This window comes from Psychrobacter sp. DAB_AL43B (genome assembly GCF_900168255.1).
Taxonomy (GTDB): domain Bacteria; phylum Pseudomonadota; class Gammaproteobacteria; order Pseudomonadales; family Moraxellaceae; genus Psychrobacter.
Genome location: NZ_LT799838.1, coordinates 2,132,759 through 2,363,444 on the forward strand (window position 1 = coordinate 2,132,759; position 230,686 = coordinate 2,363,444).

Below are 230,686 nucleotides of genomic sequence, written 5' to 3' on the forward strand. Positions count from 1 at the left end.
TCTTCGATATAGTCCATGTCATCGAATCGACGAATAAAAGTCGCAACTGGAAAGGATTTATTAGCCAACAGTTTAAAAAACTTACCAAAGCTGATTAATGCAGGGACAGCAGCAGTTTGCCAACCGGTCGTTGCTTGCAAAACTTCGTCAATATCATGTAGTTGCGGAATACGTGCGGGCGATAGATTCAGCTTAGTTAAACCTTCTAGATAAGCTGGGCAGGCACGATTGGGGATTTGTTTGGCTTGACGCGCAAGCAGCGCTTGCCACATGGCATGCTCATCGTCACTATAATGAATATGACCAGTAGCATCTGGCTGATGCGACACGTAAGGTTGCTTTTTATCAGTAGCACTTGTAGATAGTAGGCGTTCCATGCCTATATTCCTTTTATTGCAGATCGTCCATTACCTTTGTAGCAGTAACTTGTCTTGATGACTTTGCTCTACTAACCCTAAATATCATAGTTTATAATCACTATTATAAGCAGGACTATACTAGTAGGTAGCAGGCTAATAAGCACAAGACAAATTCCCTTTGCCTTGCCCATTTATTGCTTTAGAGCCTATTTACAACAACGACTCTAAAACTAAGGCGTTTCAGTTTCTTGCTGACCAACCGTGCCGCGACGTACTTGGTCACGCTCGATTGATTCAAACAATGCTTTGAAATTACCTTCGCCAAAACCATCTTCGTAATCGCCTTTACGTTGGATGAATTCGAAGAATACGGGGCTACCCAAAATGGTTTCAGAGAAAATCTGTAGCAGTAGACGTGGTGCGCCGCCTTCAGTGGTGCCATCTAGCAAGATACCGCGCATCTGTAGCTCAGAGACATTTTCGCCATGGCCCGGTAAGCGCTCATCAAGCATCTGGTAATAAGTCTCATTTGGCGCCGTCATGAGCGGGATACCAGCGGCTTTTAGCTTATCAATGCTGGCAAACAAATCATCACTGGCTAAAGCAATATGTTGAATACCTTCACCATTGAAATGCATCAAATACTCTTCGATTTGTCCACCGCCCTGCTTTGATTCTTCATTTAACGGGATACGGATTTTGCCATCAGGCGCAGTCATCGCTTTACTGGTCAGGCCGGTGTACTCACCTTTGATGTCAAAAAAACGGATTTCACGGAAGTTAAAGATACGCTCGTAAAAGTTTGCCCAATAGGCCATGCGACCACGATAAACGTTATGGGTTAAGTGATCGATAACTTTAAAACCATGGCCAACAGGATGTTTATCAACCTCTGGCAGATATTCAAAGTCGATATCATAGATTGAGTTACCATCAGTAAAACGATCAATCAAATAAATAAGTGAGCCGCCGATACCTTTGATTGCTGGCAACCTAAGTTCCATAACCCCTGTTGGTACATCTACTGGTTGAGCACCATTTTCAATCGCTAACTCGTAAGCCTTTTTAGCATCATGTACGCGAAAGCCCAAGCTACAAGCGCCTGCGCCATGCTCTTCAACGAAGTAGCTGGCTTGACTTTTTGGCTCGCGGTTTAATATGAGGTTGATGTCACCTTGACGAAATAAAGCGACGTCTTTAGATCTGTGGTTGGCTACATGCGCAAAGCCAAGCTGCTTAAACAGTGCTTCGACGGCGTCAGGTTGAGTTGAGGCGAATTCAACAAAATCAAACCCGTTTAGGCCCATTGGGTTTTCAAATAAATCTGCCTTTAACTTTGACATTGTAATCATCCTTAATTTCAATTGGTGGTATAAAAAACGGTAAAAATATAATGCTAAAAAATAGCTTGAATCAATAATTCTTATTGACGATTGATTTATATTAGATTAGCTTGATTTATAAGACTAATTGTTTTTTATGATTTATTTATCAGGTTTACTTATGAATATCAGTATCCGCCAATTGACCGCTTTTATCAAAGTCGCTGACAACGGCAGTTTTACCCGTGCCAGCGACCAGATGCATTTAACCCAATCTGCAGTCAGTGGATTGATCAAAGAGCTCGAATCTAACTTGGGTATTGTGTTATTTGATCGCACCACACGCCAGTTGTCGTTGTCAGTCGTCGGTCATCATTTATTGCCGCAAGCTCGGCGCATTTTGAACGAGATGCAACTGTTTGAAAATGAAGCAAGCAGTTTGACAAACTTGGCGCAAGGTCAGGTAAGATTGGCAGTATCGCAGTTTGCTGCTTCTTCTATGCCAGCGGTCATTGCGCAGTTTGCCAAAGACTATCCAGATATCAGCGTGTCGTTATTAGATTGCTCAGCAGAAAACGTCCTTGAGCATATCCAAAACATTGAAGTGGATTTAGGCGTCGGTACTGAGGTCGGTACTGAAATCGGTACTGAGCTTGAATTTATGGAAACTGAAGATGACATCCGTGCAGACTTGTTATATCAATTACCGTTTTGTGTGGTAATGCCTGATAGCCATGTGTTGGCGCAAAAACATGAAGTCACTTGGCAAGACTTGATTGACATTCCACTCATCACGCTACAAGGCCCTTTTCTTGAAAAATTGACCACTGAGCTGGATGAAAATATCGTCAACCATATTCAGCAGGCGCGTTACAAAGTGAATTTTATGTCGACGGCACTTGAGATGACTCGCCAAGGTTTTGGTATTACTTTGTGTCTGCCCTACATGCCAGAAGTGATAGACTGGGTAAGCGCCAACGGTTTACAGATGCGACCGCTAGCGCAACCTGTCAAAATGCGCCGGTTTTTCATTTATCAACGCTCATCTCGAGCACTTTCACCGGCGAGCATTGCTTTTAAGCATTTTTTGCAGCGCTACTTTGCCACCCACTTTGATGACTTACAGAGCTTTTAAAGCTCATTGTCTAAGCAATCGCTTGATACTGACCATTACAGTTACTATCAAGTTGAAAGGGAATTCAAAAGTTTGTAGGTAAGAAAAAAATGCGTTAATTAATGAGGATAACGGAATCTAACGTTGAGTTAATCACAAAACTGGTTTATGCTTTTTAGCGCCTCAACTCATATCTCTTGTAAGGAAAACAAATGTTTGAACGTATCGATTATTACGCTGGTGATCCAATATTAGGATTAATGGACAAATTTTCAGCAGATAACAACCCAGACAAAGTCAATCTAGGCATTGGTATTTATTATGATGAAAATGGCGTTATGCCTGTACTCGACTGTGTCAAAACGGCTGAGCAGCGCATTGCTGACCCTATTGCGCCTCGTCCATATTTGCCAATGGCAGGCTTACCAGGACACCGTAAAGGTTGCCAAGAGCTACTTTTCGGCAAAGACGCACAGATTTTAAAAGACGGTTTAGTCGCGACTATCGCCACTATTGGTGGTTCTGGTGCGTTAAAAGTCGGTGCAGAATTTATCCACGAATGGTTCCCGCAGTCTAAGTGCTATGTCAGCGACCCGACGTGGGGCAATCATATTGCCATCTTTGAAGGCTCTGATGTCGAAGTGGGTAAATACCCGTACTACGACACCGCTACTGGTGGCATCAGATTTGATGAGATGATTCAGTTTTTTGAAGCTTTAAATAAGAATGATGTGGTCTTGCTGCACCCTTGCTGCCACAATCCAACCGGTCTAGATTTGACCCGCGAGCAGTGGGATCAAGTGCTTAACGTTATTAAAGCGCGCGAGCTGATTCCATTTATGGACATCGCTTACCAAGGCTTTGGCGAAGATATGGACAGCGATGCTTACGCGATTCGTAAAGCCGTCGATATGGGTCTGCCCGTATTTGTCAGTAACTCATTCTCTAAAAACTTATCACTATACGGTGAGCGTGTCGGTGGTCTATCAGTCGTTTGCCCGACAGTTGATGAGACTGAGCGCGTCTTCGGTCAGCTGAACTCGACAGTACGCCGTATCTACTCAAGCCCGCCATCACATGGTGGCCGTGTAGTCGATATCGTCATGAATGACGAGGCGTTACATGAGCAATGGATTAGCGAAGTTTATGCGATGCGTGATCGTATCAAAGCCATGCGTTTGAAGCTAAAGTCTGTGTTAGAGGCCAAAGTTCCTAACCGTAACTTTGACTATATTACTCGTCAAAACGGCATGTTTAGCTTTACCGGACTGACGCCTGAACAAGTCGAACGCCTACAAAGCGAGTTTGGCATCTACATGGTATCCAACTCTCGCATGTGTGTGGCGGGCCTCAACGTCAGTAACATTGACTATGTTGCCAATGCAATGGTAGCCGTCTTAAAAGATTAAAAAATTGATATTCAATTGCTTTAAATAAAAATTGTATTTAAAAAAAGCTGGGCGATTGCTCAGCTTTTTTTGTATAGCATTTCCACCTATAGTCATAAAAAGGCTAATCGTGATAAGCTATGGAACAAGGCGGATATTGCAAACGTACCACAAAGGTGGGCGCACTGCTAGGGAGTGGGTGCTAGCGATACCGCGAATAGAGCTACAACGGCAACAGAGCAAAGGTAGGGTCTTTGAACGATAACGACCTTTGGTTGTTGGATCAGAAATTACTGCTAATATCAGCCCTTTTAACATGACAAAGATTGTCATTATTCCTATAGAGTGATTATGTTTGATGAGTGTATCAGCAAGCGTTCAATCTAAATTAACCCTAGTCTATCCAGCTCAAACATTTATCTCCGTTTCTAATGAGATAAGCTTTAATCTGAAAATTATAATATTTAGCGTATAAATCCGCTGAAGTATTGAATTGATCCTGCTTATAAGTTTCATATCCATGTGTAGTTCCTATTATTGGAACAATATTTTCATCGCTAACGCACCCTCGCTTTATTTCGGGAGTGTAGGGACCACCACTGTAAGTGGCATAAACGTGTAAATCACCCTTCGAAATTGCTTTCAGAGCATCAGCTGTAGGATCTGCACTGTATAGATAATCCAAACTGAATGGTTGTTCTACTTCACTGCTACAAGCCGCTGCTAAGCAAAAAAACAAAAGTGGTATAAGTGATCTAATTACCAAAACCTCCTCCATGTTCTTTGTTTGGATGACGGGCAATAGAGTTTTTATATAATTGTCTCATAATAGTATTTTGATGGACTATTGATAGATGATTATAGAAAAGTTTACCGTGAGTGCTATAGTTTTTTATATGTCCAAGTTCATGTGCAAGAACCTCTGTTAAGTTAGGTTTATAAACACCTTTACCATCCGCACGATCCGCACGTACAAAGTAAGGATCTTTATCCTGCATATTAATCTCTACTTCCATGATAATCTTATCTACTCTTTCTGTTGGTTTCCAAATTTCCCACCGCTTAGGTTCGTTAATAACTTGAGATGTCATTAATGGTATGGTTTTACCAAATACACCATTACCCTTTCCCAAGGTAACGGCAAGAATTCTATCGTCATTCTGTATTACTGATACTATGTATCGACCATGTGAAGTAGATATAATCTCATCAAAAGCCTTTTGTAAGTCTTTATCTCCTCCAAGGTAAAATTTACTTGTATCTAATTTACTTTTACCTGTATTAGGACCTGCCCAAAGTCCACCATCTTTCAATGCTTGTTCAGTAGACACTTCAACCCAAACCAACAAGTCATCATCAGATATTTCTATCTCAGAGCTTTCATCAGAAGCTTTTAAGCTAGAGAATACAGCTTCTGGATCAGATTTAGGAAACTGTATAGGCGCTGGTTGCTCAACCCCCATTACCTCAAAATCAGATTCACAGAACGACTGCTGAACCGCAATAAGCTTAGCACCGCAGCTGGTCACATCTCCTGCACGGGCAATGGGTGCGCCATCCACAATAAATGAGGCGTCCCCTGTCAAAATAGTCGTCACCTTTTTACATTTCTTACAAACGACTTTATCGCCTTTACGCGATATGGGAATACCGTTGTGAGTCGTGTGTGGTGAGCCACTAATCACCTTACCGCCATGAGTTGTCGTCGCGCCTACGGTGATATAAGCTGCCATAGTGTTGTCCTAAACGTACTGTTAATAAAATTCTCAAATTATAGCAATTTTATAAGACATTAGTTCATAAATTATAGGGACGGGTGTACTTAATATTAGTAGTCATTATGAAAAAAAAGACGTTTATGAAAACGCTGCATAAAAACCCTTGCAATCTATACTTTGATAAATTACATTATACGTAAGTAGTTAATCATAACGTAATTCACTATATACTTTAGCAAGGAGCAAACTATGTCAACGATTGACAAAAACCTCACTTCATTTATCGATATCGCTAGCGATTCTGATTTCTCAATTCATAACCTTCCTTATGGCATTTTCAGTGAAAGTACTGACGGCAAGCGCCGCGCTGGTGTTGCTATTGGCGAGCACGTATTAGATTTATCCGTACTCGAAGCAGAAGGTTTGCTGAGCTTAGATGGCGGGTCATATTTTGATCAACCGACTCTAAACGCCTTTATTGATTCTGGTCGAGATAATTGGACTCAGGCACGTAAAACCATTCAAACGCTACTATCGAGTGATGACGATACCCTGCGTGACAATCAAGACTTGCAGAAAAAAGCACTCTTTAAGCAAGCAGACGTCACCATGCATTTGCCGGTTCAAGTACCTGGCTTTACCGATTTCTATTCTTCTAAAGAGCACGCGACCAACGTTGGTACTATGTTTCGTGACCCGAGCAATGCCCTACTACCTAACTGGACTGAGATGCCAGTCGGCTATAACGGACGTGCCAGCACAGTTATCGTTAGCGGTAGTGATGTGATACGCCCCTCTGGTCAGCTAAAACCTAATGCAGATGAACGCCCTATTTTCTCGCCTTGTAAGCGCCTTGATTTTGAGCTCGAAACAGCTTTTATCGTCGGTAAAGGCAACAACATCGGTCAACCGATTGCAGTGGATAATGCTATCGATCATATCTTTGGTATGGTATTACTTAACGATTGGTCAGCCCGTGATATTCAAAAATGGGAATATGTGCCTTTAGGTCCATTTAACGCCAAAACCTTTGCTTCTGAGGTATCGCCTTGGATTGTAACCATGGATGCATTGGCACCGTTCAAGATGCCATGCCCCACGCAAGAGCCAAAACCACTGGCTTATCTCAACGAAAAAGACAGCAATAATAGCTACGACATTAATTTATCAGTAGAGCTATTGCCTGAAAATACTGATGAAGCGACGGTGATTTGTGAAACTAACTTCAAGCATATGTACTGGTCGATGGCGCAGCAGCTGACGCATCATACGATTACTGGCTGTAAAGTAGAAGTTGGCGATATGATGGGTTCAGGTACTATTTCTGGACCAACGCCTGACTCTTATGGCTCAATGTTAGAGATTGCTTGGAATGCTACCAAACCAGTCACCCTTAAAGGCGGCGAGACGCGCAGCTTTATTGAAGATGGCGATACGGTCATTATCAAAGGCTATAGTGAAAAAGAGGGTATCCGTGTCGGCTTTGGCGAAGTACGCGGTAAAGTACTACCTGCTTTAGAATTTGATTTTTCTGAGTAGTTATCAGATTGGTAAAGATTTAAAGCACCGACCCGTTTCATCAATAAAAGCCCAGTCACAGTAAAGCTGAAGTTGAAATTGAAATTGAAATTATATGGCATTTGCTGTGACTGCTTTTTTAATTACCTATCAAAAGGAGTTTGATAATGACCTTTAAAATTGAAAAAATTCATCATGTGGCCTATCGCTGTAAAGACGCTAAAGAAACCGTCGAATGGTATAAAAAACATCTAAACATGGATTTCATCTTGGCATTTGCTGAAGATCATGTACCCTCAACCAAAGCCTTTGACCCCTATATGCACGTGTTTTTAGATGCGGGTAACGGTAATGTGTTGGCATTTTTTGAAGTACCCAATCAACCTGAGATGGGCTTTGACCCGAATACCCCAAATTGGGTACAGCATCTAGCGATGAAAGTAAAAGACCGTGATACTTTAATGGCGGCTAAAAAGCATTTAGAGGAAGGCGGTATTGATGTTATCGGCGTGACCAATCACGGCATCTTCCATTCTATTTACTTCTTCGATCCCAACGGTCATCGTATGGAACTCACCTATGATGATATTACATCAGAAGAAAAGGTATCGATGATTACTGAAGAGATTAAGCAAGATATGCTTGATGAATGGTCGCGTACCAAACGTGCTCCAGCGCATACGCAGTTTTTACATGCCGAAGAGCTTGCTGAAGCAAGAGAAGTTGCACCTGTAGGTGAGTAATACTTTACAGTTTTTTAATAGTTCAGATTACTGCTTATTCAAATTACTGCTTAGATAACAATAGCTAAGACTGTCTTAGCTATTGTTATCTAAGCAATTTGATAGCGTTGAGCGATGGCCAATATTTGCTCAACCACATTACGCTGCTCACTCATCGGCAACTGCTCTGTGGTTCCGATGATAGTAATGGCATACTCTAAGGGCAATTTCTCAAGAGATAAGCCATTATCGATAAAAGCTTGATCAGCGCTGTTAGTGGCAAACTGCGGCAAGATAACTGGAATCGTAATCGCATTAATCCCCATTAACATATCACCAGTCACTGTTGCATAGCCTTGGGTACGAATATTGGTTTGTAGCTGGGTAAATTGCAACCAACGAGACGCTGTTTCATCATCGTTCAATACTTTTGCATTATTAGCTTTACCTTGCCACTCTGCAAGCACCAATGGCTTAATAACGGCATCAGACTGGTAACTGGCAAACAACTGCCCTGTGGCAGAAGTCGTGAGTGGCATCCGTGAGCCAATACGAGTGATGATACTAATCGGGCTATCCGGTTCAACGGACTGGATGATAATTGGACCTTCACTAAACCACTTAGCGATTTGCACGCCACAGTTTAGAGCATCTTTAATAGCATTGGCGACAGCGGTAAGTCGCTCTAACAGATTATTTTGATTGAGCGCTGTATTACCCAAAGCGCCTAAAGCATCAACGCGTTCGCCCAATCCATAACGCCCATCGTCTAGTTGACGAGCATAGCTTTTACGAATCAAGCTCACCAGGTAACGATGGGTTTTGGCAGGATGCATCTGCATGGCTTGAGCAATATCTTTTAGCATCATAGGCGCGTTATAAGCGATAAGAATATCTAATATCGATAGGCCAATTTCAAGTGACTGTACGCCGCCTTGGGGCTTGCTAGAGGTTAAAGTATGATTTGATAGTAAGGCATTATCTGATGATGACATTTTAAAGCTCATTGGTTTAAGCGAATTGGTGTTTGTCTATTAATAACAGCGCTTACGGATTTGACGAATTTCTTATTACGACTGATTATATACATAATGATAAGCGTTTGATACACGCTCAAAATGGAGAATAATAATGATGGAACTTTATAGCTATTTTCGCAGTAGCACCTCTTACCGCACTCGCATTGCTATGAACCTTAAAGGTTTAGAGTATGACTATATTTCAGTTAATTTGGCAGAAGACAAACAGTTGGAGGCGGCATTCAAAGCGGTCAATCCACAAGGTCTAGTGCCCGTCTTACAAGTTGATGACTTACGACTCTATCAAAGCCCAGCTATTTTAGAATGGTTAGAGGAAGTATATCCTAATCATCCATTGTTACCTAAAGATGCGGCTGGTCGTATGCAAGTACGAGCACTCAGCGCTATGATAGGCTGTGATATTCACCCGCTTAATAATCGCCGTATCTTACAATACCTACGCAATGAGCTGACCGTTGGTGAAGATGAAGTCATGGCGTGGTGTAATCGCTGGATTAGTGAAGGTTTTTCCGCATTAGAGAAACGCTTGGCAGAAGATAAAAATCGCGGCAAATTCTGCTATGGCGACAGTCCAACATTTGCAGATTGCTATCTTATTCCACAAGTGTCGTCTGCTCGACGCTTCAAAGTAGACCTCAGTCTTTATCCTAATATCGTCGAGATTGATACGCACTGCCGCGCTCTAAAAGCATTCGCCGATGCTGATCCTATGATGCAACCTGATGCGCCAAGCGTCTAATCTAATCTACAAAAAATAAAGCCTCCAAATTAGGAGGCTATATTATATTGATACTCTCATATTAGTATTGCCACATCCAATGCTTAAAGATTCATCTCATATTGGGTAACAGCGACTATCTTTATCGGTACCGCAAATAGCCATGGTGAACCACCACTACAATAAAACAAGTCATCTTTAAATGAGACAATACAAGCGGTAAAATCATTACCACAGTGACCTATCATTGCTTGCTCATCACTATCATCATCGACTGCACACCATACTTGTTTATCACCTCGTGCAAGCAATGCGCGTGTTAAACCACTGCCTGCTAACTCATTATTCATACCCCGCTCCTTAACTTCTTTTACAATAGTTTGAGCTATTCATCATTAAATATATTTTTTTTGATAATAACCTTTATCGTTATTGAATCAATGAACCTAATATAAATGATGCAAATCCGTTTGTTGTCAAGCAAACACAATGAGTAATTACCTATATATTTAATTGCTGTTTACTTCTTCTACTCTCTCTTCTATAGATATTTTGTATCTTGGTCACTCCATTGTAAAGCTGTATAAGCAAAAATGTAATAATTAACTACATTATTCCCGACGAACGGTCAAGATCGAAATGTGAACGGTCAGTAAATTTAAATACTCTTAATAAATATATCACTCAAAACCTTCAATTCGTTGTTTAACTATACTTACTATCCAAAAATTCCTGAAATTCATCAGACAAGTTATTGATGATGAAAATGGTGTCAGATCACACTGTGCAGTGCGACCATTTCTCTTACCTGAATATTGTTCACCATATCTTTATAAACTATTTTTCAATCGAGCAACAGAGACTAAAACAGAGTCATAAAATCAGGTAAAATAGTACTCATGACACCCATCAACCAACCAATCCTTCGCAAGATTATCCACATCGATATGGATGCTTTCTATGCCAGTGTGGAACAGCGCGATTTCCCTGAGCTACGTGGCAAACCATTGGTCGTCGGTGGCGACCCAAATGGACGCGGAGTGGTTGCCGCTGCCAGTTACGAAGTGCGTAAGTTTGGCGTGCGTTCCGCCATGTCGTGTTATGAGGCAAAAAATCGTTGTCCAGAAGTCATATTTGTACCACCACGCTTTGATGTTTACCGCGCCGTCAGTAGCGATATCCGCCGCATTATGTACAGCCTGACGTCGCATGTTGAGCCGTTATCATTAGATGAAGCGTATCTTGATGTGACCGGGTTATCTGTTCATAAAGGCTCAGCGACATTAATGGCAAATTGGCTACGGGCGCAAATTTTAGAGCAAACAGGTCTGAACGCCTCTGCAGGTGTCTCATTTAACAAGATGCTTGCAAAAATCGCCTCTGACATTAATAAGCCTAATGGTACCGCGGTTATCACGCCAGCGGATGCCGACGCCTTTATTAGCACACTGCCTATTGAGCGTTTTCATGGTATTGGCAAAGCAACAGCAAAGCGCTTGCATGCGATGGGAATCAGCCACGGTGCAGACCTTCGCCGCACGCCAGCTGCCATACTAGTTAATGAATTTGGTAAGCGCGGACAGTTTTATTATGATATTGCGCATGGTCGTGACGAACGTGCCGTCAAATCTGAACGTACGCACAAATCTGTTGGCTCTGAGACGACTTTTAGAGACAATTTAAATCGTGATGATGAACTACTCAGACAAATCTATGAGCAAAATGCCGATGCTTTTTATCAGCTGCATAAAAAACAGCTTATTGCCTATACCATCACTCTCAAAATTAAATACGCTGACTTTACTCAAGTAACGCGCTCGCATACTTTATCCACCGCTTTTGATAGTGCTGAATCCGCTCACTACTGGTTAGACAAGCTATTTTTAGATATTCCACGTCAACTTCCTATCAGACTTGTGGGTGTGACCTTCTCTTCGTTAACGCTTGCCACACAGGTAATACCGCAGTTAGATTTATTCGAGTAATACGAATAGTCTTCAATAAAAACAGGTTTAAACTTTTGATAAACGAGAAGACTATTGCTTATGGTATTTTATATACCGTAACCACTTAGGAAACGTTCTTTAATATTCTCATTTCTGCTACAATTACGCCAAAATTCAACTTTATTTAAAGACTACTTATGACTGATTCTCAACTAGCAAGCTTAAATAACAACCTCAGTATTCATGCCAATAACGATAGCCATAAAAGTGACGACGTTTTAGAGTATTTAAGTGTTGATGAGTACGATTATGAACTACCAGATCAGTTAATTGCCCGCTATCCATTAGCGCAGCGGTCAGCGTCAAAGCTACTGTATCTAGCTGCTAGTAATAAAAAAGATGATGTCAGTCAAATTGAAGATAAATTGTTTTCAGAGCTGCCTGAGCTGCTAAACGCGGGCGATTTAATTGTCTTTAACGACACCAAAGTTATGAAAGCACGTCTATTTGGTCAAAAAGATACAGGCGGAAAAGTTGAAGTGCTCATTGAGCGCTTGGTTGATATTGCTGGTTTAAATGGTACGACTGTAGATTGGGCAACATTAGACGATACACTTAGCACAGAAAGACATATCGCCCTTTGTCATGTTAAAGCCAGTAAAGCACCCAAGCTTGGTCAGCGTTTAGCGCTTGCTGACAGTCACATGAATTGCGTGATGATTGGTCGTCAAGAGAACTTATTTATCTTGGCTTTTGATGCGCCCATCTTGCCTGATTTAGAGCGTCATGGTGAGCTGCCCATTCCGCCCTACTTTGAGCGCCATGCTGATGCCACCGATAATACTCGTTATCAAACCGTCTTTCATGATCCTGCCAAGCTTGCTAGCGTAGCAGCACCGACAGCGAGCTTACATTTTGACGAGATAGTGTTAGATAGGCTTGCTGCAAAAGGGATTAACACAGCATTTGTCACACTCCATGTTGGCGCAGGGACTTTTGCGCCTGTAAAAACAGACAACTTACTCAATCACACCATGCACAGTGAATATGCACACTTGCCTCAGGCTACCGCCGACCTTATTAATCAAACACACGCCAATGGCAAGCAAGTGATCGCTATTGGTACAACGGTGACACGTGTCCTTGAAACCGCGTATCAAAAAACAGCGGTTAATGGACAAGCACTGGCTAGCTGGTCAGGTGATACAGATATCTTTATTTATCCGGGATTTAAGTTTGGGGTTATAGATAAACTACTAACGAACTTTCACTTACCGAAGTCTACTTTGTTGATGTTAGTATCAGCCTTTGCAGGTAAAGCATCTATCGAGCAGGCTTATAAACATGCTATTAAAACGCAGTATCGTTTTTTTAGTTACGGCGATGCTATGCTGCTTGATAAAAAATCGAACGGATAACAGTGAACATTAAGCAAACAATTAATATATTGATCACAACAGTAGTGGAATAAACTGGTAAACTAAACGCTATTTTGTTATAACAACAAAGATAACTCTCACTCTAAAGGGCTGCACATGTCTTGTCATTTATCTCATCGCTTGACTACGATACATCGCGCGGTATCCATGGCACTGCTTTATTCAGTAGGCTATGCAGCCCTAGTATCTAGTGCTCAAGCAGCAACGATTGGCAAAACCGTCGTAACCTCTGCTCAGCACGAACCTTTAGTCGCCAGTATTATGGTCACCGATATTAAAACAGCCGATTTTTCGGCCAGTTTAGCGAACTCTACTGTTTATCAGCAAATGGGTTTGACCCCCACTGACTCTATGACCGTACGATTTCAGCCGACTTCAGCCACCAGTGGTCAGGTTTTTATTACCACTACGAAGCCTGTATCCACACCCTTTGCAGATGTGGTGTTAGCTATTAATGATGGTACTCAGCGTAATGTCATTCCTAAGACGTTACTCATGCCCACTAATGACATTACACCTTCTGAAAATATTGTTACAGGGGCGAAAAAACCTAACTTACCGGTTATTTCTGTCACTAATGCGCAACCGTTAACCGTTAGACAAGGCACACCGCCACCATTATTATTATCGGCATATAAATCATCAACGTCTGATTTGGCAGCAGCAAAATTGCAAGCACCTGCTACATCTTCTAGCTTGCCAGCAGCAGTCACTACGACCACACAAAGCAATACTACGGTTTATGCGCCTAGTCGCCTAAATAACAATAATACTGGCTCAGCGAACTTTTCAAATACAAACAGCACTACCGACAATATTCCAAATAATAAAATAAGCGCCAATAATACAGTAGCAACCAGCCTTAATATTCTATCGTCGGATAATAATGAAGAAGGTGCGGTGACTGACAAGCAGTTCGATATATTAAATATACAAATTACCCGTCAGATACAGCTTAATGATGAACGCAGTACAGGCATGATGGCGGCTATACCAATGAGCCCTACAGCAACAATGCCGCCAACGCTAGATAACCCTGCTTCAACAGTTCAAGCTAATTCTGCTGATACCATTGTCGCTAACGCACCTCTCAATAGCGCGCCCTCTAGTAACATCCCTTCTAATAGTGTTGCATCCAATGCCTCTACAATAGGCATAAATACAGCAGCCGCAGCGGCGACAGTCCCTAATCAACCAGATAGCGCTGAAGTCAATTATACCGTACAGCGCAACGACAGCTTATGGGTTATTGCCCAGCAAATCGCAGAGAAAAACAATCTTGACATTCAGACAGTCATGAAGGAAATTAAGTCGCAAAACCCTGGCGCTTTCATTAATAAAAATGCTGATCAATTAAAAGCCGACGCGCAGTTAAGCCTACCCAATTATGATGTGCTGCCATCACAGCAAAAGCTAGAGGCAGCGATTAGCGCGCAGAGACAATATAATAGGAAAGCCAGCATACCCGTTGCAAAAAAATCAACCACGTCAAAATCATTACCTAAGACTGCGCCCAAGACCGCTCAAGTAGCCAAACGCACTGAGAAACCCGCAGTAACAAAGACCCAAACATTGCCAAAAGCACAGTTTTCTGTCATCGCTCCTGGTCATCAAGGTAGCGCAGATGGAACTAAAACCAAAGCAGGGATGGCAACAGGCAACGGGCTTAGCACAGATGTATTAACCATTCTCAAATCATCAAGACAAAGTACAGCGTCGCAAGCTCAGCGCTTATCAAAAACCAATGGCATGCTTGACAGCTATACGAGAAAATTGCAATTACAAAATCAAAAACTGGCTGAGCTGCAAGCTCGTCTAAAAAAATTACGCAATCAATAATTGCCTAACTGATCAATGCAGTCAACTGCAACAGTAGGCGTGGGAGTCACTATGGACAATATGCTATATATCATCGCCGGTTTGGTGCTTATTTTAATTGTAGCAGTCTTGGTCATGCGCAAAAATAAAGCGCAAAAACCATCAGATCAGCCCAGTATAAAGGTAGGTAGAACGGAGTCTTTATCGACACAAGCTGCCTCTGAAGGCACGCTTGCTCAAGTCGGTAGCAATGATGAGAAAAAATTTAATCATATTGAGATCGCTCAACGTTTTATGGATCAACAGCGCTATGACAAAGCTATTGAAACACTCAGTCGTGGTCTGATTGAAAGACCTCATGATAGCCAATTATCTCTCAAACTACTCGCAGTATATGCCACGATAGATCAATCTGACAATTTCAATAAAGTCTATGACTCTATCAAAGCGCATAATGACGTAAAAAGCATTGCACAAGCGGATGAGCTAAAAGCTTTGCTTACTGAGGAACAAAATCAAATAGCCCAGCAATCTCTACCAGCAGATAACAGTCAAGATGCTGGCTTTGAAAGTATCGATTTTGATATTCCAGCTGATAAAGTTGGAAATAACACTCCAACCCTTGATACTGCTATTACTCAGCCTGTTGATTATGAAAACGATTTATTAAATGCCACTGATGAAACCTCAACGGTTTCGAACGATTTTGATAACTTTGATAACATCGACCAAGCGTTTGACCTTAGTCAAAATGATTTAGAAAACAATACTAGTGTGATACCTGTCACGACACTAGATATAGCAGATGAAGAAACTCTAGCGAGTTCAACGACTGTTACAGACACAGACAGTAACGACTTTGACTTTGATTTTGACTTTGAGTTGTCTGAGCAAAGTGATATCTCTACAGAATCTCCTGTCACCGCTATCGCTAACGACAACTTGAACGACATCACTTTAGATGAGGAAGATTTTGTCTTAGATTTGGCAGATTTAGAGATTGATGCTGGAGCAGATAACGTCAGCGTCGATGATCAAATCACTACAGACGCGATTCAAACAAATGAAGATGGACTTACTTTATCTTTAGACGGTATTGACAGTATCGATGCATCAAATGAAACAGAAAACCAAACGGCTATTGAGCAACCTATTGTTATTGAAGATAGCTTTGATGACTTTAATATTGAAGGCGATTTAGGTGAAAGCTATAGTTTTGAAGATAATAAGACTGAAGTATCTAGCATGTCACCGACTACCGTTATGTTCGATGACAATACACTAATAGACGATGATTTTGACTTTGATACTTTATCAGACTCTCCAACAGCGACAATGCCCGTTGAAATTGAAAGCGACCATGATGTCAGTGGTATTGATTATAGTGATACTGGTATTACTGCTGAAACTACTATCGAAACAGCTGAAGATTTCTCATCACGGTTTGCTGCAGACTTTGATTTCGTCAAAACTTTAGACAGCAATCAAGTGACTCTAGACTTAGCGGGTCAGTATGTCCAACTGGGTGAATATGATAGCGCCAAACGTTTACTCAACGAAGTCCTGACTCAAGGTAATAGCGAACAACAGCAGCAAGCACAATTATTGCTTGAACGCACTGCTTAAAGAGAGCTGTTGCAGCAGCGAGTATTCTACTAGTAAAAAATATTCGCTGCATTTTGCTTTTCATTGAGTCTGCTTGCCATACTTTCTATTCCGATTAAGTTTTCTGCTCTACCCTTTCTCTCATCTTGATTTATTGTGCTAACATTATGCCATCCTCTTTTATGACCAAAACAATCTCTACACCGATCCAGCTCATCTATGCTGGCGGCACTTTTGGCAGTTATGGTCGTCCATTAGCACCCTTATCAGCAGAAGTATTTTTGCCAACGCTGCAACAACTGCTAGCCGATCCAAATAATGCGGTTAATCTATTGCCAATTGCTTGGCTTAACAATACGCTCATTAAAGACAGTAGCCAACTTACTCCTAGCGATTTTGTACATTTTTATAAGCTGCTATTGTCAGCTTATGAACAAGGTAGTAGACGCTTTGTATTAATCACCGGCACTGATACCTTAAGTTACTTGGGAGCATTCTTAGCAGAAGCCTTTGCTGGTAGCGACATTTGTGTCGTTGTCACTGGTAGTATGCGCCCGTTATTAGACAGTGAAGTACTACACTCTTACGCTATTGACGCCCAAAGTGATGCTTGGAGCAATCTTAAAGACGCTTTAAAACTGGCAGCTGCCGGTGAGTCAGGTGTGAAGATTGCCTTTGGCGGCGAGTCTTGGCCTGCGCAAACGGTACAAAAGATACATAGCCATGATTTTATGGCTTTTACCGGTCACTTAAGAGCCGCTTATCCGGCCAATAGTTATATCAAAACCCTTCCAGATACGCGTCGGCAGTATTGGCTTGATGACCAACAAGATATAATCGATGATATTCAAGCTCGCGCTGAGCAAGCCTGCGTTCATGCTTTATATTGTTTGCCAAATGCGACCGATGTATTAAACAGTCAGCTCCGCGCCCTATTATCGCAGCCGCCTTGTGGCATTATCTTATTAGGCTTTGGCGCTGGCAATGTTCCTTATTCAGCAGACTTAGCAGAAGCACTACAGTTGGCTTACGAAAAAGGTCACATGGTGATATGTGCCAGCCAATGCCCGTTTGGCGGTGTCAGTGACAATTATGCGGCTGGCAGTTGGCAATACGATTATCAAGTCATTGCAGGCGGGCGCTTAACCATCCCTGCTATTTATGCACGCCTACTGTGGTTACTATTGCGCTATGATAGCCCAGCACGACGTCGGCAACGCTGGTTAAATAACGTTAATCAAACTGGCACGCGCATTAAAAAACGCTAAATAAATATTAGGGCGTGTTAAATATTCAACACGCCCTAGCCATTCCTTACTTTACAAGCTCTTAGGCATAAGCTCCGAAATGAAAATATCCGAGACTACAAGCATCGAAACTAAAAATAGTGAAATTAAAAATATCGAAACTAAAAACATACCGATGTATACATTAGCCATTGCCATCGAATTTTTGGGCACGCATTATCATGGTTGGCAACGTCAAAAAGAGGTGTTAGGCGTACAACAAGCATTAGAAACTGCCATCAGTACCGTCGCCAATGAGCCAGTAGAAGTCGTAGCAGCGGGGCGCACGGACTCAAGTGTCCATGCCAGCAACATGATTGCCCACTTTGTCACTCATGCCTATCGACCTACAAACAACTGGTTACGCGGTGTGAATAGTCTATTGCCTGATGATATTGCTTTGCGCTGGGTTCAGCCGATGCCCGCAGATTTTCATGCACGTTTTGCAGCCATTGCTCGTCGTTATCGCTATATCACCCTCAATCAGACTCAGCGTCCTGCCATTCTCAATCATCAAGTAACCCATATCTATGAGCCACTTGATCTAGCCGCCATGCAACTGGCTGCTGCTGATATCGTAGGTACTCATGACTTTAGTAGCTACCGCGCCGCGGCTTGCCAATCCAATCAGCCTGTGCGCAATGTTAGCCATGCAAATATTTTTGCTCATGGCCAGTTTATCGTTTTCGATATTCAAGCCGATGGATTCTTACATCATATGGTTCGCAATCTGATGGGAACGCTATACGCTATCGGCAGACACGAATTAGAACCAGCAGATTTTTTAAATATTTTGGCTAAAAAAGATCGTACCATTGCACCGCCCACCGCTTCTGGTGATGGTTTGTATTTTATTAATGCCTATTATCCTGAGCACTTTCAAACATTACTGCCGAATGCCCCATTAACACCCATTTGGCTAAACCTTCCCGACTAGTTAATATAAACTGATATACATATCACTTACAGGCTGTCAAGTAAAAATCAGGTTCCGTATTGCTTTAATCTACTAACTTACGTATAATATGGGCTTATTTTAAATTGATTGATGATACAAATTATGGCAAAAGACGAGATTATTGAATTTGAAGGCGAAGTCATTGACACCCTTCCAAATACTTTGTTTAAAGTTCGTTTAGAAAACGGACACGAAATCATTGCGCACATCTCAGGTAAGATGCGTAAGCATTACATTCGCATTTTAACGGGCGATAAAGTCAAGGTTGAAATGACCCCTTATGACCTATCTAAAGGTCGCATTACTTACCGTGGTAAAAACTAACTTCTTATTTGCTAAAATGGTTATAAGAGCATTGTTATGAATGCTTGAGTGGTTTAACTGATAATAATAATGATACTGCTAACCTACTCATTATTGCCTATCATATTTTAGTAAGTTAATATTGTTTTACTTTTACCATAAAAATACCGCTGAATATAAGCGGTATTTTTATGTCTAAATTTTAGCATAGGCTCTTATGATTTAATAACGACCTATCAAGATTGCATGATAAACGTCAGTCTTAATGCATCACTTAAAGCTATTATTTAAAGCCATTATTTAAATTCAACTGTCGCACCATTTTGTATCACACCAAGCAATGCCAATGCATCCCAATTCGTCAAACGTATGCAGCCTGCCGATGCTTGACGACTGATACGAGCAGGATCTGGCGAACCATGAATACCATATGAAGGCTTACTTAAGCCTATCCACACCAATCCTACTGGATTATTAGGACCCGGTGGAAGGATAGACTTACTACCATCATCAGCGCTATAAGTATAATTAGGCTCATGCACTTTTACCTCTACGGTATGCGTACCCGTTGGCGACGGCATAGCTGTGCTACCTACTGTCGCCGGATAGCTGGCAATTAAATTATTCTTATCATCATACGCATATAGGGTTTCGGTGGCTTTATCAGCAACGACTCGCGTAACCGGCTTGGTGTTAGGATTGCCCGGATTGTATACTGTGATGGTCTCGCCTACTGTAAAACTAGCGTTTGGATTGAGCGCTTTAAGATAACTTTCACTGATATGAAATTTTTCCGCCAATCCTTCAATCACGCTTTCATAATACAACCCATCAAGCTTGGCTTTGGCCTCTGCACCCGCTGGAATGGTCGTCGTTTTGATATTAATGTCAGCATCACTGAGCTGATAGCTCACCAATACTGGTTGCTGCATCAGTTTATCGTTTTTGGTTAATGCTTGCCACGTTTCATTATTCAATGTATCCGTCACTGTCAAACCATTGGCCTTTTGAAAGGCTTGCATCGCTTTACGGGTATTCTTTCCCCAATAACCATCGACAGGGCCAACCGCGTTTTGATGCCAATTTAATAAAGCTTGCAATTTAGTGACAGTATGACGATCTAGATTCATACCTTCTTTCCAAGTAGCATTGTTTATCTTTTGGGCCACTGCCGGCAGGTTTTCTATTGTATATTTGATGGTAGGTAAAAATTTATTTAATGATACGGCAGCTTTACTCTTACCAGCAACTTTTTGACTCACCCCATTGGTAACCGGACTTATATCACTGACATTGTTAAGCGTGCTTTTATTAGCAACATTTGCGCTATCGTCGTTGGTCGCGGCGATACTTTGAGCCATAAACAGAACTGTTGATAGACCAAGCGCAGCTATCGCCGTGCTAATTTTTGTTAATTGATACATGTAACGCTCCTAAATTCTTTTTAAAATTATATTTTTTATGAAAAACTTTGTTGTTAGAAAGTTAGCTATTAAAAATGATGAAAGTTATTGTTTTTAGTCTTTTAATACATTATCAGCACTTTTAATTATTACTATCGCATTGCTTTGATATATTAATAGATACATTAATATTTGAGTGGATACTAACTATCTCATGGTACTTACAAGTGGCTAATAGTGCCACTACCCTCCTGTGAGGATATGACAGCTTTATGTTAATAAAACCCTTATCTTGCAGTGTCTGTGTTAAAACAAGGCTTTTTTTGCGGCTGTCTGGTTAGGTAGGTTTACGTTAACGAGTTGTTTCAAGACACATAAAAAGAAGCATAAAAAAACCCATAAATCGCTCAGCAACTTATGGGTTTATCATGACAAAATTTCTAACATCTGAATTTATAACGATCAGAATAATACAGTCGAAAACGTTAACAAACGAATGCATTAGTCTTAACGAATTCCCAGTCTATATTAGAGCAGCGTCAGCTAGACCAATTTGGCCAATACCGCTTGCCCCATTTCCTGACAGCCTACTTGTTTTAGTCCAGCTTCACTACGGTCTAAGATATCGACAGTACGTAAGCCATCATCAAGGACATCACTTACCGCTTGCTCAATTGCTTGCGCGGCAGCTTCTTGTTTAAAGGTATAACGCAGCATCATCGCGACGGATAAAATGGTGGCCAATGGATTGGCTATATCTTGTCCTGCGATATCAGGGGCTGAACCATGGCAAGGCTCATACATCCCTTTACCTGCTTCATCGAGACTGGCTGATGGTAGCATACCGATAGAACCCGTAAGCATAGCCGCTTCGTCAGATAAGATATCACCGAACAGATTGCCCGTTACCATGACATCGAACTGTTTAGGATCCTTGATAAGTTGCATACAGGCATTGTCGGCATACATATGCGATAACGCCACATCGCCATAGTCCGCTTGCTGCAGCTCAATCATCGTCTGCTTCCAAAGCTCAGTGACTTCTAACACATTAGCTTTATCAATAGAGCAAACTTTGGCAGGTGTACCCGCTGCTTGCGCGCGTGTTTGTGCCAGCTCAAAAGCAACCTTGCCGATACGATTAATCTCGCTGGTGCTATAAACCATGGTGTTATAGCCTTGCTGCTCACCATTTTCTAGGGTGCGGATACCGCGTGGCTCACCAAAATAAATACCACCGGTCAATTCACGGACGATAAGCAAATCTAGACCTGAGATAATTTCAGGTTTAATACTAGAAGCATTGACCAGTTGCGGATAAAGTTTTGCCACTCGTAAATTGGCAAATAAACCAAGCTCACTACGGATTTTAAGCAGACCACGCTCAGGGCGTTTGCTGCGCTCAATACCATCCCACTTAGGCCCACCAACGGCACCCAATAACACCGCATCTGCTGCGCGCGCACGTTGTAGCGTCTCTTCTGGTAAAGGCTCTCCAGTTGCATCAACTGCCACACCGCCGATTAATCCAGACTCAAGGGTCAAACCTAACGCAAACTTATGATTGACAGCTTCGAGCACATCAATGGCTTGAGTCATGATCTCAGGGCCAATACCATCGCCCGCTAATGTTAAAATCGTTGCCATACTGATCCTTGTGGGTAAGTAAGTTTTTATTTATAGTTTTGCTATCATTTGATGACAGCTTTCTAAAAAACGACTTCTTGCACAATGAGCTGCACAAGAAGTCGTCTATTTTATTAAGTTTTCTGCAAAAAGTTAGTATTAAACGATCAAAATCAACATTGAGAGACAAGCTGCTTGCCTTTCACATTTTGCCTGTTAAGCGTTAATAGTCACGCCTTGGCTTTTACTTTCACTTTTGATTGTGCTGGTGTCGCCTTAACCATACGAGTTTCTACAAACTCCCCTTGATGCTCAGTGCCTAGCTCTTTGCAGAAGCGGCGCTGCACCGTATTGCCTTGATAAAGATCAACGCATAAAGGTTCTGGTGATGCTGTGTCTAACAAGCTACCCGTGTTTTGACTGGATTTTTTTTGATAAGCACGTAGCTGATAAGTACCGGGGTTAACAAAATCATGAATCATCGCAAAACGTTCTACATAACCCACATTATTTTCTGGATAGAAGTTAATATGTACTTCACGTTTAGCAGGCTGTACGCGAGCATAATAATTGGTCATCCCTGGCATACCAGATGCTGATAATGGAACAATTTTGATCGTGTTCTTATTAGCGAGCGGTGTCATATCTATGGTCATGGGTGCTTGCGTATGTTTAGTGCCATTACGACTTTTCCCGTTTCCACTGGCGTTCTTCATCGCGACCAGCATATTGGCATTAAAAGGCTTATGAGTATCAGGCGCAATGACTAAGGTGCGATCTATCTGCACAATCTCGCAGTGGTAAGTGCCGACGCAGGCAATATTCACTTCACCAGCGACAGGCTTGATATTACCCGCCCACGCCTTTGCGTTTTCTGCTTGATCTATCTGTTGGTAGCCAGTCAACGCCTGACAGCCAGATAACAATAAGCTTGCGGCCATAGCCGTGCTTGTCCATACAGCGAAACGTGTTTTATTCATAATGGTGGCTACTATTTATAAGATAGAAAAATATAATAATGTAAAAATAGATTACCATTCATTTTAGCCATTTAATCACCATAACTCAACGCTGTATTAGCGCTAAGCTATTCTTTATGGCGATTAACAAATATTGATTTATCATTTACTGTTAATCGCTCGTTATTAATATTTCGTTTTTAATATTTCGTTGTTAATGACTAAGCTCTAACTTCATTGAATATCCAAGGCGTTTTTTGCATCATTTTATGCTCGTATTCTTTAATAGCACCACTTTGTTGTAAAGTCAGTCCAATATCATCAAGACCATTTAGCAGACAGTGTTTACGAAAGTCATCAACCTCAAACGCATATTCTTCGCCCGTTGGGGTGATAACGACTTGACGCTCAAGATCAGCTGTCAATTCATAGCCTTCGTTGGCAAACGTCGCTTTCATTAATTTATCAACGATTTCTTCATTCAATACAATCGGTAGCATGCCATTTTTGAAACAGTTATTATAAAAAATATCGGCAAAGCTCGGCGCAATAACGGTACGAAAACCATACTCTGAAAGCGCCCAAGGCGCATGTTCACGGCTAGAGCCGCAACCAAAGTTTCTGCGCGCCAGTAAGATGTTAGCACCTTGATAGCGTGGCTGATTTAGAATAAAGTCAGGATTAATAATACGTGTGCTATTGTCTTGACCCGGATAACCTTCATCCAGATAACGCCAATCATCAAATAGATTAACGCCAAAGCCTGTACGTTTAATAGACTTCAAAAACTGTTTTGCAATAATCTGATCGGTATCGACGTTGGCGCGATCAAGTGGGCAAACGATACCCGTTTGAGTGTTATAAGCTTGCATAAATACATCCTCTAATATAAAGGTAATCGTAACCGTTAAAGCATGGCTAATAACCGGTTATCGATAACTGAGTGTCCACTTAGAATGTGCGCACATCCACAAAATGACCAGCCAACGCTGCTGCTGCTGCCATCGCTGGACTCACTAAATGCGTACGACCGCCATTACCTTGACGACCTTCAAAGTTACGGTTAGAGGTCGAGGCACAGTGCTCTTGTGGCTCAAGCTTATCGGCATTCATCGCCAAACACATCGAGCAGCCAGGCTCACGCCATTCGAAACCTGCCTCGGTAAACAAGGTATCCAAGCCTTCTGCTTCCGCTTGCAACTTCACTTGCCCAGAGCCCGCAACGACGATGGCTTCTTTGATAGTATCAGCCACTTTACGACCTTTAATTACGGCTGCGGCATCACGCAAATCTTCGATACGTGAGTTGGTACAAGAACCGATAAATATACGATCAAGCTGAATATCAGTAATTTTCTGTCCTGCTTGCAAGCCCATGTAAGTATAAGCGCGTAACCAACCTTCTTCTTGTGCTTCGTCAATGGCTTGATCAGGGGTTGGCACTGATTGGGTGATATCAACGACCATTTCAGGTGACGTGCCCCACGATACTTGCGGTGCTATTTGGCTGCCATCAATCTCAATCACGCTATCAAATACGGCGTCATCATCTGAATAAAAAGTACGCCAGTATGTTTCTGCTTGCTGCCATTGCTCAGCAGTTGGCGCATAAGGACGACCTTTGACATAATCTATCGTCGTATCATCAACGGCAACCATACCCACGCGCGCGCCCGCTTCAATCGCCATATTGCAGACGGTCATGCGCCCTTCCATAGTCATGTCTTCAAATACTTGACCAGCAAATTCAATGGCATGTCCTGTTCCACCAGCGGTGCCAATTTTTGCGATGATAGCAAGTACCACGTCTTTTGAGGTCACGCCAGCGCCAAGCTTACCCGTGACGCGGATTTGCATATTTTTTGATTTCTTTTGAATCAAGCACTGAGTTGCCAATACATGCTCAACCTCTGATGTGCCAATACCATGCGCCAAGCAACCTAGTGCGCCATGTGTTGCTGTATGAGAATCACCACAAACGACGGTCATACCGGGCAATACCAAGCCTTGCTCAGGACCGACGACATGCAAGATGCCTTGACGGGCGTCATTGATGGTAAATTCGGCAATATCAAACTTAGTACAGTTTTCATCTAAAGTCAGTACTTGTAAGCGAGACACTTTATCTTTAATACCTGCAACACCCTCTGAGCGCTCTTTAGTCACCGTTGGCACATTATGGTCAGGGCTTGCAATATTGGCAGACAGACGCCACGGCGCTCTATTGGCCAGCTCTAAGCCTTCAAATGCCTGCGGACTCGTCACTTCATGCAGCAAATGGCGGTCGATATAAATCAGACTCGAACCATCATCTCGCTTAGTGACTTCATGAGCATTCCAAAGTTTGTCATATAACGTTTGACCGGCCATGTTGCTATCCTTTTTAGTTGCTAATAACTTAATTTTTCGTTTGTCTAGACAGTAGTAAGCTAGGACCTTTTTATTTGTAATTTGATAATAAGCGCTGCAATCGGCCAACGAACCAAGTTTTATAGTCAAATAATCAAATTTATATAATAAATACGTCTTGATGTCTTGTGATTATAGCAGGCTAATCCTATAATAATAATTGATGATTTTTGCATAGTTGCAAACTTTTATTTCTAATACATTATGACTAGGTTAGCCAACTTTTATTTATAGCTCGCTACGTAGCTAAGGACATCGGTGTGAATACCACAAATTTGACGACATTCGTCACTGTTATGCAAACAAGCAGTATTTCGGGTGCCGCAGAAAAACTGTTTATTACTCAGCCTGCGGTCAGTAAACGCATCAAAAACTTAGAAGATGAATTCAATATTACCTTATTTGATACCGTAGGGCGCGGGATTGTGCCAACGCAAGCGGCTAGTGAGATGTTACCTCATGCCAAACGCTGGCTTGAAGATTATGAAAACTTCAAAATCAACTTGCAGCATTCTAAGCACATTGTATCCGGAAAGCTCGTCATCGGCACCAGTCATCACATAGGCTTACATCATTTAGCGCCTGTATTAAAGCACTTTATCCAAGCCTATCCTGCCGTACAGTTGGAAGTGCACTTTGTGGATTCAGAAACCGCCCACAAATCGGTGTTAGATGGCGATTTATCATTGGCATTTTTAACATTACCGCCTGTATATGATAAGCGCTTGAGCTATCATACTCTATGGTCAGATCCACTCTTCTTTATGACCGGCACATTATCCCCTTTGGCCACAAAGTCTAATGTGACGTTAGAGCAATTGGCACGCTACCCTGCTATTTTGCCGTCTGCTAATACCTTTACCAGTCAGATTACCTTGGCTGAATTTGCTAAGCACAACCTAAAGCCTTATGCCACTATGAGCACTAACCCACTTGAATCTATTCGAATGTTGGTTTCTGTTGGACTCGGCTGGTCAGTATTGCCACAAACGATGATCAGTCAAGACTTAGAACGTATTGATATGGCCGATAATATCGAATTACAGCGTTATTTAGGCGTGGTCATCAATCCAAAACTAACGCAATCTAACAGCGTTACTGCTCTATTGGAATTACTTGCTCCGATCGAGTAAAGAGTTACTGGCTAAAAGATTGCTAACTTATGCTAAGTGTTCTCTTAACAGAGCATAATTATTTAAAAAATTGCCGAATTCGCATTTGTGACTCTCATACGTTATAATACAGCTGACGTTTTTTGATAACATAAGTTTACCTTAATAACACTGATAGTCATATATTGAATAGTTCTAGTAATATATGATAGTAAACAGTAGGTTTAATGGTTTTAAATGATTGGTTATATAAGTGACTAATATTTATATGTGATTAGTAGATGAGGGCAACTACCATAGTAGGCTGAAAAATGTATTTTCAGTAGTCTTTTAATCACTACTTTATAAATATAAGCCCTAGAACAGCATCAATCATATAAAACTAACAGAAGATATTGAATAAAAGCCATTATGTCCTACTTAATGGCTTTTTTCGTCTTTAGATATTGTTTCTAAACATCGTCTTGTAAGACTTAATTTTTCTCGTTAAAAATAATGACAGCCAATAAAGTTGGTTAAGGACAATTTATATGAACGGAGTTTCTAGTGGCGTGCTGGTATCACTTGGCGCCTATTTCTTAGTGATGATTGGGATTGGCATTTACGCTTATTTTAAGCAAGCCAATGATACTGAAGGCTATATGCTCGGTGGCCGTAGTTTAGGTCCTGCTGTAACCGCATTATCCGCTGGCGCATCAGATATGTCCGGTTGGCTATTACTTGGTTTACCGGGCGCCATGTATACTAGCGGTGTGGTTAGTGCTTGGATTGCGATTGGGTTAACCATCGGTGCTTTCCTAAACTACATTATCGTTGCGCCAAGATTACGTGTCTATACTGAGGTGGCCGACAATGCCATCACACTACCTGATTATTTTGCTAACCGCTTTGAAGACAAATCACATATGCTGCGTGTTATATCAGCGGTAGTTATTATCTTATTCTTTACTGTTTATACTGCAGCCAGCTTAGTTGGTGGCGGTAAACTCTTTGAAAGCTCACTCAATCTATCTTATAGTACTGGTCTGTGGGTGACTGCTGGTGTGGTCGTCGCTTATACCTTATTTGGTGGTTTCTTAGCGGTCTCAATGACTGACTTTGTACAGGGTATCATCATGCTATTTGCCATGGTGATCGTTCCTATTGTTGCTTTGACTGATCTTGGTGGTGTATCAGCAACTACTGAAGCCGTTCGAAACATTGATCCAAACCTACTTAATATTACCAGTGGTATGACCATCATGGGTATTATTTCCTTACTAGCATGGGGCCTAGGCTATTTTGGTCAGCCGCATATTATTGTACGTTTCATGGCAATACGTTCTGTTAAAGATATCCCAACGGCACGTAACATTGGTATGAGCTGGATGATTATCAGTCTTATTGGCGCTTGTATAACTGGTATCGCTGGTCGCGCCTATGTACAAAAAACTGCTATGACTGTAGATGATCCTGAAACTATTTTCTTAGTATTTACCCAGTTTTTATTCACCCCACTGGTTTCAGGTTTCTTGTTAGCCGCTATTTTAGCGGCAATTATGAGTACCATTTCATCACAGCTCTTGGTAGTATCAAGCTCATTAACTAAAGATGTCTACAAACTATTCTTTGATAGAGATGCACCAGAAGCTCGTCAAGTAATGGTCGGTCGTATCTCAGTTATATTAGTTGCTGTTATCGCTATTTTACTAGCTTCTAATCCAGAGAGCTCTGTACTAAGCCTTGTATCAAATGCATGGGCTGGATTCGGTGCTGCTTTTGGACCCCTAGTCATATTTAGCTTAATATGGCGCGGTATGAACCGTAACGGTGCTGTTGCTGGTATGGTCGTTGGCGCATTAACTGTCATCTTATGGATATATGGTCCTTTCCAAATCAACGGTATGGCGCTTAATAGTTGGTTATATGCGATTGTCCCAGGTTTCGTTCTTAGTACTGTCGCTATCTTTGCGGTAAGTATTATGACAGGCGGTCCAAAGGATTCAATCAAAGAGAAATTTAAAGAAATGGAAATGAATTTGCATAAATAAGCACTTTTTATTCACTATTGTCTAATTAAAAAACCTCGCCATGTGAACTAACCCCCAAATGTTGGACGGTTTAGTTTACCCCAAGGACTGAGTTCTGTACTGCACAGGACTCAGTCCTTTCAGTTTCATCTGAATACGCTCATTGTTGTAATAATGAATATACTCGTGAATCTGTTGTTCTAAATCCTCAATCGTTTGAGGTTTTTCAATATAAATCGTCTCACACTTAAGTGTCCCGAAGAACCCTTCCATCAGTGCGTTATCTAAGCAGTTGCCTTTTCTGCTCATACTTTGCTTAATACCATGCTGTTTAAGCACCTGTCCAAACTGTCTCAGTTGATAATGCCATCCTTGATCAGAGTGCAGCATTAGTGCCTTATCGCGACACGCTTTAGTCTTTGCTAAAGCATCATCAAGCATCTTACTAACTAAGTCATAGGTCGGGCGCCTTGAGAGCGTATAACTGACGATCTCATTGTTATAACAATCGAGTATAGGCGATAAATACAGCTTATTATCACCCACCTTAAACTCAGTAATGTCAGTGAGCCAGCGTTTATGCGGATGACCTGAATAAAACTGGCGCTTTAAATGATTCTTCGCGATTTTACCTTGTTGTCCTTTATAGGAGCGGTACTTCTGACGTCTTATCTTTGCGCTAAGCTTCATTTGACGCATAAGCTTAGCAATGAGCTTATGGTTGTGATGAATCCCTAGGTACTTTAACGCGGCCGTGACTCTACGGTAGCCATACCTGCCTTTATGCTGATGGTAAAGCTCAGTTATTCGCTGTTTCAAATCAGCGTACTTATCGTCACTCTCAAGCTTTGTTCTATGGTAATAAAAGACGCTTTTAGGCAGACATGAGGCTTTAAGTAAGTCAGATAAACAACAGCTATCCCTTAGTGCTTCGATGAGCCTTGCTTTGTCACTGCTTGTTCCTTTTGTTTGAGCAAGGCATCTAGCTTTTTTAGGTAGGCAACCTCCGCACGTAGGTATTCATTCTCACGTTTGAGTTCTGCTAGTGTTTTTTCATCATCTGGTTTGTCGGTAATAAATGGCTTGGTCATGGCGGTTCTACCTTTACGTTTGGATATTAGTCCAGACATGCCATAAAGCCGATACGCTTTGTGCCAATGACTAATTAAGGCAGGTGAGCTGATGTTGAACGTTAAAGCGACCTCGGATTGACTTAATCCTTGCTCTAACATGGTCGTAATCACGTGATGTTTAAACTCGCGACTATAGTGAGCTTTACTCGACTTTGGCTTGATGGCATCTATGCCACCGCTTTGGTATTGCTTAACCCATTTTTGTACAAGTTTCGAATCTACTTTAAACTTCTCACTTGTGGCAAGTCCGGTATGTCCTTGCCGATAGTATGCGATGACTTCGATCTTGAAGTCTAGTGTGTAACGCATAAAAATACCCCATAAGTTGTGTCCAACTTATGGGGGTCAGTTCACATGATTAGCGAGGTTTTTTATGAGAATAACCTATCAAATCTGTATTACTAAAAGGTTTTGGTTAATAATATCGTTGCTGCTTTTTCATCTCGATCATCATAATAAGCAAAGTTGCTTGAAGTTGTTTCGTAATCGAATACCAGTCGCGGTGTGAGTCCCAATAAAGTAAAGTCACGCTTCCATACTTGCAAACCTAATGAAGTGGTTTTATCTTCTCTTGTTGAGCCAGGTTCCCCGCCCACAGCATTATAATAGCCGTTCCATGCCCCACTTCCTGCTGTATAGGCATCTGCAGGATCGTCATATTTCTTAATGCCATATCCTAATGTTGTCAGTGTAGAGATACCTCGCTTCCATTCCCTACCCCAACCGGCGTTGACAGAGTTTCGATCGTAACTAATAATGCTGGATTTGGGTACATCATTTCGATAGTTACCTAAGCCGCCATAAAAATATTCTTTGGCGTCCTTGATGTAGAACGCATTTAACCCTAGAAACCTTCCGTCTGTTTCACGATTTGCATTACTATCATCCTCGAATGTTTCGTTAGAAAAAATAGACGTTGCTGATAGTTTTAACTTTGGCTTCACCCAGCGTGAGCCGCTGACCGTCACGCCTTTACGTAAACTATAGGGTTCTTCATCATAGTAGCGCTTGGTCACAAATGGCGTCAGAGAAACATCGTTTTTTGCATCATCATAGCCAACGCCAGCAGAGGCAGTTAATAGATAATCGTTATAATCAGTTTGGTCCCAATAGCCTTTTAAAGACGCATTACCGCCTACGGTAGCATAGAAATTATTGGGTAAATTAAAGCGTTTGTTTGCACTGCCAGAGACCTGAATACCGTTGGCTGACTTTTGCTCAACAGAGTTACCTAACTGAGATTGGATAGTCTTCGAGGGTGCATCGTTTATATTGTTATCTCTTACATAGCTTGCAGAGGCATTAAACTGCCACTTTTCTGAATTATTTATCTGAGACAATGAATTTTTAACCCTAGCCATGACAGGAGCCGGAAGATCAACTGCCTGTAGCTTTAAAAACTGCTCTTTGGCAGCGGCATACTGTTTATCTGCTTGCATGGCGATTGCCATATTGAGGCGGACGGGATGAAAGTCTGGATCTTCTGCTAGCATACCGCGATAGATTTCAATGGCTTGCTTATTTTTGGCTTCACTACGATATATCAAAGCATCAGCGAACTTAATTAGCATTGGATCGTTAATCTCTAACGCTTTGTAATGAGGGAGTAGCTGCTTGACAGTTACCATATCTTGCGCAGCTAATGCATCATTCAAAAATTTGCTAAAAGCGGCTGGATTGGCTTTTAAAGCTTTTAAATTGTAAGCAGTTGCCTCGGCAAGTTGCTGGCGGCTTCTAATCGCATCTTGTGCTTCTGAATCTGAGATTACAGTAGAGGGTGCAGTAGGATCTGACACTGAGGTTTGGTTTTGCCGTTTGATAAGTTCAGCAGCTTGATCAAGCTCAAGTCCTATCTCTGGTAATTCTGGGTCGGCTGCTATAGCTGGTAGAGAAATCGCCATCATTGATAGCAAGATCGACGCTGTGAGAGGTTTACGTATATATTGCTTATTCATAGGTATCCTTACCAAAGTACATTTGTTTACTTTATAAATTTAATCATCCTAAATGACTTTGAAGATTTAAGCGAGAAAAAAAGCGCCCTAAGACGCTTTTTCTTTACTCTGCACAGTCACAGCGATTTATTGCTTTTCAGCGCCAAAGGTTCCTTGGAATTTAGTACCTGTTCCAGCGACCGTTCCTTTACCGCCTTGCCCTGATGCATCTTGGTAGATACCGCCTAGGAAGTTTGCATCAGGACCATAGAAGCCACCAGCGGTATCAATGCCATTGGCATTACCAGCAAAGGTATTACCAGTGATGTCTGCATTAATATTGATTTGGTTACCAGCAGGCATATACTTGTAGCCACCCGCCGCAAAAGATAATGTGCCATCGACTGAGCCATTCACAAAATCAACATTGAAGGCAGAAGTACCATTAATTGGAGCAGTAGAAGCATTGTCAGCCAAATGAATGTTCTCAATATAAGTTGCTACACCATTATATTGAGCCTTACCATCATTCACTTGTTTGAGTTTATCTATACCTGCTTGAGCAGTCAGATACCCTTGTACATAAACATTGGCTGCACGTGAGACGTCGCCTGCAGCTGAATCGAAGTTACCATAAACATGACCGACCTGCATCTGTGAATCAAAATTCTCATAAACAGCCTTATATTTATAAGTTGGATTGAAATTACCCTTTCCTGCATCTACCTTGATTTCCCCACTTGCATTCGTCAACGACACTTCAATAGGTTTTAACACAGAATCGGGCTTGACCATGTCTGCACGAACGACACCCGTGTTGAAGCTCTTGAAGTTATCACCTTTACGATTATCTACTGGTACTTCAGAACCATTCTCCGTTTTCAGTTCAGTCCAAGCAGATTTATCGTCGCGAATTTCAACATAGCCGATAGCATTATCAAGCTGACCTTGGCCAAATGGTAACGTTTTCTCTTTACTACTCAGTGCAGTCGATTGGAAGCCAGTCATTTTCGACTCAGTAGGATCTGGTATTACCTCAACTGTAGGATCTACTTTAGATGCACCATAAGTGCCTTTGATATATTCCTTTCCAATCTCTCTTTCATAAACACCACCTAGTAAACTGGCGCCTTTGCCATAAAAACCACCCACTGTACTAACAGCAGCACCTTTCTCGCTTGCAAAAGTGTTGTCGGAGATAGTCGCATTGATATCGACTTGTTTATCAGCGAAATCTAGCTCACCTTTCACTGATTTGGCTACGAAGTCAACGTCGAATTTAGAGGTACCATCGACCGCTATTTTTCCGCCTTCTACATAGGTAGCCACACCTTTATAATTGGCCTTACCTTCATTGACATTGGTTAACTTGTCCATATCTCCAAGGTTGGTGGCATTACCTTGTACATAGGTACTAGAAAGGTTCCTATTGTATAATATGCCGTTCTTAATATTACCTTCCAAATGACCAATCTGCATTTGATCATCGAAGTTTTTGTATACTGAAGAGTAATTAAGATCTCGATTATGAACAGTTTGTCCTAAACGACCTTCAAAAGAAGTACTGCCTTTATGTTCTTTAAAGCCGTTCCGGTTTTCACCATAGGTTTTATCGGCAGCACCGTTATTAGCGCCTCTTAGGGTAATATCAATTGGCTTTAAAGAGGCTCTCGAATCAACTTCATTAGCATAAACTTTTAATTTGTTATAGCTATTAGAGTTGTTATCAAAAATTCCGTCATCAGAATCTACAGAAGTGCTTTGGAAACCCGATATTCTCGAATCTGGAGCAGCAAATTGATTACCAGCTACTACTGCTGCCGCTTCAGCCGCCTCTGCCCTCGCTATTGCTTCATCTCTTGCTGTTTCAGCAGTTGCTTTAGCATTTAACGCTTCATTTTTAGCATTCTCCGCTTCTGTTTTGGCAGCTTCTGCTGCGGCCTTAGCGTCCTCTGCTACTTTCTGAGCTTGTAGTGCTTTTTCTTTAGCTTCTTTTTGTGCTTGAGCATCTCCTACTGCTTTTTCAGCAGCTTTTTGTGCAGCTATTTGAGCCTCTTCCGCGGCGGCTTGAGCTTTCAATGCGGCATCTTTAGCAGCTTCAGCAGTTGTTGCAGCGGTTAAAGCCGCGGCTTCAGCAGCTTCAGCAGCTTCGGCGCGAGCCAATGCAGCAGCCAGACCACCATCACCGGTTCCGGCATTGGCTAAGGCAGCTTCTGCTGCTTCTAAAGCAGCTTGGGCTTTGACAGCATCGGCTTGGGCTTTAGCAGCGGCAGCGGTGGCTTTATCAGCAGCAGCTTGTACGGCTGCTAAGGCAGCACTGGCTTTATCAGCATCCGCTTGGGCTTTAATAGCGGCTTGCTCTGCGGTCGTTTGTTTGTCACTCTTAGCACCATAAGTACCTTGAGCGCCATTACCTTCATATACACCGCCTAGGTATTGGGCATCACCACCAAAGAATCCACCTTCGGTTGTATAGCCTGCATTATTAGCAGCAGTACCTGAGAATTGATTGCCGTTGATGTCAGCGCTAATACCAATCTTACCGGCTTTAGTGAATGCCAAATCACCTTTTAGGTTTTTCGCAACAAAGTCTGCGGTGAATGCTGAGGACCCAAATTCAATGGCTTGATCTAAACCAAGTTTGCGGTAGGTTGCATCGCCACTATAGTTGACTTTGCCATCGGTTGGAACGTTCGCCACTTGAGTGGCATTGCCAACCACAGCCACTCCATTTACAGGAATTTTAGTGCCTTGGAGTTCTGCTGCACCATCAATGTGGCCGATGCGCATGTCATTACCATAGTCTTTATAGACTGAGGTGTATTCTAATGGCAACTCACCTAAAGCTGTTGTAATAGAGGTATTGTCGTCATGGCTCTTGAACCCATTAGCAAGCTCGGTATCGCCTTCACCTGAAATATTGACATCAACTTTAGGTAGTAAGTTATTAGAGGCTACATCAGCGCGAGCTATAACGTTATTTTCGCCAATCTCAAACTCACGTGTCGTTACTACAAAATCAGGAAGACCTGCAACTGATGTACCAACGTTGATAGATTGAGCACCACTCTTCTTCGATTCAGGGGCGTTCTTAATGGTGGCAGCGGCTAAGGCGTCTTTGGCAGCTTGAGCAGCTTGCTGAGCAGCGGTTACTTGGGCGGCAGCTTGAGCAGTAGCGGCGGCCTGTGCTTGCTGAGCAGCAATGGTTTGGGCATTGGCGGCTTCAAGGGCGGCTTGTCTGCGATCAACTTCGGCTTGTAGGGCGGCTGCATTGCCACCCCCTGAGGCCAGTGCAGCCGCTAAAGCTTGTTCTGCTTTAGCTAACGCTTGTGCGGCAGCAGCTAAGTCGCCTTTGGCTTTGTCAGCTTCGGCTTGGGCTTGTGCCGCTTTTTGTTTTTCAATCGCCGCTTGTGCTTGAGCAGCTGTTGCTTGTTGATTGGCGGTATCTGCTTTGGCATTGGCTGCGGCGATCGCGGTGGTAGCATCGGCTTTAGCTTTAGTTGCTTCAGTTTTAGCTTTAGCTTCCGCAGCTTTAGCAGTGGCAGCATCAGCGTCAGCTTTGGCAGCTTGTGCTTTTGCATCGGCAGCTTGTTGATTGGCTGCTGCTACTTTCTTATCCGCCTCAATCTTAGCATCACCAATGGCTTTAGTTGCCGCAATTCTCGCAGCTTCTGCAGCACCTTCCGCGGCGGCTTGAGCTTTCAGTGCGGCATCTTTAGCAGCTTCTGCAGTTGTTGCAGCGGTTAAAGCCGCGGCTTCAGCAGCTTCAGCAGCTTCGGCGCGAGCCAATGCAGCAGCCAGACCACCATCACCGGTTCCGGCATTGGCTAAGGCAGCTTCTGCTGCTTCTAAAGCAGCTTGGGCTTTGACAGCATCAGCTTGGGCTTTAGCAGCGGCAGCGGTGGCTTTATCAGCAGCAGCTTGTACGGCTGCTAAGGCAGCACTGGCTTTATCAGCGTCCGCTTGGGCTTTAATAGCGGCTTGCTCTGCGGTCGTTTGTTGGTCACTCTTTGCACCATAAGTACCTTGAGCGCCATTACCTTCGTAGACACCGCCTAGGTACTGGGCATCGCCACCAAAGAATCCACCTTCGGTTGTATAGCCTGCATTATTAGCAGCAGTACCTGAGAATTGATTGCCGTTGATGTCAGCGTTAATGCCAATCTTACCGGCTTTAGTGAATGCCAAATCACCTTTTAGGTTTTTCGCAACAAAGTCTGCGGTGAATGCTGAGGAGCCAAATTCAATGGCTTGATCTAAACCAAGTTTGCGGTAGGTTGCATCGCCACTATAGTTGACTTTGCCATCGGTTGGAACGTTCGCCACTTGAGTGGCATTGCCAACCACAGCGACACCGTTTACTGGGAGTTCGTTTATACCAAGGGCTGCTGCACCGTCGATGTGACCGATGCGCATGTCATCGCCAAAGTCTTTATAGGTTGAGGTATAAGTCAGCGGTAAAACGCCAAGGGCGGTTGTAATATCAGTGCTATCATTGTGCGATTTAAAACCGCCTTGTAAGTTGGTATCATCTGCGCCAGAGGTGGTTACGTTGACGATTGGTAATAGACCACCTGATGCAGTGTCTGCTCGGGCTTCAACGCTGTTACTGGTGGCGTTAAAGTCACGGCTAGTAGCGGTAAAGGCGTTAGGTAGGCCAGCAGATGATGGATCGATACTCAATGACTGAGCACCACTCTTCTTCGATTCAGGGGCGTTCTTAATGGTGGCAGCGGCTAAGGCGTCTTTGGCAGCTTGAGCAGCTTGCTGAGCAGCGGTTACTTGGGCGGCAGCTTGAGCAGTAGCGGCGGCCTGTGCTTGCTGAGCAGCAATGGTTTGGGCATTGGCGGCTTCAAGGGCGGCTTGTCTGCGATCAACTTCGGCTTGTAGGGCGGCTGCATTGCCACCCCCTGAGGCCAGTGCAGCTGCTAAGGCTTGCTCTGCTTTAGCTAACGCTTGAGCGGCAGCAGCTAAGTCGCCTTTAGCTTTGTCAGCTTCGGCTTGGGCTTGGGCCGCTTTTTGTTTTTCAAGGGCCGCTTGTGCTTGAGCAGCTGTTGCTTGTTCTTCCGCTTTAACTTTAGCTTCTTCTGCTGCTTTTTTTGCAGATGCTTCTGCTTTAAGTGCTTCTTCTACTTCTTTCGATTTAGCTTCCGCTGCTTGAGCACGAACATCTGCCGTCTTTGATTTCTCTTCGGCATCTTTCATCTTTGTGACTGCATCGGCTGCTGTTTTCTTAGCCAAATCTACTTCTGACGCAGATGCTTTTGCAGCCGCTTCAATTTTCGTTACCGCCTCTACTCTTGCAGCTTCAGCAGCGGCTTTTGCTTCAATAGCTTCTTTTTTTGCAGCGTCAATAGCAATTTTAGCTGCTGTAGCGGCTTTCTCTGATTCTTTACCAAAACCTTCTTCGGCTGCTTTTAAGGCAGCTTGTGCGGCTTTGGTTTTAGACTCAGCAACTTTAAGCGCTTCTTCGGCTACTTTGGTTTTTGCTTCCGCTGCTTTAATAGCTTTTTCAGCTTCGCCAATAACACCAACACCTCCGTTACTGCTACCTCCCGTATTACCTTCATCTATGGTGGTTTCCGTGCCACCATTCCCCGGTAAAACCGGTGTTGGCTTCGGAGTAATAGTATTATCTCCGCCACTAGACGAACACGAGGCTAGAATAATAGCAGTTAAGAGAACCACACTAGCTTTAAGCGGGGTATTTAATTTTCTTGCTGTCGATACAGCTGTAATTGAATGACGGTTAGGTGACATTCGTCTTCCTCCATGAAGAGTTTAAAATAGGATATAACTATGCAAACATAAGTTCATTAACATGTATAGATAAACAAATTGTATAAAAGAAGTCAATAATTATTAATGAAATATTGTCGATTGTAATATTTAGTTACCAATTAATCCTAAGAGACGAATATAAGCTTTAATCATGATATAAAATGTATCAAATTAGACATGTCAAGCATGATTTAACAAATAAAACATAGAATTTCCTTTAAGAAAATTAATTGAAGAGCCCTTCATTAAAACATTAAATTCATGCACTTAGGATTTAAATAAAATAAAACATATATAAAGTTTAAAATATTCAGCTAAGTTATGAGAAATAATTAGAGAAATGGATGGCTAATTAAGTTGAATACAACCTATTTAAGTAATAAGAAGTTATTTGTTAATATTGAAATAACAGTCCCTTAAAATATTCATTGCCTTAATATATGACCAAATAAAAACACTGTTATTTTGAACTATAGTTCGTATAAAAAAATAATGAGTAAATTACTAACACTTTAATAAAATAGACTTTTGTTAAATTAAAATATTAGTATAAAGTTTTATTTTATTGTTTTTTATTAAAAAATTTTACTTTTGAAGAAATTTAAAGTAGAAAAAAGCGCCCTAAGGCGCTTTTTTAATAAAACTATAATTTTAAATAGTTATAACTATTTGACTACTTTTTCAGCGCCGAAAGTACCTTGGAATTTCGTACCTTCACCTGGTAGCTCACCTTTACCGCCTTTAGTTGGAGCGTCTTGATAGATACCGCCAATGAAGTTAGCGTCTTCACCATAGAACCCACCTGCCGTGTCGATGCCATTCTGATTACCAGCGAATGTATTGCCACTAATATCAGCATTTATCTTAATTTCATTACCAGCAGGCATATACTTATAATCGCCATCATTAAACGTTAATGTACCATCCACTTTACCGCCGACAAAATCGACATCGAAATTGGAAGTACCATCAACTACTGCACCACCGCGGTCAGTATCGCTTAAATGTAGGTTTTCCATATAGGTAGCAACACCGCTATACGCGACCATACCGTCATTGATATTGTTATCAATGTTGTACTTAGCCAAGTCTTTCATGTACTGCATGTCTTCAAGGTTGGTGCCATTACCTTGTACATAGACAGTAGAAACTCGGGCAAAAGCACCGCCCATGAACCCAGGGTCACCATAAACATGACCGATCTGCATCTGTGAGTCAAAGTTTTTATAAACAGATGCATAGTCTAAGGTTAGTGTTAAAGGACCCTTTACTTTAGTCGAGCCATTATACACCTTAAAGCCATTACCATAATCTGCGTCATCTTCTCCGGTTAGCTGGACTTCGACCGACGCTTTCACAGAGGCAGGCTTGGTCATATCTGCACGGGCTATAAACTTATCGTAGCCGGTAAAGTTATCACCTGTACGATCATCTATTGCAACGTTTTCACCATCTATTATTTCCGTATTCGTAAGATCTTTGTCCCAAACATAGCTTGATTTATCATCACGTATCTCTCCGTAACCAACAGCATCATCTGTCAGCGAACCTTTTTTCTGGCTACTCAGTGTATTGCTTTGGAAGCCTGTAAATTCAGTATCTGCTTTTACATCTGGGTTGGCTGGAGGTTCTGGTAACTCTGGGTCTACTGGGTCTACTGGGTCTACTGGGTCTACTGGGTCTACTGGGTCTACTGGGTCTACTGGATCTACTGGATCTACTGGATCTACTGGATCTACTGGATCTACTGGATCTACTGGATCTACTGGATCTTTGCTAGCACCATAGGTACCTTGAGCACCATTGCCTTCGTATATCCCACCTATGTATTTGGCATCATCGCCAAAGAATCCACCTTCGGTTGTGTAGCCTGAATTTTTATCGGCAGTCCCTGAGAATTGGTTACCGTTGATGTCAGCGTTAATACCAATGTTACCGGCTTTATCGAATGTGAGGTCACCTTTGACATTTTTAGCTACAAAGTCAGCAGTGAATACTGATTTACCAAATTCAACGTCATTACCGATACCAGTTTTACGATAGGTTGCGTCTCCAGTATAACCAACTTTACCGTCAGTTGGCATATTTGCAGCTTTAGTCGCATTGCCAGTAACAGCTACGCCATTTACAGCAAGGTTGTTGTCGCCAAGGACGGCAGCACCATCAATATGACCAATGCGCATGTCATCGCCAAAGTCTTTGTAGATTGAGGTGTAAGCCAATGGCAATTTGCCTACAGCAGTAGTAATCTCAGTGCTGTCTTCATGACTCATAAAGCCATTATCCAGCTCAGTATCATTGTCGCCTGAAGTGGTAATCGTAACTTTAGGTAAGAGACCTTCTGACGCTGTATCTGCTCTAGCAACTAAGCTATCTTCACCTACTTCAAAGTCACGAGTTGTATCTGTAAACTCTTTACCTACTAATGCTGTAGCGTCAATACTTAATGATTGAACACCAGTTTTTTTTCCTTCAGGATCAGTGGGATCAGTGGGATCAGTGGGATCAGTGGGATCAGTGGGATCAGTGGGATCAGTAGGATCAGTAGGATCAGTAGGATCAGTAGGATCAGTAGGATCAGTAGGATCAGTAGGGATTGTTTCAAAAACATCATTAAGATTGTAAGAAGGCTCGTCAGTCGTATTACAGGCTGCGAGGATCATTGACGTTAAAAGTACCACGCTGGCTTTGAGCGGGGTTTTAATTTTTTTAGCTGTCGATACAGCTTCGATTGAATGACGGTTAGGTGACATTCTTCTTCCTCCATGGATGATTGATAGATATTCCGTTATCTACTAACAGTGAAATTAGTACTCAAATAAAATGCATAGATAACCGAATTTAGTTCATAACGTGACTTGATAAAAAATAATAACTATTGATAAAACTTGCAGCAGATTTTCTTTTGTAAGGTATTAAGCATCTTTATCTAAAGCTACTCAATACCTCGTATTTACTAGTGATCAATTAAGCGTTTCGGCTTTATTGAGAAAAAATTAGACCTTATGCTAGATTACAAGCTTTGATACGACAGTTTTACACCAGCAATATAGCCATCATTGTCTTCCGCTTTACTAACGATACTGCCATTAGGCAATTGTCCTGTCGCATCGCCAAATTTAAGATATTTACCGCCAACTGATACTGCCCATTCAGGAGTGACATTATATTTGACACCACCACCAATACTATAATAACCATCAATAGTACCCAATGAGCTAACCGGATCCCCTGCACCAGAGTCATAACCAAGAACGACAGAACCAGCAAGTTTTTCATTAAAGCGTTTAGCTAAGCCAACATCTACCTTCCATTGGTCTTTTTCATAAGACAATAATGGTAAGCCTTCTGGTACAGCTGCTTTTGAAAACACATTGTATAAAGGAGGAACGATCGAAAAATCGCTCCATGGTACCCAGCGCACATCTAATGTACCTAATAACTGATACTTCTCACTCAAACCTGTCTGGATGTTTAAGTTTACTGACTCAGGAGTTGTGACTGTTGCATCAGTTGTCGCATTGGCTTTGATATCATATCCAGCACTTCCTGGAATCTGAGAAACAACGAGGTCTTTATATTCGCTGTCTAAAAGTGGAACTCTTTCAGCGATAGCTGTTTTATGTTCAATTTCAGAACGATAAGTTAAAGCAGCATTCAGCGCTATTTCAGGTTTACTATAAGCAAGACCTGCGACCCAACCATAATCAGTATCGGTATTGACATTAGCATCATATCCCGTCAATGGACCATAGGCTTTACCACGCAAATGCACGTCCGCTTTTGCCTTTTGCATTACTGGACCACCAAACACCTGAAAACCGTTAGATTTATAACCGATCAAACCCGTCCAAGTCTCAGTATGAACACTTACATTGGTATTTTTATTATAATCAGGGTCTAGTATTGCAGAATTTATGACTTCGTTTTTAGCGCCGACTCCATTGAATTTAGGTGTTATAAGCGTTTGTTCACCTACTTTAGAAACAAAATTACTATCACCTTTATACTCTATTTCCGCGCCAAATGGCTCGTCGTAAAATACGCCTATACTAATATTGTCATTGACATCAGTTTTCACACCATAACGCATAAAGCTATAAGCATCATCAGTGACATTTCCAGTGCTTTGGCCTTTCACATATTCAGCTTCAGTCGAAGTGATACCAAATGCATTTCCAGCATTATCATGCGCTGAAACGTCAGTATCAATATACGCAAAGTCAATTTCGGCATATGTACCAGGGTTAAAGAAGCCTTTAATGTCCTGACCTGAACGATCAAGACCAGCAGCGTGACTCATGCTAGCTACAGAAAGAGCAGCGATAGCTAACGTGAGCGTTTTTAAATGAAAAGTAGCGCGCATTGGGTATCTCCAAACATCCTCGTTGTTTAACCGCCTGCATAATTAATATTTAGTATTGTTACTTAAAATATAAGATTATGTAAACGATGTCCTGAAATGTATAGTAATGGCTTTTTCACACGAAGACAACAACAAAAGTACGCTATTTCACTAATGTGACTGGCCAGTACATAAATTACTTAGATAAGTTTCTGAAAATTATTTTCTAGTTTTGCTTAATATTATTGATGATTAGAGGTTGAAAGTGAATGACCTCTGTCTTTCAGACTTTTTATGCGCGACTATAAATAATAATTTAGTGCGAGAGAATAAAACTTTAATTCTTTTAACTACTATCCCTTACCAGTTAATAGACAACAAAAAAGCGACCCATAATGGATCGCTTTTTTTATTGGTGTTTTATTTATCTATAATATTGAAATTAACTTTAGAAGAAATTATTTAAAGTTTTATTTTCCTTGATAAGAAAGCTTCATACCAAGGATATAACCATCATTGTCTTGGAAATCGCCAACGATTTTACCAGTAGGCAATTGACCTTTAGCATCACCGAACCATAAGTATTTGCCACCGGCTGATACTGCCCATTCAGGTGTGACGTTATACTTCGCGCCAAGACCAACACTATAGTAGCCATCGATAGGACCTAATGAAGTTGTTACATCGCCAGCACCACTATCCCAACCAACGGTACCACTAACGGCTAAAGCTGGCGCTAAACGCTTAGCAAGACCAAGCTCTACTTGCCATTGGTCGTCTTCATACTCGACTAAATCTAAACCGTTAGGACGTGCAGTAGATTGGCTAACTTCATTATATAGTGGTGGAGTAATTACAAAATCACCCCATGGTACCCAGCGTACTTTTGCCGTAGCTAAAGTTGTCGGATTTATACCAGTTTGGAAATCAAAGTTTACGGACTTAGGCGTGGTCAACTCCATATTGGTAACTTGAGTAGCTGGAAGAGCACGGGGAGGCGTACCAATTCCACCGATAGTTGGTGCTAAAGGATAACTCTCATAAATATCCATGCTGTGGTCAATCTCAGAGCGATACGTCAAAGCAGCTTTTAAAGCGATTTCAGGCTTGCTATAAGACATACCGGCAATCCAACCATAATCTTGATCTGGACTAATATGTGAGGTATAGCTAGTAGCTGGACCATAAGCAAGACCACGTAGCTTAACATCAGCTTGTACACGTTGCGCTACCGGACCACCGTAAATTTGGAAATTTTTATCTGCGCCAAGCTTCATACCAAGAATAGCAGTTAAGTTCTCACTACGAACTTCAACATTCGTACCCTGTCCTGCAGTCGTTGCTTCAGCCCCTATGATTGCATTACCGATTGGTCCACTAGGGACTTGGTCATTTGCAAACTCACCTGCTGATTGAGCTGGATTAGTATTTGCAACAAAGTTGTTATCACCTTCATAGTTAGCAGCAGCGCCAAATGGTTCGTCGTATAAAACGCCAATACTAAAAGTATCATTGATATCGGTTTTTACACCATAGCGAAAGAAATCATAAGATTCCGCAATATCACCAGTAGCATTACCGCGCACATAACGGTTGTCACCAGGGTTGTTATTAGAGCTATCATAACCACTGACATCAGCATCGATATAAGTATAGACCGCTTCAGCGTAAGTGCCATCTTGTAAGAATGCAGTGATATCTTGACCTGAGCGATCGAGACCTGCAGCGTTAGTAATACTAGCTACAGAAAGAGTAGCAACCGCTACAGCAAGAGTTTTTAAATGAAAAGTAGCGCGCATTGGGTATCTCCAAACATCCTCGTTGTTTAACCGCCTGCATAATTAATATTCAGTATTGTTACTTGAAATATAAGATTATGTAAACGATGTCCTGAAATGAATAGTAATGACTTTTTGACACTAAAACAACATCTAAAATACTTTTTTTCTTGCTAATTACTCTCTAGTACAGCTATTAAACCTATATTAGAAAACAATAGTTTATTCGTATTAATATCAATATCTTATATAATTAAATATTACCAAACTTAAGTCTAATATCTGGTAATTCTGGATATTTAATAAAAATATTAAACAAATATATTGGCTATCATTTATTTTGCTTAACGCACAAAAAAGCGACCCATAATGGATCGCTTTTTTGTAGATAATGGTATTAACCTTATATTAGGTTAACCCTATTACACTCTAATTAAAATTTTGTTTGGCTTGATAAGACAGCTTCACACCAAGCGCGAAACCATCATTGTCTTCAAAGTTACTTACTACAGTTTTACTAGGTATCTGACCATCGGCATCACCGAACCATAGATATTTACCACCAGCAGAAATAGCCCAGTTGTCAGTTAAGTTATACTTTGCGCCAAGACCAGCACTGTAATAACCTTCAATAGGACCTAGAGAAGTGACTGGATTGCCAGCACCACTATCCCAACCAACCGTACCTGTCACCGCTAATACTGGCGTTAGACGTTTAGCAAGACCTAATTCAACTTGCCACTGGTCTTTATCGTAGCTAACCAAGTCTAAACCTTCAGCTGGAATACCAGGCTGACCTGCTAGTTTTTTGCTAGTTTCATTATATAGTGATGGCGTGATCGCAAAATCACTCCATGGTACCCAGCGTACTTTTGCTGTGGCTAACATAGTTGGATTAATACCCGTTTGGAAATCAAAGTTCACTGACTTAGGGGTAGTAATCTCAATAGTATCGATTCTATTTGATGAAAGCCCTAGACCAGGAGTAGCAGCAAAAGGATAGATTTCGGCAGCCTGCGTATTATGCTCAATTTCTGAACGATACGTTAACGCTGCCTGTAAGGCAATTTCAGGCTTACTATAAGCGACGCCAGCCAACCAACCATAGTCCTGATCAGCACTGATGTTAGTAGTATAACCATTAGCGATACTATAAGCAGTTCCACGCAATTTAACATTGGCTTTCACACGCTGGGCTACTGGACCGCCATATACTTGGAAGTTCTTATTTTCGCCAAGTTTTGCACCAACAATGCCAGTGATGCTTTCAGTACGAACTTCAACATTGGTACCTTCACCATTTCTAGGTGAAAGAGGATCTTGATCTACAAAGTCATTCTTGCCACTATAGTCAGCCGCTGCACCAAAAGGCTCGTCATATAAAACACCAACGCTAAACGTGTCATTGATATCGGCTTTTACACCATAACGAAAGAAGTCATAAGACTCGGCAATATCATCAATCTTGTTATCTGACGAATCTTTACCAGTGACATCGCCATCGATGTAAGTATAAACCGCTTCAGCGTATAGACCATCTTGCAAAAAGGCAGTGATGTCTTGGCCTGAACGATCAAGACCTGCCGCACTCGCCACACTAGCAATAGAAAGAGTAGCAATTGCTACCGTGAGGGTTTTAAGATTAAAATTTGCGCCCATTGTGTATCTCCAAACATCCACGTTGTTTACCGCTATACCGAACTTTGTTAGGTAGGCGATACATAAGGTGAAGGATATTAATGTTTTTCTTACACTAAAACAACATCATTTCTCTAATGTGACTGAACAGTCACTGGAGAGTGTATTTATTCAAAAATACACATATAAATTTAATAAAAGTAGTGCCGCTTATTTGCTATTTATCGTTAGCGATTAATATGGTTAGTAATGTGGTGGTCTATCTGCCATGACGTCAAAGGGTGCCACTCCTCCTTCTCCATCTTGGCTTTCAACTTGCTTATAAATAAACTGTAGTTGTCGTTGTAGCGTTTGGATATGTTTATCTTGACGGGTAATGACATCATCAAGTCGTTCTACCGTTAGCTCAAGATGGGACATGTTCATTTGTAATTCGACCACTTGCGATTGTAAATCAGCTTGTGTGGCTAAGCTTTCGGTTTGAAGATTGGCTAGGTTTATACTTTGTGGATTTGCTTCATTCATATTTTTCTCAATACTAGATGCTATGGCTAACGATGGCTAAAGCCTTGGTAAGATATGCTAGGTTGCTTGATAAAATAATCGGCATAAAATCATGCTGATAAATCCATTTACGCGCACTACAGTTGCGTAGCAGCATGTTATACTGCTCGCAATTTCGCAACAACCCCTACCTCACTATTATATAAGCTTAAGATACTCTATGGCACTGATACATTTAAAAGATATTCACCTTGCCTTTGGCGTCGCTCCTGTCCTTGATGGTATTGACTTTGCTATCGATGCAGGCGAGCGCGTATGTTTAATTGGCCGCAATGGCGAAGGCAAATCCACCTTATTTAAGCTGATTAATGGCACATTATTGCCTGATAGTGGCGAAGTGATCATTAATAATAGCGTACGCGTCGCAATGCTTGAGCAGGATGTGCCCGAGACTAGCGGTAAAATTTTAGATATCGTCATGGGTGGCAGCAAACGCACTGCCGAGCTGCTGATCAACTATAATGCGCAAACTGATTTATGTGCCAATGGTGACATGGATGCCTGCGAGCGTATGGCAGACTTACAGCATGATATCGATGCGGTACATGGTTGGGATTTAGAGCGTGAAGCAACCCGCCTTATCACGACTATGGGTCTTGATCCAGAAGATGACTTATCGTCACTATCTGGTGGTCGTAAGCGCCGTGTTCTACTCGCACGCTCTTTAGTGACCAAGCCTGATGTACTGCTCCTTGATGAACCGACCAACCATTTAGACGTCGATAGTATTGAGTGGCTTGAGCGCTTTTTATTAGATTGGCAAGGTCTGACATTGTTGTTTGTCACCCATGATAGAGCGTTCGTTAATAAATTATCGACTCGTATCATTGAGCTTGATCGCGGTCAATTGACCAGCTACGACGTCACTCAAGGCGAAGGTGGCTATGCACGTTACCAAGAGCTAAAAGAGCTACAATTATTAGCTGAAGAAAAAAACAATGCTAACTTTGATAAAAAATTAGCACAAGAGGAAGTTTGGATTCGCCAAGGTATTAAAGCACGTCGCACCCGTAATGAAGGTCGTGTCCGTGACTTAAAAGCATTGCGTGAAGAACGTGGCGAGCGCCGTGAACAAGTTGGTAACGTTAATATCACCATGGGTCAAGGCGAGAAAAGTGGCAAGCTAGTCTGTAAAGTTAAAAATTTACATTTACAGTATGATGACCACGTTTTGGTCGATAACTTTAGCACCACCATCATGCGCGGTGACAAAATCGGTATCGTCGGCCCTAATGGCGCGGGTAAAACCACGCTCATTAAAGCCCTACTCGACATGTCAGACGATGATGTGATCAAAACAGGTAGTGTTGAATTAGGTACTAACCTAAAAATTGCTTTCTTTGATCAACTGCGTGACCAGTTAGATCTTGAAGCCAGTGTGGCTCATAACGTTTCAGAAGGTTCTGATTTCGTCGAAGTGGGTGGTCGTAAGACACACATTATGAGCTATCTACAAGACTTCTTATTTGCCCCAGAGCGCGCGCGTACGCCCGTTAAAGCTTTATCAGGTGGTGAGCGTAACCGCGTGCTACTTGCCAAGCAATTATTAAAGCCTGCCAATATCCTTGTACTCGATGAGCCAACCAACGACTTGGATATGGCAACACTTGAGCTATTAGAAGAATCAGTCGCAAGCTTTGGCGGTACGATTTTATTAATTAGCCATGACCGCTCATTTATGGACAACGTTGTCACTTCAACTTGGGTATTTGGTGAAGATGAAGATGGCAAAGGCACTGTCAGCGAGTATGTCGGTGGCTATCAAGAGTATTTGGTACAAAAAAATCGCGAAGAAGCGGCGAAGACAGCTAAATCTTCTGGTAACAATACCACTAATAGCAAATCTACCAATAAATCAGCGGCAGCAGCGAAACCTAATAACGCCGCTAAAAAACTCAACTTTAATGACCAGCGTGAGCTTGATGCGTTGCCTAAAGAGATTGCTACTTTAGAAGCTGAACAGAGCGAGCTAGAAGACAAGCTGGCTGATGGGTCTTGGTTTAATCAAGACTTTGATGCGGCAACGGCTGCTAGTGAGCGTTTACTTACCATTGAAGATGAAATGATGAATAAGCTTGAGCGCTGGAATACGCTTGAAGGCTAATGCTATCAGAACAGTATTAATAGTTGCACACTTACCTTTAATAGCAGCTTTATTTTAAAAACCTACTATTAAAGGTGGTGCTATTTATTACCAATCTATATTCGCTTCACTTTAAAAAAGCAAAGTATTGCTGGTATAAATTTTTCGAAGCCTCTGTCTGGCAAAGTGCACAGCAAGCGAGAAATATTTATACCAGCAGAATATTATGACAATCGTACGTATTTTATTTTGAACTTACTATGTCATTTAGAGCGGTAATAAATAGCTTACGACTACTTACAGGGTAGTGAGGTGCTGAAAGTTAGTGAACATTGTCTTGATTTCAAGTATCATTCCCTATTGCTGAATATCCTTAATAATTATAAGGTCATTATTCATAACATCCTTGATGATATCTTGGTGGCATAAAGCTTATATCAAACACTGATAATCAAGGTATTTTAGAGTGATTATCTTGTTTAACACTCTAGTGCGCCCTATCAAGGTTGCTTTATTTTTAACACAATAATTTATTTTATGACCAAAATAGCTTAGAATAGCAACAATTAGCAAAATTAGGCACAGCTAACGTGGCTTGTTTATTGGTATTGTAGATTTTCTAAGCCACAAACCCAGTGTGGGATAATCCCATTTCATTCACCTGGAGGAAGTATTAATGAGCCATGCCGAAGGCGTTAACGTACAACGTCGTAGAGTTCTTATTGCCTCGACTGCCGTAATTGGTGCAGCTGGGGTAGCTGCTGTGGCAACACCTTTTGTCCGTTCTTGGACCCCCAGCGCTAAAGCTGAGGCTGCAGGTGCTGCAGTCACCCAAGATATTGGTTCTATCGAAGCAGGACAAATGGTTGTCATCAAATATCGTGGCAAACCTATCTTTGTGGTCAAGCGTACTGAAGAAATGCTGACCACACTAGAGTCAGTAAAGTCATTACTATCCGACCCTGATTCCGACGCATCTTTGCAACCTGAATATTGTAAAAACCCAGGACGCTCACTTTCACCAGAGATATTGGTGGTAGAAGGCGTCTGTACACATTTAGGCTGTGCACCAAACTACCGTCCTGATGTTGGCGCAGCCGACTTAGGTGGTAATGATTGGTACGGTGGATTTTTCTGCCCATGCCATGGTTCTAAATATGATTTAGCGGGTCGCGTTTATAGTGGTGTACCTGCACCGCTTAACTTACCTGTCCCAGATTACAACATGGATGGTACCATCTTGACGATTGGGGAGGCTTAATATGAGCATGGGTAAAAAGTTAATGCATTGGGTGGACGCGCGCTTTCCAGCGACTGAAACCTATGAATATCATATGTCAAAGTACTATGCACCAAAAAACTTTAACTTTTGGTACTTCTTTGGCGTGTTATCTATGGTGGTATTGGTCAACCAATTGGTGACTGGTATCTGGCTAACGATGATGTACAACCCAAGTGCCGAAGGGGCCTTTGCGTCTGTTGAATACATCATGCGTGATGTCAAAGGTGGCTGGCTCATCCGTTATATGCACTCGACTGGCGCATCTGCGTTTTTCGTCGTGGTGTATCTGCATATGTTTAGAGCCTTGCTATATGGTTCATACCAAAAACCACGTGAGCTTATTTGGCTTATCGGTATGGGTATTTACTTGGCATTGATGGCAGAAGGTTTCTTCGGTTACCTACTCCCTTGGGGCAACATGTCATTCTGGGGCGCACAGGTTATCTTGAACCTACCTGCTGCCTTACCGGTTATTGGTGACGGTCTTGCTGAATGGGTACGTGGTGATTACATTATTTCAGGTATCACTTTAAACCGTTTCTTTGCCTTGCACGTAGTCGCTATTCCACTAGTGCTTGTCGGCTTAGTCTTTATGCATTTAGTGGCACTGCATCATGTTGGTTCAAACAACCCTGATGGTATTGACATTAAGAAGCTAAAAGATAAAAACGGTGTGCCATTAGATGGTATCGAATTCCATCCGTACTATACCGTGCACGATATGGTTGGTATTGTTGTCTTCTTTATCTTGTTCTTTTCAGTGGTATTCTTCTTCCCAGAAGGCGGCGGCTTCTTCCTTGAGCCACCAAACTTTGAGACAGCAAACTCATTGAAAACACCAGCACATATTGCACCAGTATGGTATTACACGCCTTTCTATGCCATCTTACGTGCGGTTCCAGATAAGCTTGGTGGTGTAATTGCCATGGGTGCTGCAATCGCCTTCCTGTTCTTGATACCATGGCTTGATAGATCGCCTGTACGCTCTATACGCTATAAAGGCATTTTATCTAAAATTGCTTTAACCGTGTTTGCGATCAGTTTCTTAGTTTTAGGCTATTTAGGTGCGACACCAACAACGCCAACAGCAACATTGATGGCTCGTATCTTCACTGTGTTGTATTTCTTGTTTTTCTTACTGATGCCAATTTACACCTCTATTGAGAAGTGTAAACAGCCACCAGAACGCGTTACCGGAGGTCACTAATGAACACGCTAAAAAAATTCCTAGCAGGTTTAGGCTTAGGCGCGGCATTAACCTTGACTGCTGGTACGGCACTAGCAGCAGGTGGTGGATGCGGTACGTTTACCAATGCTGATGGTGTTGAAGAACACTTAGCTTGTAGCACAGCCCCTATTGATTTTACCAATAAGGGTTCTCTACAAAACGGCGCGAAGACGTTTATGAACTACTGTGCGGGTTGTCACTCAGCACAGTACGTTCGTCACTCGCGTATTGCTAAAGACTTAGAGATACCGCCTGAGCTGGTCGAAAAGTATCTGATGGTCACCACAGATCAAATCGGTGACCATATCAATGCTGAGATTGACCCTGAAGTGCAAGCATCGTGGTTTGGTGCCGCACCGCCGGATTTATCGCTTGAGACCAGACTGCGCGGTGATGACTGGGTTTATACCTATCTATTATCGTTCTATGAAGATCCAAGCCGTCCTTGGGGCGCTAATAACTTAGTGCTTGCCAATGCTGCTATGCCTCACGTCTTGCATAATATGCAAGAAGAGCTTAGTCAAGAAGAGTTTGAATCTGAAGTCGGTGACTTGGTTAACTTTATGGCGTGGATGGCTGAGCCTGTTCGTCATGACCGTCAAGTCATTGGTTTCTTCGTAATTTTATTCTTGTTAGTTTTACTGATTCCAGTTTACTTGCTCAACAAAGAGTTCTGGAAAGATGTAAAATAAACAAGAATTAAGAAAATAGAAATTTAGTATGATATTAATAAAAGGCACTACCTCGGTAGTGCTTTTTTTATGTGTTGACCGTCAGTAAATCATCCGCTAAACAATAGGCTCATGCGTAATGTTTACGGATGCTGCCTTGATAAATAGGTCGACTTTGTTTACGATGACAGGCTTTACTATTAACATTAGGCTTTCATGATTGATGCGAATGACATTCCAAGTAGTCAGCTAATCTTATATGCTGATGACGGCTACGACAGTCATGTGGTACGCCTATTACTTGAAGAAAAAAAGCTCGCTTATTATTTATCACGTCTACACTCCGAGCGCCCAGAGGACTTGACCGAACTGAATCCTTATCACACTTTGCCCGTTCTTCAGCAGCGTGAGATTGCCCTCTATGAGATTAACGTCATCTTCGAGTATCTTGAGGAGCGTTACCATGCAAACAAACTGCTGCCTGATACACCGCAAGAGCGTGCACAGTTCAGGCAACTGGCGTGGCGCATTCAGCGTGATTGGCTGGTACTGGGTAAGCGTTTACTGATGCACCCTGATAGCTTCAACAAAGCACAAGCAGCCATCGCTAAAAAACAGCTAACTGATTCATTGATTACTTTATCACCGCTATTTGCGCATAAACCTTACTTTATGGCGGATGAATTTGGCTGGTGTGATGTACTGCTAGCGCCTTTATTATGGCGACTTGAAGAGATGGGTATCGAGCTACCTCGTGCTATTAGCCGTCCATTACTTGAGTATCAAACCCGAATCTTTGAGCGTAAAAGCTTTCAAAAAAGTGTGCGTTGATTAGACAATCGCTTGTCGCTGTCTTAGAATAAGAAATCATTAAACCTGCCTCATTTTCTAGAAATCAATAAAAATAGGCAGCAAACCCCTTATTAACTATTATTTAATATCATCAATATAGGAAGCCAAAAGATGAGCGAAACCACGTCTATTACCCCAACACGTCCCTATATGGTGCGCGCGCTATATCAATGGATAGAAGACAATGCGCTCACACCGTATCTGATGGTTGATGCTACCGCTGAGAACGTGCAGATTCCAACGGAACATGTGCAAGATGGGCGTATCGTACTCAATATTGCCAGCCGTGCTACGGGTAATATGAGTATGGAAAATGACTATATTCACTTCAGTGCGCGCTTTGGTGGCGTATCACAAGATATTTGGATACCACTGACGGCGGTGCTAGGTATTTATGCTAAAGAAAACTCGCAAGGGATGTTTTTTGATCCGAATGAATATGACAACTATCAGCCTGAAGATGACTCGGTAATGAGTCCTAAGATAACCAGCGCAGCTCCTAAGCCGAAACGTGATAATAAAGCGGGTTTAAAAGTTCTGAAATAATTAAATCTGATATAGTCAGTCCTAAATAAAATAAGTAAAAATATTATAACGCGCTACTGGTATAAATTTTCCTTGCTTACTGTGCCTGCGCAGACAGAGGCGACGCAAAACTTATCCCAGTAGCACTGTATTTTTTTATAGTGGATCGACTATACATAAAAAAGCTAGTCATATTAAATATGGCTAGCTTTTTTTATTACTCTTCTAAATGAGCTGAATGATTAAAATAACCATTAAGTTCTTGGGTAAGCGCTTATTTAAGTTCTTGGTAATGTCACGCCGCGTTGACCTTGGTATTTACCACCACGATCTTTATAGCTGGTCTCACAGACATCATCGGCATCACTTTGAAAAAATAGCATTTGTGCCACCCCTTCACCCGCATAAATACGCGCTGGCAGATTGGTTGTATTACTAAACTCTAAAGTGACGTGCCCTTCCCACTCAGGCTCAAGCGGTGTGACGTTGACGATGATACCACAGCGCGCGTAGGTTGATTTACCTAAGCAAATAGTTAATACGTCACGTGGAATACGGAAATACTCCATCGTACGTGCTAATGCAAATGAGTTTGGCGGAATAATACACTCATCACCAATGACATCGATAAAGCTTTTTTCATCAAAGTTTTTAGGATCGACAATGACTGAATGGACATTGGTGAAGACTTTAAACTCAGGGGCGCAGCGTACATCATAACCATAGCTTGAGGTGCCGTAGCTGACCAAACGCTCGCCGGCATCATTGAAGCGTACTTGACCTGCTTCAAATGGCTCAATCATGCCATGCTCTTCGGCCATTTTACGAATCCAGCGGTCAGATTTGATAGACATTGTTGTTCCTTAGCAAATATTAAATAGGGATTATGATTTGAATAGTATTTTGATAGCGACGATTATACGGAATTGATGGCGCGATTTATAGAGTCAGCAGCACTTTAAAACCAATACGCCCAATAACCCACTTATCATCACCCTATATTTTTACAAGCTACCATTTGGCAAAGTGATCTTCAGCCAGCCCCATCACTTTATCTAGATGAATGACTTTATCTCCAATACGTATCTCACCACTGTATTCGCCTAGCCATTGTTCAAAAATACTGGCAACTATGCCAAAGTTATCGGTTTTTTTATAAACACTAATCGGCGTAAAGATTAAGTCGATATCAACATTACTCCAGCCTAGGTTTTGATGATAAATACGCCAAGTCTGCTCAGCTTTGATGCTTGACTCTTCAGCAGATTGATCTTGCTGACTTAATGTTAAATTGACATCTTTACGAGCAAACATCACGGGCGGCAAATAAACTATCTGCCCATCAAGCCAGCAAGCATTTTCACTAGCGCCTGTCTCATTGACGCCCATCGCTAAGTTCAAGGCAAAATGGCGACCATCCGGCAAGTAGCTATTAATACAGCTCCAAAACCAATTGGTTTCATGGCGCATATAGCCTAATGTCCAGTCTAGATTGGCGATAGTGCTATCGGTGAAATCTACTTGTTTAGTGTGAGGTTCTATATTAAATATTGAAGCAGATTTGATTAAGAAATGCCCAGATATCGCCGTAAATGGTTCTTTTTGCGTAAACGTCCAGCCACGTCTGCCAGTGGGTGTGCATACTGCTAATGGCTGAGATTCCCGCTCTAATGTTGCATGAACCTCTATATATTGACTATCTAGCGCCACTTTGATTTTCGAGGGAGTAAAGTCTAATGTTACGGTGAGGTTAGCATGCGCAAACGCCATCTGTCCTTGGTAACAATCACCTTCTAGCTGCGTATGACGAGTCAAAGGCTGTAGCGCTTCACAAACTTCTAACTGCTCAGTGTCGTCATTATAGAGATAAACAAAAGCACTGGTCGCAAGCTTAATCGTCGCAAGTGCCAAACAAACTCGATAAGGTGGCTGGATAATTTGCATAAAGCAGAATTGATTGGCTTTTAGATTTTTGCGCCAATTGGGTAATGACTTTTGCGAAATAAGATGGCTGTGATAGTCAAGATAGTTGATTGCTTTAACTTGTTGGAAGACCCCAAAGGTTGGTTGGCCGCTTTTAATAAGTTGGTCGAGAGCAACGGGGCTTAAATTGGTTGCTAAATGCTGTTCATTTTGATTTTGATTCATGATTGCGGCATCCTAGCCAAATTTCTCTAAAGGGACTATCTGCCCTTGGTAGCTAACGGTGGTATGTACAACTCTTCTTTTCGCTTGTGAAGAAGCAACAAAAAACGCTTCTCTAATAGCTTTAATTTCAATAGCTGTTAATCCATCAGCCAATTCTTCAGTTACATTAGCTACTGCAAAAGCACTCACTCCAAATGAATGCTTAGGAAATTTAAGGAGTAAATCAGTAAGCGCTTGTACTGTTTTAAGAAAATCTGCAACTACCATACGGCGATTACTAAAATTAGCATTGATTTGATGGCGTTTGCTACTATCATCTTTGTAGTAGCAAACGGTAATCAATTGATTGTTTGATAGCTCAATCTCGTATATCGGCGGCCGGAATAATTGTAATACATTATATTTTTTTGGAGTTTCTTTAAGATGCCTTTCATAAGTAGATAAGTTCACAACATTCTCTTTTTATAAATACTAGTGTTTTAAGAGTTAAGACTGGAACATTACAACCGATCATTCATTAAAAAATACGCTTATCGTCGACTGGCTTAGCAAACTTATCAATATTGGCTTCGATATTTTTAGCAATACTCAAATAATATGGCGCAAACTCATCATCAACTAAGACGCTTGGCTCACCTTTATCCACTTGCGCGCGAATACCACTAGCGAGTGGTAGCTGCCCTAACAGTGGCACATGATATTGCTCAGCAATACGCTCGCCACCGCCAACACCAAAAATCGCTTCGGTATGATTACAGTTGCTACAAGTATGTAGCGCCATGTTTTCGACCACGCCAAGTACCGGAATATTGGTTTTATTAAACATCTCGATGCCTTTTTGCGCATCCAATAGCGCAATATGCTGCGGCGTCGTGACAATCACCGCACCGGTCACCGGAATGCGCTGTGCTAATGTTAGCTGAATATCGCCGGTACCTGGCGGCATATCAATCACCAAGTAATCTAACTGTGGCCAGTTGGTTTGATTGTATAGTTGCATCAAAGCACCCGTCGCTTTAGGACCGCGCCACGCGACAGGCGTATTGTCGCCATCAAGTAGGCTACCAATCGATAACATCGCCATGCCATGAGCATTGATAGGAATGAACTGTTCATTCTCTAGCTCAGGCTTTACCTGATCCACGCCTAGCATGGTCGGCATACTAGGGCCGTAAATATCCGCATCGAGCACGCCAACGCGGTTGCCTAGCTTTTGTAATGCTAAGGCAATATTGACCGTGGTGGTTGACTTACCGACGCCGCCTTTACCAGAGGCCACGACGATAATGTGGCGAATATGAGGATGTGGAGGAAGTGATGCTTGGGTAGGAGCCGCCTTAGTAATAGGTGGTTCTGCGTTTGGTGATTTTGTATTAGTGACGGGCTTCGATGTTGCTTTGTTATTATTACTCATTGCATCAATAGTCTTAGGCATCTGCTTAGGCAAAGTTTTAGAATCCCCTTTGGCAGGCGCTGGCAGGCGCACATTCATATGAATGACCTTGATACCGTGCGGATGTAGCAATTGTCCAAGTTCTTGCTGAATAATCTCCGGATCGCTAGCATGCGGCAAGCGCAAATCCAAAGTCAACTGGTCACCGGCGCGCTCAAGCCCCGTTACCATAGTAGCAACACTGGTACTACCAACCTGATAACCTAACAGTACCTTATCAACGGCACTATCAAGCTCAGCTTGCTGCTGCGGAGTCTCGGATTTTGAAGATCCTATTTTTTTTATAAAGTTAAACATAGCTACCTCTATAGATGGTTAAGTCTGGCAAATTCCAATGACGCTTTTTCAAATAATATTTGAACGAAAAAATATATGCCGAAACGATTTAGCTAGACGGTTTTATGTATACAGTGTAGCTCAATGAGAGGTATAAAAAAACCACACTGTCAGTAGGTCTGTGCTTTGTACGATGTGTCTATACTGTGGTATATTTTCGCCGATTTCTATCTTTTAAACGACCTTAACCTATCGCCAAAAACTTTGAGGCAATAAATAGATAAATAAGCACGCCTGCCGCGTCACAAACTGATGTGATCAAAGGCGCACTGGCAGTGGCAGGATCAAAGCCCAGTTTGTTCAATATAAAAGGTAGACTCATACCAATCACACAACCAATCATAACCACGGACATCATACTCATTGCCAGCACTAAAGAGACAACGGCATCGCCACGCACATAACCGATGATTGAGATAGCCACCGCCATCGTAGCCCCGAGCATTAAGGCGACCATTGCTTCACGGCCTAGTAATGAAAACCAATCACGCATGACCACATCGCCAGTTGCCAAAGCACGTACCATCAAGGTCGCCGACTGTGAGCCTGCATTACCACCGCTATCGACTAGCAATGGTAAGAAAAACACCAATACTAGGTTTGCTGCTATTACATCTTCAAATTTTGCAATGCTCAGCCCTGAAAGTAAGTTGCCAAATACTAAAAATACCAGCCAAAATACCCGCTTACGATATAAAACTCGAATACTGACATCTTTTAGACGACCTACCATCGTAGAGACACCGCCTGACTTATGAAAGTCATCGGTCGCCTCATCACTCGCCACATCCATCGCATCATCATGCGTGACAATACCGACCAAAGCACCACTTGCATCGGTAATAGGCAAGGAGATTAAGTCATAGCGGGCGACGGTCTTAGCAACGTCCTCTTGATGATCATTCACATCACAAGATATGACGGAGCTGAGCATAATGTCCTGAATTATCTGCTCTGGTGATGCTAAAATCAGTACTCTTAATGACACCACACCGAGCAGCTTACGGTCATCGTCAATCACATAGGTATGATAAATGGTTTCAGCGTCGGGCGCTTCTAATCGTAATGCATCTAATGCTTCAGAGACAGTCATCTGAGCACCTAAAGTCGCATAGTCAGAGCTCATCAAGGCACCGGCAGTACGCTCTTCATAGGCAGATAAGCGTCGGATATCTTCGCGCTTTGCTTGTGCTAATGCCGGTAACAAGGCATCTCGTTGATCTTGGCTTAGGTGCTTATATAAATCCGTACGCTCATCAGAAGGCATCTCACCTACTAGCTTCGCTAAGATAGCTCGAGGGAACACATAGGCCAGTTCAACTTGAATATCCGCGTCTAAATAGGCAAATATCGTAGAACGATTGGGCAGCTGCTCTAACAATTGCCAAGCAAGTCTAGGCTCAATAAGTGCTATCACATCAGCGATATCAATAGGACGTAACGTTTGAACTTCTTTAATCGCTTGCTCAAAATGCTGTTGCTCGATAGCACGGCTTAGTTTCGCTGCAAAACCCAACGCAAAATCTTTATTATTTATCATTTTATCCCTTGCGCCCAAATCGATGCAGCAAGCGCTCATAAAAAAGAGCCAATACAATTGGCTCAAGTTAATATAAAGCTAGATGCTACTGGATTGGTCTTTTTTTATCAAGCTTTGGGCTTTTTTAGCAAGCTAATGACTATTAAGCCAAAAAATACCAATCGAAACGATTAATTCATAAACCATCCATGGCTAGCAACGATAGATTGTCCAGTAAAGACATTTGTTGGAAAAGCCGCTAAAAATAAGGCTAATTGGGCAATATCATCGACAGTGGTAAATTCTTTATCGACCGTATTAACCAGCATAATATCCTTGACGACCGACTCTTCACTGATGCCTTTTTCGGCCGCTTGTTGCGGAATTTGCTTTTCGACCAAAGGCGTTTTGACGAAACCTGGACATATCACATGTGAGCGTACATTGTGCTCAGCGCCTTCTTTCGCCAATACACGGCACAGTCCAAGCAGACCATGTTTTGCCGTGACGTAAGGCGCCTTAAACATTGATGCTTCATGCGAGTGCACAGAACCCATATAGATGACCGTACCGCCTTTATCATCTTTATACATATGCTGTACGGCGGCTTTGGTGGTTAAAAATGCCCCATCCAAATGAATAGCGAGCATTTTTTTCCAATCTTCAAACGCCATTTTATTAATCGGATCGATAATCTGAATACCGGCATTGGAGACGAGAATATCAATACTACCAAAGGTATCGACCAGCTGTTGCACTCCGTGGTTGACGGCACTCTCGGAAGTCACGTCCATAGCAATCGCGAGGGCGCGTCCGCCCGTAGCTTCGATAGCATCAACCGTTTTCTGGGCAGCTTCAAGATTGATATCTGCAATACCCACCGCTGCCCCTGCTTTGGCATAAGTTTCAGCAATATCACGTCCGATACCACTTGCGGCGCCAGTGACTAAAGCTACTTTGCCTGTCAAATCCTGTTGTAATTGGGTCGCCATATATTGTCCTTAATAATGGGTAATGATGTGTAGTAATGAATTGAAGCTATAAATAAGCCCCTAAAATATAGTGGCTCTTAAACAACGCATTAAGCAGCCTTTCTAACATCCGATATAACATCAAAACTATTGGGCAATATTCACTGGTGTTTTTTCTTGTAGCTCTTCAAAGCTAACACCTTCTGCTAGCTCAACCAGTTTCAATCCATTCTCCGTCACATCAAGTACAGCAAGCTCAGTGATAATACGATCGACCACCCCTTTACCCGTCAATGGCAGCTCGCAATTGGCTAGAATTTTTGGTTCACCGTGTTTATTAACTTGCTCCATCAATACAATGACGCGCTGCACGCCTGCAACTAAGTCCATCGCGCCGCCCATACCTTTGACCATCTTTTTGGGAATCATCCAGTTCGCCAAATCACCATGCTCTGAGACTTCCATCGCGCCCAATATCGCAAGGTTAACATGCCCGCCACGAATCATCGCAAACGACTCTGAACTACTGAAATAACTGGCACCTGATTCTGCGGTCACGGTTTGCTTGCCAGCGTTAATCAAATCGGCATCTACGTTTTCTGCCGTTGGAAACTCGCCAATACCTAACAAGCCGTTTTCTGACTGTAGCCAAACATCTACGTCTTCAGGTATATAGTTGGCCACTAAAGTGGGTAGACCGATGCCTAAATTTACATAATAGCCATCTTGTAGCTCTTGTGCGGCACGCTGTGCCATCTGCTCTCTTGTCCATGCCATGGTAACTTCCTTATTCTTTACAATATTCTATTATTATTAATCTAAAAACTTGGTAAATATTTTTATAAATTCTTTGACTAAGTTTTTAAGCTCAAGGGTTTAAGCACCTTCGACTGCTTTAGTCGTGGTTTTTTCGATACGCTTTTCAGGGTTACTATTTAATACGATACGCTGCACAAAAATACCCGGTAGATGAATTTCATCAGGATTGAGCGTGCCCGTCTCTACGATTTCTTCCACTTCAACAATGGTAATCTTGCCAGCCATCGCGCAGTCTGGATTGAAGTTACGCGCGGTTTTATTAAAGATTAAGTTCCCTGCTTTATCGGCTTTTTGCGCTTTGATAAGCGACACATCGGCACGTAATGAATGCTCAAGTACATAAGTACGACCGTCAAAATCGCGCGTTTCTTTGCCTTCAGCGACTTGTGTGCCGACGCCAGTTGCGGTATAGAATGCAGGAATACCTGCACCGCCTGAACGTAACTTTTCAGCCAATGTGCCTTGCGGTGTCAGCTCGACTTCCAACTCGCCTGCCAAGTATTGACGCTCAAACTCTTTATTCTCGCCAACATACGATGAGATCATTTTTTTGATTTGGCGAGTTTGTAATAACAGTCCTAAGCCAAATTCATCGATACCGGCGTTATTACTGATACAGGTCAAATCTTTAACACCGCTATCGCGCAGTGCTTCAATTAATGCTTCAGGAATACCGCACAGACCAAAACCGCCGATAGCGAGAGTTTGTCCATCACTAACGATACCTTTTAACGCCTCTTCGGCACTGCTATATACTTTTGATTGACTCATGCTTATCTCCTTGCAAGTCTCATTTTTATTATTCATAACTGATTTTTGCGTATGTAAACCACTAGACCATTCATCATTTTTGTATTTATATTAATACATTTTCTATCGATATATTATAAAAACAATACCTCTGATAACTTAACATATTATTCTAGCAGCGACTAGAGAATAATATGAAGCTCATATAAGGTAGTGCAGCTTGAGCAATATAGAATAGAATAGATCACTACCCTACTTATCTAGAATTATGTTTGATAAAATACGTTAAATCATCCGTTATGTTTAATTTTATTGACCTATTTCTCTGTGCCCTGCATAATCTCAGGCTTAACTTAGCCAAGGAGGGCGGTCATGTTCAGTACATTTGCTATCGTTATTACTTTGTTATTATTGATGTTCTTTGCTTATCGCGGCTATTCCGTGCTGATTTTGGCACCGATTATGGCCGCTTTAGCGGTACTACTTTCAGGTGACTTTCTAAGCACTATTCCCGCCTATACCGATGTATTTATGGGCGCATTGAGTGGATTCTTACTCAAATTCTTTCCTATCTTCTTATTGGGTGCACTTTTTGGGCGTTTGATGGCGGACTCTGGCGCAGCAACAGCGATTGCCAATACTGTGGTCGAAAAGCTTGGTGCCAGCAAAGCTATTCTGTCAGTGATTCTAGTTTGTGGCATTTTGACCTATGGCGGCGTGTCGTTATTTGTCGTGGCATTTGCCATTTATCCAATCGCCAAAGACTTGTTTAAAGCCGCAGATATTCCTAAGCGCTTGATTCCAGCAGCGATTGCGCTAGGTTCATTCACCTTTACTATGACGGCATTACCAGGCACACCCGCTATTCAGAATGCCATTCCGATTCCTTATTACAATACCAACGTATTTGCCGCGCCTATTTTGGGTATCATCGGCGGTACTATCATGTTTATCTGTGGTTGGTTATGGTTGCAGTCACGAGCCCGCAAAGCCAATGCAGCAGGTGAAGGTTACGGTCAGCATGATGATAGTGATGTGGGCGCTATTGGTGGAACTACAACGGACACTAATTTGCTCAGTACGCATCATACGTCATTTACCGTTGCTATGATTCCATTGGTCTTGGTTATCGGTCTAAACGCTTTATTGACTTACTTCATCTTCCCATCGATGGACTTTAGTGGCTTACAGACCCAGTTCCCAGACTTGAATATCGCAGGCTCACTCGGGCTGTGGTCGATTATTATCTCATTGGTTGTAGCTTGTGTGGTGCTAATCGTCATGCGTATCGGTCATTGGACAAATCTGCAAAAAACCATCAACCGTGGTACTTATGATTCGATGTTGCCAATCTTTAATACGGCATCTGAAGTAGGCTATGGTGCAGTGATTGCCTCATTGGCAGGCTTCCTCATCATTCGTGATAGTATTTTAAATCTTACTCCTGGTAATCCATTGATTTCAGAAGCCGTCGCTATGACCACGCTGGCTGGTATTACTGGTTCATCGTCTGGTGGTTTGAGTATTGCGCTATCAACATTGGGTGAAGATTATCTAAGAATGGCAGTCGCCGCTGGTATTGATCCAGAGCTGATGCACCGAGTCGCTGTGATGGCAGCGGGTGGTTTAGATACCTTGCCACACAGTGGCGCAGTCATTACCTTACTGGCGATTTGTGGTCTGACGCATAAACAATCCTATTTGAACGTGGCAATGGTCACCATGGTTATTCCACTGATTGCCGTAGCAGTAGTCATTACTTTAGGTACGCTGTTTGGGTCATTCTAATTTGCTTAAATGAATCCATAATGAGTAGCTATAAATCATTAGATTTCATGATTATCACTTAATACTAAAAACCCACTGAGCAATTACTTGGTGGGTTTTTTATGGCGGTTCGATCATGGTTAACTATAGACAGTATGACTATCGACGTCTCATAAAAGAATGACACTTCTATAGGTCGTGTAGAGTTAATTACCGTATTAATTACTGAGGAATATCACAAATTTAGCCGAATTACGGTATCATAGGCACACTTTTTTAATTTCTATTGATAATCAATCCGTTCATATAAAAATATAGGTGATTTTGTGCGTGAGATTCTAGTAACCAGTGCCCTGCCCTACGCCAATGGTGACATCCATTTGGGGCATCTTGTAGAGTATATCCAAACTGATATTTGGGTGCGAGCGATGAAGGCGCAAGGTCATCAGGTCACTTATGTTTGCGCTGATGACGCTCATGGTACGGCCATCATGCTCAAAGCCGAAGACAATGGCATCACTCCAGAGCAGCAAATTGCCAATGTGCAAGCCGCACATGAGGCTGATTTCGCTAAATTTTTAATTAATTTTGATAATTATCACTCAACCCATTCTGCAGAAAACAAAGAATGCTCTGAGCTGATTTATCGTCGCCTTAGAGACGCTGGGCATATCTCTACCCGCGACGTCGAGCAACTATTTGATCCTGAAAAACAACTGTTTTTAGCCGATCGTTTTGTCAAAGGCACTTGCCCTGAATGTGATTCGCCAGACCAATATGGTGATAACTGTGAAGTATGTGGTACTACCTATGATGCAACAGACCTGAAAGACCCGCATTCAACGTTATCAAATGCCACGCCTGTGCTTAAAACCTCTAAGCATTATTTCTTTGACTTGCCTGAGTTTGAGCAATTCTTAAAAGATTGGACGCGTAGTGACAATCGCCTGCAAGTGTCGGTCGCCAACAAACTACAAGAATGGTTTGACGCTGGACTGACCAGTTGGGATATCTCGCGCGATGCACCCTACTTTGGCTTTCAGATTCCAGATACCCCAAGCGATGAGCCAGACAAATATTTCTATGTCTGGCTTGATGCGCCTGTCGGTTACATGGCAAGCTTTAAGAACTTGTGTGATAAGCGTGCTGGTACCGAAAACGAATTGGACTTTGACCGTTACTGGATGCAAGAAAACGAGCATAAAACTGAGGTTTATCACTTCATTGGTAAAGATATCGTTTATTTTCATGCGCTATTTTGGCCAGCAATGCTTGCCGGTAGTGAGTTCCGTACGCCAACCGGTGTCTTTGCTCACGGTTTCTTAATGGTTAATGGCGAAAAAATGAGTAAGTCACGCGGCACTTTTATTAAGGCTGACACTTACGCTGAGCATCTACATCCTGAATATCTGCGTTATTATTTTGCCAGCAAGTTGTCTGACAAAGTTGAAGATATCAACCTTGATCTAGAAGACTTTATGCAAAAGGTCAATTCTGACTTAGTCGGTAAAGTGGTCAATATTGCCAGTCGCAGCGCTGGGTTTTTGGTCAAAAAATACGACGGCATGCTCACAGAGGTTTGTGCAGAGCCGCGGTTGTTAGAAGATATCACCAAAACCGGTGACGAGATTGCCGCCGCTTATGAAAACCGCGAGTTTTCACGCGCCATGCGCTTAATCATGCAATGTGCGGACAAAGCGAATGAGTATATCGACGAGAAAAAACCATGGTCACTTGCTAAGCAAGAAGGCTCAGAGCAAGAAGTTCAAGACGTCTGCTCGGTGGCGATTAATATCTTCCGTCAATTAATGGTATATCTTGCGCCCGTATTGCCTGAGCTGACCGCCAATGCCAAAGAATTTTTAAACATTGATGACTTAAGTTTTGCCAGTCGTAATGAGTGGTTACTTGGTCATAAAATCAGTAAATTCAAACCGCTGATGCAGCGTATTGAAGAAAAAGACATAGCAGCAATGGTTGAGGACTCAAAAGCATCATTAGGCATAACGGCGACACCAACCGCTGCTCAAGACGCAAAACCAGTGGCTAAAAACACTCAGCCAGCAGCGAAAGATACTGATGCAAGTGCAGAGCAAGCCGATTACATTGGTATTGAAGACTTTGCCAAAGTTGAAATGAAAGTGGCTCATGTCATAGCATGTAACTATGTCGAAGGTGCTGATAAGCTACTGCAATTTACCTTAGATGTAGGTGAAGGTCAGCCGCGCAATGTCTTTAGCGGTATTCGTAAATTTTATGAGCCTGAGCAATTGCTTGATAAAAAGGTGATTTGCGTGACCAATCTTGCGCCGCGTAAGATGAAGTTTGGTATCTCAGAAGGCATGGTGTTATCGACAGGCAATCCAAAAACTCAGCTAACAGTCGTTACACTACCTGATAACTGTGTTATCGGTGATGTACTGGCCTAAATAGCATTGTTATTACTGATGCATTGAATAATGGAGAATAACAATGGTATTGCTAAGACTGTTGGCAGATATTCTCCTTTATTTAACCTTTGGCTTACTTGTTTATTGGTTTTTTAGCAACGATATAACCGCTCTATGGATTGCTATTAGCAGCGGTATTATTAGCGCCTTATTATTCATATATACGGCGGATATAAATCGCTCACGACGTTACCGTCATTCAGAGCCTTCGCATATATGGGATTGGTTTGACTTTATTGATATAGTCGAGATTCCATTGCGCTTGCTTTGGTGGTTATTTAGCAATATATGGCGTATTTTTGATTAATAACCAAACAACAAACTTAACCATAAAAAAGATGTCCTAGGTGGCATCTTTTTTATGGTTAAAATAAATGAGAAATCATTTAATAAAACACTCAACACACTCCTTATTAATACTCGTGACGAATACGCTTCAATTTCTTATTGCCATAAGTTACATTACTGTCATAATATGAACGTAATGATCTATGGATTGATCACTTTGATGTTAGCCCGTTATCTCAGTATACGCATAGCATTGACTCGGGTAACCTGCATTTTCTAACCTACGAGCCAGAATAAAATGACCTTTACTACCCTACGCCTCAGCCTATTTGGCGCTGCTATTAGCGCCGCGCTTGGATTATCAGGCTGCTCTAACTCTACCGACACTGCCACCACAACTGACAGTGCTGTCACTACAGAAAAACCCGCTAAAACGTTGGCTATCACTCAGATTGTTGAGCATCCATCGCTCGATGATATGCGTCGCGGTATCATTGATGAGCTGGCAGATAATGGTTACATCGAAGGTCAAAATCTAAAAGTTAACTTTCAAAGCGCTCAAGGCAATACCGCCACTGCCGGTCAGATTGCTAAGCAATTCGTTGGTGATAATCCCGATGCAATTGTGGCTATCTCTACCCCATCAGCACAGTCTATCGTTGCCGCAACTACGACGATACCGATTGTGTATACCGCTGTTTCAGACCCACTTGGTGCCAAACTTATTACGGCAGACGGCAAACCCTTTCAAAGTAATTTGACAGGACTTTCAAGCCAATTACCTTTAGAGCCGCAGTTAGATTTATTACAGAAAATTAAGCCAGATTTGAAAACTATCGGTTATGTTTACAGTCCTGGTGAAGCCAACTCTGTATCGCTACGTGATGAGCTTAAAAAAGCATTACCAGCAAGAAATCTAGCGTTATTAGATATTCCGGCCAACCGCCCAACCGATATCGGGATGGCAACGCGCAGCTTACAAGGGCGCGCCGATATCATTTATACTTCATTTGATAATAATGTCGCCTCAGCTTTTGAAGCGATGACCCAAGCGGCCAATGAGATTCGCCTTCCAATCGTTGCCTCTGATGAATTCAGCGTCCAACGCGGTGCAACTGCAGCGCTTGGCGTCAATGACTATGATTTTGGACGTGTCACTGGCAAGATGGTTTACCGGATTTTAAATGGTGAAGCGGTCAATACCATTAAGCCTGAAGTGATGAACGATTTAACCTTGTATATCAGCCCTAAACATGCCAAAGCGCAAGGTGTGAGCTTACCAGCTGATATGCTCAAAAACGGCATTAATGTTGATGAAAAAGCAAAAACTGCCAGCAAATAATCGCTGTTAGAATTGTAGTAATGAACAGATAATAGATAACTTATAACAAGCACTGTTTATAACCGCTGTAAGCACTACCCTTTATTTATCTTTTATATAATGTACGGACACATTATTATTTTCAGGAGTAAGACCCATGTTGTATCAAAATCGTTTTGCTAAAGCTCTATTATTGGGCGGTGTTTGTACCGCAATTTTGACAGGTTGTAACCAGCCAGCAAAAGATGCTGGCACTGATGACACTGCGACTAGTGGCGATGCCAAAACTGCGATGAAAACGGTTGCGATTACCGCTATCGTTGAACATCCAGCCCTCGATGACGTGCGTAAAGGCGTTATCGATGAGCTAAACGATGCTGGCTTTAAAGATGGCGAGAACTTAAAAGTCAACTTCCAAAGCGCGCAGGGTAATACCGCGACGGCGGGTCAGATTGCAAAACAATTCGTCGCAGACAATTCAGACGTTATCATCGCTATTGGTACACCATCAGCCCAGTCAGTAGCTGCTGCGACCAGCAGTATTCCTTTAGTATTTTCAGCGGTCACCGATCCTGTTGAAGCTAAACTGGTGTCAAAACTCGATGGCTCTGGTACCAATGTCACTGGTGGTTCTGATGCACTTCCTTATGAGCCACAGATTGAGTTGATGCGCCAAATCATTCCTAGTTTAAAAAACGTCGGTTACGTTTATAGCCCAGGTGAAGTCAACTCAACGATTATCCTAAAAAATCTAAAAGAGAAACTAGCGCCACTTGGTATCAAGGTACACGAAGCCCCTGCTCAGCGCAGTACTGATATCGCTATGGCAGCGCGTAGCCTTGAAGGTAGGGTTGATATGATCTATACCTCAACGGATAACAATGTCGTATCAGCCTACGAGTCACTGTACCAAGTCGCTAAAGAAAGTAAAATCCCATTAATTGCTTCTGATACCAGCTCAGTTGAGCGCGGTGCGATTGCAGCATTAGGCGTTAACTATTATGATCTTGGCCGTGAAACTGGCAAAATCGTCGTACGTATCTTAAATGGTGAAAAAGCAGGTGCAATCCCAGTATATACGCCGCAGGTTCTTGACTTATATGTCAGTCCAAAACATGCTAAAGAGCAAGGTATAACTTTACCGCAAGCTGTTATCGATAAAGCTAAAGAAGTGGTAGAATAGCGCTTTTTAACAATTACAGAATAAAATAGACGGCTATAGAGCACGCTTAATTAACCATTCTAATTGAAAAGTTCATGGGTACTAATTGCTGGTCGTTAGTTTTATCGTAATACTATTAATTACAACCTGTTCAACACAAATAACCCAGCTATCGCTCAATCAGCTGGGCTTATTTTTTGGTATTTATATTTTAAGTACTTAAAACTTAAGTGACTGGAGTAACTGGCAACGATTTAAAATGATCGTTTTAGACTCAAACTTTCAATAAAAATCACTTATAATGCCCACTAATTGTCATATGTTTTTGCAATACTTTTGGTCTACCCTAACCGCAGATTGTTTAATCTGTTAAATTCACCGCTTAGACGTTACGCTAATAGATAATTCTGGTATTTATATTTATATATATCCGTAGCCTATTCGCTAAACGCTTGGTTATGACTTATTGATCTCCTATGTCCTTAATTGCTTTTTTTGGTGCGCTTGAAAGTGGTCTGATTTATGGTCTCGTGGCACTTGGCGTCCTGATCTCATTTCGCACCCTCGATTTTCCTGACTTAACAGCCGACGGTAGTTTTCCGTTGGGCGGCGCAGTTGCTGGCATCTCTATCGTTGCTGGTGTTAATCCTTGGCTTGCTTGCGCCTTTGGGATGCTTGCAGGTTCTGTTGCCGGTATCGTCACCGCTTGGCTACACGTCAAGCTGGGTATCTTACAGCTGCTTGCCAGTATTTTGGTGATGGTGGCGCTATATTCTGTCAACCTACGTATTATGGGCGCGCCAAACTTGCCATTATTAGGTGAGAAAACTGTGTTTAGCTCACTGGTTACTGATGGCAATGGTTATTGGATGCGCTGTTTGATTATTGGCCTGGTAGTGATACTTGCTAAGCTGTTGTTAGATTGGTTTTATAATACTGAAACAGGTCTCTCTATGCGCGCGACTGGTTCAAACCTACGCATGGCGCAGGCACAAGGTATCAATACCTCGTGGATGACCATCATCGGCATGGCAATCTCTAACGGGCTGATTGCTTTGGCAGGAGCACTATTTGTCCAAACCCAAGGCGGTGCGGATATTTCTATCGGTATCGGTACGATCGTTATTGGTCTAGCAGCCGTCATCATCGGTGAGACTATCATTCCAGCCAGACGTATTTGGCTTATAACCATTGCCGTTATCCTTGGTGCAATACTGTATAAGCTCTTTATCCAAGTCGCTTTATCGAGCGATACCTTACGTAGTATTGGCTTTGGCCCGCAAGATTTGAACTTGATCACTGCTCTGTTAGTAGTATTTGCTTTAGTGTTACCAAAAGCCAAAACCAAGTTTTTAAGCCGTAAATTACGTGCTTAAGATTAATGAATACAAACAGCAATAAGATTAGCAATAAAAATTATTTGGCTCGCCAAGTTTGAATAAGCGTAAGGAATAACAATTATGATGCAAGCCAAAGATTTACGGTTGACCTTTAATCCGGGAACACCCATTGAAAACCCTGCCCTACGCGGCATCAATTTAAACATTGCCGATGGCGAGTTTGTGACAGTTATCGGTACTAATGGCGCGGGCAAATCAACCTTTTTAAATGCGGTCAGCGGCACCACACGCGTGGATAGTGGTTCGATACTACTCAATGGCATTGATGTCACCAAAAAAACCGCGCATCAGCGTGCCAATTGGGTAGCACGGGTATTTCAAGACCCGATGGCAGGAACCTGTGAAGCGTTAACGATCGAAGAGAATATGGCGCTCGCCTATAAACGCGGTGGTAAACGTGGTCTAAGCTTTGCCCTAAACCCGAATAATCGTGAGCTGTTCCGTGAAAAGCTTGCTGTCCTAAAATTAGGATTAGAGAATCGCCTAACTGACCGTATGGGACTGTTATCCGGTGGTCAACGTCAAGCAGTCAGCTTACTGATGGCATCGCTGCAACCGTCTAAGATTTTATTATTAGACGAGCATACGGCTGCCCTTGACCCTAAAACGGCGGCTTTTGTATTAGAGCTAACCGATAAAATCGTGACGGATAATAAGCTGACAACGATGATGGTCACTCATTCTATGCAACAAGCCTTGGCGCATGGCACAAGAACAGTGATGCTACATCAAGGTGAAGTAGTACTCGATGTCGCAGGGGATAAGCGTCAAGGTATGACCGTTCATGATTTACTCGATATGTTTGAGCAAACTCGCGGTGAAAAAGTTGATGATGATAGTTTGATTCTAAGTTAATTAACTTATGCTAAATGCTGCGAAAAAACCCTAAAACCTAGCTTCATTAAAGACAAAAACGCCTGCTTGATAGCAGGCGTTTTTATGGAAAAGGATAAAGTTTAAGAATAATAAGCTATGTCTCAAAACTTCATCTCAAAGACTTCATCTTAAAGCTTAAGAGTCTAGCATAACCAACTTTTGAATCAACTCACTGACATGCTGTGATTCCATCTTTTTCATCACTTGCGAGCGATGGACTTCAACCGTTCGTACAGACACATCTAAATGATCAGCGATGATTTTATTAAGATTACCTTGCATCAGCTCATTGGCGACCTGCCTTTCTTTATCGGTCAGCTGCGTGTAAAGTGTACGAATATAGTAGAGCTTGGCACGTTTGATGGTCAAGGTCTGAGCACGATTAATAGCTTCTTGCAGACGGCGGCTACCGATCGGTTTTTCTAAATAATCCGCAGCGCCTTTTTTGAGCATAGCGACTGCATCGGCAATCTCGCCATTACCGGTCAAGGCAATCAATGCGATCGGGCTATCGTGTTTATTGAGGTACACTTGTAATTCCTGACCGCTCATATCGGGTAGCATCAAATCACTCACCACTACTGCTGGATCGTAGATATCTACTTGCTGCAAAAACGTTAAGGCACTATCCCAAACTTGGGTAGGGAAACCTAAACTACTAATCAAAAACTCACACGAATGGCGCACACTTTCCTCATCATCAATAATATGAATGACTAGTTGCGCGCTTGGCACCTCAAAAGAAGTCATACGCTACCTTATGACCAAAGATAATGGTAAATAAAAGGACACTTGCGCGCCCAACTCATGGGTTAGTGGATAGCTACTTTCTGTTTGAATCAGATGAGCTTTATTATAAACGGACTGCTTTAGGCGGTGTTGATAATGACTATCTATCGCCTGTATATTAGCAAGCTCATGCCGTGCGTTAACATTGGCAATCTCCATTGTGCCATCGAGCGACTTGCATAGACGCTGGCATATCATCAAGCCCAACCCTAAGCCATCTTCTTTTGTCGAACGAGGGCTATACTGCTGATTTGCATAACGGTGCGGTTTATCCTTTAGCTCATTCTTCATAAGTTGTGCATCATTAAAGCCACCAGCATCATCGGTGACATGTAGTGTTAGCCAGCGCTCACCCCTATATTCTTTCACCTCACAACGCAGCATAATATGTGTTGCCTGCTGCTGCTGGGCATTAAGCACACTGTTAATCAGCAGTTGATCTAATAATAAGCTTGGCAGGCGTAATTGCTGGTAGTCACTTGCGAACCAAAAAGTAATTCCTACTGCTTTTTCGCCCAGCAGCAACATACACTGCTCATAAGTCGCTGCAATATCAACGCTAACTTCAGTCGGCTGAGAGCGACCCGCCCAGTGTCGAATGTTACTGATTACGTCAGCGGCACGCTCCGTCTCATTTACAATCTGTTGTAGGGCATTTTCTACCGTTTCTTTCTCTGTTGTCTGTTTATCCATTCTATTATCTTGGCTACGAATCAATAAACCTTGGGCATAGTTCTGAATGGTGGCAAGCGGCTGATTAATTTCATGGGCAATCGCCCCACTCATCTCACCAATGACCGCAAAACGTTCAGACTGCCGTAATTGCTGGTCATAATCACGAATGAGACGGTTTTGAGCGAGTATTTGTTGCCGACGACGCCATGCCAGCCAACTCATCCAGCCATAGTTAATCGTTGATATTACTATAATAAAAACGATAACACTCATCCACCATCGATGTGATTTTATCCAGTCTACAATATGTACCGCTAACTGTTTTTGGGCAGGATGTTGCTGCATCTCATACAATATACGCTCAGCATCACTGTTTGATTCAGGTGCTAGCCAGCGCAACTCTGCGTTATTATGCATAGTAGTAACATCAATATTATTAATGTCAGTATTAGTACTGCCATTGCCATTGCTGCTTTGCGCTCCTGCAGCGAATAAATACTGATTAATCTGCTCCGTTAACGCTATTGGCGCTTGACTGGTTGCGGCTAGTGTCCAATTGGGATAAATCTTGGTTGAAGACTGGCAATTAGAGTCTGTTGCGACTGGGTTGAGAGGTCGATACTGTGATTGATCAATTTTCCCTTGTCCTGCCATCTCTTCCATTAAGCATAGCGGCGCTATCGCCGCATCTACCGCACCACTGGCCAGCGTACTTAGCGTAAGCTCAATCGGATAGCCGACAAACTGGGTCTCATAATCGCTAGGCCGCACCCCATTTTGTTGTAATAAATGCGCGACCAGTAAATAGCCAGCAAAGGCATCCCTATCAACGGCGACTATTTTACGCTCCTTCAAGTCTCGCAATTGTTCAATATCACTATCAGCTTTTACCCACAAGACACTGGCAATCTGCTCCATCGCACTAGGCTGATTTATTACCTTATCAGCGATAGCTTCCTTAGCTAGCGCAAGCTCGTTTTGCAGTTGCCTATATAGCTTGTATTGCTCATCAGTTTTAAAGTCAGCTTGTTTAACATCAGACATTTTAAATTCATTTGAGTTTACCGTTTGCGTATTCGCTTGCAAGGTCGCAAGCCAGCGCCAGCCCATCGTATCCATTTTAATAAATTGTACTTGCGGCCCTAAAACAAAGGCAAACTGCTGCGCCTCTATTTGTTGTTGCCAGTTCTCTAGCGCTAGTGGCACTAGCACGACAATGTCATCTGATAACTGAGTATTAAGGGTATCAAGCCACGGCTGCCATCGCTGCTGAGCGACAGACTCTCCTTGCGGCGCAAGCACACCCAGATAATAGGTTTGTGCGTTTGCTTGACTATGAAAGAGCAAAGCCAGTATTGCAATCATCATCACGACAGCAGATATCACTTGCAGTATAAAGGACCATAAAACTTGCTGCTTAGCACACTGCATTTGCATTACTTATAAAACCTTAAAATAAATGTGGTTTTCCACAATATGCCTATGTTACGGCTTATCTTATACTATATAGCAAGATTGTATCTTTTAATTAGCTAAGCTTAATCAAGTAGCCTTTTATCTGATTATCTGAAGTGCTAATAATAAGATCAGTAACTATTTCATTACGGAGGGCGTGCTTGTGAAAAAGTGGCCATTAATTATACTTATTGCCGCAGTTATCGGACTGGCAGTCGCCTTTATTATTGGGCAACTACTGCCGAATATGCGAACGACCAACAGTGACCTTAAGGTCAATATTACTGACCCTGCCTTAATTAAGCAGGGCGCCTATGTTGCACGTACCGCTGACTGTGTCGCTTGTCATACTACCCTTGGTGGTGAAGATTATGCCGGTGGCTTGCCTATGCTGACCCCGCTTGGTGCGATTTATTCAACCAATATCACGCCAGACAAAGAAACAGGTATTGGTAATTATACCTTTAATGACTTCAAAAATGCCGTCAAGCACGGCGTCCGTAGTGACAATAGCGCCCTATATCCTGCTATGCCCTACCCGTCTTACCAAATCATGCCTGACGACGATATAGCAGCGATGTATGCCTTCTTTATGTCAGATGTCAAAGCGGTGAATGAGCCCAATATGAAAAGTGAGCTACCACCGATCGCAAACTGGCGCTGGCCGCTGGCTTATTGGCAAGTATTGTTTGACCGTAAACGCGACTTTGTCCCTGAGACTGATGACGCTGTTTTAGCACGTGGGCAATACCTAATTGAAGGCCCTGGTCATTGCGGCTCTTGTCATACTGGCCGTGGTATTGGCTTCCAAGAAATCGCCTTAACCAATGCGGATTCTGAAGAATATTTAAGCGGTGCGGTCATTGATGGCTGGCGCGCAAAAAGCATCCGTGGTGAGCATCGTGGTTTAGGTACTTGGACGGTCTCTGAGCTCAATGATTTCTTTAAAACCGGTCGTACTGATACCACTGCTGCCTTTGGCGCGATGGCAGAAGTGGTCGAGCACAGCACCCAATATATGACTGACGCTGACTTGAATGCCATGTCATCGTATCTAAAAACACTGACACCTGCACCTAATAAAGAAGTGACGCTGCCAGTGAAAAAAGATATTACGACGCAAAAATTATTAGATGGTAACTATGACTCACGTGGTGCACTACTCTATGTAGAATATTGTACCGTCTGTCACCGTGCCGATGGTAAAGGGGTTCCGCGTATCTTCCCAGCACTCGATGGCAATAGTGCGGTTTATGCTAAAGAAGCTGACTCTGTGCTACAAATCACCCTAGGTGGTGGTCGTATGCCTGAGACGCCGCATGACCGTATGGCTTTTACCATGCCTGAGTTTACCAATCTAGCCGATGCTGATATCGCCGAAGTGGTCAACTATGTGCGTAATAGCTGGACCAATCAAGCCCCTGAAATTACCGTCAATGATGTGGTAAAAATGCGAGCATTCCTCGCCAAAAAGCCAAAAACAGGCACTGATATTGCCCCAGACCTAAGTCTCGATGCTGCTGCAAAAGGAGCGAAATAATGAATAAATTACCACACAACTTGTCCAATATTGCTGGCGTTGCCCCTCGCAGATTTTCTATAGCGGTGCTTACTGCCGCTGTGCTTGCTGTCAGTATCGGTGGCTGCTCACAGCCAGAACCTACCGAGCGTAATCCAGTCGAATATAAGCTGGTCACCACTGACGATGCCAACGAAGATATCGGCTCTTATGTACTGCCACAAGATACTTCTATTGCCGATGAACCTAATGCTGAACGTATCATGTACGGCAAACGCTTATTGAACGAAACCAAACGTCTATTACCTGATAATGTCGGCGCTGAGATGAACTGTAACAGCTGCCACATAGCTCAAGGTAAAATCCCACTTGGCGACCCATATATCAACAGTCATAACTTCTACCCACGAGTGATGCCACGGGCTGGTGTAGAGATTGATTTAACCAAACGCGTCAATGGTTGCTTCCAGCGCTCTATGAATGGTAAACCTCTAAAACCCGAATCAGATGAAATGCTGGCAATTTTGGCGTATATGGAATGGTTATCACAAAAGACGCCTAAAGCCCAAAAAGTTAATATTGATAACGCTGGTAAAGTTGATGAATCCTTGATACCCGACCCTGTCCATGGCGAAAAGATTTACGCCGCTCAGTGCGCCACTTGTCACGGTGATAATGGCGAAGGTATCAAAGACAGTCGCGGTGATATCGTCTTCCCACCATTATGGGGTGATGAATCCTTTAATATTGGTGCAGGTATGGCACGTACTTATAAGGCTGCCGCCTTTGTAAAATACAATATGCCAATGGGCATCCAAACCAAAGGTTTATGGGGTCACGGTAACGTCTTAAGTGATCAGGACGCTATCGATGTGGCTGAGTTCTTTACCCATCAACCGCGCCCTGACTTTGCTAAAAAAGATGGCGATTGGCCAACAGTGCCAAGACCAAAAGATGCTCGCTATTAGATTTTATTTATAATGCAGTCAATTATTCTAATAATGCTGTCCACACAAAACCTCAAATGCATGATTTGCTTTGAGGTTTTTTGTTATTTATAGGTAATGATAGTAAAAGTTTTATGCAAGCCATTATATAGTAGTCCTTAATAGCTCTTAATATAGACCCTTTTAAGATAGCTGCTTTTAATAGATTAGCTGTTATTTATCGCCATTCGCCTATGAGGTTTGTTATGCGCAAGATTCCTGTTTATGTTCACCCTGCTGCCGGTTGGCCTGCTCTGATTTCGTCTACTCGTAAGCTGATGGACTACAAGGCTTTTTTGCGTGGCAGCATCAGTGTGTTACATAGCAATCAGCCGAAAGGTGGCTTTGATTGTCCGGGCTGCGCATGGCCCGATCATAAAAGCCATAAAGCCATTGATGTTTGTGAAAACGGCATCAAAGTCATTGCCAGCGAAACCATGTCTACGCGGGCAGATGCTGCCTTCTTTGCCAAGCATACCGTAACAGCACTACAAGGCTGGTCAGGCTATGAGCTTGAGCATAGTGGACGCTTATCAGAACCCTTATACTATGATGCGGCACAAGACCGTTACCTAGCGATTTCTTGGCAAGCGGCTTATGAGATTATCGCTGAACAACTGCAACAGCTTGGTTCGCCAGACGAAGCACTTTTTTATACCTCAGGACGCGTGACCAATGAGCCGGCATTTATGTTTCAACTATTTGTGCGCTGTTTTGGTACTAATAATTTACCCGATTGCTCTAATATGTGTCACGAGCCAACCTCAGTGATGCTCGGTAAGCAGTTAGGGGTTGGTAAAGCTACGGTAGTGCTGGAGGATTTTGCACAGGCTAAGCTGATTATGCTGTTCGGGCAAAACCCTGCCACTAACCATCCTCGTATGCTTGAGATGCTCGCCCACGCTCATAAACAAGGCTGCCGCATTATTTCTATTAATCCAATGCGCGAACAGGGTCTAAGCAAGTTTAGGAATCCGCAAAAACCAACCCATATGGCAGCAGGACAAAGCGATGAGATGGTCGATGAAGTCATTCAAATTCAAATTGGTGGTGATGTCGCGCTATTAACAGGTTTGGCTAAATGGCTCACCAAAAACGATAGAATCAATAGCGATTTTATCAAAAACCAGACTTCAGGGTATGATGCTTTAGACACTTGGCTACGTCAGCAGTCTTGGACGGATGTCGAACGCGGCTGCGGCATTAGTAAAGTAGAAATTATTAATCTTGCAAAACTGGTAGCTGATAGTCCAGCGACGATTTGTACCTGGGGTATGGGCATCACCCAGCACGTTCAGGGCGAGGATAATGTCGCCATGATTACTAATTTGTTGCTGCTGATGGGTATGATTGGCATTGATGGTGCAGGTGCGTCGCCAGTTCGTGGACACTCTAATGTGCAGGGCGATCGCACTATGGGTATCCATGAGCGCCCCAAACAAAGCCTACTTGATAATCTTGAGCGCGTTTTTAAGCATCCTATGCCGCAAGAGCATGGTCTTGATGTCATTGCAGGGGCAAAGGCTCTGATGCAAGGGACGATTAAAGCCTTTATCAGTATGGGCGGCAATTATGCGGTTGCAGCACCGGATAAGAGTGCGATTCAAAACGCACTAACCCATACCCAACTCAATGTTTTTGTGGCAACCAAACTGAATGAAACCATGTTATACCCGGGTAAAAACAATCTAATCCTGCCCTGCCTAGGTAGAACCGAACGCTTAATGACCGTGAAGGGTGAGCAATTTGCGACGATTGAGGATTCGATGTGCCAGGTTGTGCCTACTCAAGGTCGCCTTGAGCCAATCAGTGAGACGCTAAAATCCGAAGCGCAAATCGTCGCAGATATGGCGACTCACGTCCTCGGGTCTGAATCATCCATTCCTTGGCAAGCGATGAGTACTGATTTCGATATCGTCCGGGATTATATTGCTGAAGCCATTGACGGTTTTGAGAATTTTAATCAGCGTATTCGTGCCGCTGAGCGCGGCTTCCATTTGTATCATCCTGCGCGTCATCGCGTGTGGAATACTGACAGTGGTAAAGCGCAGTTTGAAGTACCGCAATATCCGATTACTTATGTTGCCGCACAAATGGCGCAGACAACGTCAACCTATCAGCATCATATCAAAGACAGTAAAAATTCTAATAATAATCAAAACCCTGAGCAAAAAGTGTGGCAACTGACCAGTGTCCGTAGCCATGACCAATTTAACACCATGATATTTGGCTTCCAAGATCGCTACCGGCAAACAGATCGTCGTGATGTTCTGTTTATGCATCCGGATGAGATGAGCCGTTTGGGTTGGCAACAAGGCGATCAAGTGCTGGTTTCGCGTCAAGACAGTAAAGATCAGCAACGTACATTAGGACCTTTGATACTCACTGAAATGGATATCGCAGCTAATGCTGTTGCGACCTATTATCCTGAATGTAACGACCTTATCGATTTAGATAGCTATGCGCCAGACTCGAGAACGCCTGCCTATAAATCTGTTACCGTCGTATTAGAGCGTATTCATCAAGGCAGTATAGCAAGCTCTGCTTAAGATATATTTACAGACAAGAATCATTATTTTATTGATAACAAAGGATAATAAGCACTCATAATGGCCAAAAAAAACAACTTAGCTTCAGAAGATACCTCTGTAGACAACTCTGTAAATAATGCGCCTGAGGCTTTAGTGGATGCGCAGACAGTGCCACTATCACGTCTACATTTGGCGCAAAAACATAGTTATTCACCAGATACTGATTCAAATAGCCCTTCTAAAACTGAGCAGATTCATATTGATGATAAGTCAGCGATGTTGGCAGTTGAGGCAGCGGTTGCGATTGTTATTAATGGTATTCATTATGCGATACTGATGGCCAGCCCCTATCAGCTTGAATACCTTGCCATCGGTTTTTTATATAGTGAAGGTTTGATTCAGCATAGCCATGAGCTATTAGATTGGAATGTGAGCCAATTGACAGACGCTGAAAGTTATCAAGATTCTTTCATTCAAAACTCTTTTACCGAAGCATTTTTTACTCACAATGTAACCGATGAGCCAATGAGCTTAAATCGGCTCTCAGAGCAGCTACAAGACTATGATGTCTATATGGTGGAATTGGTATTAAACCAGCGCTGTCATCAGCGTATTCAAGCACAAAGGCGCCAGCTCGCAGGGCGCACAGGATGTGGCATGTGCGGTATAACAGGACTGACGCAAGCGCTGCCCGATTTAAGTAGCTATATGAAAAATGAGCGACATAAGAAACAACCTCTCACAGTAACGATGCCTAGTCTCGATAGTTTGCTTGCAATACGCGCACAAGTAAATGCTGCACAACATACTCATCAATTGACAGGCGCTGTCCATGCTGCTGCAACCATGTATGAGCAGCAGTTATATTTATTTGAAGATGTGGGACGCCATAATGCACTCGATAAACTTATCGGCTGGCAATTGCGTCATAAAGCAGATGTTGTCTGTGTGGTGATGACTTCACGACTGTCTATCGAACTGATACAAAAATCCATTCGTAGCCATATATCTTGGCTAATTGGCATGTCCGCACCGACCAGTACAGCGGTACGTGTCGCTGAGCGTTATCGATTGGGGCTGGCTGGTTTTTTACGTGATGACCGCGTCACTTATTATACAGGTCATACAGACTTTTAAGACATCACACCCTTTGTCACTTTCACCTTCGATTAAACTGCTTATTTTAATTTTACATTACTAAAAAGTTCAGCAATGACTCCATCTGAGTCATAAATGGTCTGAATAACCGTTAAGATAGGGTTAAATTATGACAACTTAGTAAATAAGCAGCTTTTAATTAAAAAAGGACTTGTAATTTAAATTATTTTTGTTAATATAGGCATCCTTGATTGGCTGGGTGGCAGAGTGGTCATGCAGCGGACTGCAACTCCGTTAACGCCGGTTCGATTCCGACCTCAGCCTCCAATTATTTAGTTAAAAAATTTATTAGTATTACGTTAATTTTAGCTTGCTTTATCAACGTAAATGCTTATAATAGCGACCACTATCTAACAAGTAAAATGCTTATTTATTAGCGCTTACTTAGCAGATAATACAAGTTTTGCCCGGGTGGTGAAATTGGTAGACACAAGGGATTTAAAATCCCTCGCTAGCAATAGCGTGCCGGTTCAAGTCCGGCTCCGGGTACCATTATATTAAAAGGCCTCCAAGCAATTGGAGGCCTTTTTCTTATTCTATATACTCTCCTATTAAACTAACATTCCTCTTTAGTAGACTCCTCTTCCCTAAGACAATCTACTATTAACTGGCCAATTTTACTGTTAGATGCCCTTCTCACGTATTAAGCTATGCTGTCAATCCCGTAGACATTAACTTGGGAGATTTTAGCTACGCAGCCTGATGATAAAAGCCAAACCACATCTGTCTTGGCGTTTTATAGCCTAAACGCTTCTGAATTCTAGTCCCACTGCGAGCATAGCTATTGTCTTGCGTCGCTGCAAAGCAGTGCTTTGCTAATCGCTCCTTATTATACTCAAGCTCAATATATTTAGTGATATCGCTGATGGCTTCAAATCTTGTTTTATAATCTTGATGATATACCAGCTCATTCTTTAAGAGGCCCCAGAAGCTCCCTATGGGGGCGTTATCAAAGCAGTTGCCACGCCTAGACATTGAGCCTTTAAACTGATGCTGCTTAATGATCTTTCGATACTCATAACTACAGTACTGACTACCTCTGTCAGAATGTAAAATCAACCCTTGGCTGGGCCGCTTGCTCTTAATGGCCATGTTTAATGCACGGCAGACTAAATCTGCTGTCATATGCTTGCCTGTGGCATAGCCGACAAGCTCTTTAGTGTAGAGGTCTTTAACTCCTGCTAAGTACAGCCAACCCTCATTTGTCCAAATATAAGTGATGTCACTAACCCACGACTCGTTAGGACGATTGGCATCAAACTTCTGATCAGGCAGGTTCGGATAAATTAGCTTATTATATTTGGAGTTGGCGACGGCAAGCAATGCCGTACTCTTCTTTGACTCGTCTGATCATGTATTGACTAATATGATGGCCTTGCTCTGCAAGATGAGCTTGCAAACGATTAACACTATAGCGCTGTTTGGTCTCGCTATGAGCTACCCTGACAAGCAGTTCACACTGATTACGATGGGTCTGCTGACAGCTGATATCGCGTTTCGTCCATTCGTAGTAGCTAGAGGGTGCAATGTCTAGCACTTTGCACATGCGAGTAATGTTAAAAAACCGCTGATTGGCTTTAATGTAAGCGTACTTCATAAGCTGTGTTTGGCAAAGTACGCCGTGACCTCATTCGAGCATAGCTCTCATCTTGCGTCGGGGCGAAGCAGTGCTTCGCTTTATCCCTCCTCATTTAATATCTCTCGTTCCTCTTCAGCCACTTTGAGCTGTTTTATTTCCTGAATAGCTGCCATAAGATCGGGATCATATTGCTTAGTGCCGACAAGCTTGCCTTGATTGGCTTTGTTCTGCCAGTTGGATAACGTTTGCATGGCTATGCCGAGCTGCTTTGCAGTGGCTGAAATATTACCGTTGTTGTCTGCTATCTTCTTAACAGCTTCTGCTTTAAATTCTATGCTATAGGTTCTGATTTTCTTGGTCATGGTAAACTCCTCATTGAGTCGTTAGTTTACCAAGCTTACTTCTACGGTTTCTTCAGCATAGCCCAACTCAAGTATGTGTCGATGATACATACCACTATCAAATCGTTTTTTTTGCTAATGAATCATCAGTAGATTGCCCGTTTTAATTTTCAAATTAACTATTTCTTCACTATATTTTGTTAAAACCAAACCAAAAAAAATCCGACCACATTAAGTGATCGGATTTTTAATATTTGGTGGAGATGGCGGGAGTTGAACCCGCGTCCGCCAGCATTACGCTCATGAATCTACATGTTTAGTTTCTGTCTTTAATTTTAGTCTGCACCGATCCGACAGTCAGGATGGATTAGCCGATTCTCTACTTTTGAACCCAAGCGATTGAGACAATCACTTGTGGCGATCCTACATGCGGACGCTTCAACTTAGTTGACCAACTGTAGGTGATCAGCAACCAAGTAAGCAGGGTTTAAGCTGCTAGAGCGTAATTTTCGTCGTTTGCGACTATAACAATATATGTTTGATTAACGAGAGGACATATACTCTCGACATGCATCATTGAGTTTCATCACCAGCGTCGAAGCCAGAACATCCCCAATAAGGTCGATGATTATATAGTACTTATACGCCTGCTTGCAACCTATTAGCAGTTCGTATTACATTACGTTACAGCTTAATCATCTAAGCCAATACTTCATTCAGCCACTTACCGATATTTTGAATCTGCGGCATACAAACCTGATGTGCCATTGGATAAGTATGGTAAACGACGTTATAGCCTTTCTCTGATAGTAGCTGCTGCGCCTGCTCACCCAAAACAACCGGAACGACAGGGTCGTGTGTGCCATGCTCAATCAATATTGGCATGTCTTTATTAGCCGCACTATAATCGATATTATCATTGGTTGCTAAATAAGTAGATAGCGCCATCAGACCTGCTAAACGCTGTGGATAGCCGAGTGCCACATGATAAGCCACTGCCCCGCCCTGCGAAAACCCTGCGATTACAATATGTTCAGGAGCGACACCGCGCTCAATTTCACGGCTGATCAAATCATGTATTTGCTGAGAAGACTCTTCAATCTGCGCAATATCAACTTTCCGTTCTAGGCTCATCTCTAAGATGTCGTACCAAGCTGGCATTACCATGCCACCATTGATTGTCACTGGGCGCTGTGGAGCGTGGGGAAATAGGAAGCGTACAGCCATATCATCAGACAATCCTAATTGCGGCACGACTGGCTCGAAGTCATGACCACTGGCACCCAAACCATGTAGCCAAATGACTGACCGATTAATAGCTTTTCTAGTAGGGTTGTGTTCTACAATGACGCACTCTAAATATTCACTCATAATTGATCCTTAATAATATTCAAAAATTTAAATAGGGTTAAAGTTGCAAAATAGGCTCGGTTGTCATCATTCCTTAAACATAACCCGATACTTTAAGTGCTTGGTAAATGACAATAACAGTCATACTTATTATTTTGCATTTTTTGTGGAGACAGTTTACATGACAATTTCGAATAATTCAGTGGCTAAGCACACTCAGTTGAAGAAAGTATCACTTAAACGAGTTATTCAAATAGGTTTTACTTTGCCTTTAGCGATTACCAGTAGCCTATTATTAATAGGTTGTGATGAAGATAGCGACTCATCAACTACAGTACTGCCTACTCTACCACCGACTACTGATGAACCGACCCAATCCGTCGCATATAGCTATGGAGTTCGACCATTTTATCTGGTCAATGATATGGATGAGGGCCCGCTTAAAGACGAGTTGCTGGCGTGCAAAGCGCAAATACCTAGTAAGACAGACTTCTCTATTTCCCATCGCGGCGCACCATTACAGTTTCCTGAGCATACTTATGACAGCTATGTGGCTTCGGCACAAATGGGCGCAGGTATATCAGAGTGTGATGTTGCTTTTACCAAAGATGGTGAGCTGGTATGTCGCCACGCACAAAACGACTTACATACCACCACCAACATTCTCGCGACCACACTGGCTGACCAATGTACCGTACCACCAATAGTGGATGGCAATGGAATACTGACCAATGCGGCGGACATTGAATGCCGAACCTCGGATATTAGCGCGAGTAAATTCAAAAGTCTTAAAGGAAAAATGGACGCTGCGAACCCTCAAGCGACCAATATTAATGAGTATATGAATGCGACTGCGTCATGGCGAACTGACTTGTATTCACAAAACGGTGAACTACTCACTTTAAAAGAGCACATTGCGCTTGCCAGCAGCTTGGGCATGAAGCACACGCCTGAATTAAAATCTCCCGTCGTTACTATGCCTTTTAATGGTTATAGTTTAGATACTTATCGTCAACAGTTAATTAATACCTACAAGGCTGCTGGTGTGTCCCCCAGTGAGGTGTACCCGCAGTCCTTTAATATTGAAGATATTGAATACTGGCTTAACAACGAGCCACTCTTTGCTGTCAATGCCGTCTACTTAATTGATGATAGTAATGCAACTGCTGCAGGCAAGACTTTTGATAAAAATGACCCGACCACGTGGAAGCATTCATTAGCCGAGATTAAAGCTCGCGGCGTCAATACTATCGCACCGGCATCGTGGCTATTGGTCACTACCGATGGTAATGGCAAGATGATACCTTCCACATACGCGACACAAGCCAAAGCCAATGGGCTTGATATTCTCACCTGGTCACTTGAGCGCTCAGGACCACTAGCAGGTGGCGGCGACTGGTATTATAGTGGTCTGGGCGATGCCATTAATAATGATGGCGATATGATGAACTACATCGATGTACTGGCACAAGACGTCGGTGTCAGAGGCATCTTCTCAGATTGGCCAGCGACCGTGAGTTATTATGCGAATTGCAAAGGCTTAAAGTAGTAGGCATTGCATCAAAAAACTTCGTTAGACACTACGCATTTAAAAGATCAACTTAGCATCGATTGAGTTGGTCTTTTTTATTGATGCTTTTAATTAGGGCGTGTCCTCAATCTGAATGAAAGCACCTAAATGGGCTAAAAATGGCTAAATCTTGCCAAGCTGCGTCAAATAGCTGGTCAATAGCCTGATATTACCTGCGCTATTTTCCTTGTTTGGCTACAATTTGTCTCATTTTTATCACCATCTTCAAAATGAGGACACGCCCTAATAATTTAAAATATTTGAAGTTTTTTTTGATAGTATCGGTACTATTTAGCTATCGCACTTCAGCTTTCCATCAATTTTTCACAACGTTTGATGAGCACTAGCAAAATCCAGCACTACTTTTATGCTACGATAATTTAATGGATTGATGCTTACTGTATGACACCTTATTAACATTTTTTAATCTTTGCAAATATAGCCATGACTAACGCTGCTTTAGCTTAATTTTTTTATAAAACGATATAACGCTTATGACTCATATTTTATTGGTAGAAGATGATCCCGCTATTGCTATGTCGCTTAAAGTCACCTGCAAGCGTGAAGGCTGGCAAATCACTTGGTTAGATAATGCCAGCAGCGTGCTGCCGATGCTACGTAGCGAAAAAGCACAAGATTTATCAGCGATTATCTTAGACGTAGGGTTGCCAGACGGTGATGGTTTGAGCCTATGCCAGCAGATACGTCATGCGCCTGATATAGGAACGCTCAAAGATGTGCCTGTGGTATTTTTGACTGCACGTAGTGATGAGGTCGATCGTATCTTAGGTTTAGAGATGGGCGGTGATGACTATTGTGCCAAGCCCTTTAGCCCTAGAGAGTTGGTCGCTCGCCTAAAGGCCATTTGGCGACGTGAGCAATTACTTTATGAGCAGTCTGCTAATAACCATACAGAAACGGCAAATAATAGCGCCGACCATGCTTCATCGAGCAACACGTTATCTAGTAACGGTCTTTCGAATAACATGTCGGGGCAAGCACTAACGTTTGAGTGCCAATCTGGTGTTTGGCATTATCAACCGCTCAACTACTCGCTGCTGTGGCAAGAGCAAAAGCTCGAACTTAGTAATACAGAACGCAAAATCTTATTAACCTTATTAAAAGCACCCAATCAAGTATTTAGTCGTGAACAGCTACTCAATGCTGTCAGTGATTATCCTGACCATCGCTTGGCACGGACGATTGACAGTCATGTCAAATCCATTCGTAAGCAGCTAGCAAGTGTTGATTCTAGCATTGAAGTCATTCATACCCATCGTGGTCTTGGCTATGCGTTGTGTCCAGCTTAGGCTTTGATACTCCCTCGATACTAAATAGTATATTTATATTTATATGCTCAAAGCGACCTTGCCGAGTACTAATAGCAGTTTTAAACCTATGACTCATCAAACCAATAACAGTGCTAATCCCAGCCAAAGTAATTGGTATGCAAAACTGCATCCCATTGGCACGGCACAACAAACTGCTGATCCAAAAAAGTTGCTAAATTTAAGTATCTTTTTTAGGATTTGGTTAGCAGTGGCTTTAGTACTGATTATTTGCGGCATTGTCGTGTTTACTCAGCTCTTTAGCTACGTCAAGCCGACGGTGCAGCAGGTCATTGAAGACACGCTTTTAGATACCAGTAAACTACTAGCAGCTAGCCTACAGCAACCACTGCAATCAAAAGAGCTGTACGATGCGAATTATCAAAACCAACTTGATACCGCGTTTATTGACACATTAGCCAATAATAATGTGACCCGTCCAGACATTAAATATGATGAAAAAACATATAGTAGCTTTCGAGTCTATGTCACAGACAAGCAAGGTATGGTTATTTATGATTCATTCCGCGCGCCTAACAATGCTGAAGGACAGGATTATAGCCGCTGGAACGACGTCTATTTAACCTTAAAAGGTCAATACGGCGCCAGAAGCACGACGCGAGATCATAATCAGCGCGATGGTACGGTCATGTATGTGGCGCAGCCAATTAAGGATGACACAGGTAATGTGATTGGAATCGTTAGCGTCGGTAAGCCAGTCGCTAGTGTGCTGCCTTACTTGGATAATACCCGTAGACGTATGCTGATTACCGCCTTGCTCATTAGTATTGTGGCCCTTATCCTAGCTGGACTCGTGGCATGGTGGCTTAAACAAAGCATCAGCCTTGTGACCCAATATACAAGGGCGCTGGCAGAAGACACTAAAAAACCGTATTTTTACTTAGGTCATGAGCTCAATAGCCTGACCGATACCATTGAGACAATGAAACATCGGTTAGAGGATAGAGGCTATGTCAACGACTATGTGCATACGTTGACCCATGAGCTAAAAAGCCCGTTGACGGCCATTCGTGCCAGTAGTGAGCTGTTAGAGGACGACGGCTTGGATGAAGACGATCGGCAGATGCTTATCCAAACCGTTGGTGAACAAAGCATAAAAATGCAGCAATTAATCGATCGATTATTATTACTCGCTAAGATTGAACAACCGAGCTTTAAGCTGAATCGGCAGCTAACGCCGCTATTGCCATTATTACAAACCCTTGTAAAAGACAATAGCGCTAAGTTGCAACAGCAGCATCTAACACCTATCAAAATCTATATTGATGATATAAATTTTACTGAAACAATAACCTTACCACCAAATATATTGGCAAATACCAGTGTTTTTGCTGACCAGTTTTGGTTGGTACAAGTGCTACAAAACGTGTTAGATAATGCCATTCATTTTGCCGAAAGCATGGTTATTATCTATATGCATAGCACCGCGCAAACCGTGACTATCGAAATCTTTAACGATGGTAAATTGTTGCCTGACTATGCCGTTAATAAAGCATTCGACCGTTATTTTAGCTTATCGCATCAAAGCCAAAAGGACTCCATGCCAAACATTAAACAAGAACAAGCTAGTATGTCTAATAGCACACTCAAAAAAGGCACTGGACTTGGTTTAACCTTAGTGAAGCAAGTGATTGAACATCATGGAGGTCATGTTGCTATTAGCAATGTCAATACTAATGATACTGACAAAGACGAAAAGGATGCTGCTAAATACCCACATTCTGGTGTAATCGTCAGTATTACTTTACCTTTAGCTAAAGAATAAAATATTTGGATAAAATATATATGCGCTCACTTTAATAAAGCTCCTTTTAATCATTAACAGCCAGATTATTAGTGACAATTCATTAAATTTCCATCATTTCTACACATGTTTTCTATCTCTTTATTTTACGATAGCGTTATTCAAATTCGTCAGCAAAATCAAGGATAGTAAAATCATGCCCAATCTTCTTACTCAAAACCAAATTATAGAAAACTGCTTAGGATATAGCCGTCACGATTGTACGCAAAACTTATCGAATCAAGGCATCAACAGCCTTGAGTTTGGACATTGGCTCGCTATTCCCAGTCAGCAACTGCTATTGATATTTCGCCATCAGCAATGTGTGGCTGTTGATTACTATGAAATAGCTGCTTAAAAACTTATTCACGTTACTGATTAGACTTTATCGATTGCGTTATTAACTTTCTAATTTTTTATGACAAATCAACCATAAAAAAACCCTTTGTCATTTCTAATTACATATCATTAGAAACGATAAAGGGTTTATAGTTTTACGATAAACAATCTAAGTAATCGATTCAACCGGCGCTACTACATCAGCATTTTGACCACGATGGCGCAGATAATGATCGAGTAATACAATCGCTAACATGGCTTCGGCAATGGGCGTCGCTCGTACACCAACGCAAGGGTCATGACGACCTTTGGTCAACATATCAACCGACTCGCCTTGCATATTGATACTCTTGCCAGCAGTGGTAATGCTAGACGTTGGCTTAAGCGCGATACTGACACGAATATCTTGCCCTGACGAGATACCGCCCAATATACCGCCGGCATGATTGGCAGTGAAACCGTCTGGGGTCAGCTCATCACGGGAACTATGACCGAACTGCCCAGCCACAGCCATGCCGTCACCAACCTCAACGCCTTTGACGGCATTGATACTCATCATCGCATGGGCAATATCAGCGTCTAAGCGATCAAATACCGGCTCACCAAGTCCGACAGGTACGCCACTTGCAACAATCTCAAGACGCGCTCCGCAACTCGTACCTTCACGGCGCAGATTGTCTATCAATGTCTCAAAGCGACCAATTGCCTCTTTATCCGCACAAAAGAATGGATTGCTATTCACAAATTCCCAATCAATTTGACTAGGATCTAGTACCTTGCTGTATTCATTACCAATCTGAGTGACATGACCATGGATTTGTACACCCAAGCGATCTTGCAGAAATTTCTTAGCAATAGCGCCAGCCGCTACCCGCATTGCGGTCTCACGTGCTGATGAGCGCCCACCACCACGATAGTCACGAAAGCCATACTTCATACTATAAGTATAATCGGCATGACCAGGGCGAAAAGTATCTTTGATTTCGCCGTAGTCTTTAGATTTTTGATTGGTGTTACGAATCAGTAGACCTATAGACGTACCTGTTGTTTTACCTTCAAATACGCCAGAGATAATCTCGACTTCATCAGACTCGCGGCGCTGGGTCGAGTACTTAGAAGACCCTGGTTTACGGCGATCCAAATCTACCTGTAAATCATCTTCAGATAACGCTAAGCCCGGTGGCACGCCATCGACGATTGCCATAAGACCTGCACCGTGCGACTCACCACAAGTGGTGACAGTAAATATTTGTCCAATACTATTGCCTGCCATATTTATCCTTAAATAAATGAAGTCTACTTCTGATGATGTTATTAATCGTTATAAAATCTATTGATTGCTATCTAAGAGCTGTACGTAAGCAGCGAACAGCTGACGATGTGTCATAAGCTCATCATAAGTCATTGCAAACACACCATGACCGCCATGAGCGAATTTTAACCAATCAAACTGGATTTCAGGATAAGCCTGATTTAACGCCCACTCGCTATCACCCACTTCACAGACGAGCAAACCTTCAGGGCTTAGATAATCTGGCGCTTCAAAAAGAATGCGATGGACCAAGTCCAGCCCATCTTGACCTGCTGCTAAGGCATGCTCAGGCTCATACAAAAACTCAGGTGGCAAGTCTGCCATGATAGCGGCATCGACATACGGAGGATTAGTAACAATCAGCTCATATTGATGTTCAGCAGGAATCTTAGCAAACAAGTCAGACTCAATCACATTTACTTGATGGCCGAGGTCATGATGATCGACGTTGACCATCGCCACCTCAAGCGCCGCTTTATCAATATCGACCGCATCGACCAAAGCATCTACAAAACGTGTCGCAAGCGCAATGGCGATACACCCAGAGCCGGTACATAAATCTAGAATACGCTCAGGCTGCGACAGCTGCTTGATCTCTAACCCATGATCATAGAAAGTAGCTGCTTGGTTATTCATACTGACCGCAAGCGGCTTTGCCAACTCATTGACATCAAAGTATGGATGAAACTGTTGACGAATCAGCTCGGCGATGGGCGAGCGCGGAATTAAAACACGCTCATCGACATAAAAAGGTAAGTCGCAGAAATAAGACAGATTAATTAAATAACTTAAAGGCTTACGCTCAGCGATACGCTCTTCTAATAAGCTTAATACTAGCTGCTTCTCTGAGGTAGTCAGGCGACAATCGAGAATTTGATCATTGGCTGACCAATCTAAAGATAGCGAATGCAATACAATAGCAGACGCTTCAGCAAATTCATCGGTGGTTCCTTGAGCGACAACCACATCATAATTGCGTAGCTGAGTCACTGAAAAACGAATAAAGTCACGGATAGTGACCAGCTGCTCACGTGCCTCTTCAAGCTCGGTACGCAAGCTGGCAAATTCATCGTGTTCACCGAGAAGCCCTGTCTCTAAGTCGTACTCTATATCACCATCCATACCTTGCGACTCACTATCACTAAAGTATTGATTTTGAAACTCTTCTGCGCTCATTGTTTGGTCTTCTGACATATCGCACCTTGCTGATTACATGTTCACTGACTACATGCGGATGGGTTAAATGGTTTTCAATTAACAGCTGATTTATTAAATAAGCATCTTGTCCCATATTATAGACGCAAACAAGATGATGCGCCAATGACTGTCTTTTTTACTGCAAAAAAAATAGCGTTGCTATAAAGCAGATTATAAGCAATATCAATAAAAACCGGCTACAACTCTACCCCAGCATGACTAAATTATTTCCCAACTGTAGTGAATACGTCAACCGTTGACGTTTAGCAAGTCTTAAACGAAAAAATATGTGTCAAAAGTTTGCGAAGCATCCAAATTATGCGCATAATAGCTTCATTAGCAGCCACCACAAGTATCCCAATATGATGAAAATAAAGCCTCTTATTACCGCTATATCTATCGCTGTTGTTAGTGTGAGCGCTATTGCCGCCACCACTGATAATACACGCACCTTGCCCGTACGCTCGGCTGACTCACTTCCTGGTATCGCCAAGAAAGTTAGCCTGAATGTACAAGAAAACCGCAGTAGCTCAGCCGATGCTCGTGCGAACGTTAAGCCAGATGCTACCAAAGCCAAGCCAGCTGACCGTATGACTCAGCTGATTGACGAAAAGCAGGAAGCCGAAGCAAATACAGCACCAGCAGCCGTTAGCGCTGATAATATGACCGTAGAAGAGCTGTCTCTTAAAGATGTGCAATCTGATAGTACTGACGATATTAGTGAAGGCCAAGCCCTCGCTGCACCTAGTACATCAACGCCTGACAGCTCAAACGATACTGCTATTAAGAGTATCGCAGATGTGGATGGTAAAAAACATACTACGCTGAACTTATCTAACTATGCCAAGCAAGTAAACGGTGCAAAATGGACACCGAATATGAAAGTTAACTCAGCGATGACCATCAAAATGCAGGCGTTATTGGATTGGAACCACGCCTCTCCTGGTGCTATTGATGGCGGCTGGGGTATGAACAGTAAAAAAGCGCTCATTAACTTCCAAACCATGAAAGGCTTGCCAGCAAACGGTAAAATGGATCAAAAAACATGGGATGCCTTAAATAAAAACATCCCAGCCAATAAGCCAGTTTTAGTGACTTATACCATTGTTGAAGACGATATCAATACTAACTTTGCCACCACGCCTGCAGGCTCAGAAGCCAAATCAAAAATGAAAGGCTTGTATTATCAAGACATCAAAGAGATGTTTGGTGAACGCTTCCATATGGATGTGCGTTACTTAGATAAACTTAATAAAAATAAGCAGTATAAAGCAGGCGAAACCATCACCGTCTTAAATACGCGTGCCCCACTCAAGCAGCGTATCAACCGTGTGGTCGCTAACAAAGCCGATAAAACTTTATATGCTTATAACGGTGATAAGCTGGTTGCCACCTATCCAACGACGATTGGTAGTGACGCCACTCCATCGCCACAAGGTACGTTTAAAATCATTAATAAAGTAAAAATGCCGTGGTACAAAGCTACGATTGGCAAAGGCACAGATAAGCAAGTACATATGCTGCCGCCCGGCCCAAATAGTCCAGTAGGGGTCGTATGGATGGGCTTATCTAAACCATCATATGGCATTCATGGTTCACCTAAGCCTGAAGGTATCAGTCGCCAAGCATCAGCAGGTTGTGTGCGCTTGACCAACTGGGACGTTTTAGAGGTTTATGCCAATATCGAGAATGGAGCAACCGTTGAGCTAAAATAGGTTATGTTAATGCATAAAAAAATACCTTGATTATCAAATCAAGGTATTTTTTTGCCAATTTTAAATAAGCTTTTTGCTTAAACAACCCTTATCAACACCCAATAAAAAAACAGCGCTTTTTTAGGCGCTGTTTGTTATTACAGGTTTTCACGACATACAACGTTATCAAACTAAAAAATATTTATTATTATAACTACCGTCTTATCCCAAAAATTATACTTTATACCCTTCCTCATTACCTGTAATGCTACCGACTTTTTTGGTGAAAAATAATCCGGCTGGTATGGAGATTAAGATGCCTGCTGCTACTGCCATTTGAATATGCGGAATTTGATTAAATCCGGTTACCAATGCTGCAATCATGAACACACCGATGGTGACAGTTGCGGCTATTGAATAGATGACGGAGAATAGTGGCCAGTTCATGATATATTCCTCATTTTTTGTGTGGGTATAACTACTTTATACACTAAATCCACACAAATAGTAAGTCTTTTCTTGTGGGCGCTTAGCCCATTTATATCAAGTGATTCGGATTGATAGCCATATTATAACTATTGATTTATATTGCATGCTTTTCTTCTAAAAAATACCGCTAACAGGTATTGTCTTCTTTTGTGTTTGTCTCTTTCTAACTCCCTCTGTTTGGTCGCAAAAAAACCATACGCGTTCATCCATATATCATTACAATAGTAATTTGCTTTCATTCTCCAACTTTGACTATCTGAGAACGCCCTCTTCTATGACCTCATCTACTACTAATGCATCTCTTGATTCGCCGCCTCTAAATAACTCACCAAATGATGGTAATAATAAGGTGGATAGAGAGTGGGATAGACAAGAAGCACAGGATACATTATCCGATAATACTGAGCTGAATACGGCTGTTGATATTGATACAGACCCCAATACTCCCTCTCATAAAAATAATGCTCATAAAGAGCGGGCTGCTGCAAAAAAGCCTGATGCTAAGATAAAAGTGCAAACACTTGGCCCTGATGTGGTAGTTGCAACGTTAGAGACAGATGAGCCAGATTCTCATCACGCTAGCGAAAGCGTGGAATCCGAAGCTTTGAACCCAACAGAACCGTTTTTTCAAAAAGCGAATGACGCTGAAGTCGTCATAGAAGCAGGCTCACAAGAAAGCGTCGACACAGAAGATAACCATGGACAAAAAGAGATAAAGCCAAACGAACAGAAAAATATTAATAAGCATGAGCAGCAAGTTAATAAACAACAAGATACTCAGGCAAATGGCGACAATATCGTAAAAAATGACGTAAAAGAACAACAGAGCGATCAAGAACACCAAGAAGACCAAGAAGAAGAGGTTAAAGAAAAAAAGAAGCCAAGCTTGAGTCTTATAAGCAATTTGTTGCCGAACAGTTTAGCAACAAGAAAGTAGATTATCCCGAAGTGCGCGTTAGGATTGAGGCAAATGCGCTACCAAGTAAAATGTATTTCATTATGAACATACTGTCGGCCATCATCGCAAGCTATGGATTGGTGACCAATTCGGCAGCTGTGGTGATTGGCGCGATGCTGGTTGCGATGATGTTGGGTCCTATTACTGGGATAGCACTAGCGATTATTGATCATCGCATGCCACTGCTGCGCAAATCGCTCTTTACCGTCATTGCCGGTGTGTCTTTGGTGGTATTGGTTGGTTTCATCGTTGGCTGGTTGCACAAAGAACAACCTTTGACAGCAGAAATATTATCACGTACTCAGCCCACTTCTATGGATTTAATGATTGCCCTAGCCGGTGGTACTGCTGGTGCTTATGCGATGGTTTCGCCGCACTTGTCTGTGGCAGTGGTGGGCGTTGCTGTTGCTACAGCGTTAGTGCCACCTCTTGCCGCGAGTGGGATTTTATTTGCCAATGGCGAGATGCAGCTTGGACTTGGTGCATTGCTGCTAGCATTTACCAATATTATTGCCATTCAATTTACCAATGCTCTAGTACTTTGGTTGTTAGGTTTTCGCCGCTTGATCGATGACGATTATAAATCAAGTACCTATTTAACCTTTTTGCGGCGTAACGCGGTGACCTTATTGTTGTTGGGCGGATTGGGAGCGTATTTAACCATCAATCTACAGACCAATGCCAAGCAGCAAGTGTTTGAAAGCAGCGTGAAAGAGACGATTAATAGCTACTTTAGTGATAAAGGCAATGTGTTGACCAATACTCAGTTTGATAAAACAGATAGCAATCAAATCGTTCGTGCAGTTATTCGCGGCGAAACGAAGCCCAGCTCATACGACGTCCGCCAAATTGAAACGATCATTACTCAAGATATAGCGGACAATTTCCCCGAGTACTTGCCTATTAGATTGCAGCTGCGTTATATGCCGGTACAAGTGATAGAATCGCATCCACTGATTCAAGATAAACTCGATGAGACTGATGTGACTATTTTGACCAATTGATTTCATCAATCTAAAACGCTTCCATTACGGCGCGATAGCTTGCAAAAGAACCCAAAACTGACTATTTAATAACACCTTGACAGCAACACCTATTTGATAAAAGCGCCTAGTCAATACAGACATTTAAGCGTCATTTACCGTGGCTTTACTTGTGAATCTTCAACACGCTTTGCACGTTTGTGCTAAAATCGCTTGCAAAATTATTTTACTTATTCTACTAAATACTATCCGTCAGTAAGGAGCCGCTGTGAGCCAGCCATTTCGCTCAGCCGATATTCGTCAAGCTTTTATCGATTTTTTCATAAGCAAGCAGCACACCCCCGTCGCCTCATCTAGTCTGATTCCGCACAATGACCCGACATTACTATTTACCAATGCCGGCATGAATCAATTTAAAGAAACCTTTTTGGGTATGGAGCCACGCGACTATACCCGTGCTGTGACCTCGCAAAAATGCGTGCGTGCTGGCGGCAAGCATAATGATTTGGATAATGTCGGTTATACGGCGCGCCATCATACGTTCTTTGAGATGCTCGGAAACTTCTCTTTTGGTGACTACTTTAAGCAAGCAGGTATTGAATATATCTGGGAATTTTTAACCTCTGATGAATGGTTGGCGATTGATAAAAGTCGTTTGTATGTGACCATTTATGAAACCGATGACGAAGCCTTTGATATTTGGCATAAAAACATTGGTATTCCGAGTGAGCGTATCATTCGTATTGGTGATAATAAAGGCGCGCCTTACGCCTCAGATAACTTTTGGACGATGGGTGATACCGGCCCTTGTGGCCCTTGTACCGAAGTCTTTTATGACCATGGCGCAGATATCGAAGGCGGTCTACCGGGCACCCCTGAAGAAGATGGTGATCGCTATATCGAGATTTGGAACTGCGTATTTATGCAGTTTAACCGTCAAAAAGACGGTACTATGCTGCCGCTACCGGCACCAAGTGTTGATACCGGTATGGGACTTGAGCGTATCAGTGCCATCATGCAAGGCGTACACGGTAACTATGAGATAGATTTATTTGTTCATCTCATGGATGCCGCAGCTGAAATTTTAGATATTGAAAATCAGCAACAGTCATCGCTAAAAGTCATTGCTGACCATATTCGTGCCGTTTCATTTTTGATTGCTGATGGTGTCACGCCAAGTAATGAAGGTCGTGGTTATGTACTACGCCGTGTTATTCGTCGTGCCGTTCGTCATGGCAATAAGCTTGGCGCAGAGAGTGATTTCTTTTATAAAATGGTCGCACCCTTGGTTGCTGAAATGAGCGCCGCTTATCCTGAGCTCAAAGATAAGCAAAGCGTGATTGAAAATGCCATTCAAAAAGAAGAAACACAATTTGCCAAGACATTGGCACAAGGTTTACGCTTACTTGCCAGCGAGCTTGAAGGCTTACAAGAAGGCGACGTGCTCTCTGGTGAGGCGGCATTTAAGCTTTATGATACTTACGGCTTCCCGCTTGATTTGACCGCTGATATCACTCGTGAGCGCGGTATTGTCATCGATGAAGCTGAGTTCGATGAGCATATGCAAGCGCAACGTGAGCGTGCTCGTGATGCTGGCAAATTCGACGTCGATTATAGTAGTGTCATCCACGTAGATAATCCAACGACGTTTATCGGCTATGAGCAGCTTGCAGAAGAAGGCGTGACGATTGACGCACTTTATCAAGATGGCAATCCAGCAGCCAGCTTAGTTGAGGGCATGGAAGGCGTGGTCGTGCTTGACCGTACACCGTTTTATGCTGAAGGTGGTGGTCAAGTTGGTGAGCTGGGTGAAATTCGTACCGACACTGGCGTCTTTGAAGTACAAGATACTAAAAAATCAGGGCAAGCCATTATTCATTATGGCGTTGTCACTATGGGCGAAATCAATACTAAGCAAACAGCTGACGCACAAGTGCTCTCTAGCATTCGTTCGGCCAGTGCCAAAAACCACTCTGCGACTCACTTATTACATGCCGCGCTAAGAGAAGTATTGGGCGATGAGGTCACGCAAAAAGGCTCACTGGTCTCAAGTGAAGTCTTACGTTTTGACTTCTCGTACGATAAGCCAGTCAGTGCCGCTGAAATCATGCGTGTCGAACGTTTGGTTAATGAACAAATCCAAGCCAATACCCCTGCCCGTATCGAGAACATGTCTATCGATGAGGCTATGAAACAAGGTGCCATGGCGCTATTTGGTGAAAAGTATGGTAATGACGTTCGCGTGCTTACCATGGGTACGGACAGTATCGTCGATGGTCAGCGCAAGCCTTTTTCTATCGAGCTGTGTGGTGGTCTACACGTACAGCGTACTGGCGATATTGGCGTCTTAAAAATCACTAGCGAATCAGGCATTGCGGCTGGTATCCGCCGTATTGAAGCCGTCACTGGCATGAATGCGATTAAAAATATTCAGCAAAGCGAGCAGCAGCTGAGCGAGTTGGCAAGTCAGCTTAAAGTGAAGCGTCCTGAAGTGGCGCAACGTGTACGCACCATGGCAGATAAGCAGCGTGATTTAGAGAAACAGCTCGAGCGTTTGCAGCAGAAAATCGCCAGCGCCCAAGCAGCGAATTTGCTTGATGAGGTGCAGACTATCGCCGGTACACCGGTGCTTATCAGTACCTTAAGCGGCGTTGATGGTAAATCAATCCGTACGCTGATGGATGATATCAAGTCAAAACTGCCAGATAGCGTTATTGTATTGATTGGTGATAAAGATGAGCAGTTAGCACTAGCCGCAAACGTCGCTAAATCAGTGACTGATCGCGTGAAAGCTGGCGACATCATTCGTCATTTGGCAGGTGAGCTTGGTGGTAAAGGTGGCGGTAAACCTGACTACGCACAAGGTGGTGCGCCAAAGTCTGCTAACAGTGCGTCTATTATAGCCGCCTTACCTGCTTGGATTGCACCCCAGCTTGGCTAGACATTAAGTTGAGTAAAATGCTGCTTTTTTGCCTGTAGAATGTGTAATTGGTTATACCAGCTATAACCAATCGCCATGTATATAACGTCTGCCAACACTTAAAGTTATGACGTTAATATGATATAAAGTACCACGCCCGATAAAACGAGCATATTTAATAAAAATGTAAGGCTTAGTGGAATCTGGGCATATAAGGTCTATCAGCATAAAAAGACAGTAAAAATAATGGGCGCAGTTCTTATAATCTGGCTTTATCGTTATTAAAATTAATCTAGCACTGAATTTATAAACTGAATTTATAAATAGTGGCATGACGGATTGATGTCTTTAATTAACAGATAACCATTGATGAATAATAGGTAGATTTTTATGGCGTTAATAGTACAAAAATACGGCGGCACCTCGATGGGCAGTATCGACCGCATCAAAAACGTCGCCAAACGAGTCAAGCGCTGGCATGATAATGGTCATCAAGTGGTCGTTGTCGTCTCTGCCATGAGCGGCGAAACCAACCGTTTGATTGATTTAGCACGCCAAATCAGCAGTCAGCCCAATCCACGCGAGTATGACCAAATGGTCTCAACTGGCGAGCAAGTTTCTATCTCTTTACTTGCTATGGCAATTCAAGAGCTTGGCGTTGGCGCACGATCATTTACCGGTCGTCAAGTCGCTATTAAAACCGATAATGCTCATAATAAAGCCCGTATCGAAAGCATTGATGATAAAAACATCCGTGAACAGCTAGATGCAGGTAACGTTGTTATTGTGGCAGGTTTTCAAGGTATCGATGAGGATGGTAATGCGACGACGTTAGGTCGCGGCGGCTCAGATACCACAGGTGTCGCTATTGCTGCTGCGCTAGGCGCTGATGAATGCCAAATCTATACCGATGTCGATGGCGTCTATACCACTGACCCTCGCGTCACCTCAAAAGCCAAAAAACTTGAAAAGATTACCTTTGAAGAAATGCTTGAGATGGCAAGTCTTGGCTCTAAAATTTTACAGATTCGCTCAGTAGAATTCGCTGGCAAATACGGCGTACCGCTGCGCGTATTATCTAGCTTTGATGAAAACAACGATGGTAGCTTCGACCAAGACTTTCAAGACAATGTCGGCACCCTAATTACGATAGACGAAGGAGACAATATGGAACAGGCAATCATCTCAGGTATCGCTTTTAATCGAGACGAAGCAAAAATCGTCGTACGCGGTGTACCTGATCATCCTGGTATCGCCTCTGCTATCCTCAGCCCTATTGGCCGCGCGAATATCGAAATTGACATGATAGTGCAAAACCTATCAACCAACGGCATGACCGATTTTACTTTTACCGTCAACCGTACTGACATGGAAAAAACCATGAAAGTACTAGAAAACGAAGTCAAAGATGAGATCGGTGCCAAAGAAATCTTGGCCAATGATGAAGTTGTTAAAGTCTCATTAGTCGGCGTCGGTATGCGCTCTCATGCTGGTGTTGCTAGCCTCATGTTTCAGACTTTAGCAGAAAACAATATCAATATTCAAATGATATCAACCAGTGAAATCAAGGTGTCTGTTCTTATCCAAGAGCAGTATCTAGAAAAAGCCGTGAGATCCCTACATACCGCCTTTGGCCTTGACCGTGAAGACGGTGACAGCAAAATTGCTGGGCTATAATTTTTAACTTAACATTTTTTAATTTATTATTTTTCATAGTATGTTAATTAAATAGGGTCTTATAAGACCCTATTTAATTTTTTTATTATTGCTCAGATTATTATATACCTGATAGTTTTGTGAAAACTCGTGACAGTATCAGTTATGCCCCCTATAATGAGGTTTTCATTTGGGCTAAATGAATCTACCTATCATTACCGCTATTAGCACCCTGTTATGCATTATATTTCGTGCTGCGGTAATGTCCTGTAATTGAGACGCAATCTGATGAGTAATAATCTGTTGATGCGACATAAGGAGTGTGACGCATGTTAATTTTGACACGCCGCGTGGGCGAAACGCTAATGATTGGCGATGAGGTCAGTGTGACTGTCCTAGGTGTCAAAGGCAATCAAGTACGTATTGGCGTTGATGCGCCAAAAGATATTGCCGTACACCGCGAAGAGATCTACCAGCGTATTCAGCATGAGCGTACTGTACAGTCGCAAATGCAACATCTCGAACAAGGCAGTTTTGCGCCTTCATTCGATGATGAAGACTATTTTAATCGCTAAGCGGTTGGCTTCATGCCTAACTATCAATAATCATTGAGCATAAACCAAGCACTATAATTTTTGCTTTTTAATCTGCTCTGAGGTCATTTATTTATGAGTATTCGCCAATCAGATGTATCGGCTCTACTTAATGGTTTGAATAAAAAAGCCATTGGATTCAATGATGTTATCAGCTTTATTGATGATTTTTATCGTTATGCGCCAACGCCTTTTGTCAATGGTATGGTACATAACGCTGCCGGTGAAAACGAAGGTAGCGCTAAAATTTTTGGCCTTGCTAAGCACCATGGCTTAAATCAATTAGACACGTTAAAGCTGTTCGGTGAGCACTACGCCAAGGTTCAAGCGACCCCTAAAGGTACCGATCATGCCAATATCCGCAATTTTTTACATTGGGGCTGGCAAGGGTTTTTGATGGAAAAAAATCCATTGACGGTGCGACCAAGTGTCGATACTACTGCACTTTAATCGTTTATTTGTAAAACAACTAAAAAAGCCACGCTATCATCATAGCGTGGCTTTTTGGTTTTGGCAGCTGAATTATTGATAAGACTAGCTTTTATAAGACCATTTTATTTATCGCGAAATTTAATCGGCTGCACCGCACCTTTGGGGTTTGGCATATTAGGATAATGATGCTCGTGTTCGACATCACATTCAGCACCGACGATAGAGCCATCGTCTCTTATCGGTTTATGAATATAACCGGTACGCTCAGCAGGCGGCAGATGTTCATGCTCCCACACCATGACCGCTTGCATACAGGTTTCGCGCTGCTCGGCTGTTAGCTTACGACCATCTGGCCATTTGCCCAACTCAATCGCCATACGAAAATTATCGGCTATTTCAGGCGTCAAGCTTGCTAATATCGTTTGTTTATCCATCTTATCTACTCTCCACTACTGTTTCTATATGGCATGCTTTATCTAATAGATACGCTTATTCATCATCCATAATATCATCATCAGTATCAAGACTGAACTCTTCGGCATGGACGTTCCAGTGCAACTTCGTCCGGCAGGCTTCATAGAAATCAAACCCTGGCGGATGTAACAAGGTTAGTTTATCAGGATGCTTGCGAATATACAGACGCTGCTCTTGATCGAGCGGTATGCTAGGTTTGCCATCGGCGCTGACCATTGGCTGCGTGCGATTGTCCTCGTGGATACGAATACAAATCTCGCTGGTACCACTCACTACAATGGGTCGACTAGACAGCGTATGCGGGTGCATGGGCACCAAACATATCGCATCCATGCTCGGATGAATAATTGGACCACCGCCAGAGAGTGCATAGGCAGTTGAACCCGTCGGTGTCGCCACAATTAAGCCATCACTGTGCTGCCGATATACATCATGCCCATCGATTGTCAGCTGAAAATCAATCATATGAACGGATTTACCAGCGTGCAACACCACATCATTGAGTGCCATATCTTCATGAATAATCTTGCGACCTTCGCGAATCTCCATCGTTAGCAGAAATCGATGATCTAACTGATAATCCCCCATCAATACTTGGCGTAGTTTAAAGGCAGCCTCATCAGGTTTAACATCGGCTAAAAAACCAAGACGACCACGGTTAACCCCTAATACAGGTACGCGGTAACGCGCCAACGCCTCAGCAGCATGGAGTATGGAACCATCACCACCGACCACAATAACGAGGTCACAAATCTCGCCAATCAAGCTACGCTTGACGATTTTGACCCTTTCAATCTCAGTGAGATTTAATGTGGGTAAGTTGGAAGTTTGCACATCCATAATCAACGTAAGGTTCATCTCGTTGATTATCTGAGCAATCTGCGCAATACTTTGGGTGACACTGCGTTTTCCCGCGCGACCCATCAAGCCGATGCGTCGAAAGGCAGGGTTTTTGATAGCGTGGAACATCTCTGATTCATGTAAGTGCGGCAATCTTTCTGACTGCGCTGAGTTTTCCATAAAACGACTCGGCATAACGGTAAAATACAGGGCAATGATAGCGATAAATAAGCAGTTAGACTAGCATGTTTGTGAATTATCGTTGTTAACTGTCGTAATTAACCCCATATAAAAACTATCATACGTCTTTTTAGGCGTGTTTATTTAGCTACTTAATATCGCTGTATATAGGAGCAATAAGCGACTCAATAGTTGCGTAAAGCCTTGTATGCTGTCACGCAATCACCGTTGACAATAATGGCGGTTTTGCTAAAGTAGCTGACATCACTATTATTTATATTTTATTAAGGACACATTTATGGCAAATCCTATTGTCAGTCGCGCAGAGCTTGCCGTTGGCGGTACGCCGATGACGGTTAAGGGCGTGATTCAAAAGACCAGTCTCCTGCTTGGGCTATCGGCTATCACAGGTATTGGTTTTTTCTTTTATGCGCTGATGGCAGGTTTATCACAAGGTTTTATCACGATGGCGGCTTTTGGTAGTATGTTTGCTGCCTTTGGTTTAGCGATTTTTATTACCTTTAAACCTCAAAAAGCCAAAACCTTCGCCGTCCCTTATGCACTTTTAGAAGGTATATTCTTGGGCGGTATCTCGCTGTTTTTCATGAGAATGTATCCAAGCGTGCCAGTCACTGCTATGTGTGCAACGTTTGTAACAGCAGCAGTCATGTTGGGACTATATCGCTCAGGCTTAGTAAAGGTTACTGAAAAATTCCGCTCAATCGTGACCTCAGCATTGATTGCTATCATGCTTGTTTACGTGGCTCAGTGGGTACTTTCGTTAGCCTTTGGTTCAAGCCTACCCTTCTTATTTGAAGGTGGCGCTATCGCTATTGGCTTTAGCTTGTTTGTGATTGTGATCGCCTCTTTTACGCTGTTATTAGACTTTGATAACATTGAGCGCGGCGTGGCAATGGGTGTGTCAGAAGACTACGAATGGTTGTTCAGTATTGGTCTTCTTGCAACACTAGTGTGGATGTATATCGAATTTATGCGTCTACTAAGCTATCTACAAGATTAATCTAAACACTGTTTAACAATCATTGAAATAAAAAAACCGTCTTTATAAAAGGCGGTTTTTTTATGGGTAAATATTAAAGGCTTATTTAAATTGCTTTAAGCTGATTTAAACTAAGCACGTTTTAAACGCAGCGCATTTAAGACCACAAACAACGAGCTTAATGACATACCAATGGCAGCAAGCCAAGGCGGTACATAACCCAAAGCCGCTGGTATCAATACGCTACCGTTATAAATAAGTGCCCAGCGCAAGTTTTGTTTAATAATACGTTTGGTTTTATCAGCGATACGTTTTGCCGCTATAATAGCTTCAATCTGTCCATTTAGAATAATGCTGTCACTTGATACTTGCGCCAAATCAGCAGCACCGGCAATTGAGGTCGAGACATCTGCTGCTGCCAATACTGGCGCATCGTTAATACCATCACCAACCATCAGCACCACTGCCCCTTTAGCTTGCAACTGCTGAATGTGGTTGACCTTATCCGTTGGCGACAGTCCGTTATAGGCTGACTGCATGCCTAAACTTTCAGCCATCACCAGCGCTTGCGGGCTTGGGTCGCCGGTCAACATGATAGACTCAATACCTAGCTCTTTCAGCGTATCGAGCATCGATTTAGCACTATCACGTACCTTATCATTAAAGTAAAAACACGCCAGCGCTTGCCATTCACACGAGTTGTTTTGCTGACAAGATAAAACTACGGCTGAGCTGGCACGCTGTGCAACTAAATCAATGGTCAAATCGTTATGCGCATTGGCATCATCATTTGCTCTATTTAAAGCAAAATTCACATGACCAATTCGATATAGCACACCATTAATCATTGCTTCTACTCCACCCGCCGGATAATACTGTAAAGCTTGGGTGGCGGGTAGATGCAGCTGATAGGCAGCGGTTAATAGGGCATGTGCAATCGGATGACGGCTACCGACTTCTAGAGCCGCAGCAATTGCCAGTAGCGTGTCCTTTTCATCGTTTGTATTCGTTGTAGCCTCAGTGGCTGTCAGCAGCTCAATATTTAATAAATTAGGTTTGCCATAGGTTAATGTTCCCGTCTTATCAAAAGCCACATGGGTAATTTCAGCAAGCGTTTGCAGGGTATGCCCACGGGTTGTCAAAAAACCATAGCTTGCCAGTCGGTTGGTCGCTACAGTCAGGGCAATCGGTGTCGCTAAGGAGAGTGCACAAGGGCAAGTAGCAACCAACACGGCAACCGTCGCCCAAATCGCTTGGCTCGGGTCAACGATATACCAGCCGATAAATACCAAAACCGATAATACTAAAATCCGTGCGACAAACCAACGTGCCAGCTTATCTGCTTGCTGTGCCAGTTTTGGCTTTTCACTCATTGCTCGGTTCATCAGCCGATCAATCAGACCTATTTGGCTGTCTTCTGGCAGCGCTGTGACTAGCATCTCAAATGGTTGGCTATCATTTTGCGCACCGCCAACGATATAATCGCCTTGAGACTTACTGATTAAATCGCCTTCGCCCGTCAGCAAGCTTTGTGACACCGTCGCAGTTGAGCTAAGTAAAATACCATCACTGATAATTTCGGAGCCAGCCTCTATCATGATGATGTCACCCACTTGTAAACTATGGGCGGTTACCATTTGCTTTTCTTCTGCCTCACCTTCTGCATTTGAGACAGTCAATCGTTGCTGGCGGGTCTGCTGCCATTCTTGAGCAATACGTGATGTTAATGTAAATATATTAGCATCCATACTTTGCATAAAGTTAGGCGTAGCGCTCGCTGTAGTTTGACTATTCAGCTCATTACTAGCCCCGTTAACAGACCCATTAACAGCGACATCATCAATCTTATTAGCAGACTCTTCGCTTTCTTGTTTAAGAGCATTTTTCTGAACGCTGTTTTGTTCTAATAGCTGCAAAATACTTTCAGCAGCGTCCTTATCTTCAGCAATTTTCTGTACCAAAACCGGCTCAACGACCACCAAATCATTTGCCATGGTTGCCGCTTTTAGCCGTGCATTGTGCTCAATATAACGCCCTGCCAGTAAGAAGAAAATAAACATACTGACTGAGTCATAGTACGTCTCCCCTTGCCCAGTGACAGTAGCGTAGAGGCTGGCAAAAAATGTGACAATCAAGGCAATACTAACGGGCACGTCCATATTGACTTGACGGGCACGAATCGCTGACCATGCTGAAGTGAAAAACGGCACACCAGCATAAAAGAATACCGGCGTACTGACGAATAAAGACACCCAGCGCAGAAAATCTCGCTGAAATATCAGCATATCGCTATATTCACCGAAATAAATTGCCACCGCATACATCATCGCCTGCATCGAACCCAATGCCGCGATACCAAGCCTTATTAGCATTTGGTTATTGTGACGTGCTAGCATGGCTTCGTGGGTATCTTGCCGATAAGGCTTGGCTTCATAGCCAATTTCATTAATGACAGCGAGAATACGGCTAATAGGTAGCTTATCCTCATCCCAAATCACCCGCATGCGCTGATTGGTCAAATTGACCTGACATTTACTGATACCATCCAGCTCATCAAGCCGCGATTCAATCAGCCACGTACAGGCTGCACAGCGTAGGTTATTGACGGACAGCTCTGCAACCGACATGCCGTCTTGCGCATAAACGAACTGTGATTTTATTTCCTCATGATCATAAGCTTCAAGGCGAGTCAGTTGCGTTGGCAAGCTTGCCGTACGGTTAATTTCCGAGCGGTCAAGATAGTATTGCTCAAGTCCCGCTTCTACAATACTTTGAGACGCTAACTGACAGCCCATACAGCACATCTCACGTGACTTACCTAATATATCGGTATGAAACGGCGGCTGCGGCACCGGATCTCCGCAATGAAAGCAGTGACCGGCAAACGGCAGTACCAGACCTTCAATAATAGAGTTGTCTTGATGATGAGAGTTGGTGATTGATGAAGCTGGTGATTGGACACTGGACATAATCGCACTTATTTCCTTTAGATAGGTTTGCTTACAGCCAATTCGCTTTGGGTAAACTTCCTATCCTCTAATCTGCTCGATAGCGATTAACACTGCTATTTTAAATGGCTATTAATATAATTATTGATATGGCTAGCACGCAGTAAAAAACAACAATAGCAACTACTGCTAATTCATACAAAATACATCGTTATAGACATTTTAACTTGTTATCGTAAATGACTACCTTATATGGCACTCATTAAGCCAATTAAAAGCTTTTCATACTTTCGTATAAATACGAGTATTCTATTAAAGATTATACTATAAGCAAGCGCTCTGAGCAGTATAACCCTTCATAGTATAATCCCAATGAATGCCTGAGTTGATGATGATAGATTGAAAAATTTGTCAATTTGCGTCATTATGAGGCAGTTTTTTATCCCAAAATGGTGTGTCATCCGTGCAAAAATCTAATTCTAAGCGACCACAGTCATCTAAGCCTGCTATAAATACGCTACCTTCACAGCAGCGCGGCATGGTGTTTAGTAGTATTTTATTAATTGTCGTTATCGCGGGCATGGTGCTATTGGCCCTTTATCTGCTCAAACTTGATCGCACCATTACCAGTAAGTTTGAGGGTAAACGTTGGGATATTCCGGCAAAGGTTTATTCGCAGCCCCTTGAATTATATGAGGGCGCCAATGTCGATAAAGATACCATGAAGACTTGGCTGGAATTACTCAATTATCAAAGCACCAAAGCTTATGATCGCACGGGTACTTATCATAAGGCAGGCAACACCTATTTTATCCATACGCGTGGTTTTACTTATAGCGCAAATGATGTGGACAAAGAGCAAGTCATCAAACTGACGATTGCTGGCAATAAGGTTGACTCTGTACAAAGTACTTTGCCTGCTAAAACCGGTATCATTCGTCTTGAGCCAGTCAATATTGGTGGTATTTATCCAGATAGCAATGAAGATCGGATGGTCGTTTCTTTAGATCAGGTGCCGCAGCCGCTCATTGATGCCCTGATAGCGACAGAAGATCGTGGTTTTTATGAGCATAAAGGCGTATCGATACGTGGTATTGCCCGCGCCGTACTGAATAACTCCTCTGGTGGTTCTAGGCAGGGTGGTTCGACCATCACCCAGCAGTTGATCAAAAACTTCTATCTTAACTCAGATCGCACGCTTAAACGTAAGGCCAATGAAGCATTGATGGCCGTGCTACTTGAGCTACACTATAGTAAAGATGAAATTTTACAAACCTATCTAAATGAGATTTATTTGGGTCAAAACGGCAAGCGCTCTATTAATGGTTTCGGCTTGGCGTCACAATTTTACTTTGATAAACCGCTCAATGAGCTGCGCTTAGACCAACAGGCCTTGCTTGTCGGTATGGCAAAAGGACCTAGCGTTTATAACCCACGTCGTCATCCAAACGATTCAAAAGCGCGCCGTGACGTGGTACTTAGCAATATGTTAGCAGTAGGCTCGCTCAGTCAAGAAGACTACGATAAAGCATTAAAGCAGCCACTTGGTGTGGTTGATAAGCCCGTTGAAGGAAAAAGCCAGTTCCCTGATTTTTTAGATATCGTTAAACGGGAACTAAATGACGTCTATTATTCTGACGATCTTAAAAATGAAGGTCTGATTATTATCAGTACCTTAGACCCTATTGCCCAGTTGGCGGCGGACAAAGCTGTCGATAAAGAACTTGGCCAGCTGCGTCGCAACAGTAGCAAAACCAAAGATTTACAAGGTGCTTTAGTCAGTGCCAACCCTGAGACCGGCGAGCTGGTTGCCGTGGTTGGTAGTGGGAGCGAATTTACTGGGTTTAACCGTGCAGTAGACGCCAAACGACAAGTGGGTTCGTTATTAAAGCCCATTATTTATATGACGGCGCTTGAAGGTGGACGCTATAATTTGGCAAGTTCGGTTGACGACTCACCAATTACCGTCAATCTAAGTGATGGCACTGAATGGAATCCGAAAAACTATGACAATCGTGACCATGGTTATGTCCCATTTACCACAGCGCTATCACAATCTTACAACCATAGTGCGGTACGCTTAGGTATGGAGTTTGGGATCGATACTTTTGCCAAACAATTAAAGCGCATGGGTGTTAAAAAGAAAATTCCACCCTATCCTTCCGCTTTATTAGGATCAGTCAATCTTAGTCCGATGGACATGCTTGGCGTATATCAAGTCTTTGCAACCGGCGGCTTTCGTACGCCTATTCACAGTATTCGCAGCGTCATTGATGATCGCGGGCGTATCTTACAGCGTACTGGATTAAATACTCAGCGCAGTATTCCGCCTGAGACCAATTTTTTGATTAACTATGCCTTGCAAGATGTCGTCAAGAACGGTACGGCTAGACGCATCCAATCGCTTGGCAGCAATTTAAACCTTGCCGGTAAAACAGGTACTACGAACGATTATCGCGATGCTTGGTTCGCGGGTTATAGCGGCAACTATGTCAGCGTGGTTTGGGTTGGACGTGATGATAACAAGCCAATTGGTCTAAGTGGCGGTAGCGGCGCTTTGCCAGTTTGGGTCGATTATATGAATCGTTTAAAACTGACGCCTGTTGCGCTACCTGAACCAGAAGGTATTGAATGGCTGTGGTTAGAGAACAACTCAGGCAAGCTATCGAATGAGCGCTGTGCCAGTGCACGCTACTTGCCCGTTATGTCTGCCTATTTACCACAAGAAGCCAGCAGTTGCGCTATCGGCTTATATCAACAAGATCAAGCTCGTGAGCAGACACAATGGCAAAATGAGCAAGGCTCTATCAATCAACAGCGCCGCCGCGAAGGCTTAGATATTCCAAATGGCGAAGCCGTTGATGCGGGTGATGAAGCTAACAATGCCGACCAAGAGGGTGATAGCACAAATAGTGCCGATACTTGGTATGACCGTGCGGTTGAATGGTTCTAAAGTTTTGAAAACTTAAAAAAGGCTTTTAATATGGCGTTATTTACACAGCAAACGATACTAGCTAAGCAGGCTGTTCACATACCGTTTAAAAAACAGACTAAGCTAATTAATACTGTGCTTGCAACCAGTGCCCTTTTCGGCATGTTGAGCTTGAGCGCCTGTCAAACTGCGCCAACATCTATAAACAAAACACCAGCGGTCACGACGACGACGTCTGTGATTCAAGCGCCTATCGTTGAAACAGAAATTGAAACGGAAAATGATTACCCGATTGAGCCTGATACTCCATCTGAGCAGACTACATCGACAAAGCCAATAACGGCAGCAACACCCGTATTCACGCCGCCCAGTCAAAGCCCAGTGGTGACTCAGCCTGATATTGTTATTCTGACGCCTTCTCGTGAAGATGAGATGATATCTCAGCCTTCCATACCGTCGCATAATGACTTATTAGAGCGGGCACGACAAAACTCGCAGCAGCGCAGTCAACAAACTGCTACTAATAATAGTAATTTACCCGCATTTCGCAACCTTATGCAAGTGGGTACAGGACAATTAAAGGCAGGTAATCTAAATGGCGCTGAGAGCAGCTTTACCCGTGCACAGCGCCTTGCTCCCAAATCATCAGCAGTTTATTTTTATTTGGCCCAAGTAGCGCTGAAAAAGAACCAACCGCGTAAGGCTGAAGCGATGGCACGTCGTGGTCTTAGCGTTTCTCAAGATAGCAGTCGCCGCCGTGCTCTATGGCAGATTATCCTACAATCTGGGCAACAACAAGGCAATGCACGGGTGATAAAAGAAGCCAAGCAAGCGCTACGCTAACTGGGTCAAACGTATTATGAGCGCCTGCTTCTTAGCCTCTATTCATAAACCTTTAATGGTTAATAGCGATTACTGGTTTTTTAGTGCTAACTTTCAGCACTAATTTTGAGCGCTAATATAATCTCTATAACTTTTATCAGCAATCAAGATTTTGCTCATTTATTATTTATTATTTATTATTTATTATTTATTATTTATTAAAAATACCAATCCCTCTTTTATTTTGAACTAAGGTTACCGTTATGGCATGGCAACAACTGCATTTACAGTGTGAAAAAGATAATGTCGATCTCGCCGAGGCGCTGTTATTAGAAGCAGGCGCTTTATCAATTGCACTCGATGACGCAGGGGATCAACCCTTATTCGAGCCGCTCCCTGGTGAGTCCCCACTATGGGATGAGGTCATTTTAACAGGGTTATTCGACGCCACAACGGATGCTGGCAATCGTCAGGCTATTGAGCAATTGAGCCACGAAATCGCCGCCCAAGTACATGCTAGCCGAACTTGGCTGAGTGCTGTGGATGATAAGGATTGGGAGCGTGAATGGATGTCCAATTATAAACCCATTGAATGTGCCAATGATTTATGGATTGTTCCTAATTGGCTGACGCCGCCAAATCCTGAAGCCACCAATATTATTATGGATCCAGGTCTGGCTTTCGGTACCGGCTACCATGCCACTACTCGATTATGTCTGGACTGGCTGACTGAAGAGAATCTCAAAGATAAAGTGGTTATAGATTATGGCTGTGGCTCAGGTATTCTGGGCATCGCAGCACTATTGTTAGGGGCTCGCCACGTCTATGCTGTCGATATTGACCCACAAGCGGTGCTTGCTACCAATCAAAACGCAGCACGCAATCATGTCGATGACCGTTTGCAAGCCTTTTTGCCAGAGGACTTTACCACCTATTGGCAACAAAATGACATACAACCAGTAGAGTTCTTGGTTGCCAATATTTTAGCCAAGCCGCTTATCGGTTTAGCCCCTTATTTTGTCACCTTAATGGCAGCAAAAAGCCGTATCGTGCTCGCAGGCTTGATTGAGTCACAAACCGAACAAGTGACTGAAGCGTATCAGCCTTATTTTGCGCTCGACCCTAAGCATGCTTTTACCGCGCAAGAAGATCAGCATTGGCAGCGTTTATCTGGTACATTTACAGGCTAGCAACATTAAATTACATCTGTTACGATATAGAAGCAGTTAAATATTGTGTATTTGACGCTGCTCTATGGTTGCCTATGGATGATGTATAGAATATTTAAATAATGACATTAGAATATTTAAATAATGACATTAGAATAATCGGCAGCGGTTGATGAGTGGCTACTCGGTATTAATACTTATACCTTTTTGGATTTGACCCTATGACCACGCCAATAAAAACTCAGTGCCCTCATTGCCATGCCAGTTTCAATATAAAGAAAACCCAGTTGAACCAAAAAACCGCTACGGTCTGCTGTGAAAACTGTCAGCAAAGCTTTTTGGTGAATAACAATCTTATCGTGACTGCCGATACGGACCTTAGTAATAAAGATATAGCCAGTATAAATACCGCTAGCAGCAGAATTCGTTCAGATACAGAAAGCCCTTCTTCAAACGCATCGACACTGCTTATTGACACTGACAATTCTGGTTTACCATCCTATCGTTCAAAAAAATCAGCAGTAGATGCCTTAATTCATGATGATATGATTCATGATGATATGGATATTGAGGCAGATGACGATGAAGAGTTAGAATACGACTCACTAGATAGTATGAATGCTTGGCTAACTCAAAATACCGATTCCAACCATGCCACTACCACAAACGACACATTGCAAAAAAACCCTTCTGCGAAATTAGATAAAAATCCATATTTATCCGCTCCTATATTAAACACAACACCCTCAGCGACTGCCTCGTTAAAAGACGCCCCATCATCAGCGCAAGTCGCTCTGAGCTCCGCAGCGTCTAATGACATTCATGCTAATATCAACGATAATGCCGATGAATCGTGGCTTGAAAAACTGCTCAAAGAGCAAAATAAAAACGAAGACGCGCTAAAAAATGAAACTGACTTATCACAGTTACTTTTGAGTATGGGCGTTTCTTTCAAAGAAGAAGACAGTAGCAACGCCGCCCATGCTAAAAAAATGCAAACACAAGATAAGTTTTCGCCAACGCCAGCGCGACGTTCTATTGCCTCATTATTATGGCTATTCGGCTGTCTAGTATTAACTCTGCTACTTTTTGCTCAGTATATTATTTTCAACTTAGATAACTTGGTTAAAAATCCTGCTTATGCTGAACGCCTACAGGCAATATGCTCGATCGCGGCTTGTAGCCTACCTAGTGCTGATTTAACGGCATTAACGGTGAGCGATGTTAAGCACCAACCCAGCCAGATTAAGGCCGCAAATACATTTAGCGATGTCAGCGTCACTTTGAATAACCAAAGCCCACAAGCGCAGCTATACCCTCATATTAAAGTTAGTGTTTATAGTACAAATGCACTTATTGGCGAATTTATTGCAGCGCCAAATGAGTATTTATTGAGTACGCAAAGTCAATTAGGGGCTGAAAGTCGTAGGCAACTACTCTTTACAATACCTGCAGCCAATGCTCAAATTAATAAAGTCGACATCAGCCCTATTTATTAAAACGGCTGAATGCCGATAATATTTATGGTAATTGCTTTAAATCAATAACAATCAACAGCATCGTTGCTACGATCGCTATGATGGCGCCCAATCTGTTGATATTATGCGCTATGACTTTGATATAATAGCACTCGAACGCCTCATGGTTTTACTCTTTAATCTCAAGGACATTATCTTATGGCACCCCATGTACAGTATAATGCCAGTCATTCTCACAAAAGCGCTGAGAATCCTACTGATTATTATAAAGAGGACTACCATCGCTCAAATCACGATGTAAAGCCTTCTTTAGAGAGCACAAGTCACACACATGAACCTTTACGAGTGCATGTTGAGCGCGTTGTGCGACAATACTTTGCGATGTTAGGTGATGAGATACCAACCGATTTATATGAGCTTATTTTAAAAGAAATAGAACAGCCGCTGTTATCTGTTGTGCTTGAAAAGAGCCGAGGCAATCAAACCAAGTGTGCGCAAATTTTGGGTCTCAATCGCGGTACACTACGCAAGAAGCTCAAAACTTATGGTTTAATGTAGTACCAACTCTTACTTTTAATTGGTACTGCCAACCATCTGCATGACACGCTCATCTACCCTAACTGATATTCATTATGTATGGCAGTTTATAGTTTATGATCTTATCAATCGCGATATGCTCTGCACTGATTGTCATTATTACCTTGCCAGACGTTTACGTCAGGCTTTTTTTATGGAACTTTTCTTATGAGTAAAACCCCACTTGCACTACTGTCGGTCTCCGATAAATCTAATATCGTTGAGTTCGCTCAAGGTCTGATTAAAGCAGGTTTTGGTTTATTGTCGACTGGCGGTACTTATCGTTTGCTCACAGAGCATAATGTCGCCGTCACCGAAGTATCAGATTACACGGGTTTTCCTGAGATGATGGATGGTCGAGTCAAAACGCTACATCCTAAGATTCATGGTGGCATTCTAGGACGCCGTGGCAAAGATGATGCCGTGATGAGTGAGCACGCGATTGAACGCATTGATTTAGTCGTCGTAAACCTCTATCCGTTTGCAGAAACCATTGCTCGTGCTGATGTGACCATGAATGATGCCATCGAAAATATCGATATTGGCGGTCCTACTATGGTACGTTCGGCAGCAAAAAACCATGCGCATGTTGGTATTGTGACTGATCCAGCAGATTATACGCGCGTACTTGATGCCTTAGGTAATGGCACTGAACTCACCACTGCCTTACGCTATGATTTAGCCGTTAAAGCTTTTGAGCATACTGCCCAATACGACGGTATGATTGCAAACTTCTTAGGCAGCCGTGTCAATGAAAGCCAGCAGCCTGAGAATTTTTCACGTACTTTCAACGTCCAGCTTGAAAAAGTGCAAGACCTGCGCTACGGTGAAAACCCACATCAAAATGCGGCTTTTTATGTCGAAAATCAGTCTTCAAAAAGCAAGCAAGCCTCGATTGCAACCGCTCAGCAACTACAAGGCAAAGCATTGTCTTATAACAATATCGCTGATACCGATGCGGCGCTTGAGTGCGCAAAAGCATTTAGCGCACCTGTTTGCGTCATTGTTAAGCATGCCAATCCTTGCGGCGTCGCGGTAGACAACGACCAAGTAGCCGCTTATCGCACTGCTTTTAGTACCGACCCTGAATCTTCTTTTGGCGGCATTATTGCCTTCAATCGTCCACTAACCGTGGCAGCAGCGAAAGCCATTATTGACAATCAATTTGTCGAAGTCATCATCGCGCCTAGTATTGAAGATGGCGTACTTGAAGCGACTGCGACGAAGAAAAACGTACGTGTCCTAGTATGCGGCGATTTACCGTCACCTGAGCAGCGTGAAAGCCAGCTCGACTATAAACGTGTGAATGGTGGTCTACTGGTCCAAGAGCAAGATTTGGGCTTAATTACTGCTAATGATTTAAAGATTGTCACTGACGTGCAGCCGACTGAAACACAGATTGCCGATCTACTATTTAGCTGGAACGTCGCTAAGTATGTAAAATCTAACGCTATCGTATATGCAAAAGGTCAGCGCACCATTGGTGTAGGCGCAGGTCAAATGAGTCGCGTCAACTCAGCACGTATCGCAGCGATTAAAGCCGAGCACGCTGGACTGGCGACAGAAGGTGCGGTTATGGCATCTGATGCCTTCTTCCCTTTCCGTGATGGTATTGATAATGCAGCCGAAGTAGGGATTGCTGCTATCATCCAGCCGGGTGGCTCTATGCGTGATGACGAAACCATTGCCGCGGCAAATGAACATGGCATTGCGATGGTATTCACCGGTATGCGTCATTTCCGCCATTAAACTGCTCTCAAGGTACGATATTAATCAAAGACGCTTATGTTAGATTAAAAGCCTTTAAAACTAAAAGTCTTTAAAACTAACAGCCTTTAAAATTAAAAATCGCCTTCATTAAAAAAGCCACTGTATCGCTATTTAAATAGCGACAGTGGCTTTTTTATGCTTAAGAGTTGATTGAACTATTAGAACAAATGAGTAATCAAGCGCCTCATATGTATTTTAGCGTCCTTGAGCATTCGCCATATTGGCTTCATTGATCTCAACTTTATACACCAAACGTAGATAATCTAAATAGTCTTGTAGCTGATCCTGACCTAAATTATCACGAATAATGGCTGCTGTTTGCGCTCTTTGTACATCAGATAGCGGTGACTGTTGCTCTGTTTTTATACGGTCACCAACCAATAATGTTGCACCCATTTCCGTCTCGCTAGCAATTGCCACGACACCATTATCTGCTGCTTGCTGACTAAACGCTAAGCCACGCTCTTTTTCTGTTAATTGCGTGGTTTGACGGTTGACACTGCCTAACGCTTGAAAGTTAACAGGCTGTTTAGTGATATCGGCAGTGGTTTTAATACCAGCTGCTAATTTTTTAGCGTCTTTTAGCGCAAGTGCGGTGGCTTTTTGCTGACGTAATATTTGGGTGATTCTTGGCGTAGCCGCTGATAAAGACAATGTTTTAGTAGGACGATAATTACTTGGTTGTATCCATACCGTACCATTACCAACCTCAATACCTGCTGTGACGGCTTGGTCTTGAATGGTAAACTCGTCAAACGCTTGCTTTATCACTGCTGGTTGCGATAGGACTGATTTATTGTTTTCTTTACGGTAATCTTTGAGACGTTTTAATGGCACATTTTCTTGCTGAGCGATATCTTCAATACTGAAACCATCTGCCGCTAAATCATTAATAGCAGTCACTTTATCAGCATAAATCTCCTGACGTTTGTATTCTTTTGCTTTCGCCGTCAACTCTTCACGCATACTTTCTAAACTTGGTATTTTGCTACCACTATCTTCAGTTACCGTAAATATCTGATAGCCAAAGCTGGTCTTAACAGGTGCGCTGACATCACCTACGCTTAAGCCTTCTAGCGCTTTTTCAACCGCTGCCGCATCATTGCCAAATACTGATGGGTTAAAGAGCCCTATATCACCGCCAGTCTCTCCTGATGGGTCATCTGATTCTGTTTTAGCAAGCTTGGTAAAAGACTCTCCTTTAGCAAGACGGGCTTTAACTTTATCTGCTCGAGCCTTGGCATCATTACCTGTCAATAAAATCTGGCTAATTTTACGCTCATCGACGACAGCAAGACTCTGTTTATAAGCGGCATATTGCTGCTGCAAATCTTCTGTCGTGACCTCATTAACTTGGATAGTTTGAGGGCTAAGCTGTAGATAAGCCAAATCTACCACTGCCGCACTTTTTAGCGTGTCTTTATTGGCATCGTAATAGGCTTGTATGTCATTTTTGCTTAATTTAACTTGACCGACATAATCTTGCCAGTTAAAACGATGTAGCCAAATATTGCGCGACTCTAGCTGTAAGTCAATCAGTTGACTGACCGCTTGCATAGGGTATGCCGCTGTCCCAACAATGCTGGCGTTGAGCTGATCAAGGCTTAGCTGATTACGAAACTCTGTAAACAGCTGATCTTTGGTCATATTACGCTGACGCAAAAAGCTTGCAAACTGATCGTTTGAAAACTCACCGTTTTCATCTTTAAAGATTTCTTCTTGGCGCAAGAGACGATTAATAGTGTCGTCAGAAACGGTCATGCCAAGTTTACCAGCCTGCTGCTCTAACAAGGTGCGATCTATAAGACCTTTTAACACTTGTTCGTGTAGCACATCTTCATTTAATAGGCTGGCATCATCAACTTGCTCTAAAAGCTCGGTACGACGGTTATTTACAGCAGTCTGGTACTCTGATAGTCCCACACTAGCATCACCTACCTGAGCGATTTGGTTGGGATCAACCCCACCTCCAAAGTAGCTTTCGACACCCAATAGAGCGAGCGGCGATAGGCATAAAATCAATAAAATGCGACCTGGCCAGCTTTTTAAGAAATCGCGCAATTTATCCATAGTTATCTCTGCTTTATTAACCTATATTGATGAAAGACCATTGTAATACTATTAATAATATCAACGCTCTACAAGCTGGCAATGGTAAGAAAATGGTAAAAATAAGAAAGGGTGCATTTTATTATTGTCGCTCAAGATGAATAACATCGCCTTTATTTGATCAACATCTCTAGCGCGCGCCCTATGATACGTGATTTTTAATGCAGACTCAAAATATTCACACGATATAATACAAACTATAGCACTAAAAAAAGCACCTAATATCTAGGTGCTTTTTTGCTGCTTCATTTATAGCTTAGCTTATAAGTTAAACCATAAGTGAATTTCTATTGTGTCACTGCTAACAAACGCTGTTTTTATTCGTGTATCACGTCGTCAACTGCGCATGTTTATCAATAGAATGGCTTAGTTCAAGCGCTCTTTTAAGTTTTTACCAGCTTTAAAGCTTGGTACTTTGCTAGCTGGAATGCTCAGCTCTTCACCAGTCTTAGGGTTACGGCCAGTGCGAGCCTTACGGTCTTTTACACTGAAAGTACCAAAACCAACAAGTGAGATGCTATCGCCAGCTTCTAGAGCTTCGCCCACGCTTTCCATAACAGCATTCAAAGCATCACCAGCTTGAGTTTTATTTAGACCACTTTTTTCAGCGATGCTATCAATTAATTCTGACTTATTCATAAAATTTCCTTCAAGTTTTAGGGGGTAAAAAACGCTCACGCCAAGTATTGTATCGCTCTCAGAGTACTTAAGCAATAAAAACCACCTGACTCACGCATAAACAGGTTTCGCTTTGTTAACGTCTTTATATCAAGGCTGCATAAGGAGCGCAAGCGATTTTACATATATTTGTGCACCTTACTACGTATTTAACACCCAATGTTACTTAAACATTCTGCAATTTCGTGACAAGATCGCTATTTTATATTCTGGTGTATAAAACCCTAATGTAGTGATTTTCATCTATTTTATCTTTGAATACAAATTAGCAAGTATGGCTCAAGTGTGGCTATCGCCTAATCCTAATGCTTTAATTAGAGGAATAATGGTCAGGTAATAATGTAGCCACTGACAGAAACTAGCGTTACTTTTTATTATAAAGACGGTACTATAAGCGAAATCTTATTGTACATTTTGGGTCGTTTTTGATCCTTGCTTGTCCTTTTATCTTTAACTTGAACAATAACAACGGATTATTTACATGAAGCGTTCTACGTTGTCTCACTCTTTTCTTAATGTCATTTTGGTGTTTATCGAATCGGCGCTGACCCTGCTGTTACGTTTAGATCCAGAACTCCGTAAAGCCGCTTATCCGCTTGCCAAGCAAGGTACTGTCGTCGCCCTTAGATTATATCTACCACATGTGGAGGTATTCGCCACCTTTAGCACCAAAGGCGTGTTATTGGATGACAGACTCCCTATCGGGCGTAGCGAGCCTGACGTTGTCATCAACGCTTATAGCATTCAAGTGATTAATGCCATCACTACTCACGATAGCGAAACGACAGAAAAGCTGCAAATGCGCGGTGAATCTGTGCAAGTACAGCTGGTAAAGCAGTTTATCATGCAACTTGGCCTAGGTAGCTTGATTCAAGGTTTGATTAGAAAGATTAAAGGCGGCAAAAGCAAGCCCAAGCCTACTGACGCTGAAAAGGCGGATAAAAAAGAGAGCTATAAGCTACGGATTAAAGAACAGCAGACCCAAATCACTACCTTAACCATTAAAAACCGTGAGCTTGAAACGACTGTCAAAGAATTACAAAGTAAGCAAAAGACCTTTATTATTACAACGATAGTCGCTACTGTCATCGCTATTGCAGCTATCATCGCATTGTTTGTGATGAACTAACGCTTATTAAGCAATGTTATATATAAACCTTTGAGAGTAAGTAATGGGCTTTGATAGCGTTTAATATGATTCAGAAATATTAAGCGCTTTTTTTCGCTTACTTGTTTTGTCATTGTTTTTTTCGTACTACTAAGCTTTAAAATATAAGCAGTAAATCAGCCAATGACTATAAGTATCTCATACGCCTTTGAAAATCACATTTTCTGATATCTCTCCTCCTTCTTTTACCGGTCGTTTTCTTACCATTGTTTTTATCAATCATCGTAATAAGTATGACTAACCATTCAACCACACTTTAATCTTGACTAAATTACTCGGGATTGAGTATAATTACCTTATCGTTGCACACATCGGGTAAACCATCTGTTGTTTAATAACGATAAAACACAACTTAGTCGATAGATGATTTTTATTAGAAGTTTGCTTATTGCACATAAATGATGTGTTTTTAACAGCTACTTCAAATAGCTAGCTTTTAATAATACGACGAGACTAAGATCGTTGTTAAATAAACTTATCATTAAAAGGTTTGGAGATAACACATGCGTTTGACTACTCGAGGCAGATACGCCGTTACCGCTTTGCTAGATTTGGCACTGCAAACCAGCCAACAAGAGAGTGCTGTATCTTTATCTGATATTGCTAAGCGACAATCGATATCGATATCTTATCTCGAACAGTTATTTTCAAAACTACGTAAGCGTGGTTTGGTCACGAGTATTCGCGGGGCGGCAGGCGGCTATCATTTAGCCAAGCCACTTGATCAGATAGATGTGATGAGTATTATCTCTGCTGTCGATGAGTCGGTTAACGCGATGCAGTGTGAAGGACGCGGCGACTGTCAAAGTGGTACAATGTGCCTCACTCATGATTTGTGGTGTGCCTTATCCAATCATGTTGAGCAGTACTTGAAAAATATAACATTGGCGCAATTGTTAGATATGGAGCACGTGCAGTCAGTGTCAGACCGTCAGCACACATTTTCTTCGAAAGACATTTCTATAAAAGACATCAATACTATTACTTTATCGACCAGCGAGGCAAACCCAGCATGAGCCAACATAACAAACTTATATACTTAGATTATGCCGCCACTACGCCAGTTGCTAAGTCAGTCGCTGCCAAGATGAGCGAGTATCTGACGGTAGACGGCATCTTTGGTAACCCAGCATCACGCTCGCATGGCTATGGCTGGCAAGCTGAAGAAGCAGTTGAAACGGCACGTGGGCAAGTTGCTGACGTCATCCATGCGGATCCACGCGAAATCGTCTTTACTTCTGGTGCAACAGAATCTGATAACTTAGCCATTAAAGGCGCCGCACATTTTTATCAGTCTCGTGGTAAGCATATTATTACCAGTAAAATTGAGCATAAAGCGGTACTAGATACTTGCCGCGAGCTTGAGCAAGAAGGTTTCGAGATTACTTACCTTGAGCCACAGCCAAGCACTGGTATGATTTTGCCAGAGCAAGTGAAAGCTGCCTTACGTGAAGATACGATTTTAGTATCACTCATGATGGTCAATAACGAGCTTGGTACGATTACAGATGTTGCTGCTATTGGCGAAATCACTCGTGAAGCGGGTGTTATCTTCCATGTTGATGGCGCGCAGTCTGTTGGCAAGGTGCTTATCAACCTTGAAGAGATGAAAATAGACTTAATGAGCTTCTCAGGTCATAAAGCATACGGTCCTAAAGGTATTGGTGCACTATTTGTGAGCCGTAAGCCACGTATTCGTCTAAAAGCAGAGCAACATGGCGGCGGTCATGAGCGCGGCATGCGTTCAGGTACCTTGCCTACCCATCAAATCGTTGGTCTTGGTGCAGCCTTTGCTTTAGCCAATGAGCGTTATCAAGAAGACCACGATCACGCGGCAAAATTACGCCAAAAGTTGTGGGATGGTTTACAAGATATTGAAGAGATTTATCTAAACGGTGATTTAGAAAACAGCGTTCCTAATATTGTAAATATCAGCTTTAACTTTGTTGAGGGCGAATCGCTCATGATGTCGCTAAAAGACTTAGCCGTATCATCAGGTTCAGCCTGTACGTCAGCGACGCTTGAGCCATCATATGTATTGCGTGCTATCGGTCGCCCAGATGAGTTGGCGCATAGCTCAATCCGCTTTAGCTTCGGTCGTTATACGACTGAAGAAGATATTGATACAGTTATTACCCAGATGCATCAAGCCGTTGACAAATTACGTGCCCTATCGCCACTTTGGGATATGTATCAAGAAGGCGTTGATTTAGACTCAGTAGAGTGGTCTGAGCATTAAGATTTATTCAGTAGTAAAATAACGATATGGTTATTAAATATAGCCATTAGACGATCAATCAAACAATTATAAATACAGTTTTTATAAGTGAAATGTTTGACCCCAATTATCGATGAGTAAGTAGACATTAAAAGTTAGTAAGTTACTAATCTAAGATGCTGCTCATCATCTAACTAGGAGAAAATCCCATGGCCTATAGTGACCAAGTTATTGATCATTACGAAAACCCACGCAACGTTGGCAATCTTGATAAAAATGCCAAAAACGTTGGTACCGGTATGGTCGGTGCCCCAGCCTGTGGTGATGTGATGCGTCTACAAATTCAAGTTGATGATAACGGTATCATTGAAGATGCACGCTTTAAAACCTATGGCTGCGGCTCAGCAATTGCTTCAAGCTCACTCGTCACTGAGTGGTTAAAAGGCAAAAGTTTAGACCAAGCTGGCGAAATTAAGAACAGTCACATTGCTGAAGAACTAGCATTACCACCAGTAAAAGTGCATTGCTCTGTCCTTGCAGAAGATGCTATCAAAGCGGCTATTAGTGATTATAAAGGCAAGCATGCGGCGGCTGAAGCGTAGTCGTAGTTAAAACGACCAGCTATATTGAGTATATGTGTAAGCAGCTTAATATATATTATTTAGTAACTTGCTCTTTGTATAAAAGCGCAAGCTGCTGAAAAGCGGCTAACGCCATGAAGGTGACAATGACGCTTATGTAATTGTCACCTTTTATTTATTTTAAACGGTTTATTCGAATTATCTTGGCAAGCGCTTTATTTTGCCAACTGACATAAAGTATTTATTCAGATTTTTTATCTCTATTATTGATAGTCAATAGGAGTTGGCATGATTGAAATGACAGAACGCGCCGCTCAGCATGTTCGAGATTTTTTGGACAATCGCGGTAAAGGTGAAGGTATCCGAGTCGGTATCCGTACAGCAGGTTGTTCGGGTTTGGCTTATGTTTTAGAGTTTGTCGATACGCCTGATGAAAATGACACGCGTTATGAAAGTCGTGACGTTAGCATCTTTATCGACCCTAAAAGCTTGGTATATTTAGATGGCTTATTGATGGATTATGAAAAAGAAGGCCTAAACGAAGGCTTTAAATTCACCAATCCCAATCAAAAAGGCGAATGTGGCTGCGGTGAATCCTTTACGGTGTAAGCTTTTTTATTGAATAAGATAGAAGTCCTCAAAATAATAAATAAAAATGAAGGCATGTGATATGACAGACAATACTCCAGAAGCACAGTTTGACAACTTCTTTGCCCTATTTGAGCAGCCTGTACAATTTGACATCATCCAAGACAGCCTTGATCAACGTCTACGTCTCCTGCAAAAACACTATCATCCTGATAATGTCGCAAAAAATGTGGCAGATAATGCAAAAGCAACGCAGCAGTCTGAGCAAGCGTCGGCACTTATTAATCAAGCCTATCAGACGCTCAGTGCGCCTGATAGCCGCGCCAGCTACCTGTTAGATATGGCTGGTCAAGCGCAAAATGTAGAGCATTCCATCGCAGATTTGGACTTTTTAGAAGATGCCATGCAAATGCGTATTGATTTAGACGATGCCATTGGCGATAAAGATATATCAGCGCTGCAACAGCTACACCCACAGATTACAGAACGCCTAGCTAAGCAGTCTGCACGTTTTAATAATGCTTACCAAAACCAAGACTGGCAAGCGGCAATTGATGCGACCCAAAAACTGAAGTTTTTAGTCAAATTGAATGCAGACATCACTATTGGGCTTGATGAAGTCGCAACTACTCAGCATTTAGATGATGATGATTTATATGTTTAAACCATTTATTTTTACTGGCATCATTTTTAAATACAACTGACTTAGTCCAACTTCAAATATGCATAGTGCTTTTCTTATGCCTAATGACTTTTTATAGAAGTATCTGATTATTATAGAAGCACTTTAATTTAAAAACAGTTACCAACACAGTGAATGACTACTTATTTAAAAGCGATGGTTAAAATAGTACCAACTATCCCGTATAATCACTTACTTTAAATACCCTTAACTGCTGATTTCTACATTAGACTATTTATATCGTGCTGATATTTGATAGAAAAATGCAGTGGTTAAATAATAGTAGCCTGCATGTTGTATTTGTTCCATTTCACTTATTCATTTTATCTTTGAGTTGTCTTATGTCCTTATTGCAAATTGCTGAACCCAATCAAAGTACTCGACCTCACCAACATCGTTTTGGTTTAGGAATTGACCTTGGTACGACGCGCTCATTGGTCGCTGTAGTGCGTTCAGGTAAGGCGCAAGTTTTGCAAGCAAGCACAACGACTGATACCTTATTGCCTTCCGTGGTTTATTATCCAAGTACAGGCAAGCCACTGGTTGGCTATGACGCCCTCGCTCACTTAGCAGATGATCCAAAAAATACGATCATCTCGGCTAAGCGCTTTATGGGTCGTAGTCAAGCGGATATCAAATTCTCACACCCTTATGAATTAAGTGGTGACAAAGATGCGATGCCAGCGTTTGTTACCGCCCAAGGAGAAGTATCTCCCGTTGAGGTTTCAGCGCGTATTTTAGCAGCGCTTGAACAGCGTGCTGCTAATGCATTGCCTGACGAGAGCATACAAGGTGCTGTTATTACTGTGCCCGCTTATTTTGATGAAGCGCAACGCCAAGCGACTAAAGATGCAGCTCAAGCGGCGGGTATCAATGTACTGCGTCTATTAAATGAGCCTACCGCTGCCGCTGTGGCTTACGGGCTTGACCAGCCTACTGGCGTTGATAGCGAAAGCCATTATCTAATCTATGATTTAGGCGGCGGTACTTTTGATGTGTCTATTTTGAAACTGAATGATGGCGTCTTTGAAGTGTTAGCAACGGGTGGTAATAGTGCGCTCGGTGGCGATGATATTGATCGTCTCTTAACCAATTGGCTCATCAAACAATTACATATCGACCCTAAAGATGTGAGCCTTCATGATAAATCGATACTCGCCCAACAAGCCAAAGCGTATAAGCAAGCATTGACTGACGTTGAGCAAGTTGATATTGACATCATCGTCAATGAACAATCTTATCAAGGTGTCTTGCGCCGTGAAGATTTACTCACTATCGCAGCACCAGTAAATAGCCGCACATTGAGCGTCTGTGAACAAGTATTACGTGACGCTAAACTTTCTAAGACAGACTTAGATGAAGTTATTTTGGTTGGTGGCTCTACACGCATGCCTGCGGTTCAGCAAGTCGTTACGGAGTTTTTTGCCAAGCAGCCACTTTGCCGTCTCAATCCAGATGAAGTGGTTGCCTTAGGCGCAGCACAGACAGCGCATCAATTGGTTAACGGTGATAGCGATAACAATCTATTGCTATTGGATGTAACGCCGCTATCGCTGGGTCTTGAAACCATGGGCGGTCTGGTTGAAGTCCTTATCCCGCGTAATACGCCTATTCCTGTCAAAAAACGCCAAATCTTTACCACTTATCAAGATGGTCAAACGGGCATGGTGATTCATGTGGTGCAGGGCGAGCGTGAGACAGTAGATAACTGCCGCTCACTTGGACGCTTTGAGCTTTATGGTATTCCGCCTATGAAAGCTGGGTTTGCTCGTATTGAAGTGACTTTTAGTATTGACGCTAATGGGCAACTGACAGTGAGTGCACAAGAAACGACGACCAAAACAGAAAGTAAAATTGAGATTGTTCCCTCTTATGGACTGTCTGATGAGCAAAAAGAACAGTTACTGATTGCAGGGTTCAAATACGCTGAAGAAGATAAGAACGCCCGTTCTTTAATCGAAACTAAGGTAGAGGCTGAACGCGAAGTATTGGCGCTCCAATCGGCACTGAAAGAATTTGCTTCATTACTCTCACCTGAAGCACAACAGTCATTAGCGGAAACCATGCAAGCACTAGAAGCAACACTTAATACTGACGATTTGGCACTTATCGAAGCAAAACAAGCACAGCTTAAACCCCATAGTGACGCCTTTGCTGCTCTTATTATGGACCAAAGCGTCAAAGCCAGTATGGCGGGGACTAGTGCACAAGATTGGTAGCAGACACGTTTAGGAATATAGCTTAGCCATCATATTAAGCTTATTTTTTAGATTTTATTTTAAATTGATTAGCACTGGATAGACACCTTATGCCAAAAATTACTGTACTACCCCATCATGAAATTTGCCCTGAAGGTATTGAAGTCGAGCTAGAAGCGGGCAGCAACTTATGCAAAGCGCTTTTAGAAAAGGGTATTAAAATTGAGCATGCTTGTGAGATGTCAAAAGCTTGTACCACCTGTCATGTCGTGGTACGTAAAGGCTTTAATAGCCTAGATGAGATGGATGATATCGAAGCAGACTTGCTAGATCGCGCTTGGGGCTTAGAGCCTGACTCACGATTATCCTGTCAGGTGATGCTTGATGATGAAGATTTAACTATTGAGATTCCTAAATATACGTTAAACCATGCCAAAGAAAACCACTAAATAATAATAACTTACCTATGAGCGTCGTTAGCGAGATGGTTTGATATATTAAGAAGATAACGTTATATAAAAAAAGCCAGTTATTATTAATAACCGGCTTTTTTCTATTTTTAATGCTCAAAAACTATATTCTCTAAGCCCATGTGGTCAATTCAAAATAAAAGATAGTCACCTATAACACCATTATCAGCCTTCACTTACTTATGACGTTGACCTTCTTGCTTACTCGCTTTAGTCATCTCAAGCGTAATCGCCTTCTCTTCTTGCTCAATACGCTCAAGCGCAATATTTAAGCGATTTCGAATATCTTGATAATCGTTATCCTGCATGTCTCTAAAATTCAGGTGGAGGTTAAAACCCGGTAGTGTATGATCCACCCATTTCGACAACTTACCTTTATTCGCATCTGGGTCGAGTACTTGCCAGGCGCTTACTTTACTATCAAAGCCTTTTAACTGAAAAGATCCAGCATATTCACAGTCGTAATCATGAGAGATATAATCATGGGTACGCTCACTAATAAATATCTCACTCTTACCAGCGACTGCTTCAAGTCTTGAGGCAAGGTTGGCTTCTTTGCCAATGAGCGTATAGCTCAGACGATTATTACTACCAAAGTTACCGACATGGCAATAGCCCGTGGTAATGCCAATACGTATATACAAGCCTTCAAAGCCCATAAGCCGCCATTTCTGCCTTAAGGTGCGCATCTCACGGCGCATATCTATTGCCATAGCGACACAGTCTAATGCGTCTTGACGTGGGCCACGGCTATCTGGCTCACCAAAAAAGCACACCATACCATCGCCGATGAACTTATCTAATACTGCACCATGTTTATTGGCAATTAAAGTCATACAGTGCATATAGGTATTTAAGATATCAGCCAAATTATCAGCGCTTAAGCTATCAGACAGTTCCGTAAAACCGACGATATCTGAGAACATGATCGTCAGCTTAGCCCGCTTATTAGAGACACTTACGGGGACGTCTGCTTTTACAATAGGTTCCCAGATTTGCGGTGGTATAAAACGCGTTAATTTATTAATAACGGAAACCATGGTATTTAATCGCCCAGCCGCTTGCTGAGCACGGCCTTCGTAATGAATATAATCATGATATACGCGGCGAAAATGACACAAGATTACAATGATAGTTGCCAATAATATGACGGAGGTTATCCAGTCTTCATGACAATCTATTTCATTGATACTTAAAGTGACGCTGACATAATAAAAAATAATGACAGTGACTACTGATACCGTTATCAGTTTTAGATGATTTTCAGAACTACTAATAATAACACGCAGTGCTATCAAGGCCGCCAAACTCAGTGAAATTATAGGACAAAACTGTATTGAGCCAATGACCGCAGATAATAAAATAATAACAATATTGGACGTCCAAAAACTTGTTTGGCGGCGGTAGTTATAAATTAGAATCATGAGACTAGGTAGGCAGACGACGACGAGAAGCGCCATCGAAGTTGGACTGAAGTCAAAGTGCACGGCAAGCAGAATAACGCTTAGTATTAAAACAAATACTTCCGGATAGTCAAATCGATAGGCATCCTTACCCTGTATAGATTTTTTTGGGCTTAATATATCTAAAAATGCCATGGTCGATATTCGCTTAAACTAGAAAACCATCAGAAGTATCAAGAAGAATGAAAGTGTGTTTATAAAAAGTTGATTATATAAGTAGTTACTAAATCTATATATTATAGCTCTTTATTCCCAGAGCACCTATGTCACTCATAACCGAAAGCATACCACTTATCATTCATCTTGACTTAAAGCCTATTCAAATGGTCATCGTGATATCCTTACTTTCAATTAAAAATAAAGCCAGACAACTTATATCTGGCTTTTTTTGGTAGCTTACATTCTGAAAAAACATTAAGATTCTCAATTAAGGCTTTATTACATTTGCCAATCAAATGGCATTTGATGGTGACCACGTAGTGCCATCATTAAAGTCTGCTGCATCTGTGCCAATACCTCTTTGCTATAAGGAACAGCAGGCACGCCCCATACTGGGTTTGGCCATTGCATATCGTTTTGATAACGAACGATATGATGAAAATGCAATTGTGGTACTTGATTACCCAGTGCGGCCACATTCATTTTATCCGCTTGAAAGGTCTTGGCAAGTTGACTTGATAACCAGCTCGATTCACGTAAAAACTGCGTTTGGTCAGCCTCAGATAACTCATACAACTCTTTAATACCTGATACACGCGGCACTAATATCAACCAAGGGAACTGACAATCATTGATTAAACGGCAGGTAGATAATGGAAAATCACCCACTAAAAAACTATCGGCAGCAAGTTTATGATGAAGTTGGAACATAATGACGGTTCTCTTGTTATGAAGCTTAAGTAAAAGGAAATAAAAAAGTAAAATGCAATAAGCTGAAAATTAGGGGTTAAAAATATAGTGTCACTATTTTATCAGTTATCCAGCCGATAAAATAGCGACATAAGCCATTGGCTTTGCGTTACCTAGCTAACCTACTTAGCTTGTATCCCTGACATGCCGTTATTATCCAACCAATCTACGCCGACTCTGCCACCATATGCTCGCTAAAATAGCGTAATAGCTCTTGGATAACCGTAACGCGCTGTTGCGGTGTTGCCAGTTTATCAGCATTCTGATAACGAATACCAGACGCCCCGTTCATACGATAGTGCTGACCATTTGCTTGAATCAGTTTAATAATGGCTAAGGCATCGACTGGTGTGTCAGGCGCAAACTCTAACGTCATGCTATTGCTGTTGGCATCAATTTTATTAATCTTCAATGGTTCTGCTTGTATACGCAGTCCATGAATGGCAAATAGCTGCTTGGTTTGATCCGGCAATATACCAAAGCGATCAATCATCTCAGTGCGGATATCGGTCAGCGCTTCTTTATCATCGGCATTACTAATACGTTTATAAAATAACAAACGCTGGTGCACATCATGCAAATACTCTTCCGGTATCAACGCCGAGCTATGTAGATTAATTTCACTGGTCAGCGACAATGGTGTATTCAAATCGGGCTCTTTACCAGCTTTGATCGCCTTAGTAGCACGCTCAAGCATATCCATATATAAGCTAAAACCAATTGCTTGCATATTACCACTTTGCTGCTTGCCCAGTATCTCACCGGCTCCGCGAATCTCTAAATCCTCACTAGCCAGCATAAAACCTGCACCCAGTGTGTTAGCGCGCTCAATAGCATGCAACCGACGTTTGGCATCGCCTTTAAGACCTTTAATAGAGGGTACTAGCAGGTAGCAATAAGCTTGATGATGACTACGACCGACACGACCACGTAACTGATGCAGCTGAGCAAGACCAAACTTGTCAGCGCGCTCAATAATGATGGTATTGGCATTCGGTACATCAATGCCCGTTTCAATAATCGTCGAACAAATCAGCACGTTAAATTTTTTATGATAAAACTGCTGCATCACTTGTTCGAGTTGGCGCTCTTGCATCTGTCCATGCGCAACCCCTACCCGTGCTTCAGGAACCAGCTCGCGAATCGTCTCTGCCATACGCTCAATACTGGCGACATCATTATGTAATAGATATACCTGCCCACCACGCAATAGCTCACGCAAAATAGCTTCTTTCATCAGTGCTTCTGTCTTTTGCATGACAAAGGTTTTAATCGCCAGTCGGCGGGCGGGTGGCGTGGCAATAATCGACATATCACGCATACCTGATAGCGCCATATTAAGCGTTCTAGGGATTGGCGTCGCCGTCATCGACATACTGTCCACATCGGTCTGAATGGCCTTGATACGCTCTTTATGACGCACACCAAAGCGGTGTTCTTCATCGACAATCATCAAGCCTAGATTAGAAAACTTCACATCCGGTTGCAATAACTTATGAGTCCCAATAACGATATCAACCTTGCCATCTGCAAGATCTGTCAGAACAGTTTCTTGATGTTTTTTACCGCCAAAGCGCGATAGTGTTTCGATACGTATTGGCCAATCAGCAAAGCGATCGCGGAAATTATCTTCATGCTGACCCGCTAGCAATGTCGTCGGCACCAATATCGCTACTTGGTAGCCTGCACTGACCGCGATGAAAGCGGCGCGCATCGCTACTTCTGTTTTACCGAAACCAACGTCCCCGCAGATGAGACGATCCATCGGTTGGTTCTGCTTCATATCTTCCATAACCGCATGAATAGCATTAGCTTGGTCAGGGGTTTCTTCAAAGGCAAACTGACTGGCAAATAGCTCATATTGCGAGATATCTATTTTGAAATGAATACCAACTTTGGCTTCGCGCCGTGCTTGCATATTAAGGAGCTCAGCCGCGACATCATGGATTTGCTCCAATGCTTTTTGCTTAGCCTTGTCCCATTTCCCGCTACCAATTTTGTGCAGCGGCGCAAGTGCTGGGTCACCGCCACTATAACGATTAATCATTTGCAAATTGGCTACTGGCACATAAATGCTGGCATCATCGGCATATTTTAAGTGAATAAACTCTTGCTCACCGTCACCAACGTCCAAGGTAATCAGTCCATGATAGCGACCAATACCATGCTCGATATGAACAACTGGGCTGCCTTCGGTTATTTCAGTAACGCTTTTAACCAAGAACTCTTCTGATACACCACTTTGTCGGCGACGGCGCGTTTGCAATACTTGCCGACCAAATAGCTGCGTTTCACTAATCAGCACCAAGCGCTCAGGCACATAAACGCCACGCTCAATGGGCGCAACGGTTAAACCGACCTGTGGCAACTTGTTATCTTTAAAAGCATTTATCTTATCTGCTGCTAAAAACTCTTCAAAGCTATCATAGGCTTTGATATCGATTTTACCTTTAAACAGCTCAATGAGAATCTCGCGGCGACCCGCAGTTTCAGCGACCACCAATACCGGTGTCGACGTTTGTGCTTGTATGGCTAAAAAATCTAGCAGCTCAGTCAAAGGCTCTGCTTTTTGATGATTCACTGATAACTGCGGCGGTGCTAGAGCGGTAAGTGTTACCAAGCCTTGTTGCTTAGCCGAGGTGGAAGTAGCGGTTAATGCTGGATTTGGTGTTACGCCATCTTCATCAATAGTCGCCACATCGGTCATCGTTGCCAGCTCATTACGCGCACTCAGAATAATGCGTGGATAATGATTGAGATGCTCATTGAGGGTATTCGATAATAAGTACAGCAACTCAGGTGCGACGATGGGCTTATCAATATCATGACGACGCTCTTCATAGCGGCGCTGGATTTGTGACCAATAATCTACCTGTTTTTCGTTAATTAGTTCATCAATAATAAACAGTGCATCATCTGGTAAATAGGAGAATAAACTACTTTCTGACTCCCAAGCCTTTAAATCAAAAAATAATGGCTGATAGTATTCTAATCCACTGCTAGCAATACCTGCCATCACATCTTTATGCAGCTCAAACTTACGGCTACTGGCATTAGGAAACATCGCGGCAAAATTGGTCCGAAAAGTCTCGCGTCCTTCGTCGAGTGGAAACTCTTTCGCTGGTAATATTTGAAATTGCTGAATAGGCTTTGAGATATCCGGTAGTTTGTGCAGTAGCGACAGTGATTCCTTGCCCATGCTACTATCATTACCACTCATCATTGCTTTAAGATCATCAACGGTCAAAGTACGCTGGGTCTGCGGATTAAAAAACCGAATGGTTTCAATTTCGTCATCGAATAAGTCCAAACGTAGCGGAAACGGCTGACCCATCGCAAAGATATCGATGATACTACCACGTACGGCAAATTCACCCGGCTCAAAGACATTTTCAACCGCTCGGTAACCTGCTTTTGCAAGTAGTTCACGCTGGGTGCTGATATCGAATTGATCACCCACACTCAAATCAAAATGCTGGCCGATCAGCCAACTTGGCGGTGCCACTCGATGCATCAGCGCCTGTACTGATATCAGCAACACGCCTGAGGTTGGCATATCCGTCAGCAGGTTAATGCGCTCGCTCACGATGTCTTGATGCGGTGACAGCTCATCGTACGTCAGCGTCTCCCAATCGGGAAATACATAGGCATCGACCCCGCAAAACGCCAATTCCGTCTCTATTTGATTGAGCTGATTTTGGTCGCGTGTCACCACGACTTTGAGGCGGTCAGCAACATTCCATATCGGAGCCTGAATCAAACTTGCCAGCCATAAACTACTGACTGCACCATGCACAGGTGCTAGCCAACGCCGCTGAGCGTTTTGGATAGGGAATAACTGCTGGTTAATAGGGTCAAAGGCGTCAGTCAAAGCAGTGATAGGCATAGAGAATAGGATCAAAGTTAAAAGTCAGAAGGCTATTATACGAACATTTAAGCAATTACCAAAATTTATGCCGTAACGGTTTGTCACTCTAGTAGTTACTCAGAATAAAATAACCAATAAACACATAAGAAACAAACTTTTAGTCCTAAAAATATTCATTAAACACAAAAATCCCAGCTTAGAAGCTGAGATTTTTAATATGTGTTTATCTTAGTTTTTAAGTGCTTAGTAAACTTCAAATTTCAACAAAAAGCTATGGCATAAAAAGCTATTGTTATATTAGCGGTTTATCACTAGCGATAATGCCATTATTATCTGCATAGATAAACATACCAGAGTTCAAAGTTAGGTCACCAAAACTAATTTCAATATCAGTCTGTCCTTCATCGCGGCGATTTGACTTACGCGGGATACAGCCAAGCGCCATTACCCCAAGCTCCATCTGCGCCATATCATCAACGTCACGAACACAGCCATAGACCACTACTCCAGCCCAACTATTATCTATCGCTGACTGAGCAATCATATCGCCTAACAGCGCGCAACGCATCGAGCCACCACCATCTACGACTAATAGTTTACCGTCACCATTTTGATCTTTACCATCGCTGTTGAGCAGTGATTTGACGCGGCTATTATCTTCAAAGCATTTTACCGTCACAATTTCACCGCAAAACCTGTCCTTGCCGCCAAAACTATAAAAAGACTTGCCTTCGATATTGGGCAAACAAACCTGTGATTCAGGGTTGGCATCTAATAAATCACAAGTCACAAAATTTTCTCTATTCATCGTTGCTGATTCTGGCATGGTCAGACTCCTTGTCTTTAATGGTTAAATTATTTTTATTTATCACTTCATTAGAATACTTAGGCTATTTGATATTTCAAATCAATCATAAAATAAAAGCTCGTTTACAGCTTAATGCTTTACTCGAGTCATCGCAAGCATCTGTTTATTTTCGATAATCTCAGTGGTTTTGACTACTGGTTCGCTGCGATACTTACTACGGTGATAGATATCATGCGCGCTCATTGCCATAGCACTAGCGACACGCTTAGCAGAAATAGGATGCAGTGATAATGACTCTGATACTAAAGGTGAGATAAACTGAAAAGCCTTTTGACCGATACTTTCAAGTGGCCGACCTTTGTGTTTGCCAAGTAATAATGAAGGACGAAAAACAACCAACTGCGCAAAACCTAACCCCATAATAGATTGCTCAGTTTCAGCTTTTACCCGATTGTACAAAAAGCGACTATTGATATCAGCATTCATTGAAGATAATAAAAAGAAGTTTTCAACGCCTTTATCTTGGCAAAGCGTAGCGAACGTTACATTATAATGATGGTCTACTTTTCGAAAGGCTTCGTCACTACCAGCCTGCTTTTTTGTGGTACCAAGGCAGCTAAAAGCATCGGTCTTTCGATCAACGCCAACGCTGGCGAATATTTCAGCTAGGTTGTCAAAATCATTGACCTGATAAAAGCGCATGCTGGCATTAATGTAGCGTGGCGGACGCCGTGCAATCACAGTTAACGTGTCATAAAGCTCACTAAGCTGCTTAACAAGATGCTGCCCTACCAGTCCTGTCGCACCAATTACAATTGCTTTTCGCTGCATATCCTGTCCATTTATATAGTGTGGGAAGATTTATGATGATGGAAAATGTGATGCTTGAAAGACCATCTCCAAAGCTTTTCACCTTAGTATCATACCTAAATTAATGGATAACTGAGGTTATTATGCAGCATTTATTGTAAGAGATTTTATCAGCTACGGAGTTTATTAGGCCAATAATCATGAAGGACGCCTTAGTAGACCTCGAATAAATACCCAAAAAAACCAATCATCCATACAACAGCGTAACTTCTTTAAGCATTAATCATCAAATATATTGTTCTAAGCGTGATAATTTGCTAAGATAACCGGCTTTACACGTCAACGCTGTTTAATTATTCCAAACAGCCATGGCGCTTGCGATGATCTATTGGTATTAGATAGTTTAATATTAGACATCGACATCATGTTTGACGAGACGGCTGCTCGTCACCGATGATGGTTAAACCTATTACTGTAATCCACATTCATATTATTATCTGTCTTTATCAAGGAGATTCGCGTGGCTAATACTGCACAAGCTCGTAAACGCGCCCGTCAAAACACCAAACGTCGTCAGAACTCTGCGTCACAACGCTCTATGGTTCGTACTTATTTGAAACGTGTTGATGCGGCAATCGCAGCTAAAGATTATGACGCGGCTACCGAAGCTTACAAAAAAGCGGTACCGGTTCTTGATCGTATGGCTGACAAAGGTATTATTCATAAGAATAAAGCTGCTCGTCGTAAGAGCCGCCTAAACAAAACAATCAAAGGCTTACAAGCTTAAGATTTATAACGTTTAGACCGCATCGCGCTTTATAGCATGATGACTAAAACCTTGTCACTGGTTCTAATACTGGGGCAAGGTTTTTTTATGCCTGTTTAAAAACATTCAATTCATAACAAAAAGTATTTATATCCATTTTACTTCTGGTGGTAATAACAGTTTGCTTGGATGGAATCCTGCAGCGCGATAGCCATCTAACAAGGTATGGATCGGGCGCACATAAACTTCGCCGCGCCAGACAAAATGCGCACTTGCTTGCTCAAACGGTTTGTCATCAAACCACAAAAATACCCCCTCCATCATCTTTGGCCAGTCGTTCCAATCAATCTCTACCACATCGAACATCACCGCTAAAAATGCAGATAGCAAGGTATCATGACTGACGGCCAGCATAAGATGCCCATGCTGCGGCTGATTTTGATAAAAAAGCGATAAAATATCGAGACCACCTTGATAGGCGTTTTTGGTACCTTCAAGATTGCCCTGTAAGAATCGATTGATAAAGTTTAGGACGCCAATTTCTTTAAATATTGGATTGGCAATGTCAGGCTCAGTCACTAGGCTACCAGGTTCAACCAATAATGACTGGTGCGAGATATCTCGGCGCAGCCCTGCCCCTTCTTGCATCAACTGCGCGGTATCGATACAGCGACCAATCGGACTTGAAATGCTATCGACATCGAGTGAATATGGCAGATGCCCTGATAACCAACGACCCCAAGACTTTGCTAATACGCGGCCTTTGGGTGTTAGTGGTAGCTGATAACTGGCAAAGCCATTACCATCAGAGCGCTCGCGTAGAGAGTGTCTGGTAAATAAGATCAGTCGCTTATCTTCAGGCAATAAGCTCACCGAAGAAATCATACTATCAGGTAGGTGTGAAGGCGCTGGCGCACTTGGAGTATGACTTGCAAGCGTCTCAGCGGATAGTTTCGACAAAGTATCATTAGTATTTTTGCTCATGGTAGCAAGCGTAGCAGATTTTTTGACAAGAATGAACAAAATACAAAGCCAGTTGCAATATAAGCTACCATTACTATAACTAGGTGTGCTCGGAGAAATATGGTCAGAGAAGTGTGGTCAGTATCGGAAACTCGATTATGCTAATAGCAGAAATTTTTTATCACTATTAAACCCTCTCTAATCGATATCGACCACTTTGTCCCATGCAAACGCCAACGCCGTACTACTGACCTCGTTAGGGTAAGCTCTTGGATTCACAATCACCCGCGTCTTACCAATACGGTAATCAAATGCTTCATGCGTATGTCCATGTATCCATAGCGTCGGTGCCCAATCTTCATGCATCCAGCTCGATAAATCACTGACAAACGCCGCATTGCTCGGCAGCTCAGCATATTTCTCAGACACTGATAACGGGCTAATACTATGATGACTCATCACCACGGTTTTTTTACCCAAGTCCTTAGCGGTTATTAGTGCCTGCTGGAGCCATTGCCGTTGTACCGCATGGATTTGCATCGATACTTCAGGTGAAAATAGCTCGCTACCTGCATAAATCTGTTTGTAGTCACGCATAAAACGTGAAGCCGCCGCCATGGTATCTTCGTTGGCTTGATATTGATAGTCCGTCCATAGCGTACAGCCTAAGATACGCATATCACCAATATCAATATGCTGGCATTGCAGAAATCGAACGCCTTGCTTCGACTCCATATTATAGTTATCCCAAGTGGCTAACTTTTTATCAAAATGTAGCACATCTTCATTGAAGTATTCATGGTTGCCCGCGATAGTGATTAGAGGCACTTGTAAACGCGCTGCTTGCTCTTGTAGCCATAGCATACCACTATCGCTATTTGCGGTGTCTCCCGCTACTAGCACCATATCTGCGTCAGTCTTAGGAATGTGTCCCATCGGATGCGACTGACGAGCATAACTGTCAATATGTAAGTCACTCAAAATCTGTAATTTCATATGATCCAATATTATCAATAATGTGATTTCCAAAAGCGAGTGTAAAAGCTACCTCTAGTAGACTGAGCAAGTTTGAACAGCCAGTCATACTTTTTTGGAGTTGGTATGAGCATAAATCTAATTAGTTTAGCACCTTTTCACCGACTGGCAAAAAGTAAAAAGACAGCGGTTTAGGCTGTCTTTTTAAATAACTTTATCTCAAAAACCTTACTTTTTATTAAATTGTTAAATCTATTACTAAATACTTTGGAGAATCTTTTGCAGTTTAGTAGCAGGATCTGTGGCTTGGGTAATTGAGCGCCCAATCACCAAGTAATCAGAGCCATCACTTAACGCTTGTTTCGGTGTACAAATACGTTTTTGATCGTCTGTATTGTCATCTAACAGACGAATACCAGGGGTAATCAGTTTGAAATCATGACCACATAAGGCTTTAAGCGTTTTTGCTTCCTGTGCTGAGCAAACTACGCCATCAAGACCAGCCTGCTTGGTCAATTGTGCCAATCGGCTCACTTGTGTATCCAAGCCGTCAGTGACACCCGTTTGCATAAGTGCCTCGTTGTCCATGGAAGTCAGAACGGTGACTGCAATCAATAGTGTCTCAAAATTACCGTCTAATAAACGTTGTTTTGCCAATGACATTGCTTCTAAGCCAGCGCTTGCATGAACATTAACCATCCATACGCCAAGCTCAGCGGCAGCCAATACTGCCTGTGCGGTAGTATTAGGAATATCATGGAATTTTAAGTCTAAAAACACTTCAAAATGACGCTGATGTAACGCCTTGACTATCTCAGGACCACAGCGAGTAAACAGCTCTTTACCTACTTTTAATCGACATAATGCCGGATCTAATTGGTCAGCTAGCGCAAGAGAGGCATCTTTCGTCATGTTGTCTAATGCGACGATGACTGGAGAATTGATTGCATTATTCATAGTTATGGCACTTTATGTCAGATTTATCAAATTACGTATAAAAATTATCAGCAAAAACACATCATTTAATCAATAATCTCGCTTTTGCTTGGTTAAGCTTGTACCTTCGTCCAAATGGTCTGCTGTCGCATCTTGTACATTGGCAGCAGTTGCACCATAGACTGCTTCTTCTACTGTTGGAGAATTGGCTTGGCGGTCAATAACGATATTGGCTTGTGTTAGCTGCTCTTGCAGGTTGGCATTCGCCTTTTGTAGACGCGAGATCTCCCACTTGTTTTGTAGGACACGAAAGATAAGTAATGCTAATAAGATACCAATCACGATACCAAGCATGAGACAAAGTATGAGTAGCAACCCTAAATTCATCGTAGGTGCTTGTGAAAACAGTAAATTTACCCCAACGTCAGTATTGTTTGCCAATACCAAACCAAGCGAATAAGCAAAGCTCAAAAACAGTAACACGAACAATAAAAAGCGCATTAGACGTATCCTTAAGTTTTTAATAATACAAACAGTTTAACAAAAAAATTGGTCATACTACTTGCTGATTACGTTTATATGTTACCCAGTATTCTATCTCAATAAAAATAGACTCATACTCTAGTGGTAAAATATTTTAATCTTCTAAAATATCAGTTACTTTACTGACCGCTTGCAACTCTAGCATTGACCGCTTCACGTAGTGCTTTACCAGGCTTAAAATGTGGAATCGCTTTGGCAGGTACTGGTACGCTTTCACCTGTTTTAGGATTGCGCCCCATACGTGCCCGACGATGATGGAGACAGAAACTACCAAAGCCACGCACCTCTACTCGACCATCATTGGCTAAAGTATGGGTCATCAAATTTAATATTTCGCGTACTGCGTCATCGACGATGATATCCGTCATATTGTCACAATTTGCACTCAGGTTACTAATAAATTCGGACTTGTTAATTGGTTGCTGCATTATCACGCTTGCCTTGTTGATTAATGGATAAGATGACTGTAAGTCAAGACCCTATAAATTATCAAATCATTGCTAATAAATATTGATTTAACTGTTCATATATTATGATTTGATTTTAGGTTCACATTTCGTTACTCAATGTTGCAAATGATAGCGGATATTGATGTAAATGGAAATAAGAGTTTCCCCATTTAAAAGAAATCCTCATACATTATTATGAATACCAAAATTTAATCGCAAAAAAAGCGACCGGAGTCGCTTTTTTTTTATATTATAATACGATCAACAGTATATCGTTTACTGCATTTGTTCTTTAATCAAGTCACCAATAGTTTTTGGTTGTGCATCAGAACCGGCAGTAGTGCTAGTCGTGCTAGTGCTGCTTAGCTCTTTAATCGCTTGACGCTCTTCAGCTTCGTCTTTCGCTTTGATTGACAGGCTGATGTTACGTGTTTTGCGATCAACACTGATGATTTTAGCTTCAACATCATCACCAACAGCTAGATGCTTAGTAGCATCTTCAACGCGGTCACGTTGAATCTCAGAGGCACGTAGATACGCTTCAACTTCATCAGCAAGTTCGATAGTAGCGCCTTTAGCATCTACTTCTTTCACTTTACCATTAACGATAGCACCGCGGTCATTGTTGACTAGGTATTCGTTAAATGGATCTGAAGTTAGTTGTTTCACGCCTAGGCTGATACGGTTGGCTTCTGAATCTACAGACAATACCATTGCTTCAACGGTGTCGCCTTTGTTGTAGTTACGGATAGCATCTTCACCAGTTTCATTCCAAGAAATGTCTGATAAGTGAACCAAACCATCAATACCGCCATCTAGACCGATAAAGATACCGAAGTCAGTGATTGATTTGATCGTACCAGTGATTTTATCACCGCGCTCATGCTTCTTATCAAACTCATCCCATGGATTGGCTAGAGTCTGTTTGATACCTAAGCTGATACGACGACGTTCTTCATCGATATCAAGAATCATTACTTCAACTTCATCACCCACTTGGACAACTTTTGATGGATGAATGTTTTTGTTGGTATGATCCATCTCTGATACGTGTACTAGACCTTCGATACCCTCAGAGATTTCAGCGAAACAACCATAATCAGTCAAGTTGGTTACGCGAGCTTTAACAACGCTACCCACTGGGTATGTGCCGCCAACGTTATCCCAAGGATCAGTACCAAGTTGTTTTAGACCTAGGCTAACGCGGTTGCGTTCACGGTCAAATTTCAATACTTTAACTTTTAGGTCTTGACCAACTTCAACTACTTCAGATGGATGCTTGATACGGCGCCATGCCATATCAGTGATGTGCAATAGACCATCAATACCACCAAGATCAACGAACGCACCGTAATCAGTTAGGTTCTTAACGATACCTTCGATCTCGATACCTTCTTCAAGCTTGTTCAATAGCTCTTCGCGCTCAGCTGAGTTTTCAGCTTCCATAACGGCACGGCGACTAACCACAACGTTGTTACGTTTTTGATCAAGTTTGATAACTTTAAATTCTAACTCTTTACCTTCTAGATGCGTCGTATCACGGATAGGACGTACATCTACTAAAGAACCTGGTAAGAACGCGCGTACTGAACCGATATCTACGGTAAAGCCGCCTTTTACTTTGCTAGAAATAATACCTTTTACAATCTCATCATTATCAGAGATTTTTTCAAGGAAATTCCAAGTCTCAACGCGTTTGGCTTTTTCACGTGACAGTAAGGTTTGACCCATACCGTTATCAACCGCTTCAACCACAACATCGACACTATCGCCAACTTCAACTTCGAGTTCGCCTTCTTCGCTTAAAAACTCTTCACGAGCGACGATACCTTCAGATTTCAGACCAGTATCAACAGTGATCCAGTCGTTATCGATGGCCACAACAGTACCGGTGATAACCGAGCCACGCTCGATATCCAGACCTGTTTCTTCGATGCTCGCTTCAAATAGTTCAGCAAATGATTCCATTATGTCTACCTTTGTATAGCCGTATCCTGTCCAGCACAGTACGGATCAAATGTATGATTGCATAAAACGAGAATACTGGTTTTATATCTTATACAGTCATATAAAAAAACGTTTGTTGGTAATAAGCGAATTATTTAGCGAACTCACTAACAACAACTGTCTTATATTAGAATGCTTTATATTTTTAATTGATATCTTTTAAATTGATATTCTTGTAAATAGTGTTTTTTATGACTTTCTAAAGAACATTGACTTTTACTACTGTAATTTTATACTAAAATGAAACTCATAGGAAACCTTTTAATCCTTACTATGTTGTTTTTATTACTTATTAAAGCAAATACCCTTATCCTGACAATGTCTCTTAATTAGCTCATAAACCGCATCAGCGTCTAAGTTGGAGCTGTCTAGTACTAGCGCATCTTCTGCAGGCTTTGATGGTGCAATCGTACGATTTTCGTCACGATCATCACGTGCTTTAATCGTCGCTAAAATCGCTTCAAAATCTGCTGCTTGACCAGCATTCAGTAGTTGCGCTACACGGCGCTCGGCACGCGCTTCAGCACTTGCAGTTAAAAATACTTTAACGTCAGCGTCTGGGAACACGACTGTACCCATATCACGACCATCAGCAACCAATCCTGAACGGGTTGCCATATCTTGCTGCAGCTTTAACAATGCTTGGCGAACGCTTGGAAATACCGCAATCAGCGATGCATAACCGCCAATTGTCTCGTTACGAACTTGCTCACCTACTGCCTCGCCATTCACAACAATATCGACACGCCCTGAATCATTGTTAGGTACAAAAGCAATCTCTAAGCTTTCCGTTAACGTTAAGACAGCTATCTCATCAATGGCTTGGCTGGCATCCGCAATAATCAATCCAGCTTCAAAGGCTTTGAGTCCGACGATACGATATAACGCACCCGAGTCAAGCAGCTGATAACCCAATGCTTGTGCTAAGCGCCACGTAACCGTACCTTTCCCTGCGCCACTTGGCCCATCAATACAGATAACAGGATAGCGTAATGACGGCATTCCACTATTATCGTTAGCATCAGAGATAGAAACAGTCATAACACTCACTTAATGGTCGGCATTGCTTATAGAGCAATAAACAAAGCGGTTTTTACTTAACTTTATCAAATGCTTGTAAGTCAAACAATCTATTAGCAAGCAAATAGGGCAATATTATAGCAAACAAACCTCCCTATCACTAGCGGCAAGAATATTATCTTGTTAATTGATTATACTGCCTTTGCTTTTTGCTAATTTTCGGCGCTCACGAAAAAACGTTTTGAGCATTTGACTACTATGCTCATTACATAAACCTCTATTAACTTGAATGTGATGATTATAAAAAGGCTGCATCGGTAAGTTTATTTGACTACCGACCATACCTGCCCTTGGCTCACTTGCCGCATATACTAGCCTATCTACACGCGCATGAATCAGCGCACCCACACACATGGTACATGGCTCTAAGGTGACATATAAAGTTGTCTGTAGCGGCAAGCGATAATTCTTTAAGCGCGCACAAGCTGCTCTTAACGCTACAATCTCAGCATGAGCAGTCACATCATGGCGTCCGATAGGTTCATTAAACCCTTGACCAATCATTTGATGATTATGTACCAGTATCGCTCCTACTGGTACCTCCCCATGCTCAGCGCCTGTTTTAGCAAGTTTAAGCGCTTGTTGCATCCATTGAACATCTTCAACCGACCAAAATATAGCCGTTTTAATCTGCTCACCTATTAGCGTATTAACCTTCATAAACGGGCTATCCATTAACTGATAAGGTGATAAATTGATGTCTAGAAAATTAGTCATTTATTGTGGTAACTGCCAGTCAATAGGTTTTTGACCATACTGTACCAAATAATCATTGGTCTTTGAAAATGGCTTAGAACCAAAAAAACCACCACGGTTAGCAGCCAGTGGCGATGGATGTACAGCCGTTAAAATAAGATGTTTTTCCGTGTTGATATATTTACCTTTTTTCTGGGCTTTACTACCCCATAAAATAAATACCGTATGCTCTGTTTGCTCATTAATCACATCAATTACAGCATCGGTAAACTGCTCCCAGCCTTTATTTTGATGACTGTTTGGCTCGCCTTCTCTCACAGTCAAAGAGCTGTTAAGCAATAGCACACCTTGCTGTGCCCAGTAACTTAAATCACCATGCGCTGAATAACTGGTACCGATATCATCTGCCATCTCTTTGAGTAGGTTATTCAATGACGGAGGTTTCGGAATGGCTTTAGGTACAGAAAAAGACAGCCCCATTGCTTGTCCTGGACGATGATAAGGGTCTTGCCCTAAGATGACGACTTTCACCTGAGATAAAGATGTCAAATTAAAAGCATTAAACATTAGCGGTGCTGGTGGATAAATACTCTCATCTGCTTGATAAGCATCCTTTAAAAAGGCACGTAGACTATCCATATTGTCAGAAGTTAATTCTTCTGCTAATGCATTTTTCCAATCTTCTGGTAAGCGCACATTGTCTAAAATCGCTTGTTTTTGCGCGGCTGTTTTTGTCGGCTGTACGTCGAATAATTCCATAATAGCGCCTGTTTTATTTGTTATAGGATAGATAAAAGATTTACGGTCATATCGTATGACTCATCTTAAAGTTGATACTAGCAAAATATTGGGTTGACTGTCTGATAAATAATAGCAATAAAAAAACGGCTACCGCGATAACAGGGTAACCGTTCTTAGAGTATTAATGATAGAAACTTAGCTGGCTAATGACTCAGAGTCTGGGTGTGGCTCATGGGTTTCGACGACTGTCAAAATTATGCGACTGTCTGCCGAACCTTTATCTGAAGACTTATCAAGCTTTACAGTATCACCCTCTGATACTTCTGGCTCTAAGGTCAAATGTACTACCCCGCCGTTAACCAAATCACCAAATAAAATCATACCTGCCAATGGTTTTTTGATCTCATCTTGAATCAGACGCTGCATCGGACGTGCGCCCATTAGGCGATCATAGCCTTTATCAGCTAAGTAATCACGTACTTCATCATCAATCTCTAAAGTGACTTGCTTATCATCGAGCTGTACTTGTAGCTCGACCAAGAACTTATCCACCACTGATACCACTACTGACGTATCTAAGGGGTTGAATTGAATGATGGCGTCGAGACGATTACGGAATTCAGGGGTAAAGACGCGTTTGAGCGACTCAGTATTATCACGGCTATGATCTTGCTGAGTAAAGCCCATAGAAGAGCGGCTGATACTATCAGCACCAACGTTGGTGGTCATGATAACAATGACTTGCTTAAAAATAGCAACCCGACCGTTATTATCCGTCAATGTACCGTGATCCATCACTTGTAATAACAAGTTGAAAACATCTGGATGCGCTTTTTCTATCTCATCAAACAACAACACGCAATGCGGATGCTGATTAATTTTTTCAGTAAGCAGACCGCCTTGATCATAACCCACATAGCCTGGCGGCGCACCAATCAAACGTGAAGCGGTATGCGATTCCATATACTCTGACATATCAAAGCGTACTAATTCAACGCCTAGCAATTTTGCCAGCTGACGTGATACCTCTGTTTTACCAACTCCTGTCGGTCCGGCAAACATGAATGAACCAATTGGCTTATCTGGTGCTTTTAGACCAGCACGTGATAATTTAATCGCATCAGCAAGGGTCGCAATAGCTTCATCTTGCCCAAATACTAAGTGCTTGAGATCACGATCTAAATGCTGAAGAATACTCTTATCATCACTGGACACTGACTTGGGTGGAATACGCGCAAGCTTAGCAACAATAGCTTCAATATCTGCCACATCGATTTTTATCGGTGCGCGCTTAGCTTTTGCTTTTTTATGCTCAGCAGATTTCGCCCGATCATTTTCTTTTGCAAGATTAGCTTCATCTTGCATCTCATTAGTAGCTTCACTGTCAAGGTTATCAATATCGCTATCAATACCTTCATCATCAGCGTCAATTTGCGCATCAAAGTCTTGCTCTAAATTGGCGATAAAGCTTTCTTCTGCCTCGATATCATCTGTATCAGCTACGATACCTAAGCGCTTATAGGCTCCCGCCTCATCAATGACATCGATTGCTTTATCTGGCAAAAAGCGCTCATGGATATGTTTGGCTGATAATTTTACTGCGGTGACCAACGCTTCATCGGTATATTCGACGTTATGGAACTCTTCATAACGCGGTTTAAGTCCACGTAAAATATCGATGGTATCATCCACACTTGGCTCTTTCACATCAATTTTTTGAAAACGACGTGATAATGCATGGTCTTTTTCAAATACCTGACGATACTCGGTAAAGGTTGTTGAACCAATACAGCGCAGTTCACCATTGGCAAGTGCCGGCTTAATCAAATTCGACACATCCATATTGCTGCTCATTGACGAACCTGCGCCAATAATCATATGAATTTCATCAATAAACAAAATAGCATTGGGCTTTTTCTTAAGCGCATCAAGCAGCGACTTCATACGTTTTTCAAAGTCACCGCGATACTTAGTACCGGCGATCAACGAACCAATATCAAGGCTATAAATCACACAACCATTCAGCGGCTTTGGCGCTCTATCATTGATAATAAGCCATGCCAATCCCTCAGCGATAGAAGTCTTACCGACACCAGGCTCACCGACCAGCAATGGATTATTTTTGCGGCGGCGACAAAGTACTTGCGCTGCCCGCTCAATCTCAGGACCACGTCCAATGAGCGGGTCAGTTTTACCTTCTGCTGCTCGCTGGTTAAGGTTACTGGCAAATTCCACCAAGGGATCTTTACTGGTTTTCTCTGAGGCGCTACGGCGCTCTCCAGTCATAGAAGCACGTGGCTCAGATGGCTCGTCTTTATCTTGACCATGCGATAAGTACTGGGTCAGCTCAAGACGGCTAATACCCTGCTTTTTAAGTAAATAAACCGCATAAGTATCATGTTCTGAAAACATAGAAACCAAAATATCTGACCCTTCAACCAAACGACCACCACCAATAGACTGTACATGAAAAATGGCACGTTGCAGGATGCGATCAAAGCTTTGAGTCGGCTGCGGTGATTGCTCCGTATCGGCATCGACTGTTGGTGTGTGCTTATTGATATAGGCTTCAAGTTCGCTACGCAATGCTGAGACATTCGCATTACAGGCCGTCAATGTATTGGCAGCATGGGTATTTTCTAATAGTGCCAGTAATAGATGTTCAACAGTGAGATACTCATGCGATTTTTGGCGCGCAAGTGTCATTGCTAAACGCAAAGAAACTTCAAGATGACGACTTAACATAAGGAATTCCTACGGTTGTGCCTATCTTTATAATTGATAGCGTTATGAATGAGTTAGTAAGTAAGTCAGGGCGATAGATGGATTGTTCAAGGGCGATATTAGTATTATTAAGAGAGATTATTAAATGGCGACTTCCATAACTCGAATATTATTCTTACTTCCCTTTATCTCAACATGATACTCAAGCAGAGTCAATCTAATAAAACATACTAAAATGTATCGAAGTATGGTGTCAGTATTTTTTGAAAAGATGCTATCAATAAAGAATATTGTTAATCTGACAGCAATAAAAACTACGGAACGATTTGGATAGCCCAAAGGCAGAGTGAAAATTGGCATCATACTAAAAAACGAAGCAATAAAGAAAAAGAGCATTGAATAGCCGTTGTTGGCGCAGCATTTTTAATAAAAGACTCTAGACAGCGACTTTAAATATCGAAGCAAAAAAAGGTAGCATTTGCTTTAATAAATAAGCGTGTACTTTAATATATAGGGCGGTATGAGGTAGAAATCAAGTCTATAACAAGAAAGTAGGCGCAAACTTAGGAGGCAATAATTGGTAGGATTTAGAAAAGAACAAGGTTTTTAGAGCAAGCGGGTCAATGATTGATTGAACTTACTCTAAAAAATACTACAAGGTTAAAGGGTGATCATAACAAATGGAAAAATTCGAAGTGAAAAAGGTCTTATGCTAAGCTAAAATTAGCTACTCGCCTTGATGTGGCTCGATTTGAGTCAGCAGCGGATAACCTTCACGATGGGCAAGGCTGTTCACTTTTTTGGCTTTAGTTTCGGCAATATCTTTAGGATAAATCCCAGCGATACCTTTACTGGTATTATGAATGGCCAGCATAATCTCAACGGCTGAATCCATACTATGGCGAAATTCAGACTGCAAAATATGGACGACAAACTCCATTGGGGTATAATTATCGTTATACATCACCACGGCATACATGGGTGGTTTGGCCACTTCTGGTTCTGCTACCAAAACATCAGCCTGTGGCGACGTTTCACCCTCTGGCTCACCATCTTGAGCACAATGTAGGGGCATACTAGGAAAATGCCAATCTAAAGTGATTGGCGTCGCTGATAATATCGTTTGTTTTATCATAATTAGAATACAAATGCATAGGTAGGTTTATTAAAAGAGATGAGTAAAATCCTGTGGGGCATATAGCTACCAGTTTTGACGCCACCCTAAGGTTCAATAGGGCTTTCATCAACCTCTGGTAAATCTAAAAGTGATAATGGCATACTATCAACTTTAGCACCAAGCTTCCAATCATACAACTGCTCGACTTCCTGCCCACCAGCTTTTAAGCTCAGCTTTGCTTGTAAAGGTTTAAAGCCTGATGGCATCGTAAAGCGACCACGTATACGAGCAACGCCTTCAATGGTATAGCTGACTGGGTCTAATGGCACTTCTACGAAATCATCATCGTTAAGCAATGTCAGCGTTGGCTTTAAACGTTTGGCTTTGCCGTCACTCGCGAGCATACCAACATCAAAGCCATATTCAAAAGCATTTTCAGGCAGTGGTTCAATCTTTGCGCCAAGTACCTGCAAAGGCATGCCACCTTTTTTACTAAGAAGCTCGGCATAGATGTCGTTCAGCTGCGCCACTTGTTTGTTTTCAACGGTTAGCGCTTGCTGATTTTCGCGTAACTCTTTTAAGTTCGCCAAACTTATTTCTAACTCTTGCTTGGCTGTAGCAGCCTCATTGGTCACTATTTTATTACTGATACGCAAATCTTTAAGCTCTTGCGTCGCCTCTTTACCCGTGATGACCGCCTGCTTGGTTTCAGTTTGCATCGAATGATAACCACGCTGATAACCAATTTTGTGACCAAATAATAATCCAACGATCGCCGTGACCAATATCGCAACCACAAATAACGCCAACACCGCGGTAGAAGCACCTTGTTGTGTATTACCAAGGCTTTGGCTATTTATAGGATTGTTTTTTATAGGGTGATCTTGGTTATCATAAGAGATATATGGACTGCGCTCCAAATCATAAGAAACAGAGTCTTGGCACATTGTATGTGCGGGCTGTGAGCAAAAGTATCGTACACTCTTAAAACGCATCTAGACGGTATCTCTTAACAGGAAAGGCAAGTTATTATAGCGGAATTTATAATCAATACCTAGAGCCATAAATAGGAATGATTTGAGCACAAATAAACATCTGTTAAGGAACAATAGGTGCAAAGTTCAAACCCTGTGTTTCATCGAAACCAAACATCACATTCATATTTTGTACCGCTTGCCCAGCTGCACCTTTTACCAAATTATCTTGAACGACAATAACGGTCAATTCAGCACGCTCATTGTCTTGATGGACAGCAATACGTAACCGATTACTGGCACGCACACTGCGGGTATCTGGATACAACCCTTTTGGCATCACATCAATAAACGGCTCTGACGCATAGCTTTTCTCAAATACTGGTTGCCAATCAATGGCAGCACCAGCCTCAGTAAGCTCCAGATGAATAGAGCTCAGCATCCCACGTATCATCGGTACAAGATGAGGTAAAAAACGAATACGATGGGCAAAATGGCTCTCTAGTAACTGGGCAACGCCCTGCTCAATCTCTGGCAAATGACGATGACCTTCAACGCTATATGCCTTAAAATTGTCTGTGGTTTCAGCATAATTGAGCGCGATACTTGCTTGGCGACCCGCACCAGAAACGCCAGATTTTGCATCGATGACGATACGCGACTCAATGAGCTGTTTTGCCTGCTGATTTTGTGTATCTATAATAGGTTTTAAGCCTAAGATAGCCGTGGTTGGATAGCAACCAGGATTACCAACGACCAAAGCATTCGCAATTTTGTCACGATTAATCTCAGGTAAGCCATAAACAGCTGTTTTTAGTAGCTCAGGACAAGCATGCGATTGCTGATACCAGTGTTCAAAATCCGCCAATGATTGCAAACGAAAATCTGCTGCCAAATCAATCACTTTTACGCCTGCTTGAGTCAGCGCTTCTGCTTGCTTCATCGCTACACCATGCGGTGTTGCAAAAAACACCACATCGCACTTTTGTAATGTCGCCAGCGTATTATCACCTAAATCACTAAAAACAATGTCTGATATACCGCGTAAACTCGGGAATATCTCATCAGCGCGGGTGCCAGCTTCGCTACGTGATGTTAGCAAATCAATAGACACCTCAGGATGGGCGGATAATAAGCGAATTAGCTCAATACCCGTATAACCTGTGCCACCGACAATCGCTGCTGAAATCATAAGATATTCCTTTTTCTTTTATTTTTTACGTTACTTCTTAAAGTTTTTTCTAAATTTTATAATCATGTACCGCATCGATAAATACTTTGGCATTATCGGGATTGACCCACTGAGTAATACCATGACCTAAGTTTGCCACGTAACCCGTTTTTTCGCCATTAGCGTAGGCACTATCGAGCATCGCATTGACTTCGGCACGGATAGTCGCAGGTGAGCCATATAGTGTTGCTGGGTCTAAATTACCTTGAATGGCTTTGCTACTTTGTAGCTTTTTATGCTGCTTGGTCAACTGACGCTGACTTTCGGTCAATACTTGACGGGCACGATCTAGCGGCATGGTCCAGTCTAAACCCAAAGCATCAGCTTCGCTATCCGCTTGGATATCCAGCCATAATCCGCCGCCCTTGGTGAATAATACCACTGGTATGTCGGGATGGCGTACCTTTAGCTCAGAGACGATGCGTTTATTATACGCATGAGAGAAATCAATAAACTGACGATGACCGAGCGCCCCGCCCCAGCTATCAAATATCTGTAATATCTGTGCGCCAGCCACGACTTGTGCATCTAGATAATCAATGACAGACGTCGCTAACTTATCTAGTAACTGATGTAAGAACGCAGGATTACTATATAAAAAGCCTTTGGTATAACGATAATCTTTTGAGCTGCCGCCCTCAATCATATAAGTAGCCAGTGTCCACGGACTACCAGAAAAACCGAATAACGGCACTTGTCCATTTAGCGCTTTACGAATGCTGGTCACCGCACGCATGACATAATCAAGAGAGTCATTGACATCAAGCACAGGCAATCTATCTAAATCTGCTTGATTACGGATAGGATGCTTAAACTTCGGACCTTCACCAGCTTCGAAATATAGACCCAAGCCCATTGCATCAGGAATGGTCAAGATATCACTAAATAAGATAGCTGCGTCCAAATCCATACGACGTAGAGGCTGCAAAGTCACTTCAGTGGCACGAGCGGTGTCTTTGCACAGACTCATAAAATCACCCGCTTCAGCACGGGTCGCTTTATACTCTGGTAAATAGCGACCGGCTTGGCGCATCATCCAAACTGGCGTGGTATCGATCGGCTCAAAACGTAGCGCACGTAGCAATCTATCATTTTTTAAAGGCGCAAAGTTCTGCTCGAGCGAATTATTATTGTCTGAAGCACTCATGTACAAATCTCCAAAACAGCACTGTATGTCACAAAAAGGCATACAACACTGGATAAATTACGTTAAAGGAAAGAATATTAAAGCGCTTATTATTAAAGTATTTATAGCTTAATAAATAATAAGTTTTTTACATCGTCAATGCTAAATTATCACGGTGTACCATGACCACGCGCTCTTCATTGTTACCAAGGATTCTATCGAACTGCTCAGTACGCTCGCGAGCAACACGGCAAGCATCCCGAGAGGAGAAGTTAACTTGACCAACAGCTATACGCTCGCCCGTATCTTGATGGACGATTTCAACCACATCGCCTTCATCAAAATCACCACGCACTTCAGACACACCAACCGGTAACAAGCTTTTTTGATGCTCGACCACCGCTTTTGCTGCACCGGCATCGACAATTAAAGAGCCTGACATACGCAAATGCGCAGCCAACCACTGTTTACGCGCAATAATTTTATCTTGATCATTGGTGGTCAACAAGGTGCCAACTGCTTCGCCTGATACCACGCGGGTAATCACATCATCGATAGCGCCACTCACGATCACCGTCGGACAGCCACCCATTGCTGCAAGCCGACCTGCACGAATTTTGGTCAGCATACCACCGCGCCCAAGCTTGCCGCCATCACCTGCGATATCAAACAAATAATCAGCCATAGCACGCTCTTGACGGATCATTTTTGCATGAGGATTATGACGTGGGTTATCAGTAAAGACACCTTCTTGATCGGTTAAAATAATGTACAAGTCGGCATTAACCATCGCCGCTGCCATTGCCCCTAAGGTATCATTATCTCCAAATTTAATCTCATCAATGGTGATGGTATCGTTCTCATTAATCACCGGTAGCACGCGCCATTCTAATAATTGCGTCAGCGCACCAGTGGTATTAAGATAACGGCTGCGATTAGACAAGTCATCATGGGTCAGCAATAACTGCGAGCTTTGAATGCCGTGTTGAATCAATGCTGACCACCACGTTTCAATCAAACCCATCTGGCCAATAGAAGCACAGGCTTGTAATGCCGCCAGTTTTTTGGGACGCTCCTCAAGATTCATGCGAACCACGCCTTCAGCAACAGCACCTGAAGATACGAGCAGTACTTCAACGCCTTGCTTATGGAGCTTAGCGATCTGCTTTGCCCACTCGTAAATGGCAGTTCGATCAAGCCCTCGACCATTATTGGTTAATAACGATGAGCCAATCTTGACAATAACGCGATGAATATCAAAGTTGCGGGCTTGCTTAACAAACCTTGCTTCTTCGGTCGTGTTCTCTATGTCAACTACCATATAAACTCCTGTTGCTAGGGTAAATTAATTACAGTGATTCATTCAAAAAATATATGCAAACATCAATCAACTTAAGGGGCATAAACCACTTCGACGCCATCTTCATCATCATCTAGATCATCAAAGTCATTGTCGATTAAATCTGTACCTTCACGTTGTGCTTTACGAGCAGCACGATAGGCTTCTCGCTGTGCTTCAGTATTGAGACGCACTTCTACTTCCAAGCGCTCAAAGCGTGCTTTTTGTGCCTCAGCAAAGATGGGATCTTCAATTTCACGCTCACGTTCACGCTCAATCTCATTCATCAAATGATATTTAACAGCATCAGTACCGTCACCCATTAGGGTTGAGGTGCGGAATACGTCTCCTGTCCAACCAAGCTCGGCGACGATATGCGTACAAAGCACATTCAATTCTTCTTCATCGATAATTTGATCAATTTTATTCAATATTAAAATTTGCGGTAAATTAGCCAGTTCAGGCGAAAAGCGCTCAAGCTCATTTAAGATAACACGGGCATTTTCTACTGGGTCACTGCCATCGATTGGCTTCACATCAACCAAGTGTAGCAGACGGCGAGTACGAGCAACATGCTTTAAGAAGCGAATACCAAGTCCAGCCCCTTCTGAGGCGCCTTCGATTAAACCCGGAATATCAGCCATTACAAACGAGCGATGACGACCGATATCGACCACACCCAAGTTTGGCACAAGGGTAGTAAATGGATAGTCAGCAACTTTTGGTCTAGCAGCAGAGACTTGGCGGATAAAGGTCGATTTGCCTGCATTCGGTAAACCAATTAAGCCAACATCAGCCACTACTTTTAGCTCAAACTTAAGAACTTTTAGCTCACCTTCAAAACCTGAAGTGGCTTTACGTGGCGCTTGGTTGGTAGAGCTTTTAAAATGGGTATTACCCAAACCACCATCACCGCCTTTGGCAATGAGTAAAGTCTGACCAATTTCAATCAAATCACCCAACACTTCATCTGTTTCGGTATCAACTACTGTAGTACCAATAGGCACCGGTAAAAAAAGATCATCAGAACCCTTGCCTGAACAGTTTCTACTATGACCATTCTCAGCTCGCATGGCGTCGTGACGACGTGTATAACGATAGTCAACTAGGGTGTTGGTGTTATCCTCTGTAATGACATAAATATCTCCGCCCTTACCACCATCACCACCGTCAGGACCACCGCGTGGGACATATTTTTCTCGGCGAAAACTGGCGATTCCGTTACCACCGTCACCTGCTTTTACCGTTACGACGGCTTCATCAATAAATCGCATCTTACGTTCCTTAATTTACAATCCAGTTTATAAACTGGTTACAGCCAACGACTGCGTTTTAGGTTTTAGCTATATTGTTCAGACAAAATTATTGCAACAAATTTTATGTTCGCACTTAGCGTCTATTATGACAACAACACCCGATAACCAATCGGACTATCGGGTGCTTAAGTATTATATTTAACATTATACCGACTTATCTAAGATACAACCTACTGCGGCATAACTGTTCTTACCGTAGCGCTTATAGATGCAGACGTTTTATGCTGGAATCTGAGTGTAGCTGATGCCTGCCATTTGCGTCGCTAAACGTAATACTTGCGTACTATAGCCTACTTCATTGTCATACCAAATATAAACAATAGCATGATTGTCAGTAAGGATAGTCGCTTGTGCATCAACGATACCGACATGAGTATCGCCTACAAAATCAGTTGATACCGCTTCTGTAGAGTCTGTATAAGCAATCTGTGTTTGCCATTGACTGCTATTGGATACTTTACGCATGAATTCATTTAACGCATCAGCACTAGCTGGCGCTGTTTTAAGGTTCAAGTTCAAAATAGCTAAGCTAACGTTTGGCGTTGGCACACGGATGGCATTACCGGTCAATTTACCACTCAGCTCTGGTAATGCTTTACCTACGGCCTTGGCTGCACCAGTACTAGTAATAACCATGTTCAATACCGCACTGCGGCCACGGCGATCGGCTTTATGATAATTATCAATCAGATTCTGATCATTAGTAAACGAATGAATCGTTTCAACATGACCATTTTCGATACCGTATTCGTCATTTAACACTTTTAGCATTGGCGTAATCGCATTAGTGGTACAGCTTGCAGCGCTAACGATAGTATCATCACCAACGGTGTCATTATTCACACCATAAACGACGTTTTTAATCTCACCACCAGCAGGAGCCGTTAGCAACACTTTTTTCACGCCTGTAGATTGCAGATGCTTACCAAGACCAGCTTCATCTTTCCAGATACCGGTATTATCGATTACTAACGCATTGTCGATACCATAAGCCGTATAGTCGATATCACTTGGATCGTTGGCGTAGATAATTTGTACGAAGCGGCCATTGATAATAAGACCGTTGTTTTCATTATCGACAACCACCCCACCTGCAAAGCTACCATGAATTGAATCACGCTCTAGCAATGACGCACGCTTAGCTAAGTCGCCAGCTGCCGCAGGACGGACGACAATGGCTTTCAACTGCAGACCTTTGCTGCTTGACGCTTGTGATAATAATAGACGCGTTAAGATACGACCGATACGACCAAAACCGTATAGCACAACATCAGTTGCACCATTGATAGCGCCTTTGCTGTTATCAATTGACTGTAACGCTACTTGGATATCACTGTCATTAGCAATCAGCTGACCAACATCGATACGAGTAGCTTGAATATCATTATTCTCTGCCAAAACTTTAACCATCGCTAACGTATCGGCGATATCGATAGCATTAGCGCCTTGGTCACGCAGCGCTACTTTTTGATGCAGTGCCAATATTTGGCCCACTGAATTTGTGTCTAGCGTATCACCAAACAAAGTCACTTGCACATCTTGCTCGTTATAAAGCTTATTCAATAGCCCCATAAGCTCAATCGCTTGTTGCTCTTGATTGTTGTAGTTGCTCAAGTGGTCTTGATGTAATTGGCGTAAGGTATCAGCGTTACTCACGAGAAACATCCTTATGGTCAGTATTAGAGAATCAGTAAAGTATGAAGAAAGATCAATAAATCGGTTATATATAGTCTAAGCGACAACTCTATTAGGCTAACGGACGACTATTGTCATCGGTTATTATCGTCAGAGTATTTAGATAAGCTAGATTTTAGCTTAAAACGCCTTATTTTGCTAGTGATAACCATTCTGTCTAACTTATAAGCTATTTAATAGCCATAGGATCTTTATAAGCACAGTAAAGGCAGCCTATTATGCTGCCTTATTATAAAGCGACTTAATTATGAAGTGACTTGATACTTACTTATAACATGATAGATATAAGCTTTTTAACTGACTGTTATTAAGCAGCTGTAAAGCCTTCAATAGCTATTAAACTTCTATGGAACCAGGCTGACCGTTTGATTGGTCTGCGGGGTTAGCTTAAATTCTTTTAAATCATAACCCTGTTGCTGGGCGATTTGACGGTATTTAGCGTAGGTTTCCTGACTTACATTTGGCGAACGAGCCAGCAGCCATAAATATTTTTTATTAGGTGCGCCGACTAACGCAGTTTTATAGTCTTCATCACGTGCTAGTATCCAATAATCTGCACGCCCTACAGGTAACCAGCGAATCCATGAAGGTAAAAACGTTACTTTTAGCTTACTGCCAGTAGCGTCAGCTGGTTTGGCTATGCCTTCCGCAGTAATACCAGAACCATCTTCAGCTTTGCATTGATTAATAACCTTAATACCAGAACCATCTGTTTTTTCGACATAGGTGGCCGTTACATCGCTGGCACAATTACGCTGGAAATACATCGGTAAGCGACCTATTTCATACCAAGTGCCTGCATACTTTTTGAGATCGACGCTATCCACCGTAGTGGGTGTATTGGCAGACTTATGAATAATGCTACTAGGTTTAATCGCTAACGTCTCTAGTGAGGTTTTATCATTGGTGGCGGCAGCAATCGGTGCAGTTACCGGTGGCGAAGCCGCGTAAGCTGAAAATGCTGCTAACGGTATAATAATGGCGAGAGCGATACCTGTATGCTTAATAAGACCATTCATAAATATGCGCTCCGGTATCTCTGTTATGCCTGACTTGGCATTTTCAAAGGAAGTATTGTTATTTGATCTGGATTCATTTTTTTTAGATAAGCTTGTAAGATTGTTAATATGATCTTCTACAATATCGTCTTCCACAAACAGCGACGTTGATGATTCTGGATACGTATCAATATCTGCGTAGCCGCTACTTTGCCTTTCTTTAAGGCTATGAGCTTTTTTATAGGTATTACTCATATAAGAGCTTGCAGTATTATTGCTTGCAGCACTATTGCTTGCAACACTATTGCTTGCAACACTATTACTCGTGCTGCTACTTTTACTCGTGCTGCTACTTTTACTATCGCTGACTTTGAAATTGCTTTTCTTAACCACTGCAGACTCTTTTGATTTTGTAATGCTTTTATATCCATAAGAGCTGGTTCGTATAGACGTGCCTTTCATCAAATGATTCAAGCATTCGTCGTTACACTCTTGATTATTATAGCTAGCGTCATTACTAGCATGACCAACATTACCCACTTGTGACGCACTATCTTTATGTAGATAGTCTTTATATGGATAGTCTTTATGTAGATAATACTTTGGTAGCTGACCAGTCTGCTGATGCGATTGAGAACCAGCTGCCTGAGAATCAGACCATGCTGACTTCGGTAACTTAGTGGTTTTCATAGTGATACCATTAATTAATAGTGATTGTTAGAGATTCTTTATTTATTGGATAAGTACAAGATAATTTTCAAAATCACTTTCACGATAAAAGACGAATGAGTGAAAATTAAACTTTGTTATAATCTTTAAGAGTCGCAGCGATAGATAAATAACTTACCTATACAAAAACTGATTCAGCGACCTTTATTAATTTAATGATTTATATTAATGGCAAAATCACTATCAAAACAGTGTAGCAATGTAGGAAAACGCAACGGTTTGTAAGCAATTCTATATTTAGACAATAAAACGAACACATAATGACTGACTGGGTAAATATATTTAAAATCAAGGATTTATTCTATGCAATTATGCGCTTTTATTCACCGTACAGCTGCTTTATACCCTGAGATGAGCAGTGTCTGCGCCACTTTCTTAGTGTAAGAACGGCTTTAAAGACTACTTAAAAAATTGACGAATCCCAGCAACTGCAATACCACCATGTAGCATTGCTTGCTCTTTCCTCGCCGGTGACAAACCACCCAAACCAATGACTGGCATATCCGCTAACTCTGCCAACTCTGACCAAGCCTCCCAACCAAGTGGCGTCACATCAGGATGGGTTTGAGTGAACAATACAGGCGATAAAAATATAGCGATGACTGGTGAAAGTTGCTGTTGTAGACGCGCGCCAGCCAGCTGATTGGCTGCATCAATGCTATCGGCATTATGACAACTGACTATTAATGGCAAACTTGAAGATATCGTGCCGTTAGATACCTTGCCTTTCTCAGTGCTACTTCGCCATTGCAAGAGTTGCCTATGTGTTAAGTGTCTCGCAACAATTTGGCGGTTCATTGTTGCATTTTTAGTTTTTAAAAGCTGGCAATTTGCCCTATTAGAATCTGGATGATAAGGCACAATTGCTTGGACATCAGCTCGTAAGTGCAGCAATTGTGCCGTAGTATCCGCACTACCTTCTAAGCCTGCTGCTTTAATTCGGACATAAACCCAAGCTTCTTCCGCTAGATGCTCTTTGTGATACGTTAACCACGCTGCCATCGGTTGAGGAGAACTAAAGTATGCCAATGGATAAGTAATGGCTAGTTGCGCTGGTAAACGTAACCAGTCAAGAATCGTTTTATTGGCGGCTGGTAAATTATAATCGCCTGCTAGTAACTTTGATTTATCTACCCAAGTTAGCGCCTGACCTTCTAAACCATGGCTTTGGTTCCTATATTGCTCATATTGTAGTTCTGTTATTTCGATACGATAAACCTGTAGGCAGACTTGCTTATCACCGTAATCGTGGTGCAGTCGTCCAAGCTTAACGGCGATATTACTATTAATATCCATACCTGTCTCTTCGGCAACTTCCCGTATGAGTGCTTGTTTGGCGGTTTCATTGTGCTCTATTTTGCCGCCGACAAACTCATAGCGATTACCTTGATGTTGAGACGCGTCTCTAAACCCAAGCAAATACTGATTGTTATAATGAATAACAGCAACCGCGACATTTATTATTTTTATTGAATCTTTTTTTATGGGCATATTTGTTTGACTTGCCATGATATTTTCCTTTACTAATCAGGTGTTTTATTGCTGCACTTGATTGCTTATATAACAACGGTGTTAGATGAGTTTACACAATCGCCGTAATTTATTTTATTAATTAGCTTGCAAAAGCCATCAATCTAAATGATAATTATTATCGTTAATAGCTTATTGCCTGTTGCTATCTTCTACTTTACTATTTTATCAAAAGGATTTTATTATGAGCATGGTTATCTCTCGCTATTTGAACTGCCGCGAAAACCGCTTACCTACTTTGCAATCACAGCATCTGTTTGCTTTGACTAAAGAAGTACGTATCGAACACGAAGGTGAAGAATATCGCTTGCGCTTAACGCGTAATAACCGCTTAATTTTAACCAAATAAATCAACTGCCACTGTCACAAAAAAACGCCTTTACTAAAAGGCGTTTTTTATTGGATAAAATTATTAAGCGCTATTTTTCATCAGCGACAATCACAGCAGTGATAAATATCTCGCTGCACCATTTAGAACTGCCAGCTATAGACCACATCCACCGCATTCTCTGCCGCTGATGTCGCTTCAACGTAAATACGACGGGTCAGCTGATAACGTACAGACAAGCTGTTCTGGGCGTTAAAGACACCCACGCCGTAGCGAATATATAAGTCAGGAGTCACATAACCAGTGACGTTGACATTGGTATCTTCGCTACTGCCTGAGGCATCAACGGTTAAGCTTTGGAAGCCAAATGCTTGACCAATTTGATTGGTTAGATTGCGTGTACCGCTCAGCCCAAAACTCAGACCGGCAGCGGCTAAGTTATTAGTAACTTGAGATTTAAATCCTTGTTCGCTGATTTGAGTGGCGCTCTTATTATTAATACGACCAGTGATCAAGGCATTCATCGCCTGCTGCTGAGTGAGTCCTGCATTATTAAAGACGATGATATTTGGACTTTCAGTATTGCCTTTGACACGCACACCAACTGTTTTCCCACTAATATTTTTAACCGCCTCAATACTGAGATTAGGCTTCATGACATCACCATTGAAGCGCACTTGACCGTAGTTAAGCTCTAGATTCTGACCAAAGGCGTTAATGTTGGTGCGACGTGATACTTGCACGACACCTTTTGCGCGCATGATGCCCGTACCATTTTGAGTGATATTAATCGCCCCTGCTAGAGGAATGACCGCACCAAAACCGCGGAAATTAATATCATTGCCCAAATCGATACCGATGTCAGCATTGATTGACCAAGGTTTTGAGATGGCTAAGACCTCATCAATATTACCAATGAGACGACGGTCTAGCACAACGACGTCTTCGCTTTGAGTAACGATGTCTTCACTGGCTTCTGGCGGACGAATAGTCGCTGACGGCACGCTGACGGCTCCTGTAATATTCACATAACGGTCGCCTGGACGCACGATAATATCGATATCAGGATTGACCTCAGCCACTAATAATGGCGGCTGGGTTAATACCAAACCCTTGCCAATGATACTCAGTTTTGCCTGTAGTTTTTGTTGCCAATCAACGGTACCAGTGAGCGTTCCAGTACCCGTGCCACTATTAAACTTGCCATCAATAACCGCTTGGGTACCACGAATTTTGGCATTTGCATTCACTTTGGTTAGATTAACCGGCAAACCAAGCATCGCCACACGACCATCAGCCAATTTTACATCACCATAAAACTGCGGCTTGTCTAGCGTGCCGCCCAAGCCACCTGCCATCGTAATATTGCCTTCAAGTACCCGCATACCAGGAAAGAAAGGCTTGAAAACGGCCAAATTAAGCTCATTGAGTACAAGCGCCCCTGAGATTGGTTTAGGCGTTTTATAAGGATCAACGATGACTTCTGCATAACCACGAGCACCGCGACCCGTATTGATATCTGAGCGGATTTTGAGGCCATTAGGGACTGAAACGGCAATGAGCGAGATACGCTTATAAGGTAAGGTGACAGGCGCACTGTCGCCATCTTGAATTAAGCCAATTTTGCCGTTGTCAGAATATAGCGTGGTATTAATAGTCGGTGGACGTCCGCGTTGCCAGCCAACAATCGCTTTACCATTAATCTTGCCATGCCAATCGATATCTTTGGGTAAGAACGCTGAAAATAGTGACGTATCTATTTTTTGTATGGCTAAATCAACTTGGCCACTTGCTGCGGAAGCGATAAGGTTTTTACGTAAGCATAGCTTGCCTGCTTGGTCAGTTGCCTGCCAGCAATGTGCCGCTAACTGTACTTTTAAATCAGTGCTATTTTTACCTTGTTTTTTGGGTAAATTAACAATCAGTTGCGCAGGCTGTAATTGGTTTAAAGTCGCATATTTAGATTTGACCTGCCCCTTACCAATCACCCCTGACCAGCTGAGTTGATCTCGATTAAAACCGCCTTTGAGCCTAGCAGAAATATCAAGCTCCTCATTAGCCAAATCAAGATCGACCACATGCGACCGCTCAGTACCATTAAAAGTGGCATCCAAGCTTTTAAAACTTTGTCCCGCCGCGTCTAAACCTTTAGCCGTGACGATAAGCTGGCTTGGGCTATTTGCCAAATTGACCAATTTGCCATGAATACGACCTTGACGTAATGTAAAGCCTGGTAGCGAGATACGCTCACCGACCAAGTCGATATATATAGTCGGTAACGCTTGTCCTGCTGGCTGCGATAAGGTAGCACCGCCTGACACTTTACCGGCAAGCTTGTCTGAGAGCTGGTCAAGACTGGTAATGTTAATTTTGGCTTGTAGTTGTTTGGCATTGCCGTTGGCGGTTATATAGTTATCGCCCCAGCGCAGCACCAAATTATCAGCGTTTAAGCTATCAATTAAGGCGTTAACTTGCTTATATTGTGCCTGCGCATCTTGCGTCTGTAAGCGTTTAAAATAGCTTGCCAAGTCTTTTGGCAAATGCATCTTCGCGTTCAAGCTACCTTTGGCACTGAGCGGCCGGCCTTTTAATATACCATTCAAGTTAACTTGTTTGATATTGATGATTTGCTGGGTGTCGCTCCAGCGTCCATTTGTGTCTATGGTGCCGGTGATCGTACTTGGTATGTCTTTGAAGAAATAACCCAAATTAAAGCGATTCATGACCGCGTCGATATCCCAAGCAATACCTTGACGCACATCAACGGTACCCTTAGCATCGATGCTGCCTGCCGCGCCCACATGACGGAAGCGCTTAATACGGATCAGCTGGGCATCGCCACTGGCATCAATAGTAAGTTTACCTGCTGGCAATTGCTCAGCATCTAAAACACCATCAAAATTTACGACAAAGTTTTTAAGTTTGCCTGTTGCCTTGGTGTTGTTTTTTGGTGCACTTTGCCACACGCCACTGGTTTTCAAATCACCGGTAATAATGGCGGCATTATTGGGTAAAAAATAACCCAAATTAAATTTATCAAAGCGACCATCTACGTTCCAGCCAATATCCTGACGTAAGTCAATGACACCATTGGCTTTCACTGCACCTGCTTCGCCGTTGTAATTTAATTTACGAATACGAATAAGATTTGGCGTACCAGCCGCATCAATCGACAGACGACCTTTTGGCACATCAGCGGTATCGACTTGACCATCGAAGCGCGCATCAAAGACAGAAAGCTCACCACCAATAATATCGACACTGGCATCACCGCCACCCGTGATACCGATAGCACGGCCATCTTGGGTGGCATCAAGTTGCGCCTGCAAATCCGTATTATTAAAATTAATAATATGACGCTGTCCTTTGACACGGTTTTTAGTGATATTCAGCATGCGCCCGCGCGCGCTGATACGTCCTGTTAGGCGCTCGAGTGGTAAGTCACTGCGATATTTTTTGGGGAGTAAGCCATTGGTGCGCGCATCAATCTGCCATGTTAACGGACGCTTTTTGCTCGCCAGTTGAATTTGCCCAGTTCCTGATAAATCGCCTACCACCCCTTTATAGTTTAGGCGGTTGATATCGATGACATTGCCAGCTTTACGTATACCCACATCGTAGTTGCCTTTAGGAGCAGCATTAAGCTCATTAATAACCGCTTTGCCATCGACAGATAAACGCGAACCACGGACGATGACATTTGCCTGGCCGCTTGGACTATCAACATTACCGATATTTGGTAATTGACGACGCACTAGATTCTGCCACGTGGCATCAATATACCAAGGCGCGGCTTGTTTAGATTTAGCTAGGGTTTTACCCTGTATTATTTTAGCATTAACATGCTCGCCATCTCGCTGCCGTAAATCAGCATTGAGCTGTAGATTACCGGTGGTATTTTTTTGTTGATAATGGACGAACAGCTTGCCATTAAGCTTTTGCGGCGCATAGGCTTTAAAATCTGCATAGTCATTAGGAATGGCGCGGCGAATATCAAAATTACGACCGGTTGCCACTACTTTGGCATCAAAGCTGTTTTTCCAATCTAAAATACCTTGCGCAAATAAACGCCCAGCAGGAACGTCGGCATTCAGACTATCAATGCGTAGTTGACTGTTGGCAATGACTGCGCGCCCTTGATAATGTCCTGAAGGAATGTCTTTAGCGGTCAATTCCGTATTGATACGCAAGCGTATCTCAGAGATAACGCCTGATGCCGTCGCTGTACCACTTTTTAGGTGGATATTTTGACTGTCTGCATAGGGGACAAGGATATCATCCCACTGAAGTTTGGCTTGGAATGGTGCACCATCATCTAGTCCTTGTACAACAATATCACCACTCACATCACTATCATTGTAGCGGCTACGTACCTTGCCTACGGTACGTTTTAGGCTACCAGTTGCTGTGATATTGAGCGGATCTACATAAACCTTCTCTAATGCGCTGACTTCAGCAATTGCCGTAAGATCTAGCGGATAGTCGCCTTGCAGATCGATATTACCTTTTAATGCACTGATTTTTACAATATCAGCATAGTGGAGGTCGCCACGACCAACGGTGACTTCACTGCCTACCCATGTTAAATCACGCGCGGTAATATCATGGATGACGATATCATCTCTAGTAACCTGTTTATAAATAATGGTTTTTACTTTTGCTTGATCAAAACGCAGATTGACCGGCAAACTGAGGGTTTTATAGTCGAAGGCTTCGCCCGTTGGCGGCTTGTTATTGATAATTTCAATGGTTTGTATGTCTGCATCGCGCAAATGTACTTCTTTGGCAAAAACCGCGCGCCAGCCTATTTTGACGTATGCCTTATCTACCAGTACCTCAAGATCATCGGTCGCTCTGATGTCGATATCAGTGACCCAAATACCATCGCGCAGGTTACCGCGACCATACTTAAACCCAATACCCGTTTCCGCACTGATTTTCTCTAAAATAAACTTAGTACCTGATTCAGTACCAGCCGCATACAGAAATATGGCGAACATAATCGCCAGCACGATAAGAATGAGCACCATCAGTTTTAGCAAAAAAGACAGTGGGTACCATCGTCTTACTGCACGGGCATCTCGCTGTGCCGGATCTTCATCCAAAGGCTTATTAGGCGGGGTATTTTTGGTCAACATGACACTCAACTACGTTAAAGAATGATTACCAGCAATTGCTAGAATAAAAACAGCACTGTTTTTGATGTATATATTAGGTCATTAATCTCAAGTATCTAATACTAACGACCTCATACTAAATATTTATAGAGGCGATCCGATAAACAAATGTAGCCTAACGGGAATACTCTCCTCTGTTACACCAGCCGCAACATCCACGCGCACAACGCCTACCGGCGACGCCCAGCGGATACCAACACCCACACCAACTTTGGTGTCCGTATCAAAATCTTTGTCATAGGCGTTACCGACATCGGTGAAAAATGCACCGCGAAAGCCCGGTCTAAATTCATAGTTATATTCTGCACTACCAACCGCAAGGATTTGCCCACCCGTCAGATAACCTTTATCAATTGGCGATAAGCTTTCGTAGTCATAACCACGAATACTTTGATCACCACCGGCAAAGAAGCGTAATTTATAAGGCACCTCATAAAAGTCATCTGCCCAAATATAACCCGCATTGACGCTACCAAGTACTTGGTGTTTATCATCCGTACCAAAGCTATAAATACCGCTCACGCCAGCGCGAACGATTGCCAAGTCAGTATCACTCAGTGCTTTTTCAGCACCGGCTTCAATGGCATAATACTGGCGTATGCCGCGAGTAGGATTGGTTGCGCTATCCATATCAGCTTTACTGACGCCATAACCAAATAATAATGCTTGCTGTCGCGGTTTAGAGGAAGAAAAGCGTATAGGAAGATCGTCTATATCTGCCTCATCAACACCCGTTTCTAACTCATCTAAACGGTAGCGAGCAGAGTAGCTACGATTCCAGCCATTTTCACGGCGGATGTTACGCGTTAATGCCGCTTTTAAGGTTTTAGTAGACAAATCAAAAGTGCCTTCACCTTGATCAATGACTTCTTCTTCGTAGGTTAAACGTGCCTCTAACTTATCATTTAAAGGATGGTTCCATGGCCGGCTCGCATAAACACCGACATTTTTAGTAATCCTTGAAACTTCTGTTTCCACCCCTGCTTGATAGCCTTTACGGTTGAGCAGATTATAATCTATTTTAGCGGTTGCGCGGACACCGGTATCCGTACCATAACCAAGACCGATTTGGGCGTCGCGTGGTTTACTAGCAGAAACGAATACGTATAATGGTACTTTTTTACTCTCTAACACTTCCTGTGGTGTTTTACGTCCTGCCAATGTAGGGGGGACAAAATTTTCGTCAGCCAGTATGTTTTCCTCATCAGGAAATATTTTTTGCGCGATATCACTAATAGTGTCACTGATTTTACCTAGAATACTATTTGATTCCTGGTCTTTTTCGTCTAACACGCGATCATTTGGCAAACGACTTAGACGCTCCGCTTTTTGTTTAATCGCTTGCAGCTTCTCAACTGTTTCTTCGTCAGCTTCAAACTCAATAGCTGCGATATCAGCAGCGTCGACTTTTTCTCCACTATTGGTGTAAAGAGTACCATCATTGCCAGTACTATCATTTTGGCTGGTGTCACTAACATCGGAGGCGACATCAAGCTCGTCATTTGTCGTATCATTATCACCACTACTATTTGGTGAGTTATCAAACGCTAAAGTGCTGCTTTCAGTGCGCTCATCTGGCGGAAAAATCGACTCAACGTTGACGGTATTAAAATAGCGGGTTGACGACAAATCATTACTGAACTTGGTCACGGCTGGGCGATAAAAAGGATCACCCGCCTTAAAGTCGAGCAATTGCCTTAATAATGATAATTCAACCGGTAGCTTTTCAGGGTCGCGAGTCAGCGTACCCGACTCTTCATCATAAGTAAAAAACACCACTTCATCAAACTGGTAACGCTCACCGGTATTATAAACCAGCGACACATCAGCGGCATTATCCGGCAAGATAATATCGACTGATTTATTTAGCCAATATTGGTCGAAATAACCGTAGGTATTACTGAGTGATTCAAGGGCAGATTTACTGTCTTTATAGACGCGATGATTAAAGATATCGCCTTCTTTTGGCGGCAAGTCTTTCTCTAACGCGGCAAATTCTGCTTGTTCGCTACCTTCACCGCGAATATCAACAATACGGCTATCGACGCGTACCGGTTCACCCAATTTTTCAATAATGACATCGATAGTGTCAGCATTAGGCTGGCGCAAACGCAAGGTCACATCGTAGTAACCAACGGCTTTTGCCGCATCCAACGCAGTCTGACGTAAGCGTGGTAGCGCCGCCGTAAACTCAACGACAGATTGAACAGTGGTCTCATCGAGTGCCGCCTTAATGTTTTTAATCGGCTGCACATCATCATCGGCTTTAATTAACTTTGGTTTCGTATTAGCAGCATTATTGCTTGCATTGTCAGCCGCTGCTTGTTGTAAATAGATCGTTGTTTCTATATGCGGTAGCGTTATCGCGCCAGCATTAAACAAACGATTATAGAGTCGTTTAACGATATTGCCTTTGTTACGTGCCATTGGTTTGGGCTTTTCGGCTTGCTCAATACTTTCACTTACTGCCTGAGTATCATTTTGATAATCGGGCAAATAATCATCAGGATCTATGCCATCTGACAGCGCGTTTTCTCCGTTATTTGAACTATTAACATTGGCTAAAATGTCATTATCAACGGCTTGATCAGCGTTGCCGCTACTGACAGAGTCACTGACATTAATGGGACGTGCCATAATTTCAGCAGTTTCTGCACGTTCAGCTGCGCTTTCATTAGTGCCTAATGTCTCTAGATTGCTCGGTGTTGGAATATTGGTGGCATCCAAGTTCACGTCCAGCCCAATCGGCGGCGTGCTGTCGTCTAAAGTGGCTACAGGCGTATCAAAGTCATTATTGCTATTACCAGCGTTGCCAATGCTTTCTATATCTTGCGCATTCTGCCTGTCCATCGCTGCCAGCTCGCGATCAATCTCTTCAGGGGTCATCATTTGATAACCTTGCTGCTGTATCGCGGCGGCTTGTTGTACTAAATCTTCATTAGTATCAGTTATTTGTTTGTTGTCCAAACCATCGACATCATTATTTAAATTATTATTTAAATTATTATTGATATCGTTGAAGCTATCGAAGTCATTTCTATTTGATTGAGTGCCAGCATTGCTGTTAGTCTTTTCATCTGATTTTTCTGAATTAGGCTTTTTAATGCCTAAGTTTTGCTCGCTATAATCATCCAATACAGACTGCTCAATAATACCTTGGTCGACAGCCTTCTTTAAGCGCAAAGCATCCAAAGCAATATCGAGCTGTCTATCGTCATTAGAAAGCGGCGGTAACTCAGAAGGTGCTTTTGCCGTTGCTGCCTGAGCCGCGAGGGCATTATTTTTGGTGAGCTGGCTATTATTAATGGTGCTGCTATTCAAATCGGCAGTGGTAGCGGCAAAAGCGGCTGGCGCGATGCCAAAGCCAACCAAGCTCGTGGTCAAGGCACTAAAAAGCGCTGTGCGGGTAAAACAAAGACGCGAGCTATCAGGTGACATAACCGATAAGTTGCACGCTTGCGTTGAAGACTGGTGTTTCATATTTATTCCCTATCACCTCACGCGGTACAAGGTTACTAACGATAGCAACTGTTAAGTCTTACCGGTGAATAAACTTATCGCAGTTCACTGAGATTATTTGCTTACGAATTTGCTTGGTATCGTTTGGACTATGATCGCTTAAGCACTACTTTGAATATTAGCGCCTAAATGATGGCTTGCAATAAACGGTGTTGAGTGCTGACAAATCCTTGCTAGCGCTCGCTCTCTCAGGCTTTGATCCGCTAAAACTTACAAATCATAACTTAGTTAATTATTAAATCATAGCATTGGGCGCATGTATTTTTACCAAAGCCTTGCTATTATACGGCTTAACATTGATAAAACCTATGTCATATTTAGATAAGTTTTTGATAGCGTTGATAATTATCGATATTGCTTATTGATAAATTGACAGCTGCGTTATCTGTTTTCCTTCTCATTTATTAGCCGCGACCCATCTGTAGGAATTTTCATGGCCAACCAGTTTCAGTTATTTAAGCGCCGCCGTTTTAGTGCCATGTTTTTTACCCAGTTTTTGGGGGCGTTTAACGACAATATTTTTAAGCAAGCGCTGATATTAGTCCTGACCTACACTGCTGCTAGCCAGCTTGGGGTTGAGGTCAGTATTTTGAATAACTTGGCAGCGATGCTGTTTATTTTGCCTTATTTCCTATTTTCAGCGCTCGCAGGGCAAATCGCTGATAAGTTTGAAAAGTCTAAACTGACCCGCTTTACTAAGCTGCTTGAGCTGTCAATTATGGTGATTGCGGCAGTGGGCTTTGTATTTGAATGGTACGCACTATTGTTTGTCGCGTTATTTTTGATGGGCACACAATCGACCTTTTTTGGGCCTATTAAATACGCCTATTTACCACAAGCAATGAAAGAAAATGAATTGGTCGGTGCCAATGGCTTATTTCAAATGGGCACGTCACTGGCTATATTACTCGGTATGATTATTGCTGGCGTCCTAACCCAAGTGCCGCAGCCGCTATATTGGATTAGCGTGACGGTATTAGTAGTCGCGATATTAGGTTATTTTGCAGCAAGATCTATACCCACCATGCCAGCGATGCAACCTGACTTAAAAATTAATTGGAATATTTTTACTACCAGTATGTCAGCCGTACGCTACTTATATTCGTTACGGTTTTTATTCTTTGTCATTTTAGGTAATAGCTGGTTCTGGTTTTATGGGGCAACATTTTTGACCCAAACACCTGAATTTAGTAAAGTTATCTTACATGGTGATGAGTCAGTGGTGATTTTCCTACTGACCTTATTCTCAGTTGGAGTATCCATTGGTTCATTGTTATGTAAAAGATTGACCAAAAATCAGGTCAGCTTACGCCTATTACCCTTTGGCATCGCTGGTTTAAGTATTTTTGCTATCGACTTATATTTTTCACTGTCAGGGTTATCTATTGATGTCGGTACGGATACTTTGATAGGCATGAGCGGGCTATTTAATATCACTGGCAGCTGGCGTGTCTTTATCGACTTGTTCTTTTTAGGCTTTAGTGGCGGCTTATACATCGTGCCTTTATATGCGTCTATGCAGGCGTATGCGCCCAAAAGTCACCGCGCGCGCATCGTCGGTGCCAACAATATCTTCAATGCCATTTTTATGGTCAGCTCAGCGATTTTTTCTATCGTCGTATTAAACAGCTTAGGGATGTCACTACCACAATTATTCCTAGTCACGGGCTTGCTCAACATTGCCTTCGGGGTATTTTTATATATAAAACTGAATAAGCATATCAAGCATGCAAGCATCCAAACTCATGACGATCAACTGAATAGACAAGATTAAAGCGTTGGAAAATTTGAACCCACAGTACTGATAGCCACTGTCATTACTGATAACCGCTGTCATTATAAGTTGGACGTTGAGCGCATAATTATAATGCTGACAATCTGTATTGTTTGCTATAGTAATGTTTGTGAGTAAGTTGTTATAGTCGATACCCTTTAAAACATTCAATAGTAAAAGTATATTCTTAGTAAACTTCGTAAATAAAGCCATCAGGAGTGAACCATGGCCCTGCGTCCCTTATCAAAAATCGATCAATTACTGCTTGGAGTAGACAAGGCATTGCGAGCTGTCGTACCGCATTCGAACCCTAGCACCCGTCCATTGCCTGTGAGCAGTGACGAGATTCCTGAGCTGAGTATCACTGAGGCGCGTCATGTTGCAGGATTGATGCGTATCAATCATACCGGCGAAGTATGCGCGCAAGGGCTGTATCATGGGCAAGCATTGACGGCAAAAGATGATAATGTCAAACAAGCCATGCAGCAATCCGCTGAAGAAGAAGTCGACCATTTGGTCTGGTGCGAGACCCGTTTAGATGAGCTTGGCAGCCATCCCAGTATTTTTACGCCATTATGGTACGGCATGTCATTTGGTCTTGGGGCGGTAGCAGGTGCCATCTCTAACGAGTTTAGTTTGGGGTTTGTCGCTGAAACTGAGGCGCAAGTCAGCGAGCATCTACAAGATCACATTGGCCAGCTACCGTTGCAAGATCAGCGCTCAAGAGAAATATTGGCGCAAATGGATATTGAAGAATTGCATCATCGCGAGTTAGCTCTCATCAATGGCGGTGCAGCATTGTCGCCACCCGTACGCCATACCATGCGTTGGATGGCCAATCGAATGAAAGCCACAGCTTATCATCTATAATCATCGATATAGCAAGCCATATTCTTTGCTATAAATGATGCAGATAATGGGTCAGTATTTACTTTTAACAATCCTACTACTGATAGCATTGAGAGTAATTTGCTACGGTATTAAAAATTTGTACGATTTTGCTATAACAATTCTATATTATCGCGACAGCACTATTAATCAATGGATTTATTAATAACGACCAAATAAACAAGATAATTATTAAACATAACTATTAAACAAGGTAACGATTTTTATGAAAGCAATCAGCCAACCGAATATCTCTAACAAAGCGCATAAATTTGCGACCTTAACGGCATTAGCTGCCGCATGTGCCATGATGCTATCTGCTCCTGTGAATGCTGCAGAAAACGATACCGCGGCCGCCTCTGCTAACGCCGCTGTCCCTAGCGCAATCGATTCAAGCAAACGCGTGATTCGCCGAGCTCAACCTAACGCTGCCGTCAGTACTCCTCAACCTGAGTCGCAGTTAAATACTAATACTGCTCAAGTAAATAATGTACAACAAAGCAATGCGCAACAAAGCAATGTGCAACCAAACCGTGCACCTTTAAACACGGCTCAAAACGTGGCTCAGTCGCAAGCCAACCAAGAACTTGAATTAACAGGCACTACTCGGGTTTATGAGCGTGGACCAATGACTGCAACCGGCATTGATTTGCGCGGTGGTCAGCTGCCAAATATCCCAACACCACAAGTACAGCTGTCAGATATCAGCTTTGTACCTACGATGTTGATACCGCAACAAAAAGGCCTTGGCACCGATAAATTGGACGTTAGCTTATTAGATGACTTTATTAAAGACGTATCGCCAAATGCACGCCACTACCCACCAAACTTCCCTAACCGCACCCAACGTCACAACGCTCGTGAAAAAATCAAAGTAATGACGGATTGGATTGAGCCTTATGCCAAATCGCCAAATGCCTCGTATGATGTATTACTTCGTGCGGCTAAGCTGAATGGTATGGGTCGTAACTTGGATTTGGGGTCAGAATATACGGTACGCGGCGGACAATATGTTGATCGTGCTATCAAGGTTAAGCCTGATAGCGGTGAAGCCAACTTTTTATATGGTTTGATGTTGTCAGAAGGCGGCGGTTTTAAAGAAGGACAAAAATACCTCGATAAAGCAGTCAGTCTAGGCTACACCGAAGCAGAGCAAAGTTTGGCACAATCAGATTTGTTAAGTGATCGCCGTGATAAAGCATTAGAGCGTCTACGTCGCCTTGAGCAACAAGTACCTAATAACGCCCTCATTCGTCAGCAAATCAAGCTTGTAGAAGATGGTAAATTTTATATTTGGGACATCCCAGCACCAAATGTTAATGTTAAACCAACTATGTAAACATTATCCACTTAAATATAATGGCTAACGTATAGTTAGCCATCAAAAAGCGCTCTCAAATTATAATCATAAATAATTTGAGAGTGTTACTTTAGCGTCTTTTTTTATGTTGTCACAAAGGCAATATAAAAAAGACGCTTTTTTCTGCCTAGCATAAGCGCTAAGTAGACCACACCTGTATAACTCCTTACTAAACGATATTTTGAGTATATTTCTTTTATTTTGAACAAACTTTATTCATTTTTATTTAGCAAAATGTATCAATAAAATTTGGTAATATTTGAATATAAGGCATCAAATATAATAGTCGAACCACAAAAGTTACGTTACACTCATGCTGATGTAGTAAGCACTTAATTATACATTTCTGACCATTATTAACTGGAATTACCTATGATTTTTGCTGACCCTGTCAATAATGCGCTGACACCCACCAATAAAAACATCAAGCCTGTTGCCCTATTGGCATTAGTATCAGTAATGGCAGTATTGCCTGCTTGTAGCACCGTTTCTGTCAATAAACAGGCGTCCGCAAAGACCATTTCTGCCCAGCGCGGCAATATTGTTACCGATGACAAGTTAAGTAGTGATACTGCATCGGTCTTACTGTCAGCAGGACTCAATGAGCAAGCCTGTATGCAGCAATTTGACTTATGCCTAACGCAGCTGAATGACAGCATGCTCAATGAACATTACCGCCCAGCGTTGGCGGTTTTTTCGGAGCTATACTATGCTAAAGCGCGCGAGCTGGCAAAGTCGCAAGACTGCCAAAATGCACTTGCCCGCCCGCCACTTGATCCTTATTATGCCAACGCGTCATTAGACGATGCTGCTGCCAAGGTACAAAAAGAAAAAACTAATAAATGCTTAGTGAGCTATCAAGGACAGCTATTTGACGCCATTAAATCAAGTTATACTTACTTGTTTTATGACAGTTTAGTCCATGATTTTGAAGGAGCGGATAAAGAGAAAGGCAGGACTAAACAGCAAAATCGTATCCCAAGCGATATCGACATCCAAACCCAAGACATCTATAACGCTGCCAGCAATGACGTCATTACCCAGCTATATCAACCGGAAGGTGGCACCAATAGAATGATGGGCGATATAAAAGTGGAGTATCTACCAACCACGGCGACTAGCAGCGATAGTATTGAACAAGCAGCAATTGCTAATCGAACGCCACTTAGCGGTAAGCCTACCGATCAAGTCAAAGTAATGAAGGTAAAACTAGACAATTATGACCTTAATGTCTATTTGCCCAACGAAAACAACTACCTAAAAAACGCCAACCAACAAACCTCAGCGCTTGCTGACTTGGTCTCAACTTACGAGCTGCGTCTGTCTGGACTCAACTCAATCAGCAAACGACCAGGATTGGGTATCAGCTTGGTTGCTTCACTGGACGATCGCTACACCACCACTATCCGTCAGTTATTGGTATCCTCGCTATCAGGTCGACTAAATAAAGAAGCCAGTGATGGCAGTATAGACAACAATACACGGGACAAGGCACAGGAAAGTGACGCCAGCTCACGCATTTATCCGACTGGACATTTATTGATGACGGGGCTGATTAAGCCAACTGGCGATAGCGTGCTCGGCACCCTCAGTAGTGAGCAGCTAGATATACATCTTTACAATCCTTACCGCAGTGAGAGCGCCAATATTTTAGGCGATGATTATCCACTTGCAGCCAACTTCTCTGCCGGTTATGGATTATGGCTGGCAGAAAACCAGCTGGACGGCGTCGGCTATTTAAACCTCATTACCCGCCAAAAAGAAGCCAGTCTGCCAAAACTCTTTATGCTCGAGCCTTATGATCCCGATAAACGAGTGATTATTATGCTGCATGGTTTGGCCTCGAGTCCGGCAACTTGGGTCAATTTAACCAACGATATTTTTAATGATGATAAGTTGCGTAATAACTATCAAGTATGGCAAATATTTTATCCAACCAACTTACCTATTTTAGAAAATCGCTATCAAATCCAAAAGTTAATCAATACGACTTATCAGCAAACAGACCCTAAAGGGCAAAACCTCTCCAGCAAAAACAGCGTCATTATCAGCCATAGTATGGGCGGTATCATTGCTCGTATGATGCTGTCTGATGATAATTTGGCAAACAATTTGGATGCATTAGACGACAAGGACTTACTGGCCAACAGCAGCCAACGTCAGGTCGATGCGATGCTAAAACAAGCGCTTACTAATAAAGAGCTGCGTAACCGGTTTGAGTTAAGCGCCCTACCGCAAGTCGACACAGCGGTATTCTTATCCTCGCCTTTCCAAGGTACTGACTATGCCGATCGTTGGTTTACTCGCGCTTTACGCCGCATTATTTATCTCCCCGTTGGTTTGGTAAAAACCGTCACGGACAATTTAGCGACTATTGCCATCCAAGGTGACTTGGCACAAAACCCTTTCGGCGCGCTATATTTGCAAAATGGTGCCAGTCAATTAAGTGATAAATCTTCTTTTATTCAATTAACGAAAGACATCAGTATTAATAAGCGTATTACGTATCATTCGATAATCGCCAATAACGATGCCGATATCACTAAAGGTCTTGCAGAGATGCAACCAGCGGGTGTCAAACTTGATTTATCGCAAGAAATCGCAGAGGATGACGATAGTGCAATCGAAGCTACCGATACAAGTAATACAGATAATGCAGGCGCTGATACAGATAAGTTGTCGAGTAAAGCGCTTGTCGCCGCCGTCACAGTCGATGGAGAGATTGGCCAAGCATTAACCTCACGTCTATCAGATGGTATCGTGCCCTATACCAGCGCTCATCTTGATGGTGCAGCGTCGGAGACCGTCATCAATGGCGGTCATAGTATTCAAGAGAATCCACAAACTATTCTTACCCTGCGCCGTATTTTGCATCAGCAGTTAAAACATTAGCGAAAATTTTTCTTCTAACAATATTTTTTACAATGCGTATCGAATAACTGTTATTAGAAAATGTTATTTTAGATTACTATTACGTATCTATTGATAACCTTACTTAAACAATGGCTTTTTTAAAAACAACATTGTTGATAAATTATGACTAATAGGTGTGTATTAAGAAGTTCCCCTAACTTGCGTGTACGCATGGTCAGGCGCATAATACTTGAATAGTAGATATTATTAACACTGTCATAGAATGCATATTAAATAGTTTATAAGGACATAAATTATTTAATTTAACTAAATAGTGCTAATTAAAACTACCTTGGTTAAGATGTCATCTAAATGACAGTAATAGCTAAATAACACTTAGCCATTGTCCCTAGCAATTATCGTCCTGATTAATGGACCGTTACGGACAGTTACTTCAGCGTATCATGGAAGCTAGCGCTATTCAGCTAACAGATAAGGGTAACCATTTATGTTCGCTACATTTATGATCAGTCAGCTTGATGCGCTGATGCTCGCGCGAATTCAATTTGCTTTTGTTATTTCATGGCATATTGTCTTTCCGGCTTTTTCCATCGGACTTGCCAGCTTTCTAACTGTCTTAGAGTTTCGCTGGCTTAAAACTGGTGAGCCTATTTATGCAGAAGTTTATAAGCACTGGGTGAAAATATTTGCCGTGGTGTTTGGGATGGGTGTGGTATCGGGCGTGGTGATGTCCTACCAATTCGGTACCAATTGGGCGGTATTCTCTGATAAAGCAGGGAACGTCATAGGTCCACTACTCGCCTACGAAGTATTAACCGCCTTTTTCTTAGAAGCGTCGTTCTTAGGAATTATGCTATTTGGTTGGGGCCGCGTTAGTAAGCGTATGCACTTTGCCTCTACGGCGATTGTCGCTATTGGTACGCTGATATCGGGGTTTTGGATTTTGGCTGCCAACAGTTTCATGCAGACGCCTCAAGGTTTTATGGTCGGCGCGGATGGTTTACTCTATCCGACCAATTGGTTAGAAATCATTTTTAATCCCTCATTCCCTTACCGTTATGCACACATGATGACCGCAGCCTTTTTGACCACTGCTTTTGTTATCGGTGGTATTGGCGCGTATTATTTGCAATCAAAAAAACATATCGAACATCGTAAACATGGTCGTGTCATGCTCGGTATGGCAATGGTGATGGCCATTTTTGTCGCGCCAGCACAGGTACTTATCGGTGATATGCATGGTCTAAACACTTTAGAGCATCAACCAGTTAAAGTAGCGGCGATGGAAGGTCTGTGGGAAAATGAGCGCGGTGCGCCCTTGGTTTTATTTGGCATTCCAGATCAAAAAGCAGAAAAAAACCATTATGAAATTAAAATTCCTTATGTCTCGGGTTTAATTTTAACGCACTCATTAGACGGCGAAGTTAAAGGGCTTAAAAACTGGGCACCAGAAGACCGACCGTACGTTCCCATTGTTTTTTGGTCATTCCGCGTCATGGTTGCTATTGGTACATTAATGGTAATTGTAGGTCTATTTAGTCTTTATAAATACTTTAAAAAACAACAATTCGATCCTGAAAGTAAATGGTTCCACCGTGCTTGGATGATAATGACGCCACTTGGTTTTATCGCCCTACTTGCAGGTTGGTTTGTTACCGAAACCGGTCGTCAGCCATGGACAGTATATGGGGTTATTCGTACTGCTGAGAGCATGTCTCCGGTTGCTGCCCAACAAGTCGCAACGACACTGATTGGCTTTATTGTCCTATATATCATCGTATTTGGCGCAGGTAGCCTTTATATTCTTCGTTTAATCGCTGAAGGTCCTAAACCTTATGAGGACCCTGCTGATGATAATTTCTATGAGCACTCAATCACTGAAGGTCAAGGTCGCACGTTAAGTGGTGATAGCAACGCCAGTGAGAAAGTAGAAGATCTTGATAAGCCTGCCGATGACGTCGATGACGGAGGATTACGCTAATGTTTAACTTTGGTGATGTATTAGATTTACCCCTCATTTGGGGCGGTTTAATCGCTTTAGCAGTCTTCATCTATGTATTACTCGATGGCTTTGATTTGGGCTGCGGTATCTTATTCCCGTTTGCTGGCTCTGATAAAAACCGTAGCCGCATGATGAACTCTATCGCTCCTTTTTGGGATGGTAATGAGACGTGGTTGGTATTGGGCGGCGGTGGCTTGTTTGCCGCATTCCCAGTTGCTTATGGCATCATTATGACCGGTCTTTATCTGCCCGTCACCTTTATGCTATTTGGTCTTATCATGCGTGGCGTGGCGTTTGAATTTCGTTTCAAAGCCTCTTCACATCGTTATGTATGGGATTATTTCTTTTTTATCGGTTCTGTCGTTGCAACCTTCTTCCAAGGAATTATGCTCGGTGCTTTAGTTCAAGGATTAGAGGCGAGCAATCGCTTATATACTGGTGGTCCTTTTGATTGGTTCACGCCGTTTTCTATCGCTTGTGGTATTGCACTTATGATCGGTTATGCGCTACTCGGTTCAACGTGGCTGATTATCAAAACTGAGCATAAGCTGCAAGTATGGGCACGTAAAGTATCTGGTTGGATGTTGTCTGCATTGATTGTAGCAATGATTGCAGTCACGATGTTTATGTACTTCTCAGATATCAAAGCGCTTGAAGGCTGGTTTAGTTTCCCAGGTCTATTATATCTTGCACCGATGCCAATTATCGTCGTGCTATTATTTTTCTTGATGCGCAAAGATTTGACATCAGAGCGTGAATATCGCCCGTTCTTATTAACGGTAGCACTATTTTTAATGGGTTATATTGGCGTATGTTTTGCTATCTTCCCGTATATCGTCCCGTATCAAATGACTATTTATGAGGCTGCTGCGGCTGATACCTCGCTATCATTTATGTTGATTGGTGCCGGTATTATGCTACCGATTATTCTCAGTTATACCGCTTTTGCCTATTATACGTTTAAAGGTAAAACCGATCATGAGCATATGTATTAAGCAGCATTTTATATCCTAAGCTTTCAGGAGAGTATTATGAAAAATCTTAGTAAAAAGCAGTCGCAATGGGCATGGTTTATTGGCTTATATATCGCAGGTTTTTTGGCTATTTTTATCATTGCGCAGCTGATTAAATTGGCAATGGGCGTGTAAGTATTTATCTATTCAGTTAGCCATTAATAAAAAAACCGCCGCCCTAATAACATTAGGGCGGCGGTTTTTTTTAGCTATTACTATAAATCTGGAATAGTGTAACGAATAAATACTATTTAAGCACCGCGATGTGCGCCTGTACCTTTAGTTTCAATAAACTCATTTACCTGCTCTAAACGCTCAGGCGTACCCACGTCTACCCAATTATCCATAATTACTTCTGCGGTCACTTGGAACTTGATCATTGCCTGTTTAAGTAGTGGTGCCAGTGCCGCTGGTTGCCCTGATACCAAGCCCTCAACTAAACGCGGCGACACAACACTAATACCAGCAAAAGTATATTTATCAGCATCGCCGATCGCTTGCTCACTAGCCAAGCCATTGTTGATAGCAAAATCGCCAGCATTATTATGCTCTGGATTATCAATCAATAATAAATGCGCACGCTGGTCTGCGCCTAGCTCATAAGTGGTTAGCTTAGTAAAATCAAACGTCGTCCAGACATCAGAATTGACTAAGATAAATGGCGCATCTTGTAGTTTGCCCGTTTGTAGCGCTTTGAAAATACCACCAGCCGTCTCTAATGGCTCATCATTTTCAAGAGACCAATGCAACTGCACGCCAAATTGCGAGCCGTCACCTAACGTATCCATCAGTTTTTCTGCAAGCCAAGACGCATTAACCGTAATATCAGTGATACCAGCCGCTTGTAGTGCTTTGATGTGCCAGACAATGAGTGGCTGCCCGCCAACTTCTACTAAGGGCTTAGGCGTTTCAAGTGTCAACGGACGCAGGCGCGTGCCCTTACCCGCTGCCAAAATCATTGCTTGCGTTATTGCGGACATAACCGCTCCTTTTTCTTATTTTTATCACATTAAAAATTAAGATGAAAACTATCGATACTTTATAACAACCTATCAAATGACGTTAATTAAATGTATTGCTGCACAAACTTACTCTGATATGCGGGCAGTACCGTATCTCTCAACCATTCATTAAAAGGTGCTACCGTTTGTTGCATAGGATGGCTACCATATTCTTCAAGCCATTCCAGCTCAAAAATTAAATCACGCATCACCTTAGGAATATCGGCCAAATAGCGATTTTTACCATCGCGCTCATAAAGCCTAATAAAAATACCAAGCACTTTTAGATGTCGCTGTACGCCCATCACATTCACGTCACTCTCAAACTGTTCTGCACTGTTTGCCGTCTCGAGCCCAGCTTGCTGCTGCAATTGCCAAAAATCATGGATCCAGAGGCTCACTTGATGCTCTGACCAATCGACATAAGCATCACGCAGCAGTGACACCAAATCATAACTATAAGCACCAATCACAGCATCTTGAAAATCAATCACCCCTAAATGCGTTTTATCCGCCTGATCTTGCATTAAATTACGGCTGTGGTAATCACGATGGACGATCACTTGTGGCTGTAATAAAATCTCATTTATTAAGGCTGATTTTAGATTTTCCCATAACGTTTTATTAAGCGCTACACCGATATGAGGAATAAACCAATCGCTAAATAAATCCATCTCACGGGTCAATAGTGCCGTATCATAGTCTGGCAATTGGTAATCTGATTTTGCCGTCGCGACTGGCACCGTTTGTAGCGCGATTAACGTATGCATCGCCAATTGATAGTAATCGTTAATCTGTGCAGGGGTCGCATCAACGAGTAAATGCGCAAACTCTACCGTACCAAAATCTTGTAATACCAAAAATCCCTTTGTCACATCTTGGGCTACCAGCGTTGGGACATTGATGGCCGGTGACATCAACTTTGCCACATTGATAAACTGCTGCAAAGCATCTTGTTCATCAGCAGAATCCATGACAATATAGCGCGCTGTTTTTGTCGCATTATTCTCATCATTATCCAATAATTGGATACGGTGATATTGGCGCGCGCTAGCATCACCAGGCAGGCTATCGAGAATAAATTTTTGCTCTATAAATACTTGCTGTAACCAGGTTTCTAGCTGCTGCTGGCGAGTATTTGTAACAGGTACGGTCGGCTCTAACATTGTTTTATCGATCATAGTTTTATCGGTCATAAAAGGCATCGCAGGTTAAATATAAATCGTAAATAACTAAATTAGTGATAAGTGTGGCAAATACTTGCTAAAATAGTGGGCACTTAACCCACAATAGCAGCTGTCTTAAATCTATTGATGCATTAGGCAATATTTGCGGCTCACTACAAATTCAGCCTCTCTCTCAAGAATGGCTTGGTTATCTGATAAATTTTGACAATTTGATAATTAGTGTAGCTGATTTGATTTTTTTTGACTATGATTAGTCGTCATTATATGTAAAACGTCCCAGATTTTAAGATTATATTATTTATTATTCATTTTTTAAGCGCCAAATATAGCTGAAATATGGTCAATAGACCAAATGTCGCAATCCAATAGGCTCTACAATCATAGGTGTGCCCTTGTTATATTCTCCGCTCTACCAAAGCATCCGTTTGATTTTATTTGGTGCCTTAGGCTTATCCAGCTTAACCGTGAGTGCTGCTATCACTAATACTGATTCGCTGACGCCTGAGCTATTGACCGCTGATAGCTCTAGCCGTTATGTCTCTGATGACGTGACGAATTCCACTAATAATAATTCTAGTAGTAATAGTGCTAGTAGTAATAGCGACAATAATAACAGTAGCAATCAAGACATCAGTTATCCAAGCGAGAGCAATCAGAATACAGACTATAAAGAAACAAATACTGCAGCTGATGCTAATAACACGGTTTTGACTAGCAACGTACCTTTGGATAATAGCAATTTAAATGTTACTGAAATTAATGAAAATAGTGATGATTCCTTTATACAGCCACTAGAGACCAACAACGACCGTCATCCAAATAATAGTACGGCGCGAGCAACTAACAGCATCACACCTGAGCCAAAAACTGACAACAGCAAACTTGATGTCAGCGACGAGAGTATTCAAGATAGCCTCATGCGTTTGGCAGAATTTTATGAATTGACTCCCGATACTGATACCTCAACGGTAAGCAATGCTGACAATGTGGCAGGCTCTGAAGCAGACAATATTCAGAATACGCTTATGCCTACAGCGCAAGCTATTCCAACAGTAGGTAGAAATTTACAGCTACTGCCAAACACCGTCGATAGCGCCCAACGCTGCGAAGGTCAATGGGTCTATCCAAAGAAAAACCCTAATTATCAACGAGCTATAAATGAGGCTGGCGCTAGTAATGGTCAACCAACACCCAATCTAAACGGTATTCCCAACAACCAAGCGCCGCTATTTGCAGAGTCAGATTATGGTTATTACGATAGTGTCGATTATGCCGAGCTATCAGGCAATGTCATTATTGACCAAGGTACCCAGCATATCGAAGCGGACAAAATCGTACTGGACTTGAGCAAAGGCGTGGCTGCGGCGCAAGGTAAAGTGATGTTTACTGACCAAGCTACTGGTAAAAACAATACGTCTACTACTCAAGCTCAAAATACCAATAATCAAAGAAACAACGCCCCAAATAACAATAGAACTAGCCTCACTGACAAGACAACACAAGGCGGTCTCATCGGTGTCGCGGACGGCTTAAACTACAATACTGAAACCGGACAATCAACTGCCACTAATGTGGCCTTTGCTAGTGTGGAATTGCAAGCACACGGCTATGCCAAGCGCCTAAATCGACCTAATGACAGCCAATATGAGCTAGATGAGGTAATGTATAGCACCTGTCCACCAACCAATCGTAAATGGCAATTTGAAGCCAAAAGTATTGACTTGGATACCGATACTGGCCGAGGCGAAGCCTATAATACGACTTTCCGTATCGCTGATGTGCCGGTGTTCTACTTGCCTTATTTTAATTTTCCTATAGATAATCGTCGCAGTACTGGGGTTTTATTACCTAGTGCTAGCTTTGGAAGTAAAAGTGGGCTTGAAGTTGATATACCGTACTATCTCAATTTAGCACCCAACTACGATGCGACGCTTAACACCCATATCTATACCAATCGTAATCCGATGCTCTCAGGTGAATTTCGCTATTTGACTGAGAATTATGGCGAAGGGATTTTTAACGGCTCCTACTTACCCAATGATAAAGAGTATGACGGCGAAGATCGCAGCAGCTTATTTTATGATCATTATTGGTCATCGACCAGCATTCCACGCTTAAGCGGTGATGCTAAGTATAGCTATGTGTCTGATGCAGACTATCTGAACGATTTTGATACGTTAGGTTTATCAGACAATACTTTAAACCTTCCTCGCCGTGCCCAACTTAATTATTATAACGATTATGTCGATGGCGAGCTAAAAGTCGAGACCTTTCAAACCCTCGATGCTTTTAACAATAATGGACAGCCATTACAGGATAAAGATAAGCCTTACTCGCGTCTACCACAGCTCAAACTTAACTATCGACTGCCTTGGGCAAAGAGTTTTGATATCACTGGTGTGAGTGATTCGGCTTATTTTAAAAAGTCCATCGATGACGGTTCTGAGAATGAGAAAAGTGGTGCACGTCTTTACAATAAAATTAGCGCTGCTTATCCAATCGAAAAGTCTTGGGGCTACATCAAGCCAGAGCTGAGCTTACAGCATCTATATACGTCTTATGATGAAGACAGCTTAGCGGACAACCAACTCAATAAAGGCGATGGTAACCAGTCGATATTTGTACCACAAGCCAGTATTGATGCAGGTTTACATTTTTATCAAGCTGGCTCACCGTTTGGTGCGTTTGATGATACTTTGGGCGGTTATCGCTTACTTAGCCCACGCTTAAAATACACCTACTCGCCTTACAAAGACCAAAATGAGATTCCTAACTTTAATACTCGTATTGCCTCTATCAACTACGAGCAGCTGTTTTCGGACAGCTGGTTCTTAGGACATGACCGCCTGCAAGATTTACATGCTTTTACCCCTGGCATTAATTATCGTTACATCGATGCAACGGGTGTGACACGTTTTGATGGTAACATCGCAGAGCAGTTTTATATCGATGATGGGCGTGTCACACTTGAAGATGAAAAACCTGTCTTTACCTCATCTTCTTCAGGATTGGTATGGGATACCAGCACCCAACCTTATAATAACGTTTGGATTGACGTGAGTGGCGCTCTTACTAAAAGCTATGATTTAAATTATATTACTACTGAGCTGCGTTATCAGCCATCTGATAATAGCTTATTTAATGTGGGTTTTGTTAAGCGACAGGCTGATGAAAATACCAACCAGCTACCACTGTCTGCATTGACAGCATCCGCGGTTTTCCCCATTAATAATAACTGGCGTGTATTGGCTCAAGGTCAATATGACTATAATCGTGATAAAATACTCGATTCTTTAATCGGTGTTGATTACGAGGATTGCTGTTTTGGTTTTGCCGTTTATGGCCGTCGTTACTATAATGACTTAAATGTTAAAGACAAACCCACACAAGCGATTATGGCAGAGATTAGACTCAATGGTCTTGGCAGTGGCAGCAGTCGTTTAACACGATTACTTGCTGATAAGGTCTTAGGATTTGAGCCTGTCCAAAGCGCTTGGAAAGATTAATAGCGCGGCAGAAACAAGCCTAATTGCTAGCTTATTAAGTATTATATAAAAGCGTTTGTACCTTATTATAAACAACCAAAGTCGCTACTTGATTATTATTATTTAATAATCAAAGTATCATAAGCGGATTTAACCGATTACTATCCGATGCAATGACATTGATGAGGAGCATCATGAGATTTTTTTCTTTACGCCACACGAGCAAAGCCGTAGTTCTATCTATGGGGCTAACCACCGCGCTGGCATTAAGTGTCAACGCCCAAGCAGCCACCGTTAAACCTGCAAAAGCACAAGCGACTACCGCTGCTGAGAAAAATGGCGTAACTCGTTTAACGCCTGCAAATAGCACCGACGGCATCATTGCATTGGTCAATGAAAACGCTATCTTAAAAAGTGATTTAGTCGCTGCTATTGCTCAGACTCAGGCGCGTGCTAAAGCTGCTGGTGAACCGATTGCTAATTCAGCACAGTTACAGTCCGAAGTATTAAATGCGCTCATTTTGCGTGAACTACAGTTGTCATTGGTCAAACGTGTTGGGTTAAATCCTGATGAAGCGGCTATCAATCAACGCTTAGGACAAATTGCGCAAGCGGAAGGTCTCAACAGTATTGGTGCTTTGCAGCAGCGTTTAGATTCAGCACAGCCTGGTAGCTATGCCACTTTACGTACGCAATTGATTGAAGATGCCGCAATACAAGCCTTGCAACAACGTCAAATCACTAACCGCGTGCGCATTAGTGAACAAGATATTGATGCATTTTTAGCCTCCCCTGAAGCCAAACGTTTAAATCAAAGCGAATACCAAACGGTCCACGTTCGTGTTCCGTACATAGATGACTACAGCCGACTATCAGAAGCACAGCGTGACGAAGCGCTAAAGGTAGCACAGAAATTACGTACACGTCTGCTTGCACCAAATGTCGATGTTGCTAAAGCCATTGCGGCAAGCCAAGGCAGCTATCCTATTCCACTACAAGGTGGAGATATGGGCTTTCATAAAGCAGCTGCCCTACCTACAGAGCTATCGAGCGAAATTACTAAGCTTGAGGTCGGCGCAGTGAGTGCACCATTAGTGACCCCAGAAGGCATTGACATCATCAAACTGGCTAATAAAAAATCCAGTGATACCACGCTTGTACCTCAGTGGAACACTCGTCATATATTAGTCAAAGTCGATGAGCTACAGACTGATGCGCTTGCTGAGCAAAAGATTAACGATCTCTATAATCAACTGCGTAGTGGTGCTGATTTTGCTAGTCTGGCATCAACTTACTCAGATGATCCCGGCTCAGCAGGACGCGGTGGCGATCTAGATTGGGTTGGTGAAGAGCAGATGATTGGACCATTTGAAGCCATGATGAAGAATACTGCGGTTGGTGATTACTCTGCCCCATTTAAAACTCAGTTTGGTTGGCACATACTAAAAGTTGAAGGTAAGCGTCAGCAGGATGTCAGCGATGAATACCGTCGTAATATGGCACGCCAAGCGCTACACCAACGCCTAGCACCACAAGCCAAGGAAGATTGGCTGCAAGAGCTGCGTTCAGGCGCTTATATTCAAGTGCTTGGTTAACCAATGTTTCTTTAATGAGTGCTTGGCTAACTATTTATATGCTAGCTAACTAAATAACAGCTAAAACGTTTTATAAAAAAAGGGTATATGCCAACGCATATACCCTTTTTATTGTCTGAATAGCTTTATAATTACTATTCATTCTGCGCGCGTTCGCGAGCTTCTTTTTACGCTTGAGCAATTAACTCATGTAATTTTTACTTTCGGCTAACACACATCATTCATAAGCAGATTTTGGCTGAGGCTCAGCGTTAGAGTTTTTGCTCAAGTCTTCTTCAAGACTATCTTTCTCAAGAGCGTCTTTCTCAAGAACATCTTCTGGAAAATCACTCATATTCCTTTTAATATTTCTGAATATCTAAACGATAACAGAATAACCAATATAAAAGCAGCAGAAGCATTGATTTGGTTATTCGATATTTAGAATCAATCGTCGCAAAATAGGTGTTTAGAAAACATTAGTATTTAAAAATAGCTCTAAAACTTATACACAAAGAAAAGCCCCGAACCTAGGGCGATTGGTTCGGGGCTATGGCGTTTCATATTATTATTGTTATTTCTTCCGTATTGACTCATCCTAAGTCATAAACAGTAACTTATAAGACAGCGGGCTGACCTGTCATTTTATTAATACTGTCTCAACACTGTATCCTTACGTATCCTTGTGTTGATGGATGTATTCTAAGACAATTGATGTGCGGCGACTAGAGGCTAAAGACCTTATTTGACGTAAGCATTTGCTTACGTCTCTATCACTTATTTCAATATAATTTATGTTCCACTTTAAATTTATTATTTATCACTATTATTCTGTGCTTCTGCGTGCTCTTGAGATAGTTTGCTGCCCTCTTTTTTACCCGCTTTGATTTTATTTTCGGTCTCTTTAAAGTCTTCTGCTTGGGCAGTAGGAGCATTGCCCTCCTGTTTAACCTCCTTTTCTGGCTCATATTGCAATGTCGTCATAACGGGAAAATGGTCGGAGCCGATAGAAGGGAGGCGCTTGATATCCACTACAGTAAAACAAGGACTATGAAAAATATGATCGAGCGCCCAGCGTAGAAATGGGTAATTAGCGTGAAAAGTATTGATAAAATGCCGTCCAATACGTGGATCTAGCAGCCCTGAGATACGCTGAAAGCGACGGGTTGTCTTTGACCAAGCGACATCATTGAGATCACCCGCCAATATGGCTGTTTGCTTATGATCTTTGATATGCTTTCCAACCATTAGTAGCTCTGCATCGCGGGTAGTAGATTTGTCTGCTTCTGTTGGACTTGGTGGCATCGGATGCAGACAGTATAGCCAGATGACTTGCCCTCCTTGCAAGCGCATCTGCGTATGAATCGAAGGGATATCATCAATTATCAAGTATTTAACCTCAGGATCTATCAATTCAAGCTTAGAATATAGATGCATACCATACAAATTATCTAAGGGTACTTTTACAGTATAAGGATAATCTGATTCAACTTGATTGAGCGCTTGCTCCCATTTTTCATCACTTTCTAAAGTAATTAATATATCAGGCTGCTTCTGTTGTACTAATTCAACCAATTTGTAGGTATCGTCATTGGTCGTTAGTACATTTGAGACCATGATTTTTAACTGATACTCGTGCACATCCGGCTTATCTTTAGCATCTAGTACTTCTTTTTTCCATAGCATGGTATACGGCAACACCATTCTGAGCTGAAATACTAAGGCAATACTCAACAACCCAAATAGCAGCCACTGTCCTAGTTGCCATTCTGAGCCAAACGCCACCATACCGATCCATGCAATGATGCCTAGTATCATAATTTGAATACGAGGAAAATCTACACCGCGTACCCACCAATGATCAAGTGGTAGCCAGCCCCAAATCGTTACAAAGGCGATTAGTCCCGCTAACCACTGTGCGCCATAATATAGTAGGGAGAAATCCATAATGTGTATCGACCGTTTATTAAATTAATGGCTAAGCCAATGATTATGTACATCGTCAGTTAGGTAATTCAGTACTGTTAATATTTAAACTGATAGTAGCTGCTTATAGTAGCTGCTTACTTTTAGTAGCTGCTTACTTTAGCATTTCATAAGACCAGCGCCTACTATTGAACATTAATTAGGCCATATCTACTATAAAACGTTACAGTTTCAGCCCTTCAGATATACTGAGTAAAATTTATAAATTTTCCTTCTACTGATTACTGAGTGAAATCAGTACTCCTAGCGAATATCATCGTCATAATCATAACGTTATAATGAGCATAGCTATTAATGTATGGAAAACCCCTAGAACCGTCTAAAAAAACTTGCTTTTTGGCGCTATTCACGGCATTGTTATCGGTTGGTGATGCAACAATTTATTGTAAAAAGGATTAAGTTTCATGAGTAATTTAACAGTAGGCTTGGTGGGCTGGCGCGGTATGGTAGGGTCAGTATTGATACAACGTATGACGGAAGAAAAAGACTTCAACGGTATCACACCGGTGTTTTTTTCAACCAGCAATGCAGGCGGTGATGCGCCAAGCTTCGATGGTATTAAGACCAGCCAACTAAAAGATGCTCATGATATTGAAGCACTAGCTGCTTGTGATGTAATTATTACCTGCCAAGGTGGCGACTATACCTCAAAAGTACATCAACCCCTGCGTGATAGCGGCTGGAATGGCTACTGGATTGATGCGGCAAGCACATTACGCATGGAAGATGACAGCATCATTGTTCTTGATCCAGTTAACCGCAATGTGATTGATAGCGCCCTAGCGAATGGCAAAAAAGACTTTATCGGTGGTAACTGTACCGTATCGCTCATGCTAATGGCCATTGGAGAGCTATTTAATAAAGGTTGGGTCGAATGGGTCAGCGCCATGACTTATCAAGCGGCTAGTGGTTCTGGTGCCAACAACATGCGCGAGTTAATCGAAGGTATGGGTGTGCTACACAATGCGGTCAAAGACGAGCTTGCCAATCCTGCTAGTGCGATACTAGAGATTGATAAAAAAATTGCTGAAACTCAACGCTCAGCTGGTTTCCCTAAGCAATACTTTGGTGTGCCGTTGGCCGGTAGCTTAATTCCATATATCGACTCGCAGCTGGAAAACAAGCAATCGCGTGAAGAATGGAAAGGTGGTGTTGAAACCAACAAAATCCTTGGTAATTCAGAAGCAGATAAGATTGCTATCGATGGTATGTGCGTGCGTGTCGGTGCGATGCGCTGTCATGCACAAGGCTTAACCATTAAGCTTAAAAAAGACATTCCGCTAGAAGAGATCGAAGCTGCGCTTAGAAATAGCGGTAATGAATGGCTAGATGTGGTCGAAGATGATAAAGAAGCTACTATCAACCGTTTAACGCCAGTTGCAGTAACAGGTACGTTGACCGTAGCAATTGGTCGCCTGCGTAAGCTCAATATGGGGCCCGAATATCTAGGAGCGTTCACCGTCGGTGACCAGCTACTATGGGGCGCAGCTGAGCCATTACGCCGTATGCTCAATATCATCCGTGAACAAAATAACTAAGCTATATATTTCGAATATGAGATACAAAAAAGACAGCAAATGCTGTCTTTTTTTATGGGTTATTTTTGCTCATAAGCAATCATAATTTCATTGCGACGCATAAAAGGCAACGTCCAAGGTGGATTATAACGGGCCAGTTCAGGTGCGCCTGTAACCCTTAATTTTTGCGTTTGCATCCAAGATTGCAACTCTGCAGTTTTAACAGCAACCTTCTCATTGCCAGCTAACCCCGAAAACTTAATAACGCCATAAGTCTGCGGTGGCACTTCAATAATCGTGACGTCAGGATTGTTTGGCTTCGGTAGTGTTTGCATCGTATATTGACTTGGCATAGTAAATTGTACGCGCCATTTACCATCAGTTTCTTGCATACTCACTGGTGCAGTCATGGCAATTTTTTGCGACTCATTATCACCCTTCTTCGTTTCGGGCTGCATCGTTACAGGAGCTGTCATACTTATTTTACTACTTTCTCCACTTGGCGCTGTATTATTACCGAATATATAATCCGCTAATACCTTAAATCCTGCACGACTAGCCGCATCTTGGTCGCCGGAAACCCAAGTTTGTGCGACCAGCTGACTCTCATAGCGACGCAGCTCAAAATCTTCGATTTGCGACAAGATAGTATAGTTTGGTTCTTCGGTAGCCATAGCTACTCCTGATATCAATAATGTACTGGTGAATAGTACGCCACTTAACGTCAAGCTACTCAACAAGCTGGTTGCTTTAATCATGTCATGCCTCAACTAGCGAAAAGCATCATGTCACCGCTTTTATATTTATTCTACTCTAGCAATGAATCAATAATGATGTCTGTAGCTTTTGGTTATGGCTAGATACAAACACCCCATCAAATCTGTATTAGAGAAACTTCGATGTCCAAAAAAAACCTAATAATGCTATAATTAGCGCCATTTCCATAGCTTACATAGCGGTTATCTTATGCAATTTGTCTTACATAAAACGGCCAGCGGCGATACGCGTGCACGCCGCGGTACAGTTCATCTCAATCATGGCGACGTACAAACGCCTGCTTTTATGCCGGTTGGTACTTACGGTACGGTTAAAGGTATGCTGCCACGTGATATCGAAGCCATTGGCGCTGACATTATCCTTGGTAACACCTTTCATTTATGGCTGCGTCCTGGTACGGATATTATTGATAAATTCGGTGGCTTGCATAAATTTATGCATTGGGATAAGCCGATCTTGACCGACTCAGGCGGATTCCAAGTATTTAGTCTCGGTGCAATGCGTAAAATTACTGAAGAAGGTGTAACGTTTAAATCACCTATCGATGGTGCAAAAGTATTTTTGTCACCAGAAAAATCAATGCAGATTCAATATAGTTTGAACTCAGACATCGTCATGCAATTTGATGAATGTACGCCCTATCCAGCGACTCATGAAGAAGCGAAAAAATCTTTAGAGTTATCACTACGTTGGGGCCAGCGCTGCGTTGATGAACATAAAAAGCTTGGTAGCACCAATGCTTTATTTGGCATCATTCAAGGTAGTATGTATGCCGATTTACGCCAGCAATCGCTTGAAGGGTTGCTCGAGATTGGTTTTGATGGTTATGCCATCGGTGGTTTGTCTGTTGGTGAACCAAAAGAGGAAATGATAGACGTTCTAGATTATATCGCAGATGATATGCCAGCCGATAAGCCACGCTATTTGATGGGTGTCGGCAAGCCTGAAGACCTCGTAGAAGGGGTACGTCGCGGTGTTGATATGTTCGATTGCGTGATGCCGACGCGTAATGCGCGTAATGGTCATTACTTTGTCACTGGTGATGCAGATAATGCGGGCGTGGTACGTATACGTAACAGCCAATATCGCACCGATGAAGGTCCTTTAGATCCTGAATGTGACTGCTATACCTGTCAGAACTTTAGTCGTGCTTATCTATCACATCTGAATAAATGTAAAGAGATGCTGGGTGCGCAACTAGCAACGATTCATAACTTACGTTACTATCAACGTTTGATGCAAGGTATCAGAGACGCGATTGAACAAGATAAGTTTGATGAATTTGTAAATGAATTTTATAGTAAACGCGGACAAACGGTTCCTGAACTAAATTTACGCTAACTATTATTCATTTTAAAACCAAATTCTATCGCTATTATTTATATCTCATTTCTATCCTCATTAAAATACAAAAAGGGCTTAAGATAATCTTAAGCCCTTTTTTATTGCGTGTAGTTTACGTGTCGCTATCGATGTTCGTTTTTAACTAAACATAATTCACAATTTAGTCTCAGCGTAACGCTTTTAACCTACTAGCGCTGCAACAAACACCACAATGATAGCAATTGGCGCAACAAACTTAGTTATGATCTGCCAAATTTGCCAAGTACTATTCGATAAATTAAGCTCTTGCTGGATGCTACGTTGGTCCATTCTCCAAGCAAAGAATATAATGCCTGCAAGACCCGTTAATGGTAATAAGAACTTACTGGTTAATTTGTCTAACGCATCAAATATGCCGTTACCCATGATGGTAAAGTCAGCCCATAAGTTGAATGACAAGAGCGCTGCGATACCCAATAACCAAATCACAGTACTTGCAGTGATAGTCGACATGGTGCGGTTCATCGACGTGCGCTCTTCTAAGAACTCAACACTTGGCTCTAGTAACGATATTGACGACGTCACTGCAGCAAAAGTAATTAATAAGAAGAACAAAGTACCGATAATAGCGCCACCAGCCATGCTACCAAAGGCAATAGGTAAGCTCACAAAGATCAGACCAGGACCTGATGCAGGATCAAGACCATTATTAAAGATGATTGGGAAAATAGCCAAACCAGCTGCTAAAGCAATAACGGTATCTAAGATAACTACCGTACGAGCTGTTTTAAGTAAGTTTACTTCACGGCCTAAGTACGAACCGTAAGCAACCATGATGCCCATACCGATTGATAAGGTAAAGAAAGCATGACCTAGTGCTGCTAGCATCACATCAACGGTTAATTTACTAAGGTCAGGTGCAAATAAATAATTAACTGCTTCACCAAAACCACCATTTACCACGTTATAACCAACGATAACAAATAGAATCACACCCAATAATGGCATCATGATTTTAGCAGCGTTTTCAATACCACGAGTAACACCAATACCAACAATCAGCGCGGTAATAATCATAAATACCGTATGCCAGATAGTTAACGTACCCGCTGATGCTAGCATCGCGTCAAATGTCGCAGCGACAGAATCACTGTTTTGACCCGCAAAACTACCCGTTCCTACTTTGGTAATATAGTTAAGCGCCCAGCCACCAATGACACTATAGAAGGATAGGATTAAAAAACCACCTAAAATACCCGTCGCGCCAACAATGCCCCAGCTACTTGATTTACCTTCGCTTGCGGCGACATCTTTAAAGGTATTAATAGGGTTTTTCTGACCACGGCGACCAATCAGCCACTCAGCGACCAGTACTGGGAAACCAACCAAAGCTATACAAAACAGATAGGCAATAACAAAAGCTGAACCGCCGCTCTCACCTACCATATAAGGGAACTTCCAAATATTTCCTAAACCAACTGCCGAGCCTACTGCTGCCAACACGAAGCCAAAACTTGAACTCCACTGGGCATGATCTTGTTTATTATTAGCCATTTCGCCTTCCTCATGCTTCAATTAATATTGCTTGTAATCATCCTTGATTATTATAAATAGCTGTCCATAATATTTGACTATTTAACTAACGCATCGATACGACGCATTCAGCAACATTAAGAAAGAATTGTTTACAATGTTGTAGAGGCTCAGTTTCTGCTAAGCGACCTAAAAAGTCAAGTAGTCATAAACACAAAAAACCATAACTATTAGTTATGGCTTAATAAGTTCTTGAGGACAACTTACAACAGTTTGGTTGTTTAGTAATTTCGACTGAAACGATGTTTTGCGATTAATAAAACAATACTTAACGAACCACACCGCGACGACTTTTCTGTAAAGAATCAATCAGTAATTTCATTTTCGGCTCTTTTGGCAATAGTTCTTGCTTTAATATTTCAAGCGCTTGTACCGTCGTCAAGCCCGATCGAAAGACTATGCGATAAGCTTGACGCAGGACATCAATGGTATCTTGAGACCAGTCTTTGCGGCGCATACCTTCAACATTCAGCCCATGAGCTTTAGCAGGATTACCAGAAACCATCGTAAAAGCGGCCACATCTTTTAGAATCAAACTAGCACCACCAACCAAGCTGTAATCATCAACGGTGCAAAACTGGTGAATGCCTGAATTACCACCAATAATCGTATGATTGCCAATGGTCACATGCCCGGCGATACCGACATTATTAGCCAATACATTATGGTCGCCGATTAAGCAATCATGCGCAACATGGGTGTTTACCATCATTAGATTGTGACTACCAATCTTCGTCAAGCCGCCGTCTTGTTCTGTGCCACGATGCAAGCTACAGGCTTCGCGAATCGTATTATGATCACCAATTTCAAGCCAGGTACGCTCACCAGCATATTTTAAATCCTGCGGGTCTTCACCAATGCTTGCAAACTGATAAAACTGATTGTACTCACCAATACGAGTTAGCCTAGTCACGACCACATGTCGATGCAAAACCGTGTGTGCGCCAATGGAGACTTCATCACCGACAATACAATAAGGGCCAATGGTTGCGGTTTTATCAATATTAGCAGACGGTGAGATGAGTGCTGTTGGATGGATCTGACTCATAATGTGGACCTTTGTATCATCTGATGCAAGTAAATAGTAAAACAAATACAGACAGTTTAGCGCTATTAATCACCCTAATACTAGCTCTGTTAAAAAATACAACTATCATTCTAATTATTAACATTGGCGGCATGCTTTGAGCACTCTTACTAATTATTCGCTCAAAGTGAATAAAAGCGCCTTATTGCTCCTGACGGGCAATCATAACCTGAGCACTGGCGGCAAGCTCATCTTCAACGTGTACCGTACAATCGAACTTATAAATACCTTGCTTTTGCATCACGGTTTTGGCACGGATAATCAGTTGATCGCCAGGGATGACGCGACGCTTAAAGCGTACTTTATCGACCCCTGCAAACAGATACAAATAACCATCTTCTGCCGTCAATCCCGCACTAATAAACCCTAGTACGCCTGAAACCTGCGCCATGCACTCAACCATCAATACACCTGGCATAATCGGCTCACCAGGAAAATGCCCATTAAAGAACTCTTCATTAATGGTCACATTTTTGATACCTGTAATGCACTCACCAGGTTTACAGGAAATCACCTTGTCTACAAGCAAAAATGGATAACGATGGGGCAAGTAATGCTTTAATGTATGATAGGTTAATGGCAACGTTAAGCCTTGTTCAGCCAAGCTTTTGATGTCTTCATCAGTTGGGGTATCAATATCAGTGCTGCTCATAATGGTGCTTCCTTGCTGGATTTTAAATCTTGCTGTGTTTTTAAATCTTATAAATAATCTTTTGTAGTGGCACTTTTTAATCGTTAAGCATTAACCACGACCGAGCTGGCGAAAACGTACAGCGGCACGGCGCCAATTAGCAGTCGGCATGGCAGCGGTTCCAGAAGAGTAAGAGCCCGCAGTTGTGATTGACTTGGTCACCATGGTCATACCTGACAAGGTCACATCATCTGTGATTTCAATATGACCGGTAATACCAACCGCACCGCCAATAATGCAGCGCTTGCCAATAGTAGTGCTACCAGCGATACCCGTTTGGGCAGCGATAGCCGTACCATCACCGATACGAACGTTATGGGCCACTTGTACGAGATTGTCAATAATAACGTGACTGCCAATCACCGTATCATCAATAGCACCACGATCAATGCAAGTTTGACTGCCAATTCGGACATGGTCGCCAATCACTACACGCCCTAGCTGAGCAATACGTTCCCAACCCGTGACACTAGGATTGTTGGTGGGTGCAAAGCCAAAGCCTTCAGATCCTATACTCACCCCAGCGTGCAATCTGACATAGTTACCGATGACACAATCGTGCCCTATCATTACTTGGGACTTGATAACGCAGTCAGTACCAATAGTAGTGTCTGCTTCGACGACCACATGAGCATCGAGGGCGCTGCGATCGCTAATTTGCACCCGCTCACCGATGACGCAAAACGGCCCGATAGTCACTTGATTACCAATAATGGCACTTTCGGCTATTACTGCACTCGGATGGATACCGCTGCCTGACTGTTGACGGGAAAATAGTTGGCTGGCGCTCGCATAAGCCAAATAAGGCGTGGCGACTACTAATACCACCGTATTTTTTGCCACTTTATCACGGTGCTCTTCAGTGATTAACACCGCCCCAGCCTGAGTATTCGCCAGACTTGAGAGATAATGAGGGTTGGCTAAAAAACTTAACTGCTGGCGATTAGCCGTGGTTAAGTTACCAATACTGTCTAAATTTAGACGGTATTGCTCAGCGCTAAGCTCAGCCTTATTAAGAACCGGCTGACGCTGCTCAATTCGAGTGATGAGTTGCTCAATCGTTATCATAGTTAGTATTAGTATTGACATGAATAAGATGGTCGCCAAGCTGAGATATCATCTTGACGACCGGCTAAAATCTAACAAACGCTTCAATTACTTAAAAGGCTAAATAATAGCTATCAAACCCTTTACATAGCAACAGGCTATTAGAAGGTACTTAGAAAGTATTACCAATTTGGAACTGGACTTTTTCGGTTTCATCGCCGTCTTTATCGCCGATAGGTACAGCATAGCTCAGAGAAATCGGACCGATTGGGGTATACCAAGTCACGCCTAAACCGGCACTAAAACGGAGTTTATTATCTTGTGTTAGTAGTGGCACGCCTGTATCAGTATTATCAATAGGGTTAATAAACGTACGATCTTCTTTGTCCGTCGTATCAAAGACCTGACCACCTTCAGCAAATAGTACCGGACGCACCTGATCTGCCCAATCCCCTTTAAATGGCATTGGCAAGATTAATTCCGTACCAAAGCTTACTAATGCATTACCACCAATCTCTTCTGGCTTTAATGTACCAGGATTATCACTGACGGCATCATAGTAGCTTTGCGATTTTGGTCCAAGTGTAGAAGCTTCATAGCCACGTACTGAACCATAACCACCGGCATAGAAGTTTTCATAGAAGGGTAAGTCATTACCATAGCCAAGCTTAGTATAGCCGCGCGCAACCCAATCTTTATAAATAGGTTGATAAATATTGCCACGATAGACCAGTTTTTGATAACTGGCATCACCCAGACCAATGGTTGCATCTACCGTATGACTCATGCCTTTATTTGGAAATACGGGGCGATCTAGGGTGCTGTAATCCCAGCCAAATAGTAGGTTGTAACTTTGATATTCATTTTTAAAGCCAGTACGACCAGAGAACTCATTGTCATCGTTAATGTATTTCTCGAACGTACCACCATCATCAATGATCTGCTGAACGTTTGATACACCAAGACGGCTACCACCACGTACAGTCGTGTTATCAACGTTTAAGCCCGCACTAACGCGTTTGGTTTCATCAACCGGATAGCTGTAATTAAGCGTTGCACCATAAGCATCGGTAACATAGTTACTAACGTTTCTGTCATCGTATTTGGTCTCACGATAATAAGCACTGATGCCTTGTGATACACCATTTTCTGTAAAGTATGGATCGGTATAGCCCAAGCTATAAGAGTCACGGGTTTCTGAACGCGAGAGTGCGGCTTTAACTCGGTCACCAGTGCCCATAAAGTTGTTTTGGGTCAGATCTAACTGGAATGTCACACCGCCACTTTGTGAATAACCGGCGGCAATGGTTGAGCTACCAGAAGGCTGCTCTTCAACCGTGTAATTTACATCCACTTGATCTGGCTGATTAGGGACTGGCTTCACATCGACATTGACGCCTTTAAAGAAACCTGTGCGCATCAGACGCGTACGTGACAGCTGAATTTTGTCACTAGAAGCCAGTGACCCTTCTAATTGACGCATTTCACGGCGCAGTACTTCATCTTGGGTTTTTAAGTTACCGGTAAAATTAATACGGCGAACATAAATAGGACGTGCAGGATCAATATAGTAATCAATATCGACTACTTTAGTCTCATCGTTGATACGCGGTACAGGTCTAATTTGCGCTAAATAATAACCTTCATTACCATAACGGCTTTTAAGAGCGGCTGTTGTGGCATCAAGTTTGGCTTGTGAGTATTTTTCATTAGGGGCAAAAGTGACCAGCTCTTTTAGCTCACTGGTTTCGAAAGTTGGCTTGCCTAAGAAATTAATTTCGCCAAACTGATATTGTTCGCCTTCGCTAAGACTGACCTCGATAAAGACACTGCTTTTATCTTCACTGATATTGAGCACCGCATTGTCTACCGAAAAACGCACATAACCATCGTTTTGATAGAGGGCTTTTAGACTTTCTAAACTGGCCGCTAGCTTCTCTTTAGCGTAGCGGTCGGACTTAGACAACAGACGTGTCCATGAAGATTCTTTTACCGCAAATACCTCTTTAATCTCTTTGTCACTAAAATGCTTATTACCAATGATATTGATATCGACTACTTTAGCAGGCTTACCTTCAATAAAGCGCACATCAAGTTTTACGCGATTGCCATCAAGCAGCGTCTGATCGACTTCAATATTACTATTGTAATAACCTTGGCTGATATATTGCTGTTGTAGCTCGTTTGCCACGCCCTGTAGAGTAGCTTGCTTAAGCACATCGCCAACAGACAATCCAGCGTTGCTAAGCCCTTGCTCAAGCCCTTCTTTTGGGATGAGTTTGTTGCCTTCAAAGTTCACTTCAGCGATCGTTGGGCGTTCAACAACGTCAAAGCGCAGCTTACCACCTTCGATACGGCTTTGAATATCTGCAAAGTTTTCAGTCGCATATAACGCTTTGATACTAGCGGCAAGGCTGGCATCATTGATCGTATCACCCACCGAAATCGGTAATACCGGATAGAGACTATCAGGAGTTAGGCGTTGTAGACCATTGAAGCCAATATCAGTGACCACAAATTCTGCAGCTTGAACCGGCATACTCATCATCGCTACAACTAACGGCAACCCAGCCGCGCTCATAAATAAAGGCGTACGCATAAACACTATCCGTCAATAAAAAACTTGCTTAAGTTAAGTTAAAAAGCACATCTTGTCCAGCCTATTTCGCGTAACGTCGTTAACGCGCTCATGGCAGACTCAGGACACTTTATATAAAACGCATCATAAAATAAACTAAAAAATAAAATTAGTACAATAGCGACGCTATAAAAGCGATGGCATATTAGCCTAATAATCAATACATGATAAGCGCACAACCGTTAGGTTATCGTGCCTTACCTACTAAGCTAGCCTAATCCCAATCAAAATAGCCGACTGATATCATTACCAATTGCTAACACCATGAAACCTGCCAGCAAGAGTAAGCCAATATTCAACCCCACCATTTGTACACCTTCAGAGAGCGGCTTACCCCGTATCAGTTCGATGAGGTAGTACACAATATGACCGCCATCTAATATAGGAATGGGTAAAAGATTCAATACAGCGAGGCTTAGGCTGATCAAAGCGGCCGTAGATAATACCATTTGCCAGCTAATATCAAAGCTTTGTTTGGCAACTTTTGCAATGGTTATTGGACCTGATAAGTTCTCAAGACCAATCATACCTGATAGCATCTTGCCCATCGAGCTGACGGTCATGACTGCTAATTGCTCAGTCTTCTCAAACGATTTGACTAATGACTCGCCAGGACCATAAACGACAGTGGTTTTATACGCATCAGGAATGACAATTTCAGACTGTGCCACCATAGCACCAATCTGTCCATAATCGTTACCTAAATTGTCTTTTTTACCTTGTGGCATGATCTGTAATTGTACAGATTTACCGTCACGTAATACGGTGAAGTTAAGCAAAGTCTCAGGACTATCTCGGATAATACGGGTGGCACTGATCCAATCTTTGATTGCTTCTCCATTAATCGCAGTGATACGGTCACCAACCTTTAAGCCTTGACGACTAGCAGCGCCATCAGGCGTCAAATCACCAACGATCGGTTCAATCTGCGGCTGCCACGGTATCATACCAAAGCTCGACAAGGCATCTTTACCTTGTGCCGCGCCTTGCATAAACTCTTTAACGGGTGCTTGATAGGTTTTGGTCGAATCAGTCGAAGCATTTAAACCATTGGCTTTTACTTCTGATTGCAAAGTGACACTCACATTATCCGTCTCGCCCATGCGCCCAGCAAGGCGATAGTTAATGCCTTCCCATGTTTGTACTTCATGACCATCAATGGCAATGATTTTATCGCCGACAGGTAGCTGTGCTATCGCAGCAGGCGTATCTGGTAATACTTGACCAATCTTGGTAGCGAGCTGCTCTGATGGGGTCATAAATAACACCCAAAACAGTACAATCGCAATGACAAAATTCATGATAGGACCAGCGGCGACAATCGCTATTTTCTTTAGTGGATGCTGACGATTAAATGCTAAATGCTGCTCTTCTTTTGCCACCTCGCCTTCACGCTCATCAAGCATCTTGACGTAACCACCGAGTGGCAAGGCTGAAATACGATAATCAATGCCGCTTTTTTTGCTAGTCCAGCCAAAGAGTTTGGGCCCAAAACCGATAGAATACGTGAGCACTTTCACGCCGCAGAGTCGCGCCACAATATAGTGACCCCACTCATGTAAGGCAATAAGCGGACCTAAGACAAATATTGCCGCAAGCAGCGTTAATAAAAACGTCATGATCTTTTCTCAGTATTTTTATCAGTATCTTTTATCAATATTTTTTATAAATTGAATAATGGTACTTGATACGCTTAGGCCATTTTTGCCACAAACTCATTGGTATGACGACGTGCTATTTTATCAATAGCTAAAATCTCATCGATATCGGCAGTCTCATTTAATAATGGCACTTGTATCTCATTGAGTGCTTGCTCATTAAGATCAGCAATATCAGTCAAGCGAATTTTACCTTCTAAGAATGCAGTAACCGCAATCTCATTAGCAGCGTTTAATACAATCGTCGCTTGTGTACCAGCTTGCATTGCTTGACGCGCAAGATGCAAACAGGCAAATTTCTGCAAATCTGGTTTAATAAACTCTAGACCACTTAACGCAAATAAGTCTAATGGCTGCGAGCCACTATCAATACGATTGGGATAGCTGAGCGCATGAGCAATGGGCGTTTTCATATCGGGACTGCCCAGCTGCGCCAAAAAGCTACCATCGCTATATTCTACCATTGAGTGAATGATACTTTGTGGATGAATGACCACATTTATCTTATTTTCAGGTAAATCAAATAAATGACAAGCTTCAATCAGCTCAAGTCCCTTATTCATCATCGTGGCAGAGTCGACTGATATTTTTTGTCCCATCGACCAGTTTGGATGTTTGACCGCTTCTGTCACGCTAGCTTGCTGCATCTGAGCAAACGACTGCTGCAAAAATGGCCCACCAGAGGCGGTCAACCATAACTTGCGTACACCATGATCTGACTGATGAATTTGGGTATTGTCTTGTTGAATAGCAGACGGTAAACATTGGAAAATAGCATTGTGTTCTGAGTCGATGGGCAATAAGGTTGCATGATGCGTTTTGACAGCGCTGATCATCACTTGCCCTGCCATCACTAGCGCTTCTTTATTCGCCAGTAAAATACGCTTGCCTGCACGGGCTGCTGCTAATGTAGAAGGCAGTCCTGCAGCACCCACGATAGCCGCGACGACGGTATCGGTTTGCGAGTCAGTAGCAATATCTATCAACCCTGCTGCGCCGCCTACCACCTCAATCTTCAGACCTGCCGCACTGAGACGCTGGGCGAAGTCATCGACTGCTGCTGTCGGTACGCTGACACGCTTGGGCAAGAACTGTTTGCAGAGTGCAAATAGTTTATCTAAACGATGATAGCCTGATAAGGCATAAACGTCGTAATGCTGTGGTTGCGCCGCCAAGATTGCTAACGTGCTATCGCCAATCGAGCCTGTCGCGCCTAGTACGGCGATGCGTTGGGTCATAACCATCGGTGCCTATAAATAATACGGTGGAAAATTAAATAAGAAATCAAGAAAACACTTGATAAATAAGACTAAAAACCAGCTCAGCTTGCCTACTATAAAATAAGCATACGCTTCAATCTCAAACCACTATTAACCCTAACTGCTGTAGCGCCCAAAAACCAAGCGCAAATATCGGAGTAGCAGACAACAGCGAATCGATACGGTCGAGTACACCACCATGTCCAGGTAATATCGTTCCTGAATCTTTGACATCAGCGCGACGTTTGAGCATCGACTCAAATAAATCGCCCAGTACTGAGGCCAAAATCGTCAGCGCTGATAATGCCACAAATGCGATTAAAGGTAGGCCAGTCAGTTGCAGCTTAAACACACTAATCACCACAACGACTAACAAACCAGTGACTAAGCCACCCGCCAGCCCTTCCATACTTTTATTAGGAGAGACGTTTGGTGCCATTTTGCGGCGACCGAGCTTGCGTCCAACAAAGTAAGCGCCACTATCGGCACACCATACCAATAAGAAGACATAGAGCAGCCACCATGCTGACAATTGCCATAAGTAGAACATAGCAGTAATGGAAGCAGTTAATATCACTGCACCCATCAATGCCAATTGCTTACCATACCAATTGGTCTTTGTTGGAAAAACCCTTACCCAAGAAAGCGCCATTAACCATATAACGAGAGAGGCAACCCACCAAAATAACCAAGTCACTTTGAACATGAGCGACACTAATGTCAGTACCAACACCAATAGTACAAATAGCGCAGGTTGCCGCCATTTTGGCATCAGCTTCGTCCATTCATGCGCCGCGATAATCACGCCGATGGCCAATAGCGGTGCAAATAAAATAGGACTTTGGCTCGCAAACATTGCAATACCAACGATAATAACGAGAACAATTGCCGTCTTAATTCGTTGCCACATACGTATCGAGCCTTATAATAATGAAGAACATTTGGTCAAAATACAGTATAACTGCTCACTATAATAGTCCATTGATAGCGATTAATGCTAATTAAAGCCGCCTAATGTTTCCTAAACAACGGAAAACTGAGGCTTTAATGCCCTCTAATAAAGCATTTTTAAGACTGTTATTATTTTAAAAATCCTGTTGTTCTGTCACTATTTGTTCGCTAGTTTTACCAAAGCGGCGTTGACGTTGGGCGAATTCTTCTATCATCGCTGCAAGCTCATTTACGGTAAAGTCTGGCCACAGTGTTTGAGTAAAAAACAATTCAGCATAAGCTGATTGCCATAGTAGGAAATTAGAGAGGCGATACTCGCCGCCAGTACGTATCAACATATCTACCGCTGGCGCATCTGCCAACTGCACATATTGACCCAGCATCTCTTTATTAATATCTTCAGCACGCAACTGCCCTTCATGCACTTGCTGTGCCAGCTGTTTGGCTGCATGAGCGATATCCCACTGACCACCATAACTGATTGCAATTACTAATGTCATGGCTTCAAAATCTGCTGTTTTTGTTTCAGCATCTACCATCAATACTTGCAAGTCATCACTAAGCTGACTACGATCACCGATAAAACGCAATCGAATGTGGTGCTTCAACATCCGTGGCATTTGCTCGTTGATGGTCAAGCTGAGTAGATGCATGAGCAATGCCACCTCAGTCGGTGGCCGTTGCCAGTTTTCACTTGAAAAGGCAAATACCGTTAAAACCTCAATACCAGTACTCACACAATACTCGACAATAGGATCTAGCGCATCTTTGCCAGCGACATGTCCTTGACCTTTGCCTAAATTATTGACTTTACCATAACGGTTATTACCGTCCATGATAATAGCGATGTGCCGAGGAAGAAGTGCTGGAGCTAAAGTATCTGAAATAGACATAGGCTAACTTGCTTGTTGTTGAAGTAAAATAATCATAGCGCACGCTATAGCACATAAAAACATACTACGTAAAATTCACAGATTTATCATAAACCAGCTATAAAATAAAAAAAGTGCCTGCAAGCAGGTTAACGGTAAGCATTAAAAATACCTTACCTTGCTTAATGACATCTCAGTCGTCTATAGGTCAATAAAAAGCCAATAGCAATGCAGTATTGGCTTTTTAATTAACAGCTGACTTTAAATGACTTATCTTAGATGGCTGCGTATTTATAGTATGTGCATTTTAGACGAAAACGAAAATGAACAGACGAATAACTTTTACACGGCCATTAACTCGGTTTCTTTTTTACTCAGACGGCTATCGATAGTTTCAATGAATTTGTCAGTAATTTTTTGAATATCATCACTGGCGCGACGCTCGTCATCTTCTGATATCTCTTTTTCTTTTGCCAATTCTTTAATATCATTCATCATATCACGGCGGATATTACGGATAGAAACACGGCTGTTCTCTGCTTCTCCGCGCGCAAGCTTTTGCATATCGCGGCGTGTATCTTCTGTCAACGCTGGCATCGGTACACGAATCACATCAGCGGTCATTGGGTTCAAACCCAAATCTGCTTCGCGAATGGCTTTATCGATCGCTTGTACCATCGTACGTTCAAACGGCTGTACTAATAGCGTACGCGAATCTTCAACGTTAACACTTGCCACTTGATTCAAAGGTGTAGGCGACCCGTAGTAGCTAACCATCACACCTGACAACATACCTGGATGCGCGCGTCCTGTACGGACTTTACTAAAGGTACTCTCAAGCGCTTCTAAAGTTTTTTGCATGCGCGCTTCGCCGTCTTGCTTAATTTCATTAATCATCATGTATCCTTATTTATCGCTGCCGATAAATCATTCATTATTGTTAATTATAAAAAACTATTAAGGCATTCATTGCCAGATAAGTAATTACTGAATCTCTACTCGTCTTATTATCATGCCAACGACTGCTATATTAATGATAAACACGTGTGCCTTCATTTTCGCCCATGATGACATTTAATAAAGCATTAGGCTTGGTCATATCAAATACTTGTAGCGGCACGTTATGCTCACGGCATAAAGCAATGGCTGTTAAATCCATCACGCCGAGTTTCTGCTCTAACACTTCATCAAAAGTTAAACCGTCATATTTAACCGCATCAGCATGTAAGCTTGGGTCTTTGTCATAAACACCATCAACTTTGGTCGCTTTTAGAATCAAACCCGCTTCGATTTCAATACCGCGCAAGCAAGCAGCGGTATCAGTGGTAAAGAAAGGATTGCCGGTACCCGCAACAAAGATACAAACTTCGCCGTTTTTAAGGTAGCGAATCGCATTACGGCTGCTATAGCTTTCGGTCACTTCACCAATCGGCAGTGCTGACATCAAACGCGTTTTAATATTACGGCGCTCAAGGGCATCACGCATCGCCAGACCATTCATGACAGTCGCTAGCATACCCATTTGATCGCCGGTAACTCGACCAACCAAGCCTTCTTTTTGTAATTGAGCACCGCGATATAAGTTACCACCGCCGACTACGATACCAACTTGCACACCAAGACCACGCAGATGGGCGATAGATAAACTCATTTTATCGAGCACTTCGCTATCAATACCCATTTCTTTACCACCGGCTAAAGCTTCACCAGAGAGTTTAAGCAAGATACGAGAGTAACGCGGGTTTTTGTCAGACATGAGGTCACCTTGTTAGCATTAAATTATAATTAAAGTTATCGGTAAAATACAAATAGATTTTGGCTTTAGGCTCGTCTATAACGCCATAATCGATGGTAGGCGTATTAGGCGTATAAAAGACTAAATTGCGCTAATTGTAGCAAAAACTGCCCACTGTTGGGCAATTTTCACGCGCCTATTGTGTTGGATGGTTAACCCTTATAACTGGCAAATAAGTCATATTCGCTGGCATCATCAATAGTAACCGTTAAGAACTGCCCTACTTTTACCGCAGCAGTAATGTCATCAACATAGACGTGCCCATCAATTTCTGGCGCGTCTGCATAGCTACGGCAAATCGCAACACCCTCATCAAAATCAATCTCATCGACCAATACCATTAAGGTTTTACCGATTTTTTCTTGCAGTTTTTGCGCAGAGATATCTTGCTGTAACGTCATCAAACGCTCGTAACGCTCTTGCTTAATGGCTTCAGGTACATGATTAGGCAATTCATTAGCAACCGCGCCTTCCACTTCCGAATAAGTAAAAGCACCAACGCGATCAAGGCGTGCCTCGACTAACCAGTCAAGCAGACATTGGAAATCTTCTTCAGTCTCACCTGGGAAGCCAACGACGAAGGTTGAGCGAATCACGATATCAGGACAAATCTCACGCCATGCTTTAATACGCGCCAAGGTGTTTTCGCTATGGGCGGGACGCTTCATGGCTTTTAAGATGCTATGACTGGCATGCTGAAAGGGAATATCAAGGTAAGGCAGTAGCTTCTTTTCACCCATTAATTGAACGACTTTATCGACATGCGGATACGGATAGACATAATGCAGACGTACCCAAATACCCAAATCGTTCAACGCTTGGCATAAGTCATAAAACTTAGACTTCAGCGGCATACCATTCCAGAAGCTGGTCTTATATTTTAAATCTAAACCATACGCGGACGTATCTTGCGAGATGATTAATAGTTCTTTCACGCCAGCGTTCTTCAGTGCCATGGCTTCATTCATCACGCTATCAATCGGACGCGAAACCAAATCACCGCGTAAGCTTGGAATAATGCAAAAAGTACAACGATGATTACAGCCTTCTGATATTTTCAGATAAGCATAATGACTGGGCGTTAATTTGATACCCGCCTCATTAATCAAATCTATCTTAGGATTATAATCTTTATCATTACTACGGTCAGGCTTAGGCACATGCAGCGCGACTGCTCTAATCACTTCGTCATAAGCGTGCGCGCCAGTCACTGCTAATACAGCAGGATGCATTGCACGGATTTTATCTGCTTCTTTACCGAGGCAACCCGTAACGATAACTTTACCGTTTTTGCTAATCGCTTCACCGATGGCATCTAGCGACTCTTGTACCGCTGATTCAATAAAGCCACAAGTATTGACCACGACCAAGTCTGCGCCTTCATAGTCGCTGGCGACTTGATAACCATCACGGCTAAGCTCAGTAATAATGCGCTCACTATCCACCAAGGCTTTTGGGCAACCTAGCGAGACAAAACCAATCTTTGGCGCTGCCGTTGTTGGACTAGAGGCTGTCGCGCTGGTGGTTGCATGTATAGTCGCATCACCACTTTGGGCAATACTACGGTTTTGATTATGATTGGCTTTATGATGGTAAGGCTCGACATTATCTGTCTTAAGCTGCTCTTGCACCATTGCTGGCTTGGCAGGATTAAAAATGGTGGCAGTGTCTTTTGGCATAGAAGCTGTTGACATAGAAGCTGGCTGTGAGGTAGTGATAGTCGTGTTAACGGACTCGGTAGAAGTTTTGGGCATGGCTGACCTTGCTAGAGATAAATTGGCTGTGCGCATTGTACGTTTTTTTTGTGATAATCACCAGTTTTGCCGCTCTATAGTGTTGATTTATGGTTAAATATTATATCGAGTATCTCGCTATCCTAGGCATTACTAATGACAGCTGATTTTGTAAGCGCAAAACCGACCCCTGACCTAGCATTTATATCACAGCATTTGTTTACGGCTATCTTATGGGTCAATGACGAGCTGTCTATTACTTGGCTAAACGCCCAAGCTGAGCAACTACTCGCTATCAGTAGTGGACGATTACTCAATCAATCTATATTGATACTGCTTGCACCTAATGAGTTAACGTTAAAAGAAAGCCCTAACATTAATAACAGCGATGGCGATGAGCAAATTCGCCCTTTAACGGCAAGATTTAATCAGGCGCAGCATTATCAACAACCCTTTATCGATCATGATTACCTTATAAACAGCCAATTAAATGGTCATTCACCCCTCTCAGTCGACTATAGCGTGACGCCTGTCATTTATGAGCAGCAGCGTTATTTTATTATCGAGATGTGGGGCAAAGATCGCCAAAGTCGTATTTCAGAGGAGCAGCGCCAACAGCAGCAATATAGCGTTGCCCGGCATATGCTGCGCTCAGTCGCCCATGAAATCAAAAATCCGCTTGCTGGTATTCGCGGTGCTGCACAATTATTGCAACGGCAATTTATTAAATTCAGTGACACTTCTATTGTTAACAGCAAGCCTTCTACTCTTAATAGCAATTTTCCTGCTGTTACTAATAATGTAAACTCTGTTTTAAATCCCCTTTCAAACGCTAATAACGACCTGCAAAAACATGCAGCAAAGCTTCGTAACTATACTGATATCATCATCTCAGAAACGGATCGCCTAACTCAGCTGGTTGGGCAGCTTCTTGGTTCTAATCAACTGCCAAACTGGCAAACACTAAATATCCACGAGCCACTAGAGCATGTTTTGGCATTGATTATCCATCAGTATCCACAAGTGACGCTGCAGCGTGATTATGATTTGTCGTTGCCTGAATTATGTGCTGATAAAGACCAGTTGATTCAAGTGTTTTTAAACCTGATTAATAACGCTTGTGAATCGATGACCGAATTTGAACAAGTACTTCAGCAGAATACGTCTACTGAATTGAGTCGCTTACCATCAAATATCACGCCATTGAGTACTAACGGTAACTATGGTAGCTATCAACCCAAACTATATATTCAAACACGAGTTGTCTTTCAGCATACGATTGGTGGGCAGCAGCACAAACAAGTCCTGCAAGTCACTATCACCGATAACGGCCCAGGGATTGATCCAGCATTGATCGGACAAATATTTTTCCCCATGGTGACCAGCCGTGCTACAGGGACTGGCCTTGGCTTATCGATTGTCCAAGATATCATCAGCCGTCATCATGGTATGATTGATGTCAGCTCTAACCAATCACAAAACCCTAACTATAGTCGTCAGAATAACCAAAAAAAACATCATAACAATACCAATAGTCAGACGTGTTTTACACTTTACCTGCCTTTTCGTCAGCCCATAATTGATGCGTAAGCGACATTGCTATTTAACACTGCTCACTCGCAAAATGCTGAATCATAAACTGAACCAATCCATTGCTCATTAGGCCTGATAAATGACTAAATATAACGACAACCATACACCTAAAAGCGATAATCAAACGTCAAACGATCAAATAATGAGTGACCGAGCTATTAATAATAAAACAATAAAAGTAACGGTCAATAATGCCACTGATGATAATACGGCGACTTTATGGTTGATCGATGACGATCCAGCACTGCGTTTGGTATTGGCGGACACTTTTGAAGATGCTGGTCTTATCGTTATCAGCTTTACCCAAGCGCAGGCAGCATGGACACGTCTCAATGATATATTGCAACAGCGAGAGTCAGCCGCGCAGTTACCTGATGTGATATTGACTGATATTCGTATGCCTCTAATGGATGGCTTGTCCTTTAGTGATTGGGTGAATCAGCATTTTCCTAAGCTGCCAATTGTTATTATGACGGCACACTCAGACCTTACTTCTGCCATTAATAGCTATCAGACAGGCGCATTTGAATATCTGCCGAAGCCTTTTGATTTGGATGATGCCGTCGCAACGATTTATAAAGCGATTAATTATCAATCCAATATGGTTGTAGAAAATCATACAATTGGGTCTAATACCAATACAACTACCAACATTTCATCCGATACTCATACAAAACCCAATGCCAAAACTAAGCCTCAAAACCGTACTAACAAAGAAGCTAAAAATAAAGTTGAGGTTACAGCTGATACCAAAGCTAACGACAATCCCAGCGGTATCATTGGTCAATCGCAAACGATGCAGACGGTATTTCGCGCCATTGGCAGATTGGCGCACTCGTCTATTACTGTCTTAATCACGGGTGAATCAGGTACGGGTAAAGAATTGGTCGCCGGCGCTTTGCATCAGCATTCACCGCGTCAGCAGCAGCCTTTTATTGCCCTCAATATGGCGGCAATTCCACATGATTTGATTGAGTCTGAGCTATTCGGCCACGAAAAAGGGGCGTTTACTGGCGCGACGACGATGCGTCAAGGTCGTTTTGAGCAGGCGGATGGCGGCACGTTATTTTTGGATGAAATCGGTGATATGCCGTTTAGTACCCAAACACGGCTGCTAAGAGTACTGGCCAATGGAGAGTTTTATCGCGTGGGTGGGCAGCAGCCTGTCAAAGTAAATGTACGTATCATCGCCGCTACTCACCAAAATTTAGAAGAGCTGGTAAAACAAGGCAAGTTCCGTGAGGATTTATTTTATCGGCTTAATGTCATACGTTTACCGCTGCCACCACTACGAACACGGCGCGAGGACATTCCAGCGTTAGCGACTTATTTTATGCAGCGCGCTGCTGAACAGATGAATACAGCACCAAAGCAGCTACATCCTACGGCGCTAGAGATTATGCAGTTTTTTGAATGGCGCGGTAATGTCCGTCAACTTGAAAATGTTTGCCTATGGTTGACGGTGATGACAACTGGCGATACGGTCATGATTGATGACTTACCACCAGAGCTGCTCGAAAGTCTCTCCTCTACTCTAGAGCCGCATCGAGAGCAAAGCTTAGCGTCATTGCAACTTGCTCAAAGCCATCAAATTCATGAAAGCCCAAGTTGGCAGCAAGCCTTGGCTGACTGGGCTAAGCAATCGCTAAAAACTGGAGAAACCGACATTTTGCAGACGGCAACACCTGAGTTTGAGCGTGTCTTAATTACGGCAGCGCTCAATCATAGTGGCGGAAAAAAGATAGCAGCAGCCAACTTGCTCGGTTGGGGGCGCAATACACTGACACGCAAGTTGCAGCAATTAGATATCTCTTCATTAGAACAACAAAGCAAATAAGAATTAAAGACGCAAAAATATCAGATAAAAATCATAGCAATATCAGCTATTTATAATAAACAGTAAAATTAATTGTTAAATAACTCAAAATAGTTGCAAATAGGGGTTGCCAAACTACTCAAACTCTATATAATAGCCAACCACTGAGACGCACTACCGAATCAGTTAACTGTCTAGATAGCATTTGAATTTAACTGCTTTTGATGATAGAGTAACGAAAATGGGGCTGTGGCGGAATTGGTAGACGCACTAGATTTAGGTTCTAGCGCCGCAAGGTGTGAGAGTTCGAGTCTCTCCAGCCCCACCATTTTCGGATAGTACATCTTAGATCAAATATCAAAACCTGCTTTTTAGCAGGTTTTTTTGTGTTTGGGGTTTATGTAAAATACCTATACATAATAACTAGTTTGGTAGTGGCTATCTTCCTTAATAACACTGCCATTAGACTAAGTGAAACTACCTATTAGAGGCATAAAATGACTGGTTTAAAACGATGAATAAAGGATTTTGGCTAACGGTAGGTCTACTGGTGCTATTAGCAGCTAGTCTTTTTGGGCTTCGCAGCCTATATAAACCCGCTATTTCAGCTGACGTTTCAGCTGGTGCAGGTACAGACTCGAATACCAAGGTTATGATGAGCTTAGATAAATTTAGTGGCTTTCACCATGATGCAGAGATACTTTTAGAAAAGTTAACCGTTCTAAAAACGGGGATGGAAAGCGCGATTGCTACCCAAGATAGCAAACTATTAACAAGCACTATCAGCAACACTTATAGAATCATAGATAATGTGAATGTCAATCGTCTGCCAACCATTGCACCTTTTGAGGTTTGTGATGAGGCATTAAACACATTGAGCCTCTATGCTATTAGCGCTAAGGCAAATTACTCCCGTACTAACAAAACAGATATAGATCAGGTCCATGAATTGAGAGATTCATTTAATATTCAGTTTGCTCAGTGTCAAAGCATCGTTAATGATAAGTCTGTTGAAGCGCTCTATCAAGACTATCAGTAGTACGCTTTACTTATTTTTCAATAATGTTAAATCCCTCAAAATCTCCTTCATATTTTGATATCGCCTCTCCATTTGCTTCGCCAATGCCTTATCAATAATATATTGATAATGACTGTGTTCTGATGGTAATTTTGGTACAGGCTGTTGGCAATGCTGAGTTGCCCACTCAATCATTGGATCGCTACTTTCAATATTTACCTTAAATGGGCGCTTTCCCATTAATATCTCATACATCATTATTCCAAACGCATAGATATCACTTTGCAGTGTTGCACCCTGCCCTTGCCAGCGCTCAGGTGCAAGATAGGCGGGCGTACCGGCAAGATTTACCGCCATTGGTTTATTAATTGACGTGGCTAAGGCAAAATCGGTCAATAATAAATTAGGCATGATGCTGCTATTATCAGCATCATTCGTCAAGAAACCATCGAGTAAAATATTACTCGGTTTAATATCATTATATAGCCAGCCCGCTTTATGTAGATTGGCTATCAGATGTGCAGTCTGCACGATGAAACGATGCTTTATTTTATCGGTTAATAATAAATGCTTTTGAACGCTAAGTTGATTCGCCAAGCTACCGTTTGGATAATAAGGCATGACAACGATAGTTAGCTGTTGAAGCTGTTCTAATATTTGAACTGTTAGGTTTTCATAAACTAACATTAGCGGTGCGATAGCGGCATGGTTATTTTGATTTTGTGATAAAGCATTTAAAGATTTTAAAACGTCGGCTTCATGAATTAAATCAGATGCGCCTTGACTGACATCAGCACTTAACTGCCATTTAATCACCACGCAACCAAACTGCGGATGCTGAGCGCGCGTTAAACCTTGATAAACGATTAATATCTTAGCGTCGATTTGGTTTTTTTGCTTACTATCTTGCTGACTAATACGCTGATGCGTTATTTCATAATATAGCAATGCTGATAACGCTTGAGTAATAATTGGCAGTAGCTGCTGAGATTGCGCCTGTAACGCTTGTATAATAGACGGATTACTGGCACTATTTTTCATAGTATTCTTTTTAATAGTGCTGTTTTTAATGGCCCTATTTTTAATGGTGCTGTTTTTCATGCTACAGTGAAGCCCTTATTAAATTGCTATTGCCTAACTTAAACACAACCTTAACTGCTAGAGTCATTATGTCGCAACCATCTAATTTATCTCAGAATCCTGCTAATTATGCCCTGCCTGACCATTTATTGGAGTTACTCAGTCAATATTTGCAAGCGCAGGTCACGCCAACGATTGAGATTGATCCTACACAATTGGCTTATCGCTGGGTCGGTGGTCACAACGGACATTTGGAGCCATTAGCGGTCAACTTGTTTTTAAGTTTAGATGACTTGCATGGTATCGACACTCAAAAGTCAAAACTGGTACAAAATACGCGCCAATTCCTAAAAGGCTATCCAGCCAATCACGTGCTGATGACAGGAACACGCGGCGCTGGTAAGTCTTCATTGATTCGAGCATTGCTACAAGCCTATCATAATCAAGGTTTACGCATTATTGAAATTGCCCGTGATGATCTAAAAGTGCTGGATAAAATACGTGCAGCGATAAAGGCGCTACCAGCTGATTGTAAATGCCGCTACGTGGTGTACTGTGATGATTTGGCATTTAACGGTCAAGATGAAAGCTACCGTACGCTAAAAAGTGTCTTGGATGGTGCCCTTGATTCAGAGCAAGACAAATTATTGGTCTATGCCACCAGTAACCGCCGCCACTTATTGCCACAATTGATGAAAGACAACGTCAATATTTATAATGGTCAGACTGATGAGGTCAACCCTTACGAGACTATTGATGAGACGGTGTCGTTATCTGATCGCTTTGGCCTCTGGCTATCCTTTCATCCGATGGATCAAACGACTTATTTACAAATAGTTCACCATTACTTATCTATCCAGAAAAAGCACATCATAGATAGCGTGGGTAATACGACTGTTAATGGTGATAGCAATCTTGAAATACAGGACGTTGAAATAGCTAACATCGAAGTAACTAATAAAGCACTCCCTGATAATATTAGAGCAGCGGCACTACGCTGGGCAGCAGAGCGTGGTGGTCGCTCTGGTCGAGTGGCTTATCAGTTTAGCCGTTACTGGATAGGACAATCAAAGCTGGCTGCTGAAGACAGTCTTAACGTTTAATTATTTCTCATTTAGTTATTTCTCATTGTCGCGTGCAGATCCTACATACTGCACGCAGTTATGCTCTTTACCGTCTCCCAAATCAGCTGCACCATTGACCGCATATTGTGCAAAGTCTGCCGCTAGCCATAAATTACCTTTATAAGCACTCTCGGCATCTATACGGATATGCGCCATGTTTGGCGTACGGCTATTCGCGTTATCAAAGCTTTGATAACGAGCGCTAAAATGCGTCAAAATTAAATTTTTGAGTCCGACATTCTGAGCAAACTTGCCCAGCAATTGCGCACTGCTGTGCATGGGATCAAAGTCTAGGTTTTTGCCCTGAATCTTAAGTAACACTTCATGAGTATAAGTGGCTTCATGCACCAATAAATCAGCATCTTTGACAACGTCGAATAGTAAATTTGGGCTGTCATTATCTCCAGCTATTACTACCCGTGTACGCTGTACATCATTATCAACGTAGCCTCCTGAAAGGATTTTACGTCCATCATCGGTCATCACATCTTCACCGTGTTGCAGTTTGCCCCACAGTGCGCTTGCTGGAATGCCATCTGCTGTCAATTTATCTTTATTAAGCGTGCGACGATTAATAGTTTGAGTAATACCAAAACCATAAGAAGCGACTCGATGTGATAACGGCGTGATATCAATATCCAGCTGATGCTGGGTGTCCAGACAGAGACTAATCTTGCCATTTTGCTGAGATAATAAATCTTCTATCGCCATAAAGTTGATGGCAAAGGGTAAGTGTAATTCTGTGGTTAAAATAATAGCATCAAGCAGCGTAGCAATTGCTTTTGGCGCAATGAGTGTTAGCGGTGCGTGGCGGCCTGACATCGCCGCACTCGCCAGCAGTCCTGGCAGACCATAACAATGATCGCCATGTACATGGGTGATGCAAATCACGGCTAATTGATGTAAAGATAACTTGCTATGTAATAGCTGATGCTGGGTGCCCTCACCGCAATCAATCAATAACCACGGTCGCGACTTTTTATTTTGGCTAGCATTTTGGCTAGCATTTTGGCTGGTATGCTGGTTGTTATCCTGATCCTGCTGTCGACTCGAGCCAACCAAATAAGGATTAAGGCACTCAATCGCCAACGCCGTCACGTTACGCTGCTTGGTTGGCACACCTGCCGAGGTACCCAAAAAGGTTAACTTTAGCATCGACTATCTTCCTTACTTATTAATCTCACTTTTTATGACAATTGACATAGCATGGTTCTTTGCCCTTCAATCATTTGCCCGCCATTAGCAGTGCACTCATTGATCATATTGGACTCATAGGATTTCCAACCGCCATAAAAGCTGGCCAGGCACAGCAAAACCACCAGTAATTTTTGTGACCATGCTTTGACAGATACCTGCTGGCTATTGGCCATTTGTTGTTCAGCAGCACTATCTGTATGAGTATTTTTGGGATTAGATTTATTCAGGTCTGTCATTACTTTATCCTAAAAAAGGCTTTGCTTATAAATAAACAAAACCTTTTATTTTAATATTAAATTCAGTGTTTATCACTGATATGGTTAATTAAATGCTAGTACTTAAAACTTAACACGACCACCTTTATCTTCTGCTCGCTTAAAGGCATCACGTTCTTCACAGCGTTTGAGCCAATTTAAGATATTGGCGTATTTACTGCTATTTAAGCCTGAACCTGCATTGGCACCGACAACTGCAAGGTGCATCTGAATATCAGCGGCGCTAAATTCTGTACCAGCAAACCAATGATTATCTTGTAAATGCTGCTCCATCATCGTCAATATAGCATCCAAGCTATTGCTTATCATGCTTTTTTCGACTTGATTTCTAATGCTTTTACTCACAGGCTTGATGAGCATAGGCGACTGCTCAACCACTTTAGTAAAGACCAAACGCATGACCAATGGTGGCATCACTGACGCTTCAGCAAAGTGTAGCCAAAAAGTATAAGCTTCCCACGCGGCCTCATTGTCATCAGCTGGCTTAAATTGCTTTTCTGTATCATAGTGCTTTAATAAATACTCGATGATAAATCCTGATTCAATCAGCACACGGTCGTCTACTTCTAACATTGGTGCATGACCGAGCGGATGGATTTGCTTCAAACTGTCAGGTGCACGATACGCCTTATTGCGCTCATAACAAGTCAATTTATAATCGATGTTAAGCTCTTCTAACAGCCATAAGATGCGAAAAGAGCGTGAGTTTGCTAAATGATGAAGGTGTAACATAAACAATCCTTGTAATAAGTTTTTGTAGTTCGCTATTATACTTTATAGATAGCTTTTAAACATAAAATCCCGATTTAAGTCAATTATAACAGTGATTGATAATAATGTACTTAATTGCTGTTTTATCGCCTTGCCATATAGCCTTGTAGCTTAGTAGCTTAGTAGCTTAGTAGCTTAGTAATAAAAAACAGTCATAAAAGTAGCAATGACACTTGATGATAAATAATGCATTTTAAGCCAAGTTTAAATATTAATACCATATACAATTAACACTGATCTCAATACTTATTTTGAATCTAACGCTTCAATTTTACGAGTAATCTTATCTATTTTTTGTTGATACTTTCTGATTTTACGGAAACGGCGCGCCTTTAATACACCCTCTATACGATAATTTTTTAAACGACGACGCGGTGGAAATCCGCCCACTTGCGGCTCTCGATAGCCATGCAAATGATTGTCACGACGACGAATAAGATAGCCTTTGATACTATCAATAATCATGATACATAATGCCAAAGTAATCATGCCATACATAAATAAAGAACCACCTTCATCCAAACTTTGATTTAAGATGGTAATGGATAATACAAATAACAGCATGGGCTCTACATAGCTGAGTGCCCCAAATAGCGAAACAGGTAGCTTACTACTGGCAATCATGGTCAGCGACATGGCAAGCGCACTAAAAGCACCGAGCAGTGGCAATAAATACCAAAACTTGCTGGCTTGTGCCGCCATGCTAAAGCCGCCACTAACATAAAGCATAATCAGTACCACAGGCGTGAGCAAGGTCAAATCTGATAACAAACCCGTAATTGGCGGTACAGCAAGCTTACGTCGTAAAAGATAATAAGGCGGATAACCCAAGCACACAAACAGAGTCACCCAAGATACGCTACCGTATTGAAATATATCATAGCCAATACCAAGCGCTGCACAGAGCGCTGCCAACCACTGTAGTGTACTCATATCCTCATGATAAAAAAAACGTCCGACTATTATCATCACCAGCGGCAATAAGAAATAGCCCAACGTGACATCAAGACCGAAACCATTCACCGGTCCCCACATAAACAGCCAAATCTGCCCACCCAAAATCGGTGTTGGTAATATAAAGATAATCCACTCTTTTATGGACTTTAATGTTTTTAGATAATCAAAGACATGTTGCCACTGCTTGGTGAAGCTGACCAATATCACTAAGCTCAAGAGCATCATTAATATGCGCCATGAAGCTACTTGCGTACCCGATAACGGCAGCATAAATAGCCCAAATAAGAACATCAATGAGAATAAAAAACTTGATGATATCGAAGCTAAAGTTCCCTGAAAGGTTTGGTTGGTCGTAAGCATAACAACAGCCTTAATAAATAGAAAAAAGCAAAAGCCTCCAACGATAACGTCAGAGGCTTTTTCTAGAACAGTGATGCAAAAACCAGATCAAAAATCTAACTAATGAAAGTGTTATTCGTCAGTGTCAGTTTCTGAATGATTAGATTCATTGACATCTGTTTCTGCAGCATCAATATTTGCCGCATCAATATCGATCTGCTCTTGACCTTCTACATCAAACGTACCGTCTTCTCTCATCGCATCGATTAGTTCATTGTCGCCTTCTTCGTGTTCAACACGCGCCATAGCGACCAGCTTCTCATCTTTTGACAGACGAATTAAGGTAACACCTTGAGTATTACGACCCGAACTGGCGACATGCTGCACTGGCGTACGGACTAGTGTGCCTTTATCTGATATTAAGATAATATCGTCTTCAGGCTCGACCTTGGTCGCACGAACTAACGCACCATTACGCGCGCTTGTTTTAATCGCGATAACACCGCCACCGCCACGTCCTTGCTTATTAAATTCTTCAATAAAGGTACGTTTACCAAAACCGTTTTCACAAGCAATCAGAATTTCGCGTACGTCATCTTCGATAACCACCAATGACTTAATAAACTCATCATTAGCCAGACGCATACCACGAACGCCTTTTGCCGTACGACCCATAGCGCGCGCATCATTTTCATCAAAACGGATGGCTTTACCACTTGAGGCAAACAACATCACCTCTTGGCTACCGTCAGTGATACGAGCGCTTACCAATTTATCGCCTTCTTCTAGACCAACGGCAATAAGACCGTTTGAGCGAATGTTGGCAAACTGCTTGAGCTCTACACGCTTCACCGTACCATTGGCTGTCGCAAAGAATACAAACGGTGGCTGTGCTTCATTGCTGCTTTCTAATGAATCATCATCACTATCGCTATCTGTACGATCGGCAACATCTACTAGTGACATATCGTCTTTCGCAGATAACTCTTCCACTATTTTTGGAATGGGCAATATCGTCGTGACTGTCTCATCAGCATTCAAGCCAATAAGATTGACTAATGGGCGACCACGGGCGCCGCGACTGGCAATAGGCACTTCAAAACCGCGTAAGCTAAACACACGACCCGTATCTGTGAAGCACAGTACCGTCGAGTGAGTAGAGGTTACGACTAAATGGTCAATCACATCGTCTTCTTTCATGGCGGTCGCAGATTTACCTTTACCGCCACGCTTTTGCGCCACATAATCGTCGATAGGCTGCGTTTTAGCATAACCCGTACGCGATACGGTCATCACAACGGTTTGTTCAGGAATCAAATCTTCGCGGCTAAAGTCAGTACGTGAATCAACGATATCCGTACGGCGCTCATCACCAAAGTTGTCACGAATCTCAATCATCTCGTTAGAAATAATGGTCATTAGCTTGTCGAAATCACCAAGAATAGACTCTAAATTCGCGATTTCACGTAATAGATCCTGATATTCTTCGGTCAATTTATCTTGCTCAAGACCCGTGAGACGATGCAATTGCATGTCTAAAATGGCATTAACCTGATCTAGTGATAAACGATAGCGCTCCTCGCCTTCGACAAGACCAAACGGTGCTTTTGGATCTTCACCTTCGATATAATCAGGTCGTACTGACTGGCTACCAGCCGCCTCTAGCATTGCGACTACACTACCTGAGCCCCAGGTATTATCGAGCAAGTTTTCACGGGCCATAGCGCGACTAGCGGACGCTTTAATAGCCGCAATAATCTCGTCAATATTCGCCAGTGCAACGGTTAAGCCTTCGAGCAAATGACCACGAACACGCGCTTTATTAAGCTCGTAAATAGTGCGGCGGGTCACGACTTCTTGACGATGACGTACAAACGCAGCAATCAGCTGACGCAACGTCAATAGCTTAGGCTGACCATTATCGAGCGCCACCATATTGATACTAAAGCTGGACTCAAGTGGCGTTTGTAGAAACAAGTTATTAACAATAACTTCGGCTGTTTCGCCGCGGCGCAAGTCAATGGCGATACGCATGCCATCTTTATCAGACTCATCACGTATTTCGCTAATGCCTTCAATTTTTTTATCGCGTACTAATTCAGCAATACGTTCAATCATCTTAGCTTTATTAGATTGGTACGGTACTTCGGTGAAGACAATACGCTCACGATCACGGTTGACACCGGTGTCCGTCATTGGCTCAATATGATAGCGACCGCGAATATGTAAACGACCTTTACCCGTACGATAGGCATCTAAAATGCCCGCGCGACCATAAATAATACCGCCTGTAGGAAAGTCAGGACCTGAGATATGAGTCATCAGCTCCTCAGCAGAGATTTGCGGATTGTTGGCATAAGCCAAACACGCATTAATCACTTCGGTGAGGTTGTGCGGTGCCATATTGGTCGCCATGCCAACAGCAATACCAGTTGCACCATTGACCAGCAAGTTAGGAACGCGTGCCGGCATGACGCTAGGCATACGCTCAGAACCATCGTAGTTATCTTCCCAGTCGACGGTGTCTTTATCCAAATCTGCCAGCATTTGATGGGTCAGCTTGGTCATACGCACTTCGGTATAACGCATCGCTGCCGGTGGATCATCATCGATCGAACCAAAGTTACCTTGACCATCAACCATAGGATAACGCAAGCTAAAATCCTGCGCCATCCGCACAATCGCATCATAAACCGCACTATCGCCATGCGGGTGATATTTACCGATGACGTCCCCGACCACACGGGCTGATTTTTTATATGGCTTGTTATAGTCGTTAGATAGCACGTGCATAGCGTACATCACACGGCGGTGTACAGGCTTGAAGCCATCACGCACATCAGGCAGCGCACGTGAGACGATCACGCTCATCGCATAATCCAGATAGGATTGCTTTAGTTCATCTACGATGCCAATAGGACTGACCGATTCGCTCATATACACTCCCTCACTCATATTTTTTCTAATGTTGACACTTTTTCTAGAGACTCTTTTTGTAGAGACACTTATAACTTATACAAAAATATAGCGACATAAATGCGCAGCTACTATCAAAATATAAACCATAAAAAAAGCACTGCTAAGCGTGCAAAACAATAGGAAAATGGCGATAGTTTTAATGTTTAATAAAAGAAGCTATTTTAGCACAAATTTGTTGATTTAGGGGTATCTAGATGCCATTAAAATCAAGCAAAACAGCTCATTAGCGGTCTTTTTTTAATCTAATCACAACTGTTAAAACAACTTTAACGCCATACTTGTTTGGACTGGCTGATTTTGCTATTTCTACAAGCAAATTGACCCTCTTTTAAACCGTTGAATACCTCGAGTATGATGTAATAGCAAACATGCTGTATCTCTCAACCAACCCTAGCTTAGCCCCATGCTTTATTGTACGATACGCCACAATATGCAACTTGATAAAATATCACACTCTAAGACAGATAAACCTTATGCAAAATCACAATCAAGATATTAACCATAGCCAAAAAGCAGATGCAGAAGAAACTGCGCGCACCGATCGCAGCTTTGATACGATTGCTGAGCATTTTGAAAAAAAGGTCTATGGTGGCTTAAAAGGGGATATTCGGCTGGCAGTATTGCGCCGTGATATTTTTGAATATAGTGCGCAGATGAGTCAAACACTTGGACGACCCTTACGTATTTTAGATGTAGGCGCAGGGCTTGCACAGATTGCGATTGAGCTTGCCACTCAAGGGCATACGCTGGTTATTAATGATATCTCAGCCAATATGCTGGAAAAAGCAAAAGTAAGTGTCGATCAAAATAAGGGGAAATTAGATATCACTTGGTATGTATGTCCGTATCAAGAACTCGAAGAGAAGCTTGCTGATAAAACGGAGGAATTTGACTTAATTATGTGTCACGCGCTGCTTGAGTGGTTGGCAGAACCAGCGGCGGTGATGAATTTTTTTGACCGCCATCTGACTGAGAATGGTGCCATTTCGCTGTGTTTTTATAATCCAGCCAGCTTTGATTATCGCAATCTCATTATGGGTAACTTTAACCTATTAGATAACACCAAGTATAAAGCGGACAACAAAAAAAGCCTGACGCCAAATCATCCGGTCGCAAAAGAAGAAGCGGAATCTTGGTTAGAGGCGCATCACTATCATACGGTACTTACCAGTGGTCTGCGCGTATTTCATGATTATTCGCCGCTTAAACGTGGCGGTCATAACGATCCTGAAGCGGTGATACGCATGGAGCTACGCTACTCACAATTAGAGCCGTATAAGTGGCTTGGTCGTTACTTACATATATTGGCAACTCGGCACAATTAACGGTGACAATGCTTTTTAATAATAGCTTTTAATAAGAATTATTAAGAATCATTTTTGATAACCGCTATCTTATTTCTTCAATTCTCTCTGATCTATCATATTCTGACCAAGTCGTGGCATTGATATCTTTTTCATCAAACACCACGACATGCTCTAGTATGGGTAAGAGGCCAATTTGTGAGCCAATTTCGTGATTATGATGACTGGCCACTAATGACAAGACGGTTTGACCATCAGCGAGTTGCAAACGATACAAATAATTGGCACCACGAAATACCCGCCCAACCACTAATGCGGTTTGTATACTCTCGTCATCATGGACGATATCATCAGGGCGTACCAGTACTTTAATCGGCGTACCATTAGGATAATCATACTCGCAATATAGCGGCTGCCCTGATTCATCATAGACTTCCATACGTCGATAAATATCCCCAAGTGCCGTTTCAACGTGACCTTCTTTGATAATGCCGTCTATCATCGCCCCTTCGCCGACGAACTCAGCGACAAACGGACTGACCGGCTCATGATATAGCTCGCTTGGTGTCGCCCACTGTACCAGTTTGCCTTTATTCATCACCCCGACTTTATCCGCTAGCGCAAAAGCTTCGTTTTGATCATGAGTCACCAAAATAGCAGTGGTATTGGTACGTTTGAGAATATCACGGACGTTCATTGCCAGTGATTCGCGCAGGACCACATCCAAATTAGAAAAGGGTTCATCGAGTAGCAAGAGTTTGGGCTTAGGTGCCAATGCACGGGCCAATGCTACCCGCTGCTGCTGCCCACCGGATAGCTCATTTGGGCGCTTATCCGCATGTTCAGACAATTCAACAAGATCTAGCATCTCAGCGACACGCGCTTTTTTGTCGGCAGCAGACCATTTATTCAAACCAAAAGCGATATTTTTTGCCACGCTTAAATGCCCAAACAGCGCATAGTCTTGAAACACCATACCCATGCCACGTTTGGCTGGGACTACCGTAAATGAAGTACGCGCTGTCTGCTCCGTTAGACGCTGGCCATTTAAGCTGATTTTTCCGCCACGACTCTGCTCTAATCCGGCAATGGCTCTTAGCGCCGTGGTCTTCCCGCAACCGCTATAACCTAAAAAGCAGCCAATCTCACCTTGCTGTAAGTCTAACGATAACCCATTGACGATTATCGTATCGCCATAACCGACAACCAAATCTTGTACACTAAAATAAGGCTGAATGGCTGCGGTCTCATTATATTGACTGGACGGGCTATCTGAATTGAGCGTCCCTTGTTGTAAGTCTCTATCCGCTAAAGCTTGCGACATTTGCGCCTTTGTTATGATGGTGACGGGTGACTTTTCCAAATGATGTTGTCGTGCGTTGCTCTGAGTCTTTACGGACTTAGAGTCTACTGGATTTATTGAATCGTTGATCAAGTCAGTATACATAAACGGTACCAGTGAGCTATTAGTGAATAAAACCCATAATTAAAACGCTAAAAATAACGATGGACATCAATTATCTAACCATTAAAAACCAGCGGGCTATTTAAGAAATGCCGCTTTTAATAAAAACACCTTAACCTTGCTTGTCACTTTGACGCAGCAATATCCAAACAGGAATAAGACCTACCAGCACAATAAACAGACTTGGCAATGCTGCTCGTCCCCACATGCCTTCGCTGGTCATCTCAAACACGCGGACGGCTAGCGTATCCCAGCCTTGCCGCCGTGTCATCAAAGTAATCGGCATCTCTTTCATCACTTCGACAAAGCCCATCAATAACCCAGTCAGTATCCCAGGGCTAAGAACTGGCAACATCACTTGCCGCCAACGCTGAAAAGGACTATCACTAAGCAATTTAGCGGCCGCTTCTTGATTCGCCGTCAAGCGCTGTAGTTGACGGTCTACCGGCTGGAAGCTGACGGTCATAAAGCGTGTCGATAAAGCAAGGAGCATGACAATCACACTACCTGACAAAAACTGCGTGGAGGTAATACCAAAAGCAATCAGCTGATTATCAAGCCAAGCAATAGGAATAAAGATGCCGACTGCCAAGACTGTGCCCGGAACCACATAACCTAAATTGGCTAACGTAGTCATTAGCTTGGTAGACTTATCAGGATACTGGCGCTTAACCCACGCAATAATAATCGCTAAAAAGGCGATAAATGCCGTGGTCATACTAGCAATCATGAGGCTATTGGTCACAAAATCAATATAGCGCGCATCAAAATCTTGTTGAAAATTTAATGCGGTCCAATAAATCAGCTGTAAAAACGGTATCAAAAACGCGATTAAAAATACCAACGTGCAGAGTAGTGTCATTGCCCACTTTGCCGGTTTACTGGCTTCAAAACGCTGATTACTCCCTTGAGTAACCGTATTGCCACGCTTTGCCTGCCAATACTGCTCAAACAAGACGACAATAAATATCACACCGATTAGCAAAGCTGCCAACTGGGCGGCGGTAGTCAAACTAAAAAAGCCAAACCATGCTTTATAAATGGCAGTGGTAAAGGTATCGACATTAAACACTGAAACCGCGCCAAAGTCTGCTAACGTTTCCATAGTCGCCAGCAACAATCCGCCGATAACCCACGGCAACGCCTGCGGTAATGCCAGCCGAAAAAACACTCGACTACGACTCAGACCAAGCATCTGCCCTGCTTCAATCGCCCGTCGACCTTGCGATAAAAATGCTTGGCGTGCCAGCAAATAAACGTAGGGATAAAACGCCAACGATAATACCAAACCTGCGCCCCAAACATTACGCACCGATGGAATAGCAGTCGTAATTCCAAAATCCCTTAAGGCAGTTTGCAGTGGTCCACTAAAATCAACGATGCCGACTGTGACAAACGCCAGCACATAAGCTGGCATCGCCAGTGGTAACATCAATGCCCACGAAAAAAACCGCTGTCCAGGAAAGCGGTACATACTGGTGACCCAAGCCATTGCGGTGCCAATAGTGCCAGAAATTACCGTCACCATCATTAGTAGAATAGCGGTGTTTTTGAGGACTTGTGGCAGCACGTACTCACGCATGTGCGTCCAAATATCGGCTACTGGCTGCGTCCACGACAATAATACTATTAAAATCGGTACCAGCATAAACAACGAAATCAGTCCTAAGACTGATTTCGAGATGATACGTTTACGGACGGCATGGTCTTGGCTAATAGCCCTATTGTCACTATTATCTTCGTTGACAGTATTGTCCTGATTAGCAGACGCTTCTGGCATTGTTATCATAGATTATTACCGTGTCATACGCATAATGACCCCATCAAATAACTGACCGCTAAATGACGGGTAGCCTTTTATTTATAACCTGCTTTATCCATCATTTGAATGGCTTGGGTTTGTCGTTCGCCAAATTTCTGTACACTGATATCGTCTTGTTTAAATGGACCCCATGATCTGAGCAGCTCTGACTCATCGATACCTACTTTTACCGGATATTCTTTATCAGAACTGGCGTAAATACCTTGCGCCTCATCAGATGACAACCATTCCATCAATTTAAGCGCGCCATCTGGGTTGTCTGAATTTGTCACTACACCGGCACCAGAAATGTTCACGTGCGTTCCTGTCGTACCTTGGTTTGCCCAAAATATCTTCACTGGGAAGTCAGGTTTTTCATCAAAGAGACGACCATAGTAATAGCTGTTGGCAACACCCACTTCACATTGACCTGCGGCGATAGCTTCTAGCATGCTGGTATCGTCACTGAACACATCGGTGGCTAAATTAGCAACCCAGCCGCGAATAACTGCTTCTGTTTTCTCTTCGCCCAAGTTTTCAATCATACTGGCAACCAGTGATTGATTATAAACTGCTTTCGAGGTACGTAGACACAGTTTGCCTTTCCATTTTGGATCAGCTAAATCTTCATAGGTGGACAACTGATCGGCTGTTACTTTACTCGGGTCATAAAAGATAGTGCGTGCACGTAGTGACAGACCAGTCCATTGACCTTTTGGATCACGATATTTAGCAGGCACATTTGCCTCTAAAACAGTCGACGCGACCGGTTGTAGTAACCCTTGTTCTGCTGCTTGCCATAAGTTACCAGCATCAACTGTTAACAGCATATCGGCTGGGGTATTTTTACCTTCAGCTTGCAGACGCGCCATAAGTGGACCGGTCTTATCAGTTACCAGCTCAATCTTGACACCCGTCTGTTCTGTATAGCGGTCTAACAAAGGTTTGATTAACTGCTCATTACGTGATGAATAGATCGTCACCGTTTGTCCAGCAGCAGTAGTAGCGCCATCATTAGCCGCCTTTTGCTCAGTGCTAGGCGCTGGCGTTTCAGCATCAACGCTCTCTTCTGGAGTAGATGAGTTACTACAGCCAGCAAGCCCTAACATGATGCCAAATACAGTAACCGGTAAAGTAAGCTTAGTAGAAGATAAAGTTGCACTGATAGCAGTTAATGACATGGCTTTCCCCATAAGAGCGCGACGGATAAGTAGTATAAAACGACATTAAAAATCATGGATTGGTAGGATTAATAAGACCTTAATGTCTGGAAACCATATACTAATGGAAATGAGATTAATTATCAATACATTTGTTTAACTCAGTCATTCAGCCAAATAATGACGTATTAATGCTATTTAACAAGCTATTTTTGAGCCCATTTCCACGCCTAATAATATTAATTCAGCCTTGATTTGGCATTGATTTTTTAACTATTATTTTATAATAACCATTGCCCCAACATTACATTAACCGCCGCTTCCGTACGTAATATACGCGGGCCTATATGTACGGCTTGGCAACCTTGGGTGGCAAGTAACTCAATTTCATAATCAATCCAGCCACCTTCTGCACCGATAAATACCATACTTGGCAATATCGTTTTATTTGATAACTCAGACTCTGCAAGCAAAACCTCATTTTTTTCAGGGGTTACTAAGGTTTGCTGTTGCAGATATTGTGAAAATGACAAAGCACCATAAGGGTGCGCGACGATGGCACGATTGGTGATCAGATGTGCTAATTCGTCTTCGACAAAAGGTTTAAAGCGTTTTTGCAGACTAATACGCGGCGCGATAGTATCAACACCTTGTTGCAGTCCTTCTAATACAAACTCATCAAGACGACTAAGCATCGGGCTTTGCCAATAGCTCTTTTGGGTGCGATAGCTATTGATAAGAATAATATCGCGGACGCCAAGCGTGGTCATATCCATAATAAGACGGCGCAATACTTTTGGGCGTGGCAATGCTAATACTACAGTGATATCTAGCTTAGGCGGTGGCTTTATAGCCAGCTGTACATTACGCAGCTGAATACTTTCAGGCGTTATATGTTCAATGATAGCAGTGCCAAGATTGCCGCCAAGCTGTCCGATCTTTAAGGTATCACCCATTTTTGCTGCTAATACCTTATTGATATGAGCAATTTGCGCTACTGAATTGATTTGGGCAGAGTCGTTTGAAAAATGAGCAGCCGGTAATAGAATACAGTTCATAGCGTCTCTTAGTTTAAGTATTAGTTTAAGTATTAGTTTAAATCTTGGCTTAAGGATTGGCTCAAAGTTTGCATCGAATGCTGCTCAATAATATCTTCAATCATCAATAACTGACGACTTAATACTGCCTGTTGCTGCTCTGTCATCTGTGCGCCCGCTTGCCCTGCTTGTTTGGCTAATGGTGGATGGCTCAACCAGTGTTTTAGCTGTTGATAAAGAAGCGTCTCGTCATCTAAAGACTTTTTATCCAGCTCAGACTGATGCGGTTGCGCACTTTGCTCATCATCACTAATGGGACAATAAAACTCGTTCTTTGGTTGATATAACGCCCCTACGCTAGCCAATTTATCCACGACACTTTGACAAGATTGCGTATAATTACCCATCAATACTGGCGTTGCCACACTCGCCGGTTCAACCGGATTATGTCCACCAATATCTACCAATGAGCCACCGACAAGCGCCACATTTGCCAGCGCAAACCAATGCATCAGCTCGCCCATACTATCTGCCAGATAAACTTGTGTTTGCGCTGTGATGGTCTCATTGATACTGCGCCGTGCCATTGCAAATCCTGACTTTTGTATAAGCTCTGCCACTTCATCGAAGCGTTCTGGATGCCTAGGAACGATAATAAGTAGCGCATCTGTCAGTGTAGGGTTTGACAGTATTTGCTGCTGCCACGCCAATGCCACTTCTTCCTCACCGCTATGAGTGCTTGCTGCCACCCAAATCGGACGATTCATTATGCCTAAATCTGCGGCAATATTGCTCGTATGTGCTTGTATATTCGCACGCTCATTGTCTATATCGCCATCTATATCAGACACTTTATCCTTCAGTTTAGGCGTATTAATCACCCACTTCAGCGAGCCTGCCACACGGATTTGCGCACTATGCGCACCCAACTGTCGAAAGCGTTTGGCAGAGTCATTATCCTGCGCAATAATCAAGCTTAGGTTTTTCATCATACTGGCGCTCACCGCACCAATTTTTTGATAGCTTTTAAAAGAGGATGCTGACAGTCGCCCATTGACCAAGATACTTGGAATATGATGCTCAGACAATTTGGTCAAGATATTTGCCCATAGTTCTGTTTCCACAAACAAAGCGGCCACAGGTTGCACATGAGCTAAAAACGTTTCAATCACAGCCGGACTGTCAACAGGCACATAACTATGGCTTAATCGACCTTGAGCAATGTCTTCGGCAAACCGACTGGCTCCGCGGGCAAACCCTGTCTGCGTGGTATTGGTCAACCATATCTGATAACCACGAGCCAATAATGCATCTAATAATGGCGCGACTGTGTTGGTCTCACCTAAAGAGACGGCATGGCACCATATGACTTTTTTGCCATTGCCACTCACATCTGCTTTAGCATTTAGCGTATTCGCTGCCTCCTCTACAGGAGGTAATGGATAACGCTTACCAAAACGCTGCTCAACTTCTTGTTGATAATTATCACGCTTGTGTGAGCGTCGCCATACCTGCAGGCGATATAACGGCTTTAGTAAGCCAATGCTCAGTTGATAATACACAGGTGGCTTATAAACTGTTCGGCTCTGCATGGGCTGAACGGTTTTGGTAGAATATTTTGCTGAGGTGTCAGAAGATGGCATGGAGAAACCCAGATTATTAATGGATCAGATAGTAGGATGCGCTCATGAAAAACGCGCCAATTCTACCTCAATTAAGCGCTTAACGATAAGCTTTTAAACGTAAAGTTTGAGACAGCGGTTTTTTAAACAAGAATGATGATGAGTAATGCGACAACGATAATCACTGCAAACAATATCTGATAGCGTTTAAGGCTATGCTGCTCTTGCTTTTGCGTCGCCATTAACGCTTGTGCTTGCTGCCACTGATTTGCCAAACTGGCGGCTTCTGCATGACCGTTTTCTGCGGCTTGCGCGAGCCAATATTTGCCAATATTTATGTCTTGCGGCAGACCTACTCCTTGGTAATACATCTTACTCAATAGGCGCTGGGCGCGACTGTCGTTCTTGCTGGCTGCTTGCTTAACCCATTCAACCCCAGACTCTGTGCTAGCAGCTTTATCCGCTTTTAGGCCTTCAGCAAGTAACTCATACATCGCTAAACGCAGCATAGCATCAGTGTTACCAGCATTCGCAGCGTCCTGTAATATCAGTAGCGCTTGTTGTTTTGAATGTAAATGAGACTCTGAAAATATGATTTGTGCGCGTGGTTTCTGTTGCTTAGCGATATGTTGTTCAAATTGATCTAGGATATTACGTGCTTGCTGATATTCACTCTTGCCAGCCGCTTGCAGTACCTCTATCTCATCTAGTTCTGTGAGCAGTTGGCTAAAAATCTCTGGTGTAGGTGATATTTTTGCTGGGGTTTTGAAAGCTGTAACTGGGTTGGGTTTTGCCAATGCTATCGTTAATGCGACTGGCGACTCTGTTTTAGAAACCGCAGATTCAGAGAGTATCGGTTTTGTTTGAATCTCAGTAGGAGATAGATCCGTTTCAACCGGCTTATTTAAAATGGCACGTTGAGAGGTTTCATCATTCAAAACCACAGCGGCTGTCGATTCGTCTTCCGTAGACTTATTTAATAACGGGTCGATACTATCAGCAATTTGGCTTGTATTAATAGACCTAGCTGAATCAGCACTTGGATGAATATTTTGAGTCGTTGATATTTTCGTCGTTACTAATGAGGCTTCATCATTGATAGAACTTGGCAGCCTTGCACTGACCGCTTGGTATAAACCACTGGCAACTTGCTCACCTTGTACCGATTTAAACTGCCGGTCGATATGGCCAAATAGACGCATTCCTATCGGCTCTAATGCAAAAAATAGAGGGGCTTTTACATTATCATTACTATTTTGATCGTTTTCATAGACAGTATTATCAGAGCCATAAAACACTGCCATATGCTGATAAAAATCATCGGTTATCAGCGGTAGTTGCGGATAACGTTTACGTAGCTCAAACTGACCAAGCCACTGCGGCGTATGCTGCCATTGCTGTGCCAATACTCGCCCTGCATAAAACGCCAAAAACACCATAAAATTACGGTAGCGCTCGTCCGTTAATAACGTCGCCTCATCCCACATGCCAGCCTTAATCATGTCGCGGCGTATCTGCGACAGTAAAGTATCTACTCGTTGCAAACTTGCCAGCGATTCATCTAATGTGCAGTGGCGCAACTCTGCTTCATAGGCAATACCACCAGCGATAGGACGTTCAGCTAAAAAATCTTGCCAATAGCCTGCTGCAATATAGTCAAGTGGCGTTAAGGGCGATGCAGACATAATAAAAGCCTATCCTTTAAAAATATACAGTAATAATAGAAGTGAGCAAGCAAACACGATAATAAAAAATACGTCGTTACCTTAACCTAAAATCCAAATTGCTACAATCCGAACCCCTACAATAACGGACTAAATAAGCGTACCACATTATCAAACAACCGCTCAGCCCCATGTCGCTGTTGCCACTCATCTAAGCTTAAAAAACGACAGTTCTGTAGATATGACTCTTGACAGTCAGCCACTTGTGCGACCATTTCTGGGGTATAGATAGCCAAGCTGACCTCCATATTTAAATAAAAGCTGCGCATATCAATATTAACAGTACCAAATAAACAATAATCATCGTCAATGACCACGGTTTTGGCATGTAACAGACCGCCTTTAAACAAGGCAATGGTCACACCAGCCTCCAACAATTCTTGATAATAAGCTTGCGAGGCGTGCTGAACTAGGAACGAATCGACCTTTTCAGGAATGATTAGCGTGACTTCAACTCCGCGCTTAGCTGCCGTTACCAACGCCCCTGATAGAGCTTCATCAGGTACAAAGTATGGCGTCGTGATACGAATGCGCTGATTCGCCCGATGCAAAATAGTTACTAAAGTATTATAAATGACATGTGCCGTCACTTGCGGTGCTGAAGGAATCAGCTGTGCGACCACACCTTTTACCACGGGCATCTGTGGAATCACCGTTGACACTGCCCCAGTGCTAGGCTGTTCCAAAGGTTCTACATCATCATCCAATACTTTTATCCGGCTATTGATATCATTGATAGTCGGATGGCGCACATACAATTTACGCGTATAGCTATTCACTCGTTGATGCAACGCATCTAAGTTATCGCTATTTTCAGCGCCAATATCGGTGACCACTACCTTTGCCATCGCAGTGGCAATACTGATCTCATTGTCACTGACACTGCGTATGGCCACATCAATCCATTCCCCGACCGCTTTATCTTGCTTAAAAAACTTAGGATCAACCAAGTTAAAGCTACCGATATAACCAATGTACTCATCAATAACCACGATTTTGCGATGATTACGCAAATCTGAACGCTTAAATAACGTCTTAAAAAGCCCCACCGGCAGCGATTGGTGTACAAAAACCCCAGAGCGCTCTAACTTCTTATGTTCAGCACTATTAAAAAAGCTAAAACTACCCACACTATCGATCAGAATGTGGCACTCCACACCGCGCTGAGCAGCTGCCATCAACGCTTCTATCACATCTATCACTTGCCCCTTAGGGTAAATAATATAAAACTCCATCAAAATAGTGCGTTGAGCAGCATCAATATCATCAATCAAACGTTTAAAAATAATATTAGGATGCGTCAGTAGTTGCATGTCATGGTCTGAAAACACACCGAACCCTGTCCAGCGCGTCCCAATTTGACTGACACCACGGTAATGCTCAGCTAGTACCTCTTGACCTTTATCAAAAACCAAACGCTCACGCTGTGCCATCTCATTCATAAGCAGCCGTGCCTGATCCATGCGATTGCGATAACGGCGACCAATCATAGGCTCACCTACCAACACATAAGCAATCAACCCAAACAAAGGCAGCGTAAACAAAATGGCTATCCACGCAATGGTCACACCAATGTTTCGCTGCACCGAGACAATACGCAAAGTCATCACTATCATGAGAATAATATGGAATATCAGACCCAGTCCAGCAAAATCAGTCCATGACCATGCCGCAATCTGCTGCTCAGTAGTAGCTAAAGCTTCTATATTCGCCTCCAATCTTTAATAGTACAATACAATCAAATATAACCAATCAAGTATAGAGGCTTTTATCCGCCACGCAATAGGTAACTATGTAGTTGCTATATGGGCTGTCACATCATCTAGCTATACTCTCCAAAACTCTTTTCGCTATCATTTTATAAAAAATGTGAAATAGTATTTGACAGCCATGTGTAAATCTATATAATACACACCCACAGCAAGGGGCTTTAATGAGCTTTGAGTTGTTAGAAATTTTATGATTCTAGAGTGTGACATCTTTAGATAGCAAAACTTCTAAGAGATTTTATCTCAAGGGTGATTAGCTCAGTTGGTAGAGCGTCTGCCTTACACGCAGAATGTCGGCGGTTCGAATCCGTCATCACCCACCACTATTTTAGCGAAGTGGGCTCTATTTATAAGGGCAAGACGCTAAAAACGACCTAAGCAGCGGTAGTTCAGTTGGTTAGAATACCGGCCTGTCACGCCGGGGGTCGCGGGTTCGAGTCCCGTCCGCTGCGCCATATTTAAAACGAATTTAAACTCTCGAGTTTAAGCAAGTTTCGCCTCAAGTATTCGTTTACTTGAGGTTTTTTTGTGTCTGAAATTCTTCTCAAAGCCTTTATCCGTAAGGGTTGGTTATCCTGTCTTTATCAACCACTAAGAAGCAGTCTACTCTTCAATAATGTATTCTCTATAAGTCTGCCTGCATGCACTCTGACTTTTGTAAATCAGTGACCACCTGCTCGGTGACCAAACAGTGACCATTTTGTGACCAAAGTTATTAAAAGTCAGGACTAAATACGATCCCGTTTAACAACGATTAAAAGCTATTTTGTTTTTTAAGAACTGGAACTGCAATCGGTACCTTATAGAATTTAGTAAAGCCTTCAATCGATTTGCTAGCGGTTAAACTGTTTGGCAGCTTATAGCCCTCATCTTGATCAGTGTAGATAACAACGCAACTAACAACCTTTGATGACTGTTCCTCTACCGTATGGTAGCCTAGCTTATCTAGTATACCCACATCTCTTGCATAACCACTTATCTGTCTAATATCATCAATAATATAGCTTAAATTCTTATCTTGTTGATAAGTAGGTCTGTATTTCGCATCTATGATAAGTGGTTGCACATCATCAATAAGTAAATAGTCGGGATTCCCGTAGCTACCTTTTGCTTGAAAAAGTATCTTATCGCCATACTTATCTTTAAGAAGTCCCAATATATATAATTCAAAGAGCTTTGACATATCAATCCAGAACGGCGGTACTGATATCTTTTCAATGTTATTATGCTCGATTTCACTGATATGATAACCAAAGCGTTTAAGAATGATCTTAGAGAGCTTTAATGTTTCCTGATACTCTTTATAAAAAGAATTACGCTTGACTGCTTTAATCTCATGTAAATTGACTTCATCACTAACTCTCTCGAAAGCAGGTGTGCAATGGTCGATTAAGCACCTCATTGATCCATGGTATTCTGGGTATTGAGATAAATAACGTCTAACAAAGCTTAGCGTATGCTTTAAAACTCTATTCTCAATGCCGTCAAAGCCAAATTCTTCATAACTACAAAAGGTGTTCGTAACTTTATTTCGAACTACATTCTTTTTAATGTTTTGAGCAATTAAGACTTTACCTTTAACTCTGCTATTAAGATTACGCTCGACTTTATAATACGATTGTTTCAAGCCTTTCTTTACCAGACTTTTTAGAATTTGAAGAAACTGTATGATCAGTAGTGGTGTTAATAAATCCATCTGCTGATCAATTTCGATAAAAGGCTCGTTTAGCTTAATGTAGTATAGGTCTTTGGTATTCTTAGCAATGTCACCATGCGTAAGACATGATTGAAGCATACCTAGATAGTCAACTTCTTGAGTCCCTTTATTAATTTTTGGTGCAACATAAATGGCTTGTTGATTCTTTACAAGCCAGTCTGCACCGATAAAGTATGACATTTTAAGCGCAAGACTGTCTTTACCATAAATAACCTGAATGCAGCGCTCATTTTTCTCATTGTCTTGAAAAAATATATCTGAAACCTCTACACTTTCACAAGCAAAGTCTATCTGCTTGTGTTCGCATACAGTTTCTAAGTGGTTTGATCTTATTAGCTTAGACATGAAGGTTTTCTACTACCTCTCTAGCGCTATCTAATAAAACACCATCTTTTATATACTCATATAGAATGGGCTTAATCTCATATTTCAGTTTTATAGAGAGCTCTTTATAGAAATCCTCTTCAGATATATCCTTTTTAGATGGTAAGAAGTAGCTATGACCCAACTGAACGTCATCAGCATCAAAGTCAGAAGAAATTTGAGCATTATTACCTTTGAATAATTTCTCAATAGATTCGAATAGCTTTGTAGCTTTTTGAAATGTGATTACTTTTTTTGATGGCAATACGTCATAAAATGCAAAACGTC

Annotated in this window: 168 protein-coding genes, 5 tRNA genes, 1 other RNA gene and 2 pseudogenes (2 of these 176 cut by a window edge); 79 read left to right on the top strand and 97 right to left on the bottom strand. The window is 42.5% G+C overall.

The features are described from left to right. Positions 1–377, bottom strand: the beginning of a protein-coding gene (gene phhA / locus DABAL43B_RS09185) for a phenylalanine 4-monooxygenase (protein ID WP_079692090.1). It extends 478 nt beyond the left edge of the window; only the first 377 of its 855 coding nucleotides appear in the window; the start codon lies at positions 375–377; its stop codon lies beyond the left edge, outside the window. A gap of 212 nt (positions 378–589) precedes the next feature. Next, entirely contained in the window at positions 590–1,702 is a 1,113-nt protein-coding gene (gene hppD / locus DABAL43B_RS09190) for a 4-hydroxyphenylpyruvate dioxygenase (RefSeq protein WP_079692091.1), read from the bottom strand. 160 nt (positions 1,703–1,862) lie between these two features. On the opposite strand from hppD, the gene DABAL43B_RS09195 reads away from it, so the two are divergent. Continuing rightward, a complete protein-coding gene (locus DABAL43B_RS09195; protein WP_079693087.1) occupies positions 1,863–2,816 on the top strand; it encodes a LysR family transcriptional regulator in 954 nt (317 codons plus the stop codon). A gap of 191 nt (positions 2,817–3,007) precedes the next feature. Then, on the top strand, positions 3,008–4,204 hold the full coding sequence (locus tag DABAL43B_RS09200; RefSeq protein WP_079692092.1) for an aromatic amino acid transaminase: 1,197 nt from the start codon (positions 3,008–3,010) through the stop codon (positions 4,202–4,204). Between the two features lie 734 nt (positions 4,205–4,938). Here the strand turns inward: DABAL43B_RS09200 and DABAL43B_RS09210 are convergent. After that, positions 4,939–5,916 (bottom strand): PAAR domain-containing protein, encoded by a 978-nt coding sequence (locus DABAL43B_RS09210; RefSeq protein WP_079692094.1) that lies wholly within the window; start codon positions 5,914–5,916, stop codon positions 4,939–4,941. A gap of 234 nt (positions 5,917–6,150) precedes the next feature. Between DABAL43B_RS09210 and fahA the strand changes: the two genes are divergently transcribed. Together fahA and DABAL43B_RS09220 are read left to right on the top strand one after the other, a co-directional pair. Further along, positions 6,151–7,440, top strand: coding sequence for a fumarylacetoacetase (fahA, locus tag DABAL43B_RS09215; protein ID WP_079692095.1), 1,290 nt, complete (start codon positions 6,151–6,153; stop codon positions 7,438–7,440). Positions 7,441–7,586: 146 nt separating this feature from the next. Beyond that, on the top strand, positions 7,587–8,162 hold the full coding sequence (locus DABAL43B_RS09220; protein ID WP_079692096.1) for a VOC family protein: 576 nt from the start codon (positions 7,587–7,589) through the stop codon (positions 8,160–8,162). A gap of 89 nt (positions 8,163–8,251) precedes the next feature. On the opposite strand, the gene DABAL43B_RS09225 is transcribed toward DABAL43B_RS09220, so the two are convergent. After that, positions 8,252–9,136 carry an IclR family transcriptional regulator gene (locus tag DABAL43B_RS09225; protein ID WP_079692097.1) on the bottom strand — a complete coding sequence of 295 codons (885 nt, stop codon included), beginning with the start codon at positions 9,134–9,136 and terminating at the stop codon, positions 8,252–8,254. Positions 9,137–9,275: 139 nt separating this feature from the next. Here DABAL43B_RS09225 and maiA point away from each other — a divergent pair, with 139 nt between their 5' ends. Next, a complete protein-coding gene (maiA, locus tag DABAL43B_RS09230) occupies positions 9,276–9,920 on the top strand; it encodes a maleylacetoacetate isomerase (RefSeq protein ID WP_197684693.1) in 645 nt (214 codons plus the stop codon). An 83-nt stretch (positions 9,921–10,003) separates the two neighbouring features. On the opposite strand, the gene DABAL43B_RS09235 is transcribed toward maiA, so the two are convergent. Beyond that, positions 10,004–10,249, bottom strand: coding sequence for a hypothetical protein (locus tag DABAL43B_RS09235; protein WP_079692099.1), 246 nt, complete (start codon positions 10,247–10,249; stop codon positions 10,004–10,006). Positions 10,250–10,798: 549 nt separating this feature from the next. Between DABAL43B_RS09235 and dinB the strand changes: the two genes are divergently transcribed. From dinB to infA, 7 genes are all read left to right on the top strand, one after another. Beyond that, entirely contained in the window at positions 10,799–11,884 is a 1,086-nt protein-coding gene (gene dinB, locus DABAL43B_RS09240; RefSeq protein WP_079692100.1) for a DNA polymerase IV, read from the top strand. A gap of 158 nt (positions 11,885–12,042) precedes the next feature. Next, positions 12,043–13,263, top strand: a complete 1,221-nt coding sequence (gene queA / locus DABAL43B_RS09245) for a tRNA preQ1(34) S-adenosylmethionine ribosyltransferase-isomerase QueA (protein WP_079692101.1) — start codon at positions 12,043–12,045, stop codon at positions 13,261–13,263. A gap of 117 nt (positions 13,264–13,380) precedes the next feature. Then, positions 13,381–15,123, top strand: coding sequence for a peptigoglycan-binding protein LysM (locus DABAL43B_RS09250; protein WP_079692102.1), 1,743 nt, complete (start codon positions 13,381–13,383; stop codon positions 15,121–15,123). Positions 15,124–15,174: 51 nt separating this feature from the next. Next, positions 15,175–16,728, top strand: a complete 1,554-nt coding sequence (locus DABAL43B_RS09255; protein ID WP_079692103.1) for a FimV/HubP family polar landmark protein — start codon at positions 15,175–15,177, stop codon at positions 16,726–16,728. 161 nt (positions 16,729–16,889) lie between these two features. Next, positions 16,890–17,975 carry an asparaginase gene (locus tag DABAL43B_RS09260; protein WP_079692104.1) on the top strand — a complete coding sequence of 362 codons (1,086 nt, stop codon included), beginning with the start codon at positions 16,890–16,892 and terminating at the stop codon, positions 17,973–17,975. A 148-nt stretch (positions 17,976–18,123) separates the two neighbouring features. Then, entirely contained in the window at positions 18,124–18,930 is an 807-nt protein-coding gene (gene truA, locus DABAL43B_RS09265; protein ID WP_171996385.1) for a tRNA pseudouridine(38-40) synthase TruA, read from the top strand. A 123-nt stretch (positions 18,931–19,053) separates the two neighbouring features. After that, a complete protein-coding gene (gene infA, locus DABAL43B_RS09270; protein WP_010199824.1) occupies positions 19,054–19,275 on the top strand; it encodes a translation initiation factor IF-1 in 222 nt (73 codons plus the stop codon). Between the two features lie 275 nt (positions 19,276–19,550). On the opposite strand, the gene DABAL43B_RS09275 is transcribed toward infA, so the two are convergent. The 5 genes from DABAL43B_RS09275 to leuC form a co-directional block, all read right to left on the bottom strand. Then, entirely contained in the window at positions 19,551–20,678 is a 1,128-nt protein-coding gene (locus DABAL43B_RS09275) for a L,D-transpeptidase family protein (RefSeq protein WP_079692105.1), read from the bottom strand. Between the two features lie 522 nt (positions 20,679–21,200). After that, positions 21,201–22,304: a 3-isopropylmalate dehydrogenase gene (gene leuB / locus DABAL43B_RS09280; protein ID WP_079692106.1), complete on the bottom strand. Its 1,104-nt coding sequence runs from the start codon at positions 22,302–22,304 to the stop codon at positions 21,201–21,203. 209 nt (positions 22,305–22,513) lie between these two features. Next, positions 22,514–23,263: a hypothetical protein gene (locus DABAL43B_RS09285; RefSeq protein WP_079692107.1), complete on the bottom strand. Its 750-nt coding sequence runs from the start codon at positions 23,261–23,263 to the stop codon at positions 22,514–22,516. 200 nt (positions 23,264–23,463) lie between these two features. Continuing rightward, the gene (gene leuD, locus DABAL43B_RS09290; protein ID WP_079692108.1) at positions 23,464–24,114 is read right to left on the bottom strand and encodes a 3-isopropylmalate dehydratase small subunit; all 651 of its coding nucleotides are present in this window, start codon (positions 24,112–24,114) and stop codon (positions 23,464–23,466) included. A gap of 79 nt (positions 24,115–24,193) precedes the next feature. Continuing rightward, positions 24,194–25,612: a 3-isopropylmalate dehydratase large subunit gene (gene leuC / locus DABAL43B_RS09295; protein ID WP_079692109.1), complete on the bottom strand. Its 1,419-nt coding sequence runs from the start codon at positions 25,610–25,612 to the stop codon at positions 24,194–24,196. Between the two features lie 299 nt (positions 25,613–25,911). On the opposite strand from leuC, the gene DABAL43B_RS09300 reads away from it, so the two are divergent. Continuing rightward, positions 25,912–26,784 (top strand): LysR family transcriptional regulator, encoded by an 873-nt coding sequence (locus DABAL43B_RS09300; RefSeq protein ID WP_079692110.1) that lies wholly within the window; start codon positions 25,912–25,914, stop codon positions 26,782–26,784. Between the two features lie 509 nt (positions 26,785–27,293). Beyond that, the gene (gene putP / locus DABAL43B_RS09305) at positions 27,294–28,793 is read left to right on the top strand and encodes a sodium/proline symporter PutP (RefSeq protein ID WP_079692111.1); all 1,500 of its coding nucleotides are present in this window, start codon (positions 27,294–27,296) and stop codon (positions 28,791–28,793) included. Between the two features lie 75 nt (positions 28,794–28,868). Here the strand turns inward: putP and DABAL43B_RS09310 are convergent, their stop codons facing one another. The 9 genes from DABAL43B_RS09310 to DABAL43B_RS09350 form a co-directional block, all read right to left on the bottom strand. After that, entirely contained in the window at positions 28,869–29,792 is a 924-nt protein-coding gene (locus DABAL43B_RS09310; RefSeq protein ID WP_145952527.1) for an IS3 family transposase, read from the bottom strand. Then, positions 29,696–30,214: a helix-turn-helix domain-containing protein gene (locus tag DABAL43B_RS09315; RefSeq protein WP_079692113.1), complete on the bottom strand. Its 519-nt coding sequence runs from the start codon at positions 30,212–30,214 to the stop codon at positions 29,696–29,698. Before DABAL43B_RS09315 ends, DABAL43B_RS09310 begins: the two co-directional genes overlap by 97 nt. A gap of 92 nt (positions 30,215–30,306) precedes the next feature. Next, entirely contained in the window at positions 30,307–31,860 is a 1,554-nt protein-coding gene (locus DABAL43B_RS09320) for a surface lipoprotein assembly modifier (protein ID WP_079692114.1), read from the bottom strand. A 126-nt stretch (positions 31,861–31,986) separates the two neighbouring features. After that, entirely contained in the window at positions 31,987–37,599 is a 5,613-nt protein-coding gene (locus tag DABAL43B_RS09325; RefSeq protein WP_079692115.1) for a transferrin-binding protein-like solute binding protein, read from the bottom strand. 686 nt (positions 37,600–38,285) lie between these two features. Next, entirely contained in the window at positions 38,286–40,373 is a 2,088-nt protein-coding gene (locus tag DABAL43B_RS09330; protein ID WP_079692116.1) for a transferrin-binding protein-like solute binding protein, read from the bottom strand. A gap of 260 nt (positions 40,374–40,633) precedes the next feature. Beyond that, entirely contained in the window at positions 40,634–41,986 is a 1,353-nt protein-coding gene (locus DABAL43B_RS09335) for an OmpP1/FadL family transporter (RefSeq protein ID WP_079692117.1), read from the bottom strand. Between the two features lie 449 nt (positions 41,987–42,435). Beyond that, positions 42,436–43,764: an OmpP1/FadL family transporter gene (locus DABAL43B_RS09340; RefSeq protein ID WP_079692118.1), complete on the bottom strand. Its 1,329-nt coding sequence runs from the start codon at positions 43,762–43,764 to the stop codon at positions 42,436–42,438. A 408-nt stretch (positions 43,765–44,172) separates the two neighbouring features. Then, entirely contained in the window at positions 44,173–45,402 is a 1,230-nt protein-coding gene (locus DABAL43B_RS09345; RefSeq protein ID WP_079692119.1) for an OmpP1/FadL family transporter, read from the bottom strand. Positions 45,403–45,624: 222 nt separating this feature from the next. Beyond that, positions 45,625–45,906, bottom strand: coding sequence for a SlyX family protein (locus tag DABAL43B_RS09350; protein WP_079692120.1), 282 nt, complete (start codon positions 45,904–45,906; stop codon positions 45,625–45,627). A 199-nt stretch (positions 45,907–46,105) separates the two neighbouring features. Between DABAL43B_RS09350 and DABAL43B_RS09355 the strand changes: the two genes are divergently transcribed. The 6 genes from DABAL43B_RS09355 to DABAL43B_RS09380 all read left to right on the top strand — a co-directional run bounded on the left by DABAL43B_RS09355 (position 46,106) and on the right by DABAL43B_RS09380 (position 52,607). Beyond that, positions 46,106–48,049 carry an ATP-binding cassette domain-containing protein gene (locus tag DABAL43B_RS09355; RefSeq protein WP_079692121.1) on the top strand — a complete coding sequence of 648 codons (1,944 nt, stop codon included), beginning with the start codon at positions 46,106–46,108 and terminating at the stop codon, positions 48,047–48,049. 655 nt (positions 48,050–48,704) lie between these two features. Then, positions 48,705–49,289, top strand: a complete 585-nt coding sequence (gene petA / locus DABAL43B_RS09360; protein WP_079692122.1) for a ubiquinol-cytochrome c reductase iron-sulfur subunit — start codon at positions 48,705–48,707, stop codon at positions 49,287–49,289. A gap of 7 nt (positions 49,290–49,296) precedes the next feature. Next, positions 49,297–50,517, top strand: a complete 1,221-nt coding sequence (locus DABAL43B_RS09365) for a cytochrome b (RefSeq protein WP_413771816.1) — start codon at positions 49,297–49,299, stop codon at positions 50,515–50,517. After that, the gene (locus DABAL43B_RS09370; RefSeq protein WP_079692124.1) at positions 50,517–51,230 is read left to right on the top strand and encodes a cytochrome c1; all 714 of its coding nucleotides are present in this window, start codon (positions 50,517–50,519) and stop codon (positions 51,228–51,230) included. The genes DABAL43B_RS09365 and DABAL43B_RS09370 overlap by 1 nt, the downstream gene beginning before the upstream one ends. Before the next feature lie 195 nt (positions 51,231–51,425). Then, the gene (locus DABAL43B_RS09375) at positions 51,426–52,040 is read left to right on the top strand and encodes a glutathione S-transferase N-terminal domain-containing protein (RefSeq protein WP_079692125.1); all 615 of its coding nucleotides are present in this window, start codon (positions 51,426–51,428) and stop codon (positions 52,038–52,040) included. A gap of 132 nt (positions 52,041–52,172) precedes the next feature. After that, the gene (locus DABAL43B_RS09380) at positions 52,173–52,607 is read left to right on the top strand and encodes a ClpXP protease specificity-enhancing factor (protein WP_079692126.1); all 435 of its coding nucleotides are present in this window, start codon (positions 52,173–52,175) and stop codon (positions 52,605–52,607) included. Between the two features lie 257 nt (positions 52,608–52,864). Here DABAL43B_RS09380 and dcd read toward each other — a convergent pair whose 3' ends face one another. From dcd to DABAL43B_RS09420, 8 genes are all read right to left on the bottom strand, one after another. Then, complete coding sequence (gene dcd / locus DABAL43B_RS09385; protein WP_011513914.1) at positions 52,865–53,440, bottom strand: dCTP deaminase; 576 nt, start codon at positions 53,438–53,440, stop codon at positions 52,865–52,867. Between the two features lie 157 nt (positions 53,441–53,597). Further along, positions 53,598–54,734: a DUF2804 domain-containing protein gene (locus tag DABAL43B_RS09390; RefSeq protein WP_079692127.1), complete on the bottom strand. Its 1,137-nt coding sequence runs from the start codon at positions 54,732–54,734 to the stop codon at positions 53,598–53,600. Between the two features lie 12 nt (positions 54,735–54,746). Then, positions 54,747–55,184, bottom strand: coding sequence for a hypothetical protein (locus DABAL43B_RS09395; protein WP_079692128.1), 438 nt, complete (start codon positions 55,182–55,184; stop codon positions 54,747–54,749). 67 nt (positions 55,185–55,251) lie between these two features. Beyond that, positions 55,252–56,484, bottom strand: coding sequence for an iron-sulfur cluster carrier protein ApbC (gene apbC / locus DABAL43B_RS09400; protein ID WP_079692129.1), 1,233 nt, complete (start codon positions 56,482–56,484; stop codon positions 55,252–55,254). Positions 56,485–56,707: 223 nt separating this feature from the next. Then, complete coding sequence (gene mgtE, locus DABAL43B_RS09405) at positions 56,708–58,063, bottom strand: magnesium transporter (RefSeq protein WP_079692130.1); 1,356 nt, start codon at positions 58,061–58,063, stop codon at positions 56,708–56,710. A gap of 170 nt (positions 58,064–58,233) precedes the next feature. Continuing rightward, positions 58,234–59,034, bottom strand: a complete 801-nt coding sequence (locus DABAL43B_RS09410) for a 3-hydroxybutyrate dehydrogenase (RefSeq protein WP_079692131.1) — start codon at positions 59,032–59,034, stop codon at positions 58,234–58,236. Positions 59,035–59,160: 126 nt separating this feature from the next. Then, entirely contained in the window at positions 59,161–59,790 is a 630-nt protein-coding gene (locus DABAL43B_RS09415) for a CoA transferase subunit B (protein WP_079692132.1), read from the bottom strand. A gap of 99 nt (positions 59,791–59,889) precedes the next feature. Next, positions 59,890–60,603 (bottom strand): CoA transferase subunit A, encoded by a 714-nt coding sequence (locus tag DABAL43B_RS09420; protein WP_079692133.1) that lies wholly within the window; start codon positions 60,601–60,603, stop codon positions 59,890–59,892. A gap of 351 nt (positions 60,604–60,954) precedes the next feature. On the opposite strand from DABAL43B_RS09420, the gene DABAL43B_RS09425 reads away from it, so the two are divergent. From DABAL43B_RS09425 to DABAL43B_RS09455, 6 genes are all read left to right on the top strand, one after another. Continuing rightward, on the top strand, positions 60,955–62,370 hold the full coding sequence (locus DABAL43B_RS09425) for a GntP family permease (protein WP_079692134.1): 1,416 nt from the start codon (positions 60,955–60,957) through the stop codon (positions 62,368–62,370). Positions 62,371–62,675: 305 nt separating this feature from the next. Beyond that, a complete protein-coding gene (gene metG, locus DABAL43B_RS09430) occupies positions 62,676–64,778 on the top strand; it encodes a methionine--tRNA ligase (protein ID WP_079692135.1) in 2,103 nt (700 codons plus the stop codon). A gap of 607 nt (positions 64,779–65,385) precedes the next feature. Beyond that, positions 65,386–66,429, top strand: coding sequence for an ABC transporter substrate-binding protein (locus tag DABAL43B_RS09440; RefSeq protein ID WP_079692137.1), 1,044 nt, complete (start codon positions 65,386–65,388; stop codon positions 66,427–66,429). A gap of 136 nt (positions 66,430–66,565) precedes the next feature. Continuing rightward, positions 66,566–67,591 carry an ABC transporter substrate-binding protein gene (locus DABAL43B_RS09445; RefSeq protein WP_079692138.1) on the top strand — a complete coding sequence of 342 codons (1,026 nt, stop codon included), beginning with the start codon at positions 66,566–66,568 and terminating at the stop codon, positions 67,589–67,591. Positions 67,592–68,046: 455 nt separating this feature from the next. Further along, complete coding sequence (locus DABAL43B_RS09450; RefSeq protein ID WP_079692139.1) at positions 68,047–68,946, top strand: ABC transporter permease; 900 nt, start codon at positions 68,047–68,049, stop codon at positions 68,944–68,946. Between the two features lie 84 nt (positions 68,947–69,030). Next, positions 69,031–69,825, top strand: a complete 795-nt coding sequence (locus DABAL43B_RS09455) for an ABC transporter ATP-binding protein (RefSeq protein ID WP_079692140.1) — start codon at positions 69,031–69,033, stop codon at positions 69,823–69,825. Between the two features lie 156 nt (positions 69,826–69,981). Here the strand turns inward: DABAL43B_RS09455 and DABAL43B_RS09460 are convergent, their stop codons facing one another. Then, entirely contained in the window at positions 69,982–70,596 is a 615-nt protein-coding gene (locus DABAL43B_RS09460) for a response regulator transcription factor (protein WP_079692141.1), read from the bottom strand. Between the two features lie 3 nt (positions 70,597–70,599). After that, positions 70,600–72,747 (bottom strand): PhnD/SsuA/transferrin family substrate-binding protein, encoded by a 2,148-nt coding sequence (locus DABAL43B_RS09465; RefSeq protein WP_079692142.1) that lies wholly within the window; start codon positions 72,745–72,747, stop codon positions 70,600–70,602. A gap of 181 nt (positions 72,748–72,928) precedes the next feature. On the opposite strand from DABAL43B_RS09465, the gene DABAL43B_RS09470 reads away from it, so the two are divergent. From DABAL43B_RS09470 to DABAL43B_RS09495, 6 genes are all read left to right on the top strand, one after another. Then, complete coding sequence (locus DABAL43B_RS09470; protein WP_079692143.1) at positions 72,929–74,305, top strand: cytochrome c; 1,377 nt, start codon at positions 72,929–72,931, stop codon at positions 74,303–74,305. Further along, positions 74,305–75,252, top strand: coding sequence for a c-type cytochrome (locus tag DABAL43B_RS09475; protein WP_079692144.1), 948 nt, complete (start codon positions 74,305–74,307; stop codon positions 75,250–75,252). Before DABAL43B_RS09470 ends, DABAL43B_RS09475 begins: the two co-directional genes overlap by 1 nt. A gap of 224 nt (positions 75,253–75,476) precedes the next feature. Further along, on the top strand, positions 75,477–77,819 hold the full coding sequence (locus DABAL43B_RS09480) for an FdhF/YdeP family oxidoreductase (protein ID WP_079692145.1): 2,343 nt from the start codon (positions 75,477–75,479) through the stop codon (positions 77,817–77,819). A gap of 60 nt (positions 77,820–77,879) precedes the next feature. Continuing rightward, positions 77,880–78,938 (top strand): formate dehydrogenase accessory sulfurtransferase FdhD, encoded by a 1,059-nt coding sequence (locus DABAL43B_RS09485; protein ID WP_079692146.1) that lies wholly within the window; start codon positions 77,880–77,882, stop codon positions 78,936–78,938. A gap of 214 nt (positions 78,939–79,152) precedes the next feature. Beyond that, a tRNA-Cys gene (locus DABAL43B_RS09490) sits at positions 79,153–79,226 on the top strand. Positions 79,227–79,364: 138 nt separating this feature from the next. Beyond that, positions 79,365–79,451, top strand: a tRNA-Leu gene (locus DABAL43B_RS09495). A gap of 198 nt (positions 79,452–79,649) precedes the next feature. Here the strand turns inward: DABAL43B_RS09495 and DABAL43B_RS09500 are convergent. The 3 genes and pseudogenes from DABAL43B_RS09500 to DABAL43B_RS09510 form a co-directional block, all read right to left on the bottom strand. Beyond that, a pseudogene (locus DABAL43B_RS09500) lies at positions 79,650–80,900 on the bottom strand (IS3 family transposase). 234 nt (positions 80,901–81,134) lie between these two features. Continuing rightward, positions 81,135–81,493: a transfer-messenger RNA gene (gene ssrA, locus DABAL43B_RS09505) on the bottom strand. An 85-nt stretch (positions 81,494–81,578) separates the two neighbouring features. Further along, the gene (locus DABAL43B_RS09510; protein WP_079692147.1) at positions 81,579–82,250 is read right to left on the bottom strand and encodes an alpha/beta hydrolase; all 672 of its coding nucleotides are present in this window, start codon (positions 82,248–82,250) and stop codon (positions 81,579–81,581) included. A 160-nt stretch (positions 82,251–82,410) separates the two neighbouring features. Between DABAL43B_RS09510 and DABAL43B_RS09515 the strand changes: the two genes are divergently transcribed. The 4 genes from DABAL43B_RS09515 to DABAL43B_RS09530 all read left to right on the top strand — a co-directional run bounded on the left by DABAL43B_RS09515 (position 82,411) and on the right by DABAL43B_RS09530 (position 87,289). Continuing rightward, entirely contained in the window at positions 82,411–83,778 is a 1,368-nt protein-coding gene (locus DABAL43B_RS09515) for a glycerophosphodiester phosphodiesterase family protein (RefSeq protein WP_079692148.1), read from the top strand. A gap of 515 nt (positions 83,779–84,293) precedes the next feature. Then, positions 84,294–85,109, top strand: coding sequence for a response regulator (locus DABAL43B_RS09520; RefSeq protein ID WP_079692149.1), 816 nt, complete (start codon positions 84,294–84,296; stop codon positions 85,107–85,109). A gap of 88 nt (positions 85,110–85,197) precedes the next feature. After that, a complete protein-coding gene (creC, locus tag DABAL43B_RS09525; RefSeq protein ID WP_145952528.1) occupies positions 85,198–86,913 on the top strand; it encodes a two-component system sensor histidine kinase CreC in 1,716 nt (571 codons plus the stop codon). A 175-nt stretch (positions 86,914–87,088) separates the two neighbouring features. Next, complete coding sequence (locus DABAL43B_RS09530; protein WP_079692151.1) at positions 87,089–87,289, top strand: hypothetical protein; 201 nt, start codon at positions 87,089–87,091, stop codon at positions 87,287–87,289. A 150-nt stretch (positions 87,290–87,439) separates the two neighbouring features. On the opposite strand, the gene aroC is transcribed toward DABAL43B_RS09530, so the two are convergent. Beyond that, positions 87,440–88,543, bottom strand: coding sequence for a chorismate synthase (gene aroC / locus DABAL43B_RS09535; RefSeq protein WP_079692152.1), 1,104 nt, complete (start codon positions 88,541–88,543; stop codon positions 87,440–87,442). 57 nt (positions 88,544–88,600) lie between these two features. Beyond that, on the bottom strand, positions 88,601–89,776 hold the full coding sequence (gene prmB / locus DABAL43B_RS09540) for a 50S ribosomal protein L3 N(5)-glutamine methyltransferase (RefSeq protein WP_079692153.1): 1,176 nt from the start codon (positions 89,774–89,776) through the stop codon (positions 88,601–88,603). A gap of 290 nt (positions 89,777–90,066) precedes the next feature. Between prmB and DABAL43B_RS09545 the strand changes: the two genes are divergently transcribed. Continuing rightward, on the top strand, positions 90,067–91,494 hold the full coding sequence (locus DABAL43B_RS09545; protein ID WP_079692154.1) for a L,D-transpeptidase family protein: 1,428 nt from the start codon (positions 90,067–90,069) through the stop codon (positions 91,492–91,494). Between the two features lie 213 nt (positions 91,495–91,707). Here the strand turns inward: DABAL43B_RS09545 and DABAL43B_RS09550 are convergent, their stop codons facing one another. After that, complete coding sequence (locus tag DABAL43B_RS09550; protein ID WP_079692155.1) at positions 91,708–91,920, bottom strand: hypothetical protein; 213 nt, start codon at positions 91,918–91,920, stop codon at positions 91,708–91,710. A gap of 316 nt (positions 91,921–92,236) precedes the next feature. On the opposite strand from DABAL43B_RS09550, the gene DABAL43B_RS14390 reads away from it, so the two are divergent. From DABAL43B_RS14390 to DABAL43B_RS09575, 6 genes and pseudogenes are all read left to right on the top strand, one after another. Continuing rightward, positions 92,237–92,899: a hypothetical protein gene (locus DABAL43B_RS14390; RefSeq protein ID WP_227516665.1), complete on the top strand. Its 663-nt coding sequence runs from the start codon at positions 92,237–92,239 to the stop codon at positions 92,897–92,899. A gap of 62 nt (positions 92,900–92,961) precedes the next feature. Beyond that, complete coding sequence (locus DABAL43B_RS14395) at positions 92,962–93,924, top strand: DUF389 domain-containing protein (protein ID WP_227516666.1); 963 nt, start codon at positions 92,962–92,964, stop codon at positions 93,922–93,924. Between the two features lie 247 nt (positions 93,925–94,171). Next, positions 94,172–96,844, top strand: coding sequence for an alanine--tRNA ligase (gene alaS, locus DABAL43B_RS09560; protein WP_079692156.1), 2,673 nt, complete (start codon positions 94,172–94,174; stop codon positions 96,842–96,844). 369 nt (positions 96,845–97,213) lie between these two features. Further along, the gene (locus tag DABAL43B_RS09565; protein WP_079692157.1) at positions 97,214–98,500 is read left to right on the top strand and encodes an aspartate kinase; all 1,287 of its coding nucleotides are present in this window, start codon (positions 97,214–97,216) and stop codon (positions 98,498–98,500) included. Positions 98,501–98,808: 308 nt separating this feature from the next. After that, positions 98,809–98,976, top strand: a pseudogene (gene csrA, locus DABAL43B_RS09570) (carbon storage regulator CsrA); the annotation flags it as partial. Between the two features lie 171 nt (positions 98,977–99,147). Beyond that, entirely contained in the window at positions 99,148–99,522 is a 375-nt protein-coding gene (locus DABAL43B_RS09575; RefSeq protein ID WP_079692158.1) for a HopJ type III effector protein, read from the top strand. A gap of 104 nt (positions 99,523–99,626) precedes the next feature. On the opposite strand, the gene DABAL43B_RS09580 is transcribed toward DABAL43B_RS09575, so the two are convergent. Beyond that, a complete protein-coding gene (locus tag DABAL43B_RS09580) occupies positions 99,627–99,938 on the bottom strand; it encodes a YeaC family protein (RefSeq protein WP_079692159.1) in 312 nt (103 codons plus the stop codon). A 55-nt stretch (positions 99,939–99,993) separates the two neighbouring features. Continuing rightward, positions 99,994–100,947, bottom strand: coding sequence for an NAD(+) kinase (locus DABAL43B_RS09585; protein ID WP_171996388.1), 954 nt, complete (start codon positions 100,945–100,947; stop codon positions 99,994–99,996). Between the two features lie 349 nt (positions 100,948–101,296). Between DABAL43B_RS09585 and DABAL43B_RS09590 the strand changes: the two genes are divergently transcribed. Beyond that, a complete protein-coding gene (locus DABAL43B_RS09590) occupies positions 101,297–102,019 on the top strand; it encodes a Bax inhibitor-1/YccA family membrane protein (protein ID WP_079692161.1) in 723 nt (240 codons plus the stop codon). A gap of 110 nt (positions 102,020–102,129) precedes the next feature. On the opposite strand, the gene DABAL43B_RS09595 is transcribed toward DABAL43B_RS09590, so the two are convergent. After that, positions 102,130–104,967: a heavy metal translocating P-type ATPase gene (locus tag DABAL43B_RS09595; protein ID WP_079692162.1), complete on the bottom strand. Its 2,838-nt coding sequence runs from the start codon at positions 104,965–104,967 to the stop codon at positions 102,130–102,132. Between the two features lie 442 nt (positions 104,968–105,409). Between DABAL43B_RS09595 and mrcB the strand changes: the two genes are divergently transcribed. From mrcB to purH, 6 genes are all read left to right on the top strand, one after another. Continuing rightward, a complete protein-coding gene (gene mrcB / locus DABAL43B_RS09600) occupies positions 105,410–107,899 on the top strand; it encodes a penicillin-binding protein 1B (RefSeq protein ID WP_079692163.1) in 2,490 nt (829 codons plus the stop codon). Positions 107,900–107,929: 30 nt separating this feature from the next. Next, complete coding sequence (locus DABAL43B_RS09605) at positions 107,930–108,721, top strand: tetratricopeptide repeat protein (protein WP_079692164.1); 792 nt, start codon at positions 107,930–107,932, stop codon at positions 108,719–108,721. Positions 108,722–108,963: 242 nt separating this feature from the next. Continuing rightward, positions 108,964–109,890, top strand: a complete 927-nt coding sequence (gene prmA, locus DABAL43B_RS09610) for a 50S ribosomal protein L11 methyltransferase (RefSeq protein ID WP_079692165.1) — start codon at positions 108,964–108,966, stop codon at positions 109,888–109,890. A gap of 200 nt (positions 109,891–110,090) precedes the next feature. Then, positions 110,091–111,368: a zinc-ribbon and DUF3426 domain-containing protein gene (locus tag DABAL43B_RS09615; protein ID WP_079692166.1), complete on the top strand. Its 1,278-nt coding sequence runs from the start codon at positions 110,091–110,093 to the stop codon at positions 111,366–111,368. A 177-nt stretch (positions 111,369–111,545) separates the two neighbouring features. After that, positions 111,546–111,905, top strand: coding sequence for a DNA-binding transcriptional regulator Fis (gene fis, locus DABAL43B_RS14520; RefSeq protein ID WP_079692167.1), 360 nt, complete (start codon positions 111,546–111,548; stop codon positions 111,903–111,905). Positions 111,906–112,091: 186 nt separating this feature from the next. Continuing rightward, positions 112,092–113,672 (top strand): bifunctional phosphoribosylaminoimidazolecarboxamide formyltransferase/IMP cyclohydrolase, encoded by a 1,581-nt coding sequence (gene purH, locus DABAL43B_RS09625; RefSeq protein WP_079692168.1) that lies wholly within the window; start codon positions 112,092–112,094, stop codon positions 113,670–113,672. 216 nt (positions 113,673–113,888) lie between these two features. On the opposite strand, the gene DABAL43B_RS09630 is transcribed toward purH, so the two are convergent. Beyond that, on the bottom strand, positions 113,889–115,763 hold the full coding sequence (locus DABAL43B_RS09630) for a SurA N-terminal domain-containing protein (RefSeq protein WP_079692169.1): 1,875 nt from the start codon (positions 115,761–115,763) through the stop codon (positions 113,889–113,891). 405 nt (positions 115,764–116,168) lie between these two features. Continuing rightward, positions 116,169–116,480, bottom strand: a complete 312-nt coding sequence (locus DABAL43B_RS09635) for an HU family DNA-binding protein (protein WP_227516667.1) — start codon at positions 116,478–116,480, stop codon at positions 116,169–116,171. 481 nt (positions 116,481–116,961) lie between these two features. Here DABAL43B_RS09635 and DABAL43B_RS09640 point away from each other — a divergent pair, with 481 nt between their 5' ends. From DABAL43B_RS09640 to fdx, 8 genes are all read left to right on the top strand, one after another. Next, positions 116,962–117,609: a hypothetical protein gene (locus DABAL43B_RS09640; RefSeq protein WP_079692170.1), complete on the top strand. Its 648-nt coding sequence runs from the start codon at positions 116,962–116,964 to the stop codon at positions 117,607–117,609. A gap of 542 nt (positions 117,610–118,151) precedes the next feature. After that, positions 118,152–118,664 (top strand): Rrf2 family transcriptional regulator, encoded by a 513-nt coding sequence (locus DABAL43B_RS09645; protein WP_079692171.1) that lies wholly within the window; start codon positions 118,152–118,154, stop codon positions 118,662–118,664. Then, entirely contained in the window at positions 118,661–119,887 is a 1,227-nt protein-coding gene (locus tag DABAL43B_RS09650; RefSeq protein WP_079692172.1) for an IscS subfamily cysteine desulfurase, read from the top strand. Before DABAL43B_RS09645 ends, DABAL43B_RS09650 begins: the two co-directional genes overlap by 4 nt. A gap of 188 nt (positions 119,888–120,075) precedes the next feature. Beyond that, a complete protein-coding gene (gene iscU / locus DABAL43B_RS09655; RefSeq protein WP_079692173.1) occupies positions 120,076–120,468 on the top strand; it encodes a Fe-S cluster assembly scaffold IscU in 393 nt (130 codons plus the stop codon). A gap of 267 nt (positions 120,469–120,735) precedes the next feature. Beyond that, positions 120,736–121,056: an iron-sulfur cluster assembly protein IscA gene (gene iscA / locus DABAL43B_RS09660; RefSeq protein ID WP_025653020.1), complete on the top strand. Its 321-nt coding sequence runs from the start codon at positions 120,736–120,738 to the stop codon at positions 121,054–121,056. 61 nt (positions 121,057–121,117) lie between these two features. Further along, a complete protein-coding gene (hscB, locus tag DABAL43B_RS09665) occupies positions 121,118–121,699 on the top strand; it encodes a Fe-S protein assembly co-chaperone HscB (protein ID WP_079692174.1) in 582 nt (193 codons plus the stop codon). 359 nt (positions 121,700–122,058) lie between these two features. After that, the gene (gene hscA / locus DABAL43B_RS09670; protein WP_079692175.1) at positions 122,059–123,936 is read left to right on the top strand and encodes a Fe-S protein assembly chaperone HscA; all 1,878 of its coding nucleotides are present in this window, start codon (positions 122,059–122,061) and stop codon (positions 123,934–123,936) included. 89 nt (positions 123,937–124,025) lie between these two features. Beyond that, positions 124,026–124,364, top strand: coding sequence for an ISC system 2Fe-2S type ferredoxin (gene fdx, locus DABAL43B_RS09675; protein ID WP_079692176.1), 339 nt, complete (start codon positions 124,026–124,028; stop codon positions 124,362–124,364). A 197-nt stretch (positions 124,365–124,561) separates the two neighbouring features. Here the strand turns inward: fdx and DABAL43B_RS09680 are convergent, their stop codons facing one another. From DABAL43B_RS09680 to DABAL43B_RS09700, 5 genes are all read right to left on the bottom strand, one after another. Then, positions 124,562–125,983, bottom strand: a complete 1,422-nt coding sequence (locus tag DABAL43B_RS09680) for an adenylate/guanylate cyclase domain-containing protein (protein ID WP_079692177.1) — start codon at positions 125,981–125,983, stop codon at positions 124,562–124,564. Between the two features lie 303 nt (positions 125,984–126,286). Then, the gene (locus DABAL43B_RS09685) at positions 126,287–126,718 is read right to left on the bottom strand and encodes an HIT domain-containing protein (protein WP_011513989.1); all 432 of its coding nucleotides are present in this window, start codon (positions 126,716–126,718) and stop codon (positions 126,287–126,289) included. Between the two features lie 205 nt (positions 126,719–126,923). Then, positions 126,924–130,643, bottom strand: coding sequence for a transcription-repair coupling factor (mfd, locus tag DABAL43B_RS09690; RefSeq protein ID WP_079692178.1), 3,720 nt, complete (start codon positions 130,641–130,643; stop codon positions 126,924–126,926). A gap of 274 nt (positions 130,644–130,917) precedes the next feature. Further along, positions 130,918–131,433 carry a ribonuclease E activity regulator RraA gene (rraA, locus tag DABAL43B_RS09695; RefSeq protein ID WP_227516789.1) on the bottom strand — a complete coding sequence of 172 codons (516 nt, stop codon included), beginning with the start codon at positions 131,431–131,433 and terminating at the stop codon, positions 130,918–130,920. 129 nt (positions 131,434–131,562) lie between these two features. Continuing rightward, positions 131,563–132,264, bottom strand: coding sequence for an NAD-dependent epimerase/dehydratase family protein (locus tag DABAL43B_RS09700; RefSeq protein WP_079692180.1), 702 nt, complete (start codon positions 132,262–132,264; stop codon positions 131,563–131,565). 499 nt (positions 132,265–132,763) lie between these two features. Here DABAL43B_RS09700 and rpsT point away from each other — a divergent pair, with 499 nt between their 5' ends. Next, positions 132,764–133,030, top strand: coding sequence for a 30S ribosomal protein S20 (gene rpsT, locus DABAL43B_RS09705; protein WP_010200097.1), 267 nt, complete (start codon positions 132,764–132,766; stop codon positions 133,028–133,030). 126 nt (positions 133,031–133,156) lie between these two features. Here rpsT and DABAL43B_RS09710 read toward each other — a convergent pair whose 3' ends face one another. The 19 genes from DABAL43B_RS09710 to DABAL43B_RS09805 all read right to left on the bottom strand — a co-directional run bounded on the left by DABAL43B_RS09710 (position 133,157) and on the right by DABAL43B_RS09805 (position 156,157). Further along, on the bottom strand, positions 133,157–133,993 hold the full coding sequence (locus DABAL43B_RS09710) for a histidine phosphatase family protein (protein ID WP_079692181.1): 837 nt from the start codon (positions 133,991–133,993) through the stop codon (positions 133,157–133,159). 177 nt (positions 133,994–134,170) lie between these two features. Beyond that, positions 134,171–134,968: a metallophosphoesterase gene (locus tag DABAL43B_RS09715; RefSeq protein WP_079692182.1), complete on the bottom strand. Its 798-nt coding sequence runs from the start codon at positions 134,966–134,968 to the stop codon at positions 134,171–134,173. A 237-nt stretch (positions 134,969–135,205) separates the two neighbouring features. Further along, positions 135,206–135,904, bottom strand: coding sequence for an orotidine-5'-phosphate decarboxylase (pyrF, locus tag DABAL43B_RS09720; RefSeq protein ID WP_079692183.1), 699 nt, complete (start codon positions 135,902–135,904; stop codon positions 135,206–135,208). A gap of 69 nt (positions 135,905–135,973) precedes the next feature. Beyond that, positions 135,974–136,384, bottom strand: a complete 411-nt coding sequence (locus tag DABAL43B_RS09725; protein ID WP_079692184.1) for a lipopolysaccharide assembly protein LapA domain-containing protein — start codon at positions 136,382–136,384, stop codon at positions 135,974–135,976. A gap of 161 nt (positions 136,385–136,545) precedes the next feature. Then, the gene (locus tag DABAL43B_RS09730) at positions 136,546–136,854 is read right to left on the bottom strand and encodes an integration host factor subunit beta (protein ID WP_079692185.1); all 309 of its coding nucleotides are present in this window, start codon (positions 136,852–136,854) and stop codon (positions 136,546–136,548) included. Between the two features lie 297 nt (positions 136,855–137,151). Next, positions 137,152–138,843 (bottom strand): 30S ribosomal protein S1, encoded by a 1,692-nt coding sequence (rpsA, locus tag DABAL43B_RS09735; RefSeq protein WP_079692186.1) that lies wholly within the window; start codon positions 138,841–138,843, stop codon positions 137,152–137,154. A 324-nt stretch (positions 138,844–139,167) separates the two neighbouring features. Next, the gene (gene cmk, locus DABAL43B_RS09740; RefSeq protein WP_079692187.1) at positions 139,168–139,923 is read right to left on the bottom strand and encodes a (d)CMP kinase; all 756 of its coding nucleotides are present in this window, start codon (positions 139,921–139,923) and stop codon (positions 139,168–139,170) included. Positions 139,924–140,085: 162 nt separating this feature from the next. Beyond that, on the bottom strand, positions 140,086–140,679 hold the full coding sequence (gene tadA, locus DABAL43B_RS09745) for a tRNA adenosine(34) deaminase TadA (protein WP_079692188.1): 594 nt from the start codon (positions 140,677–140,679) through the stop codon (positions 140,086–140,088). Beyond that, on the bottom strand, positions 140,680–141,417 hold the full coding sequence (locus tag DABAL43B_RS09750; RefSeq protein WP_079692189.1) for a uracil-DNA glycosylase: 738 nt from the start codon (positions 141,415–141,417) through the stop codon (positions 140,680–140,682). It abuts the gene before it with no gap. 177 nt (positions 141,418–141,594) lie between these two features. After that, entirely contained in the window at positions 141,595–144,144 is a 2,550-nt protein-coding gene (clpA, locus tag DABAL43B_RS09755; protein WP_079692190.1) for an ATP-dependent Clp protease ATP-binding subunit ClpA, read from the bottom strand. A gap of 706 nt (positions 144,145–144,850) precedes the next feature. Then, the gene (locus tag DABAL43B_RS09765) at positions 144,851–145,258 is read right to left on the bottom strand and encodes an ATP-dependent Clp protease adaptor ClpS (protein ID WP_079692192.1); all 408 of its coding nucleotides are present in this window, start codon (positions 145,256–145,258) and stop codon (positions 144,851–144,853) included. 86 nt (positions 145,259–145,344) lie between these two features. Continuing rightward, a complete protein-coding gene (locus tag DABAL43B_RS09770) occupies positions 145,345–146,235 on the bottom strand; it encodes a hypothetical protein (RefSeq protein WP_079692193.1) in 891 nt (296 codons plus the stop codon). Between the two features lie 103 nt (positions 146,236–146,338). After that, entirely contained in the window at positions 146,339–147,406 is a 1,068-nt protein-coding gene (gene argC, locus DABAL43B_RS09775; protein WP_079692194.1) for an N-acetyl-gamma-glutamyl-phosphate reductase, read from the bottom strand. Between the two features lie 49 nt (positions 147,407–147,455). Further along, entirely contained in the window at positions 147,456–148,592 is a 1,137-nt protein-coding gene (gene hemE, locus DABAL43B_RS09780; RefSeq protein ID WP_079692195.1) for a uroporphyrinogen decarboxylase, read from the bottom strand. A gap of 127 nt (positions 148,593–148,719) precedes the next feature. Further along, positions 148,720–149,892, bottom strand: coding sequence for a glutamate 5-kinase (gene proB, locus DABAL43B_RS09785; protein WP_079692196.1), 1,173 nt, complete (start codon positions 149,890–149,892; stop codon positions 148,720–148,722). A 71-nt stretch (positions 149,893–149,963) separates the two neighbouring features. Continuing rightward, a complete protein-coding gene (gene cgtA, locus DABAL43B_RS09790; RefSeq protein WP_079692197.1) occupies positions 149,964–151,184 on the bottom strand; it encodes an Obg family GTPase CgtA in 1,221 nt (406 codons plus the stop codon). A 261-nt stretch (positions 151,185–151,445) separates the two neighbouring features. Then, the gene (locus DABAL43B_RS09795; RefSeq protein ID WP_079692198.1) at positions 151,446–152,891 is read right to left on the bottom strand and encodes a glyceraldehyde-3-phosphate dehydrogenase; all 1,446 of its coding nucleotides are present in this window, start codon (positions 152,889–152,891) and stop codon (positions 151,446–151,448) included. A gap of 374 nt (positions 152,892–153,265) precedes the next feature. Further along, positions 153,266–154,609 carry a lipocalin family protein gene (locus DABAL43B_RS09800; protein WP_079692199.1) on the bottom strand — a complete coding sequence of 448 codons (1,344 nt, stop codon included), beginning with the start codon at positions 154,607–154,609 and terminating at the stop codon, positions 153,266–153,268. Between the two features lie 438 nt (positions 154,610–155,047). Further along, positions 155,048–156,157, bottom strand: a complete 1,110-nt coding sequence (locus DABAL43B_RS09805) for an NUDIX domain-containing protein (RefSeq protein WP_079692200.1) — start codon at positions 156,155–156,157, stop codon at positions 155,048–155,050. 211 nt (positions 156,158–156,368) lie between these two features. Between DABAL43B_RS09805 and hemP the strand changes: the two genes are divergently transcribed. Continuing rightward, a complete protein-coding gene (gene hemP, locus DABAL43B_RS09810) occupies positions 156,369–156,527 on the top strand; it encodes a hemin uptake protein HemP (RefSeq protein ID WP_227672156.1) in 159 nt (52 codons plus the stop codon). Between the two features lie 122 nt (positions 156,528–156,649). On the opposite strand, the gene DABAL43B_RS09815 is transcribed toward hemP, so the two are convergent. Then, positions 156,650–161,644: a translocation/assembly module TamB domain-containing protein gene (locus DABAL43B_RS09815; RefSeq protein WP_079692201.1), complete on the bottom strand. Its 4,995-nt coding sequence runs from the start codon at positions 161,642–161,644 to the stop codon at positions 156,650–156,652. 123 nt (positions 161,645–161,767) lie between these two features. Then, positions 161,768–165,163: an autotransporter assembly complex protein TamA gene (locus DABAL43B_RS09820; protein WP_079692202.1), complete on the bottom strand. Its 3,396-nt coding sequence runs from the start codon at positions 165,161–165,163 to the stop codon at positions 161,768–161,770. Between the two features lie 472 nt (positions 165,164–165,635). Here DABAL43B_RS09820 and DABAL43B_RS09825 point away from each other — a divergent pair, with 472 nt between their 5' ends. The 7 genes from DABAL43B_RS09825 (at position 165,636) to DABAL43B_RS14175 (ending at position 175,248) form a co-directional block, all read left to right on the top strand. After that, positions 165,636–166,976, top strand: coding sequence for an MFS transporter (locus DABAL43B_RS09825; protein WP_079692203.1), 1,341 nt, complete (start codon positions 165,636–165,638; stop codon positions 166,974–166,976). 231 nt (positions 166,977–167,207) lie between these two features. Beyond that, positions 167,208–167,846, top strand: a complete 639-nt coding sequence (gene coq7 / locus DABAL43B_RS09830; protein ID WP_264753854.1) for a 2-polyprenyl-3-methyl-6-methoxy-1,4-benzoquinone monooxygenase — start codon at positions 167,208–167,210, stop codon at positions 167,844–167,846. A 244-nt stretch (positions 167,847–168,090) separates the two neighbouring features. Beyond that, entirely contained in the window at positions 168,091–169,203 is a 1,113-nt protein-coding gene (locus DABAL43B_RS09835) for a tetratricopeptide repeat protein (protein WP_079692205.1), read from the top strand. Positions 169,204–169,596: 393 nt separating this feature from the next. Continuing rightward, positions 169,597–172,116 (top strand): esterase/lipase family protein, encoded by a 2,520-nt coding sequence (locus DABAL43B_RS09840; protein ID WP_079692206.1) that lies wholly within the window; start codon positions 169,597–169,599, stop codon positions 172,114–172,116. Between the two features lie 469 nt (positions 172,117–172,585). After that, on the top strand, positions 172,586–174,079 hold the full coding sequence (locus DABAL43B_RS09845) for a cytochrome ubiquinol oxidase subunit I (RefSeq protein WP_079692207.1): 1,494 nt from the start codon (positions 172,586–172,588) through the stop codon (positions 174,077–174,079). After that, positions 174,079–175,095, top strand: a complete 1,017-nt coding sequence (gene cydB / locus DABAL43B_RS09850) for a cytochrome d ubiquinol oxidase subunit II (protein ID WP_079692208.1) — start codon at positions 174,079–174,081, stop codon at positions 175,093–175,095. Before DABAL43B_RS09845 ends, cydB begins: the two co-directional genes overlap by 1 nt. A gap of 36 nt (positions 175,096–175,131) precedes the next feature. Then, entirely contained in the window at positions 175,132–175,248 is a 117-nt protein-coding gene (locus DABAL43B_RS14175) for a DUF2474 domain-containing protein (protein ID WP_145952529.1), read from the top strand. Positions 175,249–175,364: 116 nt separating this feature from the next. Here DABAL43B_RS14175 and murU read toward each other — a convergent pair whose 3' ends face one another. Together murU and DABAL43B_RS09860 are read right to left on the bottom strand one after the other, a co-directional pair. Next, positions 175,365–176,093 carry an N-acetylmuramate alpha-1-phosphate uridylyltransferase MurU gene (gene murU / locus DABAL43B_RS09855; RefSeq protein ID WP_079692209.1) on the bottom strand — a complete coding sequence of 243 codons (729 nt, stop codon included), beginning with the start codon at positions 176,091–176,093 and terminating at the stop codon, positions 175,365–175,367. An 86-nt stretch (positions 176,094–176,179) separates the two neighbouring features. Next, the gene (locus DABAL43B_RS09860) at positions 176,180–177,319 is read right to left on the bottom strand and encodes an aminoglycoside phosphotransferase family protein (protein WP_079692210.1); all 1,140 of its coding nucleotides are present in this window, start codon (positions 177,317–177,319) and stop codon (positions 176,180–176,182) included. Between the two features lie 374 nt (positions 177,320–177,693). Here DABAL43B_RS09860 and DABAL43B_RS09865 point away from each other — a divergent pair, with 374 nt between their 5' ends. Continuing rightward, positions 177,694–180,807: an LPS-assembly protein LptD gene (locus DABAL43B_RS09865; protein WP_079692211.1), complete on the top strand. Its 3,114-nt coding sequence runs from the start codon at positions 177,694–177,696 to the stop codon at positions 180,805–180,807. A 173-nt stretch (positions 180,808–180,980) separates the two neighbouring features. Next, complete coding sequence (locus DABAL43B_RS09870; RefSeq protein WP_079692212.1) at positions 180,981–182,381, top strand: peptidylprolyl isomerase; 1,401 nt, start codon at positions 180,981–180,983, stop codon at positions 182,379–182,381. Between the two features lie 792 nt (positions 182,382–183,173). Here the strand turns inward: DABAL43B_RS09870 and DABAL43B_RS09875 are convergent. Beyond that, the gene (locus DABAL43B_RS09875; protein ID WP_171996343.1) at positions 183,174–184,307 is read right to left on the bottom strand and encodes an endonuclease/exonuclease/phosphatase family protein; all 1,134 of its coding nucleotides are present in this window, start codon (positions 184,305–184,307) and stop codon (positions 183,174–183,176) included. Positions 184,308–184,750: 443 nt separating this feature from the next. Between DABAL43B_RS09875 and asd the strand changes: the two genes are divergently transcribed. Next, a complete protein-coding gene (gene asd / locus DABAL43B_RS09880; RefSeq protein WP_079692214.1) occupies positions 184,751–185,884 on the top strand; it encodes an aspartate-semialdehyde dehydrogenase in 1,134 nt (377 codons plus the stop codon). A 59-nt stretch (positions 185,885–185,943) separates the two neighbouring features. Here the strand turns inward: asd and DABAL43B_RS09885 are convergent, their stop codons facing one another. Continuing rightward, on the bottom strand, positions 185,944–186,537 hold the full coding sequence (locus tag DABAL43B_RS09885; RefSeq protein ID WP_264753816.1) for an SOUL family heme-binding protein: 594 nt from the start codon (positions 186,535–186,537) through the stop codon (positions 185,944–185,946). A 292-nt stretch (positions 186,538–186,829) separates the two neighbouring features. Between DABAL43B_RS09885 and tgt the strand changes: the two genes are divergently transcribed. After that, on the top strand, positions 186,830–187,981 hold the full coding sequence (tgt, locus tag DABAL43B_RS09890) for a tRNA guanosine(34) transglycosylase Tgt (protein WP_079692216.1): 1,152 nt from the start codon (positions 186,830–186,832) through the stop codon (positions 187,979–187,981). A 183-nt stretch (positions 187,982–188,164) separates the two neighbouring features. On the opposite strand, the gene DABAL43B_RS09895 is transcribed toward tgt, so the two are convergent. From DABAL43B_RS09895 to rimO, 12 genes are all read right to left on the bottom strand, one after another. After that, complete coding sequence (locus tag DABAL43B_RS09895; RefSeq protein ID WP_079692217.1) at positions 188,165–189,517, bottom strand: sodium-dependent transporter; 1,353 nt, start codon at positions 189,515–189,517, stop codon at positions 188,165–188,167. Positions 189,518–189,824: 307 nt separating this feature from the next. Further along, positions 189,825–190,604: an acyl-ACP--UDP-N-acetylglucosamine O-acyltransferase gene (gene lpxA, locus DABAL43B_RS09900; RefSeq protein ID WP_079692218.1), complete on the bottom strand. Its 780-nt coding sequence runs from the start codon at positions 190,602–190,604 to the stop codon at positions 189,825–189,827. Between the two features lie 181 nt (positions 190,605–190,785). Further along, on the bottom strand, positions 190,786–191,295 hold the full coding sequence (fabZ, locus tag DABAL43B_RS09905; RefSeq protein ID WP_079692219.1) for a 3-hydroxyacyl-ACP dehydratase FabZ: 510 nt from the start codon (positions 191,293–191,295) through the stop codon (positions 190,786–190,788). A gap of 90 nt (positions 191,296–191,385) precedes the next feature. Continuing rightward, positions 191,386–192,402 carry a UDP-3-O-(3-hydroxymyristoyl)glucosamine N-acyltransferase gene (lpxD, locus tag DABAL43B_RS09910; protein ID WP_079692220.1) on the bottom strand — a complete coding sequence of 339 codons (1,017 nt, stop codon included), beginning with the start codon at positions 192,400–192,402 and terminating at the stop codon, positions 191,386–191,388. A gap of 151 nt (positions 192,403–192,553) precedes the next feature. Continuing rightward, positions 192,554–194,980, bottom strand: coding sequence for an outer membrane protein assembly factor BamA (gene bamA, locus DABAL43B_RS09915; protein ID WP_079692221.1), 2,427 nt, complete (start codon positions 194,978–194,980; stop codon positions 192,554–192,556). Positions 194,981–195,243: 263 nt separating this feature from the next. Next, positions 195,244–196,638 (bottom strand): RIP metalloprotease RseP, encoded by a 1,395-nt coding sequence (gene rseP / locus DABAL43B_RS09920; protein WP_079692222.1) that lies wholly within the window; start codon positions 196,636–196,638, stop codon positions 195,244–195,246. A gap of 74 nt (positions 196,639–196,712) precedes the next feature. Next, positions 196,713–197,921 carry a 1-deoxy-D-xylulose-5-phosphate reductoisomerase gene (gene ispC / locus DABAL43B_RS09925; protein WP_079692223.1) on the bottom strand — a complete coding sequence of 403 codons (1,209 nt, stop codon included), beginning with the start codon at positions 197,919–197,921 and terminating at the stop codon, positions 196,713–196,715. A 115-nt stretch (positions 197,922–198,036) separates the two neighbouring features. Next, positions 198,037–198,846 (bottom strand): phosphatidate cytidylyltransferase, encoded by an 810-nt coding sequence (locus tag DABAL43B_RS09930; protein WP_079692224.1) that lies wholly within the window; start codon positions 198,844–198,846, stop codon positions 198,037–198,039. Positions 198,847–199,021: 175 nt separating this feature from the next. Further along, positions 199,022–199,780 carry a polyprenyl diphosphate synthase gene (gene uppS / locus DABAL43B_RS09935; protein ID WP_079692225.1) on the bottom strand — a complete coding sequence of 253 codons (759 nt, stop codon included), beginning with the start codon at positions 199,778–199,780 and terminating at the stop codon, positions 199,022–199,024. Positions 199,781–200,101: 321 nt separating this feature from the next. After that, positions 200,102–200,656 (bottom strand): ribosome recycling factor, encoded by a 555-nt coding sequence (gene frr, locus DABAL43B_RS09940; RefSeq protein WP_079692226.1) that lies wholly within the window; start codon positions 200,654–200,656, stop codon positions 200,102–200,104. Between the two features lie 133 nt (positions 200,657–200,789). Then, entirely contained in the window at positions 200,790–201,515 is a 726-nt protein-coding gene (gene pyrH / locus DABAL43B_RS09945; RefSeq protein ID WP_079692227.1) for a UMP kinase, read from the bottom strand. Between the two features lie 191 nt (positions 201,516–201,706). After that, positions 201,707–203,308 (bottom strand): 30S ribosomal protein S12 methylthiotransferase RimO, encoded by a 1,602-nt coding sequence (gene rimO / locus DABAL43B_RS09950; protein ID WP_079692228.1) that lies wholly within the window; start codon positions 203,306–203,308, stop codon positions 201,707–201,709. A 135-nt stretch (positions 203,309–203,443) separates the two neighbouring features. On the opposite strand from rimO, the gene DABAL43B_RS09955 reads away from it, so the two are divergent. The 4 genes from DABAL43B_RS09955 to DABAL43B_RS09970 all read left to right on the top strand — a co-directional run bounded on the left by DABAL43B_RS09955 (position 203,444) and on the right by DABAL43B_RS09970 (position 207,735). Next, complete coding sequence (locus DABAL43B_RS09955; RefSeq protein ID WP_079692229.1) at positions 203,444–204,877, top strand: two-component system sensor histidine kinase NtrB; 1,434 nt, start codon at positions 203,444–203,446, stop codon at positions 204,875–204,877. 82 nt (positions 204,878–204,959) lie between these two features. Beyond that, positions 204,960–206,717 (top strand): sigma 54-interacting transcriptional regulator, encoded by a 1,758-nt coding sequence (locus DABAL43B_RS09960; RefSeq protein ID WP_079692230.1) that lies wholly within the window; start codon positions 204,960–204,962, stop codon positions 206,715–206,717. Positions 206,718–206,939: 222 nt separating this feature from the next. Then, positions 206,940–207,024: transfer RNA gene (locus DABAL43B_RS09965), tRNA-Leu, on the top strand. 186 nt (positions 207,025–207,210) lie between these two features. Then, positions 207,211–207,735, top strand: coding sequence for a hypothetical protein (locus tag DABAL43B_RS09970; RefSeq protein WP_079692231.1), 525 nt, complete (start codon positions 207,211–207,213; stop codon positions 207,733–207,735). A gap of 6 nt (positions 207,736–207,741) precedes the next feature. Here DABAL43B_RS09970 and DABAL43B_RS09975 read toward each other — a convergent pair whose 3' ends face one another. Further along, a complete protein-coding gene (locus DABAL43B_RS09975) occupies positions 207,742–208,755 on the bottom strand; it encodes a serine/threonine-protein kinase (protein WP_079693089.1) in 1,014 nt (337 codons plus the stop codon). A gap of 128 nt (positions 208,756–208,883) precedes the next feature. On the opposite strand from DABAL43B_RS09975, the gene DABAL43B_RS09980 reads away from it, so the two are divergent. Beyond that, entirely contained in the window at positions 208,884–209,897 is a 1,014-nt protein-coding gene (locus tag DABAL43B_RS09980; protein WP_079692232.1) for an ATP-binding protein, read from the top strand. Between the two features lie 15 nt (positions 209,898–209,912). On the opposite strand, the gene DABAL43B_RS09985 is transcribed toward DABAL43B_RS09980, so the two are convergent. The 5 genes from DABAL43B_RS09985 to gyrA all read right to left on the bottom strand — a co-directional run bounded on the left by DABAL43B_RS09985 (position 209,913) and on the right by gyrA (position 216,394). Further along, positions 209,913–211,073 carry a ribonuclease Z gene (locus tag DABAL43B_RS09985; protein WP_079692233.1) on the bottom strand — a complete coding sequence of 387 codons (1,161 nt, stop codon included), beginning with the start codon at positions 211,071–211,073 and terminating at the stop codon, positions 209,913–209,915. Between the two features lie 32 nt (positions 211,074–211,105). After that, a complete protein-coding gene (locus tag DABAL43B_RS09990; protein WP_079692234.1) occupies positions 211,106–211,351 on the bottom strand; it encodes a hypothetical protein in 246 nt (81 codons plus the stop codon). A gap of 102 nt (positions 211,352–211,453) precedes the next feature. Continuing rightward, complete coding sequence (locus DABAL43B_RS09995) at positions 211,454–212,122, bottom strand: glutathione S-transferase (RefSeq protein WP_079692235.1); 669 nt, start codon at positions 212,120–212,122, stop codon at positions 211,454–211,456. A gap of 285 nt (positions 212,123–212,407) precedes the next feature. Continuing rightward, a complete protein-coding gene (gene rarD, locus DABAL43B_RS10000) occupies positions 212,408–213,478 on the bottom strand; it encodes an EamA family transporter RarD (protein ID WP_079692236.1) in 1,071 nt (356 codons plus the stop codon). Positions 213,479–213,589: 111 nt separating this feature from the next. Beyond that, positions 213,590–216,394: a DNA gyrase subunit A gene (gyrA, locus tag DABAL43B_RS10005; protein WP_079692237.1), complete on the bottom strand. Its 2,805-nt coding sequence runs from the start codon at positions 216,392–216,394 to the stop codon at positions 213,590–213,592. A 515-nt stretch (positions 216,395–216,909) separates the two neighbouring features. Here gyrA and DABAL43B_RS10010 point away from each other — a divergent pair. Beyond that, positions 216,910–217,761, top strand: coding sequence for a methyltransferase domain-containing protein (locus DABAL43B_RS10010; RefSeq protein ID WP_079692238.1), 852 nt, complete (start codon positions 216,910–216,912; stop codon positions 217,759–217,761). Between the two features lie 64 nt (positions 217,762–217,825). Here DABAL43B_RS10010 and DABAL43B_RS10015 read toward each other — a convergent pair whose 3' ends face one another. The 7 genes from DABAL43B_RS10015 to DABAL43B_RS10045 form a co-directional block, all read right to left on the bottom strand. Then, a complete protein-coding gene (locus tag DABAL43B_RS10015) occupies positions 217,826–219,064 on the bottom strand; it encodes an ABC transporter ATP-binding protein (protein ID WP_227516671.1) in 1,239 nt (412 codons plus the stop codon). Positions 219,065–219,317: 253 nt separating this feature from the next. Beyond that, entirely contained in the window at positions 219,318–220,994 is a 1,677-nt protein-coding gene (locus DABAL43B_RS10020; protein WP_079692239.1) for an ABC transporter permease, read from the bottom strand. A 68-nt stretch (positions 220,995–221,062) separates the two neighbouring features. Continuing rightward, a complete protein-coding gene (locus DABAL43B_RS10025) occupies positions 221,063–222,187 on the bottom strand; it encodes an extracellular solute-binding protein (protein ID WP_079692240.1) in 1,125 nt (374 codons plus the stop codon). A 260-nt stretch (positions 222,188–222,447) separates the two neighbouring features. After that, positions 222,448–223,224, bottom strand: coding sequence for a 16S rRNA (uracil(1498)-N(3))-methyltransferase (locus DABAL43B_RS10030; RefSeq protein ID WP_079692241.1), 777 nt, complete (start codon positions 223,222–223,224; stop codon positions 222,448–222,450). Between the two features lie 32 nt (positions 223,225–223,256). Further along, positions 223,257–224,846: a 3-deoxy-D-manno-octulosonic acid transferase gene (locus tag DABAL43B_RS10035; RefSeq protein ID WP_079692242.1), complete on the bottom strand. Its 1,590-nt coding sequence runs from the start codon at positions 224,844–224,846 to the stop codon at positions 223,257–223,259. 122 nt (positions 224,847–224,968) lie between these two features. Next, positions 224,969–226,510, bottom strand: coding sequence for a tetratricopeptide repeat protein (locus DABAL43B_RS10040; protein ID WP_079692243.1), 1,542 nt, complete (start codon positions 226,508–226,510; stop codon positions 224,969–224,971). A 116-nt stretch (positions 226,511–226,626) separates the two neighbouring features. After that, complete coding sequence (locus DABAL43B_RS10045) at positions 226,627–228,267, bottom strand: cardiolipin synthase (protein ID WP_079692244.1); 1,641 nt, start codon at positions 228,265–228,267, stop codon at positions 226,627–226,629. A gap of 298 nt (positions 228,268–228,565) precedes the next feature. Between DABAL43B_RS10045 and DABAL43B_RS10050 the strand changes: the two genes are divergently transcribed. Then, positions 228,566–228,641 (top strand) — tRNA-Val (locus DABAL43B_RS10050). Between the two features lie 55 nt (positions 228,642–228,696). Next, positions 228,697–228,773, top strand: a tRNA-Asp gene (locus tag DABAL43B_RS10055). Between the two features lie 299 nt (positions 228,774–229,072). Here the strand turns inward: DABAL43B_RS10055 and DABAL43B_RS10060 are convergent. Together DABAL43B_RS10060 and DABAL43B_RS10065 are read right to left on the bottom strand one after the other, a co-directional pair. Then, positions 229,073–230,380 carry a 5-methylcytosine restriction system specificity protein McrC gene (locus tag DABAL43B_RS10060; RefSeq protein ID WP_079692245.1) on the bottom strand — a complete coding sequence of 436 codons (1,308 nt, stop codon included), beginning with the start codon at positions 230,378–230,380 and terminating at the stop codon, positions 229,073–229,075. After that, positions 230,373–230,686, bottom strand: partial view of an AAA family ATPase gene (locus DABAL43B_RS10065; RefSeq protein ID WP_079692246.1) — the 3' end only. It continues 1,597 nt past the right edge of the window; the window shows 314 of its 1,911 coding nt (coding positions 1,598–1,911); the start codon falls outside the window, past its right edge — the gene reads right to left on this strand; its stop codon occupies positions 230,373–230,375. The genes DABAL43B_RS10060 and DABAL43B_RS10065 overlap by 8 nt, the downstream gene beginning before the upstream one ends.

Bases quoted from the DNA above. Each gene is read 5' to 3' on its own strand.
- DABAL43B_RS09375 (WP_079692125.1), top strand. From the start codon at position 51,426: ATGATTGATGCGAATGACATTCCAAGTAGTCAGCTAATCTTATATGCT.
- proB (WP_079692196.1), bottom strand. From the start codon at position 149,892: ATGGTAGTTGACATAGAGAACACGACCGAAGAAGCAAGGTTTGTTAAG.
- DABAL43B_RS09425 (WP_079692134.1), top strand. From the start codon at position 60,955: ATGTTCAGTACATTTGCTATCGTTATTACTTTGTTATTATTGATGTTC.
- DABAL43B_RS09985 (WP_079692233.1), bottom strand. From the start codon at position 211,073: ATGCTAAAGTTAACCTTTTTGGGTACCTCGGCAGGTGTGCCAACCAAG.
- DABAL43B_RS09725 (WP_079692184.1), bottom strand. From the start codon at position 136,384: ATGCGCTTTTTATTGTTCGTGTTACTGTTTTTGAGCTTTGCTTATTCG.
- purH (WP_079692168.1), top strand. From the start codon at position 112,092: ATGAGTAAAACCCCACTTGCACTACTGTCGGTCTCCGATAAATCTAAT.
- ispC (WP_079692223.1), bottom strand. From the start codon at position 197,921: ATGGTTATGACCCAACGCATCGCCGTACTAGGCGCGACAGGCTCGATT.
- DABAL43B_RS09455 (WP_079692140.1), top strand. From the start codon at position 69,031: ATGATGCAAGCCAAAGATTTACGGTTGACCTTTAATCCGGGAACACCC.
- DABAL43B_RS09580 (WP_079692159.1), bottom strand. From the start codon at position 99,938: ATGGATAAACAAACGATATTAGCAAGCTTGACGCCTGAAATAGCCGAT.
- hemE (WP_079692195.1), bottom strand. From the start codon at position 148,592: ATGAGTGCTTCAGACAATAATAATTCGCTCGAGCAGAACTTTGCGCCT.
- maiA (WP_197684693.1), top strand. From the start codon at position 9,276: ATGGAACTTTATAGCTATTTTCGCAGTAGCACCTCTTACCGCACTCGC.
- DABAL43B_RS09350 (WP_079692120.1), bottom strand. From the start codon at position 45,906: ATGAATGAAGCAAATCCACAAAGTATAAACCTAGCCAATCTTCAAACC.
- DABAL43B_RS09800 (WP_079692199.1), bottom strand. From the start codon at position 154,609: ATGAAAACCACTAAGTTACCGAAGTCAGCATGGTCTGATTCTCAGGCA.
- DABAL43B_RS09545 (WP_079692154.1), top strand. From the start codon at position 90,067: ATGTGTCAAAAGTTTGCGAAGCATCCAAATTATGCGCATAATAGCTTC.
- DABAL43B_RS10020 (WP_079692239.1), bottom strand. From the start codon at position 220,994: ATGATAACAATGCCAGAAGCGTCTGCTAATCAGGACAATACTGTCAAC.
- DABAL43B_RS09485 (WP_079692146.1), top strand. From the start codon at position 77,880: ATGGCCAAAAAAAACAACTTAGCTTCAGAAGATACCTCTGTAGACAAC.
- lpxA (WP_079692218.1), bottom strand. From the start codon at position 190,604: ATGAGTCAGATCCATCCAACAGCACTCATCTCACCGTCTGCTAATATT.
- DABAL43B_RS09440 (WP_079692137.1), top strand. From the start codon at position 65,386: ATGACCTTTACTACCCTACGCCTCAGCCTATTTGGCGCTGCTATTAGC.
- DABAL43B_RS09340 (WP_079692118.1), bottom strand. From the start codon at position 43,764: ATGCGCGCTACTTTTCATTTAAAAACTCTTGCTGTAGCGGTTGCTACT.
- DABAL43B_RS09605 (WP_079692164.1), top strand. From the start codon at position 107,930: ATGGCGTTATTTACACAGCAAACGATACTAGCTAAGCAGGCTGTTCAC.
- frr (WP_079692226.1), bottom strand. From the start codon at position 200,656: ATGATTAATGAAATTAAGCAAGACGGCGAAGCGCGCATGCAAAAAACT.
- DABAL43B_RS09715 (WP_079692182.1), bottom strand. From the start codon at position 134,968: ATGAAATTACAGATTTTGAGTGACTTACATATTGACAGTTATGCTCGT.
- DABAL43B_RS09325 (WP_079692115.1), bottom strand. From the start codon at position 37,599: ATGTCACCTAACCGTCATTCAATTACAGCTGTATCGACAGCAAGAAAA.
- DABAL43B_RS09770 (WP_079692193.1), bottom strand. From the start codon at position 146,235: ATGCGTTTTAAGAGTGTACGATACTTTTGCTCACAGCCCGCACATACA.
- tadA (WP_079692188.1), bottom strand. From the start codon at position 140,679: ATGACTAATTTTCTAGACATCAATTTATCACCTTATCAGTTAATGGAT.
- DABAL43B_RS09195 (WP_079693087.1), top strand. From the start codon at position 1,863: ATGAATATCAGTATCCGCCAATTGACCGCTTTTATCAAAGTCGCTGAC.
- DABAL43B_RS09510 (WP_079692147.1), bottom strand. From the start codon at position 82,250: ATGAGTGAATATTTAGAGTGCGTCATTGTAGAACACAACCCTACTAGA.
- DABAL43B_RS09550 (WP_079692155.1), bottom strand. From the start codon at position 91,920: ATGAACTGGCCACTATTCTCCGTCATCTATTCAATAGCCGCAACTGTC.
- DABAL43B_RS10025 (WP_079692240.1), bottom strand. From the start codon at position 222,187: ATGTCATTAACTGCTATCAGTGCAACTTTATCTTCTACTAAGCTTACT.
- DABAL43B_RS09885 (WP_264753816.1), bottom strand. From the start codon at position 186,537: ATGGCTACCGAAGAACCAAACTATACTATCTTGTCGCAAATCGAAGAT.
- DABAL43B_RS09640 (WP_079692170.1), top strand. From the start codon at position 116,962: ATGAAGCGTTCTACGTTGTCTCACTCTTTTCTTAATGTCATTTTGGTG.
- DABAL43B_RS09820 (WP_079692202.1), bottom strand. From the start codon at position 165,163: ATGAAACACCAGTCTTCAACGCAAGCGTGCAACTTATCGGTTATGTCA.
- rseP (WP_079692222.1), bottom strand. From the start codon at position 196,638: ATGACGTTTTTATTAACGCTGCTTGCGGCAATATTTGTCTTAGGTCCG.
- DABAL43B_RS10030 (WP_079692241.1), bottom strand. From the start codon at position 223,224: ATGAACTGTATTCTATTACCGGCTGCTCATTTTTCAAACGACTCTGCC.
- leuC (WP_079692109.1), bottom strand. From the start codon at position 25,612: ATGGCCGGTCAAACGTTATATGACAAACTTTGGAATGCTCATGAAGTC.
- DABAL43B_RS09410 (WP_079692131.1), bottom strand. From the start codon at position 59,034: ATGGCGACCCAATTACAACAGGATTTGACAGGCAAAGTAGCTTTAGTC.
- DABAL43B_RS09285 (WP_079692107.1), bottom strand. From the start codon at position 23,263: ATGAATAAAACACGTTTCGCTGTATGGACAAGCACGGCTATGGCCGCA.
- rimO (WP_079692228.1), bottom strand. From the start codon at position 203,308: ATGCCCAAAACTTCTACCGAGTCCGTTAACACGACTATCACTACCTCA.
- petA (WP_079692122.1), top strand. From the start codon at position 48,705: ATGAGCCATGCCGAAGGCGTTAACGTACAACGTCGTAGAGTTCTTATT.
- leuD (WP_079692108.1), bottom strand. From the start codon at position 24,114: ATGCAAGCTTATAACACTCAAACGGGTATCGTTTGCCCACTTGATCGC.
- rraA (WP_227516789.1), bottom strand. From the start codon at position 131,433: ATGAATAGAGAAAATTTTGTGACTTGTGATTTATTAGATGCCAACCCT.
- DABAL43B_RS09565 (WP_079692157.1), top strand. From the start codon at position 97,214: ATGGCGTTAATAGTACAAAAATACGGCGGCACCTCGATGGGCAGTATC.
- DABAL43B_RS09975 (WP_079693089.1), bottom strand. From the start codon at position 208,755: ATGAAAAATAGTGCCAGTAATCCGTCTATTATACAAGCGTTACAGGCG.
- DABAL43B_RS09420 (WP_079692133.1), bottom strand. From the start codon at position 60,603: ATGAGTCAATCAAAAGTATATAGCAGTGCCGAAGAGGCGTTAAAAGGT.
- hppD (WP_079692091.1), bottom strand. From the start codon at position 1,702: ATGTCAAAGTTAAAGGCAGATTTATTTGAAAACCCAATGGGCCTAAAC.
- pyrF (WP_079692183.1), bottom strand. From the start codon at position 135,904: ATGAATAATGCAATCAATTCTCCAGTCATCGTCGCATTAGACAACATG.
- DABAL43B_RS09615 (WP_079692166.1), top strand. From the start codon at position 110,091: ATGACCACGCCAATAAAAACTCAGTGCCCTCATTGCCATGCCAGTTTC.
- iscU (WP_079692173.1), top strand. From the start codon at position 120,076: ATGGCCTATAGTGACCAAGTTATTGATCATTACGAAAACCCACGCAAC.
- hscA (WP_079692175.1), top strand. From the start codon at position 122,059: ATGTCCTTATTGCAAATTGCTGAACCCAATCAAAGTACTCGACCTCAC.
- DABAL43B_RS09835 (WP_079692205.1), top strand. From the start codon at position 168,091: ATGAAAGCAATCAGCCAACCGAATATCTCTAACAAAGCGCATAAATTT.
- iscA (WP_025653020.1), top strand. From the start codon at position 120,736: ATGATTGAAATGACAGAACGCGCCGCTCAGCATGTTCGAGATTTTTTG.
- DABAL43B_RS09250 (WP_079692102.1), top strand. From the start codon at position 13,381: ATGTCTTGTCATTTATCTCATCGCTTGACTACGATACATCGCGCGGTA.
- DABAL43B_RS09825 (WP_079692203.1), top strand. From the start codon at position 165,636: ATGGCCAACCAGTTTCAGTTATTTAAGCGCCGCCGTTTTAGTGCCATG.
- clpA (WP_079692190.1), bottom strand. From the start codon at position 144,144: ATGTTAAGTCGTCATCTTGAAGTTTCTTTGCGTTTAGCAATGACACTT.
- DABAL43B_RS09225 (WP_079692097.1), bottom strand. From the start codon at position 9,136: ATGTCATCATCAGATAATGCCTTACTATCAAATCATACTTTAACCTCT.
- DABAL43B_RS09595 (WP_079692162.1), bottom strand. From the start codon at position 104,967: ATGTCCAGTGTCCAATCACCAGCTTCATCAATCACCAACTCTCATCAT.
- asd (WP_079692214.1), top strand. From the start codon at position 184,751: ATGAGTAATTTAACAGTAGGCTTGGTGGGCTGGCGCGGTATGGTAGGG.
- uppS (WP_079692225.1), bottom strand. From the start codon at position 199,780: ATGTCTATTTCAGATACTTTAGCTCCAGCACTTCTTCCTCGGCACATC.
- DABAL43B_RS09460 (WP_079692141.1), bottom strand. From the start codon at position 70,596: ATGACTTCTTTTGAGGTGCCAAGCGCGCAACTAGTCATTCATATTATT.
- fdx (WP_079692176.1), top strand. From the start codon at position 124,026: ATGCCAAAAATTACTGTACTACCCCATCATGAAATTTGCCCTGAAGGT.
- DABAL43B_RS09870 (WP_079692212.1), top strand. From the start codon at position 180,981: ATGAGATTTTTTTCTTTACGCCACACGAGCAAAGCCGTAGTTCTATCT.
- DABAL43B_RS09585 (WP_171996388.1), bottom strand. From the start codon at position 100,947: ATGTTCCACGCTATCAAAAACCCTGCCTTTCGACGCATCGGCTTGATG.
- DABAL43B_RS09700 (WP_079692180.1), bottom strand. From the start codon at position 132,264: ATGCAGCGAAAAGCAATTGTAATTGGTGCGACAGGACTGGTAGGGCAG.
- DABAL43B_RS09475 (WP_079692144.1), top strand. From the start codon at position 74,305: ATGAATAAATTACCACACAACTTGTCCAATATTGCTGGCGTTGCCCCT.
- queA (WP_079692101.1), top strand. From the start codon at position 12,043: ATGACTGATTCTCAACTAGCAAGCTTAAATAACAACCTCAGTATTCAT.
- prmA (WP_079692165.1), top strand. From the start codon at position 108,964: ATGGCATGGCAACAACTGCATTTACAGTGTGAAAAAGATAATGTCGAT.
- DABAL43B_RS09860 (WP_079692210.1), bottom strand. From the start codon at position 177,319: ATGCCTTTTATGACCGATAAAACTATGATCGATAAAACAATGTTAGAG.
- tgt (WP_079692216.1), top strand. From the start codon at position 186,830: ATGCAATTTGTCTTACATAAAACGGCCAGCGGCGATACGCGTGCACGC.
- gyrA (WP_079692237.1), bottom strand. From the start codon at position 216,394: ATGAGCGAATCGGTCAGTCCTATTGGCATCGTAGATGAACTAAAGCAA.
- DABAL43B_RS09255 (WP_079692103.1), top strand. From the start codon at position 15,175: ATGGACAATATGCTATATATCATCGCCGGTTTGGTGCTTATTTTAATT.
- mgtE (WP_079692130.1), bottom strand. From the start codon at position 58,063: ATGATAAATAATAAAGATTTTGCGTTGGGTTTTGCAGCGAAACTAAGC.
- hscB (WP_079692174.1), top strand. From the start codon at position 121,118: ATGACAGACAATACTCCAGAAGCACAGTTTGACAACTTCTTTGCCCTA.
- mfd (WP_079692178.1), bottom strand. From the start codon at position 130,643: ATGCCTATCACTGCTTTGACTGACGCCTTTGACCCTATTAACCAGCAG.
- infA (WP_010199824.1), top strand. From the start codon at position 19,054: ATGGCAAAAGACGAGATTATTGAATTTGAAGGCGAAGTCATTGACACC.
- pyrH (WP_079692227.1), bottom strand. From the start codon at position 201,515: ATGTCTGACAAAAACCCGCGTTACTCTCGTATCTTGCTTAAACTCTCT.
- putP (WP_079692111.1), top strand. From the start codon at position 27,294: ATGAACGGAGTTTCTAGTGGCGTGCTGGTATCACTTGGCGCCTATTTC.
- DABAL43B_RS09515 (WP_079692148.1), top strand. From the start codon at position 82,411: ATGACAATTTCGAATAATTCAGTGGCTAAGCACACTCAGTTGAAGAAA.
- DABAL43B_RS09345 (WP_079692119.1), bottom strand. From the start codon at position 45,402: ATGGGCGCAAATTTTAATCTTAAAACCCTCACGGTAGCAATTGCTACT.
- DABAL43B_RS09370 (WP_079692124.1), top strand. From the start codon at position 50,517: ATGAACACGCTAAAAAAATTCCTAGCAGGTTTAGGCTTAGGCGCGGCA.
- DABAL43B_RS10060 (WP_079692245.1), bottom strand. From the start codon at position 230,380: ATGTCTAAGCTAATAAGATCAAACCACTTAGAAACTGTATGCGAACAC.
- prmB (WP_079692153.1), bottom strand. From the start codon at position 89,776: ATGTCAGAAGACCAAACAATGAGCGCAGAAGAGTTTCAAAATCAATAC.
- DABAL43B_RS09845 (WP_079692207.1), top strand. From the start codon at position 172,586: ATGTTCGCTACATTTATGATCAGTCAGCTTGATGCGCTGATGCTCGCG.
- DABAL43B_RS09320 (WP_079692114.1), bottom strand. From the start codon at position 31,860: ATGAATAAGCAATATATACGTAAACCTCTCACAGCGTCGATCTTGCTA.
- DABAL43B_RS09960 (WP_079692230.1), top strand. From the start codon at position 204,960: ATGACTAAATATAACGACAACCATACACCTAAAAGCGATAATCAAACG.
- DABAL43B_RS09995 (WP_079692235.1), bottom strand. From the start codon at position 212,122: ATGTTACACCTTCATCATTTAGCAAACTCACGCTCTTTTCGCATCTTA.
- DABAL43B_RS09630 (WP_079692169.1), bottom strand. From the start codon at position 115,763: ATGGATAAATTGCGCGATTTCTTAAAAAGCTGGCCAGGTCGCATTTTA.
- DABAL43B_RS09315 (WP_079692113.1), bottom strand. From the start codon at position 30,214: ATGCGTTACACACTAGACTTCAAGATCGAAGTCATCGCATACTATCGG.
- DABAL43B_RS09220 (WP_079692096.1), top strand. From the start codon at position 7,587: ATGACCTTTAAAATTGAAAAAATTCATCATGTGGCCTATCGCTGTAAA.
- fis (WP_079692167.1), top strand. From the start codon at position 111,546: ATGGCACCCCATGTACAGTATAATGCCAGTCATTCTCACAAAAGCGCT.
- DABAL43B_RS09465 (WP_079692142.1), bottom strand. From the start codon at position 72,747: ATGCAAATGCAGTGTGCTAAGCAGCAAGTTTTATGGTCCTTTATACTG.
- DABAL43B_RS09575 (WP_079692158.1), top strand. From the start codon at position 99,148: ATGAGTATTCGCCAATCAGATGTATCGGCTCTACTTAATGGTTTGAAT.
- DABAL43B_RS10010 (WP_079692238.1), top strand. From the start codon at position 216,910: ATGCAAAATCACAATCAAGATATTAACCATAGCCAAAAAGCAGATGCA.
- rpsA (WP_079692186.1), bottom strand. From the start codon at position 138,843: ATGGAATCATTTGCTGAACTATTTGAAGCGAGCATCGAAGAAACAGGT.
- dcd (WP_011513914.1), bottom strand. From the start codon at position 53,440: ATGTCTATCAAATCTGACCGCTGGATTCGTAAAATGGCCGAAGAGCAT.
- DABAL43B_RS09990 (WP_079692234.1), bottom strand. From the start codon at position 211,351: ATGACAGACCTGAATAAATCTAATCCCAAAAATACTCATACAGATAGT.
- leuB (WP_079692106.1), bottom strand. From the start codon at position 22,304: ATGGCAACGATTTTAACATTAGCGGGCGATGGTATTGGCCCTGAGATC.
- DABAL43B_RS14175 (WP_145952529.1), top strand. From the start codon at position 175,132: ATGAAAAATCTTAGTAAAAAGCAGTCGCAATGGGCATGGTTTATTGGC.
- DABAL43B_RS10015 (WP_227516671.1), bottom strand. From the start codon at position 219,064: ATGTCGCAAGCTTTAGCGGATAGAGACTTACAACAAGGGACGCTCAAT.
- murU (WP_079692209.1), bottom strand. From the start codon at position 176,093: ATGTCCGCAATAACGCAAGCAATGATTTTGGCAGCGGGTAAGGGCACG.
- DABAL43B_RS09210 (WP_079692094.1), bottom strand. From the start codon at position 5,916: ATGGCAGCTTATATCACCGTAGGCGCGACGACAACTCATGGCGGTAAG.
- DABAL43B_RS09970 (WP_079692231.1), top strand. From the start codon at position 207,211: ATGAATAAAGGATTTTGGCTAACGGTAGGTCTACTGGTGCTATTAGCA.
- DABAL43B_RS09335 (WP_079692117.1), bottom strand. From the start codon at position 41,986: ATGCGCGCTACTTTTCATTTAAAAACGCTCACGTTAGCTATCGCTGCT.
- creC (WP_145952528.1), top strand. From the start codon at position 85,198: ATGACTCATCAAACCAATAACAGTGCTAATCCCAGCCAAAGTAATTGG.
- DABAL43B_RS09200 (WP_079692092.1), top strand. From the start codon at position 3,008: ATGTTTGAACGTATCGATTATTACGCTGGTGATCCAATATTAGGATTA.
- DABAL43B_RS09840 (WP_079692206.1), top strand. From the start codon at position 169,597: ATGATTTTTGCTGACCCTGTCAATAATGCGCTGACACCCACCAATAAA.
- DABAL43B_RS14395 (WP_227516666.1), top strand. From the start codon at position 92,962: ATGAACATACTGTCGGCCATCATCGCAAGCTATGGATTGGTGACCAAT.
- DABAL43B_RS09750 (WP_079692189.1), bottom strand. From the start codon at position 141,417: ATGGAATTATTCGACGTACAGCCGACAAAAACAGCCGCGCAAAAACAA.
- lpxD (WP_079692220.1), bottom strand. From the start codon at position 192,402: ATGATAACGATTGAGCAACTCATCACTCGAATTGAGCAGCGTCAGCCG.
- DABAL43B_RS09355 (WP_079692121.1), top strand. From the start codon at position 46,106: ATGGCACTGATACATTTAAAAGATATTCACCTTGCCTTTGGCGTCGCT.
- DABAL43B_RS09805 (WP_079692200.1), bottom strand. From the start codon at position 156,157: ATGGCAAGTCAAACAAATATGCCCATAAAAAAAGATTCAATAAAAATA.
- DABAL43B_RS10035 (WP_079692242.1), bottom strand. From the start codon at position 224,846: ATGCCATCTTCTGACACCTCAGCAAAATATTCTACCAAAACCGTTCAG.
- fabZ (WP_079692219.1), bottom strand. From the start codon at position 191,295: ATGAGCAGCACTGATATTGATACCCCAACTGATGAAGACATCAAAAGC.
- DABAL43B_RS09260 (WP_079692104.1), top strand. From the start codon at position 16,890: ATGACCAAAACAATCTCTACACCGATCCAGCTCATCTATGCTGGCGGC.
- DABAL43B_RS09980 (WP_079692232.1), top strand. From the start codon at position 208,884: ATGTCGCAACCATCTAATTTATCTCAGAATCCTGCTAATTATGCCCTG.
- DABAL43B_RS09930 (WP_079692224.1), bottom strand. From the start codon at position 198,846: ATGTGGCAACGAATTAAGACGGCAATTGTTCTCGTTATTATCGTTGGT.
- DABAL43B_RS09530 (WP_079692151.1), top strand. From the start codon at position 87,089: ATGCCCAATCTTCTTACTCAAAACCAAATTATAGAAAACTGCTTAGGA.
- DABAL43B_RS09795 (WP_079692198.1), bottom strand. From the start codon at position 152,891: ATGTTTCTCGTGAGTAACGCTGATACCTTACGCCAATTACATCAAGAC.
- dinB (WP_079692100.1), top strand. From the start codon at position 10,799: ATGACACCCATCAACCAACCAATCCTTCGCAAGATTATCCACATCGAT.
- DABAL43B_RS09450 (WP_079692139.1), top strand. From the start codon at position 68,047: ATGTCCTTAATTGCTTTTTTTGGTGCGCTTGAAAGTGGTCTGATTTAT.
- DABAL43B_RS09895 (WP_079692217.1), bottom strand. From the start codon at position 189,517: ATGGCTAATAATAAACAAGATCATGCCCAGTGGAGTTCAAGTTTTGGC.
- cydB (WP_079692208.1), top strand. From the start codon at position 174,079: ATGTTTAACTTTGGTGATGTATTAGATTTACCCCTCATTTGGGGCGGT.
- DABAL43B_RS09235 (WP_079692099.1), bottom strand. From the start codon at position 10,249: ATGAATAATGAGTTAGCAGGCAGTGGTTTAACACGCGCATTGCTTGCA.
- DABAL43B_RS09380 (WP_079692126.1), top strand. From the start codon at position 52,173: ATGAGCGAAACCACGTCTATTACCCCAACACGTCCCTATATGGTGCGC.
- DABAL43B_RS09650 (WP_079692172.1), top strand. From the start codon at position 118,661: ATGAGCCAACATAACAAACTTATATACTTAGATTATGCCGCCACTACG.
- DABAL43B_RS09445 (WP_079692138.1), top strand. From the start codon at position 66,566: ATGTTGTATCAAAATCGTTTTGCTAAAGCTCTATTATTGGGCGGTGTT.
- DABAL43B_RS09685 (WP_011513989.1), bottom strand. From the start codon at position 126,718: ATGTTCCAACTTCATCATAAACTTGCTGCCGATAGTTTTTTAGTGGGT.
- apbC (WP_079692129.1), bottom strand. From the start codon at position 56,484: ATGTTTAACTTTATAAAAAAAATAGGATCTTCAAAATCCGAGACTCCG.
- argC (WP_079692194.1), bottom strand. From the start codon at position 147,406: ATGATTTCAGCAGCGATTGTCGGTGGCACAGGTTATACGGGTATTGAG.
- DABAL43B_RS09645 (WP_079692171.1), top strand. From the start codon at position 118,152: ATGCGTTTGACTACTCGAGGCAGATACGCCGTTACCGCTTTGCTAGAT.
- DABAL43B_RS09415 (WP_079692132.1), bottom strand. From the start codon at position 59,790: ATGGCATGGACAAGAGAGCAGATGGCACAGCGTGCCGCACAAGAGCTA.
- DABAL43B_RS09390 (WP_079692127.1), bottom strand. From the start codon at position 54,734: ATGAATCAAAATCAAAATGAACAGCATTTAGCAACCAATTTAAGCCCC.
- cmk (WP_079692187.1), bottom strand. From the start codon at position 139,923: ATGACTGTTTCTATCTCTGATGCTAACGATAATAGTGGAATGCCGTCA.
- hemP (WP_227672156.1), top strand. From the start codon at position 156,369: ATGGTTATCTCTCGCTATTTGAACTGCCGCGAAAACCGCTTACCTACT.
- DABAL43B_RS10040 (WP_079692243.1), bottom strand. From the start codon at position 226,510: ATGTCTGCATCGCCCTTAACGCCACTTGACTATATTGCAGCAGGCTAT.
- DABAL43B_RS09815 (WP_079692201.1), bottom strand. From the start codon at position 161,644: ATGTTGACCAAAAATACCCCGCCTAATAAGCCTTTGGATGAAGATCCG.
- DABAL43B_RS09275 (WP_079692105.1), bottom strand. From the start codon at position 20,678: ATGTATCAATTAACAAAAATTAGCACGGCGATAGCTGCGCTTGGTCTA.
- DABAL43B_RS09520 (WP_079692149.1), top strand. From the start codon at position 84,294: ATGACTCATATTTTATTGGTAGAAGATGATCCCGCTATTGCTATGTCG.
- rarD (WP_079692236.1), bottom strand. From the start codon at position 213,478: ATGCTTACGACCAACCAAACCTTTCAGGGAACTTTAGCTTCGATATCA.
- DABAL43B_RS09590 (WP_079692161.1), top strand. From the start codon at position 101,297: ATGGCAAATCCTATTGTCAGTCGCGCAGAGCTTGCCGTTGGCGGTACG.
- DABAL43B_RS09955 (WP_079692229.1), top strand. From the start codon at position 203,444: ATGACAGCTGATTTTGTAAGCGCAAAACCGACCCCTGACCTAGCATTT.
- DABAL43B_RS09710 (WP_079692181.1), bottom strand. From the start codon at position 133,993: ATGAGCAAAAATACTAATGATACTTTGTCGAAACTATCCGCTGAGACG.
- DABAL43B_RS09330 (WP_079692116.1), bottom strand. From the start codon at position 40,373: ATGTCACCTAACCGTCATTCAATCGAAGCTGTATCGACAGCTAAAAAA.
- aroC (WP_079692152.1), bottom strand. From the start codon at position 88,543: ATGGCAGGCAATAGTATTGGACAAATATTTACTGTCACCACTTGTGGT.
- DABAL43B_RS09365 (WP_413771816.1), top strand. From the start codon at position 49,297: ATGGGTAAAAAGTTAATGCATTGGGTGGACGCGCGCTTTCCAGCGACT.
- cgtA (WP_079692197.1), bottom strand. From the start codon at position 151,184: ATGCGATTTATTGATGAAGCCGTCGTAACGGTAAAAGCAGGTGACGGT.
- DABAL43B_RS09680 (WP_079692177.1), bottom strand. From the start codon at position 125,983: ATGGCATTTTTAGATATATTAAGCCCAAAAAAATCTATACAGGGTAAG.
- bamA (WP_079692221.1), bottom strand. From the start codon at position 194,980: ATGCGTACGCCTTTATTTATGAGCGCGGCTGGGTTGCCGTTAGTTGTA.
- fahA (WP_079692095.1), top strand. From the start codon at position 6,151: ATGTCAACGATTGACAAAAACCTCACTTCATTTATCGATATCGCTAGC.
- DABAL43B_RS09765 (WP_079692192.1), bottom strand. From the start codon at position 145,258: ATGATAAAACAAACGATATTATCAGCGACGCCAATCACTTTAGATTGG.
- DABAL43B_RS09875 (WP_171996343.1), bottom strand. From the start codon at position 184,307: ATGGATTTCTCCCTACTATATTATGGCGCACAGTGGTTAGCGGGACTA.
- DABAL43B_RS09730 (WP_079692185.1), bottom strand. From the start codon at position 136,854: ATGCAGCAACCAATTAACAAGTCCGAATTTATTAGTAACCTGAGTGCA.
- DABAL43B_RS09480 (WP_079692145.1), top strand. From the start codon at position 75,477: ATGCGCAAGATTCCTGTTTATGTTCACCCTGCTGCCGGTTGGCCTGCT.
- DABAL43B_RS14390 (WP_227516665.1), top strand. From the start codon at position 92,237: ATGACCTCATCTACTACTAATGCATCTCTTGATTCGCCGCCTCTAAAT.